Raw genomic sequence first — 222,159 nt, forward strand, 5'->3', positions numbered from 1 at the left:
ACGTCGTCCTCCGACAGCAGGCGGGGCGAGCGCCACGTGCCGTTCTGCACGGCGGCGGCCACGGCGGCCATGCACAGCGGGGTGGCGACCACCGTGCCCTGGCCGATGACGTCCAGGGAGAACATGTCCGTGCCGCCGGTCTGCTGCATCGTGCCGCACCGGCCGCCCACGCCGGTCGCCATCGGCCGGTCGAACCCCCAGCGGGCGGCCGTCCGGCGCAGGTCCTCCATGGACAGCCGGCTGGTGGCCTGCTCGACGAACGTGGTGTTGCAGGAGTAGGCGTAGGCGTCGGCGAAGGTCACCGTCCCCCGGTCCACGTCGCCGTCGTTGCTGATCGCCGCCGAGAAGTCCGGCGCGTACGAGGCCGGGCAGCCCATCTGCTCGCCGGTGGTGACCCCCTTCTCCAGCAGCGCGGCGGCGACGATCGTCTTGAACGTGGACCCCGGCGGGAAGGCGTCGCGCACCGCGCTGAAGTTGTCCTCCAGCCGGTCGGCCAGGGCCAGGATCTCGCCCGTGCTCGGCCTGAGCACCACGATCGAGGAGTTCGCCACGCCGTCCAGGGCCCGCGCGGCGGCGGCCTGGACCGGCTGCGACAGGGTGGTGCGCTCGACGTTCGCCTTCGGCAGGCGGGTCAGCAGCGCCTTGTCGGGCCGTCCCGGTGCCCGCGACACCAGCTCCAGCCCGTGGTTGGCCTTGGCGAACTCGGGCTTGAGCGGGTCGAGGTAGGCGTCGGCGTAGCTGTCGTTGGGGATCTTGGCGCCCTCCCTGGTCACCAGCTCGGCCGCCGGCGCCTCGACCTCCTCCACCTCCAGCGTGCCGCCGTCCTTGAGCAGCGGGTGCAGCGTCTCGGGCGTCCACAGCACCCGCCAGGCCCGGTCGCGCACGCCCAGCCGCAGCGTGCTGTCGAACGGCCACGGCCCGAGGTCCGTCAGCTCCCGCACGCCCGTGAAGCGGACCTCGGCCGACTCCTCCCCCGTGCCGCGCACCGGCCCCGGCGTGAGCCGGATCGACTCGACGTGCAGGTTCTGCGACAGCTCGCGGTGCCGGTCGAAGAAGTCGGCCGGCGGCCGGTCCACCAGCAGGGCCATGCCCGCGACGTCCCCCTTCCGCCAGGCGTTGAAGTACGCGGCGGCGGTCCGGGCGGCGCTGCCCTTGACGTGCCCGGCGGCCAGAACGGCGAAGGCGGCCGCCCCCAATATCGCGACAACCGCGATGACGAGCACAATCAGCCTCTTGCGTCGCATACGGTTCTCCCAGGGAGGGATCAGCGTGGCACGTGGACAGCGGGAACCGATGCCTGGCCTTTATCCGGTGACGTTCGGCGAGGTCGAGCTTCTCCGGGACCTGGACAGGCAGGACGGCTGGGTGCTGTCCAAGGATGGCGTACCTCAGTCGTACGTTGATCTACAAGACCCGACATTTCTGGATTTCGAGTACGTCCGGCTCATGGCCGACGTCATCGACCTCCTGCCGGAGGGGCCGCTGAGCTGCGTCCACGTCGGGGGCGGCGCGTGCACGATCCCGCGGTACGTCGCGGCCACCCGCCCCGGCTCCCGGCACATCGTGATCGAGCCCGACGGCCTGCTGGTCAACCTGGTCCGCGAGCAGCTCGACCTGCGCTCGGTCCCCCGGCTGAAGGTCATCGTGGCCGGCGGCCGCGAGGGCACGGCCAAGGTGTGGGACGACTCGGCCGACCTGGTCGTGCTCGACGCGTTCACCGGCGCCACGATGCCGGTCGAGCTGGCCACCGCGGAGTACATGGGCGACCTGGCCCGCGTGCTGCGCCCCGACGGCACGCTGCTGATCAACATGGCCGACGGCAAGGGCCTGGCGTTCGCCAAGCGGCTGCTGGCCACGGTGTGCGAGGCGTTCCGGCACGTGGCGTTGCTGGCCGAGCCGGGGATCATGCGGGGCCGCCGGTTCGGCAACCTGATCGTCGCGGCCTCGCGCACGGAGCTGCCGCTCGACCTGCTGTCCCGGCGCGCGGCCGGCGGCCTCACCCAGGCGCGCTGCGTGCACGGGGAGACGCTGAAGAACTTCATCGGCGGCGCCTACCCCATCAAGGACGGCGACGCCGTGCTCGCCCCGGTCCCGCCCCCGGCCGTCTTCGGCTGAGCCCGGGGCAGCGCGCTCAGCCGCCGGACGGGCCCAGGTAGGCCAGGACGGCGGCCACCCTCCGGTGCACGTCGCCGCTGTTCTCCAGCCCCAGCTTGGTGAAGATGGCGTTCACGTTCTTCTCCACCGACGAGATCGACAGGTGCAGGGCGCGGGCGATGCCGGCGTTGGAGCGGCCGTGGGCCATCTCGCGCAGCACGTCCCGCTCCCTGGGGGTCAGCGACTCCCCCTGCCCGCGGACCTCGCGCCTGGCCAGCAGGCCCTCGACCACCTTGGGGTCGATGACCGAGCCGCCCCCGGCGACCGCCCGGATCGCGCCGAGCAGCTCGTCCAGGTCGCCCACGCGGTCCTTCAGCAGGTAGGCGAACCCGGCCGTCCCGTGCTTGAACAGCTCGAAGGCGAACAGGGCGTCGGAGAACTGCGACAGCACCACCACGCCGGTGCCGGGGTGGCCGGCCCTGATGCGGTGGGCGGCGTCGATGCCCTCGAAGCCCGGCCGCCACTCGCCGCCGGGCATGCGGATGTCGGTGACGACGACCTGCGGCTCCAGCCTGCGCACGGCGTCCAGCAGTTCGTCGGCGTCGCCGACCGCGCCGACGACGGTCACCTCCCCGGACAGTTCGAGGAGCTGCCGGGTGCCCTCGCGCACCAGGTAGTGGTCGTCGGCGACGACCGTGCGTACGGGCTCAGGCATCGGCCGGCACCCAGGCGTGCATGCGTGTCCCCTCTCCGGGCGCGCTGTCGAGTTCCATGCCGCCGCCCAGCGCGTCCAGGCGGTCGGCGAGCGTGGCCAGGCCGCGGCGGGCGGCGGTGGCCGGGTCGAAGCCCCTGCCGTCGTCGGCGACGGTGGCCCGTACGCGGCCCGGCGCCAGGGTCAGGCGCACCTCGATCCGGGCGGCGGCCGCGTGCTTGAGCGCGTTGGCGACGGCCTCGCTGACGGTGAAGTACATCGCGCCCTCGACCTCGTCGGCGAACCGGCGGGCCCGCAGCCCGGGGTCGGCGATGACGGTCGTGGGCACCGGCAGCCCGGAGCAGCGTTCCTCGACGGCCTCCACCAGGCCGCCCTGGCTGAGGGCCGACGGGTGGATGCCGGCGGCCAGCTCGCGCAGGTCGGTGAGCGTCTGGCGGGCCTGCTCGCGCAGGCGGGCCAGCGCGTCGGGGCCGGCGCCGGTGACGCGGGCCAGCTCCAGCCCGGCGATGAGGGCGACGAGCTGCTGCTGCACGCCGTCGTGGATGTTGCGCTCGATCCGCCGCCGCTCGGCCTCCTGGGCGTTGACCAGGCGGGCGACCAGCCCGGCGCTCTGGACGGCCAGCCCGGCGGGCACGGCCAGGGCCTCCAGGAAGCGCCGGTCCTCCCGGTCGTACCGTCCGGCGCGGCGCGGGCCGAGCTCGATGCGGCCGAGGCCGCCGCGCACCGGCACGGTCAGGGCCGTCCCGCCCTCCTCCTCGCCCGCGGCCACCCGGGTGCCGTCGGCCAGCGTCACGGCCGCCCACCTGGCCTCCAGCCCGTCGCGGACGGCGGCGGCGAGCCTGCCGAGCTGCTCGACCGGCTCGGGCGTGGCCGCCAGGGCGGTGCCGAGGCCGGACAGCACCTCGTCCACGGTGGGCCGCACGTCGAAGATCAGGTGCAGGCGGGAGCCGCGCAGGCCGAGCCGGATGTCGAGCAGCCGGTGCCGCACGATCCCCACCAGGACGGCGGCCGGCAGCGCCGACATGGCCGCGAGCAGGCCGACGGTCGCGGCGCCCCACCACCGCGCGTCCAGCAGGACCAGCAGCAGCACGCCCGCGCAGAGCTGGACGCTTGTGCCGGCGACCATCCAGGCGTACTGGCCGCGCTCGGGCGGCTCGGCGCGGCGCCAGCGCAGCACGAGCCCCGCCAGGACGACGACGGCCGTCAGGAAGACGAGCACCTGGCCCAGACCGCCGGCCAGGGCCGCCAACAGCGTTCCGGGCGTCAGCCCGCCCCGCGGCTCGCCGGGCCGGGCCGGATCGGCGCCGAACAGCCCGAGGCCCACCGTGTGCATGACGATCGCGACGCCGCCGACCCAGGCCACGGCCCGCCAGCGCCGGGACGGCAGGCGGCCGTCGGGGAAGAGCAGCGGGACGAAGATCCAGGTCAGGCCGTAGAACACGGCGTAGAGCGCGGACAGCCAGACGACGACAGGCCCACTGTGGTGGAACCTGAGGGCCACGCCCGTGCCCAGCGCGCCGAGCCCGAGGCAGGCGCCCGCCGCCAGGAACAGCCAGCCGTACCGCAGGTCGGGACGGCGGACGGTCAGCAGCCAGCCCAGCGCGGGCAGCACCAGGCCGAGGACGCCGAAGGCCCATTCCTGCGGCGGCGCGGACAGCCCGGACTCCAGCAGCGCACCCGCCAGGGCGCCCCCGGCCCCGATGGTCGCCAGCGACCCGGCGAGCAGCCTGGAACTCATGAACCACCATCGTCAGGGGGAACCTTATGGGCGTCTATGAGGTTAGCCGCACATTCGGTACGGACAGCCTCACCTGCGAGGACGGCGGCCCATCAGGTGGGCGCGGGCCCGGCCGCGGCTGTTGGCTGGGCACATGTCTCACAACAGGTTCCCCGTACTGGCCACCGCCGTCGTGGCCGCGGCGGTCACGGCGGTCACGGCCTGCGCGACGCAGCCCGTGCCCGCCCTGGCCACCATCACCGGGTCCGCCACCGCCGCGCCGACGGCGAGCGCCGTGGTCGAGATCCCCGACACCCCCGTCGGCCGGCAGCTGCGCTGGCTGATGGAGGCGGTCACCCGGCTGCCCGTCGGCGACGCCGAGCTGGCCGGGCACTTCGCGCCGACCTTCCTCGAACACATCCCCCCTGCGCAGCTCAACCAGGCGCTGGCCGGGTTCCAGGACATGCGCCTGGACCGGCTGGACCAGGCCCAGGAGCGGACGTTGTCGGCGACCGTCACGGCGGCCGGCACGGCGTTCACCCTCGCGCTCGGGGTGGACGGCACCGGGAAGGTGGACTACATCCAGTTCACCGGCGTCGCGCCGGCGAGCTGGTCGGAGCTGGACCAGCGGCTGCGCCGGGCCGCGCCGCGGGCCGGCTTCCTGGCCGCCGAGCTGACCGGCGACGGCCGCTGCCGCCCGGTCCACGCGGTGGCCGGCGACAAGAGCTTCCCGCTCGGCTCGATGTTCAAGCTGTACGTGCTGGGCGCGGTGGCCGAGCGCATCAGGAGCGGCGCGTTCGGCTGGGACACCGAGCTGACGATCAGGCCCGAGCTGAAGAGCCTGCCGAGCGGCGAGCTCCAGGACCGCCCGGACAACAGCAAGGTCACGGTGCTGGAGGCGGCCCGGCTGATGATCTCCATCAGCGACAACACCGCCACCGACCTGCTGATCCACCGGGCCGGTCGCAAGGCGGTCGAGCGGGTCATGCGCTCGTGGGGCGGCGACCGGCGCAACGTGCCGTTCCTGACGACCCGGGAGCTGTTCGTGCTCAAGGGCGCCGACTACCCCCGGCACGCCGAGCGGTACCTGTCGCTCGGCACGCCCGCGCGCCGCGCCTACCTGGCCGGGGTCGTGGACAAGGTGCCGCTGTCGAAGGTGCGGCCGTGGGCCGAGCCGCGTGACCTGGACCGGCTGGAGTGGTTCGCCACGCCCGCCCAGGTCTGCCGCGCCTACGCAGGGCTGGCCCGGCTGAAGGACGCCCGCGTCGGCGAGGTGTTGTCGATCACCGACGCGGGGCTGCGGCTGGACAAGGCGAAATGGCCCGTCGTGTGGCACAAGGGCGGCTCGGAGCCGGGCCTGCTGACCATGAGCTTCCTCGCCCGTACGGCCGCCGGCCGGACGTACGTGGTGTCCACGACGGCCGTGAACCCGGACGCCCCCCTCCAGCAGGGCCCGGTGGGCCAGGAGCTGCTGGTGCTGGCTCGGGGGGCGTTCGGGCTCGTCACGTCCTCATAGGGCGGCGTGGGCGAGGTCCACGAACAGGGCCGACGACCAGCCGAAACCGGTCGTGGCGCGGCCCGCCCGCCGTCCCGTGAGGGGGTTCCAGTACTCGTACAGGCCGCCGCCGTCGCGCACCATGGCCAGGGTGCGGGCGGCGAGCTCGGCGGCGACGTCCGGGTGGCCCGAGCGGCGCAGGCCGTCGATCAGCAGGTAGTTGACGTTCAGCCAGACCGGGCCGCGCCACATGGCGTCGGGGTCGAAGCGCGGGTCGTCGAAGGCCACCGTGGGGACCGGCCGCTCGCCCCAGAAGGCGGGCGAGGTCAGGTCCTGGACCAGCCGGTCGGCGATCTCGTCCGGCAGGCGGCCGGTGAGCAGCGGCATGAGGTCGAGCGGCGTCCGCACGTCGGCGTCGGCCGCGCCGGCGACCTTGGTGACGAAGCGGCGGCCGTTCCAGCGGCGTTCGACCATGCGGTCCACGAGCGCCTGCGCCCTGGCCCGCCACTCGCCGGCGTCCTTGCCGAGCGCGGCGGCGATGTCGCCCAGGCGGTCGTACTGGAGGGCCAGGTAGGAGTTGAGGTCCGGGGGCTCGGCGCGCGGGCCCCCGTCCCAGATGGGGCTGTCGTCCAGGCCCGACGAGTACGGGTGCAGGTACTCGGCCAGGCCGTCGCCGTCCGGGTCGGAGTGGGCGAACCACCACTGCTGCGACCTGACCAGCGGCTCGTAGACCTCGGCCAGGAAGCCCGGGTCGGGGTCCACCTCGTGGATCTTCCACACCGCCCAGGCGGTCAGCGGCGGCTTGGTGACGGGCACGACGTGCCGGATCGGCTCACCGCCGACGTGCTGGGCGAGCCGGGCCAGGTCGGAGCGGGGCAGGTCGGTAGTCTCGGCGAGCACGCCGTGGTCGTGCACCACGTCGGGGATCAGGCCGTCGGGACGCTGGTTGTCGAGCAGGATGCGGATCTGCTCCCTGGCCAGGGCCGGGTCGGCGTGCCGCAGGGCGATGGCGTGGAAGTAGGAGTCCCAGTTCCACAGGCCGACGTAGCCGTACTTGGAGGGGATGAGCGATTCCCTGCCCTGGATGCGCACCAGGTTGACGGCCAGCGTCCACCAGGCCTGCTCGGCGCGTTCGCGCAGCTCGCCGGGGACGGCGGGCATCCGGGCGAACCAGGCCGCCCAGCGTTCGGCGGCCTCGGCCAGCACCTTCGCGCCGTCGGTGACGGTCCGCTCGCCGGCCAGGGTGACGCAGCCGTCCACGGCGGTCTCGCCGCCGTCCCAGACGGCCCTGGCGCCCTCGCCGACCGCGACGAGGGTGTCGGGGTCAGCGAAGGCCAGGGTCACGTCACCGTCGAACTCCACCCGGTGGGGCAGGGCCCGGCGGACGCGCAGTTCCCGGGAACCGGCGTAGAACCGCAGCCCGGCGCGGACGGTCGTCTCGTCCAGCCGGGTCTCGTAGAGCGCCTGGGCGACGCGCAGCGAGCCGTCGTCGGCCGCCATGACGAGCAACCGCGAGCCGCGCTCGGTGAAGGGACGTTCGCGCAGGTCCAGCACTTACTTTCCTCCCAGGCCGGAGGCGGCCATCGAGTTGATGATCTTCCGCTGGCCGATCAGGAACGCGATCAGCGTCGGCACCACGGCGATGGCCGAGGCCGCCAGGATCTGCCCGTAGTCGGTCGCGCCGTGCTGCTGGGCGAACTGGCTGAGCAGCAGCGGGACGGTGAACAGCTCCGGCGTGTTCAGGAAGATCAACGGGAACAGGAACGAGTTCCAGGACGCCAGGAACACGATGATGCCGAGCGCGCCGAGCCCCGGCCGGATGTTGGGCAGGACGATGCTCCAGAAGCACCGCCACCGGCCCGCGCCGTCGATCCTGGCCGCCTCCTCCAGCTCGATCGGCACCGCCCTGATGAACTGGCGCAGCAGGAACACCGCGAACGGGTTCGCGATCGTCGGGACGATCAGCGACAGGTGCGAGTCGATCCAGCCGAACTTGGCCAGCATCAGGTAGAGCGGCACGATCGTCACCTGTGACGGCACCATCTGCGTGGCCAGGAACAGCACGAACAGCACGCCCGAGCCCCTGAACCTGATCCGGGCGAAGGCGTAGGCGGCCATGGCCGAGGTGAGCAGGGTGAGCACCACGTTGAGCGCGGCGATGTAGAAGCTGTTCCAGTACGCCAGCCCGAACGGCATGGTCGAGAGCGCGTCCGGATAGTTCTGCCAGGTCCAGGGGTCGGGCAGCCAGGCCGTCGGATCGTTGATCATCTGCCGCACGCCCTTGGCGGAGGTGAGCAACATCCACACGAACGGGAACAGCATCAGCAGCCCGCCGACCGTGAGCGCGGCGTGCAGTCCGATCTGCCGTGATCTCATGCGTACCGCCTCACGAGTCGTAGTGGACGAAGCGCTTCTGCGCGGCGAACTGGACCAGCGTCACGAGCAACGTCAGCACCAGCAGGATCAGGGCGGCCGCGCTGCTCGGGCCGAACTCGAACTTCTTGAAGCCGAGATCGAAGATGTGGTACACGATCGTGCGCGCGCCCTCGTTGTCCTTCGGGTCCACCAGCACGTAGATCTGGTCGAACGCCTGGAACGAGCTGATCACCGCGACCACGGTGGAGAAGAAGATCGTGGGCGACAGCAGCGGCAGCGTGACCGACCGGAAGATCCGCCAGGGGCTCGCGCCGTCGATCCGGGCGGCCTCGACGACCTGCGGCGGGATGGTCTGCAGCCCGGCCATGAAGATCACCACGTTGAGGCCGAGCGAGGACCAGATCGTCACCACGGCGATCGCCACGATGACCCAGCCGGGGTCGAGCAGCCAGTCGGGGCCGCTGACGCCGAACCACCGCCGGAGCGAGGTGTTCAGCACGCCGTTCTCGTCGCCGGCCAGGATGACCTGCCACATCAGGGCGACGGCCACCGAACTGGTGACGACCGGCATGAAGTACACGACCCGATAGACGTTGCTGCCCTTGATGCTGTTCAGGGCCACCGCGATCAGCACCGCCAGGGCGAGCCCGAACGGCACGGTCAGCAGCGCCAGCTTGACCGTGTTCCACACCGCGCGGCCGAACAGCGGGTCGGTGAGCTGGGCGGCGAAGTTGGACAGCCCGGCCCACGACTTCTCGCCGAGCCCGTCCCAGTTCATGAAGGCCAGCACCACGGCGAACCCGAGCGGGATCACCAGGAACACCACCAGCGCGCCGACCTGCGGCGCGAGGAAGATCGCGGCCCACCAGCCGTCGCGGTCGCGCAGCTTCTTGGCGGGCCGCGCGGCGGTCTTGCCGCGCGGCCCGGCGAGCACGGCCATCCGCTAGCCCAGCTTGCCGTCGACGAGGGTCTGCAGCTCGGTCATGCCCTGCTCGAAGCCGAGCTTGCCCTGCCAGACCTTCATCAGGTGCTCGTTGATCGAGGCGGTCAGGCCGGGCACCGAGACCTCTTCGGGGTAGTTCGCGAAGCCGGTGTCCCGCACGTCGAGGAAGGTCTGGGCGTGCGCGGGGTAGTTGCCGGCTAGCACGACCTGCTCGGCGCCCTTGATCGAGGGCACCGCGCCGCCGTCCTTGAGGCGCAGGAGCTGGCCCTCCTTGCTGACGAACTCCGTCAGGAAGGTGAAGGCCTCCTTGGGCTGCTTGGTGCCCTTGTTGAGCGACAGGTAGGAGGCCGCCACGGCGCCGGGCATCGGCTCGCCGGTCTCGGACGGGAACGGGACGATGTCGTAGTTGTCCAGCTCGCCGCCCTTCTTGATGGTGTCGATCACCCAGCGGCCGCCGGCGTAGAAGCCGACCTTGTGCTTCATGAACTGGGTGCCCGCGGTGTTGCTGGCCGGCAGCACGTCCGCGCTCAGGAACGTCTTGTCCTGGTAGCCCTTGGCCAGGGTCTCCAGCGCCTTGCGGGCCTTGGGGTCGGTGGTGGCGACGAACTTGCCGCCGTCCCACACCTTGCCGCCGAAACCGCTGACCACCGAGTACGTCGAGCCGTACCAGTTCCAGAAGATGGACCCGCCCAGGCCCGCGGCCTTGAGCTTGGCGTTCATGTCCAGGTACTTGGCCATGGTCCACTGCTTGGCCTCGTTGAGGGCGGCCGGGTCCTCGGTGATGCCGGCGGCCTTCAGCGCCTTCTTGTCGTACCAGAGGACCTCGGGGTTGGTGTCGTTCGGGACGCCGTAGATCTGGCCGTCCTTCTTGGCGCCGCCGTAGACGCCCTCGAAGAAGTCCTCGGGCTTGCTCTTGGAGTCCGGGCCCGCGAGCTGGTCGTTGAGCGGCGAGACGACCCCGGCGGAGACGAACTTGCCGATGTTGTCGTCGCCCACGAAGAACACGTCGGGGGCGGTGCCGCTGGTGAGCTGGGCGAGCAGTTTGGGGTGGTAGTCCTCGTACTTGGCGACGGACTCCAGCTTGAGCTTGATGTTGGGGTGACGCTGCTCGAAGTCCTTGGTGAAGGACTCGTAGAGCTTGACGTCCTCCGCCGATCCCCACGTGGACCAGCGGACGGTGACCTGCCCTGCGGCGGCGTTCCCGCTCACGCCTGGAACGTTCCCTCCACCGCCGCTGCAGGCGGTGGCGGCGGTGGCGAGCAGACCCAGTACGGCCAGCGCACGCTTCATGATGGGCTCCTTCGGGGGGGTGGTGCTGTTGGGGCTACGCGAGCCCGCCGCCGTCGACGACGAGAGCGGAACCGGTGACATAACTGGCGGCGTCGCTCGCCAGGAAGAGGACGGCCTGGGCGATCTCCTCGGGGCTCCCCGAGCGGCCCATCGGCCGGTCGGCGGCGTCGGCCTCGAAGGCGGCCCAGTCCTCGTTGAGCTGACGGGCCTCGTCCCGCAGCATCGGGGTGTTCGTGTCGCCGGGGTTGACGGAGTTCACCCGGATCCCGGCCTTGGCGTGGTCGATCGCCAGCGCCCTGGTCATGTTGACGACGGCCGCCTTGGAGGCGCAGTAGGAGATCGCGTTCCCGCCGCCCTTGAGGCCCCAGCCGGAGCCCGTGTTGACGATCGAGCCGCCCTCGGTCATGAGCGGGATGGCGTGCTTGCACATCAGGAACACCGAGCGCACGTTGACCGCCATCACGCGGTCCCACTCGTCGGCGTCGAGGTCGAGCGCGGTGGTGCGGCGGATGATGCCCGCGTTGTTGAACAGGACGTGCAGGCCGCCGTAGGTGTCCACGGCCGTGCGGGTGATGCGCCGGCAGTCCTCCTCCGCGGACACGTCCCCCTGGACGGCCACCGCGGCCGCCCCCGTGCGCGTGATCTCCTTGGCCGTCGCCTCGGCCCCGGCGCCGTCGATGTCGGCGACGACGACCTGGGCGCCCGCCTCGGCGAAGAGCAGCGCCGTCGCCCGGCCGATGCCGGAGGCACCGCCGGTGACGATCGCGACCTTGCCATCGAGCCTGTTCATCCGTAGAACTCCTCACTTGCCGCACAAATGCGATAAATCGTGCTTTCGCGGTATCCGGTGATCACCCGTACGTGCCCGGCCAGCTTCCGGTCCAGTTCCTGGTCTCCGCTGTCGGCCAGCAGCGGCCGTCCCCCGAGCCCGGCCAGCTTCTGCTGGGTGGCCAGCACGACCAGCCGGTCGCCGGACCCGTCACCGAGCACCTCGTCGAGCACCCGGGGCGAGACCTGCTGGTTGCCGCGGCCGAGCACGAAGCCCTGGCCGCCGATCACCGACAGCACGATGACCGTCTCCCGGCCGCGTACCAGCTCGAACAGCTCCCCCTCGGTCACGTCGGCGGCCACCAGGTCGGCGCCACCGCCCGCGCGGGCCTCGATCACGTCCACGCCGAGCAGCGTGGTGGCGAGCCCGAGCTCCCTGCCCACGGCCGCCGTGGTGGCGCCGGGACCGAGCACGTAGCGCGCCCCCGGCCGCAGCCGGGCCGCGACCTCCCGGGCGATGCCCTCGACCGTGGCCGGAGCCGCGTCCGAGGAGCCCGCCTTGCGCCCCGACAGGGCCGCGCGACCTGCCGGGACGCGCAGGCTACCGTAAAGCCGGGGGCTGACGAGCCCGCGGCGGTAGCGCTCCTCGTCCAGGTCCACCACCTCGGCCTCGACGCTCTCCGGCCGGGCCACGAAATCGGCGGCCACGAACCCGGCGGTGGCCGGGCTGAGCGCGAAGCACCCCGAGTACACCTTGACCCCGGCCGGGATCCCGAGCACCGGCGGCGCCTGGCCGCCCAGCTCCCGCACGGCGTCGAGCACGTCGCGCGCCGTGCCGTCGCCGCCGGCGAACAGCAGCAGGTCCACGCCGGCGAGCGCGGCGACGGCCGCCCGGGTGTCGGCCGCGGTGGTGCTCACGTCGTCCTCGACGCCGGAGGGCGCCAGCTCGTACGGGACCCCGGCGGCGCGGGCGCTGTCCTCGCCCATCGCCCCCGCCACGGTCACCAGCCGGGCCCCGGGACGGCGGGCGAGCAGCGTGGCGACGGCCTGCGCGGCCCGCCGCCCGGCCTTGGGCTCGGCGCCCTTGGCCAGGGCCGCGCGCTGCACGTCGGCGCCGTCGCTGCCCTTGAGCCCCACGGACCCGCCCAGCCCGGCGACCGGGTTGACGACCAGCCCGATCACGCCGTTCCCTCCGGACGTCATGGCTCAGCCGCCCGCGGCCAGGTGCTTGCGCACGTACGCCCGCCAGGTCGGCGCCCACTGCTTGGGGTCGTCGAGCGGCGTCGGGTCGATCTTGTGGATCGTCTGGTTGTACGGCGCGCCCTTGACGAACTCCGGATCCCGCCGCGCCTCCGAGGCGACGTGCTCCAGGATGGCCGCGTACTCGTCCAGGTCCTCCCGCGAGTACGACTCCGTCGGCTCCAGCGTGAACGGCTCCGGCACCAGGTACGGGTGGTGGCTGGTCCAGTAGTGGACGCCGAAGTCGGCGGCGCGCACCCCGATCTCCTCCGAGTGCACCCCCGTCTCCTCCGACAGCTCCTGCCAGGAGTAGCGCACCTGCTCGATCCGGCGCTGGTTCCACGGCGCCGAGGCCCCGGGGATCTGCAGCACCTTGTGCATCAGGTAGTTGTTGTTCAGCGCCGCGGTCTCGGCCACCTCGCGCAGCCCCTCCGCGCCCAGGGCCATGATCCAGGCGTAGGCGCGCACGATGTTCGGGGTGACGCCGAGGAACGGCCGGATCTTGCCGACGCTCTGCGCGGGCGTCTCCAGCCCGTAGGAGTCGCCGTCGAAGGAGACCACCGGGCCGGGCAGGAACGGCTCCAGCTCCGGCGAGACGCCGCAGGCGCCGGCCGCCGGGCCGCCGCAGGCGTGCGGCGTGGAGAACGTCTTGTGCAGGTTGAAGTGGCACAGGTCGAACCCGGCGTCGCGGGCCCTGGTGATGCCGAGGATGCCGTTGGCGTTGGCCTGGTCGTAGCAGGCCAGGCCGCCGACGCCGTGCACCAGGTCCACGAACTCCTTGATCCGGGAGTTGTAGATGCCGGTGTCCTCGGGATTGGTGATCATCAGGGCGGCGGTGCGCGGGCCGACGGCGGCGCGCAGGGCCTCGATGTCGGGCAGGCCGTTGGCGTCCGGCATGAGGGTGATGACCTCGTACCCGGCGACCTTGGCGCAGGCCGCGTTCGAGGGGTGCGAGAACATCGTGGTGATGACCTGGTCCCGGTGGCTCTCGCCGCGGGCGGCGTGGTAGGCCCTGATCATGGCGATGTTGGCGTAGATGGCCGCCGAGCCCGAGCCGGGCTGGAGGGACACCCGCGACATGCCGGAGATCTCGGCCAGCATGCGCTCCATCCGCCAGTAGATCTCCAGCACGCCCTGCACGGTGTCCTCGTGCTGGAGCGGGTGCAGCTCGGCGATCGCGTTGGCGAACCTGTCGTTGACCTTCGGGCTGTACTTCATCGTGCAGGTGCCCTGGCCGACGTCGATGTTGAGGTCGACGCCCAGGTTCTCCTGCGACAGCCGCAGGTAGTGGCGCACCACGTGCGGCTGCGACATCTCGGGCAGCTTCGGCGGGGTGGCCCGTCCGACGCCCTCGGGCAGCTCGACCTTGGGCGCGCCCGGCTCGGGCACGGCCACGCCGCGGCGGCCGGGGCGCGACAGCTCGAAGATGATCGGCTCGTCCCAGCGCGCCTGGTGGAAGCGGCGCAGCGGCGGCTTGGGCGCCACCGGCAGCTCGGCGAAGGATTCGGCTCCGTGCCCGCTCATGCCTGCACAACCTCCTGTACGGCTGCCGCGAGCCGGTCGATGTCCTCGATGGTGTGGCGTTCGGTCACGCAGACCAGCACCGTGCGCTCGTCCAGCGGGACGCCGCCGTAGATGCCGCGCTCGCGCAGCGCGGCGAGCAGCGCCGCGGAGTCGGCCACCTCGATGGCGAACTCGCGGAAGTGCACCGAGCCCGCGTGCCGGACGGTGACCGACCGGCCCAGGGCGTCCATCGCGTACCGGGTGCGGGCCAGGACGGTCTCGCCGAGCTCCTTCATGCCCTGCGGGCCCATGAGCGCGAGGTAGACCCCGGCCGTGATGCCCCACAGTGCGGCGGCCGTGCCCACCCATTCCTTGCCCTCTTCGCGCAGGGCGAAGGAGGTGCGGTCGTAGAAGACGTCGCCGAAGCCGTACTCGCCGGGGACCTTCGTCGGCGCGATGCCGAACAGGCGCGAGGGGAACTCGGCGACCAGCGGCTCGTGGTCCTGGGTGGCGATGTAGCCGGCGTGGCCGCCGCCGTAGTTCTGGTGGATGCCGAGCGACTGGATGTCGCCGCAGACGATGTCCGCGCCGTAGGCGGCCGGCGGGGCCAGCACGCCCAGGGAGATGGGGTCGGCGCTGACGACCAGCAGCGCGCCGGCGGCGTGCGCGAGGTCGGCCAGCTCCCGGCCGCGGGTCTCGACGACGCCGTAGACGTTCGGCGTCTCCAGGTACAGGGCGGCGTAGGCGTCGTCGAGCGCGACCTCGCCGATCTGCCCGTCCTCGGCCACCGGGGCCAGCTCGATGGTGACGTCGGGGGCCAGGTAGTCACGCAGCTTGCTCAGCTTGTCGGCGCCGATCGCCCCGGTGACCAGCACCTTCGACCGCTTGGTGTAGCGGCAGGCCATGCGCAGCGCGGTGCCCGAGGCCTGGAAGCCGTCGTAGGTGGGGACGTTGACGACGTCCATCTCCAGCAGCTCGCCCATCATGCTGACGTACTCGAACAGGGCCTGGAAGCGGCCGTGGTCCTCGTACGGCTCGCCCGCGTACGCGGTCAGGAACTCGCTCCTGGAGTTGACCTCGTCGCAGACGGCGGGCACGTGGTGCGGGTAGCAGCCGTGGCCGAGGAAGCTGAGCGCCTCCTCGGTGTCGGTGTTCCGGGCGAACAGCCCCTTCATGTGGCGCACCAGGTCGCGCTCGGCGGTGAAGGGCGCCGGCAGGTCGAGGGGCCGGTCGAGCCGCAGCTCCGCGGGGATGTCGGCGTAGAACTCCTCGACGCTCGACGCGCCGACCGCCGCGAGCATCTCGGCTCGTACGCCCGGCTCGGCGTTGGGTATGTACGGGTGCGTCACTTGTCTCCTTCGATCCTGAGCACGACGGCGTCGCGCGGGGCCAGCTCGATGCCGCCCCGCAGGTCGGCCCCAGTGAGCAGGTCCGTCCCCGGGTGCGGGAGCGTGACCGGCTGCGGGGCGGTGGTGTGGTTGAGGAGGAACAGGTGGCCGCCCCTCCTGACGGCCTCCACGCCCTCCGGCACGTCGATGCGGTCGATGCCGTCCAGCAGCGGCTCCAGCACCGGCGTGACGTCGTCGAGCAGGCAGCCGACGTAGGTGACCGTGCCCTTGCGGGTGACGGCGGGCAGGCCGTCCAGGTCGCCGCCCTCGAACAGCGCGACGGGCTCGGCGCCCTCCAGCCTGATCCACTCGGCCCAGGTGCGGGCCTCGCCCAGGCCGGTCCGCTGGACGTCCCCGTCGGCGAGCGGCCAGAACTCCTCCACGGCGATGCCGAGCAGGCCGGCCAGCGGGCCGGGCGCGCCGCCCTCGTGCACCTGGTCGCTGTCGTCCACGACGCCGCTGAACGGGCCCACGACGAGCCTGCCCTCGTACGCCTCCAGCGCCTTGGCCTGCTCGGCGGTGCACATGTACAGGTTCGGGGCGATGACCAGCTCGTACGGCGACAGGTCCCGGCCGGGCGGCACGAGGTCGACCGCGATGCCCCTGGCGTGCAGCGGGGCGTACCAGGCGAGCAGCAGCTCCTTGAGCCTGAGCCGGTTGGACGGCATGGACTCGGGCGCCTCCAGGGCCCACCAGCTCGGCCAGTCGAGCACCAGCGCCACCTGGGCGCGGGTGTCACTGCCCGCGACCTCCGACAACCGCCGCAGGTCGGCGCCGAGCGCCAGGGTGTCCCGCCAGCCGCGGGTACGCGTCCCGCCGTGCGGCAGCATCGCCGAGTGGAACTTCTCGGGGCCGTACTTGGCCTGCCGCCACTGGAAGAACATCACGCCGTCGGAGCCGTGGGCGAGCGCCTGGAGACTGTGCAGGCGCATCATGCCGGGCGGCTTGGGGACGTTCACCTCGCGCCAGGACACCGCGGACGGCGCGGACTCCAGCAGCAGCCAGGGCCCCTGCCGCAGCGAGCGCATGAGGTCGTAGCTGAGCGCCACCTGCACGTGCGAGGTGGGGTCGGCCGGGTCGGGGTAGGCGTCGTCGCTCACCAGGTCCTCGGCGGCGGCCCACTTCCAGTAGTCGAGGCCGTGCAGGATGCTCATGAAGTTCGTGGTGACCGGGACGTCCGGCGTGATCGCGCGCAGCGCCGCCTTCTCGGCCAGGAACAGCTCCAGGAGGGCGTCGCTGCAGAAGCGCCGCCAGTCGAGGAGCTGGGCGGGGTTGACCGGGCCCGGGGCCGTCCTGGGCGGCTCGATTTGGCCGAAGGACGTGTAGTGCTGGCCCCAGCAGGAGGTGCCCCAGGCGGCGTTGAGGCCGCCGACGGTCGCGTACCGCTCTTCCAGCCAGCGGCGGAAGTGGGCGGCGGACTCGGGGCAGAAGCACTCCAGCGTGTGGTCGGCGTACTCGTTGCCGATGTGCCACATGGCCAGCGCCGGGTGGTCGCCGTAGCGCTCGGCCATCGCGGTGGCCATCCGTACGGCGTGCTCGCGGTAGACCGGCGAGCTCGGGCAGTAGCCCTGCCGGGAGCCGAACTCCAGCCGCACGCCGTCGGCGTTGACCGGCAGCATCTCGGGGTGCTCGCGCACCAGCCACGGCGGCGGCGTCGCGGTCGCGGTGGCCAGGTCGGCGGCGATGCCGTGCTCGTGCAGCAGGTCGATGACCCGGTCGAGCCATCCGAAGTCGTAGACCCCGCGCTCGGGCTCCAGGCGCGACCAGGAGAACACCGCGACGGTCGCCATGTTGACCCCGGCCTCGGCCATGAGCCGCGCGTCCTCGGCCCACACCTCCTCCGGCCACTGCTCGGGGTTGTAGTCCCCGCCGAACAGCAGCCCCGGTATCCGGGTCAGCCCCACTCGAACTCCTCGATCATGCAATGTAATATTTTGTATGCCGAATTCATAGTGCAGTATTTTGCATCACGTCAAGGGTTAAGATTCGGTTGTCCTGAACGAGAGGGAGTCCCCCATGCCGATCGAGCGGCGACCGTTGCGCGAGCAGATCAGGGAAGAGCTGCTGAGCCGGCTCGACCGGGGCGACTTCGCCGCCGGCACCGACATCAACGAGGCCTCCCTCGCCGCCGACCTGGGCGTCAGCCGCACTCCCCTGCGCGAGGCGCTGATCACGCTGGCGGGCGAGGGCGTCCTGGAGAGCAACCAGGGGCGCGGCTTCCGGTTCGCCCCGGTGAGCCGGCGCGAGTTCCGCGAGCTGTGCGAGATCGTGGCCGCCCTGGAGTCGCTGGCCCTCGACTGCTCCGACCCGGCCCACCTGCGCTCGATCGCCCCCGACCTGCTCAAGCTGGCCCAGGACTTCCCCGACAACGTGGCCGAGCAGCAGGTCATCGAGCGCCACGACGACGAGTGGCACGACCTGCTGCTGAGCGGGTGCCGCAACGAGCGCCTGCTCGACCTCATCACCAGCGTCAAGGCCGGCATGCGCCGCTACGCGCACCTGATCGCCGGCGACGACGCGCCCCTGGAGCGCGAGGCCGCCGAGCACCGCCGCATCGCCGAGTTCCTGCTGGCCGACGAGCCGGCCAAGGCCGTCCAGGCGCTGCGCGACAACTGGATCAACGGCATGGAACGGATGATGTCCCGCATCCCGTGACGCGGTGGAATAGTTGAAATCTCAACTTGGTTGCATGGGGCAGATCCCGCTGGAAGGAGCGCGACATGCCCGCCGTCACCGTTGAGAACCCGCTCACCCTCCCCCGCGTGCCCGCGCCCGTGTCGGGCGTCCCCGAGCGGAAGGTGCTCGCCGTCGAGACCGCGCCCAGCGGGTTCGAGGGCGAGGGCTTCCCCGTGCGCCGCGCCCTGGCGGCGATCAAGCTCGAATACCTCGACCCGTTCGTGATGATGGACCAGATGGGCGAGATCGACTACGCCGCCGGCGAGCCCAAGGGCACGCCCTGGCACCCGCACCGCGGCTTCGAGACCGTCACGTACATGATCGACGGCGTCATGGAGCACCTCGACTCCAACGGCGGCGGCGGCACGATCAGCAACGGCGACACCCAGTGGATGACGGCCGCCTCCGGCATCCTGCACAAGGAGGCGCCGCCGGAGTGGCTCGTGCAGAAGGGCGGGCTGTTCCACGGCATCCAGCTCTGGGTCAACCTGCCGGGCGCCAAGAAGATGATCGCGCCGAAGTACCAGGACATCGGGCGCTCCAGCGTCGCGCTGCTGAGCAGCCACGACGGCGGCGCGCTGGTCCGGCTGATCGCCGGCGAGCTGGCCGGGAACACCGGTCCGGGCAGCACGCAGACGCCGATCACGCTGCTGCACGCCACCATCACCCCGGGCGCGCGGCTGACCCTGCCCTGGCGCAAGGACTACAACGCCCTGGTGTACGCCCTGTCCGGCCGCGGCACGGTCGGCGCCGAGCGGCGTCCGCTGCACGGCGGCCAGCTCGCGGTCTTCGACGGCTTCGGCAACCGGCCGGGCCTGACCACCCTGGGCGAGACCGTCACGATCGAGGCCAAGGACACGCTCGACGTGATCGTGCTGGGCGGCGAGCCGATCGGCGAGCCGGTGGCCCACCACGGCCCGTTCGTCATGAACACCCGCGCCGAGCTGGTCCAGGCGTTCGAGGACTTCCAGGCGGGCCGCCTCGGCACGATCCCGGCCGAGCACGCCCACTCCTGACCGTCCTGCCATGAAGGCCCGCGCTCACCGCGCGGGCCTTCGCAGGCCGGGGAGCACGGCGGCCGCGCCGCGGCGGGGAAGCCACGGCATCCCGTCCTCGTCCTCGACCATCCAGCCGCCGGACGCCACCACGCGGCCCGTTTCCGCCGTACTCCGGCCGGCCGGGGGGGAGTAGGCGCCGAGTTCGACGGCCAGCTCGTCGTGCAGCAGCTCCCACACGCGCATCGAGCACGGCTGTTCGGCGATGGCGCCGGCCTCGGCGAGGGGGATGGCGAGCCGCATCCATCCGGCGAGCCGGTCGCGCTCGACCTTGCGGGGGGCCACCGCACACCTCCTGGCACTGGTCGTACTCGGAGCATCGCGCGGTGGCCGTTTCCGTCGAGGCTCCCTGCTCGGCCGCGTAAGCGAAGCTAGGAGCGGGTGCCGTTGGAGGGCGTCGGTCACCAGAAGGTGCGCCATCGGAGAGCAGACGCCGTCAGAGGGCGTCGGCGCGGCTCTCCAAACGGCCGCCACATGACGCAGTGATGGTCATGATGGTGCTGGGGATGTCGAGCTGGATCCGGTGCCACCGCCCGCGCGGGACGATGGCGGCGGTGCCGGCCGTCAGCCTGATCTCCTCCTCTACTTCCCCCTGCCGTCCCGGTCGTTCTGGACGCAGGTAGAGGCGGATCTTGCCGATGACGCAGGACACGATCTCGTCGGACTCGGTGTTCACGTGCCAGTGGTCGGCGTGGACGTCGGAGCCGGTCCTGGCGTGGAACGCCTTCAGGTGCCAGCCATCGCGCCCGGCGTCCGCCGGCCGGGCACCGGCGTGGATCCTGCCGCCCCGGGACAGGTGGATGCCGGACGCGGAGAGCTCGATCGGGGTCACGGTCATGGGGTTTCGGCGGTGGCGGTCAGGACCGCGCGGCCGAGGAGGTGGCCGGCGATGCTGAAGCCGAGGTAGGCGGGCGTGGCACCGGCCGGGACGCCGATGGCCTCGGTGTCGAGGGCGTGCACCACGACGAAGTAGCGGTGCGGGCCGTGCCCCGCCGGCGGGGCCGCGCCGAGGTAACGCGCCACTCGGGCGTCGTTGGGCAGCTGGTAGGCGCCGTCGGGGAGGCCGGAGCCGGTGTCGTCGCCCGCGCCTTCGGGCAGCTCATTGACGGTGGCGGGGATGTCGGCCACGGCCCAGTGCCAGAACCCGGAGCCGGTCGGCGCGTCCGGGTCGTACACCGTGACGGCGTAGCTCTTCGTCCCTTCGGGGGCGCCGTTCCACGACAGCTGTGGCGAGATGTCCTTGCCTCCGGGGAGGCTTGCGGACATCTGTTCGGCGGGCCAGGGGGCACCGTCGGCCAGCGTGGTGCTGGTGAGGGTGAAGGAGGCCACCTGGGGCAGGCGGGCAAAGGGGTTGTTCATGTCTGGTCCTTCGAACAGGTGGTGAGGGTGTCGGCCGATGGGTCGGCAGACGTGGGCAGCGCCATCGGGGGCGCCGTTCACACATCATCGACTGTAACACGAATAATCGATTATTTGGCAGATGGTCTATCCTGAGGGCATGATGCGGACGGTCGACCCCTCGACGAAACAGATGCTCTCCGAGCGTGTTCACACCCGGCTTCAGGAATCGATCATGAGGGGCGAGTACGCCCCGGGTGAGGCGCTCAAGCCGCAGCAACTGGCCCAGCAGCACCAGGTCAGTCTGGCCGTCGTCCGCGAGGCCCTGGTGCGGCTAGTGGGCGAGGGCATCGCGGTGCGGCTGCCCAACCGCGGCTTCGCCGTCCCCGACTTCTCCGACCGGCGGTGGCAGCAGATCGCCGAGGCCCGCCGTACGATCGAGCCGGTCATGCTGCGCCTGGCGATCGAGCGCGGCGACCTCGACTGGGAGGCACGGGTGCGCGCGGCCCACCACCGCCTGACCCGCACACCGCCGTACGAGCCGGAGGAAGGCGAGTACTACACCAGCGCGTGGTCGGAGGCACACCGCGTCTTCCACCGGACCCTGCTGGACGGGTGCGGCAACCCCGTGCTGCTGGACACCTTCGACAGGCTGTGGACGGCCGGCGAGCTGGCCCGCCTCTGGTCGGCGCGGCGCACACCCGCCCGCGACGGCGCCGCGGAGCACCGCCGCCTGGAGGAAGCGGCGCTGGCCCGTGACGCCGACACCGCCACCGAGGTACTGACCCAGCACCTGACGCTTACCGTCGCCGCCCTCACATCCGCACCTGATCAGGTCAAGCTGCAGTCGTGACCTTCGACAGGCAGCGAGATCAACGCTGATCGATCGCTCTCCACACGTTCGAATGCCTTCACGCCGGAGCTCACCATGCTGGGCATGCTGAGCTCCACTTGCCTGACGTGCCTGACAGACCTTCACGCGGCTGACCAGCCAGGTCGCTTGACAACCCCAGATAACGGCTGCTCCTGCTCGGCCGCTCCACCGACTCGGTGGAGATCCTGCCCGGCGTCGACGCCGACCCCGGCGAGGCCGTCTTCTGGCTCGACGGCACAGCACCGCTCCCCGACACCCCGCCCGACGCCGGGGCCAGCACCCGGGCCGAACTCCAGACCCTGCGCGCGCTCAGGTCCGCCTTGCCAAGGAGTGCGTCGCTCAGGTACGCGCGGGCCAGCTCCGCGCCACGCAGGTTCGCGTCATCCAGTACCGCGGCGGACAGGTCCGCGCCGCTCAGGTTTGCTGCTGGCAAAAACGCCGATGTCAGGTCTGCGGCGGGCAGGTCGCCTCGCTTTTCCAGCGTGGTGGTGCAGTGTAAGTGCGGGGGAAGTCGTGCGCGTCGGGGTTTTCTGGTAGACATTCATTGTGAAGGACGTACATAAATTTGACCAGGAGCCGGACGGCTCACTCTTCGACCCGCGGGCCAGGGCGGCCATGAGCGAGTTCGTCGGCGGCGGCGACACCGCGGCCTTCGAGGCGGCGGCCGCCGTGCGGACGGCGTACCAGGCGGTCGAGCGCATGCGGGCGCACGGCAGCGAGGGCCGCGGGCTCAGCTCGGGCGCGATGGACGTCCTGCTGCGCCTCGGCGCGGCGGGCGCCGGCGACGGCATCAGCATCGGCGACCTGGCCCAGGCCGCCGGGGTCAGCTCGCGCAACGTGACCGGCCTGGTGGACACCCTGGAGCGCGACGGCCTGGCCCGGCGGGTCCAGGACAGCCGCGACCGGCGCTCGGTGCTGGCCGTGATCACCGACGAGGGCCGGGCGTGGATCGAGGCGTTCCGCACGCCGTCCCGGATGGCGATGGCCGCGATGTTCCAGGGCTTCTCGGCCGCCGAGCTGACCGCGCTGCGGCACCTGTGCCTGCGCCTGGCCGGCAACCAGCAGCGGCTCTCGGCGCACCTGGAGGGACGATGAGCAGCACCCGTGAGGTGGTCAGGGCCTACCACGAGGCCAGGCTCCGGGGCGACGTGCCGGCGGCGGCGGCGCTGATCGGCGAGGGCTTCTCCTTCAGGAGCCCGTTCGTCTCCTCCTCCGACGCCGCCGGTCACCTGGCCGGCATCGAGGCCCTGGTGAGCGTGGTGACCGGCGTCGACCTGATCAGCGAGCTGTACGGCGAGTCGGAGGCGACCCTCGTCTACGACCTGCACACCGCCACGCCGGCCGGCACCCAGCGCACGGCCGAGCACTTCCGGCTGGGCCCGGACGGCAGGATCCGGACCATCATGTTGATCTTCGACGCCGCGCCCTGGCAGCCGATGGCGGCGGCGATCAGGTGAGCGGCAGGGCGGCGGCGGTCTGGCGCCAGATCCTGCCGTCCCTGACGACCAGCGTCCCGAACGTCGTGACCCGGTTCCCGCCCACGGTCATGACCGCGTTGTAGAAGATCACGTCGTCCTCGACGCGCAGCGATGTGATCTCCTCCACCCGCGGCCCGGCCGCCAGGTAGGCGGTGAACAGCTCGCGGATCTCGGCGGCGCCCCTGGCCGCCCGGTCGAACCGGACGACCATCGCCTCGTCGTGGTACTGGGCGAGCAGCGCCTCAAGGTCGCCGTCGGCGATGGCGGCGAGCTGGCGGTCGAACACGTCCTGGGTCATTTTCTGGGTCACGATGTGCCTTCCGGGGAGGGGCGCAGCAGGTCGTAACCCACCTGCGCGGCGCCGTACGACAGCAGGAGCGGGAGCGCCGCCGCGACGGGCAGCGCGGAGGAGGCGAGGGCGAGCACGGCGGCGGCCAGCCGGACGGCCCCCGCCCGGCGGTCGGCCGAGCACAGGTGCTGAAGGCCGAGCACGGCGAAGACCACGGCGGCCGGCACCCCGACGGCCCAGCTCGCCCCCGACGGGTGCATGATCGCGTGCTCGATCCCGATGCCGAACGCCACCAGGCCCATCGACAGCGGCAGGTGCGAGTACACCCACACCTGCCCGGCCAGCTTGGTGCGCAGCACGACGGACTCGTCGACGTGGTCGAAGTACAGCCACCAGAAGGCCATCGCGATGGCCACCCCGGCCAGCGCGACCAGCAGCACGGACGGGGTGACCTCGTGCCCCTTGAGCCCGGTGACCACGGCGGCGACCACCTCGCCGAGCACGATCACGACGAACAGCCCGAACCGCTCCGGCAGGTGCTCGCTCTGCGGCGGGAGCCGGCTCTGGTGGCCCCGGCTGAGCAGCGGGGTGGCCAGGTCGATCACCAGCGCCACGGCCCACAAGGCGTACCGCTGCGGCGGATCGACGGCGAGGGAGGCCAGCCAGATGACCGCGGCGAGGCTGAACCCGGCCGCGTACCGTACGGTGAGCGGCCTGGCCTCGGGGACGTGCCGGCCGGCTCTGAGGTAGGCGACGACCAGCAGGATCCGGGCCGCGGCGTAGGAGATCGCGAACAGGGCCGAGCGCTGCTCGATGTCGCTGACGCTGGCCGCCATCGTGGCCACCGCGAGGATCTGCGGCAGCGCGAGCAGGCGGTGGCTGACGTCGTCGGTGTCGAACCGGTTGGCATAGAAGACGTAACCCGCCCAGGACCACCAGACCGGCACGAACAGGCCGACGAAGGTGAGGACGCGGCCGGCGTCGGCCCCGCCGGCGAGCACGTCGGCCAGCTCGGCGACCGCGACGACGAAGACGAGGTCGTAGAGTAGCTCCAGCCAGGTGGCCCGGCGGTGCACCTGCTCGAACAACCGTAAACGGGGCGGCTGCCACTGGCGGCTAGTCAACGCGGGACCTCCACAATATGTAATTGTGTAATTATGCACGCCTTTCGGCTAGTGCAGCGTCAGGCAGGCCACCCGGGGACCCGCCTCGCCCGCGTGGGCGCCGCTCTTCTTCGTGGCCTTGGCGTGGATGACCAGCGACTTCGGCAGGGCGGCGGGGTCGAGGCTCCAGGGATGGCGGGCCGTCGAACGGCCCGCGCCCGACCCGTCGGTGGTGACGTCGAGCCAGATCTCGCTGGCCGGGTCGGCGTGGCCGGGATTGTGCTGGTAGTGACCGCCCGCGTCGTCGGGGTCGGCGCCGCAGGGCGCGGTGTGCAGGTGGGCGCCGTAGTGGTGGCGGGGCAGGAAGCCCTCCACCACCAGCGAGGTGCGGGTCGTGCCGCCGGTGGACTCGGCCGTGAGGCTGGCCTGCGCGCCCTCGGGGGCCAGGCGGCGGTCGTAGGCGATCGCCGCGGTGTCGTCGGAGGTGAACTCGCCGCCGCCGCTCAGCTCCGGCACGCCCGGCGGGCTCGGCTTGGTGACCTCCTGGAGCGGCGCCGGCGGCCCGGCGCAGGCGGCGGCCGTGAACAGGACGAGCAGGAGTGCGGGCACGCGCATGAGGGACCCCCCGGGTATGCTGGCGGAAGGCCCCTCACTCTAACGAGTAGCCGTACGGCTACACGCCGTGTTCGGCGAAACTCACTTCAGCGCCCCCGAGCTGAGCCCCGACTGGATCTGCCGCTGGAAGATGATGTAGACCACCATCACCGGCAGGATCGTCATGCTCAGCGCGGCGAACAGGCCCGGCCAGTCCGCCTCGTAGCCGGCCCTGGTGGAGATCCTGGCGATGCCGAGCGTGAGCGGCCACTTGTCCGGCGCGCCGCCCATGAGCGCCAGGGGCAGCAGGTACTGGTTCCACTGCCCCAGCACGTTGAAGATCGTGATGCTGACCAGGCCGGGCTTGGCCATCGGCACCATGATCTGGAAGAACGTCCTGGTGTGCGAGGCGCCGTCGATCAGCGCCGCCTCGGCGACCGCCTCGGGCAGGGTGCGGAAGAACGCGGCCAGGAAGAAGATCGTGAAGGGCAGCGAGTACGCGATGTAGACGATGATCAGGCCGATGTGCGAGTCGAGCAGCCCGAACTGCTTGACGACGAAGAACAGCGGCCCGAGCGCCAGGAAGATGGGGAAGGCGAGCCCGGCGACGAAGTAGTAGTAGATCAGCTTGCCGCCGAGGAACTTGTAGCGGGCCAGCACGTACGCCGCCATCGAGCCGAACAGCATCGTGCCCGCCGTGCCGAAGAACACGACGATGACCGTGTTGAGCATGTACTGCCCGACGTGCGCCTTGTCCCAGGCCCGGCCCCAGGCGTCCAGCCGCAGCGCCCCCGGGAGCTGGAGCGGGTCGCCGAAGATCTCGGTGTTGCTCTTGAACGAGGCCAGGAACGTCCAGAGCAGCGGCAGGATGATCAGCAGCGCCCAGACGGCCAGGGCGACATGGGAGAGCCCGCTCAGCACGCCGGGCCGCGGCCTGCCCGCTCCACGCGAAGCCATCAGAGCTCAACCCTTTCACGCCTGGTCGTGCGGAGCGTCAGCACGGCGAACGTCACGGTCAGGAAGAACAGCACGACGCCCATCGCCGAGGCGTAGCCGACCTTGTGGTAGTCGAAGGCGGTCTTGTAGATGGTGATGGGCAGGATGGTGGTGGCTCCGTCGGGCTCGCCCCGGTCGCCCGCCAGCACCTGGATCAGCGCGAAGCCGTCGAAGGCGGCGATCCCCAGGTAGATCCAGCCGACCTGGAGGGTGTCGCGCAGCAGCGGCAGCGTGATGGAGAAGAACAGCCGCACGCGGCCGGCCCCGTCGATCGAGGCGGCCTCGAAGTAGTCCTTGGGGATGGCGGCCATGCCCGCGGAGAACAGCACCACGTAGAAGCCGACCGCCTGCCAGACCATCACCGCGATGATCGACCAGAGCGCGAGGCCCGGCTCGGTGAGCCAGCCGATCGGCTCGGACAGCCCGAGCCTGGCCAGCGTGCCGTTGATCACACCGTCCTCGTCGGGACGGTAGATGGCCTGGAACAGCACGCCGACCACGGCCACGGCGAGAACCTGGGGGAAGAAGAACACCACCCGGTAGAAATTCGACCCCCACACCCCGCGCATTCCCGCGCCGCGGGTGCCGCCGCCGAGATTCAGCAGGAACGACAGGAACAAGGCGATGACGATCGTCAGGAGCGGCAGCACCAGCAGGAGAATTCCGTGATTGCGCAGGGCCTGCCAGAAATTGTCGTCCTCGAACAACCGGCCGAAATTGTCCAGCCCCACGTATCGGACGACCGAGCTGACGCCGTTCCAGCTCGTCAGCGAGAGCTGGAAAGCCTGCACATATGGGCTGATCACGAAGACCGTGTAAAGCGTGACCGGGACGGCCAGGAACCCGATGACGAATCCGTACTTGCGCAACCGCTCCATGTGCTCAGGCGCTCCGCGTCTGCTTGGTGACGGAGTCGTCCTTCTTGACGTCGTCGGCCTTCTTCTGCATGCGCTCGCAGAACTCGTCGGGGGTGATGCGGCCGGACATCAGGACGTTGGTCTGCTCCCAGCCGTAGTCGAACAGCTCCTTGTACCAGCCCTCGAACCGGGCGTCGGTGATGATGTTCTCGCCGGCCGCCTCCTGCGCCTTGGCGGCGCTGACCAGGCCGGGCGGGAACTCGGAGCTGTCGGCGGCGCCGGTCACCACCGTGAGGTTGTTGGTCTTCTTGGTGAAGCCCGCCGCGCCCTCCTTCGACAGCATGATCCGCAGGTACTCCAGGCCGCCCTGCGGGTTCTTGCCCTTCGCCGCGACGACGAAGTTCTCGCCCACGCCGACCTGGATCGCGCCGTACGGCATCTTGTCGGAGGCGGTGACGTCGGGGATGGGGGCCAGGGCGTACTCGAAGTCGAGCGGGATGTCCTTGGTCATCTCGTTCTCGAGCCAGGAGCCGCACGGGTAGAACAGCACCTTGTTCTGCAGCTGCTTGACCTGGGTCTGGGTGTGGTCGAGGCCCAAGTACGCCTTGTCGCCGTACTTCTGCTGGACGTCCAGCCAGGCGGTGACCGCCTGCTTGACCGCCTCGCTCTTCCAGGCGTTGTCGACGAGGTTGTCGATGTCGATGATGACCTGGTTGCCGCCGATCTTGGCGGCCGTGTAGAGGACGTTCCAGAGCTGGTAGTACGGGCCCTTCTTGCCGGGGTAGGCGAAGAGCGCGATGCCTTCCTTCTTGGCCGTCTCGCCGAGCGCGGTGAACTCGGCCCAGGTCTTCGGCACGCTCCAGCCCTTGGCGGCGAACAGCTTGGCGTTGTACCACAGCGCCCGGTGGGAGACGGTGTAGTTGAGCACCAGGTCCTTGCCGTCGAGCTTGCCGTTCTGCAGCACGAGGGGCGTGATCGTGTCGCGGACCTTCTTGGACGGGTCGTCGAAGGAGGGCGCGTCGTAGAGCGGGGTCAGGTCGGCCAGGTGGCCCTCGGCGGCCAGCGCGGCCAGGTCGAGCGCCTCGGGGCCGGAGTTGTTGATCACGTCGGGCATGTCGTTGCCGACGATGCGCGGGCGAAGCTGGGTGCCGATCTGCTGGGTGGCGGTGTGCTTGACCGTGACGCCGGCGTGGGCCTTCTTGTACAGCTCTTCGTGCAGGTCCTTGGCGTAGGAGTCGCCGTAGCCGCCGCTGAAGATGACCACTTCGAGCGGCTTCTTGACGTCGACGCCGAAGGGGTTCTTGGGGTCCGCCGACGCCGCGATCGACGTGGCGGGCGCCGCCGAGGGCTGATCGCCGCCGCCGCTGGTCGCGCAGGCGCTCAGCAGGCTCGCGCCGGGCCCGGCCACGAGCGCGGTCAGGCCGATGCGGCGGAGCAGCTGACGCCGAGTGATCTCGCCCGGGTGGGTCATGGGGGCTCCCGAAGAGGATTCAGTTAGGAAAGTTTCCTAAACGTTTGCCCGAACGTACGAACGCCCGCCGACACGCGTCAAGGGGGCGCAATCGAGACGTGACCTTGCCGTGATCCCTTGCCTAGAACCTCGTTCTAGAAGCAGGGTGGGTCACATGATTATCGAGTACGCGGACCGGGTGTGGCGCGGCGAGTCTGACGACAGCATCGTGGACACCGGCATGGAGGGCAAGGGCGTCCAGACCGTGACGGAAGGCGTGGGCTGGTGGCCGGGGTTCGGCAACGCCGTCGCCTTCGAGACCGAGGGCGAGCTGCTGCTCTTCGACACCGGCGGCCCGTGGGGCGCCGCCCGCCTGCACGAGGACGTCCGCCGCTGGTCCCGGGCGCCGCTGACCACCGCGTTCTACTCCCACGGGCACATCGACCACGTCTTCGGCACCGGACCGTTCGAGGAGTCGGGCCCTCGGGCCACCGTCTACGCCCATCAGGCGGTGGTCGATCGGTTCGACCGCTACGTGCTGACAAATGGTTACAACACGGTGATCAACCAGCGGCAGTTCCAGAACACCCGCCTCCGCTGGCCCGCCGACTACCGGCGGCCCGACGTCACCTACAGCGACGCGCTGACCGTACGGCGCGGCGGGCTGACCTTCGACCTGCTGCACGCCAAGGGCGAGACCGACGACGCCACCGTCGGCTACGTGCGCGAGCACCGGCTGCTGCTGCCCGGCGACCTGTTCATCTGGGTCACGCCCAACTGCGGCAACCCCCAGAAGGTGCAGCGTTACCCGCGCGAGTGGGTGCACGCGCTGCGCCGGATGGCGGCCCTCGACGCCGAGATCATGCTGCCCAGCCACGGCGCGCCCGTCTTCGGCGCCGACCGCGTCCGGCAGGCGCTGCTGGAGACGGCCGAATGGCTGGAGTCGATCATCACCCAGACGCTCGACCTGCTCAACGCAGGCGCCCGGCTCGACGAGATCGTGCATTCGGTGAAACCTTCCGAGCGCCATTCCGACCGGCCCTATCTGCGAGCCCGCTATGACGAGCCGGAATTCGTCGTACGCAATCTCTGGCGCCTTTACGGCGGCTGGTACGACGGCAATCCGGCCAATCTCAAACCGGCCTCCGAGGCGGTGCTGGCCAAATCCGTGGCGGAACTCGCGGGTGGGCCGCACGCGCTCGCCGACGCGGCGCTCGAAGCCCTTTCCGAGGGCGACGAGCGGCTCGCCGGACATCTCGCGGAAATGGCCGCGCTGGCCGCTCCTGACGACCCGGGAGTACACCGGGTCAGGGCCCAGGTTTTCGCCGCCCGAGCGGCTGGCGAACAGTCACTCATGGCAAAGGGCATTTTCACCTGGGCCGCCGCGGAATCATCGGCCCGCGCGGACGGGGAAACCCCGGCACCCGCCGAAGGCGCTTAGGCGCCCGCGGGGCCGGTGCCGGGGTTCGCGACTCAGGGGCGGGTCCAGCTGTCCTGCGGCCGGTCGGCCCGCGGAAGGGAGTCCTTGGGGACGTCGGCGGGCGCCACGACGCTCACCTCAACCGTGTCGGACGCGACCTTGATCGCGCTTTCCACGATCCAGTCGTCCTCGACGTGCTCCGCGGCCACTTCGTAACCGCTGCCGCTGCCGTCGGGCTTCGTCCACATCACCACGTACTCGATCTTGAGGCCGCGCCGCGACAGCTCGGCCCTGGCGTCCGAGACGGACTTGCCCACGAGCTTGACGCCCGCCACGCCGTCGGCGGACACGCCGACCGTGCTCGGCGCGCCGGCGGCGTACCGTTCGCCGGGCTGGGCCGGGCGGCCGATCCCGATGATGAGCTTGCCCCGGTACCCGGTCGGCATGGAGATCGTGCCGCACCAGGCCGACGGGCAACTGTCGACGCTGCGAACGGTCACGCCGGTTCCCGGCGGGAAGCTGCCGGGGGTGGCGGGGCCGAACAGCATGCCCGCGTACTCGGGCGCGACCGGGATCTTCTTCACCGTGGCGTCCAGGCCGACGGCCCGGAACGCCTCGGTGTAGGCGGCCGCCTCCGCCTCGGGGTCGGTGATGACGACGTCGACGAAGTCGTCGCCGGTCTTGACGGTGACGGCGGCGTTGGCGTACTCGGTGACCGGGCCGAAGAACGGCAGCGTGACGGCGAGCACGGCGGCCAGCCCGGCCGCCACCGCCCCCAGCAGGAAAAGCTTGCGCGGCCCCCTGCGGCGCAGGCGCACGACGGACGCCCGCTCCTCGGCGCCGATCTGTTCGGACGTGACCGGCTCGGACGTGACCGACTGCATGAGCGCCCGCGCCCCCGCGCCGGACGCCTGCCCGGCGGGCACGCCCGCCAGCTCCTCGTCGCGCACCCGGGCGAGATCGGCGATGTTCACAACGAGCTCCTCGCCGCGCCTGCGCGCGGGACCGGCGGCGTTCACAACGGACTCCTTGCCGCGCCCACCAGCGCGCTCCGGACTGTTCACAGCGGGCTCCCTTCGAGGGCGACGGACTGTGTGCGCTCGATCCCGGCCTCGGCCAGGCGGCGTGCGAAGCGCCGGCGGGCCCGGTACAGGCGGACCCGTACGGCGTTGCGGGTGATGCCGAGGGCGGTGGCGATCTGGCCGGTGTCCAGCTTCTCCCAGGCGACCAGGGCGAGCAGCTCCCGGTCGTCGTCGGAGAGCGTCGTGAACGCCCGGGCCAGCGGCGAGAGGTCCTCGACGGACGGCCCGGCGACCACGGGCGCGGCGGCCAGTTCCGCGCGTAACGCCTCGGTGCGCCGCTCGTGGCGGCGCTCGCCGCGCCGGTGGTTGGCCAGCACCTTCCTGGCCACGCCGTACAGCCAGAGCCGGGCCTCCTCCCCGCTCGGCACCTCCTCGATGCGCCGCCAGGCGATCATGAACGTCTCGGCCACGACGTCGGCCGCGTCGTCCGGGTCGGGGCAGCGGCGCAGCGCGTAGCCGAGCAGGGGTCTGTAGGAGAATGCATAGATCTCCTCGAACCGGCTCTCGGGATCGGCTCCCATCCGGTCTCCTTACGTGAGCATCAACAACACTCACCCCATGTCCGGATTTTTGGCAGCATTACAGCTCTTGGCGGGAGGAGTCGGTTTTGACGGTGAATCGCATCGTAGGCGTCGGCGTGCTGCTCACGGATCCGGACGGGCGCGTCCTGCTCGGCGAGCGGGTGAAGGCGGGCGAGCCCCTGTCGTGGTGCCTGCCCGGCGGGGCGGTGGAGCCCGGCGAGACCTTCGAGTCGGCGGCCGTCCGCGAGCTGGCCGAGGAGACCGGCATCCGCGACGCCGGGCCGCCGGTCGTCACCGGCGTGGCCCTGGACCACCCGGAGGGAGCCGTACGGGTGACGGCGGCGGTCACCATGCTCCGGGGCGCCGCCGCTCCGACGGTCACCGAGCCGCACGTCTTCCGCTCGTGGCAGTGGTTCCCGTACGACGGGCTGCCGTCCCCGCTGTTCCCGGCGACCGCCCTCGTACTGGCCGTCCCGGCCTCGGGCTCGCGCGACGGGCTCTACGCGGTCACGCCGCCGCCCGTCCAGGCCACGAGGTGATCGACCTGCCGAGCCTGCTCGAACACACTCGGAGATGCTGAGCGCCCGCCGCCATGAGCGTCGGACGTCCGAATCGTGCTCGTGACCGGCCGACAGGCAGGGCCTGCCTCAAGCGCCGACAGGCCCGCCCGGTGACCAAGGCAACGGGCGGGCCGACGGCAGGCGGGGACCGGGGATGGGTCAGGCGAAGTGGGTGCGGGTTTCGGTGAAGGCTTGGTCGGTGGCTTCCAGGGCGCGGGCCACGTCCTCCTCCGTCAGGGCCGCCGACATGAACCAGTTGTGCCACGGGTGCAGGTACACCCCGTGCCGCAGGCAGGCGTCGCTCCAGTACAGGGCCGTGGACAGGTCGGCGTCGCCGTCGAAGCTGAGCCACGGGATGGTCACCGGGCCGGTCTGGTTCACGACGAACCCGTGGGACTTGGCCTGGGCGTACAGGCCCTCCCTGAGCTGGGCGCCGGCGCGTTCCATGGCGGCGATGCCGTCCGTGTCGCGCAGGGTCTCGATGGTGGCCTTGGCGGCGGCCATCGCCACGGCCGAGAACCAGAAGGAGCCGGTCGTGTAGAGGGTCTGGGCGGCGCCGCGCAGGGCGTCGGTGCCGGTGACGGCGGCGATCGGGTAGCCGTTGGCCATGGCCTTGGACCAGGCGGTCAGGTCGGGGCGCACCCCGTACGGCTCCCACGACCCGCGCAGGTCGATCCGGAACCCGGCCCGCACGTCGTCGATCACCAGGGCCGCCCCGATGCGGTCGGCCAGGGCGCGGGCGCCGCGCGCGAAGGCGGGTTCGACCAGCTCCTGGTCCTCGAAGGAGTCGTGCTTGAAGGGGGTGCAGATGATCGCCGCGACGTCGCCCTCGACGGTGGCGGCGGCGGCCTCCAGGGACTCCAGCGAGTTGTAGGTGAACTCGACCAGGTCGGCGCGCTCGTTCGGGGTGGTGCCGGCGGTCGAGGGCGTGCACCAGGGGTCGGCGCCGTGGTACGCGCCGTGCGCCATCAGCACCTTCGTGCGCCCGGTGGCGGCGCGGGCGACCATGAGCGCCTGGGTGGTGGCGTCGGTGCCGTTCTTGGAGAACATCGCCCAGTCGGCGCTCGGCACGGTGTCGACCAGCAGCTCGGCCAGCTCCACCATGATCGGTCCCGGGCCGTTGAGGCAGTCGCCGAGCGCGAGCTGGCGGGCGGCGGCCTCCTCGACGCGCGGGTGCCGGTGCCCGAGCACGACCGGTCCCCAGCTGCACATGAGGTCGATGTACTCGCGCCCGTCCACGTCCCACTGGCGGCAGCCCTCGCCGCGCTGGAAGAACTGGGGGTAGCCGGGGGCGAAGATGGCCGCGTTGAGGTGCCCGTACATGCCGCCGGGGACGACCTTCAGCGCGCGTTCGCGGAGTTCGGCGTCAGTCATGCGAGAGTCCTTAGGGTGGATTCGAGGTCGGTGAGGCCGGCGTCGGAGCCGAGCCCGGTGGCCACGCGGGCCGCGGCGGCGGTGCCCCAGCGGGCGGCCTCCGGCACGTCGCGGCCGTGCAGCAGGCCGGTCAGGAAGCCGGCGCAGTACGCGTCGCCGCACCCGGTCGTGTCGGCGACCTCCGTCTCCAGCGCCGGCACCCGCTCGGGCTCGCCGCCGGAGGTCAGCACGAGGCTGCCGGCCGCGCCGAGGGTGACGAGGACGCCCTTGGGGCCGTCGGCGAGCAGGGTGGCGGCGGCGGTGGCCACGTCGGGGTCGCCGGTCATGAGCAGCGCCTGCGACTCGTTGGGCAGCACGTAGTCCACGTGGGGCAGGAACGCGCGGGCCATCGCCAGCAGGTCGGGCAGCTCCGACAGCAGGTCCATGGTGACGATCGTGCCGGCCGCGCGCACCTCGTCCAGGAGGGCGAAGAAGGCGGGGTCGCCCAGGCCGAAGGTGACGTCCATGCCGCCCAGGTGGATCGCCCGGGCGCGGCGCAGCACGTCGGGGTCCAGGTCGGCGAGGGTGACGCCGAGGTTGGCGCCGGGCACGTGGAAGCTGGGCCGGCCGCCGTCGGGGCGGATGGGCAGGATCGAGGCGGCGGTCTGCTCGCCGGCCCTGCGGACCAGGCGGGAGGCGTCCACGCCGCGCTTGGCGAGGACGGCCACCAGGAAGTCGCCGAGCTCGTCGTCCCCGATCGCGCCCATGGTGATCACCTCGTTGCCGAGTTTGACCAGGTCCACGGCCGTTCCGGCGGCGGCGCCGGCGGCGGTGAGGCGGATCTGCTCGACGAGTACGGTGTCCTGGCCCTCGGGGATGCGCTCGACGGGCCTGGCGAGGATGTCGACGATGTGCACGCCGACAGTGGCGACGGTCATGGACTAAATAGACAGACGTCCGAATAAAAAGTCAATATGGTGGGAGTCGCCGCGAGAAGAGGGGGATCCCGATGCCGAAGATCGTCGATCACGATGAGCGCAGGGCCGAGGTCCTGTCGGCGGCCCGCAGGGTGATCGTCAGGGACGGCATCGACGCCGCCACCACCAGGGCCATCGCCAAGGAGGCCGGCTACTCCAACGGCGTGCTCGCGCACTACTTCGCCGACAAGGACGAGATCCTGCTGTCGGCGCTGAGCCAGTCGCACCAGCGCATCAGGGAGCGGCTGACGCGCAAGGTCGAGGGCGTCACGGGCCTGGCCGCCCTGCGCGAGGTGCTGCTGGACAACCTGCCGCTGGACGCCGAGCGCACCCAGGAGAGCCGGCTGGAGGTCAGCTTCTGGAGCCGCAGCCTGGCCTCGGAACGGCTGGCGGAGGTCCAGCGCGCCGAGGCCGACGAGCTGCGCGCCGCCGTACGGGAGCTGCTGGGCCAGGCCCGCGCGGCCGGCGAGCTGAGCACCGACGGCAGCCTCGACGACCTCGCCGAGCACCTGCTCGCCCTGGTCGACGGCCTCAGCCTGCACCTGCTCCTCTACCCGGGCCGGCTCACCCGCGTCGACCTCGAACGGCTCATGCTCCAGGCGCTCGACCGCCTCTGACAAGGGAGGCACTGGAAGTATTTCGGACGACCGACTACTGTGCCCACCCATGAGCCTCCGCGAGCAGTTGTGCGAGTACGGCAGGCGCGCCGTCGAGCTCGGCCTGGTCATCGGCACCTCGGGCAACCTGAGCGTGCGTCAGGGCGACCAGGTGGCGGTCACCCCGTCCGGGGTGGCGCTCGACCGGCTGACCCCGGAGGCGTGCCCGATCGTCGACCTGGCCGGCCACCTGGTCGAGGGCGAGCTCCAGCCGTCGTCGGAGACCCCCATGCACCTGGCCGTCTACCAGGCCACGGGCACTCAGGCGATCGTGCACACGCACTCGGTGTTCGGGACGGTCGTGGCCACGACGATGACCGAGCTGCCGCCGGTCCACTACAACGCGCTGCTGCTGGGCGGCGTGGTCAAGGTGGCCGAGTACGCCACCTACGGCACGCCGGAGCTGGCCGCCAACGTGCGGGCGGCGCTGGAGGGCAAGCAGGCCGCCCTGATGGCCAACCACGGCGGGGTGACCATCGGGGCGACGATGGAGCAGGCGTTCGAGGCCACCCGCCTGCTGGAGTGGCTGTGCGAGGTCTACGTGCGCGGGCTGGCCGTGGGCAGGCCGGCGGTGCTGACCGACGAGCAGCTCGCCGCCGTCGTGGACCGCGCGGCCAACCCGCCGGCCTTCCCGCGCCGGCCGGCCTAGGCCGGCGCGGAACGGTCAGAGCGGCGCGGAGCGCTCGGGTCAGGGGGGCGCCAAAGGGGCCGGTCAGGCCAGGGCGGCCTCTTCGGCCAGGCCCAGCGGCAGGCCGCCGGAGCCGGCGATCCGGTCGTGGAACTCGCGCAGCGACCCGGTGAACGACTCGCGGATGCGGTCGATCTCGATGGCCCCCGTCAGGTACGACGGCGCCTGCGTCGGCCAGGCGCAGTAGCGGTTCACCTCGCCCTTGGCGGTGCCGGGCGACAGCGACGCCTTGGTGGCCATGAACGTCTCGGCCTCCTCGATCGACATGTCCTCGCAGTGCAGCGCGGTGTCGACGATGATCCGGGCGGCGCGGAAGAGGCGGAAGTCCAGGTGGGCCAGCTCGGTGGCGGGGGTGTCGAAGTAGCCCTGCTCGTGCAGCACCTTCTCGACGTACAGGGCCCAGCCCTCGGTGAAGTACGGCGTCCTGAAGACCTTGCGGACGGTACGCGGGTTGTCCGCCATGTACGACAGGTGCCAGTGGTGCCCGGGATAGGCCTCGTGCACGGCGATCGAGGGCATCTGGGCGCGCGCGTTGGTGCGCAGGCGCTGGCGTACCTGCTCCTCGGTGAAGTCGTCGGGGGTGTAGGGGACGAAGAAGATGCCCGTGCGCGAGCTGCTGAGCGGCGGCGGCGCCAGGTAGTGGGCGACGTACAGCACCGGGCGGGCGTACTCGGCCGAGGGCAGGACCTCGCACTCCTCCCCCTCGGGGAAGGTGACCAGCCCGCGCTCGCGGACGAACTCGCGGGCCCGCCGGGTCTCGGCCTCGTACTCGGCCCGCATGTCGGCCAGGGTGGGCGGGTGGTCGTCCATGAGGGACTCCATCGCGGCCCGCCAGTCCTCGGCGCCGGTCATGCCGAGGGCGACCCGGCGCATCCGGGCGTCCAGGTCGGCCCAGGCGGCCCTGCCCTTCTGGTGCAGCTCGGCGGCGCCGTAGGTGAGCATCTCGCGCTCGCGCAGCAGGGTGGAGTAGAGCTTCTCCCCCATCCGCCAGGTGCCGCCGCACCGGAAGCCTTCGAGGAAGGACACCAGCGCGTCGAACGCGTCGGCGGCGGGTCCGGCGGCCTCGGCCAGCCGGGCGCGCAGCGTCTCGTCGCCGACCATCGCGGGGAGCGTGCGGGTGAGGAAGTTGCGGCCGGTACGGGCCTGGTTGAGCCCGCGCGTGACCAGCAGCGGCGCGGCGAGGTCGGGGTCCAGGTTGGCCTGGCAGGCGGCCAGCACGCCGGGCACCTCGGCCAGGCGGGAGATCGCGGCGGCGACCAGTTCGGGCTCCGGCTTGAGCCGCTGCTGGAAGGCGTTGAACAGCGACCCGAAGACGGCCGAGAGGTACAGGCCCGGGTTGCGCCGCCACTCGGGCCAGGATTCGAGCGCGACCGAGCCCCTCAGCTGGGACAGGACCAGGTCTCTGTCGATGGCGTCGTCGAGCGAGCCGGCCGGGGCGTCGGAGAGGCGGTCGATCCAGCGGCTCTCTTCCCGGGCTCTGTTCTCCCAGGCGGAGGCGGTGAAATCGCCGAGGGTGTGGTCGTAGCCGTCGGCTCCCAATTGGCTGGCGACGACGGGACGGTCGGAAAAGTACCAGTTGAGAAACTCGTCCACCTACGCACCATATCCTGACGTTCATGCCCCTGCAGATCACTGGCGCGCTAGGCGACCCCGACCTCATCCGGCTCCCCTGGGACGTCCCGCTGGCCGACTGGCCCAAGCATCATCTGGTCGATCTGCCGCGCGGCATCTCCCGCCACGTCGTGCGGTTCGCCCGGCTCTCCGGCAAGGTCTACGCGATCAAGGAGATCAGCGAGCGGTACGCCAGGCGCGAGTACCAGCTCCTGTGGGACCTGGCCAGGCTGGACGCCCCGGCCGTCGAGCCCGTGGCGTACGTGACCGGCCGCGACGAGGGCCTGGACGCCGCGCTGATCACCCGGCACCTGCAGTTCTCGCTCCCCTACCGCGCCGTGATGTCCGGCACCCTGCGCCCCGACACGCTCACCCGCCTGCTCGACGCGCTCGCCGTGCTGCTGGTGCGCCTGCACCTGAACGGCTTCTACTGGGGCGACTGCTCGCTGTCCAACACGCTCTTCCGCCGGGACGCCGGCGCCTTCGCGGCCTACCTCGTGGACGCCGAGACCGGCGAGATGCACCCGATGATCAGCGAGGGCCAGCGGCTGACCGACATCGACGTGGCCCACACCAACATCTTCGGCGAGATGCTCGACCTGGAGGCCGGCGGGCTGCTGCACCCGTCGATCGACCCCATGGAGACCGCCGAGGACATCGTCACCCGCTACCACCGCCTGTGGGCCGAGATCACCGACAGCGAGATCATCGACGAGGTCGACTGGCACCGCGTGGAGCAGCGCATCCGCCGCCTGAACCTGCTCGGCTTCGACGTCGCCGAGATGATGGTGCGGCGCAAGGTCGGCACCGGCCGCCTGATCGTCCGGCCGAAGGTGGTGGACGCGGGCCACCACCAGCGCCGGCTGATCAGGCTGACCGGGCTCGACGTGGAGGAGAACCAGGCCCGGCGGCTGCTCAACGACCTGGACGGCTACCGGGTCGCCAAGGGCCTGCGCCACGAGGACGAGGCCATCGTCGCCCACCGCTGGCTCGCCGAGGTGTTCCACCCGACGGTCGACGACATCCCCGCCGCGCTGCGCGGCAAGCTGGAGCCCGCGCAGCTCTTCCACGAGATTCTCGACCACCGCTGGTACCTGTCGGAGGCGGCGGGCGGCGACGTCGGGCTGGCCACGGCGGTGAAGTCGTACGTGGACAACGTGCTGGTGCACAAGCCCGACGAGAAGGCGCTGCTGCCCGACGACCCGGACGAGGACGATCAGTAGGCGACCGTGATGCGGGTGCGCGGGTGGGCGTGCTCCTCCAGCTCGTCGGCGATCGCCACCGCGTAGTCCTCGGCGGTGATGAAGCTGCGGCCGTCGGCGTCGCTGAGCAGGTCGTCGCGGCCGATCCGGTAGACGCCGGTGCGCTCGCCGGGCGCGATCTCGGCGGCCGGCGAGACGTAGGTCCAGTCCAGGTCGGTCACCTCCCGGTAGAGCCCGAGCGCGGCCCGCGCGGCCCTGGCCTCCTTCTTGTAGATCTCCGGGAAGCCGGGCGTGTCGACCAGGTCGACGTCCGGGCCGGCCTTGAGGCTGCCCGCGCCGCCCACGACCAGCACCCGGCTCACCCCGGCGGCGCGCAGGCCGTCGATGAGGGCGCGGTTGGCGGCCAGGAACGGCGGCTCGGGCTCGGTGCCGTCGCGTGGCGGGGCGATGGCGCAGACGACGGCGTCGTAGCCCTCGGCGAGCGTGGCGGCGTCGTGGACGTCGCCCTTGACGGGACCGCGGCGGCTGACACCGGTGACGTCGTGGCCGCGGCCGGTGAGTTCGGTGACGATGCGCTGACCGATCATTCCGGTCGCGCCGAACACGAGGATCTTCATGAGAAGCACAGTATCCAATGGATACTGGTTACTTCATCGTGCTATAAGTACCTTATGGATACCGGTGATGCCTTCGACCCGAACTGCCCGACTCGGCTGGTCCTCGACCGGATCGGCGACAAGTGGTCGGTGCTGGTGCTGCTCAGCCTCAGCGACGGGCCGATGCGCTTCACCGTGCTCCGCGGGCGGATCGGCGGGGTCACGCCGAAGGTGCTCACGCAGACGCTGCGGGCCATGGAACTGGACGGGCTGATCACCCGCGAGGTCTTCGCCGAGGTGCCGCCGCGGGTGGAGTACGCGCTGACCGACCTCGGCCGCTCGCTGCACGCGCCGATCTCGGTGGTCGCGCGGTGGGCCGAGGACAACGTGCACGAAATTCTCCGCCATCGTGAAAAAACCTCGTGAATTGATCATATTTCCGCACGAGTGATGCTTTTCTTCGTCCTGGCCGTATAAAAACGTATCCCTCGGTAAATCGCGCGCCTTCTGATCTCTTGTGGCCCCCTACGCTTTCCCCGTCCCACGACGGAGGGAGGCTTGCGGTGCTGGGAGTGGACACCTGCCTGGCGGAGGTCATGTCGATACCGGGCGCGCTCGACGCCATGCTGGTCGACGGCACGAGCGGCATGGCGGTCGCCTTCAGCAGCGCGTCCGGCGTGGACGCCGACAGGTCCGCCGCGGCGCTGACCGAGGCGCTGCGCGCCACCACCGACGGGCTGACCCGGACGTGCCCCGGCGAGATCGTGCGCATCGACGACATGCTCGTCACCACCGACCGGGGGCACCACCTGCTCCGGCTGCTGGAGACGGTCTTCGAGGGGCCGCTGGTCATCTACGTCCGGCTCGACCCGGAACGGTCGAACCTGGCCCTGGCCCGTTACCGCCTGCGGGCCATCTCCGACCTGCTGACCACCTGAGCCATGGCCGCGCTCGACTCACTCCTCGCCGGACTCGCCCGCGAACGCGCGACGGGGGCGCTCCGCCTGGGCAGGAACGGCACGATCTACCTGTCGGACGGGCGCGTGACGTACATGGAGTGCGCCCAGACGCCGGGCGTCGAGCGGCTGTTCGCGGCCAGGGGACGGGTGCCGGAGTCGGCCCTGCGCGCCCTGCAGGCCGACGGCGGCCGCGCCCGGCTGCTCCAGGAGGGCCCGGTCACCCTGGCCGAGCTCCAGTACGCCGTGCTCGGCGTGGTCCAGGACGCCGCCTTCTTCCTGCTGCCGGTGACCGGCGTGCGGCCGAAGTTCCGGCCCGGGGAGGAGCACTGGCTGGGCGGCCAGTGGTTCTTCGACGTCGAGGAGCTGGTGCGGGAGTCGGCCCGCCGCCGGGAGCAGCTGGCCGACATCTGGCCCTCGCCGGAGGTGGACACCCAGCCCGTGCGGCCGGTGCCGCGCCTTCCCGGGCACGGGGTTGCGCTCAGCCAGGTGCAGTGGGAGGTCGTCGTACGGGCCGACCACAAGGCGACCCCGCTGGAGCTGGCCCGGCACCTGGGCCGGTCGGGATACGCGGTGCTGCTGGCCGTCAGGAGGCTGGCCGCCGCCGGCCTCCTCGTCCCGCCGGACCCGGGGCGGCCCGCGCAACGCCGTCCGGACGACGGGGACGCGCTGCCCAGGCGGGTGCCGGGCCCGGTGCCCGTTCCCGCCGGGAACGGGCGGGCGGGGGCGGCCGCCGGGCCGGTGCCGACGGGCGACCCGACCGATCTGACGCTGCTGCTGCGGCTGAAGAAGGCGCTGGAGGAGATGCCGTGAGGTTCCCCTCACGACGCGGGAGGAGGCCACCCGTGGAGCTACGGCAAGAGGTCCTGGCAGAGATGGAGCTCCTGCGCGGCCGCACGCCGGACGTCACCGGCAGCGTCGCGTGCACCGTCGACGGCCTGCGGATCGCCTGCGACCTGCAAGGAGACACCGGCGAGCAGGTGGCGGCGCTGTCGGCGGCGCTGCTCGCGATGAGCGGCCGGATGCTGACCATGGCGGGCCGCGGGACGTTCGAGGAGACCCTCGTGTCCGGCACCGCCGGGTTCGTGGCCTTCTACGCCGCGGGCCCCACGATCGTCCTCACGGTTCTGGCGGGACCCGGCGCCAACGTCGGGCTCCTCCGGCTGGAGGGCAGGAAGACGGCGGCCGCCGTGGCCGCCGTGGCACGCAAACACTGACCATCCCCACCGAAGCGGAGGAAAGCATGGCAGGCATGGACGTCTCCCTCAAAGAGATGATGAGCATCGACGGCACGATCGGCGCGGCGATCGTCGACCACGGCAGCGGCATGGCGCTCGGCACGCTCGGCGGCTCGAAGGAGCTGGACCTGCAGGTCGCGGCGGCGGGCAACACCGAGGTCATCAAGGCCAAACTGCGCACGATGGACTCGCTGGGCCTCAAGGACGGCATCGAGGACATCCTGATCACGCTGACCGCCCAGTACCACATCATCCGGCCGCTGACCGGCCGCAGCGGCAAGGGCCTGTTCCTGTACCTGGCCCTCGACCGCAACCGGGCCAACCTGGCCCTGGCCCGGCACATGCTCAAGGTCATCGAGGAGAAACTGGAGCTCTGAGCGCCGTCCCACGGTTCACGGCGGGTCGGGACGGCGGGGTCCGGCGGCGGGTCACGCGGCGGGGTCAGGTGGCGGGCTGCGGCCGCGCAGGCGCCGCCGAGCCGGTGTGGGCGGTGATCTCGGCGACGATCGCGGGCCAGAGGGCGCGGGGCAGGTCGTGGCCCATGCCCGGGTAGGTGACCAGGCGGGCGCCCGGGATGGCGGCGGCCGTGGCCCGCCCGCCGGCGAGCGGCACGAGCTGGTCGTCCTCGCCGTGGATGACCAGCGCGGGCACCGTCAGCCCGCCCAGCGCGGACGTGCGGTCGCCCGAGGCCATGATGGCGGCGAGCTGGCGGGCCGTGCCGGCCGGGTCGTGGCAGCGGTCGAAGGCGAGCCCGGCCAGCCTGGTGACGCGTTCGCGGTCCAGCTCCCAGCCGGGGGACCCGAGCACGGCCCAGGTCGTCAGCGCGCCGGCGACGACCCCCTCGCGGTCGGTCGCGGGCTTGGCGAAGAGCACCGCGGCGGCCGCCTCGGTCGGCGGGGCCGCCTGCGGGCTGGGCGTGGACATGATCGAGGTCAGGCTCAGCACCCGGGCGGGGTGCCGGATGGCCAGCGCCTGGGCGATCATCCCGCCCATCGAGGCGCCGACGACGTGCGCGGCGGGCAGGCCCAGGACGTCCATGAGCCCGGCGCTGTCGTCGGCCAGGTCGTCCAGCACGTACGGCGAGGGCGCGCCCCATGCGGGCACGCCCTCGTCGTGGAGATGGGTGGACAGGCCCGCGTCGCGGTTGTCGAACCTGACGACGTGGTGCCCCTGCTCGGCCAGGAGTTCGCAGAACTCGTCGTCCCAGTGGATGAGCTGGGCGCCGAGTCCCATGATGAGCAGGAGGGGCCTGCCCGCGGGTGAGCCGAAGCTCTCGTAGGCGATCTCGATGCCGTTGGCGGCTGCGCGCTGGATCACAGCGACCAGAATGTCATTCTGGTCGCGAGGCGTAAAGAGCGGTCTGTCCGCAGATCAGTCGTTGAGGAGCTTGCGCAGGCGCTCGCCGCCGAGCACCACGCCGCCGCCGGCCAGCACCAGCACGCCGGCCATCACGGTGCCGCCCATCGCGACGGTCTTCCCGACCTGGCCGCCGGCCGAACCGGCCGCGTCCTCGGCGTTGTCGGCGGGCTCGTCGGCCAGCACCTTGGGGGGCTCGGCGGGGTTGGCGTCGAACCTGCTCCACGCGCCGCTGGAGAAGGCCACGGGGTAGTTCTTCTTGCCCTTGCCGTCGCCCCACTTGGTGATGACGTAGTCGATCTTGATGTGGCCCCGGCCGCCGTTGCCGTCCACGCCGAGCGTGTCGGGGTTGAAGGTGCCGCCGGTCAGCTCGGCGAAGGTCTTGGCGTCGAGGTCGAGCATGACGCCACGGCTGGAGGGCTCGCCGGGGCCGCGGTCGCCCACGAAGAACGGCATCTTCTTGCCGTTGTAGGTCACGTAGCCCTCGGTCATGAGGGGCCAGCTCGGGCTGGCGGCCAGGCCCTTCTGCATGGGCTTGCCGCTGGCGGGGAGGCCGGTGTCGCCGGCCCGGCCGGAGGAGTCGTCCCAGAAGTAGGAGGCCTTCGTGGAACCCTTGAGCAGGATCTTCTGGTCGTCGCCGGTGTCGGCGTGGGCGCCGGTGGCGGAGATCGTCAGCGCGCCCATGGCGGACACGGACAACAGGGCGAGAGAGCGCAGGCCAAATCGAGACATGAAGCAGTGAAGTCCTTCGCGAGGGGACAGGGGGAACGCGCGTGACTACGGTGCGTAACCGGGCAGAGCGCCGAAGAGGTGGTTACGCGGCGCGTGGGGGAAGTCAGGGAAGAGACCGCTCAGCAGGCGGTCGTCACTACACTGTCCGGGGGTACGACGAGGTGGTACATGCGTGAAGTCCTCTCCATCTCGCCTACCGGGTTAGCTGACGGGTTCGGGCGTGGAGATGCCCTACCGGCACGTGGCCGGATTCACCCCAATGAGATGGGTCCCCGGTTCCCGACGAGTCGGGATTCGGCGCCAGCTGTCGCCCCTCTCCTGGTAGGGACTACGCCACCAGCTGGTAATTGGTTAAGACCGTACCCAGAGATTCGGACAAATACAAACGAATCGTCATGAACCGGGTAAAGATCTACCTATCGCGGTAAAGAGAAAGGGGGCACGGCATGCCGTACCCCCTGCTAAAACGGGCCTTTCAGCCGCCGCTCTTGCGCCTGAAGGATCTTTTACTCGCTGCCGGACCGTGCGCCCCGTGGATCTTCGACGGGTCGACGCCCCTGCCACCCGCGGCCGAGTCGGCCTGCTGCCCGCGCTTGCGTTCCAACGCCTCGCGGAACTTGCGCTTCATCTCGTCCTCGGGAGTCTCGCTGACTTCCGGCTCCGGTGTTTCCGCCATGAGGACCTCCTGGTTCTGGGGACATCCACAGCTTCGCACGACGTCGCTTACGACGCGAAACCGGCCTCCACTCTGCTTTCCGCCGCGGGCGCCTGCTCCAGCCGCCTGCCGGGCATCATGACCAGCGCGACCAGGGCGATCACCGCGCCCGCCACGCCCAGCGACGGGATGACCACGGCCGCCGCCGAGGCGTGCGCGGCCGCGAGCCCGTGGACCGGCGCGTCCGTGGTGATGACCGACGTGTACGCGGTGCCGGCCAGCGCCAGCGCCACCGAGCCGCCGATCTGCCGGAAGAAGGTGAGGTTGGCCGAGGCCGTGCCGATGTACCGCGGCGCGACGGCCTGCTGCACGGCCACGGTCAGCCCCGACAGCATCGGCCCCATGCCGAGCCCGAGCAGCGCCATCCACCCGGCCAGCAGCAGGCCGTCGGTGCGCACGGTGAGGTTCAGGCACAGCAGGCTGCCGGCCGCCAGCAGGAACGGCGCCCCGACCAGCCACGGCTTGTACGTGCGCGTCCTGGACATCAGCGTGCCCATGAGCGCGCTGCCCGCCACCATGGCCAGCGTCATCGGGTAGATCCTCAGCCCGGACTCGGTGGCGCTGACGCCCAGCGCCTGCTGGAAGTAGCGCGGCAGGAACACCACGCCGGCGTACATGCAGAAGGCGGTGACGAAGGAGGTCGCGTTGACCAGCGTGTACGTGCGGTCCCGGAACAGGTGCATCGGCATGACCGGGTTCGCCGCCCGCAGTTCGACCAGCACGAACGCGGCCAGCAGGACCAGCGCCAGCAGGATCGGCCCGGCCACGGGCGGGGACGTCCAGGCGTTGCCGTCCAGGCCCTTCTCGGTCAGGCCGAGCAGCAGGGCGCTGATGGCCACGCTGAACACGGCGATGCCCGCGTAGTCCGGCCGGCCTTCGCCGCCGGTGCCCGGACGGAACGGCAGCCGCAGCACCACGATCGCGATCAGCACGATCCCGAGCGGCACGTTCACGTAGAACGCCCACCGCCAGCTCGCGTGGTCGGTGAACAACCCGCCCAGGAAGGGCCCGGCCAGGTACGTCAAAGCCATCACGCCGCCGAGTGCGCCCTGCACGCGGGCGCCGTTGCGTCCGGGCGGGAACATCTCCATCACCAGGGCCAGCGACAGCGGCAGCAGCGCGCCCGCGCCCAGCCCCTGCACGGCGCGGAAGGCGATGAGCTGGGTCATGTCCTGGGCGAGCCCGCACAACGCCGATCCGACGACGAACACCGACATCCCGACGAGCAGCAGCGGCTTCCTGCCGTGCTGGTCGGAGAGCCGGCCGTACAGCGGCACGGTCACAGTGGAGGTGAGCAGATACGCCGTGACCACCCAGGTGTAGAGCCGGGTGCCGCCCAGTTCGCCGGTGATGCGGGGCAGCGCGGTGCCGACGATCGTCTGGTCGAGCATCGCCAGGAACATGCCGCCGAGCACCGCCAGCAGCACCAGGCCGTTCCCCTTGGCCTTCATGTCATTAGTCACAGGTGAAGATTGATATGTAAGCGCTGACATGTCAAGCCTTCGCTATGCTGGCGGACATGTCCCTGCGGATCGCGCTCCTCGGCCTGCTCGCCACCAAAGGCCCGGCCAGCGGCTACGACCTGGCCAAGAAGTTCGAGCACTCGCTCAACCACGTCTGGCAGGCGGGGCACACGCAGATCTATCCGGAGCTGGTCAAGATGGCCGCCGACGGCCTGGTGACCGTCGAGCACGAGGGCGCCAGGGGCCGCAAGATCTACGCCGTCACCGCCGAGGGCCGCGCGCTGGTCACCGAGTGGCTGGTCGGCCACGACCCGTCGGCGACCGTGCGCAGCGAGACCGCCCTCCAGGCGTTCCTGCTGGCCCTGCTCGACACCGAGCAGGCCGTCGCCGTCGTCGAGCGCATCAAGGGCCACTTCCAGGCCCGTCTCGCGGTGCTCGACTGCCAACCCGGTGGGCTGTTCGGCAGGTACGCGCTCTCCCTCGGCCTGCACCAGGCGCGCTCCGGCATCGAGTGGGCCGACGAGACCCTGGCCGCACTGCGGCGCGAAGGGTAAAACGGAACTCTGCGGTTCCTGGTGTTGCGTTGGAGAAGCGCCGGATATACACCCAGGCATGATGCTCAACCTCCCAGTACGGCGATGAGCCTCCTGGGTCGTGACCTGGCGATCGACCTCGGCGCGGCCGGCACGAGGATCTACGCCAAGGGCAGGGGCATCGTGCTGGACGAGCCGTCGGTCGTCCTGCGCGACAGGCAGACGGGCAAGGTCCTCGCCTTCGGCGCCGAGGCCGTGAACGGCGCGGACGGCCCCGCCGGCGCGGACGGCGAGGCGTACTGGCCGATCAGCGACGGCCTGCCCCAGGACGGCGAGCTCGCCCGGCGCATGATCAGGCACTTCCTGCGCAAGGTGCACCGGCACCCCTTCCCCCGGCCGCGCCTGGTGATGGCCGTGCCCGACGAGTTCACCCCGATCGAGCGGGTGGCGCTGCGCGACGCCGGCTTCGAGGCGGAGGCCCGCGGGATCCTGCTGGTCAAGCACGCCATCGCGGCCGCGCTCGGCGCGGGCCTGCCGGTGCGCGACGGCTCCGGGCACATGGTCGTCGACATCGGCCGGGACGCCGCCAGGGTCGCCGTGCTCTCCTGCGGGGCTGTGGTCGCCGCCGGAACCGTGCGCGGCGGCGGGAGCGCCGTGACCCGGGCCGTCGCCCGCCTGGTCGAGGACGAGCACGGCCTGCTGGCCGACGAGCGCGAGGCCGAGTCGGCCAAGCTGCGCGCGACGCGGGAGCCGACGGGGAACGTGCTGATCCGCGGCCGGGACGCCGGCACCGGCGAGGAGCGCGCGGTGGCGCTGCCCGCGGCGCGCGTCCGCGAGGCGGCCGTCCAGTCGGTCGAGCACATCGTGCGGGCCGCCGAGCACACCATGGAACGCTGCCCGCCCGAGCTGACCGCCGACCTGGGCGAGCGCGGCATGGTGCTGGTCGGCGGCGGCGCGCTGCTGCCCGGCCTGCGCCGGCGGCTGGAGGAGGGGCTGTCCATGCCGGTGCGGCGCGCGGAGCGGCCCGGCGACTCGGTGGCCCTGGGGCTCGGACGCTGCGTGGAGGACCTGGGGCTGATCGCCAAGCTGAGGCGCCGGTGAGCGACCTGTTCGACCTGGGGGTCTCCGTCGCCGACAAGACCGTCAGGACGATCGCCGTCTACGTGACGATCGCCGTGCTGCTCCGCATCGCCGGCAAGCGCGGCATCGCGCAGCTCAACAACTTCGACTTCGTGGTCATGCTGCTGATGAGCAACGTCGTGCAGAACGCGATCATCGGCCCGGACAACTCGCTGGTCGGCGGCCTGGTGGGCGTGGTGATCCTGGTGGCGGTCAACTCGGTCGTGGTGCGGCTGGCGGCGACCGTGCCCTCGGTCGGCAGGGTGTTCGAGGGCACGCCGGTCGTCCTGGCCCGCGACGGGCACTTCATCCCCTCGGCGCTGCGCCGGATGGGCGTCCGGCAGGCCGACCTCAACGTGATGCTCCAGCTCCGGGGGGCCGAGAGCGTCAGCGACACCGACCTGGTGCGCCTGGAGCCCGGCGGCTCGCTCCTGGTCCGCCTGCGCCCCGAGGAGGAGGAAGCCGAACGCGGCGACCTGGAGGACCTGTGCCGGCGCCTCGACCGCATAGAACGCAAGCTGGACGAGCTGAGAACCGGCCCCTCCTGAGAATGCGCGGCCGGACGGCATTTTGAAATCGGCCATTAATATTGCGTTAATCCCGCTGCGCGCGGAATTGATCTCCGATATCGTCCCAACGTGCGCCTGGCTGGTCGCTCGGTCGTGATGTCCGCGGTGCTGTTATGTGTCGCGGTCGCGGCAGCCTGTACCTCCGGCCGCCAGTCCTCCTTCGAGGAGGCGGCCAGGCAGCTCACCGCCGACACCGACACCCTGCTCACCAGCGCCGCGCTGCACGTGTCGCCGGCCGGCCGCTCCGACGAGACCGAAGACCGCTCGTGCGTGCCCGGCCAGGTGCGCCGGCTCGTCCGGGCCGAGGGCGAGGCCGCCGACGCCCCCGACGGCCTGCTGCACACCCTCCAGGACATGGGCTACGACCAGATCGTCGAGGATCTCGACCTGCGTGACGAGACCCCGGTCGTCTCCGTCGTGCGCAACCCCCGGACGAACCTGACGTTCGAGCTCACCGTGCTCGAGGGGCCGAACGTCAGGATCGTCGGCAGGACGACCTGCTACTCCCCCGCCCCCGAGGCCGCCCCACCCTCCTCCGAGCGCCTGTCTCAGGGCGCCGACAGCGCCTCCGTCGGCGACAGCCGGGAGGCGCGCACGGCCGGGTAGAGCCCCGCCACCGCGCCGATGAGCAGCGTGGCCGCCAGGCCCCCGACGGTCGCCCACGCGGGCACCACGGCCGGCCACCCGCGGGACAAGGCGTAGCCGGCGGTGACGCCGGCCCCCAGCAGGATCCCGCCCGCGCCGCCCAGCGCGGACAGCAGCAGCGACTCGGCGAGGAACTGGGTGCGGATCTGGCCGCGCGTCGCGCCGAGCGACCGGCGCAGGCCGATCTCCGCGCGGCGCTCCAGCACCGAGATGACCATCGTGTTGGCCACGCCGACGCCGCCCACGAGCAGCGCCACCGCCCCGACGCCGAGCAGCAGCCCGGCGAAGGCCTGGCTGGTCGCCTGCTTGGCGGCCAGCGCGTCGGACGGGCGGGAGACGTCCACCTCGTTGGGCGCCTCGGGGTTGGCCGTGCCGGCCAGGACCGACCGCACGTCCTCCAGCCGCGCCTCCTGCGAGCGGGTGTAGAGCGTGGTCGGATGCCCGTCGAAGTCCAGCCTGGACTCCGCGACCGGCCAGCCGACCAGGGCCGCGCTGTTCAGCTCCTCGGCCAGGGGCACCGGGTCGAGCAGCCCGACCACCGTGAACCGGATGCCGCCGATCACCACCTGCGTGTCGGGGGTGACCGTGCCGATGCCGAGCCGCTGGGCGGCGGCCGAGCCGAGCACGACGGCCGGGTAGCGTTCGGTGGCCGCGTTGAGCCAGGCGCCGCGGCGGACCGTCGCGCCCACGGTCGGCAGCAGGTCGAGGCGGGCGGCGATGGTGACCAGGCCGTTGGTCTGGGGCGCCGGGATCTCCTCGCTCCGGTAGACCTTGGCCGCGGCCACCTTGCCCGTGGACGACACCGACTCCACCGGGCCGATGCGCTCGATCATCGCCTCGGCGTCCATCGGCATCTGGGCCGCCTCGCCCATGAGCGTGGTGCCGGAGGAGACGGTGAGCAGGTTCGTGCCCAGCGCGGACAGCGTACGGTCCAGCTCGGCGCTGGAGGAGGACGAGATCCCGACCACGCCGATCATCGCGGCGATGCCGATCGCGATGCCGAGCGCCGACAGGAACGCCCGCAGCGGGCGCGTACGCAGGCCGACCGCGCCCACGCGCAGCACGTCGCGCGGGCGCATCCTGGCCGGTGAGAGCCTGGGACGCTCCAGGGTCGCCATCACGCCACCTCGGATTCGACGGGCTCGCGCACGCACCGGCCACCGTCCTCCTCGCCGTTCCCGGCCCGCTGCCGGTCGCGCGCTGAGCTCTGGCCGGAGTCGGAGACGATCCGGCCGTCCCGCATGCTGACCTGGCGGGGCAGGCCGGCGGCGATCTCCCGGTCGTGGGTGATGATCACGATGGTGGTGCCGCTCCCGTTCAGCTCGTGCAGCAGGTCCATCACGCCGGCGCCCGACACCGAGTCCAGCGCGCCGGTGGGCTCGTCGGCCAGCAGCAGCGGCGGGTCGCCGGCCACCGCCCTGGCGATGGCCACGCGCTGCCGCTCGCCGCCGGACAGCTCGTGCGGCTCGTGGTCGACGCGGTGCCCGAGACCGACGCGGCGCAGCGCCGTCCCGGCCCGGCGGCGGCGTTCGGCCAGGGGCAGGCCGGTGTAGATCAGGCCGTCGGCCACGTTGTCCAGGGCGGTGACCTTGGCGGCCAGGTGGAAGTGCTGGAAGACGAAGCCGATCGTGGTCGCGCGCAGGGCCGAGAGCTGGTTGTCCGACAGCTTGGAGACGTCGTGGCCGTCGATCTCGACGCGGCCCGCCGACGGGCGGTCGAGCGTGCCGACGATGTTGAGCATCGTGGACTTGCCCGAGCCCGACGGGCCGACGATGGCGACCAGTTCGCCGTGCCGGACCTCCAGCGACACCGAGTCCAGCGCGGCCACCCCACCGGGATAGCTCCTGGACACGCCGGTCAGCACGATCATGGCCCGCCCGGCGTCCGCGACCCGGCCCGTGGGGCGTTCTGAGGGGTTCGCAGCGTACGTCATTGCGGGATTCCCACTGTCATGCCGTCGGTGAGCCCGTCGCCGGAGATCTCGACGCGGCCACCGGCGAACAACCCGGTCCGCACGGCGACGTACCGCGACCGGCCGCCCTCCACCACCTCCACCCCGAACCCGCCCTCCCGCAACGCGACCAGCGCCGACACCGGCACGGTCAGCACGCCCCTCCGCCGGTCGGCGGTGAACGTCACCTTCACCGCCGCCCGGTCCAGCCCCTTGGCCGCCTTGGCGTTCCCCAGCGAGACCTGCACCTCCAGGCGGGTCTCCGGGTCGGCGTTCTGCCCGTCGCCGGGCTTGATGATCGTGGCCATCTCGGTGATCCGGCCGGTCACGTCCTTGCCGTCCGGCATCGTGACCGAGACCTTGGCGCCCTTCCTGGCCATCCGCTGGTCCTCTGCGGCCAGTTCGGCGGTGACGACCTTCTTCGTGCCCGTGTAGGTGAGGATCTTCTGGCCGGGGGCGGTGGGCTGGCCCTGCTCCGCCTCCAGGCTCTCCACCCGGACCTTGCCGGGGGCGAAGACGACCCGTCCCAGCTCGACCACGCCGGTCTCGTCGAGGCCGCGGTCCTCCTGCCACTCCCGCACCGCCTGGGCGGTGTCGTAGGTGTACTCGTCGTCCACGGTGAAGCCGTCGTAGCCCAGTTCGCGCAGGTTGCGCTCCAGGTTCCGCACGTCCTTGCCCTCGCTGCCGATCCGCAGGTCGCGGTAGGCGGGGGTGGTGCCGTACAGGAGCATGACCGGCTTGTTGTCCAGGCGGTACAGGGACCGGCCGCGGGTGATCCGGTCGCCGCTGTCGGGGAGCCAGGTGAGGGTGCCGGGCTTCCTGGCCATGGCCGTGGTGACCGGGCCGTAGCCGAGCTCGCCGTCGGCGTCCCTGGTGTCGTTGAGCGTCTGGCGGGTGACCGGGGTGGTGGCCGGGGGCAGCGCGCCGGCCGACGCGGACGGGGCGGCGCCGCCGTCCAGCACCCCGCCGGGGTTGACCGCCAGGACCGCCGCCCCCGCGACGGCGGCCACCCCCACCAGGGCGAGGACCGTCCGCCCGCCGCCGCGGCGGCGGGCGCGGGGGGAAGGGGCGTCCGGGTCGGCCTTCTCGTCGATGGCGGCCGTGCCCATCAAGAACCCCCCTGTCCTCCGCCGATGTTCATCCGGCACTTCTCCTGCGCGGCCTTGAAGTCGGGGTCCTCGCCGACCTCGGGCGTGATGCGCACCATGCCGCCCTCGGGGTCGGGGAACGCCTCCACGCCGTTGTCCCGCATGCACTGCGCCTGCTTGCGCATGTCCTCGGCCTGCTTGGGGTCGCCGCCCTTGCCCAGGTTCATGCCCGGGGGCTGGAGCGCCTTGCATGCCTCCATGGCCTTGTGGACCTTCTCCGGTCCGCCGGAGCCCTTGTCGAACTTCATCTGGAGCCGGCCGTCCGGGCCGGGGTCGGCGATGTCCAGGCCCTGTTCGCGCAGGCAGGTGGTGTACTTCACGGCCTGCGCGTTGCGGTCGGCGGTGGCCGTGGCGCCGGCCGTCGGCTTGGCGCCGGTGCCGGTCACCGACGCCACGTCCGATCCGCCTTCCTGGGCGCCGCACGCCGTCAGGAACAGCGCGGCCGCGGCCAGCGCCATGAGGGATCGTCCTCGCATGATTTCTCCTCCGTCGAAAAGCCGGTGGCCTTACGAGGGGAGATGCAATACGCGGAGGTGTTTCCCCAGCGTTTCCGTCTCCGGCTTATCCGGATCAAATGCCGGCCGCGCAAGAATCAAGCCGGAGGTGCGCGATGCGGGTGCTGGTGGTGGAGGACGGGCGCGTGCTCGCCGGCGCGATCGCCGAATGGCTGCGCGACGAGACCCACGCGGTCGATCTCGCGCACGACGGCGCGGCGGCGCTGGAGCGGATCGCGGTCAACGACTACGACGTGGTCGTCCTGGACCGCGACCTGCCGCGCGTGCACGGCGACGACGTGTGCAGGGAGCTGGTCGCCTCCGAGTCCGACGCGCGGGTGCTGATGCTCACGGCCGCCGCCCAGCTCGACGACCGGGTCAGCGGGCTGTCCATCGGCGCCGACGACTACCTGTCCAAGCCGTTCGCCTTCCCCGAGCTGGCCGCGCGCGTCCTGGCGCTGGGACGGCGCTCGCGCCCGGCCACTCCCCCGGTGCTGCGCCGGGCCGGGATCACGCTCGACCCCGGGCGCCGGGAGGTGTTCAGGAACGGGCGGTTCGTGCCGCTGTCGAAGAAGGAGTTCGCCGTCCTGGCCGAGCTGATGCGGGCGCAGGGCACGGTCGTCTCGGCCGAGCACCTGCTGGAGAAGGCGTGGGACGAGCACGCCGACCCGTTCACCGGCGCGGTGCGGCTGACGATACTCAAGCTGCGCCGCAAGCTGGCCGACCCGCCGGTGGTGGAGACGGTGCCGGGAGTGGGGTACCGGATCGCATGAAGCTGCCCCATCCCACTCTCAGGCTGCGCCTCACCCTCGTGTACGGCGCCCTGTTCCTGGTGGCGGGGCTGGCCCTGCTGGGCGTCACGTACCTGCTGTTCAACCAGCAGCTCGCGCAGTCCTTCGAGAACCGGTTCGTGACCAGTGACGGCATCCGCAAGAACGTGATCTTCCTCAAGCAGGACGGCGTCGAGCTGGTCGGCCCCGCCGCCGTCAACTGGATGCGGCAGCAGGAGGAAGGGGTGCGGGAGGCCGCCGTGACCTCGCTGCTCACCCAGGGCGCGATCGCGCTCGTCGTGGTGTGCGGGACCGCCATCGGGCTCGGCTGGGTGGTGGCCGGACGCGTGCTGGCCCCGCTGCACCTGGTGACCGAGGCCGCGCGCAGGATCGCCGCCGCCCCCATGGCCGAACGCGGCCTGCACGAGCGCATCGCGCTGGGCGGCCCCCCTGACGAGGTCAAGACGCTGGCCGACACGTTCGACACGATGGTGGAGCGGCTCGACCACTCCTTCGACGGCCAGCGCAGGTTCGTCGCGAACGCCTCCCACGAGCTGCGCACGCCCCTGACGCTCAACCGGGCCCTGGTGGAGCTGGCGATGCACCGGCGTACGGCCTCCGACGACGTCAAGGAGCTGGGCGAGAGCCTGCTGCAGATCAACGCCCGCCACGAGCGGCTGATCTCGGGCCTGCTGCTGCTGGCCCGCTCCGAGCAGGAGATCGCCGACCGCTCGCCGGTGGACCTGGCCGACATCGTCTCGCACGTGGTCGCCCAGACCGCCCGCGCCGCCGAGGAGGCGAACGTCGTCGTGAAGGAGGAGGCAGGGCCCGCCCCGACCGCGGGCGACGCGCTGCTGCTCGAACGGTTGGTGCACAACCTGGTCGAGAACGGCATCCGGCACAACATCGGCAGCGGCGGATGGGTCCGGGTGGTGAGCCGGACGGCGCCCGGCGGGCTCGCCGAGGTGGAGGTGGCCAACAGCGGGCCGACCGTGCCCCCGTACGACGTGCCGCTGCTGTTCAAGCCGTTCCACCGGCACGGCGCCGAACGGGTGGTCACCGGGATGAGCGCGGGGCTCGGGCTGTCGATCGTGCGCTCGGTCGCCGTCGCGCACGGAGGCGACGTGACGGCCCGCCCGCGCGAGGGCGGCGGCCTGGTGGTCACCGCCACCCTCCCGGCCGGCTGACCCGGCTACTGGTGGGCGGCCGTGCGCAGCGAGCGGTAGAGCAGGCGCGGGTCGCCCAGGTGGTGGCGGAGCAGCTTCTCCAGGCCGCCGATCGGGACCAGGTTCTGGGGGGCGCGCGGGTCCTTGTAGTCGACCCCGGCCAGCGCCGGCAGGGCCAGCGTGACGGCGTCGGCCAGCTCGACGACCTGCGCGGGATCGAGCTCGGCGCTGGCCTCGCAGCGGGCGATCCCCGCCCACGGCGCCGTGGACTGGACCGGCAGCCGCAGGTACCAGGCGTGCCGGCGCCAGCTCGTGCCCATGAGGAACACCGGCGTGCGCTGCCCCGGCGTGAGCGCGGCCACCACGGCCGACTGCGGCTGCGGCAGGTACGCCGCGTGGTGCGTCTTGATGTAGCCGACCGTGCGCGGCAGGTGGGTGCGCCCCCGCAGCGGGCCGTCCACCAGCAGCAGGTCGTCGCCCAGCGACCGGTGGCGGACCGCGAGGTCCACCTCCAGCTGGGTGACCTGGCGTTGCAGGGCGAGCGACAGCTCCTCGAAGCTGGAGTCGGCGGCCTTGTTCGGCAGGTAGGAGGCGTGTGCGGTCTTGACCTCCGGCGCGTACGGCGAGGCGGAGATCAGCGTCCTGTTGACCTCGATCGCGGCCAGCTCGGCCCCCTCGCGCCCGCAGCGGACGATCCCGGCGGCGTAGGAGGCGGCGATCCCCGGGACGGGCATCGGCAGGTCGGGATCGTGCACCCACACGCGGGCGTCGATCCGGCGCACCCCGTCGGCGACCAGCAGCGTCTCGGGGGCGGCGGCGCCGGGCCCCGGCGCGACCGGCTTCCAGTCGGCGGCCGGCCACTCGATGTCGAGGACCAGCTCGGCGCTGGTGGCGCCCAGCTCGGACAGGGCCTCCACGGCGATGGCGGCGGCGTAACCCGGGTCCCAGGGGTCGACGGTGAAGCCCTGGTTCACGGCCCCACCTTGCGCACGTGCGAGCCCTTCGCGTCGCGCAGCACCTCGAAGCGCGCGGGCACCCGGTCGGCCAGCGCCGGGACGTGGGTGACGACGCCGATCATGCGCTCCTGACCGGCGGCCAGGCGTTCGAGGGTGGTGGCGACGGTGTCGAGGGTGGCCGGGTCGAGGGTGCCGAAGCCCTCGTCCAGGAAGATCGAGTCGAGCCCTCTGGCGACGGCCCCCGACAGGGCCAGGGCCAGGGACAGCGCGGCCTGGAAGGTCTCGCCGCCGGACAGCGTGCGGGCGCTGCGCCGCAGGCCGGCCTCGCCGTGGTCGATGACCTCGATGTCGCCGGTGCGCTCGCCCAGCGCCAGCTCGTACTGGCCGTCGGACAGCTCCATCAGCGTCTCGGACGCCGCGGCGACCAGCACGGCCAGCGCCTCGGCGCACAGCCACCGCTCGAAGGCGTTGGCCCGCAGGCGCAGCGCCAGCTCGTGGGCGACCTTGGCCTCGTGATCCTTCTCCGCGACGGCGGTCTCCAGCTCGGCGGCGCGCCTGCGTTCCTCGCGGACCCGTTCGAGGGCGCCGTCGGCCCGCGCGACCGCGCCGGCGACGGCCGCGCCGAGCTGGTCGGGGGTGGCGTTGCGCGGGACGGTGACGCCGTGCTCGGCCAGGCGTTCGGTCAGCCGGTGGCGTTCGGCGGCGAGCCGGGCGGTGGCCTGGGCGAGCTCCTGCTCGCGCTCGGCCAGGGCGGCGCGGGCGGCCTCGGCGGCCCGGTCGCGCCAGCCGAGCAGCTCGGTCCAGGCGCGGTGGAGGTCGTCGCGGGTGAGCGGCGGCGGGGCGTCGCCGGTGGGCGCGAGCACGAGCAGCCGGTCGCGGGTGGCCGCGAGGGTCTGCCAGGCGCTCTCGGCCTGCCGTTCGACCTGTTCGGCGGCGGTACGGGCGCGTTCGAGCTTCTTGCGCGCGTTGCGCACGGCCGTACGGGCCTCGGTGGCCAGGGCCTCGGCCTTGGCGATGGCGGCCAGGCGGCCTTCGATCTCGTTGCGGTCGCCGGGGGCGGGCAGCCCGGCCAGCTCGGCGTCGAGCCTGCCCGCCTGCGTGGCCAGCATCGACGCCGACGTCTCGGCCTTGGCGAGGGCCGCCCGGCCACGGGCCGCGTGGTCGCGGGCGGCGGCCAGGGCGCGGTCGGCGGCGCCGAGATCGGCAGGCGTCTCGTGGTGGGGCAGCTCGGCGAGCGGGCGCAGGCAGAGCGGGCACGGCTCCCCCACGGCCAGCCGGTGGCTCAGACCGGCCGCGGTGTGGGCGTCGCGCAGCCGTTCGCGCTCGTGCTCGGCGTCGGCCAGCGCGCGTTCGGCGTCGGCGACCGCGGGCGTGAGGCGTTCCAGCGCCGTGGCGGCCTCGGCCGCCGCCTTCCGGGCGTCGGCGGCCTGGGCGGTGAGGCGCTCGCGGGCGTCGAGCGCGGCCAGCGCGGCCACCGGCTCGGCGCGGTCGCCGAGCGCGGCCAGCGCCTCGAACGCCTCGTGCTCGTCGGCCTCCACGGACGCCGCCTCGGCCTCCAGCGCGGCGACCGCGTCGGCGGCCTCGCGGCGGGCCGAGGCCAGCGTCGGCACCGCGGGCGGCATGCGCAGCGCGGCCAGCGCCGACTGCCGCTCGGCCACGGACGCGCGTTCCTGCTCGGCCCGCCCGATGTCGGCCTCGCGGGAGCGCAGCAGGTCGAGGTCGGTGTCGATGGTGCCGGCCAGCCGGCGCAGCGCGGCCAGCCGGTCGGCCAGCTCCCGTTCGGCCTCGTCGGACGCGCCGGCCAGCTTGGCGAGCTGGTCGCGGGCGAAGGCGGCGGCGTTGCGCGCGGCCTCCTCGTCGCGGGCGGCCCGCTGCCTGATCAGCTCGTAGACGTCGGCGTCGAGGAGCTGCACCAGCAGGTCCTGGCGCTCGCGCGGCGCGGCGTGCAGGAACTCGGCGAACCGCCCCTGCGGCAGCACCACGCACTGGGTGAAGAACTTGTACTCCAGGCCCGTCACCCGCTGCACCTCGGGCGTGACGTTCTCGCCCTCGGCGAGCGGCTTCAGCACCATCTCGTACGCCGCGTCGAGCGGCGCCGCCGGGTCGAGCTCGTCGATCCTGGCCTCTTTGGTGCGGACGGTCCCCTTGGCGTCGCGGACCAGCGAGCGGACCACGCCGTAGCGCCGCCGGTCGCTCTCGAACACCAGCGCCACCTTGCCCGAACTCGCCGACGGCGCCAGGGCGTGGGCGATGACGTTCTCCTTGCCCCAGCGCGGGACGGTGCCGTACAGGGCGAAGCAGATGGCGTCGATGATCGTGCTCTTGCCGGCGCCGGTCGGGCCGACCAGGGCGAAGTACTCGGTGTCGGAGAAGTCGACGGTGGCCGGCTCGCGGAAACTGCCGAAGTGGTCGAGGTGCAGCAGCAGGGGACGCATCAGCCGGTCACCTCGTCGTAGAGCCGGTCGAACAGGGCGGCGACCTGGTCGTCGTGGCGGCCGGTCGCGGTCAGGTACTCGCGGAACAGCTCGCGCGGGCTGCGCGCGGCCGACCCCGCCCGGCGCACCGCGGGCACCGGCCGGAACCGCTCGTCGAGGACGACGTCGACCGAGCCGGGCAGCAGGTCGCGCACCTGGTCGGACAGGCCGACGCGGGGCTTCTCCTCCACGATCACCTTGAGCCAGTCGTCGCCCGCCTCCAGGCCCTCCAGCTGCTCCAGCGTGCCGCGCACGGTGCGCAGCCGGCGCGCCGAGGCGAACGTCAGCTCCCGCACCACCGCGGGCCGCCCCGGCGTGACCTCCACCAGCAGCGCGCCCGGCGTGTTGCCCTCCTCGCCGAAGTCGACGGCCAGCGGCGAGCCGCTGTACCAGATCGGGCACGGGCCGGGGATCTGCTGCCTGCGGTGCAGGTGGCCGAGCGCGGCGTACTGGGTGGAGACCGGGAAGGCGTTGGACTCGAAGTAGTAGGAGAAGATCGACTGGGCCTCGCGCTCGCCGCCGCCGAACGCGCCGCCCGGCAGGGTGCCGTGCGTGGTGATCAGGTTGACGGTGTCGCTCTGGAAGCCCGCGGTCAGCGCGCCGACCAGCTCGGAGATGCGGGTGGCGTAGTCGCGGTTGTGGTCGGCGGTGGTGCCGGTGAGCACCTCCGCGGCGCGTACGACGTAGCGGTGGGACAGGAACGGCAGCACGCCCAGCCGCACCGGCTCCCCCGAGCGCGCGGTGAAGGCCAGCGTGCCGCCCGCGTCGGGACGGCGGAAGACGCCCACCACGTGCATGCCGAGCTTGCCCAGCACCGGCCGGTAGACCTCGAAGAGCTGCGGGTTGTCGTGGTTGCCGGCCAGCACGACCACGTCACGGCCGTCGCCGCGCAGCGCCATGAGCGCGTTGAGCACCAGCGACTGCGCCTCGGGCGTCGGGGCCGAGGTGTCGAACAGGTCGCCGGCCACCACGACCGCGTCGACGTCGTGGGTGCGGGCCGCCGCGACCAGCTCGCGCAGCACGGCCCGGTGCTCGTCCATGCGGGAGCGGCCCTTGAGCACCTTGCCCACGTGCCAGTCCGCGGTGTGCAGGAATTTCACCGAGCTCCCTTCAGAACGGCGGAATGTCGTCTTCGACGCCCGGCAACCCCTGGAACGGGTCGGCCGACGGGCTGACCCGCGACGCCGCCTCGGCCGGCCGGGTCGCCCAGGCGGGGAACGGGAAGGCGACGGCCAGCGGCACCGGGATCTCCGGCTGGGCGACGAGCATGGTGCCCGGTTTGGCGATCGTGGCGCGTTCCCGGACGGCCGGGGGCAGCCAGCCGTACTCGGAGCGGGCGGCCTCGGCCGGGTCGAGGCGGCCGGCGACGCGCACGGCGCTGTTGGAGACGATGCGGCGCTCGACCTCGGAGGCGGTCTGCTGGGCGCCGATGAGGATCACGCCGAGCGACCGGCCGCGCTCGGCCACGTCGAGCAGGATCTCCTTGATCGGCGAGTCGCCCTCGCGCGGCGCGTACTTGTTCAGCTCGTCGAGCACCACGAACAGCAGCGGCTTGGCCGTGCCCGAGGTCTCCTTGCGGTGGAACTCGCCGCGCAGCACGACGCCCACCACGAACCGCTGGGCGCGTTCGGGCAGGTTGTGCAGGTCGACGATGGTGACCTGGGCGTCGGACGTGCGCACCGAGTGGGCCCGGAAGAACGGCAGGTCGCCGCGGACGATCGGGGACAGCGGCTTGACCGCGCTGCGCAGCCTGCGCAGGAAGGCGTTGACCGTGCCGAGCGGGGTCTGGGCGCCGGTCCACTCGATGCGGGTGGCCTCGTCCTGCAACTGGTCGGACAGCAGCTCGACCAGGTCGCCGAAGGTGCGGCAGGCGGTGCCCCTGATCATGACCGCGCCGCCGTCGCCGACCGGCTCGGCCCACGACTTCAGCCGGGCCGCCACCTGGCCCACCAGCAGGGAGTAGCCGGCGCGCTCGTCGTCGGCGTCGGCGAAGACGAACCGCAGCAGCTCCTCCTCGCACAGCTCGACCAGCGTCCAGTAGAACGAGCTGACGCCCTGGGTGCGGGCGGAGACGTGCGGCACGCCGTTGGGGTCGCCGGGCCGCGGCGGCGCGAACACGTGCACGCTGCCGAACGGCTGGGCGGGCAGCCCGAGCCGGGCGTACGCGGCCCGCGCCTGCTCGTCGAGTCGCACGTTGTCGTGGTCGAGGAAGAGCAGGTCCTCGCCCTTGACGGAGAAGATCAGGGCCTTGGTGTTGGCCGACTCGGCGTCGAGCACGCCCGAGTTGAAGATCGAGTAGAGCAGGAACGTGGCGAAGGACGTCTTGGTGGCCACGCCGGAGACGCCGGAGATCGACACGTGCGCGCCGCGGGTGCCGTCGAGGAAGTCGAAGTTGACGTAGAGCGGCAGGCCGTCGCGGCCCATGCCCATGGGCACCCGGCGGTCCATCACGTCGAAGTAGAGCGCCTGGTCGCGGTCGCCGGCCCCGGCCAGGAACACCTTGGCGCCCGGCAGCGGCGGCACGAACACCTCGGGCTCGACCCTGGTCACCCGCACCTCGGCCACCTCGACCACGGCGGCGGGCAGCGCGCCCTCGGCGATGAGGAACACGTCGGAGTCGTAGGCGGCGCCCTCGTGCCTGGCCTCGACCGTGGTCACCACGCCGGCGACCAGCACCGGGCCGTGGCCGGGCACGTCGCGCCTGGTGACCACGACGTCGTCGAGCTGCAGCACCTTGCCGGGCTCCAGGCCGACCCAGAACGACAGCGGCGAGGCGGCCTGGGTGCCCAGGACCCGCCCGACCGCCTCACCGGCCGCCAACGCCGCAGGAGACGTCTCGCGGCTCGCAGCCCCGTTGACCGTCACGAATCCCTCCACCACCAGACATGCCCTTCCAAAGGAGAGTAGTCGGGGGCCGGGGATGCGTCCGGCTCATTGCCGCCTTCGCCGCGCCGCGTCAGAGCGCGAAGGCCGCCTTGGTCCAGGCGAACTGGGCGTCGAGAACCTCGCCCAGCAGGCCGGCCAGCGCGGGGTCGGCCTGCTGCGCCGACTGCCTCGGCCCGAGGCGGCCGCCCTCGGCGCTCCGCCCCGCCACCAGCAGCACCCGCGCGCCCTCCCGGTCGACCGCCAGGGCCGCGGCCGGCTCCCACGCGCCGTCCCGGTGCGCCGCGGCGGGCCTGCGCGGCCCCTCCCGGTGCGCTGGAGGTCGCCACGCGGCCTGGCCCTCCGCCGGCGCTAGGGCAGGCGCGGGCGCGACGACCACCATCGCGTCGACCCGCATCGCCGTCGCCACCCGCCGCCGGGACTCGTCGAAGGCCGTCTCGGGCGGCACGGGCTGGGCCCGCATCGACTCGGCCATCGTGCGCAGCAACGCGGGCAGGTCGAGCTCGCCCGCCGGCGGAGCCAGCTCGTACTGCAGGTAGCCGACCAGCGGGAACGGCGGGTCGGGGAGGGTGTTGTAGCCGAGGAACAGCCTCGGCCAGCCGGCCGACTCCGAGGGGCCGGTCAGCGCGCCGTGAGCCACCCGCCCGAGCTCGCCGCACCCGTGGTGGGGCAGGCCATTGACTGACCGCAACATCGCCATGCACGAATTGTTGCAGACCGATTACCTTCAGTTGCGCGTTCTCCACGAGAGCCCGGGGCCTCCGCCGTCCAGCGTGATCATCTTGATGGGAGCCATGGATACCACCCGGGTCCGACAGAACCGGCTCCCCACAGCGCGCGTTGTCCGGATGTGGACGGTCCGGTCAACCTGCCGCAGGCGTCCGCCGTCCCTTCTGTGTCACATCCGTCACAAAGGGAAGAACGTCGTGCGCCTGCCACTGATCCTGCCCTTGGCCGTCCTGCTGTTCGCCACGCCCGCGCCCGAGAGCGGCACGGTGGCGGCGTACACCTGCAAGACCACCGGTACGAACGAGACGCAGATCGTCAAGATGGACATCACGCTCACCGTGCCCGCCACCGCCTCCGTGGACCGGCAGATGACCATCGGCTGGCGCGGCTCGTACGTCGAGGGCGCCGAGCTCCGCGCCCCCGCCACCGGCCTGGACGGCGAGGTCAAGCTCTACGCCTACGCCGCCGTCAGCGGGATCGACCGGCTGACCTCGGCGATGGGCGTCGGCAGCCCCGGCCTGATCGTCCCCGGGGCGGTCATCCCCCTGCCCCGGGAAACGGTCGAGCTGCGGACCACGCCCCGGCATCCGGGGACGGGCACGGTCCGGCCCGCGTCGGTCAACTTCGGGCCGACCCCGCAGAAACGCCTGATCGAGTGCGAGCTCCAGGACAAGGACGCGCCGACGTCGTACCCCCTGACCGTCACCGCCGCCGGCGCCGTCCCGAACACCCCGAGCACCCCGAGCACCATGGACACCACGGACACCAGGGACACCACGGACACCACGGACACGGACGCCACGCCTCCGGACGAGACCTCCGAGGACACGCCTGCCGCCATGCCGACGGGCGGCGCGAACACGGGCGGCGGGGGCGAGGCGGGCCCCGACGGGCGGGCGCTGGTGCTGGCCGGGTCGCTGGTCCTGGCCGCCGCCCTCACCGGCTTACGCCTGCGCCGCCCGTCCCGGCCGTAGCCGATCCGCGCCCGGCACCCGGCCGCAAGGGCCACGTGTCATGCGTGGAGGTACGTGCTCCTATGATCCGATGCGTGGCCAAGTACTTCGACGTGCACCCTGACAACCCCCAGCCTCGCCTGATCGGCCAGGTGGTCGAGACCCTGCATGCCGACGGGCTGATCGCGTACCCGACGGACTCGTGCTACGCGCTGGGGTGCCGGCTGGGCAACAAGGACGGCCTCGACCGGATCAGAGAGATCCGGCACCTCGGCAGCGATCACCACTTCACCCTGGTCTGCAAGGACTTCGCGCAGTTCGGCCAGTTCGTTCATGTGAGCAACGCGGTGTTCCGGCTGGTCAAGGCGGCGACTCCGGGCGGGTACACGTTCATCCTGCCGGCGACCAAGGAGGTGCCGCGGCGGTTGCTGCATCCCCGGAAGAAGACCGTCGGCGTCCGGATCCCCGATCACGTCGTCACCCAGGCGCTGCTGGCCGAGCTCGGCGAACCGCTGGTGTCGAGCACGCTGATCCTGCCCGGCGAGAGCGAGCCCTCGACGCAGGGCTGGGAGATCAAGGAGAGCCTCGACCACATGGTGGACGCCGTCATCGACTCGGGGGAATGCGGCGCCACGCCGACGACCGTCGTGGACCTCTCGCAGGACGAGCCCGAGATCCTCCGTCGCGGCACCGGAGACCCGTCCCTCTTCGAATAGGCCCGCCCGGCCGGCCACCCCTTCGGGAGGCCGGCCGAGCCCGCTCTCACCCTGGACGGCCGGGAGCGGTGACCAGGGCGCTCTGTCCCGGCGCGACCCGCGTGACCACGGCGGGGGCGTCCGGGAAGCGGGCCTCCCAGCGGTAGGTGGTGTCACCGGAGGTGTTGGTGAGCCTGGTGGCGGTCCTGCCCTCATGCCGGACGGTGATCGTGCCGCCGCCCAGGGGGATGCCCGAGACCTCGGCCCAGGCGATGTCGCCGGGCAGGCGGGACAGCGTGGTCACGGCGTTCACCTCGGGGGTGACGCCGAGCAGGCCCTCGACGACCTGGCTGACGAGCGTGAAGGACACCTCCGGGTAGTCGCCGTTGAGGCCGCCCGCGACGTGCGGTTCAGCACGCCGGTCGAAGACGTGCCGCATCCACCGCCAGGCGGCCGCGTTCCTGTCGTGCCGGAAGAACGTGTCGGGCAGGTACGTGTAGGCCTCGATGTTGCGGGGACGCCCGGGGCCGGCGGCTTGGCCGTCGATGAAGTCGAGGTAGCCCTCGTTGCGCGGACCCGGCTCGATGAGGCCCTTGAGCGGCATGAACCAGCTGTTCTCACAGCCCCATCCGGTGACGGGGTCGCCGTCCAGGGTGTAGCCGCGCACCAGGTCCGCGGGGTTCTCGCCGACGCTCCAGACCTCGTTGAAGTGCCGCCTCAGCTCGGCGGCCCGGCGTGCGAAGTCCTCGCCGTCCAGGCCGCGGGCCCGGCTCAGGGCGCTCATCGCCAGGTATGCCTGGTACCGGGAGCCGACGGAGTCTCCGGCCTCCGCCAGGTGCTCGCCGGCCAGCTCGTTGTAGCTGGCCACGCCCTGGAAGATGCCCCTTCCGGCAGCCCGCGGCACGACCTTCGTCACCGCGTTGCGGTAGTAGGACCACAGCACGGGATCCTCGACGTAGGCGCGGTCCCAGGTCCATCGGTAGGCGGCCGCGGCCTTCTCCACCAGCTCGTACACCGCGGGCAGCTCGCGGACGAAGGAGCCGGGGCCGCGGTAGTCGATGGACAGGTAGGAGCCGTCGAAGTTGAACGCCCACACCGGGTGGAAGCCGTGCTCGGGGGTGGCCGAGGCGGCGAAGCAGCGCAGCATGGTGAGGTTGGCCTCGGCCATGCCGAGCAGGTGGGCGCCGACGAGCTGGTGGGCGAAGTCGCGGGCGTAGAAGCCGCTGCGGTGTGCGTAGCCCGCCCAGTAGGAGGGCAGGTAGCGGCTCTGTCCCGTCCCCGCGGGCCGGTGCTCGTCGACGTCGACGGGGCCCCAGGAGCCGCCCTCGTGCCGCAGGCGCAGCGCCCGGGAGCAGGCCCACTCGAACATCGCGACCAGCTCGGAGCTGGCCGAGCCGATGCGCATCATGGGCCGATGCTGGGACGGATCACCAGCTCCCCGGGCAGCAGCAGCCCCGCCTGAGGGGTCGCGCCGTCCTCCACCGTCTGGATCAGCCGGCCGATCAGCGCCCGCGCGATGCGCTGGAGCGGCAGCCGTACCGTGGTCAGGGCGGGATGGAGGAACGCGGTGAGGGGAAGGTCGTCGAAGGCGGCCAGGGCGAGATCGGCGCCGATCTCGATGCCCTCCTCCCTGGCCGCGGCGTAGACGCCGAGCGCGAGCCAGTCACCGGCGGCCACGACGGCCGTCGGGCGGTTGCGGCCGCGCAGCAGCTCGCGGGTGACCGTGACGAGCTCCGCCGGGCCGTCGCCCGGCGCGGAGAACTCCTGCCCCACCAGGCCGTGCCTGCGGACGCCGGCGCGGAAGCCCTCTCTGCGGTCCTCCATCCACGGTTGCGCGCCGACGGAGGCCAGGAAGGCCACGCGCCGATGGCCCCGGGCGGCCAGCAGCCCGACCAGCTCGATGACCGCCTGAACGCTGTCGACGTCCACCCACGACTGCGGCTGGTCCGGCATCGTCCTGCCGAACGCGGCGAACGGGAACCCCGCCGCGGTCAGGTGCGCGACTCTGGGGTCGTCGCGCATCACGTCCGACAGCAGGAAGGCGTCCACGGTGCGGGCGGCGATCACCTCGTCCAGCGCCTGCTCCTGGCTCTGCCCCGGGCGCGGGCGCAGCAGCAGGATCCGGTAGCCGACCTCACCGGCCGAGGCCACCACGGCCTCCAGGAACCCGCCCATCAGCGGGTTGGGGTTGGCGGGGTCGTCCACCGGCGTCGGGTAGGCGATTATGCGCCGGGTGCCCGACTTGAGGCTGCGCGCCGACTGGTCGGGCCGGTAGCCGAGCTCCTCGATCAGCCGGGTCACCCGTTCCAGCGTCTCCGGTTTGAGCCGCTGGGGGGCGTTGAGCGCGTTGGAGATCGTCTGGCGGGACACGCCCGCCGCGCGGGCGACGTCCTCGATGGTGATCCCACGGCGTGCCGCCACTCAGTCTCTCCTCACCGTCAGCAGGCCCCCGACGGGCACCTCGACCACGCTCGCGCCGGAGGTGAAGCGCAGCTCGCTCTGGCTCACGAGCCGCCCGCCGCAGTCGCGGACCTCGGCCGTCGCGACACCCCGCCCGTACAGGACGACGCGGGTGTCGGGGGCGGCGTTGGCCACGAGCAGCTCCGCGATCTCCGGCACGTCCACAGGCAGGGCAGCGTACCGGGCCACGACCTCGCTCTCCTCACTGTAGGCCCGCACCAGCGGGTATCCGTGCTCGACCCCGTGCGGTTCCAGCACGCCGAGCTGCAGCGTGGCCAGGTGGCGGCGGAAGACGCCCAGCCAGAACCGGATGGCGGCGAGCTGGTCGGGCCGCTGGGCGGCCAGGTCCACGGAGATCTGCGGCACCGAGAAGAGCACGTTGATCAGGTGTACCGCGACCTGCTCGGCGGACTCGTCCGGATGCCAGAGGATCATGTCGGAGTGCACGGCCTGGGGTCCGGCGGTCAGCCGCAGGTCGATCGTCCGCTGCCGGTTCTCCTGCGGGCTGAGCGGGCAGTCCACCGCCCTGATCATGTTCGCGTACGGCCACAGCCCCGGGCTCGTGTACGGCTGGCGGTGCTCGATCAGCACGTCCGGCTTCGCCGCCCGGAGCCTGACGTCGAGCTCGCGCAGCAGCTCGGCCACCCCTTCGTCGGTGCCGAACCGGTCGACGAAGTCGATCTTCAGGCCGTCCGCGCCCCACTCCTCCACCGCTCGCGCCAGCTTGTCGACGAGGAACGCGCGCACCTCGGGGTGACGCGGGTCGAGGACGGCCGCGTCCATGTGGTCGAGGTAGCGCAGGAACTTCCCCTCGAAACGCTCGAACGCGGCGTTGTGCTTGCCCACGAACGGCAGCGCGTACCACAGCAGGTAGGCCATGCCATCGCTCTGGACCCGCTCGATGTGCTGCCGGAGGTCGGGGATGTTGGGCTCCCAGTCGCCGCAGAAGGCGTACCCCCGCGACCGGTCGGCCGTCTGCCAGCCGTCGTCCACGATCATGGTGGCGCAGCCCAGCTCCTTCGCCAGCCGGGCCTGGAGCTCCACCGACTCCCGCGAGACCTCCTGGTGCATGCTGTACCAGGTCGAGTACACGGGCAGCCTGGCCTGACGCGGCGTGGGCGGCAGGTCGCGGCCCTCCTGCCACCATGCGGCGACCTCGGTCAGCGCCGCGGAGAACTGCCGGTCCGACAGGTCCAGCCGGATCCGCAGCCCCTCGCCCTGCACGGTGAAGACGAACTCGCCGGTCTCCTCGATCACGCCGCCGGTGAAGCTGCCGGTCACCGAGGCCAGGGCCACCGTGCACAGGTTGGCCCCCGCCGTGCCGACGAGGCTGACGACGGGCGCGCCGGAGACCAGCCCGGCCTTCGCCGGAGCGCTCCAGATCGGCGGGATCCAGCGGGTGCCCGAGCCCGGCGTCCAGAAGGCCGCGGCGTCGACGCACGGCAGCCTCCACTGCGCCGCGTTCCCTTCGGGGGCGTCGATCAGCCAGACGTCCGGCGCGAGCGGGGTGACCGTGATCGCCTCCGTACCGGCTATCGCCACCTCGACCTCGCCCGCGCGGACGACGGTCGTCTCCCCGAGGGCGTGCGGCTCCCAGATCTGCATGGTCAACCTTTCGTGGCCCCGGCCAGCAGGCCGGAGATGAACTGTTTCTGAAGGACGAGGAAGAGGATCATCATGGGCAGCGCGGAGATCGCGGTGCCCACCATGACCTGGCCGAAGTCGGTCCTGGCCAGCCCTTGGAGAGTGGCCAGCGCGACGGGCAGGGTGAACATCTCGGGCGTGCGCAGCGCGATCAGCGGCCACAGGAAGTCGTTCCACGCGCCGAGGAACAGGAAGACCGCCAGCGCCGCGAGCGCGGGCCGCATGACCGGCACCACCACCCGCCACAGCACCCGGAGCTCCCCCGCCCCGTCCACGCGCGCCGCGTCGAGCAGCTCGTCGGGCACGGCCTGCAGCGACTGCCGGATGAGGAAGATCCCGAACGGAACCGTCAGGTTCGGCAGGATGAGCGCCGGGAAGGTGTCGATCAGCCCGAGGTCGTTCATCATCTCGAAGATCGGGATGATGGTGACGCCGCCCGGGATCACCAGCGTCGACAGCAGCAGCACGAAGAAGGCGTTCCTGCCGCGGAACTCGAACTTGGCGAACGCGTATCCCGCCAGCAACGCCACGACCAGCGCGATCGACGTCTGGACGGTCGCCACGAGCAGCGTGTTCCCCAGCACGTGGAGCAGCCCGATGGACTCCTCCAGCTTCGCGGTGTTCACTCCGAGCTGGTCGCCCGGCGAGAACGTGGGCGTGGCGCCGAAGATGTCGGCGTTGGCGTGCGTGGCCGCCATGGTCAGCCAGTAGAACGGGCCGACGCACAGGGCGAAGCACGCGGCGAGCGCGAAGGTCAGCAGCCAGCCCTTCATTTCCTGCCTCCGGTGAGCTTGAGCTGCACCAGCCCGAAGCCGGCCACGATCAGCGTGAGCGCGTAGGCGATCGCCGAGGCGTAGCCGAAGTCGAAGTAGCGGAAGCCGTTCTGGTACAGGTAGAGGGAGATCGTCAGGGTGGAGTTGTCCGGGCCGCCGCCGGTGAGCACGAACGGCTCGTCGAACAGTTGCAGCGTGCCGATCGCCGACAGCACGATCGTCAGCAGCAGGATCGGCCGCAGTTGCGGGACGGTGATCGACCAGAAGCGGCGGACCGCTCCGGCGCCGTCCACCATCGCCGCCTCGTAGAGCTCCTTCGCGATGCTCTGCAGCCCGGCCAGGTAGATCACCGCGTTGTAGCCGCAGTAATGCCAGGTCAGCGCGATGACGATGGCGATTCGCGCCCAGAAGGGGCTGCCCAGCCAGTCGATCGGGCTGACGCCGAAGAGGCCGAGCAGCCAGTTGAGCAGGCCGGAGTCCTTGCTGAGGATCACCGAGAACATCACGCCGTAGGCGACCAGGCCGGTCAGCGAGGGCATGAAGACGCCGAGCCGCCACAGGGCGCGCAGCCGTACGAGCCTGGAGTTGAGGCCCAGCGCCAGCAGCAGCGCGAGGATCAGCATGATCGGCACCTGGACGACGAGGATCAGCGCGGTGTTCCACAACGACGTCCAGAACAGCGGGTCGTTAACGAGCCTGACGTAGTTGTCCAGCCCGGCGAACGAGCGCGCCGCCCCGGCGCCGGTCGTCAGGCTGATGTAGGCCGCCGCCAGGATCGGATAGGCCTTGAAGCAGACGAAGCCGAGCAGCGCGGGCAGCACCAGGAAGTACGGAACGGTTCTTCTGGTGAGCAGGCGGCCGGTCATCCCGCGAGCTTCCTGCCGGATTGCTGGGACAGCTGCTGGGCCGCCTGGCCCAGCGCGGCGGCCGGGTCGGCGCCCTTCAGCAGGACCTGGGTCTGCGCGTCACTGGCGATCTTCAGCGCGCGGGCGTAGTCGCCGGAGTAGTAGGTGGCGTCCGCGCCCTCGCCCAGGGCGTCCACGAAGGTCTTGAGCGCGGGCTGCCCGCCGTAGTAGTCCGTCTTTGCGGTGAAGCGCGGGTCGGCGTAGGCGGCGTTCAGGGCGGGGAAGACTCCGCCGTCCTTGAACACCTTGTTGATGACCTCGGGCCTGGTCAGCGCGTACTCAAGGAACTTGAACGCCTCCGCCTTGTGCGGGCTGGTTCCGGAGACCGACAGGTACGTGGAGTTGACGATCGCGGTGCGCTTGCCGCCCGGCGCGACGGCCGGCGGCTGCATGACGCGCCAGAGCCCCTTCTGCTCCGGCCACATCTCGGGGATGTAGCCGACCGCCCAGGCCGCCCACGGCAGCACCGCCACCTTGTTCTCGCTGATCAGCTTCTTCCGCGTCCCCTCGCCGGAGGTGTCGGCGACGATCCCGGCGTCGTTCATCTTCTTGATCAGGGTCATCGCCTGCACGGCGGGCGCCGAGGAGAGCGTGACCGCGCCCTGACGGTCGAAGTAGAAGGCGCCCTGCTGCTGCAGCAGCGACTGGAAGAAGTCCATGTCGGCGCTGCCGGCCGCGGGCTTGTTCAGGCCGATCAGATAGGCGCCCGTCTTCTCCTTGAGCTTCTTGCCGGCCTCGATGGCGTCGTCCCAGGTCCTGATCGCCGCGGAGTCGATGCCCGCCTTGTCGAACAGGTCCGAGCGGTAGAAGAACCCGACCGGGTTGACCTCCCACGGCATCGCGTACGCCTTGCCGTCCTTGCCGGTGACCGTCGGCCACAGGCCCTTGGCGAAGGCGTCCTTGTACTTGTCGGCGCCCAGCGCGCTCAGGTCCGCCAGCCCGCCGGGGAACTTCTCCATGTATCCGGGCAGGTAGTCGATGCCGATGTGCAGGACGTCCCCCAGGCCCTTGCCGCCCGCGGCCATCCCCACCGTGATCTTCTCCCAGATCGCGGGGTTCCCGACCACCTGGACGTCGACCTTGATGCCGGGGTTGGCCTGCTCGAAGTCCTTGGCCACCGAGGCCAGCCCGTCGGAGGCGGGCTTCCAGCTCCAGACCGTGATCTTCACGGGCCCGGTGGACTTCTGGTCGCTCCCGCCCCCGCTGCCGCAGGCCGTGACGGCCAGAGCGAGAGTCGCGGAGACGACCATGACGAGAGGTCGGTTCATGACGATTCCTTTCTCGGGGGGTGCAGGGCGGCGGCCAGACGCTGTACGGCCTCGCCCGAGGTGGTGGCGTGGGGCGACAGACGGATCCACTCGCCCCGCAGAGTCGTGGTGAGCCCGGCGGCGGCCAGCGCGGCATGGACGGCCGCCGGATCCCGGCCGGGCATCGTGAAGGAGCCGATGCCGCTCCACTGCGCGGCGCCACGTCCGGCGCCGGGCGGCGCCGGGCCGCCGGCGCCGGCGGGCGCGTCCAGCAGCACCCGCGCCCCGGCGGCGCGGGCCGTGTCGAGCAGCTCGCCCAGCCGATCGGCCGTCCTGCGGCCGATCTCCGCGACGCCGGCCTCCAGGACCAGCTCGATCGCGACGCCCAGGGCGGCGACGCCGGAATAGTCGGGATTGGTCATCGTGTGCGCGGCCGCTCCCGCGAGCGGCGGCCGGGGCGCGGGCCCCGCGAGCGGGCCCTCGACCCCCGACCACCCGCCGAGCCCCGGCGCCATCAGCCCGGCGACGCGGTCGCGGGCCAGGAACAGGGCCGCCCCCCATCCGGCGCGCAGCCACTTCTGCCCGCCGCAGACCAGCACGTCGGCGGCCTCCACCTCCAGCGGGACGGCGCCCAGCCCCTGGATCGCGTCCACGACCAGCACGCGTCCCGGCCCGAGCACCTCCTTCAGCGCGCCCAGCGGCGCCGGGTAGCCGGTGAGCGCGTCGACCGCGCTGACCGCGAGGGCCCGCACCGATCCGTCCAGGTGCTCGGCCAGCACCTCCGGGGTGAGGCGCACGTCGTCGATCCACCGCACCCGCAGGCCGCCGCGCCCCTCGAACCGCAGCCAGGGGTAGACGTTCGCGGGGAACTCGCCCCGGGGCACCAGCACCACGCCCTCTCCCGGCAGCGCGGCGGCGGCGGCGAACAGCCCGTGGCTGGTGGAGGAGACGAACGCCACTTCGTGCTCGGCCGCCCGCAGCAGCCGCGCCGCCGCCGAGCGCGTCCGCGCCGCCTGCTCCTCGAACCAGGCCAGCGGCATGTCGCCGACGCGGCGGCGGGCCGACTCGGCCAGCACCGCCGCGACCGCGTGGGAGAGCGGCCCCAGCCGGGCGAAGTCGAGGTAGCCGGAGGGCTCGGCGAAAATTTGAACGTTCATATCCTCTGACGGCTCATCTAGGCATGACGAAAGGAGGGGTGTGCGGCTGACCGGGGAGAACAGGGCTCAGCGATATGAACGTTCATATTACGCAGCTTCCTCATGGCCGCAAGCAAAGATTGCATAACGGCCCAGCGCGGCGGGTGGCTCACCCCTTCGGCGGTCCGGCCTTGGCCACGGGGAAACGCGAAAACCCCAGCTCAGCGTACTGAACTGGGGTTTTCGTGCGGTGCGCCGCCAGGGACTCGAACCCCGGACCCGCTGATTAAGAGTCAGCTGCTCTAACCAACTGAGCTAGCGGCGCTTGCAGAGAGGAATATACCGGTGATCCGCATGTTGGTCGAATCGACCTGGGTCGAGCTCCTACCGCTAGAATAAAGTTCGGCCTGCAGACAGGGAGCACCGATGTTCGACTCGCCCGCCGACGTGACGGCGCGGCTCGCCGCCGTGGACTACCTCTCCGACGACGCCATCTCCACCTCGGTGTTCCTCGCCGCCGCGCTGGGCAAGCCGCTGCTGGTCGAGGGGCCCGCCGGCGTCGGCAAGACGCAGCTCGCCAAGGCCGTGGCCCAGGCGACGGGCGCCGAGCTGGTCCGCCTCCAGTGTTACGAAGGTCTCGACGAGGCCCGCGCCCTGTACGAGTGGAACTACAAGAAGCAACTGCTCCGCATCCAGGCCACCAGCGCCGACGACGACATCTTCACCGAGGAGTTCCTGCTCGAACGCCCGCTGCTGAAGGCGATCAGGTCGGCCGCGCCCACCGTGCTGCTCATCGACGAGACCGACAAGGCCGACGTCGAGGTCGAGGGCCTGCTGCTGGAGCTGCTGTCGGACTTCCAGGTGACCATCCCCGAGCTGGGCACGATCGCCGCCACCCGCCGGCCGTTCGTGCTGCTGACCTCCAACGCCACCCGCGAGCTGTCCGAGGCGCTCAAGCGGCGCTGCCTCTACCTGCACATCGAGTACCCGACGCCGGAGCGGGAGCGCGACATCGTGCTCGCGCAGGTGCCGACCATCCGCGCCGACCTGGCCGAGCAGCTCGCCAGGACGGTCGCCACCATGCGGGCGCTGGAGCTGAAGAAGGCGCCCTCGGTCGCCGAGACCGTCGACTGGGCCAACACGCTGCTGGCCCTCGGCCGCGAGGAGCTGGACGAGGCGACGGTGGCCGGGACGCTGGGCGTGGTGCTCAAGCACGCCTCCGACCAGAGCCGGGCGATCAAGGAGCTGGGGCTGCCGGATGCCTGAGCGGGGATCGCTGGTTGACCGGCATGTCGGCTTCGTGCACGCCCTGCGCGAGGCGGGCCTGCCCGTGTCGCTCGCCGAGGGGCTCGACGCGGCCCGCGCGCTGCGGGTGATCGACCTGAGCGAGCGGGAGTCGCTGCGCGCCGCCTACGCGGCCACGCTGGTCAAGAAGCCGGCCTACCGTCCCGGCTTCGACGTGCTGTTCGACCTGTGGTTCCCGTCGTCCACGACCGGCATGTACGCCCCCCGTCCGGCCGCGGACCGCCTGGACCCGCGGACGGCCCCGGTGGACGAGCTGCGCGAGCGCCTGGCGGAGCTGCTCACCGGCAGCACGGACGCCGAGCTGCGGGAGTTCGCCCAGGCCATGGTCGAGCGGTTCGGCCGCCAGCAGACCACCGGGCCGGGCCGCCAGAACTGGTTCTCCTACAGCGTCCTGCGGGCCCTGTCCCCCGAGACGCTGATGGCCCGCATCCTGCAGAACGTGCTGGCCGGGCGGGAACGCGGCGGGCTGGCCGAGAAGACCGTGCGGCAGCGCGTCAACGGCAACGTCCGGCGGTTCGAGGAGGCGGTGGCCACCGACGTGCGCCGGCGCATCGCCGAGGACTCGGGGATCGAGCGCATCGCCCGCTCGGCCGTGCGCCCGCCGCTGGACCAGATCGACTTCCTCCGCATCACCAGGGCCGACCTGGCCAGGCTGCGCAAGGAGGTCCATCCGCTGGCCAGGCGGCTGGCCGCGCGGCTGACGATCAAGCACAGGAAGGGGCGCAGGGGGCGGCTGGACTTCCGGCGCACCGTACGGGCCTCGCTGCAGAGCGGCGGCGTGCCGCTGATCACGCACTTCAAACCGCCCCGGCCGCACAAGCCGGAGCTGGTCATCCTCTGCGACACCAGCGACTCGGTCTCGTCGTTCGCCCACTTCACGCTGCTGCTGACGTACGCGCTGCGGGAGCAGTTCACGAAGGTGCGGGCGTTCGGGTTCGTGGACCGGGTGGACGAGATCACCCGCTTCTTCGTGCCCGGCGCCGACGTCGTGGAGGCCATGACGCGGCTCGCGGACGAGGCCGACATGTCGCGCTTCGGACGTACGAACTACGGCCACGCCCTGGAGGGCTTCGCCGAGCGCCACTCCGACGCCATCGGCCCGAGAACCTCGCTGCTGATCCTCGGCGACGCCCGCTCCAACTACCAGCCGCCGGCCCTCGACGTGCTCAGGCGCCTGACGTCGGGGGCCCGCCACGCCTACTGGCTCAACCCCGAGCCCAGGCAGCAGTGGGACACCGGCGACTCGGTCGCGAGCGAGTACGGCACCGTGGTCGAGATGCACGAGTGCCGCAACGTCGCCCAGCTCACCGCGTTCATCGAGACGCTGGCCTGACGGCGGTCAGACCTTCTGCAGCTCCCTGGCCGCGGTGCGGGCCAGCAGCTCGACCTGCTCGTCGGTGAACACCACGCCGTCGACCGCCTTGATGCGCCTGGCCACCAGGCGCGGCTTGAGCAGCGCGAGCCCCTCGCCGACCACGACGCCGCCGCGCGGCAGCAGCCCGCAGTGGACGGCCAGCATGGGCGAGATGGTGACCTCGATCCCGGTCTCGCGGGTCAGCAGCTCGGCGAAGGCCTCGGCGGTGTCCACCAGCGGTTTGGCCCACTTGGTGCCGTACTTCTCGCTGAAGAACAGCCGGCCGTTGTAGCAGCCGATCTCGGTGTCGGGGCTCCAGGACTCGTTGTCGATGACCCAGATGCCGGTCGGGCCGATCACGAGGTGGTCGATGGAGGCCTGGTCGCGGATCGCGCGGCCGTCGAGCACCTGGTAGCCGCGCCTGGCGAGCTGCCTGCGCAGCAGCCGGCCGGTGATCAGCTCGCCGCGCCGGGCGCCGCGCCAGACGGCCGTCGCGCGGAAGGAGCGCCAGTCGATGTACCAGTCGACGGCGGCCACGAGACCGGCCGTGACGGCCCCCCACAGCAGCATGTACTCCGAGCCGAACCGCAGCGCGAGCAGGATGCCTGCCACCGCGCCCACGCCCGCCTTGACGTACCGGGACCTGCGCCGGTTGGGCGCGTCCTCACGCCAGAACTTCTCGTACCACCACTGCGGGGATGAGCCTGTGTACTTTTCGTCCTGCTGCACGTAGATAGAGCCACCGGGCACGGCAAACTCCCCGAATGAGTAGAAACCCTCAGGATCTGCCACTCCGAAGATCCCTCGCCGGTCTAAGGCATACCCAAGCACGAACCAAGGCGAGCCTAAGGTGACGCAAATAAAACCTGCAAGACCGTCAACCGACCAGTCGGTATGCTATGGCGGGTGACAAGGGGGACGATGTGAAGGAAGAACCCGTTCGGCAGCGGTTGCTCGCCGAGGCGACGCGGCTGTTCGCGGCCCGTGGATTCGAGGGGACCTCGGTCCAGGAGATCGTCCAGGCGGCCGGCGTCACCAAGGGCGCCATGTACCACTATTTTGACTCAAAAGACGATCTGCTGCACGAGATCTACGCCCGCCTGCTCCGCATGCAGATGGACCGGCTGACGCGCATCGCCGACGGCCCCGGCACGGTCCGCGAGCGGCTGCACCGGGCCGCGGCCGACGTCGTGGAGACGACGACCGCCAACCTCGACGACTCCAAGATCTTCTTCAGGTCGATGCACCTGCTCGCGACCGAGAAGCAGAAGACCGTGCGCGCCGAGCGCCGCCGCTACCACGAGCGGTTCCGCGACCTGGTGGCCGAGGGGCAGCGCACGGGCGTCCTGAGCGACCGGGTGCCCGCCGAGCTGGTCGTGGACTACTTCTTCGGCTCGGTGCACCACCTGGGCACCTGGTTCCACGCGGACGGGCCGCTGACCGGCGCCCAGGTGGGCAAGCACTTCGCCGACCTACTGCTGAACTCCCTCGGGGCCGGGGACGCCGGCGAGTGAGGCCAGCGCCTCCCGATGGTCGCCGGGCGTGCCGAGCGCGATCTCGGTGGCCTTGGCGCGCTTGAGATACAGATGCACGGGATGCTCCCAGGTCATCCCGATCCCGCCGTGGAGCTGCACCGCCTCCTCGGCGGCGTGCACCGCCACCCCCGCGTTCCACGACTGCGCCACCGCGACCGGGATGTCCCCGGGATCGGCGGCCGCGCCGCGGGCGGCGGCCCTGGCCCTGACCACGTCCAGCCAGAGGTCGGCCAGCCGGTGCTTGATCGCCTGGAACGAGCCGACCGGCCGGGCGAACTGGTGGCGCTCCTTGACGTAGGCGAGCGTCGTGTCCAGGCACCATTCGGCCACGCCGAACTGCTCGGAGGCCAGCAGCCCGGCCCCGAACCGCAGCACGCCGGCCAGGTCGCACTCCCCCACATCGCGGGCCGCCGCGCCCGACAGGGTGACGGTGGCGACCGGCCTGGTCAGGTCGAGCGAGGGCACGACCTCGACGGTGGCGCCCTCGACCTCGTACAGCCTGCCCTCGAAGGGGACGAGGAGCACGTCGGCCACGTCCGCGCCGGCCACCCCGGTGACGGTGCCGGACAGCCGCCCGCCCTCCAGCCGCAGCGACGCCCCGCGCCCCGGCCGGTACGGCGAGGCCGCGAACGACACGACCAGCGCCGCCGTCCTGCGTCCTTCGGCCAGCTCGCCGAGCAGGGCGTCACCGGTGGGCAGCAGCGCCTTCGTGGCCAGCACCGCGCTGGTCAGGAACGGCACCGGCGCCACGGCCCGGCCCAGCTCCTCCAGCACGACGGCCACCTCGCTGGCCGACGCGCCCGCGCCGCCGAGCTCCTCGGGCACGAGGAGCCCGGCGACCCCGATCTCGCCCGCCAGCGTCTTCCACAGGTCCAGGTCGTAGGGCTGCGACTCGACGCGCCCGAGCACCGCGGCGGGCGGGCAGCGGTCGGCGAGCAGGCCGCGCACGGCCGCCCGCAGCTCCTCCTCGACCTCGGAGTAGAGCAGAGTCATCGCGGCAGGTCCTTCCAGGGCACGTCCTTGTCGACGCGGGGCTCGGAGGGCAGGCCGAGCACCCGTTCGGAGATGATGTTGCGCAGGATCTCGGACGTGCCGCCCTCGATCGAGTTGCCCTTGGCCCGCAGGTAGCGGTAGCCGGGGCCGCGGCCGTAGAAGTCGACGTCCTCCGAGCGGCGGAACGTCCAGTCGTCGTAGCCCAGGTCGCGGCGGAGCTCGACGTCGAAGCCGGACAGCGCCTGGTTGAGCTTGGCGAACGACAGCTTCATGCCCGAGCCCTCGGGGCCGGGCTGGCCGGCGGCGAGCTGCTCGCGCAGCCGGGCCCCGGACAGGCGGGTGACCTCGGCCTCCACCCACAGCGCCAGCAGCCGCTGGTGCAGGTCGTGGGTGCGCAGCTCGGGGTGCGCGCGCCAGGCTTCCAGCACCGCGCCGACCATGCCGCCGCCGCGCCGCACGGGCGCGCCGCCGATCGCGACGCGTTCGTTCATCAGCGTGGTCTGCGCGACCCGCCAGCCGTCGCCGACCTCGCCCAGCCGCAGGTCGTCGGAGAGCCGCACGCCGGTCAGGAACACCTCGTTGAACTCGGCCTCGCCGGTGATCTGCCGCAGCGGCCGCACCTCGACGCCTGGGGCCTGCATGTCGCAGACGAAGTACGTCATGCCGCGGTGCTTGGGCACGTCCGGGTCGGTGCGGGTGACCAGGATGGCCCAGCGGGAGTGGTGGGCGCCCGACGTCCAGACCTTCTGGCCGTCGACCACCCACTCCTCGCCGTCCCGGACCGCGCGGGTGGCGAGGGTGGCCAGGTCGGAGCCGGCGCCGGGCTCGCTGAAGAGCTGGCACCAGATCTCCTCGCCGGTCCACAGCGGGCGCAGGAAGCGCCGTTTCTGCTCCGGCGTGCCGAACGCCAGGATCGTCGGCGCGGCCATGCCGAGGCCGATGCCCTGGACGCCGCCGTTGATCTGCGGCGTGCCGGCCAGCTCGTGCTCGACCACCTGCTGCAGCTCCCTGGGCGCGCCGAGGCCGCCGAGCCCTTCGGGGAACCAGACCCAGGCCAGCCCGGCGTCGAACCTGGCCCGCAGGAACTCCAGCCGGTCCCCCTCTGGGTCGTGCTCGCCCAGGAACGCGCGTACGCGCTCCTTGATCTGCGCTTCGTTCACATGAACCTCTTCAGCTCGCGATAGGCCAGGGACCGCTTGTGCACCTCATCGGGACCGTCGGCCAGGCGCAGGGAGCGGGCCCCCGCCCAGAGCGCGGCCAGCGGGAAGTCCTGGGAGACGCCGCCCGCGCCGTGCACCTGGATGGCCTTGTCCAGGATCCATTCGACGGTGATCGGGGTGGAGATCTTGATGGCCTGGATCTCGGTGTGGGCGCCCTGGTTGCCCACGGTGTCCATGAGCCAGGCGGTCTTGAGCACGAGCAGGCGCAACTGCTCGATCCTGATGCGGGACTCGGCGATCCAGTCCTGGACCACGCCCTGCTGGGCGACCGGCTTGCCGAACGCCGTCCTGGACAGGGCCCGCTCGCACATCAGCTCGACCGCGCGCTCGGCCATGCCGATCAGGCGCATGCAGTGGTGGATGCGGCCGGGGCCGAGCCTGGCCTGCGCGATGGCGAAGCCGCCGCCCTCCTCGCCGATCAGGTTCTCGGCCGGGACGCGCACGTCCTCGAAGATCACCTCGGCGTGGCCGCCGTGGTCGGCGTCGGTGTAGCCGAAGACGTGCATGCCGCGCTTGACGTGCAGCCCCGGGGTGTCGCGCGGCACCAGGACCATGCTCTGCCGGCGGTGCTTGGGCGCGTCGGGGTTCGTCTTGCCCATGACGACGAAGATCTTGCAGTTGGGGTTCATCGCGCCGGAGATGAACCACTTGCGGCCGTTGATGACGTACTCGCCGCCGTCGCGGACGATCGAGGTGGCGATGTTGGTGGCGTCGGAGGAGGCGACGTCGGGCTCGGTCATCGCGAAGGCCGACCGGATCTCGCCGTCGAGCAGCGGGCGCAGCCACTCCTCGCGCTGCCACGGGCTGCCGAACATCGACAGCACTTCCATGTTGCCGGTGTCGGGGGCGGCGCAGTTGGTGGCCGTGGGGGCGATGGCGGGGCTGCGGCCCATGATCTCGGCCAGCGGGGCGTACTGGAGGTTCGTCAGGCCGGCGCCGTGCGCGCCGGGCAGGAACAGGTTCCACAGGCCGCGCTTCCTCGCCTCGTCCTTGAGGTCGTCGAGCAGCGGCGGCGGGCTCCAGCCGGCGGCCGCGGCCTGCTCCTCGAAGGCGGGCTCGGCCGGATAGACGCATTCGTCCATGAAGCGGAGCAGGCGCTCGCGCAGGTCCTCGGTGACGGTGTCGAAGGCGAAGTCCATGCCGGTGAGCCTACCGACCGGCCGGTATGGATGTCGACAGGTGGTTCCCCGCAAAAAGGGCCAGGTGGCCGTCAACCTGCGACGGGAGCGCCGCCTATGGTGGCGGCATGACCGCCAAGCTGCCCGCGCCCGTGGTGCTGGAGAACGACGTCGTGCGCCTCGAACCGCTCACCCTGGACCACGTCCCCGACCTGTTCGCCGCCGGCGGCGGGGACGACGAGCTGTGGCGCTGGCTGCCGATCGCCACCCCGCGCACCGAGGACGACCTGGCCAGGACGGCCCACGCGCTCATCGGCGACGACCAGCACGTGCCGTTCGCGGTGATCCCCAAGGAGACCGGGCGGCCGGGCGGCTGGACGACCTACATCGACGTGCCCGGCTTCGACGACAGCGTCGAGATCGGCTGGACCTGGTACGGCCGCGCCCACTGGCGCACCGCGGTGAACACCAACTGCAAGCTGCTGCTGCTCGACCACGCCTTCGGCCTCGGATACAACCGGGTCCTGCTCAAGACCGACGTGCTGAACCTGCGCTCCCAGGCCGCCATCCGGCGCATCGGCGGCGTGCACGAGGGAACCTTGCGCCGCCACCGCAGAAGGCCCGACGGCACCTGGCGCGACACGGTCTATTTCGGCATCCTCGAAGAGGAATGGCCGGAGCACCGGGCTCGACTGAACCGCTGAACGGAAGGCGGCATCTAATCCCGCATGACTGATCGGCTGGGAGGCTACTGGCTCGGCGCCCGGCTCGACGGCGGCGGGCGGACCACCGTCCGCGAGGCCTACGACGAGTCGGGCGGTCGCCATGCCCTCCACCTGCCCGGACCGGGCGCGTACGCGACGGTCCCGGAGGTGCGCTCGGTGCACGCGGCGCGACTGGTCGAGGCGTGCCCGCAGGGCGATCCGCCGTACCTGGTCAGCGAGTACATCGAGGGGCCGACGCTGCGCCAGGTCGTCGAGCGGCACGGCCCGTTCGCCGGTGACGACCTCTACCGCCTGGCCGCCGCCACGGCCACCGCGCTGGCCGCGGTGCACGAGGCGGGGGCGGTGCACGGGTCGCTCACGCCCGACAAGATCATCTTAGGCGCCGAGGGGCCGCGCCTGGTGGGGCTGGGGCTGGCCGACGCCGAGGCCGGCCCGGCGGACGACGTCCGGGCGTGGGGGCGCGTCCTGCTGTTCGCCGCGTACGGGCTCACCGAGCGATTAGGCAACGGGGAGCGCCTCGACCGGCTGTTACGCGGCCTGGTCGCCGCCGCGCTCCACGACGACCCGCAGCGGCGCCCGGACGCCCGCCACCTGCTCATGTCCCTGCTCGACGCCCCGCAGTCCCAGCTCGGCCGCCTGCTGCCGCCCGAGCCGGTCGACGACCCGCCGCTCGGCGAACGCGCCGAGGCCATCTACCTCCAGCTCTGCCGGGCCGACCAGGATCTGGTGCCCGAGGTCTTCCTGCGCCTGGTCGGGCTCGACGAGTCCGGCGGCGACACCGTGGCCCCCGCCCTCCGCGACGACCTGGTCGCCGGACGCGCCCCCGACGAGGTGGCCGCGATCGACCGGGTGCTGGAGGCGTACGGGAAGGCCGGGATCCTGACGGCCGGCGACGGGGGCTCCCTCGCGATCACGTACACGGCGCTGCTGCGGGCCTGGCCGCGCCTGCACGAGTGGCTGGACGGCGAGCGGGAGGGCCTGGCCGTGCACCGGGAGCTGGCCAGGGCGGCGCGGGCCTGGGAGGCGGGCGGGCGCCGCGAGTCCGACCTCTACCAGGGCGAGCCCCTCGACCGGGCGATGGCGTGGGCGGCCGGCGGGCGGCGGCGGGTCACCCTGAGCCCCGGCGAGCAGACCTTCCTGGACGAGGCGCTCGCGCGGGCCCGCGGCGGCGCGCGCAGGCGCCGGAGGCTCATGGTGGGGCTGCTGTCGGGCCTGGTGTCGGTCGCGCTGCTGGCGGCCCTGCTCGCGGTGTGGCAGCGCGGGGCCGCCGAAGGGCGGCTGGAGCAGGCGATGGCCAAGGTCGCCGCGTCGCGGGCCGAGGCGCTGCGGGTGGCCGATCCAGTGACCGCGCGCCGGCTGAGCCTGGCGGCCTGGCGGCTGGCCCAGGTGCCGCAGGCGCGGCGGGCGCTGACGGCGGCCGCCGCCGACCCGGCCGTGGACGTCTTCACCGACCCGCACGCCGGGCCGCGCTCGCTGTACGCGATCAGCGACGACGGCTCCCGGCTGGCCGCGCTGACCGACGACACGGTACGCGTCTACGACGTCCCCGGGCATCGGCGGGTCGCCGAGACGCCCGGTCCCGAGCAGAGCGTGCGGGCGATGGCCTGGTCCCCCGACGGGCGCACGCTGGCCTTCGTCGGCGTGGACCGGTCGTACCTGTGGGACACCGCGTCGGGGCAGGGCGTGGGGCCGCCGTTCGGGAGGGGGCTGGGGGCGCCGGGCGAGCAGTCGGCGTGGTTCAGCCCGGGGGGCGGGCTGCTGTTCGCGGCGGCCCGGCAGTCGGGCGAGCGGTGGGCCTGGGACCTGCGGGCCCGCCGGGCGGCCTTCGTCGGCGAGTACGCGGTGGCCGGTCCCGGCGACCGGGTGGCGCTGACGTTCGACGGCCGGCGTTCGGCGATCCGGCGCGGCGGCCGCGTCACGCCGGCGCCGTGGCTGGACCGGATGCCGTGGGAGTACACGACGTTCGCGCCGGACGGCGAGCGGGTGGCCATCGCCGAGGAGACCGGCATCCAGATCTACGACCTGGACGGCGTGCCCGTGCTCGGCACCCGGCTGCGCCCCTCCCCCGGCCACCTGCGCTTCAGCCCGGACGGGCGGCTGCTGGCCGGGACGGACAACGACCGGGTACGGGTGTGGCGCGTCCCCGACCGCGCGCTGCTGGCCGAACGCCAGGTGCCGGTGGGCGGCGCGGACCGGCCGGCGCAGGCGGTGCCGGCGGGCGACGGGCGGACGGCCCGCGTGCTGGCCGCCGGCGGGACGGTGCTCACGCTGGATCTGGCCCGGTCGCCCGCGGCCGGCGACCCGGCGGCGGCGGTGTGCGCCCGCTACGGGGGCCTGTCGGCCGCGGACTGGGCCCGGCACCTGCCCGAGGTGCCCTACCGGCCGACCTGCCCCGGCTGATTCCGCCTGATCACCGCCAATATGCGAATTTTTCTCGAATTCGTAGCGTGGATCTTGAACCAACCCCCTTGCCGGGCACGTAACCGTAGTCATACGGTCACCGTGAGCTGTTGGTCGAAGAGAAGGAGAGTTCCCCCCGTATGGGCAGGCATGAGGCACCCCCCAAGGACGAGTCGCCGGAGGCCGAGTCCGGCACGGCCGACGGCCACCGGGAGCCTCGCGGCAAACACGCGAGGGACGGCGAGGACGCGGGCGGCGAGGAGTAGGCCACCCGAGGCCACGCAGGGCCGACACGGGCGCCGGCGGTGCTATCCGCCGGCGCCCTCGTCACGCAGCATGCCGGTCAGCAGGTCGCGCAGCGCGAGGGTGAGCTCCTCCATACTGGGCACCGAGCCCGCGCCGGCGATCGCGTCGAACATCAGCCCCTCCCCGAAGGCCACGAGCTGGCGGGCGTGGCGCACCGGGTCCTTCGACCCCAGGGCGGCCATCATGGCGGGCGCCGGGTCGCGGAAGCGGCGGCCCGCCCGGTTGTAGATCTCGCGCAGCTCCGGACGCCTGGTGGCCTCCAGGGCCAGCTCGTAGCGGGCCAGGGTGCGCCTGCGGTCGTCGAGCTGCACGCGTACCGCCTCGGCCAGCCGGGCGGGCAGGTCGTCGAAGCTGAGCGGCACCGGCTCGTAGGCGATCGCCATGGCCTTCATCTCCAGCTCGGTGAGCCGGGACAGGGTCAGCTCCAGCAGGGCGGCCCGGGTACGGGCCAGGTTGGACGTGGACCCGGGCGGCAGCCCGGCGGCCTCGTCGACGGCGCGGTGGGTGAGGCCGCGCATGCCCCGCTCGGCCAGCAGGGTGATGGCCGTGTCGGCCACGGCGTCCGCTCGTTTCACGGACCGAATACTACAGGGGTAGTGCGAGCGCACTACAGGCGTAGTACGCTGACACTACAGACGTAGTAACCAAAGGAGGGCGTCATGCCCAAGGCTGTGGTGATCGGTGGCGGCATCGGAGGGCTGGCCTGCGGCGTGGCCCTGCGCCGTAAGGGGTGGGAGGTGAGCGTCCTGGAGCGGGCGGCCGCCGTCGAGCCCGTCGGGTCGGGGCTGGCGGTCGCCGCCAACGCCCTCAAGGCGCTCGACACGCTGGGACTGGGCGACCGGGTGCGCGAGCTGTCCACGGTGGAGGGGCCGCTCGGCGTGCGGCGGGCGGACGGCCGCTGGCTGACGCGCACCACCACCGGCCACGCCGACGCCCGGTACGGGGACTCGGTGGTCGTCATGCTGCGGGCGACCCTCATGGACGTGCTCGCCGGCGCCCTGGAACCGGGCGTCCTGCGGCTGGGCGTCACCGTGACGGGCGTGGACGCCGAGCGCGGGATCGTGCGCACGGACGCGGGCGAGATCGAGGCCGGCCTCGTCGTGGGCGCCGACGGCATCCGCTCGGCGACCCGGCGGGCGCTCTTCCCCGGCCATCCGGGGCCGGTGTACTCCGGGGTGACGGCGTGGCGGGCGCTCGTCTCGCGCAACGGGCTGGAGATCCCCCGGTCGGAGAGCTGGGGCAGGGGGCTGGTGTTCGGCGTCCACCAGCTCACCGACGACCTGGTCTACCTGTACGCCACCGACCTGTCACCCGCCGGCGCCGCCCACGGGGACGAGCGGGAGGAACTGCTGCGCAGGTTCGGCGGCTGGCACGAGCCGATCCCGGCGCTGCTGCGGGCCGCCGACCCGGCCCGGATCATCCGCAACGACGTCCACTACCTGAAGACGCCGCTGCCCGCCCTGCACCGGGGCAAGGTGGCGCTGGTGGGCGACGCGGCCCATCCGATGACCCCGAACCTGGGGCAGGGCGCCTGCCAGGCGCTGGAGGACGCCGTGGTGCTCGCGCACGCGGCGGACGGCGACCTGGCCGCCTACACCGCCGCCCGGCTGGCGCGCACGTCGGGCGTCGTGCGGCAGTCGATGACGATCTGCCGGGTCACCAAGCTGCGCAACCCGCTCGCGGTACGGCTGCGCGACCTCGCGGTGAGCGCGGCGGGCCGGCTCAGCCCGGAGCTGATGCTGCGTTCGATGGACGACGTGCTGTCCTGGCGTCCGCCGGTGGAGGCGGTCACTGACCGGACGCGGGCCGCCGGCCGGTGACCGCGCCCTCGGACGCCGTCTCGGACGCCGTCTCGGACGCCGTCTCGGCGGCCCTCTCGGCTGCCACCGTCGCGGAGGTGAGCACCGGGGGCACGGGGGCGGGGGCCGGGGCCGGCTTGGAGTGGTCGGGGGTGAGGCGGCCGAGGGTGATCGTGCCGCCGATGGTCAGCGCCCCGGCCAGCAGGGCGGGGATCGCCGTGGACGGGCTGGCAGGCAGCGGTTCGCCGAGCAGGATCGCCCCCGCCAGCACCGAGGTGATCGGGTCGATGACCTGGACGCCGGCGTAGGCGATGCCGAAGTAGCCGACCGCGTACGAGCGCTGGAGCAGCACCACCGCGCAGACCAGCAGCACCGGCACGGCCAGCGTGAACCAGTGGATCAGCCGCCCCCAGTCGCCCTCCAGCCCGCCGCCGACCACCCGGACGAACGTCGAGACGCTCGCGGTCACCACGCCGGCGCCCACCGACAGCAGCAGGGCCCGCGCGGGCCCGTGGAAGCGCCGCGCGAGCACCTGCGAGACCAGCGCGATCGCCGCGATGACGCCCAGGAAGGCGAGCGCGGCGCCGCTGCTCAGGTGGGGCGTGACGTTGTGCTGCGGCACCAGCAGCATGAGCCAGAGCAGGCCCACGGCCACGGCGATCGAGCCGAGGATCTCCGCCCGGTACGGTTTGCGCCCGTACATGAAGGCGGCCAGCGGCACCGCGAACACCAGGGTGGCCACGCTGATCGGCTGCACGGCCACCAGCGGCGCGAAGCTGAGCGCCACGGCGTGCAGGCACGCCCCGGTGAAGCCGATGACGCCGCCGATCCACCAGCGGGGGCGCCGGACCAGCTTGAGCGAGGCGCCCGCGGCCACGGCCTCGTACTGTTGGAGGGCGGCGCCGAGCGCGTATCCCAGCGCTCCGGCCAGCGCGATGAGCAGCCCGATCCAGGTCATCGGCGCCCACGCAGGGGCAGGGGTCCGTGCAGGAGCATTGCTCCAGCTTAAGAGCCGAGCGGAGCACTACCATCATTCTTTAGGCTGATAAATCGACCAATTGGGGCCGCCACCTGCACGAACTTGTGGCTGATCCTTGAGCCTCCGCGGGGGCGTCGCGGGGCCTACGATTGCTCGGGAACCACGCAGAACAGGTGGCCCTCCGGGTCCTGCAGCACGATCCAGCGCGTGCCCTCCTCGGTGACGCCCGGCTGGAACTCCGGCTTGACCGCCCCGAGCGCGGTGTACTCCTCGACCGCCTTGTCCAGGTCGGGCACGCGGAAGTCGAGATGGAACTTCTTGTCGGCGCTGGGCCACTCGCCCGGCTTGTAACCGGGGACGCGGCCGAAGTAGATGCTCGTGGTGCCGTCGCCGATCGCCGCGTACTCCTCCTCGGAGTACTGGATCTCGAAGCCGGTCACCTCGTGGTAGAAGGCGGCCAGCTTCCGGGGGTCGTCGCAGTCGATGGTGAAGGCGATGAGCTTGGCTTTCGTCGTCATGCGTCCATGCTCGCAGGCGTACCTGTCATCTTCTGTCAGGTACGCCCGGCGGGTTCAGCCGCGGCGCGTGGCGGCGGTCACCCGCTTGAGGATCCGGTCCCATTCCGTGCCGAACGGGTTGTCCTGCACCAGGTACGTCCAGGTGGCCGACGGGCGCTTGAGGTCGGGCTCGGGGGCCTCGAACGACTCCAGCGAGCGGCGTTCGACCTCGGCCTGCAGCGCCTTGTACTCGGCCACGGCCTCCCGCTGGAACTCGTCGACCGGGCTCATCCGGCCCAGCGCGCGCAGGTGGATGCCCTCGCGCAGGTCGTTGAGGAAGGCCAGGTGCTCGGTCCAGCAGGTGTCGATGGCGTGCAGGACGATCTGGCGGGCCGTCTCGTCCCTGGTGTCCTCGGGCAGCTCGGCCCAGCGCTCGGGGTCGGCCTCGGCCAGCGCCCTGGCGGCGGCGTCGCCGTGGAGGACCTTGTCGCGCCATTCGAGGATCAGCTCACGCTGGTGTTCGAGCAGGCGGGTGTAGCGCCAGGTGTTGCGGTGGATCTCCAGGTTGACGCCCTCGGCCACCCGCTGGGCGTGGCCCACGATGTAGGCGCCGCGCCGGTGGCGCACCAGGCCGTCGGGGTCGGCGGCGGGGGGCCGCTCGTCGGGGACGAACTGGGTGATCAGGTCGTCGGTCATGCTGACGAAGAAGACCGAGCCGCCGGGGTCGCCCTGCCGGCCGGCCCGGCCGCGGAGCTGGTCGTCGAGGCGGCTGCTGGCGTGGCGGCCGGAGCCGATGACGTAGAGGCCGCCGAGCTCGGCCACGCCCTCGCCGAGCCGGATGTCGGTGCCGCGACCGGCCATCTGGGTGGAGACGGTGATCGCGCCGCGCTCGCCCGCCCTGGCGATGATCGTGGCCTCTTCCGCGTCGTTCTTGGCGTTGAGGACGACCGGTTCCATGCCGCGTCGCTGCAGCAGCTTGGCCAGGTTCTCCGACTCGGCCACGTCGAGGGTGCCGATGAGGATCGGCCGGCCCGTCTCGTGCACCTCCTGGATCTCCTCGACCAGCGCGGCGTCCTTGTCGGGGACGGTCGGGTAGATGCGGTCGGGCTCGTCCTGCCGCACGCACGGCCGGTTGGACGGGATGACCGCGACCTTGAGGCCGTAGAACTCGCCGAGCTGCTCGTTGACCGCGACGGCGGTGCCCGTCATGCCGCAGATCTGCGGGTAGCGGCGGATGAGCCCCTGGACGGTGATCGAGTCGAGGATCTCGCCCTTCTCGCTCGGCGGCAGCGCCTCCTTGGCCTCCACGGCCGCCTGGAGCCCGTCGGGCCAGCGCTGCAGCAGCGCGACCCGGCCGCGCGAGGGGTTGATCAGCTGCACCCTGCCGTCGCGCACGATGTAGTCGACGTCGCGGGCGAGCAGCGCGTGGGCGTGCAGGGCGAGGTTGAGCTCGATGAGCGTGCCGGGCTCGTGCTCGTCGTAGAGCTCGACGCCGAGGATGTTCTCGACGCTGTCGGCGCCCTTGGGGGTGAGGTAGACGTTGCGCGCCTGCTCGTCGATCTCGTAGTGGTAGCCGCGGACCAGCGTGCGCACCAGCGCCGCCATCTCCGGCACCGCGCTGCCTGGGTCGGCCGCGCCGGCCATCACCAGCGGCACCCGGGCCTCGTCGACCAGCACGGAGTCGGCCTCGTCGATCAGCGCCACCTCGGGCGCGGGCACGACGATCTCGGCCGGGTCGGTGCGCAGCCGGTCGCGCAGCACGTCGAAGCCGATCTCGCTGACCGGCCCGTACGTGACGTCCTTGGCGTAGGCGGCGCGGCGCTCCTCCGGGGTGGAGTTCTGGTCGATCCAGCCCACGCTGACGCCGAGCGCCTCGTAGAGCGGGCCCATCCACTCGGCGTCACGCCTGGCCAGGTAGTCGTTGACGGACATCACGTGGACGCGCTTGCCCTGCAACGCGTAACCGGCGGCGGCCATGGCGCCCGACAGGGTCTTGCCCTCGCCGGTCGCCATCTCGGCCACCTTGCCGTCGAGCAGGGCGAGCGTGCCCAGCAACTGCACGTCGTACGGCCTGAGCCCGAGGGTGCGGTCGGCGGCCTCGCGTACGACGGCGCAGAACTCGGCCAGATCGTCCATGGCCGGCGTCGGCAGCTCGTCGAGCTTCCCGACGCGGCCGGCGCGCTCTTCGGCCGCCTTGACGATCTTCAGATAGGGGCTCAGGTTCACGCCGCCTGGACGATCCAGGAGGTTTCTGAATATTCCCTTTATCGAGGCCACAGTTCCTCCAACGCACGTTTCGCCGGCGCCGTTCCGTTATGCCGAAATGAGAGAACGGAGCGACGATACGGCAAGCGTCGCCGTACCGGACCTTAACTCATCACGGGCCCTGGACCTCACATCTCCGTTTCCGCTTTCAGCGCGAGAACGGCGACCGCGGCGAGCAGGAGCGCGCACCCGCCCCAGGCGAGCGGGGTCAGCCGCTCGCCGAACAGCAGGACGCCGATCAGCGCCGCCCCGGCCGCCTCGCCCAGCGAGATGATCGAGACCGTGGTGGCCGGCAACGCGGTGAGCGCCCGGAAGAACAGGCCGTAGGCCAGGGCGGTGGGCACCGCGCCCAGGTAGACCAGCAGCGCCACCGACGACACGCTCAGCTCGGGCAGCACGCCCGCCGGCAGGGCGAAGGGCGCCAGGCAGGCCGCCCCGACCGCGAACCCGCCGACCGCGGTGCCCTGCGGGTCGGCCGCCCGGTGGTAGCGGGAGAAGAGCGTCACGCCGGCGTACCCGGCGGCCGAGAGCAGGGCGTACCCGATCCCGGCCCCGCTGCCGGACGGAGAGTCGGCCCGGACGACCGACTCCCAGGTGAGCAGGACCAGCCCGGCCGGCGCGGCGGCCAGCGCGGCGCGGGCGACCGGGCTGAGCGGCTCGCGCAGCAGCAGCCGCCCGCCGAGGGCGGTGATGATCGGCGTGGCGCCCATGGTCACGACCGTCGCGACCGCGACGCCGGACCCGGCGATGGCCGCGAAGTACGCGGTCTGGTAGACGGCCATGCCGGCGCCGACCGGCAGGACGTGCCAGGTGAGCCGGCGCGGACGCGCCGCGCGGCGGGTGAGCGCGAGCAGGAAGGCGGCGCCGAGCAGGTAGCGCCAGAGCGAGACGCCGACGGGGCCGAGGTGGCTCGACTCGAACAGCAGCGCGCCGGCGGCGCCGCCGGTGCCCCAGGCCGTGGCGGCCACGGAGACGTAGACGGCGCCACGGCGGGCGGAGACAGGGGTCATGACAGGAGTTCTCCGGATGGAGTGGTCGGAATGGGCCCGTACGCGGGCAGCAACCACCCCCGGATCGGTCAGACCCGGAGAATCCTGAAACGCCGCCGCCCGCTAGAGGGCCGGCGGCGGGGAGCAGACGAGGAATCGACGCGGCATGGGCGCCACCCTAGCCGCCGTCCGCCACGAAAAGCAGCAGGGTTTTCACGGCTTGCGGGCCACGCCGCCCAGCAGCAGCTCTTCCCAGGGGGCCAGCGGGCCGGGCAGCCGCTCGTCGGGGTGCCATTCGGGGAAGTGCACCACCCCGGGCTCGACCAGCACGAGCCCGTCGAAGTACGCCTCGATCGCCGCGCGCTCGCGGAAGTGGCCGGTGCCCATGGTGGCCTGGAGCAGCGCCTCCAGGGCCTTGGCCTTGGGGTTGCCCGAGGCGAGCATGTTGGAGACGGCCAGGTGGCTGCCGGGGGCGAGTTCGGCGACGTACCGGCGGACCAGGCCGTGGGGGTCGTCGGCGTCGGGGAACAGGTGCAGCAGCCCGATGGCCAGCAGGGCCGTGGGCTGGTCGAGGTCGATCAGGCGGCCCAGCTCGGGGTGGCCGAGCACGGCCTCGACGTCGCGGGCGTCGGCGGTGATCGCGGTGGCGCCGGGGTTGCCGCTCAGGATGGCGCGGGCGTGCGGCTCGACCATGGGGTCGATGTCCACGTAGACGACCCTGGTACGAGGGTCGGCGAACTGGGCGACCTCGTGCGTGTTCTCGATGGTCGGCAGCCCGGCGCCGAGGTCGATGATCTGCCTGATGCCCGCCTCGCGGACGAGGAAGTCGACGATCCGGCCGATGAAGGCCCGGTTGCACCAGACGAGGTCGACCACCTCGGGCACGGCGTCCCTGAGCCGGCGCGCCACCGAGCGGTCGACGGAGAAGTTCTCCACGCCGCCGAGCAGGCAGTCGTGCACGCGGGCCACGCTGGGACGCGTGACGTCGACGCCCGGAGGGGCCCACTCCTGCGCCTCGCCGACGATCATCCGGCCCCCCTTTCAGTCCGTGACGCGGATCGTATCCGTCGCCACCGACGCTTTGTTGGGGGTTTACCGGAGCCTGTCCGGGTAGCGGGAGTCTTGCCCGAGAAAAGACGGAAGAAGAGAGGAAGAGAGCCCAATGGAGCTCTGGAACTATCGTCCTGACGTCTATGACCGGGGTCAGAGTCTGGATCTCGTGGGGTACCACGTCCAGGCGACCGACGGGAAGATCGGGTCCGTCGACGAGGCGACGTACGAGGTCGGCGAGAGCTACATCATCGTCGACACCGGTCCCTGGATCTTCGGCAAGAAGGTGATGCTGCCGGCGCAGGTCGTCACGCGCATCGACCCTCAGGAGCGCAACGTGCACGTCGCGCGCACCAAGGCCGAGATCAAGGACGCGCCCGAGTTCGACGAGGGCAGGTACAAGGAGCCCGAGTACCGCACGCGGCTGGGTGACTACTACGGCCGCTACGGCGGGTGACCCTCGCAGTCTGTCCTAGAGAGAGGGCCGCGTCCGAACAGGGCGCGGCCCTCCGCCCGTTCCGGGCCGCCCCCGCAGGGGCGGCGGGTCAGGGGCGGCAGGTCAGGGCCACCGGCTCTCGCGGCCGGCCACCACCGGCTCGCTCAGCACGCCCAGCCGCTCCAGCAGCGTCACGAACGTCGTCGCGTACGGCGAGTCGGCCACCACCGCCACCACCCGCGGCCAGTCCACCTGCTCGCGCAGCGCCCGCACCTGGGCCAGCAGGGAGCCGTAGTCGCAGGCGTGCTCCGACAGCGGCAGCAGCCACGAGATGACCAGGTCGGTGGCCTCCAGGACGGGCACGATCACCGCGGACGCCTTCAGCGGCTCGGCCCGGTCCAGCAGCTCCTCGGTGATCTCGTGGTCGGAGACCCGGAAGATCAGATCGACCAGCCGGCCCTCGTCGTACGCCTTGACCAGCCAGTCCTCCGGCGGTTTGGCGGTCTCGAAGCCCAGCCCGCGCAGGGCTTCCAGGGCGGCGGGCACGTCGTGCTCGGTGAGCACGAAGTCCACGTCGTGCAGGGAGGGGGCGGCGCCTCTGGCGTAGGCCGCGCAGCCGCCGGCCAGCGCGAACTTCACCCCGGCGTCCTTCAGCCCGGAGCTCGCGCGCTTCAACGTGTCAAGGATGGCGTCAGTGACCGCATGACCATGGCTGCTCATGGTTCCGGGCTACCCTCACGATCGTCATGTAGACGTTGCCGGCAGCCCAAGAGACCGCCCGGAAGAGGGCGCGTAGAGGCAGGGGTTGAGGGTAGCGCCACACCCTATGACCGACATGCTGGAGAAGACGGAACGGGCCTACGGCAACGGGCATGACCGTCCGCTGCGCGGCTACCTGGGCATCCTCGCCACGTACGGCGTGGGGGTGGCCGGTGCGGCGGCGGCCGCGGTGCTCACCAAGAGGAAGCTGCCCGAGCGGGTCGGCGTCCTCGACCTCGCGCTCATGGCGGCCTGCACGCACAAGGTCTCCCGGCGCCTGGCCAAGGACCCCGTCATGAGCCCCCTGCGGGCGCCCTTCACCAAGTACGAGGGTCAGGGCGGCCCGTCGGAGGTCCAGGAGGAGCCGCGCGGGCCGATGGGCGAGCTGCTGGCCTGCCCGTTCTGCCTGGCCCAGTGGGCGGCCACCGCGTACGCCGTGGGCCTGGTCTTCGCCCCCAGGGTGACCAGGCTGGTCGGCGCCACGATGACCGCGGTGGCCGTCTCCGACTGGCTGCAGCTCGGGTACGCCAAGCTGATGAAGTCCGCGGACTAGCGCACCCTGGGGAGCACTTCGCGTTCGTAGAAGTCGAAGAACGCGTCCTGCTCCGTGCCTATCTGGTTGACGTAGACCTCGTCGAACCCCGCGTCCACGTACTCCTTGAGCGCCCGCGCGTGGACCTCGGGGTCGGGGCCGACCGGGCTGCCGCCCACGGCCTCGTCCTCGGTGACCGACTCGGCGAGCTGCTCGAAGTGGCGCGGCAGCGGCAGGATCTGCGACGCCTCCCCCTTGATCCCCTGCGTGGGCCACAGGCGGTGGACGGTCTTGCGCGCGGTGGCCTCGTCGGCGGCGTAGCACGCCTTGAGGCCGCCGAGCGCCGGTTTGCCCGCGCCGCCCGCCTCGCGGAACCGCGTGACCGACTCGGCGTCCGGCGCGGTGGAGATGTAGCCGTCGGCCAGCCGGCCGGCCAGCGTCGTGGACTTCTCGCCGAACCCCGACATCAGGATGGGCACCGGCTCGTCGGGGAGCGTGTAGAGCCGGGCCGTGTCCACGCGGTAGTGGGCGCCCCGGTGGGTCACCAGCTTGCCGGTGAACAACTCGCGCATCAGCCCGACGGCCTCTTCGAGCATCTCCAGGCGTTCGCTGAGCGGGGGCCAGCGCGACTCGACGACGTGCTCGTTCAGCGCCTCGCCGGTGCCCACGCCGAGCCGGAACCGTCCGCCGGTGAGCGCCCCGGTGGTGGCGGCGGCCTGCGCGACGACGACCGGGTGCGTACGGATGAGGGGGCAGGTGACGGCGGTGGTGATGGGCAGCGAGGTCGCCTCGGCCAGCGCGCCCAGCACGGACCAGACGAAGGGCGCCTGGCCCTGCTCGTCCAGCCAGGGGTGGAAGTGGTCGGAGATCCACAGAGCCTCGAAACCGGCGCGTTCTGCGGCCTTGGCCTGACGCACCAGTTCTTTGGGCCCGTGTTCCTCACACGACAAGAAATAGCCGAATGTCGTCATGAATCACCACCTGCCCGTTACGGCGGAGGAAAACATGTTACGGAGTCGCGCGTGGGGGCAGTTGCAGTCACATGGCTACTTTGCTTTGGATCATCGCCGTAATCCTCGTCATCTCCGGGATCTACGTGATTCTGGCCCGTCGCGACCTCCTTTGGGGGATCGTGCTCATCGTCCTCGGCTTCCTCGTGGGGCCGGGTGGGGTCAGCATCTTCAATGTGTAGGGCGGACGCCGCTCCGCACTCCGTCCGTGACGACCCGCTGGGCCGAACCTCGAGAACGGCCCAGCGGATCACCTAGTTTTGCCGAAATATCAGCACCACCTGCCCTCAATCCCGAATGATCGGGCATGGGGAGCGAGTGAGCAGATTTCCGCCGTTCAGCCGCTACGAGATGAACGCGGCTTCGGCACGGGTCCGTGAGCAACTTGTTCACGTTCGCCGCCACCTGCGTACCCAGGCCATCCTCGACGAGGCCACGGCCCGCCTGGCCACCCGGCTCAACATCCGCCCAGGCGAGGCCGCCGAGCAACTCGCCAGGATGGCCCAGCACAGCGGTCTGGAGCTGACCGAGGTCGCCAAGGGCATCGAACGGCCGTCCGAGCTGGTGCTCGAACGACCCGAGGTGCCCGAGTGGGTACGCGGCATGCTGGCGGGCGTGCATGCCTCGGCCCTCTTCCTCACCCCCGTCCAGGACGACGCGGGCCGCGTCGTGGACTTCCTCGTCGTGGCCGCGAACGAGCACGCCAGGACCCCCGCCGGACGCACGGCCGACGACCTGGCCGGACGCCGCCTGCTTGAGGTCAGCCCCGGCGTGGCCGGTTCCGGCCTGCTGGACGACTACATCGCCGTGTACGAGTCGGGCGAGTCCCTGCACCACATGCCGCTGGAGTTCGTCGAGGCCATGGACTACCGGCTGTGGCCGGCGACCCTCGCCGTGCGCGCCGCGCGCGTGGACGAGGGCCTGCTGGTGAGCTGGCGCATCCTCGACGACGAGGAACTGCTGGTCTCCGGCTGGGAACGCGCCCAGCGCCTGGCCGAGCTGGGCTGGGGCGAGTGGAACCTGGCGACCGAGCGCACCCTGTGGACGCCGCAGATGTACGAGATGTTCGGCCGCGACCGCGCCGACGGCCCGATGCCCCTGGAGGAGCTGCCCGGCGTGGTGGTCGCCGAGGACCTCCCCGTCATGGACGAGCAGATCCGCACGCTGCTGGAGTTCCGCGAGGCCGTCGAGAACGAGTTCCGCATCCAGCACCGGCACGGCGTACGCCACCTGTGCGTCTACAGCGAGCCGCTGCTCGACGCGGACGGCGTGCCGGTCAAGGTCCGCTGCCTGGTCCAGGACGTCACGAAGAACCGCCGCAGGGAACGCGCGCTGGCCGTGGCGCACGAGCAGGCGACCAGGGAGAAGGAACGGGCCGAGCAGGAGCACCGGATCACCGTCCAGCTCCAGAACACGATCCTGCCGATCCGCCGGGGCCTCATCCGGCTTCCGGGGCTCGCCGTCGGCGTGCGCTACCTGCCGAGCGAGGACCTGGCCAGGCTCGGCGGCGACTGGTTCAAGGCCCGGCTGATCACCGACGGCCGCGTGCTGCTGGCCATCGGCGACGCCATGGGCCACGGCCTGACCGCCGCGAGCATCATGCTGCAGATGCGCTCGGGGCTGGCCGGCCTGGCCTACACCGGCGCTCCCGCCGGTCAGCTCACCACCTGGCTGAACGACCTCATCGTGCACTCCAACGAGGACGTCACCGTCACGGGAACCGCGATCATCGGCCACTTCGACCCCGAGCGCCGCACGTTCGCCTGGACCAACGCCGGCCACCTCGCGCCCGTCCTCATCAGGGACGGGCGCGGGCAGGCCGTCGACGGGGTCACCGGCACGCTGCTGGGGGCCTTCGACGCGGCCGAGTACGACATGACGGTCACCCAGCTCGAACCGGGCGACACCCTCGTCATGTACACCGACGGCGTCGTCGAGCGGCGCGGGCGGGACCTGGACGTCGGCATCGCCGCGCTGCTGCGGGCCTCGCACTCGTGCGTGGGGGACGACCCCGAGCAGCTGATCGACTGCCTGCTGCACCGGCTCGGCGCCGACGACTCCACCGACGACGTGTGCGTGATCGCCGCACGCGTGCTGTGATCTTCCGGGGTCAGTCGTCGTAGTGGTTGCCCGGCTCCTCCAGGCAGTAGACGCCGTACGCCCTGCCGAGGACGGGCAGGGCGACGTTGCGCACCCGGATGCCGCCCGAGGTCATGCCCTTCTCCGTGCCCTTGTGGGCGTGCCCGTGCAGGATGAGGTCGGCGCCCGCCGTGTCCACCGCCTCGGCCAGCAGGTAGCTTCCGAGGAAGGGGTAGATCTCCAGCGGCTCGCCCTCCAGCGTCTCCTTGATCGGGGAGTAGTGGGACAGCACCACGCGCTGGTCGGCCACGAGCTCCTTGAGCGCGACCTTCCACGCCTCGGCGATGTAGCGCGTGTGGGAGATGAAGTTCTTGATCTCGCGCTCGCCGAACTCGCTGGCGCTCTTGCCGGCGAACCCGCCGCCGAACCCCTTGCCGCCGACCACGCCCAGCTTCCGGTCACCGCACTGGATCACCGCGCCGTCGTCGTCGAGCACGATGACGCCGGCGTCGCGCAGCTCGGCGGCGATCTCGTACTGCAGGTCGGAGTGGTAGTCGTGGTTGCCCAGGACCGCCACGGTGGGGATGGGCAGGCCGCGCAGCTCGTCGGCCACGACCCGGCCCTCCTCCAGCGTGCCGTGCCGGGTGAGGTCTCCCGCGACCATGAACACGTCGGCACGTTCCTCGATGCCCTCAAGCCTGCGCCGGTACTGGCCTCTGACGTCCTCGCCCAGGTGGATGTCGCCCACCGCCGCGATTCGCAGGTCAGTCAAGATGCTCATCCTCCCCCGGCGCCGAGACGTCGACCACGCGTATCTCGTTGTGCAGGTGCAGCTGGGGCGCGATCTCCCGCGCCACCTCGCCGAGCCTGTCGCGCTGCTCGGCTCCGCTCACCTGACCACGCAGGAACAACTGGTCGCCGCGGACGTCGACCCGGATGCCCAGCTCGTGCGTGCGTCCGTCCTCGGCCAGCGCCTGTTGGACGCGGGCCGCGACGTACTGCGGAGCTTCCATCGCTTGCCTCCTTCTATTGTCGCCGCATGCCCGGGGATTAAGGGCTCAAACGGCGCGAATAAGGTCTATAACGGCCCGTTCCACCGTCCCGTGGGTGGCGAGCTGCCCGTAGTCGGCGTCCGCTCCGAGCTCGGTGAGGGCCGCGGAGATCGTCCTGTCCTGGTCGTACGCCTCCACCACCCGCGGGTCCACGTACGACGCCCGCGCCACGGTCGGCGTGTTGCCCAGATACTCGGCCACCTCCCGCATCACCCGGGTGACCGCCCGCTTCCTGGCGGCGCCGCTCCCCCGGGCGTGCTTGGAGACCGCCAGGCCCACGGCGGCCAGGACGGTCGCGTGCCAGGTCCGGAAGTCCTTGGCGCTTACCTCGCAGCCGAGCAGTTCGCGCAGGTAGTCGTTGATGTCCTCGCTCTTGACGTCACCCCAGCCGCCCTCCGGACGGCGGTAGCGGAGCAGTTCGCCCTCCGCGCCGAGCGCCTTGAGCGAACGCAGCACCGTGCAGGCTCCGGGGTCGGCCACCACGACCTCGCGGGAGATGTCCCCCTTGGCCTGGTAGGCGCAGGTCACCACGCCGTTGCTGCAGGTCACGTGGTCCATCCGCAGGGTGGCCAGGCCGTAGGTGTCGTAGCTCTCGCCGCCGATCCTGAAGAAGCCGACGTCCAGCAGGCGGGCGGCGGCGGCCAGCACCCGGTCCCTGGTCAGGCCGCGGCCCTTGAGGCGGTCGTCCACGGCCTTGCGGAACGCGGGCAGGCGCTCGGCCACCTCCAGCACGTGGTCGAACTTCGCCTTGTCCTGCTGCTCGCGCCACAGGTCGTGGTAGCGGTACTGCCTGCGTCCTGCCGCGTCCACGCCGACGGCCTGGAGGTGGCCGTACGGGGAGGGGCAGATCCACACGTCCTTCCACGCCGGGGGGATGACGAGCGACCTGATGCGCTCCAGCGTCGCCTTGTCGCGCACCGGCCGCCCGTCCGGTCCTTCGTAGCTGAACCCGCGCCCGCGACGGCGCCTGACGATCCCCGGCTCACTCTGGTCACTGGGATGTAGCTCGGGCACGCAGGGCGGCTACCCAGCACGTTAGGCAACAAACAGGACGGGCAGGTGAGCGGCATGCCTGAGAACACGGATGACGGTAGATGGCACGAAGAGGGTGACCGGAAGGGCCACCCCATGGTGCCCGCCACACCGCGCGACGTGGTGCACATCAGGGTGGGATCGTTCATTCTGGTGTTCCTCTTCGCGTTCACGGTGCTGGGGCTCATAGCAGGAGCGCCGGTGATGGCAGGGATCGCGATCGTGTTGTTCATCATCACGATCGTCGACATCGCCCTGGCGATCCGGCGGCAGAAGGACCGAAACACTGGAGAGGCAGGCTGACAACCGACATGGCATCCCTTCGAGGACGCGTGGTAGTGGTGACGGGCGCGAGCGGCGGGGTCGGACGGGCGGTGGTGCGCGAGCTGGGCGCTCGCGGCGCGCGGGTGGCCCTGATCGCCCGCGGCACGGCGGGCCTTGGCGCGGCCGCCGTGGACGTGGGAACCGCGGGCGGGGACGCGAAGGTCTACGAGGCGGACGTGGCCGACTACGAGCAGGTGAAGGCGGCGGCGGAGCGCATCGAGGCGGAGATGGGACCGATCTCCGCCTGGATCAACACCGCCTTCTCCTCAGTCTTCGCCAAGTTCACCGATATTTCGCCAGATGAGTACGCTCGTACGACTTCGGTGACGTACCTCGGCTACGTGTGGGGCACCAAGGTCGCCCTCGACCTCATGGGCCCCCGCAACGCCGGGACCGTCGTCCAGGTCGGCTCGGCGCTGAGCCATCGCGGCATCCCCCTCCAGTCGGCGTACTGCGGGGCCAAGCACGCCATCAAGGGCTTCACCGAGTCGCTGCGCACCGAGCTGCTGGCCGACCGGAGCGGCATCGACGTCACGCTCGTCCAGCTCCCTGCGGTCAACACCCCTCAGTTCGAGTGGGTGCTGTCCAAGCTGCGGCGGCACCCCCAGCCCGTCCCCCCGATCTACCAGCCGGAGGTCGCGGCGCGCGCCATCGTGTACGCCGCCGAGCACCCCGGACGCAAGGAATACTGGGTGGGCGCCAGCACCGCGGCCACCCTCATGGCCCAGCGCGTCGCCCCCGCCCTGGTGGACCGGTACCTCGCCAGGACCGGCATCCAGTCCCAGCAGACGGACGAGAAGCAGCCGAGCGGGGTGTCGAACCTCTGGGAGCCGGCCGACGAGGACAAGGACTACGGGGCGCACGGCACGTTCGACCGGCGCTCACACGGTCACAGCCCGCAGGTGTGGCTGTCGCAGCATCGGCGGGCTGTGATGGTGGCGGCGGGGGGTTTGGCTGCGGCGGTGACGGTGGCTCGGCGGCTCGCCCGCTGACCCGGCTTCTTCTTCGGGCTCCCGCCCGGCACCTGGTCACCGGGTGGGCCGCGGGAGCCCACCCGGGGTGCTCGCTTCGCTCGCCATGGCCACCCGCCTCGGGGCCGATTACCAGGTGGGCCATGGGAGCACCAGGTGCACAGCGGTGCCCCCCGAGGTACCAGCCAGGCCCTACCGCCCATCTGGCAGCGGACCTACTCACCCTCCACCAGCCGTCCCGCAGATCACTGGCCAGGCAACGGGAAGGTCCCCGGCCACTGCGATGTCCGTGGTCGCAGGGCCGCCCGAGCTGATCAAGGCGGTGCGGCTCAGCGCCCCGGCAAGGCTCGCTCCAGCTCGATCAGAGCCAGCGCGGGCCCCTCCTCGAACTCGTGGTCGTGAGTCCTGCCGGTCTCGGTGAAGCCGTTCTTGGCGTAGAAGCGGCGAGCCTGGGCCGAGTCCCGGAGCGTCCACAGGTGCACGTCGTCGTACCCGGCGTCGCGTGCCGCGTCCAGGACTGCCATCAGCAGAACAGCGGCGATGCCGCTGCCCCAGACGTCCGGATGGGCGAAGAAGGTATAGATCTCCGCGGAGCCGGGACGGGAGGTGGAGGCCCCGAACCGGGCGAAGGCCCCGGGCCGGTCGTTCAGGCGTGCCAGCAGGATCGGGTCCGCGCCCTCGGCCAGGATGCCGTGCCACTTGCCGCGCCGCTCCTCGATCCCGGCCTCGGCGACCTTCGGCGCGCACAGCGGGCCGTGCGAGACGCCCCAGGACAGGGCGTGAATCTCGCCGAGGACGTCCCCGTCCCCAGGTTGCGCGGGGTTGACCGTGATCACGTCAGGCATGACTCAGACACTACTGTCGGCTCCCGTTGCCGACTCGTCCGGGGCTGGGACTCGACAGCACTGCCGCATTCGTGACGCTGCCGTTGGGGGCGATCAGGCGGAGCGACTCCAGGAGGGCCTTGTCCGCCAGCTCGGCCAGGTGATCGCGCCCGCCGGCGATCAGCAACCGCCGGAGCCTTTCGAACTCCACCGCGCTCAGTTGGCCGATGCTGAGGCTGGAGGCGTCGGCCGACCAGTCGACCTGGCCGCGAGCGATCATGACCTCGCGCTGCTGGTGCGGGGGGAACGGCAGGCACTGCTTGCCGAGGCGACGGGTGGCGAGGCCCGCGGCGTCGCTGTGCGGCATCACCCCCGCGGGACCGTGATCAGGATCAGCTGTACGCCTTCGACGAACCCGCTCTTCCACGAAAGCGGTGATCGGCGGGTTCGTCCGGCCGAAGATCCCCTTCCGGATGCCCTTTCTCAGTTGGTCTCAGTGCGTCTCCTGTCCCTTACGGGAGGATCGCGGTGGCTTCGACCTCGACCAGGTGGTCCGGGACGGACAGGGCCGCGACGCCCAGCAGGGTTGCCGGTGGGGTCGCCGTCGTGCCCAGTTTCGCCTTCGCCCGGGAGATCCCGTCCAGGAGCGCGGACATCTTGTCGGGGGTCCAGTCCACGACGTGGACGGTCAGCTTCGCCACGTCGTCGAACGTCCCGCCGGCCCCGGCGAGGGCGGTGGCGACGTTGAGGTAGCACTGTTCGACCTGCGCGGCGAGGTCGCCCGCGCCGACCGTGGCGCCCTCGGCGTCCCAGGAGACCTGTCCGGCGACGAAGACCAGCCTCGTTCCGGACGCGACCGCCGTCTGGTGGTAGACGTCGATCGCGGGCAGGCCGTCGGGGTTCAGCAGGGTGACGGGCATGGTGTGCGCCTCCTGACAGGGGTGGCCGGAACGCGCGTACGGCCACCCAAGACTCTCTTGTGGTTACTGAGGAACTGTAGGAGAGTGTTCGCTGACGTGGAAGAACGCACTTTTCAGTGACTGGGGAACCTCATGGTGACCAAGCAGTTCAAGGGCTCGGAGGGCGAGGCGGACCTGAGGCGGGCCGACTCCCTGGCGCGGGAGATCTTCACGGACGTCGCCAACAAGTGGGCGTTCCTGATCATCGAGGCCATCGGCGAGGGCACCCTGCGGTTCGGCGAACTGCGTGACCAGGTCGAGGGCATCAGCCACAAGATGCTCACCCAGAACCTGCGCATGCTGGAGCGCAACGGGCTGGTCGAGCGGACGGTGTATCCGACCGTGCCGCCGCGGGTGGAGTACACCCTCACCGAGCCGGGACGGGCCCTGCGCGCGACGGTCGACGCGATGTGCGCGTGGACGCAGCGCCACCTCGGCGACATCGAGGCCGCCCGCCACCGCTTCGACGCCTGACGCCTGACGCCCGACCCCGCCCGACCCCGCCCGCCGCCGCTTCGACGCCTGACGCCGCACGCTCCGGGACCGCCCGGGCGAGGGAGGTTTCAACTGCCGACAAATGGGGTCAGGTGACGTCAGGCCCGAGTTAAGCGCCGCGCAGGGGGTAGGCGGCGTGAAACTCACGAGGAGGGTCTTGATGCCTGAACGCGATCTCCCGTACTTGACCGAACTGGCCGCGCAACTGCGCGTCGACTCCGTACGCGCCGCCGCGGCGGCCGGTTCCGGGCACCCCACCTCGTCGATGTCGGCCGCGGACCTGATGGCCGTGCTGTTCGCCTGCCACCTCAGGTACGACTTCGACCGCCCCGACAACCCCGGCAACGACCACCTGATCTTCTCCAAGGGCCACGCCTCCCCCCTTCTGTACTCGCTCTACAAGGCGGCGAAGGTCATCGACGACGAGGAGCTGCTGTCGTTCCGGCGCCGGGGAAGCCGGCTGGAGGGACACCCCACCCCCCGGCTGCCCTGGGTGGACGTCGCGACCGGCTCGCTCGGTCAGGGGCTGCCGGTGGGCGTGGGCGTGGCCATGGCGGGACGGCTGGAACGGCTGCCGTACCGGGTGTGGGTGCTGTGCGGCGACAGTGAGCTGGCCGAGGGGTCCATCTGGGAGGCGGCCGAGCACGCCGGGGCCGAGGGGCTGGCCAACCTGGTCGTGATCGTGGACGTGAACCGGCTGGGACAACGCGGCCCGACCCGGCACGGATGGGACACGGGGGCGTACGCGCGCCGGTTCGGCGCCTTCGGCTGGCACACGATCGAGATCGACGGCCACGACCCCGGCCAGATCGACTTCGCGCTGGGGGACGCCTGCAACACCCGCCGGCGTCCCACCGTGATCCTGGCCAAGACCCGCAAGGGCGAGGGGGTCGTCGAGGTCGAGAACCGGGAGGGCGCGCACGGCAAGGCGCTCAAGGATCCCGACAAGGCCATCGACGAGCTGGGCGGCCCGCGCAGCGTCCATGTGGAGGTGCACAGGCCGGAGGGCGAGGCCGAGCCGTACCACTTCGACCCGCGACCGGCGACGCTGCCCGAGTACGAGGTCGGCGCGAAGGCGGCGACCAGGGCGGCGTTCGGCGCGGCGCTGACGGCGCTCGGCGCGGCCCGCGGCGACGTGGTGGCGCTGGACGGCGAGGTGGCCGACTCGACGAAGACCGAGGAGTTCGGCCAGGCGTTCCCCGAGCGCTTCTTCGAGATGTACATCGCCGAGCAGCAGCTCGTGGCGGCGGCCGTCGGCCTGTCGGTGCGCGGCTGGAGGCCGTACGCGGCCACCTTCGCGGCGTTCCTGACCAGGGCGCACGACTTCGTCAGGATGGCCGGCGTGAGCCAGGCGTCGATCCGGCTGGTCGGCTCGCACGCCGGCGTCTCGATCGGCGAGGACGGCCCCTCGCAGATGGGCCTGGAGGACCTGGCCATGATGCGGGCGGTGTACGGCAGCACGGTGCTGTACCCGTGCGACGCCAACCAGGCGGCGGCGCTGACCGTCGAGATGGCGGACGTGTCAGGGGTGTCCTACCTGCGCACCACCCGCGGCGAGACGCCGGTCATCTACCCGCCCGGCGAACGCTTCCCGGTGGGCGGCTCGCGCGTGCTGCGGCGCTCGCCCGACGACCGGGTCACGATCGTGGCGGCCGGGATCACGGTGCACGAGGCGCTGGCGGCGGCCGACGAGCTGAAGGCGGCCGGCGTCCCGGTCGGCGTGATCGACCTGTACTCGGTCAAGCCGGTGGACGCGGCGGTGCTGGTGGAGGCCGCCACGACGACGGGCAACCTGATCACGGTCGAGGATCACCGGCTGGAGGGCGGTCTCGGCGACGCCGTGCTGGACGCCGTCAGCGAGCTCGGCCCGCGGGTGGTGAAGCTCGCCGTGACCGGGTTGCCCGGGTCGGCGACGCCTGAGGAACAGCTCGCGGACGCCCGCATAGACCGCCACGCGATTGCCGAGGCGGTCAAGCGGTTGCTGTGAAGGAACTAGCGGGCTTTCGCCGTGGCCTTCCTGTTGGCCTTCTTGATGGCGTCCACCAGCTCCTTCTTGGTCATCCTGGATCGGCCGCGCACCCCGAGCCTGGACGCCACGCCCTGCAAGTGCTCCTTGCTGGCGTTGGCGTCCACGCCCTCCTGGGTCCTGCCGGAGCGGTCGGTCGCGCCCTTGTCGGACGGTCCCTTCTCCCCCTTGGGCTCCCAGTGGTCCCCCACCTTCTCGAAGGAGTGCTTGAGTGCGGCGAACGCGGTCATGTGCGCGCGCCTGCCCTCTCCGTACTCCTTCACGGCGGAGTCGTGCGCCTTGATCCACGTGTTCTGTGCCTTCTTCGGCGAACGCTTGATGGTCGACGGCAGCTCGTCAACGGCTGGCATGTCGATTCACCTCCTACAGCGGCGGCTCGTCGTAGTGGCGGCGCTCCTCGTACACCGTGGTCCTGCGGGTCTCCGGCTCCTCGTAGATCTCGTGCCGGTGCACCGGCTCGTCGATCGGGCCGACCGCCCTGCGGGTGACGCTGATCCGGTAGATGCCGAACAGCAGCCCCGCCAGGCCGCCGAGCATGAGGATGACGCCCACGACGTTGATGTCGAGACCGGCGAGGTCGAACTCGACGGCCCAGGTGAGGATCGCACCGAGCATGATGAGGATGATGCTTCCGGCGATGGTCATCAGATTTACCTCCTTGACACGAAGGAACCTCTATCCACATGTCGAAAAACAAACCAGTCGTGGTGATCGGGCTGATGGGATCGGGTAAGACGACCGCGGGCCGCCTCCTCGCCACCGCGCTGGGGATGCCGTTCACCGACAGCGACCCGTTCCTGGAGAGAGAGCACGGCGGCACGGCGGCGCAGATCGCCGTCCGCGAAGGGGCCGAGGCGCTGCACCGGTACGAGGCCGAGCACGTGCTGGCGGCGCTGGCGGGCGAGCCGAAGGTGATCGCGGCGGCGGCCAGCACCGTGGAGGACCCCCGGGTGCGCGAGGCGCTGCGCGAGGCGTTCGTGGTCTGGGTGGACGCCGCCGACGCCGTCCTGGCCCGGCGCATGAGCTCGGGGGCGCACCGTCCCGAGTTCCAGCCGGCGCAGATGCGGGCCCGGCGCGAGGGCTACTTCCAGCAGGTGGCGGACCTGACGTGCGACGTCGGCGTGCTGACCCCCGAGGAGGTGCGCGACGCGGCCCTGCGGAAAATGGGTTTGCCCGCCGATGAGCAGGACTGATACCCAGAGGGGATGTTCGCCGAGAAACCCACTTTGACGGGTGAGCGCGTCAGGCTGCTCCCGGTCGGCCCCGAGCACGTCGAGGGCCTGATCACGTTGATCAGCGATCCGGAGGTGCAGCGGCTCACGGGCTCGCACGGCGAGGTCGACCACGACGTGGCCCGCCAGTGGTACAGCACGAGGGGCGAGCACGCCGACCGCCTCGACCTGGCCATCATGGCCGGCGACGAGTACGTCGGCGAGGTCGTGCTCAACGAGCTCGACCGGCACAACCTGTCGTGCAACCTGCGGATCGCGCTGATCGGCGCGCGGGTCTTCGGCAAGGGCTACGGCACCGAGGCGATCGAGCTGGTCCTCGGCCACGCCTTCGCCGCCACGCCCCTGCACCGCATCGGCCTCGGCGTCTTCACCTTCAACGACCGGGCGCGGCACGTCTACAAGAAGATCGGGTTCGTGGAGGAGGGCGTGCAGCGCGACACCCTGCTGTGGGAGGGCGAGTGGCACGACTCCGTGACGATGTCGGTGCTGCGGCCGGAGTGGCAGTCAAGATCCGGAAGCCTGGCATAATGATCATGACGCATGGGTCCCCCGAGGCGCGCGGGGGACCTGTGGTCGTTCACCGACAACCAACGGCCGGTCCGGCGCATCTAAGCATCAGTGACGATGCGCTTGGTGCCTGGTGATCCCGAGAGGCTGGGCGGCTTCTGGCTGGCCGCCCGGCTCGGCGCGGGCGCGCGCGGGGTGGTCTACGACGCCTACGACGACGAGGGCCGCCGCTACGCGGTGAAGGTGCCCCGGGTCGAGGTCGAGCCGGTCGCGCGGGTGAGCTGCCCGCATCTGGCGGAGGTGGTCGCCTCCGGGGTCGATCACGGCATCCCCTACGTGGTGAGCGAGTTCGTCGACGGGCCCGACCTGCGGCAGGCGGTCGAGCGGCACGGGCCGTACCGGGGCGAGGAGCTGGCGGCGCTGGCCGGCGCGCTGGCCGGGGCGTTGCGCACGCTGCACGCGGCCGGGCTGACGCACCGCGATCTGCGGCCGGAGAGCGTGCTGCTGGCGGCGGGCGGCCCCAAGGTGATCGACATGGGGGCGGCGGTCGGCGGGTCGCTGGGGGCGACGTGCACGTACCTGGCCCCCGAGATCCTGACCGGCAGCGGCCACGAGCCGGCGACGGACGTCTTCTCCTGGGGGGCCGTGGTGCTCTACGCGGCCACGGGCGGCGACCCGTTCTCCGGGCGCAGTCTCGGCGCGGTGCTGCACCGGCTGCTGACCGTCGACCCCGACCTGAGCGCCCTGCCCGACGGGCTGCGCGAGCTGGTCGGGCGGGCGCTGGCCAAAGACCCCGCCGCCCGTCCCGCGGCCGACGAGCTGCTGGTCGAGGCCGACCCGGCCGCGTTGCGCCCGCCGGCGGGCGTGGCCGGGCACAGGTCGCTCGGCGAGCTGGCCGAGCGCGTCTACGCCGGGCTCACGCCGCGCCAGCAGGAGGCGGTGCCGGGCCTGCTGCTGCGCCTGATGGACGGCGACGACCCCCACGACGAGGGCGGCGTGCTGGCCCCGCTGATGGACGCCGGGCTGCTCGTGCGCCGCAGCGTGCGGGTGCCGCCGACCGAGACCGCGGTCGGCAAGCTCGTGGCCGTGCGCGACGACCGGGTCGCGCCGGCCAGCGCCGCGCTCTACCGGGCCTGGCCACGCCTGCGCGGCTGGGTGGCCGACGAGCGCGACGGCCTGGCCGTCCACCGCGAGCTGCGCCTGGCGGCCGACCGGTGGTCGCGCCACCGGCGCGGGCACACCTACCTCTACCGGGGCGACCGGCTCGACACGGCGCTCGGCTGGGCCGCGGCCAAGCGCCGCCACCTGCGGCTCAGCCAGCTCGAACGCGACTTCATCGGCGCGAGCGTGGCCATGTCCAAGCAGCGCAGGCGGCTGCTGCGCCCCTCGATGGCGACCCTGGCCGCCGCGCTGGCCGTCGCGGTGTCGATGTCCGCCGTCTCGCTCAACGGCGAGCGGGAGCTGCGCGGGCACCTTCTGGAGGCCAACGCGCGGGCCGTGGCCGCCCGTGCCGAGGCGCTGCGCTCCTCCGACCCGCGCACGGCGATGCGGCTGAGCGTGGCGGCCTGGCGGATGTCGCCGGTGTTCGAGGCGCGGGTGGCGTTGCATGCCTCGCTGGCGCAGCCGGAGCTGGGCGTGTTCACCGACCCCGCGGCCGACGAGCGGGCCGGCTACCTGCTGCGCGGCGACGACCTGGTCAGGTGGCGCGACCGCACGCTGACCGTCTGGGACGTGCGCAGCGGCCGGCAGCTCGCCGCGCACGCGCTCCCCGAGGGCAGCGCCGCGCTGAGCGACGACGGCCGGTACGCCGAGGGCCCCGGCGGGCAGCCCGTCGAGGTGGCCACCGGCCGGGCCCCCGCGACCGGGACGTACACGATCACCAGCGGCAACCGCACCAGGGTCTACCGGGGCGCCGAGGTGCTGCTCGACGTGCTCGACCGGCGGGTGGCGGTGTCGCGCGACGGGAGCCGGGCCGCGGTCTCCGACCTGGACGGGCGGGTCGAGCTCTGGTCGCTGCCCGGCCGGGCCAAGGAGCGGGAGTTCGCCGTCCGGCCGCAGACCGGGCCGGACCGGTCGGCGCCGCCCCTGTCGTTCAGCCCCGACGGCCGCACCCTGGCGGTCGCGGGCCGCGACGGCGTGACCCTCCTGACGCCGGGCGCCGAACCGCCGCAGGGGGCCCCGACCGGCGCCGCCGCCACCGCGTTCGCGGCGGAGGCCGCTGGCGGGGAGCTGCCGGCGGACGGCTCCGCCGGCACGCCCGTGTTCAGCCCCGACGGCAGCCTGCTCGCCCTCCCCGGCCGGGACGAGGTGCGCCTGTGGAGCGTGGCCGACCGGCGGCTGGCCGGCGCCTACCGCTTCCGCGGCGACCAGCACGGCGACCTGGCCTTCTCCGCCGACGGCCGCACCCTGCGCTACCTGAGCGGCCTGGGCTCGGTCGTCTCGCTCGACGTCTCCGGGCTGCCCGCGCCCTTCTCCGGCGTCCGCACCGCCGCGCTGTCGAGCGACGGCCGGGTGGCGGCCAAGGACGTCGGGAACGCCATCCGGCTCACCGACGTGGTGGCGCGCAAGCCGCTGGCCGAGATCGCCGCCACCGGCGACGTGGCCTTCGACGCCGCGGGCAGGCTGCTGGCCGTGGCGGGCGACCCGGTCACCGTCTGGGAGGCGTCGGGCGGCAGGAGGGTCGCCGTCATCGACGCGGGCGGCGACGTGCCCGCCGTGGCCCTGTCCCCCGGCGGCGACACGCTGGCCACCGCGCGCGGCCGGCTGCTGGAGACCTGGGACGTGCGCGCCGGCCGCCGGATCAGGGCCTACGAGGGTGCGGGCGACCTGGCGATGGCCTTCAGCCCCGACGGCTCGACGCTCGCCTCCGGCACGAACCTGCTCGACCTGCGTACCGGCGAGGTCACCCCGCTCGCCCCGGCCGCCGCCCGGCCCACCGCGCTCGCCTTCTCCCCCGACGGCCGCACGCTGGCCCTCGGGCTCGGCGGCGGACGCGTCGAGCTGTGGGACGTGCGCGGGCGCCGGCGCGCCGGCTCGGTCGAGACCGGCCCGGCCCCCGTACGCGACCTGCGCTTCTCCCCTGGCGGCGACCTGCTCGCGATCGACGCGGAACGCACCTCCCTGTGGGACGCCGGCACGCTGCGCGAGGTCGGCCAGGTCGGGTCGTGGTCCGAGGGCCTGGCCTTCAGCCAGGACGGCCGCAGGCTGCGCGGCGTGGCGGCCGACGGCAGCGTCCGCGAGAGCCCGGTCGACCCGGCGCTGACGGCGCAGGAGGTGTGCGCCCGCGCGGGCGGGCCGCTCAGCCAGGACGAGTGGACCCGGCTGATCCCGGAGAGCGGCTACCAGGGCGGCTGCTGAGCCGGGCGGCAGGTCAGGAGGCGGGGACGGTCTTGAGCACCCTGCCCTGAGGGTCGGCCGCCAGGTAGCCCGTGCGGTAGGCGTCGGTGAGGTAGATGAGCATGACCTGCTTGGGGTTGGTGAAGACGTAGTCGGGATCGATGATGACGTAGCGGGCGGTGGGCTTGCGCACGCCGAGGACGCTCTGCGCCTTCTTGAACAGGCCGGGCAAGGCGTCCCAGTTGTACTTGGCCAGGTCGACGGTCGGGGTGCGGATGGTGGAGCCGGGGCCCTCGTGGGTGGCCTTGCCGTCGCGGTAGGCGTAGCGGTCGTAGACGCCCGGGTCGTCCTTGACCGGGGCCTCGGCGGAGATGTACGTCGGGTAGACGACCATCCGGACGACCTTGGTGCCGCCCATGACCGGCTTGAGCGCCTTGATCGCGGCGCGGACGCCGTCGGCGGTGAGCAGGTTCTCCGGCTGCGGCTGCGGCTCCTCGCTCGCCTTCGGCTCCTCGACGTCGGTGGTCTCCACCGGGGTGATCTGCGGCGTGTTCGGCTGGGTCGGCTCCTCAGCGCCGCGCACGCCGGGCAGCAGCGTGTAGACCAGCACGCCGGTCACCGCCAGCGCGCCCACGGAGGCCGTCACGGCGGCGACCGGCGAACGGCGGGCGCGACGCGACGCCATGGTGCCGGCCTGCGAGAACGACGGCTCCGTCCCCCAGGGCCGCGGCCCCCCGGGCGGCACGGTGGCCCCCTGCCGCGCCCCGGGCGGCACGGTGGCCCCGTACGGCGGGCCTTGCCGGAGCGGGCCGGGCGACGGCGGGAAGTGACCCTGGTGGAGCGGTCCCGAGGGGGCGGACGGGGGGCCGGGCTGGAGCGGGGCCGGGGCGGGCTGCGGGGCGGGGGGCGGGGCGGGGGGCGGGTAGGCGGGCGGGGCCGCGCCGGGGTCGGCGGCGGCGGCGAGCATGCGGTCGAGGGTCTCGGCGTCGGGACGCCCGGCCGGGTCGCGGCGCAGCAGCGCGCCCAGCACCGGACCGAGCGGGCCGGCCCGCTCCGGCGGCGGCACGTCCTGGTTGAGCACGGCGGCCAGCGTCGCCAGCGTGGTGCTCCTGCGCAGCGGGTGGCGACCCTCGACGGCCACGTACAGCAGCATGCCGAGCGACCACAGGTCGGAGGCGGGGTCGCCCTCGTGCCCGTTGATGCGCTCGGGCGCCATGTACTCGGGCGAGCCGATGAACGACCCGGTCGCCGTCAGGCTGGTCGACTCGCGCACGGCGGCGATGCCGAAGTCGGTGAGCACCGACCGGCCGTCCTCGCGCAGCAGCACGTTGGCGGGCTTGACGTCGCGGTGCTGGATGCCGACGGCGTGCGCGGCGCGCAGCGCGGACAGCACCTCGCGGCCCAGCCGGGCGGTCTCCCAGGGCGTCATCGGCCCGCGGGCCAGGCGGTCCTGGAGCGAGCCGCCGGTGACCAGCTCCATGACGATCCACGGGTAGCCGTCACCGCCCGGATCGACGATGTGGTGGATGGTGGCGACGTGCGGATGGTTCAGCCGGGCCAGCGCGCGGGCCTCGCGCAGCACCCTGGCCCGCAGCTCGCGGGCGGCCTCCGGGTCGTGCTCCTCGAACGCGGGATCGGGCGGCCGGACCTCCTTCAGCGCGACCTCGCGGTGGAGGGCGGTGTCCCAGGCGCGCCACACCAGGCCCATGCCACCGCCGCCGAGCCTCTCGGTCAGCTCGAAGCGGTTGTCGATCACGCGTTTGTGCATGGGAAGCAGCGTAGGGCCGCGTCGTGGTCGCCGTCATCAGGGTGGTCGCGGCGGGGACGGGCGGGCTGGTTGGATGGGCGCCATGAACGCAGGCGACCACCAGCTCGGCATCTACCTGACGGGCATGTTCGAAGGCCGCACGCCGGAGCTGACCACCGATCTGTCGGCCCTGGAGGGCGCGGCCGGGCGGGTGCTGCCGCCCGAGGCGCTGGGGTACATCGTGCCGAGCGCGGGCAGCGGCTCGACCGCGCGGGCCAACCTGGAGGCGTTCGAGCGGCGCCGGATCGTGCCGAGGATGCTGCGCGGCGTCGCGCGGGAGCGTGACCTGTCGTGCGAGGTGCTGGGCACCCGGATGGCGGCGCCGGTGCTGGTGGCGCCCATGGGGGTGCAGACGCTGGCCCACGAGGAGGGCGAGCTCGCCACCGTGCGGGCCGCGGCCGCGGTCGGCGTCACGTACGTGCACTCGACGGCCGCCGCCCACGACTTCGAGCAGGTGGCGGCGGCCGGCGGGGACGCGCCGCGCTGGTACCAGCTCTACTGCCCGACCGACCGGGACGTGTGCCTGAGCTTCCTGCGCCGGGCCAGGGCGACCGGCCACTCGGTGCTGGTGGTCACGCTGGACACGACGCTGCTCGGCTGGCGTCCGGCCGACCTCGACCGCGGCTTCCTGCCGTTCCTGGCCGGCACGGGCCTCGCCAACTACCTGAGCGACCCCCACTTCGCCGGGATCGAGAACCCGGTCGCCCACTGGGCGGGCATGTTCCCCAACCCCGGCCTAAGCTGGGACGACCTGTCGTTCCTGCGCGACCACTGGGACGGCCCGATCGTGCTCAAGGGCATCATGAGCACCGAGGACGCGCGCCTGGCCGCCGAGCACGGCGTCGACGGGATCGTGGTGTCCAACCACGGCGGCCGCCAGGTCGACGGCGCCCTGGCCGCGCTCGACGCGCTGCCCGGCATCGCCGAGGCGGTGGGCGACCGGCTGACGGTGCTGTTCGACTCGGGCGTGCGCACCGGGGCCGACGTGGTCAAGGCGCTCGCGCTGGGCGCGCGGGCCGTGCTGGTCGGCCGTCCCGTGCTGTACGGGCTGGCGCTGGGCGGGCAGGCGGGCGTCGAGCACGTGCTGCGCTGCCTGCTGGGCGAGCTGGACATCACGCTCGCCCTGTCCGGCTACTCCGCGTCGCACGAGCTGGGCCCCGACGCGCTCGCCTGAGGGCGCATCGAGGTCCGGAAATGACCGCGATCACCCCTACCGTTGTCCCCATGGATCCCCTCATCTCCCAGCGTGCGCTCAACCGGGCCACGCTCGACCGACAGCTGCTGCTGCGCCGCGGCGACGGCAGCGTGCAGGAGGTCGTCGAACGGCTCGGCGGCCTCCAGGCGCAGACCCCCCACACCTGGTACGTCGGCCTGTGGAACCGCATCGAGGGGCTCAAGCCCGAGGAGGTCTCCGGCCTGCTGGCCGGACGTGAGCTGGTGCGGATCGCGTTGCAGCGCTCCACCATCCACCTGGTCACCGCCCGCGACTGCCTGGCCATGCGGCCGCTGCTGCAGGCCGTCACCGAGCGCATGACCCGTACGACGTTCGGCAAGCGGCTGGCGGGCGTCGACCTGGACGAGCTGGCCGCGGTCGGCCGGGCGCTGCTGGAGGAGCGTGCGATGACCTTCGCCGACCTCGGGCGGGCGCTGGCCGAGCGGTGGCCCGAGCACGACCAGCACGCGCTCGGCCAGGGCGTGCGCTGGCTGCTGCCGCTGGTCCAGGTGCCGCCGCGCGGGTTGTGGGGCAGGAGCGGGCCGGTCGCGCACACCACCGCCGAGTCGTGGCTGGGCCCGGCGGAGGTGCCGCCGATGACGCCCGCCGAGCTGGTCCGGCGCTACCTGGCCGCGTTCGGCCCGGCCTCGGTGCAGGACGCGCAGACCTGGTCGGGCCTGACCAGGCTGGGCGAGGTCGTCGAGTCCATGGACCTGGTCCGCTTCAGGGACGCCGCCGGCCGCACGCTGTACGACCTGCCGGAGGCCGTCCGCCCGGCCGAGGACGTCCCGGCCCCGGTGCGGCTGATGTACGACTTCGACAACCTGTTCCTGTCGCACGCCGACCGCTCGCGGGTGATCAGCGAGCGGGGCGCGGCCGTCATACAGGGGTCGTTCATGGGCACGAACGTGATCCCCCGGATCATCCTGGTGGACGGCGTCACCGCCGGCGACTGGACGGTGACCAGGGCCAAGGGCGTCTCCACGCTGAACGTCCACCAGTGGACGCCGATCGCCGAGCTGGACGAGGTCGAGCGGGAGGCGCGGCTGCTGCTGGAGTTCCTCGCCCCCGGCGACGAGCACGCCGTCTCAGTCCTTGACCGCCCCTCCAAGCCCTGACACGAGCCGCCGCTGCACCGCCACGAAGAAGATCAGCACCGGGATCGTCATCAGCGTCGAGGCCGCCATGATCCCGCCCCAGTCGTTCTCGTCGGGCTTGAAGAAGACGAGCAGCGCCGCGGGCAGGGTCTGGTTGTCCTTGGACGAGATGATGAAGGTGCGCGCGAAGACGAAGTCGTTCCAGGCGGTGATGAAGGAGAACACGCTGGTCGCCACCAGGCCGGGCGCGACCAGCGGGAACAGGACGCGCCACAGCACGGTCGCGCGTCCGGCCCCGTCGATCATCGCCGCCTCCTCCAGCGCCTCCGGCACCCCGGCGACGAACCCGCGCAGCATCCAGATCGCGAACGGCAGCGTGAAGGCGAGCTGCACCACCACCAGCGAGGCCAGCGTGTTGAGCAGGCCCAGGTCCCGGACCACGAAGAACAGCGGGATCGTCAGCGCCTCGACCGGCACCATCTGCGCGACCAGGAACATGATCAGCACGGTCGTCCTGAACCGGAAGGCGAACCTGGTCACGGCCACCGCGGCCAGGAAGGCGACCCCGGCCGACAGCACGACCACGAGGAGCGCCACGATCGCGCTGTTGAGCAGGTAGCGGGCGAAGTTCTCCCCGGTCAGCACCCGGACGAAGTTGTCCAGCGTCGGGTGCGACGTCCAGGGCCTGACCTCCAGCGACTGGATCTCCCCGGCCGGCTTGAGCGCCGACAGGACCATCCAGTAGAGCGGGAACGCGGTGAGCAGGGCGACCACCAGCGCGACCGCGTTGGGCAGAAGACGTCGTCGGTTCACAGGCGTTCCCCACTGCGCCGCAGCGCCCGGATGTAGAACAGGGTGATCACCAGCAGGATCAGCGTCATGACGACCGCGACGGCCGAGCCGAGCCCGTACTCGGAGGAGCCGAAGGCGATCTGGTAGGCGTAGACGTTGAGCACGGTGTTCTGCCCGGCCACGCCGCCGCCGTTGGTCATCACGTAGATCTGGGTGAAGAGCTTGAAGTCCCAGATGACCGACTGGATGACCACGATCGTGACCAGCGGCCGCAGCATCGGCACGATGATCCGCCAGAACCCCTGCCAGGCCGAGGCGCCGTCGAGCGCGGCCGCCTCCAGCACCGAGGCGGGGATGGCCCGGATGCCCGCGTACAGGGTGATCATCACCAGCGGGAACGAGTGCCACACGACCGTCGCGCCGACCACGCCGAAGGTGACCCACCGGTCGTAGAACCAGTTGAACCCGTCGATCCCGAGCACCTGGTTGACCAGGCCGAGGTCGGCGTCGAACAGGAACATCCACACGGTGGAGCCGGTCATCGCGGGGGCCGCCCACGCGCCGAGCGCGGCCAGCGACAGGGCCGTCCTCGGCAGCGGCCCGGTCCTGGTCAGCAGCACGGCCAGGGCCGCGCCGACCGCCAGCGTCGCGACGACCAGCGCCGCCGCGAACCCCACGGTCTGCGCCAGCACCTCCCAGAACCGCCGGTCGCCGAGCAGCGCGGCGTAGTTGCCGAACCCGACGAACGTGCTCGGCTGCCCGCCGCTGACCTGCGCCTGCCGGTAGTCGAAGACCGACAGCAGGCCCAGCATGTAGACCGGGTAGCCGAACACGGGGACCAGCACGGCCGCCGCGGGCAGCAGGTAGAGCCAGGGGCGCCCGCGGCGGGCGGTCGAACCTCGGCTCACGAGCGGCCGAAGGCGGTCTTGACGGCCGCGGCCGCCTCGGTGGTGGCCTGCTCGACGGTGGACCGGCCGGTCGCGACCTTCTGCAGCATCGTGGGGATGACCTTGCCGTTGTCGATCTTCACCCAGGCGGGGTCGAGCGGCACGAACCGGGTGCCCTTGGCCACCGTGTCCAGGAACGGCTTGACGAACGGGTCCTTGGCCGCCAGCTCGTCGCGGGCCGAGGTGAGCGTCGGCAGGTTGCCCATCGCGTCGTACATCTTGCCCTGGTACGCCTTGCCGCCCAGCAGCTTGACGAAGTCCGCGGCCAGGGTGCGGTGACCGGCGTTCTTCAGCACGCCCAGGTTGTTGCCGCCGGCGAAGGCGGGCGCGATCGAGCCCTCGGCCGCGCCGGGCAGCGGCACGACGGCGTACTTGCCGGCCGCCGCGCCGGCGTCCACGGCCGAGCGGTTGAAGTTGCCGAGTATGCCCATCGCGGCCTTGCCGCCGGCGAACAGCTCGACCGTCTTGCCGCCGGTCAGCGAGACGCACGCCTGCGGCGGGCACACCTCGTCGGTCAGCAGGTCCGTGTACGCCTTGACGCCCTTGCGCGACTGCGGCGAGTCGAGCGAGGTGATGTCGCCGCCGGCGTCCCAGACGAAGGGCAGGGCGCCGAAGGTGTACTCGCCGCCGACGGCTATGCCGTACAGGTCGGGCTTCTTCCTGCGGATCGTACGGGCGGCCTCGGTCAGGGCGCCGATGGACGCGGGCGGTTTCAGGCCGAGCTCGTCGAAGACGTCGGTGCGGTAGTAGAGGGCGCGGATGCCGATGAACCACGGCAGGCCGTACTGCTTGCCCTGGACGGAGGCCGACCTGACCAGGTCGGGGGTCAGGTCCAGGCCCTTCAGGTCGGCGGTGAGGTCGGCGAACCCGCCGGCGGCGGCGTACTCGGCCAGGTCGGTGTTGCCGTACTCGGCGACGTCCGGGGAGCTGGCCGGGTCGTTGAAGGCGCCCTTGAACTTCTCGTGCCGGGCGGGCGTGGTGGGGATGTAGGTGACCTCGACCTTGACGTCCGCGTGGGCGGCGGTGAACTCCTTGATCGCCTCGTTGACGACCTTGTCCTTGGGGGCCCGGTTGGGCTCGTCGAAGAGCCAGACGCGCAGCGTCCCCGTCCGCTCGTCGCCGCCGCCGGAGGCGGGAGCGGTCGAGGGCGCGCAGGCGGCCAGCGTGAGCAGGGCCGTTCCAGCCGCGGCAAAGTAAAGAAACTTCACTATTACCTCCTGCGCCGACACTAGGAATTCGCTCTGGAGTCGAGAAGACCTGTCAGGAGATGTTGTGCAGTGCACAACAGGGTGCTGCATTTCGCGAAATTTCATCGAATATGGTGACTTGCGTGCCTGACCGCAACCAGTCCGCCTCGCTCCGGCGCGCCCTGGCCGTCCTGGACCACGTACGCGGCCACACCGGCCTGTCGCTCACCCAGCTCGCCGAGGCCGTGGGCCTGTCCAAGAGCACGGTGCTGCGGCTGACCGTCCCGCTCGTGGAGGCCAGGCTGCTCGAACGCGACCGCAGGACCGGGGCCTACCGGCTGGGGCACGGCACCCTCCGGCTCGGGCAGGCGTACCTGGCCACGCTGGACCTGCGCGCGGTCGCCGCCGAGGAGTCGCACCGGCTGATGAGCGAGGTGCGCGAGACCGTCCACCTGGTCGTCTACGACCACCCGCACGTCGTCTACATCGACAAGATGGAGAACGAGACGAACGTGCGCATGGCCTCGCGCATCGGCAGCCGCGGCCCGGTGCACGCCACGGCGGTCGGCAAGGCGATCCTGGCCTGGCAGCCGGAGGAGGCGCTGACCGGGCTGGCGCTCGACCCGATCACCAAGCACACCATCACCGACCCCGACCGGCTGCGCGCCGAACTGACCCACATCCGGCGGCGCGGCTACGCGGTGGACGACCGCGAGAACGAGCCCGAGGTGCGCTGCGTCGCCGCACCGATCTTCAACCACAACGACGCCGTCGTCGCCGCCGTCTCGGTCTCCGGGCTCACCTCGCGGATCACCGCCGCGCGGGTGCGGGAGCTCGGGCCGCTGGTGGCCGGGGCGGCGTCGCGGATCTCCAGAAAGCTGGGCAGGCCGACCACATGACCGATCTGGTGACCTTCGGCGAGACCATGGCGCTGTTCGCCGCCCGGCGTACCGGGCCGCTGCGCTTCGCCCGCGACTTCGACCTGGGCCTCGGCGGCGCCGAGTCGAACCTGGCGATCGGCGTGGCCCGGCTGGGCCACCGGGCGACGTGGGCCGGACGGGTGGGCGACGACGAGTTCGGCGACCTGATCCGGGCCACGCTCGCCGGCGAGGGCGTGGACGTGCGCGCGGTCACCGACCCGGACGCCCCCACCGGTCTGATGATCAAGGGCCGCCGCACGGCCGACCTCGTGGACGTGCGGTACTACCGCAAGGACAGCGCCGGCTCCCGGCTGCGGCCGGGCGACCTCGATCCGGCGCTGATCGCCTCGGCCCGCGTGCTGCACGTCTCCGCGATCACCCCGGCGCTGTCGGCGTCGGCCCGCGAGACGGTGGCGCACGCCATCGCCGTGGCGCGGGCGGCCGGCGTGCTGGTCTCGCTGGACGTCAACTACCGGCGGGCCCTGTGGACGGAGAAGGAGGCGGGCGCCTGGCTGCGGGAGACGGCCGGCGACGTGGACGTGCTGTTCGCGACCGTCCCGGAGGGCCGCCTGGTCGCCGACGTCGAGGACCCGGCGGAGCTGGCCAAGGCGCTGGCCTCGCTCGGGCCCTCGTACGTGCTGGTCAAGTCGGGGTCGGCGGGCGCGCTTGAGCTGTCCGGCGGGGTGCTGCGGCGGGCGCGGCCGTACCGGGTGACCGAGGTGGACCCCGTGGGGGCCGGGGACGCGTTCGCGGCCGGCTGGCTGTCGGACTGGCTGGCCGGGGCGGCGCCGGAACGGCGGCTGGACACCGCCTGCGCGGCGGGCGCGTTCGCGGTGACCTCGCAGGGCGACTGGGAGAGCCTGCCCCGCCGGTCCGACCTGGGCCTGCTCGGCCGGGGAGCCGACGGTGTGAGCAGGTAGCTCCCCGAGGACGAGGTTTTGCCCGTTTTCGACCCGGTCTTGAGGGCAGCCGGGGAAGATCTCGTCCGGGGAGAGGAACAGTGCGATGACAGACGTCTCCAGCAAGGGTCCGCAGTCGAACGACGAGCGCGAGGTGCTCACCAACCGACAAGGGCATCCCGTCTACGACAACCAGAACCAGCGGACGGTCGGCCCGCGCGGACCGGCGACGCTGGAGAACTACCAGTTCCTGGAGAAGATCAGTCACTTCGACCGCGAACGCATCCCCGAACGGGTGGTGCACGCCAGGGGCGCGCTGAGCTACGGCTACTTCGAGGCGTACGGCAAGATCGGCGACGAGCCGGTCAGCCGCTACACCAGGGCCAAGCTGTTCCAGGAGGCCGGCAAGCGCACCGACGTGGCGCTGCGCTTCTCCACCGTCATCGGCGGCCGGGACTCGGCCGAGACCGCCCGCGACCCGCGCGGTTTCGCGATCAAGTTCTACACCGAGGACGGCAACTGGGACCTGGTGGGCAACAACCTGGCCGTCTTCTTCATCAGGGACGCCATCAAGTTCCCCGACGTCATCCACGCGCTCAAGCCCGACCCGGTGACCTTCCGGCAGGACCCCAACCGCATCTTCGACTTCATGTCCCAGACGCCCGAGTCGATGCACATGCTGGTCAACCTGTTCAGCCCGCGCGGCATCCCCGCCGACTACCGGCACATGCAGGGATTCGGCGTGAACACCTACAAGTGGGTCAACCAGCAGGGCGAGACGTTCCTCGTCAAGTACCACTGGATGCCCAAGCAGGGCGTGCGCAGCATGACCGAGGCGGACGCGGCGGTCGTCCAGGCGGGCGACCTCGGGCACGCGACGAAGGACCTGCACGACGCCATCGAGCGCGGCGACTACCCCGAGTGGGAGCTGCTGGTCCAGCTCATGACCGACGAGGAGCACCCGGAGCTGGACTTCGACCCGCTCGACGACACCAAGGTGTGGCCGGAGAACGAGTTCCCGGCCAGGCCGGTCGGCCGCCTGGTGCTGAACCGCAACGTCGAGAACCAGTTCGCCGAGAACGAGCAGGCCGCCTTCGGCACCGGCGTCCTGGTGGACGGCCTGGACTTCTCCGACGACAAGATGCTGGTCGGCCGGACGTTCTCCTACAGTGACACCCAGCGCTACCGGGTCGGCCCGAACTACCTGCAACTGCCGGTCAACCAGGCCAGGAACGCGCCCATCAGGACCAACCAGCGCGACGGCCAGATGGCGTACTTCGTCGACACCGGCGGCGAGGACCCGCACATCAACTACGAGCCCTCGCTGCGCGGCGGCCTGCGCGAGGCCGAGTACCCGACCGTGGACGAGGAGGGCCCGGTCATCAGCGGCCGGGTCATGCGCAGGCGCATCCCGCGGACCAACGACTACAAGCAGGCCGGCCAGCGCTACCTGCTCATGGAGCAGTGGGAGCGCGACGACCTGGTGCGCAACTTCGTCGACGCGCTCAGCCAGTGCGACCGGCGCATCCAGGAGCGCATGGTCTGGCACTTCCTGCTCGTGGAGGACGACCTCGGCCTGCGCGTCGGCGAGGGCCTCGGCATCACCCCGGACGACGTCGCCCACCTGGAGCCGCTGGCGAGCCAGGACCTCACCGACGAGGACCGGGAGCGCCTGGTCAAGCTGGGGCGCAACGGCCCGCGCGACGTGGAGGGCCTGAAGATGACCCACTGCGTGCCGAACGAGCGGGCCGCCCACGCCGACGGCCTGTGACAGGCGGCCCCTGACCCGCGACGTCCGAGCGGCGGCTACAGCAGCCCGGCGGCGGCCAGCAGCTTGCCGATCCGGCCGGTCTCGTCGTCGTTCAGCGGGATCTGCGGCAGCGCGGTGAGCGGGCAGTCGATGACGCCCCGCAGGTGCAGGGCGGCCTTGAACGCGCCCAGCCCCGCCGAGCTGCCGCCCATGCGGCCCGCGCCGACCCGGACGATCTCGAACAGCCTGACCAGGCGTTCCTGCTCGGCCCTGGCCGCCGCCCAGTCGCCGCGGGTGGCGGCCCGGTACAGCTCGGCGTACCCGTGGGGGTCGACGTTGCCGAGGCCGGGGACGACGCCGTCGGCGCCCATCCACAGCGCGGAGTCCACGGTCACCTCCGACCCGGTGAGCACGCTGAACGGCGCCCGGCGGCCCAGGATGACCTGGCGCAGCCCGCCGTCGTCGCCGCTGGAGTCCTTGACCCCGGCGAGCGCGCCCTCGGCGGCCAGGTCGAGCAGCAGGTCGGCGCTCAGCTTGGTGTGGACGCTGACCGGCAGGTCGTAGGCGTAGACCGGCAGGCCGGTGCGGGCGGCGATCGTCCGGAAGTGGGTGCGGATCTCCTCGGGATGGGTGCGCGTGTAGAACGGCGCGGTCGCCACCAGCCCGGACGCCCCCGCCGCCGCCGCGACGCGGGCGTGTTCGAGCACCCGCGGCGTGGTCATGTCGATCACCCCGGCCAGCACCGGCACCTGGCCGCCGACGTGCCCGACGACCGTGTCCAGCACCACCCGCCGCTGGGCGTCGGTCAGGTAGGCCACCTCCGAGGAGGAGCCGAGCACGAACAGCGCGTCCACCCCGCCGGCCAGCAGGTGGTCCACCAGCCGGGTCAGGGAGGCGGCGTCCACCTCGTGGCCGGGGGTGAACGGCGTGCAGACCGGGGGGATCACGCCGGTCACCGTCGCGGCCCCGGCGACATCGGGATCTGTCATGAGTGCTCCTGGATCAGCTCTAGGTCGGTGGCTCCGGCCGCCACCGGGTGGTGGCAGTGGAAGAGGTGGTCGTCCCCGGCCCGCGTGGCGGCGGGCATCTCGGCCGCGCACAGGTCGTCCGCCCGCCAGCACCGGGTGCGGAACGGGCAGCCGCTGGGCGGCCTGGTGGCCGACGGCACCGCGCCGACCAGCGGGATCGGCGTGATGGGCGAGATCAGCCCGGGGGTGGCCGAGAACAGCGCCCGCGTGTACGGATGCCTGGCCCGCCCCGGCACCGACCGCGCGGGCGTCTGCTCGACGATCCTGCCCAGGTACATGGTGACCACGCGGTCGCTCATCCGGCGCACGGTCTGGATGTCGTGCGAGATGAACACCATCGCCAGCCCGAGCCGGTCCTTGAGGTCGAGCAACAGGTTGAGGATCTGGGCGCGGACCGACACGTCCAGGGCGCTGGTGGGCTCGTCGGCGACGACCAGCCGCGGTTCGAGCGCGAGCGCCCTGGCCACGGCCACCCGCTGCCGCTGCCCGCCGGAGAGCTGGCCGGGCAGCGCGCCGGCCACGCCGGCGGGCAGGCCGACCAGGTCCAGCAGCTCGCGGACGCGGGCCTCGCGCTCGCCGGTGGTGCCCCGGCGGTGCACGTCGAGCGGGTCGCGCAGGATCCGCCCGACCGGCAGCCGCCGGTTGAGCGCCGTGGACGGGTCCTGGAAGATCAGCCCGACGCCGCCGCCGACCAGCGCGCGCCGCTCGTCCTGCTTCAGCGTCCACAGGTCGCGGCCGTTCAGGCGCACGTTTCCCGAGGTCGGACGCTGGAGCCCGACCAGCACCTTGGCCAGCGTGGACTTCCCGCAGCCCGACTCGCCCACGATCCCGACGGTCTCGCCGGGCGCGACGGTCAGCGAGGCGGCGGTCAGGGCGTGCACGCGGTCCCGCGAGAACAGCCCTCCCGACCGGGCCCTGTGCACGACGTGCACGTCGTTCAGCTCAAGCACGTGTCTCACTCCCTGCGAGTCCGGCCGCCGGGTGGTGGCAGGCCACCGCGTGCCGCCTGGCCTCTCCGGCCAATACCGGGGTCTGCGTACGGCACACGCCGGTGGCCATCGGGCACCGGTCGGCGAACCTGCACCCGGCCGGGAAGTCGGCGGGCGCGGGCACCACGCCGGGGATCTGGGTCAGCCGCTCGGCCCCCGACTCCAGCGACAACACCGAGCCGAGCAGCCCCCGGGCGTAGTGGTGGGCGGGCTCGCCGACCAGGGCGGCGGTGGCGCCGGTCTCGACGATCTGGCCTCCGTACATGACGACGACGCGGTCGGTGACGTCGGCGACCAGGGCCAGGTCGTGCGAGACCAGGATCAGCGCGAACCCCAGCTCCTCGCGCAGCCGCAGCAGCAGCTCGATGACCTGCGCCTGGACGGTCACGTCGAGCGCGGTCGTCGGCTCGTCGGCGACGATCAGCTTGGGGTCGCGGGAGAGCGCCATCGCGATCAGCACCCGCTGCCGCTGGCCGCCCGACAGCTCGTGCGGATAGGCCGACAGGATGCGGCGGGCGTCGAGGCCGACGAGTTCCAGCAGCTCGGCCGGGGTGCGCCGGCCGCCCCTGCGGGCGAGCTGCCTGAGCTGGGCCCTGATGGTCATGGCCGGGTTGAGCGAGGACAGCGCGTCCTGGTAGATCATCGCCATCTCGTGGCCGAGCAGGCGGCGGCGGGCCCGGCGCGGCAGCGCGAGCAGTTCCTGCTGGTCGAAGCGCACGTGGCCGCCAACCCGGGCCTGGCGCGGTTGCAGGCCCATGACGGTCAGGGCGGTCAGCGACTTGCCGCAGCCGGACTCGCCGACCAGGCCGACGACCTCGCCGGGCCAGACCTCGAAGCCGATGCCGTCCACGATGTCCACGCCGGTGTCGAAGCCGATTCTCAGGCGTTCGACGCTGAGGATCGGCTGTCCCTCGGGCAGCGGGCGGGCGCGTCCGGCCAGCCGGCGGGCGGCCTCGGCCAGGCCGGGCAGCTCGACGACCTGGCCGGCGCCGGGGGCGGCCTGCTCGTAGGCGTCGTCCTTCCTGGGTGCGGCCCTGCGCGCCGGGGCGGCCCAGGCGTCGGCGATGCCCTCGGACAGGACGTTCAGGGCCAGCACGGTGATCAGGATCAGCAGGCCGGGGAAGACCGTGGCCCACCAGCCGCCGAGCAGCACCAGGTTCTTGCCGTCGGCGATGACGCTGCCCCACGACGGGTCCGGCGGCCGTACGCCGGCGCCGATGAACGACAGCGACGCCTCGAACACGATCGCGTCGGCCACCATCACCGTGCAGAACACCAGCACGGGCGCCGCGCAGTTGACCGCGACGTGCCGCAGCACGATGTACGGCGTACGCGCGCCGATGACGCGCTCGGCCGCCACGTAGTCCTCGCCGTACTGGGCGATCACGTTGGCCCGCACGACCCTGGCCACGGACGGCATGTAGAGGAAGGCCATGGCCATGACCAGCACCGGGATGCTGCCGCCGAACACCGCGACCAGCACGGCGGCCAGCGCGATGCCGGGGAAGGCCATGATCACGTCGAGCACGCGCATGACGGTCTCGTCCACCGCCCGGCGCGAGGTGGCCGCGACCGCGCCGACGACCGCCCCGGCGACCAGGGCCAGGCCGGTGGCGCCGAGGCCGATGATCAGCGACCAGCGGGCGCCGTACAGGAGCCGGGACAGGATGTCGCGGTTGGCGCTGTCGAGGCCCATCCAGTGGGCGGCCGACGGGCCGCCGCCGGCGGCCTCCTGGAAGTACGGCGAGTGCGGCGCGATCAGCGGCGCGAACAGGGCGGCCAGCACGACCAGGACGACGACGGCGACCGCCGGCCACGACGCCGCGGGCAGCCGCCGGAAGGCGGCGCCGGGCCTGCCGGCCGACGCGGTCAGGCGTTCGGTGAGTCCGCTTCTCATCAGGCGGCACTCCTCAGGCGGGGGTTGACCAGCAGGTAGAGGATGTCGACGACCAGGTTGACCACCATGAAGCCGATCGCAATGGTGAGCACGACGCCCTGCACCACGGCCGGGTCGCCGTCGCGGACCGCGTTGATCATGAGCTGCCCCATGCCGGGCAGGCCGTAGATCGTCTCGATGACCACCGTGCCGCCGATCAGGTAGCCGATGCGCAGGCCGAGCACGGTCAGCGGGTTGATCAGCGCGTTGCGCAGCACGTTGCGGCCGACCACGACGATCATCGGCAGGCCGCTGCCGATCGCGGTGCGCACGTAGTCCCGGTCCAGCTCCTCGACCATCGACGTGCGGATGATGCGGGTGAGCTGGGCGGCGATCGGCAGCGACAACGACAGCGCGGGCAGCGTCATCGACTGCAGCCAGCCGGTGAGGGAGTCGGCGGGGTTGATGTAGCCGCCGGTCGGGAACAGCCCCTCGCCGACCGCCAGCCACTGGATCATCAGCAGCGCCAGCCAGAACGCCGGGGCCGCCACGCCGACCAGCGACACGACCCGGATCGCCTGGTCGGGCCAGCGGTCGCGGAACAGCGCCGCGGTCACGCCGAACACCAGCGAGAGCACGACCGCCACGGCCAGGCCGAGGAACGTGAGCTGCAGGGTCAGCGGCAGCGCGGTGGTCACCGACTCGACGACCGGCTTCTTGGTGAGCACGCTGGTGCCCATGTCGCCCTGGGCGAGGTCGGCGACGAAGCGCGCGTACCGCAGCGGCAGCGGGTCCAGCAGGCCGTTCTCCTGCTGGAAACGGTGGATCTGCTCGGCCGTGGGGTTCGCGCCCTGGAAGTAGGCGTACTCGGGCTTGACGCCCGAGAAGCGCATCACCACGAACACGAACGCGACCACGCCCAGGACCAGCGGGATCAGGATGAGGAGCCGCCGCAGCAGCATCCTGAGTACGAGCGTCATGTCCTCTTGGCCTGCAGCAGATTGATGCCGGGGTACGGCTGGGCGCGGACGCCGGACAGCTTCTTCGGGTCCCAGGCGGTCATCAGCTCGTTGTGGACGACGGGATAGAGCACGGCCTGCTCGGCGACCAGGTCCAGATATCTGTGGATCTGCTCGCTCTTCTTGGCCTTGTCCGTCTCCTTGGCGGCCGCGTCCATCATGGCGAACAGCTTCTCGGCGTCCTTGCTGCCGTCCCAGTGGCTGTACTTCATCCACAGGCCGCCGGGCACGTAGTTGTAGTGCAGGATCAGGTCGGCGTCCATGCCGAACTGGTTGGGGTTCGAGGCCGCCGCGACCACCTGATAGTCCTGGAACTGGTCCATCTTGGTGAACAGCGCGGCCGTGTCCTGCGGCTCCAGCGTCGTCTTGACCCCGACCGCCTCCCAGGAGGCGGCGATGGTGGGCAGGCAGTCGGCGATCCAGCTCACGTTGACGGCCATGAGGTTGACCGTCAGGTTCGTCACGCCCGCCTCCTTCAGCAGCGCCTTGGCCTTGTCGGGGTCGTGGTCGTAGACGACCGAGGCGCGCCGGTGGTCGGGGTGGCCCTCGTTGAGGAAGGAGCTGGCGGCCGTGCCGTGGCCCTTGAGCGCCACGTCGATCATCTTCTGCTTGTCGATGGCGTAGTGCAGGGCCTGGCGGACGCGTACGTCGTCGAAGGGCTTGGCGGCGGTGTTGAACATCAGGAACATGTGGTTCATGCCCTTGCCGCCCTCGACCGTGAGGCCCTGCTGCTTGAGCTGGTCGACGTTGGCGTACGGGATGTTGTCGGCGATCTGCGCCTCGGCCGAGCCGCCGGAGATCTTGGCCACCCGGGCGGAGGCGTCCACGATGGTCAGCCAGTTCATCTTCCTGACGGTGGCCGGGCGGGGGCCGTTGTAGCCGTCGAACGCCTCGAAGGAGGTGTTGGATTTGGGGTTGTGCGCCGTCTGCCTGTACGGCCCGGAGCCGACCGCCATGCCGCTCTTGGCCTTGTCCCACGCGCCCGCCTGGCTGAACACGTGCTTCGGCATGATCTTGGCGATGGTCAGCCGGGGGGCCGCGTCGGGGAAGGGGAACTTCAGGACCAGCTCCACGGTCCGGTCGTCCACCTTCTTCACCTCCTGGAGCCAGGGCTTGAAGAAGTTTCCGGTCAGCACGTTGTCGGGGCCGAGGATGCGCTCGAAGGTGAAGATCACGTCGTCGGCGGTGACCGGCTGCCCGTCGTGCCACTTGGCGCCCTCGCGCAGGGCGAACGTCCACGACGTGGCGTCGGCGTCGGCGGGCAGCGCCGTCGCCAGGGCCGGGTACGGCTCCCGGGTGACCGGGTCGGTGTCGAGCAGCCCTTCGTAGACGTGGCTGATCCCGGCCATCGCGAACGCCGACGCGGTCTGCGTCGGGTCCCAGCTCTGGTCGTTGCCGTAGCCGATGACGGCGGTGATCAGGTCTTTGTTCGATCCGGCGCCGACCGAGCCGGTCGAGGCCGGGCCTCCGGAACAGGCGGAGAGGGTGGCCGCGATGAACGCCGCCGCACCCGTGGCCCCGCTGTAGCGCAGGAAGTCACGGCGGCTGAACTCAGAGCTCACGGATGCCTCCTGGGGGGAACAGGTAGAACGTAGGACATCCCATGTCCTATCTTGTGCGTAACGTGGACGCTAAACGCCAGAGCGTCTTGAGGTCAACAGAGGATTTCCGGAATGTTACCTACGATGAAAGGAAGCTTCATGGCCGCAGTCCCGCGTCCGGCACGTCCCAGTCGGGCCGTCGAGGCCCAGGAGGGCGTCAAGGACCTGATCGTCAGGCGCGGGCTGGTCGCGGGCGACCCCCTGCCCACGGAGTCGGAGCTCATGGAGGAGCTCCAGGTCAGCCGCAACTCCGTCCGGGAGGCGCTGAAGGCTCTGCAGGCGGTCGGCATCGTGGACATCCGCCACGGCTTCGGCATGTTCGTGGGCCGGATGTCGCTGGCCGGGCTGGTGGACGAGCTGGCCTTCCACAGCCGCATCACCCTGCAGAACGGCCGCAACCACCTGGCGCACCTCATCGAGATCCGCGAGATCCTGGAGAGCGGGCTCGTCCAGCGGCTCATCGACCTGGGCCCGGAGGCCGACCTCGCCCCGGTGGCCGACGTCATGGCCCGCATGGACCACGAGTCGCAGGTCGGCGAGGTCTCCCCCGAGACCGACCGGCTCTTCCACGACCTGCTCTACCGGCCGCTCGGCAACCCGCTGGTCAGCCAGCTCCTCGGCGCCTTCTGGGACGTCTACCACCAGCTCCGCGACCACCTCGGCGCCCCCGACGAGCCGCCCGGCGACGTGGCCAGGCGGCACCGCGACATCTACGCCGCGGTGCTGGCCGGCGACCGGGCCGCCGCGGTGTCGGCCGTGTACGCGCACTTCGACGGCGTGCGCAACCGGCTGGCCCGGCTGGGAGGCTAGTCCGGGTAGCGCGCCACGCGCCTGGCCCACGGCCGCCGCCACTCCTCGTACCACGCGGCGAACCAGGGGTGTGGCGCGGCCAGCGGCACGATGTGGGCGACGGTCTCGTGGTAGTAGCGCTTCTGGAACCGCCAGTGGAGGCGCTGCAACTCCTGCACGTTGCTCACCCGGTCGGCCAGCTTCACCAGCACCGCCTGCGCCGGGGCCTTGGCCAGCGCGGCCAGGTGGTCGGCCTTCGCGCGCCCGGCGGGCCTGGTCACCCAGCGGACGAGCCCGGTCACCTCCGCGCCGAACCGCCGGGCCAGCTCCCGCTCGGTGCACGCGGTGTCCTCCAGCACGTCGTGCAGCACGATCGCGGTCAGCACGTCGGGGTCGCGCACCTGCGCCCCGGCCACCGCCACCTCCAGCGCCTCCAGCAGATGCTCCACGTACGGCCGCCCGGTGGGACGCTGCTGCACGCCGTGCTGCGTCCGGGCGAAGCGCACCGCCTCGCGCAACCCCGTGACGGTCTGCGACGGGAGCGCCTCGCCCAGGGGGCCGGCGGCCTGGCCCCATGACATCCAGCTCGTGAAGATCTTCATCGGGCTCCTCTCGACGTCCTAGGCTGAGAATATGACCGAGATCGCCGTTCCCGACGGCTCGTGGACGTTCAACGGAGAGATGCTGCGCGTCGTCCCTGGCGGCGACAAGAACGTCCACGAGCTCCGCAAGGTGCTCGGCGAGGTCGCCGTGCCGCTGGAGGCCATCGCGACGTGCGCCTTCGAGCCCGGCCGCAAGGGCGGCCAGCTCCGCCTGCGCCTGCGCTACGGCGCCGACCCCCTGTCCGACCTCGTCGCCGGGTCGCTGGCCGCCCCCGCCGACCCGTACCGGCTGGCGGTGCCCAAGGAGCGCGCCGGCGCGGCCCAGTACTTCGCCGACGAAGTGCGCGACACCCTGGAGATCAACCAGACGCCCGGCGGCCCCTGCGAGCACTACCTGCTCCCCGGCCCCGCCATCCCCGTCTCGGCCACGGCCGGCGACGGCACGGCGATCTTCGACGGCGAGCGCGTCCGCCTGGAGTGGACGGGTTTCGCCAGCACGGAGAAGGAACGGGCGGGGTCGCAGGAGTTCCCGCTGGCCGAGCTGGTGGGCGTGGAGTGGAAGCCGCAGTCCGGCCTCGGCTACGGCACCCTCCGCTTCCGGCTCAAGGGCGACGGGCCCGGCGCGTCCCCGCAGAAGGACCCCCACTGCGTCTCCTGGGGCATCCAGCGCTTCGGCGGCGCGACCGCGCTGGTCGGGGCCGCGGTGCTGGCCCGGCTGCCGCGCGAGCAGCCCGAGGAGCTGGAGCCGGCGGCCTCCACCGGCGACGCCCACGACGCGGTGCTGCGCCGCCTGGCCGAACTGGGCGAGCTGCACCGCTCCGGGGTGCTGACCGACGAGGAGTTCGCGGCGGCCAAGCAGGCCATGATCCGCCGGCTCTGACCGGCGACCCGCCGTGACGGCGACCGGCCCGGAGGACGAGCCCCCGGGCCGTGGCCGGTCAGGCGGTCATCGGGTCAGCACCATCAGCGTGAAGAAGCCGGTGTACTGGCAGAAGTACGACAGGTAGGTGCCCTTCGCCTTGAGCTCCTTGCCCTTGGCGATGCACTTGGCCTCACTGCTGTAGTCGCCGTACTTGATCCAGGTGGAGGCGGCGGCCGAGGTGGTGGCGGAGGCGGCGGGCGCGGTCATCGCGGTGCACGTCGCGGCCAGGGCGACGGCCGCCACGGAGGTGGCGGCGGCGCGGGTGAGCTTGGACATGAACATCCCTTCGGGTCAGGGGTCATAGCGGAGAAAACTAGATCATTTCCCGCAATCATGATCATAATCATCCGCACGACGGCCCGCTGACGCCGCGCCATGACCTCCGGTCGTGATCATCGTGAGCCGGGAGGCATCGTCAGGTCAGCGCCTTGGCGATCTTCGCCAGGTCCAGCAGCCGGAACTCGGCGGGCTCGACCGCCGGTCTTAATCGGCTTGGCCGGCGTCCGTCCCTTGTGGGACGGTTGAGCGGTGTCCGACCAGCTTCCCCGTACCGTTGACGAGGCCGTCGAGGCGGAGCGGAACGGCCACCGGCCGCGCTACCTCTACTTCTGGGGCCACCGCCCGCCCCGCGACGGCGGCCCCGGCCGCGGCTGCCTGTCGCAGTGGTGGCCGGTCGCCTTCACCGAGGGCGGCCACACCTTCGCCTCGGCCGAGCACTACATGATGGCCCACAAGGCGTGGCTGTTCGGCGACGACGACAGCGCCCGCCGCATCCTCCTGGCCGCGACCCCGGGCGAGGCCAAGAAGCTCGGCCGCACCGTGCGCGGCTTCGACGAGGCCGTGTGGGCGGCACACCGGCTCGACATCGTCACCCGGGCCTCCCTCGCCAAGTTCGGCGCGCACCGGGACCTGCGGGAGTTCCTGATCGGCACCCGGGCGCACGTGCTGGTCGAGGCCAGCCCGCTGGACCGGGTCTGGGGCATCGGCCTGGCCGCCGACGACGAGCGCGCCGCGTCCGCGGCGACCTGGCGGGGGCTGAACCTGCTCGGCTTCGCCCTGATGGCGGCCCGCGACGAGCTGGACTCCTGATCAGGTCAGCACTTTTGTGATCTTCGCCAGGTCCAGCAGCCGGAACTCGGCGGGCTCGTGGCACCACACGTCAAGGTCCGTGCCGCGCACCTCCGGGCCGCTGACGGTGAGCTCCTCGCCGTCGTGGACGATCCGGGCCGTGCCGTGGTACTCCAGCTCCATCGCCACCCGTCCGCGGGCCTTGGGCGGCAGGGCGGTGGCGTACCGGGCGAAGACGTCGCGCAGGCCGTGGTGGGCCGGCAGCGGCTCGCCGGCGGTGGTGACCAGCCAGGCGGCGGCGCGTTCCGGGCGGAGCACCGCCTGCTCGCGGCCGGCCGGACGGGCCGGGGCGCGCCGGGGCCTGCGGCCGGTGACGGTGAGCGTGCCGTCGGCCTCGCGGGCGACCGGCGCGTACCCGGCCTCCCTGAGCAGGGCCAGGGTCTGCGCCGGGTCGAGCGCGCTGGCCAGGACGGTGGGCGCCAGCAGGCGCGGACGCAGCTTGGCCAGCCTGCGATGCGCGGCCAGCTCGGCCAGCAGGGCATGGTCGTCGCCCACCACGCAGCAGCCCACCGGGACCACCTCGATCTCCCCGTGCCGCCGGGCGACGTCGTGGATCAGGTACGTCAGGGGCTGCGGCAGCGGGCCGGCGGCCACCTCGGCCAGGGCGGAGACGAGATCGGCCGCGGTGTGCCCGGCGTCCAGGGCGCGGCGCACCGAGGCCGCGCCGAACCGCCACGAACCGCCGGGCTCGCGGTCGGCGGCCCGGTCGAGGACCTCCGTCAGGGCGGCGGCGGGCGGCCCGGTGACCACGGCGGTCAGGTCCGTCCCGAACAGCGCCTGCCGCCGGGCGCCGGCCAGCAGCCCGGCGGCGGCCTCGCCCACCCTCGGCCCGGACGGCGTCCGGAGTGCCAGGCCGGGCGGGCTGAGGGCGTCCGCGCCGAGCAGGCCCAGCAGCCGGGACTCGGCCAGCACCGCGAGCACGACCTCGCGGCAGCTCGCCCGCTGCAACAGCGGAAGATGCCAGCTCGCGGCCGCCGCCACCGCCTCCGCGTCCGGCACGGCCGCCACCTCCCCCGCCGCCACCTCCCCCGCCGCCGCCTCTTCCGTCGCCGCGCCGCCCGGGAGCAGCCCGAACACCACCTCCCGGATGACGCTGGACGGCGTCCCGGTCCCGGCGGGGGCCAGCGGGTTGCGGGGTTTGCCGTCGTACCGGCGGGTCGGGCTGATCGGCAGCCGCCACCACGCCTCGACCAGCGCCGCGTAGCGGTCGGCCGGCGACAGGCGCAACCACGCGTCGTAACCCCTGGTCGGCGAGACCCCGGCACGCCGGGTCTCGGTCGCGCGCCGGGCGGGCACCTGCGTGAGCGGGTTGGCGGCCAGCAGACCGGCGGCGTGCACGAGGTCGAGCAGCAGGCGGACCTCGTCCTCGGCGCAGCCCAGCCGGCCGGCCAGACGGCGCACCTCCTTGACACCCACGCCGCCGCCCTTCAGCTCGGGCAACGGCTGCGCCGCCGCGTCCTGGAGCAGGGCCGCGGCCCGGTCCAGGAGGCGGAGGGCGGCCACGGACGCCTCGTGCGCGACCAGCTCGGCGTCGACCGGCCGGGTGCGGATCGCCGGCTGCTCGACCGGCAGGTCGATCCGGTGGTCGGGCCCGCGCAGCGCGAGCGCGACCTCCATGGGCATGACGTAGGTGCGCTCCCAGTCGACGCTCCAGACGAGACCGTGGTCGCGGGCCCACCGCGCCGGGGTCGCCGAGCCCCGCGGCTGGTGCCGGCCGCGGGGCGGGAACTCGTCGAGCACCCGCGCGGGCCCGCGATCGAGGAAGTCGTCGAGCAGCTCGCGGGTGCCCGCCGGGGCGCGGGCGACCAGCCGGGCCAGCCTGCCGGGATCGCCGAGGGCCGCGGTGATCGACTCGATCAGCGCCGCCTTGCGCGGCGCGCCCGTGCCGCCCAGCCGCCGGTGCACGTCGATCAGCTCGGCCACGGTGACGTGCGCGAGCAGCCCGGACAGGTCGGGGCCCAGCCCCAGGGGCGTCGGCAGCGCCGCGGGCAGCCCGGCGGCCAGGTGCAGCGCCCCGCCCGCGCCCCGCCGTACGAGCGCGACGCGTTCCAGCCGGTCGATCAGCCCGGACAGGTCGGGGCCGGCGGTCACCAGCTCGGACAGCGGCCGGCCGCTGCGGGCCGAGACCAGGATCGCCTCCGCCAGCAGCAGGCAGGGCAGCGGCGTCCGGGACAGCGCCAGGTGCACCGACTCCGGCGCGTCGAGGCGCTCGGCCAGCTCGGCCAGCCGCCGCGGCGGCACGGGCCGCAACACGTCGGGCCGCGCCGCCAGCAGCTCGGTCAGCCGCTCGCGCCCCAGCCCCGCCAGCCACCCCGCAAACGTCTCGTCCACCGACCGATTGTCGCAAGCCGCGGGGAGCGAAAGGGCCCGAAAAGCAGCGAAACCGCCTGGTGAACCAGGCGGTTTCGGTGTGGTGCGCCGCCAGGGACTCGAACCCCGGACCCGCTGATTAAGAGTCAGCTGCTCTAACCAACTGAGCTAGCGGCGCAACAGGGTTAACTGTATCAGCCGCCGGACGGTGCCCGCACATCAGCCGAGCCGCTCCCCCAGCCGCCCGTACGCCCCCAGCACCAGGTCCCAGAACCCCTTGACGTCCACGGACGTCGCCACCAGCGCGTTCGCCGGCCGTCCGCGCAGGTCGAAGTCGGTGACGGTCATACCCCGCGTGTACGTCCCGGCGGTCTCCACGTTCACCACGGCCGGCACGCAGGTGAACAGCGACGGGTCCAGCACGTACGCCACCGCGCAGGCGTCGTGGATGGCCGGGCCGCCCTCGGCCGTCACCACGCCGTAGAACTGCGCGGCCGGGACCAGCAGCTCCGACAGCCGTCCGAGCGGCCGCATGCGGTCGAGGACGTCCGCGGTGACCAGGGCGGACAGGGTCACGTCGAGGCCGAGCTGGCGGACCTGCCAGCCCGCCTCGAAGACGATGGCCGCGGCCTCGGGGTCGGCCAGCATGTTGAACTCGGCCGCCGGGTTGTGGTTCCCCCGGGTGTACGAGCCGCCCATGATCACCAGCTCGCGGGCCCACTCCACGACGCGGGGCTCGCGGCGTACGGCGAGCGCGATGTTGGTCAGCGGGCCCACCGCGACCAGCGTGATCTCGCCCGGGGCGGCACGCAGGGCGTCCACGATGAAGTCCACCGCGTGCCCCTCCGACAGGGCGCGTACGGGGGCGGGCAGGACGACGTCGCCGAGACCGGTGTCGCCGTGGACGTGCCCGGCGCGGACCGTGCGGTGCAGCAGGGCGCCCGCGCTGCCGGGCGTGACCGGCACGTCGCCGAGGTCGAGGAACTCCCTGAGCGCCAGCGCGTTCGCGGTGGTCAGCTCCAGGTCGACGTTGCCGCCCACGGTGGTGACGCCGACGACGTCGAGGTCCGGGGAGCCGGCGGCGAGGGCCAGGGCGAGCGCGTCGTCGATGCCGGGGTCGCAGTCGATGAGAACTTTCTTCACACCCCAGGACAATACGCATCCCCGATGACAGACGGGACAGCGCCGTGGCCGGCTGCGGGCATGGATCGGGGCCGGGCAGTTCCCCCAAATCTGCCCGGCCCCGATCGGTGGCGGTCCAGGCCGACGTCTTCCCCCAAAAACGTCGGCGGTCCCGCACTCGCGGACCGCGGTCCCCCTCCGCGTCCGCATCGGTGAAGGTCTGTTGTGGCCTCTCGACCTGCTACAACGCTACCGAGACGAATGCAACGGTCGCGTCATAACGGGGTCGAATAAGCGTTTAATCCGACTAGGGAAGCTCCAATCGAACCTCTGTACCGTCCTGCAACGATCTGCTCACCGTGCAGTACTTGTCGTGCACCCGCCCGGCCACCGCCCTGAAGACCTCGTCGGCCTCCTCCGAGGGCAGCTCCACGTCGTAGGTGACCGTCACCGGCCCGAGCTTGTTCGGCTCGACCTTCTCCGACTCCACCGTCATGGCCAGGCGCACCAGCCGGTGCCCGCGCTTGGCCGTGAGCGGCTCGACGGTCACGATGTTGCAGCCGCCCACCGCCGCGAGCAGCAGCTCGACCGGGGTGAACACGCCCTCGTCGTCGCCGCCGCCGATCTTCACCTCGGCGCCGCGGGCGTTCGTGGCCCGGAATCCGCCGTCTTCTGTCCGCTCAACACGCACGTTAGCCATGTTTCAGACCTTACTCAGAAAGCTCTCATGTTCCTTCAGCATCGTCGTAGACATGGCTAGTGAGGTGAATGCGAGTCACGGTCCCATCCTCTTCTGGTGCGGGGTCGCGGTCGCCGAGTTCGGCGCGATCCAGCCGGGGTTCGGCTACCCCTGGCGGCCCACCGCCTACGCCGCCGCGGCGTTGCTCGTCGCGCTCGGCTTCGCCACCGTCAAGGCCGCCGACCTGCTCCGCACCGAGCAGGCCCGGCAGCGGCTGCGGCTCGGCGGCTACCTGGCCGGCGCGCTGCTGGTGGCCCACGAGCTCAGCTCCACCGCGTACGTGACGGAACTCAGCCGCGTCGGCTCGCTCCTGCTGTACGCGATGGCGGCGGTCATGGCGGTCCGCAGCCACACGGTCGTCCCGCGGGCCAAGGGCAGGGTGCTGATCGCGTCCGGCATGGCCCCGGAGACCCTGCGCGCCCGGCTGGCCGGGACGGACACCGTGGCCGTCTACCGGGCCGAGCGCGCCACCAGCGAGCTGCGCGACCTGGAGGCCAGGTACGGTCTCATCCTCGTCACCGGCGCCGAGCACGACCCGAGGGCCAAGGAGCGCATCAGCGCCTCCGGGCTCAGCCGCGAGATCCCCGACATCGCCGAGCGCGAGGTGGTCGTCGAGGGCCCGCGCCCGTTCACCCGGTACGTCGGCGGCGCGTTGTCACGCCTCGCGATCCCGAGGTCACAGGTCCATTTCAAACCAGGGCAAAAGGCTTAGCCCCACGTTACGGCCGGCGTGAGAGCGTGGGCAGCGGACAAGGAGGCCAGGTGACGATTTTCCCCGGAAGCGCCCGTGTCGACACGGTCATGGGCATGCCCGTCAGTGTGGACATCCGCACGGCTCTGCCGGCCCGAGAGCTCACCCCCCTGCTCGACGACGCCTTCTCCTGGTTGCGCTGGGTGGCCGACACCTTCAGCCCGGCCAAGGAGGACAGCCAGATCTGGCGCCTCAACCACGGCCTGACCCTCAGGCAGATCCCCGAGCTCGTCGAGGTCCTGCACCGCTGCGAGGAGCTGGGCGAGGCGACCGGCGGCTGGTTCGAGCACCGGATCAACGGCGTGATCGACCCGTCCGGCTACATCAAGGGCTGGGCCCTGGAACGCCTGTCGCGGGCGCTGTGCAACGCGGGCGCCGGCGACCACCGCATCAACGCGGGCGGCGACATCAGGGTGCGCGGCTCGGCCGCGCCGGGCAAGCCGTGGCGCGTCGGCATCCGCGACCCGCACACCGACGTCGTCAGGAAGGCGCTGTTCGCCCACGACCTCGGCATCGCCACCTCGGGCGGCGCGGCCGTGGTGGACCCGCGCACCGGGGAGCGCCAGCAGACGCTGGGCTCGGTCACCGTGATCGGCCCCGACCTCGGCGTGGCCGACGCCTACGCCACCGCCATGTACGCCATGGGCCCCACCCTGGCCAGGCGTTTCGCGACCGACCTGGCCGAGGCCGGCGCGTACGACACCATGATCGTGCTCCGGGACGGCCAGGAGGTCAGCACGCCGGGCATCTCGGGCATCGCCGCGGGGGCCCGCCTGGCCGGCTGAGCACCGCCCAGGGTCCAGGCGCCGAGCGTCAGGCGTCAGGCGTCAGGCGTCAGGCGTCAGGCGTCGGGATGATCGCGCAGGTATTCCAGGTAGATCGGGCGCAACGCCTCGCCCAGCTCGCCCTCGCCCGCCGCGAGCGCGTCGCTGAGCAGCGCGGAGACCCGGCTGAGGTCGTTGGCGGTCTCACTCTCGTGACCGCTCGCGGCCTCGGCGGCCGGGATCACCTTCAGCAGGTTCCACAGGAAGCCCAGATCCCCATGGCGTACGGCGTACCGCACCGCTCGGTCGTGCAACTCCGCCGCGGGCAACGAATCAAGACCATTAGCGTCCATCCCGCTCCCTTTCCCGACATGAGTCACAGGTAACCGCCGCCACCGTCCGTGGTCGACCGGCTTCGCGGGGTCGATCTATCGCGCCGGCCATCGCGAAGTGGGAGGATCAACCAGCGTGAGATTCATCATCAGAACCGTGGCCGCGGCCGCCGCCCTCTGGGTCGCCATCCAGCTCCTCGACGGCATCAAGATCACCGCCCCGGAGAACTCGGCCAAGTACTGGGGCGTCCTGCTCCTCGTGGCGCTGATCTTCGGTGTCGTCAACGCCATCGTGAAGCCGATCGTCAAGGCGCTGGGCTGCGCGGTCATCGTGCTGACCCTCGGGTTGTTCCTCCTCGTCATCAACGCGGCCATGCTGCTGCTGACGAGCTGGATCGCCGGCCAGTTCGACATCCCCTTCCACGTCGACAACTTCTATCCGGCCGCCTTCTGGGGCGCGATCATCATCAGCGTGGTCAGCTGGCTGCTCGGCCTGTTCATCCCCGACAACGACTGATCCCCCTCCCCATGCAGCTCAACGGCGCCGGCCTGACCTGCGCCCAGGTGCACGAAGCCGCCCACGGCCGGGCCCGGGTCACGATCGGTCCTCTCGATCGGGCCCGGGCCTCGTGGGCCACCGCCCAGGGGCTGACCGGCCCCGTCTACGGCCGCAGCACGGGCGTGGGCGCCAACCGGGACGTCCGGCTCGACTCCCCCGGCCTCGACCTGCTGCGCAGCCATGCCTGCGGAGCGGGCCCCCTGGTCGCGGACGAACGCGCGCGGGCCATGCTCGTCGTGCGGCTCAACCAGCTCATGGCGGGCGGCTCGGGCATCGACCCGGCCGTGCTGCCCGTCCTGGCCGAGGCGGTCGCGGGCGGGTTCACGCCGCCAATCCGCACGTACGGCGCGATCGGCACCGGCGACCTGACCGCGCTCGCCACCACGGCCCTGTGCCTGCTGGGCGAGGTGCCCTGGCGGCGGGCGGGCGAGGAGGCGGCCGGGCCGCGCTTCGCGCTCGCCTCCGGCGACGCGCTGCCCTTCATCAGCTCGGGCGCGGCCACGCTGGCCGACGCCGCGCTGGCCTGCCACCGGCTGGGCGCGCTGCTGGAGGCGGCCGTCGACGTGGCCGCCCTGTCCTTCACCGCGGTCGACGCCTCCGCCGAGCCGCTGGCCGCCGCCGTCCAGGAGGCCAGGCCGCATCCGGGCCAGTCGCGGGTGGCCGGACGCCTGCGCGGCCTGCTCACCCACGAGCTGGCCACCCGCGTCCAGGACCCGTACGGCTACCGCGCCTTCGCGCAGGTGCACGGCGCGGCCGTGGACGCGTTGGATCGTGCCACCGCCACCGTCGAGACCGATCTGAACGCCGCCACCGAGAACCCGCTCATCACCGGCACCCTGGCCTGGCACAACGGCAACTTCCACTCGGCCCCGGTGGCCCTGGCCCTCGACGCGCTGCGCGCCGCGCTGGCCCAGACGGCCCAGCTCAGCACCGCCCGCCTGGCCACCCTCATGAACCCCGCCTACACCGGGCAACTGCCCTTCCTGGCCGACCGGCCGGGCGCCTCCGGCCTGATGATCCTGGAGTACGTGGCCCAGGACGCCCTGGCCGAGCTGCGCCACCTCGCCACCCCCGTGACGACCGGGACCGCGGTGATCTCGCTGGGCACCGAGGACCACGCCGGTTTCGCCACCCAGGCCGCCCGCCACGCGCTGCGCTGCCTCGAACCGCTGGAGGTCGTGCTGGCCTGCGAGCGCGCCGCCGCCTTGCGGGCCCGCAAGGGGGCGCGGCCCGACGGGCAGCTCACCGACGAGCTGGACGAGGCGCGGGCGGCGCTTGCGCGACCGAGCCGCGCTCCCTGAGCGTCGGCTCCTGGACCACCCGGCGGCGGCGGGTGCCGCCGTCGGCCGCGGCCGCGATGAGCCGCACCGCGGCCCTGACGATGCCGTCGATGTCCCAGTCGACGGTGGTCAGGCCGGGGGTGAGCAGCCCCGACATGGGATGGTCGTCGTAGCCCATGACCGACACGTCGCCGGGGATGGACAAGCCAAGCTCCTTGGCCGCGGCGTAGACGCCGTAGGCGATGGAGTCGGCGAAGCAGAAGACCGCGCCCGGCCTGGACGTGGAGAGGATCTCGTGGGCCGCCGAGGTGGCCGCCGCCAGGTCGTGGGGGGCCGTGACGACCTCGATGTCGAGCCCCAGCCGGTCGGCCTCGGCCAGGACGTGCACGTCGGCCGGACGGTCGGGGGTGCTGGCCTGGGTGGGCGTGAGCACGGCCACCCGGCGGTGACCGAGGCCGGCCAGGTGTTCCAGGGCCAGCGTGACGCCCCGGCGGTTGTCGAAGACGACCTCGCCCGCCGTGCCCGCCAGTGAGTCGCCGATCGCGACGACGGGCAGCGACTCGCACAGCTCGGCCCAGAACGGCGCGGCCGGGTCGACCGGCTGCACGATCATGCCGTCGACGCGCTGGTCGCGGAGCTGCTGGGCGAGCACGCGCTCGCGGTCGGGGTCGCCGACCGCGTCGAGGATCAGGGCATAGCGGTCTTTCTCCCGCAGGCCCCTGCTGATGCCGACCGCCAGCGACTGCTGCCACAGGTCTTCGAGCGAGCCGCAGAGCAGGCCGATCATGCCCGTGCGGCCGCTGGCCAGGGCCCTGGCGATGGGGTCGGCCTCGTAGCCGAGCTCGGCGGCGGCGGCGCGCACGCGCTCCATCGTCTCCTCCGAGACCTGCATGCCGCGCAGCGCATAGGAGACGGCCGCCGGAGACAGACCGGTCGCGCGGGCCACTTCCCGAATCGTCGCTCTCTTCCGCGGCATCCCGCCAGCCTATTGCCTGCCACCGACAGAAGCCGGATTACCGCACGGGCTCGCGGGCTTCTTCTCGACCTGCCCTCGACGTGCGATCCGTTGACAAATAGGGTAGTGAAGCGGTTCACTGAACCGTATCACTGAAACGGTTCACCTGCTTGATTTCGCAGTACACTTCGTTTACCTGTAATCTCAGTAGGAAATAGAGGGAGGTGTGATCGTGAGCATCGACGTGCACCAGCACCTGTGGACGGGTTCGTTCGTCGCCGCGCTGCGCGCTCGCACCGTCCCGCCCCGGCTCGACGGGTGGACGCTGCTGCTCGACGGCGAGCCGCCGTACGAGGTGGATCCGGCCGACCACGAGCACCGGGACACGACCGGGCTCGACCTGGCGCTGGTGTCGATGTCGAGCCCGCTGGGCGTGGAGTTCCTGCCGCCGGAGGAGGCGTGGCCGCTGATCGACGCCTACCACGAGGGCGCGCTCGGGCTGGGCGAGCCGTTCGGGGTGTGGGCGGCGACCTGTCACAGCGAGCCCGATCCGGAGCGGCTGGCCAAGGACCTCGACCGGGGGCTGGCCGGGCTGCAGATCCCGGCCACCGCCGTACCGGACGACCGGCTGCTCGACGTGCTCACCGAGCGGGACCTGCCGCTGTTCGTGCATCCGGGGCCGGCCGCCGTGCCGCCGCCGCCGGGGACGCCGCCGTGGTGGCCGGCGCTGGTGCCGTACGTGCAGCAGATGCACGCTGCCTGGCACCACTTCCACGCCGTGGTCCGGCCCAGGCATCCTCGGCTGCGGGTGTGCTTCGCGCTGCTGGCGGGGCTGGCGCCGCTGCACTCCGAACGGCTCATCGCCCGTGGTGGCACTGGGCGCGGCCTGGTCGATCCCGGTTTCTACGTGGAGACGTCCTCGTACGGGCCGCGTGCCATCGACGCGATCGTCCGCGAGCTGGGCGTGGACGTCGTCGTCAACGGCTCCGACGCCCCGTACGCCACCGCCCCCGACCCCGGCCTCGGCACCGCCGCCCGCCACGCCATCCAGTCCACCAACCCCCGCCGCCTCCTGGGCCTCCCCCCACCATGAAGCCGCGAGGAAGCACCGACACCCGCCATGACCCGCGAGGGAGCGCCGGCGTCTGGAGGAGCGTCGGGAGCGCAGCGACCAGAGCGGGGGAAGACGCCGGCATGAGGCGACCGAGCCCGCCGAACGAAGTGAGGCCATCAAACGCGCGAGGGAGCGCCGGCGTCTGGAGGAGCGTCGGGAGCGCAGCGACCAGAGCGGGGGAAGACGCCGGCATACCGGCGACCGAGCCGCCTCACGGAGTGAGGCCATTAGATACAGAAAGGAGACTCGTACGTGAGTGACATCCAGATCCAGGGCGGGGGCGTGTGTGCCGGGCTGCCCGAGCGCACGCTCGACCGGCGCGAGCTGCGCGACCTGGTCGACGAGCTGGCCGCCAACCCGCAGGAGTGGCGTGACATGGTCGACTTCCCGTCCGACGGCGGACGGCACTACGCCTCCCTGTACCGGGACGCCTATGTGGACGTCTGGGTGCTGTGCTGGCGTCCCGAGGACGACACGGGCTGGCACGACCACGACATCTCCTCGGGCGCGGTGCACGTCGTGCAGGGGGCGTTGCAGGAGTGCAATCCGCGCATCGGCGGCGAGCACCTGGAGACCGTGGTGCCGGCCGGGCAGTCGTTCTCGTTCGGGCCCGACCACATCCACCGGCTCGGCGGCGCGGAGGGCGAGAGCGTCTCGATCCACGCGTACTCGCCGCCGTTGTGGCGGCTCGGCCAGTACTCCATCGACGACAGCGGCGTCATGCGCCGGGTGTCGGTGAGCTACGCCGACGAGCTGCGTCCTATGGACGAGCCGGTGCCTGTGGCCTGAGCACGCAGCAGCTCCCGCACGGCTCGACGTCGGGCAGGGTGATCCACAGGCAGCACGTCCTGCGGAAGTAGCCGTCGTCGGCGGGCTCGACCAGCCCGTCGACCGGGCTGCCGAGCTCGGCGAGCAGGGCCATGTAGTCGCCCTTGACGATGCAGGTCAGCGGATGGGCGAACGCCTCGGCGGTGGAGCCCCACAACGTGCGCTCGCCGACCTTGGCCAGCGCGCTGATGGCCTTGACCAGCGGCTGCTGCGCCTCGGCCAGCGACTCGCGGATGGGTTCGACGCCCGTGCCCCAGCTCACGCGGCCGGCGGCGATCGTCACGCCGGCGTCGGAGACCTTGAAGTAGGTGTCGGCCAGCCGCATGACGGGGATGCGGCCGTCGAGGGCCCAGCCGAGCGCCATGGGCAGGGTCTGCCAGTAGCAGAAGGTCTTCCAGAACAGCGCCGCGCCGACGTGCCGGGGCGCGTTCCAGCGCGCGGCCGTCTGCGCGACCAGGCCCTCCAACAGCGTGTACGGCTCCCGCACCAGGTCGGCGGCGGCCGTCCAGCTCTCGTCGGGGTCGATGACGAGCCCTGGCTCGACCCCGATGACGCCGCCGCGGCTGTCGGCCAGACGCTGGAGAGCCTCGGTCAGCACGCTGCGGATCCCTTCTATAGGTTAGCCTTACCTAAAGTAGCAGGGCGTCCGGCGAACCAGCCAGCCACGAGCTGGGCCCCGAGAACCCCGAGGCCGACCGTCAGCGGCACGGTCCAGCCGCCCGAGACCTCCCTCAGGTAGCCGAACAGCAGCGGGCCCAGCGCGGCCACGACGTAGCCCACCGACTGGGCCACGGCCGACAGCGCGGTCACGCCGGCCGGATCGGCCGGGCGCAGGGCGATGATCAGCAGCGCCAGCGCGAACGAGGCCCCCTGGCCGATGCCGAGCACGATCATCCACAACCACGGCACGGTGGCCGGGGCCAGCAGCACGCCGAGGTAGCCCAGCACGGTCAGCACGCCGGCGCCCACCACGTACGGCACCTGCGAGTCCCGGCGGCCGGCCAGCACCGGCACCGCGAGCGAGGTCGCGACCTGGACCAGGTTCGTCAGGCTGAGCAGGTAGCCGGCCTGGTCGGCGGGCAGGCCGGCGTCGAGGAAGATGGTCGGCAGCCAGGCCAGCATGACGTAGAAGGTGAGCGACTGCAGGCCCATGAGCGCGGTCACGTACCAGGTGACGCGGCTGCGCAGGACGGCGCCGAACGGTCTCGGGCCGCCCTGCTCGGCGGGGCCGCCCCGGACCGCCTGCGGCAGCCAGAGCAGGGCCGCGAGCACGGCGGGCACGGCGAGCAGCGCCGAGACGCCGCGCCAGTCGAAGCCGGTGGCCCGCTCCAGCGGGATCACCAGGGCCGAGGCCCCGGCCGCGCCGGCCACCACGGCCGCGACGTAGACGCCGGTGAGCAGGTTGACGCGGGTGGGGAAGTGCTGCTTGACGATGCCGGGCATGGAGACGTTCATGACGGCGATGGCGGTCGCGGCCAGCGCCGAGCCGAGGTAGAGCATGGGAACGCCGTCGAGCCCGCGCAGGCACTCGCCCGCCGCGACCACGAGCAGGCCGGCCAGCAGCGTCCTGTCCAGGCCGATGCGCCGGGCGAGCAGCGGGGCCACCGGGCCGAACACGCCCAGGCAGACCACCATGACGGTGGTGATCGCGCCGCCGCCCGACGGCGACAGCCCCAGGTCCTTCATGATCTCGTCGAGGAGCGGTGACAGACCCGCGATGGCGGGCCGCAGGTTGAGCGCGGCCAGCACGAACCCGGCCACCAGCAAGGCGTGTCGCAACGGCATAGGGCACCTACTCTGGCACAGGCGTCTGACAACGTTGTCCGCCCGGGTGGAGTAGGACATGATCCATGCGTGAGACCGACGATGAAGGACGTCGCGTCGGCGGCGGGCGTGGCGCTCAAGACCGTCTCGCGCGTGGTCAACGGCGAGCCCGGCGTACATCCGGCCACCGCCGAGCGGGTGCGGGCGGCCATCGACCGGCTGGGCTACAGCCGCAACGAGAGCGCCCGGGTCCTGCGCACGGGCATGACCGCCACCATCGGCCTGGTCATCGAGGACGTCGCCGACCCCTTCTACGCCGGTCTCAGCCGGGCGGTCGAGGACGTCGTCATCGACCACGGCTGCCTGCTGCTCAGCGGGTCCTCGGGCGAGGAGCCGGGCCGGGAACGCGAGCTGGTCGAGACGTTCTGCGCGCGCCGGGTGGACGGGCTGATCGTCGTCCCGGCCGGCGACGACCACGCCTACCTGCGGGGCGAGCTGGAGACCGGCACGCCCGTGGTCTTCGCCGACCGGCCGCCCGAGCCGGGGATCGACGTGGACACCGTGCTCGCCGACAACGCGGGCGGGGCCGAGCAGGCCGTCCGGCACCTGCTCACGCACGGGCACCACAGGATCGCGTTCCTGGGCGACGACCCGGCGATCTACACCGCGGCGCGGCGGCTGGCGGGTTACCGGCGGGCGCTCGGCGGGCTGTTCGACCCCCGGCTGGTGGCGATGCGCCCGCCGTCGCTCGACGACGTACGGGCCGACCTGCGGCGCATGCTCGCCCTGGACGCGCCGCCGACCGCGCTGTTCACCGGGAACGGGCGGCTCACGGTGACCGCGTTGCGGGCCCTGGAGGGGCGGCGGCTGGCGCTGGTGGGGTTCGACGACTTCGAGCTGGCCGACCTGCTGCGGCCGGGGGTGAGCGTGGTGGCGCAGGATCCGGCGTGGATGGGCCGGGTGGCCGCCGAGCTGCTGTTCCGCCGTCTGCGCGGTGACGGCGGCCCGCCGGAGCACGTCGAGCTGCCCGTGCGTCTCATCCCGCGGGGCTCCGGGGAGCTTCCGGCGACGTGACCCCCGCCCCGGACGCCGCGACCGGCCCCATGGAACCGGCGGCGCCGGCAGCCGAAGAAGCCACGGAAGCCGGAGAAGCCGGGGATGCCGGGAAAGCCGGGGAAGGGCGCGGCGGGCGCAGCGGCCCGAGCAGAGCCAGGGCGACCACGACACCCGCCGCGCCCGCCGCGACGATCGCCGCCCCCGGCCCGATCGTCTCGCCCAGCGCGCCGACCAGCGCCGCCCCGGCCGCCTGCCCCGTCATCAGCCCCGCCGACTGGAGCCCGAACGCCTGCCCGCGCCCCTCCTCGGGCACCGCGTCCACGAACCGCCGCTGCAGCCCGAGCTGGTACGACAGCCCCGCGGCCGCGCACGCCGCCAGCACCGCGGCCCACCCCGGGCCAGGACCGAACGCGAACCCCAGCCACGGCACCCCGAGCAGCACGGCGAGCGGCGCCGACAGCCGCTCCCGCAGCGGCGGCGCGGCGAACCTGCCCACGGTGAACTCCCCCACCGCCATCCCGGCCGCCGCCGCGGCGAGCACCACGCCCGCCTGCCCCTCACCGCCCAGGTACGGCACGATCATCGCCTCCGCCCCGGCCAGGCACATCGTCGGCAGCCAGCCGGCCAGCAGCAGATCGCGCACCCGCCGATCGGCCAGCAGCGACCGGTTCACCCGCAACGTCTGCCGCACGGCCCCCGTCCCGCCGCTGCGCGCGCCGGCGCGGGCCGGACGGTCGGGCAGGCCGAACCGCAGGACCGCCGCGCCGGCCGCCGACAGCGCGGCGGTGGCGGCCAGCGCGCCGGGCGCCCCGGCGAAGGCCAGGAACGCGCCTCCGGCCGCGAGCCCGCCGACCTGGGAGGCCGCCGAGGCGAGCCCGAGCACCGACCGGCCGAGCACGAACGCGTCCCCGGGCAGGACGTCCGGCAGCGCCGCCGACCTGGCCGCGCCGAACACCGGCGAGAACAGCCCGCTGACCAGCACCAGCGCCAGCATCGCCCACACCGGCAGCCCGGGGCAGGCCAGCAGCAGGCACACCGCCGCCCTGACCAGCTCGCCGGTCACCATCAGCGCCCGGGGCCGCAGCCGGTCGGCCAGCGACAGCAGGAACATCCCGCCCACGATGTAGGGCAGCCACCCCGCCATGTACGCCGCCGCCGACAGCCCCGGGGAGCCCGTCCGCGCGTACACCAGCACGGACAGGGCCAGCATCTTGATCGAGTCCCCGGTGACCAGCAGCACGAAGCTGCCGAACAGCACCCGGAACTCCTTGACCGCGAACACGTCGCCGTACCTCGCCGCTCTCACACCCCGATGCTGCTGAACCGGCGCCCGGCCCGGCCAAGGTTTCGGATATAACCGAAAGATGGCGCTGCAGATCCAGGTGACCCCGCAGGACCTGGTGGCCGGCAGGTTCGCGATCTCACCCCTGATCGAGACCATGCACGCCCACTGGACGCTCGACGGCAGGAACGAGCCCGGCGTGCACCGCCGGTGGGTGGAGCGCTGGCGCGGCCCGTACCTCGACCTGGTGCGACGGCATCCGGCGCTGCGCGCGATGGCGGCGATCAGCGGCAACAAGGGCTACGCGAACGTCGACTTCCTCGCCCCGCCGCCGGCCGGGATGAGCGTGCCGTTCGAGACCGAGCTGGCCTCGATGCGCAGGACCCCGGTTCGGCAGGCGCACGAGGAGATCGCCGGGGTGCTGGCGGAGCTGCCGCCGGTGCCGGAGCCGGTCCGCGACCTGCTCTTCTCGCCGCGGGTGGTGCAGGTGCTGGCCGACGCGTACGAGGCGCTGTGGCGGGAGATCATCTCGGTGGACTGGCAGCGGCTCCACGCGATCCTCGAACGCGACGTGATCCAGCGGGCCGGACGCCTGGCCGCCTACGGCTGGGCCGCGGCCCTAGACGACCTGAGCGACCAGGTGCGCTGGCGTCCGGACGGGCACATTGAGGTGCGCCTGCACACCCGCCACGGCCTGCACGTGCTGGGCGGCGGGGGCCTGCTGTTCGTGCCGACCGCCTTCTCCGGCTCGGTCGGCGTGTACCTGGAGGCGGCCTGGCCCAACGCGCTGGTCTACCCGGCCCGCGGCACCGGCGCCGCGGTCGGCGTCCCGGACGGCGACCTGGCGCTGCTGATCGGCCGCACCAGGGCGCGCCTGCTGACCGAGCTGGCCGTGCCCGCGACGACCACCCACCTGGCCGCCCTGCTCGGCCAGAGCCTCGGCGCGACCGGCGGGCACCTGGCCGTCCTGCGCAGGACGGGCCTGGTCGTGGGCACCCGCACCGGCCGTTCCGTCCTGTACGCCCGTACGCCGCTGGGCGACGCGCTGGCCGGCCGGTCACCGGACTGGCGCGCCGTCCCGCCTCAGCCCTTCAGCGCGCCCGCCATCAGGCCGCGCATGAAGAACCGGCCGAGCAGCACGTAGATCAGCATCGTCGGGATCGAGGCCAGGACGGCCGCGGCCATCTGCTGGCTGTAGGGGGTGGCCTGGGCCCCGGCGATGTTGTTGAGCATGACGGTGGTCGGCCAGCTCTGCGGCCCGGTGATGAAGACGGCGAACAGGAAGTCGTTCCACAGGGAGGTGAACTGCCAGATGATCACCACCGCGATGGCGGGCCACGACACCGGCAGCACGACCGACCAGTACGCGCGCAGCATTCCAGCGCCGTCCACCCGCGCGGCCTCGATCAGCTCGTCGGGGATCGTGACGTAGTAGTTGCGGAAGATCAGCGTGCAGATGGGGATGCCGTACACGACGTGCGCGAGCACCAGGCCCGGGATGCCGCCGTAGAAGACGCCCGGCAGCCCGGTCTGCTCGTTCAGCCAGACCATGAGCTTGACCAGCGGGATCATCACGCCCTGGTAGGGGATGAACATGCCGAACAGGAACAGCGTGAACAGCACGTCCGCGCCGGGGAAGCGCCATTTGGACAGCACGTAGCCGTTCATCGACCCGAACGCGCACGACAGCAGCGAGCCGGGGACGGCCAGCAGCACGCTGTTCCACAGGCCGGGGGCCAGTTTCTCCCAGGCCACCCGCCACGCCTCGGTGGTCCACGTCCTGGGCAGGTTCCACGCCTGGCCGGGGTCGGCCTCGGTGAGCGGCTTGAAGCTGGTGGCCAGCAGCACGTAGATCGGGACGAGGACGACGACCACCAGGGCGAGCAGCAGGCAGAACCGCACGATCCCGAACCCGGTCCTGCGCCGGGCCGCGACGGCCGTCATGACCTGCGCTCCCTTCGCACCGACCAGATCAGGTACGGGATCACGAAGACCGCCACGCTGAGCACGATGTACGAGGCGATCGTGGCCCCCTTCGCCGGGTCGTGCGAGTCGTAGACCGCCACCCACATGAACACCGCGGGCACGTCGGTGATGATCTGCTTGCCGGACACCGCCACGATGAGGTCGAAGACCTTGAGCGAGATGTGTCCCAGGATGATCAGCGCCGACAGGGTGACCGGCCTGAGCATGGGCAGCACCACGTGCCGGTAGACGCCCCACTCGCCGGCGCCGTCCACCCGCGCGGCCTCGCGCAGTTCCTCGGGGACGCCGCGGAAGCCCGCCAGGAACAACGCCATGACATATCCGGACATCTGCCAGATCGCTGGGAGCGCCATCGCGGCCATCCCCCAGTCCGGATCCCTGAACCACTGCCACTGCGGCAGCCCGATCGCGTCGAACAGCCGGTTCAGGCCGACCGCCCGCTCACCCGTCCCCGAGTTCATCAGCCACCGCCACACGATGCCGGTCGCGACGAACGACACAGCCATCGGGAACAGGTAGATCGCCCGGAACGTGCCCTCCCCCCAGATCCCCTTCTCCATGAGGAACGCCAGGAACCAGCCCAGCACCAGCGCCCCCGCCACGAACGTGATCGTGAACACGATCGCGTGGTCGACCGACAGCCGCCAGCGCGCCTGCTCCCAGATGTCGACGAAGTTCTTCAGCCCCACGAACGTGCCTTCGGACACCTCATCGTGCTGGTCCGTCATGGCCAGGCGGAAGTTCCAGCCCAGCATGCCGTACACGAACACGCCGATCGCCACGATCGACGGCGCGACGAGGAGGAGTCCGGGCAGCCAGGTGCGTGCCCGCCTCACAACCGTTTCCCTTCGCGCGGGTACGGCGGGAGCCTCCCGCCGTACCCGCATGCGTCACTGAGCGTTGGCCTTGGCCGCGTCGGCCAGGCCCTGCTGCAGGCCCTTGACGTCCTTGCTGCCGATGAACAGCCCGACCGCCTCGTTGATCGAGGCCAGCCACGGCTGGCTCACCGAGACGCCGTGCTGGATGGAACCGGCCAGCTTGTTCCCCGACCAGTCCTTCAGCGCGTCGGCCAGGTAGTCGGTGTAGAGCGACTGGTCGGCGTCCTTGCGGGCGGGGATGGAGCCCTTCTTGGGGTTGAAGGCGTCCTGGCCCTCCTTGCTCGCCGCGACCTTCAGCCAGGCGATGGCCCCGTCCCGGTTCTTGGCGCCCTTGGGCAGCGTGAAGCTGTCCGACAGCCACATGTAGGTGCCCTCGGTGCCGGGCGCGGGTGCCCAGTCGAAGTCCGTCTTGGACGTCTTGCCGAGGCCGCCCTCCGGCGGGTTGTGGAAGAAGCCGTAGGCCCAGTCGCCCATGATGTTGAACGCCGCCTCGCCGTCGGCCACCTGCTTGGCGGCGGGCTGCCAGTCGTCCTGCGGGTCGCCCGCGTACGACATGATCTTGGCGTAGTTCTCCAGCGCCTTCGTCATCTGCGGGCCGCTCCAGTCGGCGCCCGGCTTGAACAGCGCGTTGTAGGCGTCGGTGCCGAGCGAGCCGAGCAGCACGTTCTCCAGCAGGTGGGTGGCGGTCCACTCCGAGCCGATGGAGATCGGGATCTTGCCCTTGGCCTTGACCTTCTCCAGGTCGGCGATGAACTCCTCGATCGTCTTGGGCGCGGCCGCGATGCCGGCGTCCTTGAGCACCTTGGGGTTGAACCACAGGACGTTGGACCGGTGGATGTTGACCGGCACCGAGTAGATCTTGCCCTCGACGCTGATCTGGTCGACGAGCTGGGCGGGGAAGACGTCCTTGAGCTTCAGCTCGTCGTACAGGAACGTCAGGTCCTCCAGGTTGCCCGCCTTGATGTAGCCCTGCAACTCGGCGCCGGCGTGCCCCTGGAAGGTGTCGGGCGGCGTGCCGGCCTGCAACTTCGACTGCAACAACGCCTTGGCCTTGTCACCAGAGCCGCCCGCCACGGCGGCGTCGAAGAACGTGTAGTTCGGGTTCTTGTCTTCGAATATCTTCTTCATCGCCTTGAGACCGTCGGCCTCGCCGGGGCCCGTCCACCAGGAGAAGACCTCCACCTGCTGCTTGCCGCCGCTGGAGGAGCCCGGCTCGGCTGTCTGGCCGCCGCTGCCTCCGCCGCAGCCCGCCAGGCCCAGAACGCCCGCCATCGTGATCGAGACGGCCGCTAACCACCGTCGCATCGCACACCATTCCCTTCGCGATCCCCCGAAGTTGGTGACCTTTGACAACGTTGTCAACAACGGCTATCAACCCACTTCGCGCGCGCCGACGTCAAGGGCGGAGCAGGTAACAGGTCCGCATACTCAGCCCACGCGCTCCAGCGTGCCGGCGGGCCCGGTGAGCACGGTGACGCCCGCGTCGTAGCCGGATCCGGGCAGGTCACCGCGGCCCGCGGCGACGACGAGCGCGCCCCTGGAGACGGCCAGGCCGACCAAGGCGGGCAGGTCGGCGCCGGCGCCGGGCGGCCACGTGCACAGCACGACGTCGGACTCCGTCAGGCCGATCGGCACGTCGAGCTCGGCCATCCTGGCCAGCAGGTCGGCATGGGTGAGCCGGGCGCCGCCGGGCAGCGCCAGCGCGTCCTGGCGCTTGGCGTCGAGGGCGGGCAGCGCGGTGGGCTCCAGCACGAGCAGGCCGCGGAAGTCGATCGTGTCGAGCGCCGGGCCGAGCGAGACCACCTGGCGCACGCGGGAGCCGTCGGCCGCCGCGATCGCCGTCTCCGCCAGGTCGGGGGTGGTGATCAGCATGCGGGCGTCGCACTCGCGCAGCAGCGCCGCCACCTCCTCGACGCCGAGCCCTGGACCGATCGGCGCGGCCACCCCGCCCGCCGCCAGCACGGTGTGCAGGGCCACGGTCTGGGGGCCGGTCGTGGAGACGTGCACGCCCACCACCTGGTCGCGGCGCGCTCCCCTGCGCACCAGCCCGGACGCCGCCCTGGTCACCTCGGTCACCAGGCTGCGGTAGCCGTAGACGTGGCCGCCGCGCAGATCGATGAGCGCCGGCCGCTCGCCCCGCTCGTACGCCCGGCAGAACACCTCGTGGATCACGGTGCCGGAGGACGAGGCGGACGGCGTCATGACCGTCAACGTACGGTCGCCCGCGCGCCGGCCGCATCCACCGATCTATGTAGAGCGGTGTGCATTTCCCCAGCCCAGGGCCGAGGTGGGCGGGCCCGAGCCCTGCGCGACTCGAGCCCGCTGTCACGCGCCCCGGAACCGGGCCCCCACCCCTCCGAGAAGGCCCGGCTCCGTCGGGACGCGTGACGTCCCTCGGTCGATCGGCCGCCGCGGCCCCCGGCGCGAGGACGGGGAGCGCGGGGCGCGGTCGATCACACGAGAACGGTAGGCGTTCCGGCCGGGGCGGCACATGCGCTGACATGGCCATTCGACGATGTAAGCGCCGGGCGGCGACGATGTGTAGAGAACCCGCCGGGATCAGCGTCCGCCGATCACCCATGCGGCAATCTGTGTACGTGTGGAGAAGCCCAGCTTGCCGAGGATGTTGGCGACGTGCCGCGCGGCGGTGGCCGGGCTGATCACCAGTTCGTCGGCGATGGCCCGGTTGCTCAGCCCGCGGGCCACCAGCTCGGCGATCTCGCGTTCCCTGGCCGTCAGCCTGCTGTCCTGGGCGGCCGGGGCGACCGGCGCGGCGGGCAGCTCGGGCAACGGGCCGCCGAGCGCGCACGAGACCGCCTGGTCGGCCGTCATCGCCAGGCCCTCGGCCCACAGCAGCGCCACCAGGGCCTCGCCGAGCCGTTCGCGGGCGGGGGCCAGCAGCTCCTCGGTGCGGGCGTCGGGACGGCGGTCGCGCAGCCCCAGCGAGGCGGCGGCCAGCAGGACCGCGCGCCGGTCGTCGCCCTCGGCCGCCACCAGGCGCGCCCAGGCCGCCAGCCGCCGGGCGATGCTGTCGCGCAGGCCCGCGTCGCGGCTGAGCACCAGCGCCTCGGTGAGCCGCGCGCGGGCCTGCGCCAGGTCGCCCTCGTCCAGCGCGACGCGGCCGAGCCCGGCCAGGCAGCTCACGATCTGCTGCCGGGCGTCGATGTGCCGCAGCAGGCGCAGGCCGGCCTCGTAGTGCCGCCGGGCGGCCGGACGGTCGCCGGTGCGCCGGGCGATCTGGGCCAGGCCGACGTGCCCGTAGGACTGGCCGAGGTGGTTGTCCAGCCGCTCGCTCAGCGACAGGACCTCCTCGAACGCGCGCCGGGCCTCGTGCAGGCGGCCGGCCCGCAGGCCGAAGTCGGCCCGGGTGCCCTGGGCCAGCGACTCCAGGATCGGGTCGCCGCGCCGCCGCGCCGCCTCCAGGGCCGGGGCCAGCGACTCCTGGTCGCCGGTCGCCTGGGCCAGCATGATCAGGCCCACGGCCTCGCCGTAGGCGTCGTGGGCGTCGACGCACAGCGCCAGCCCGATCTGTACGCACCGCGCCGCGAGCCCCGTCTCACCGGCCGCGAGCGCCAGCTCACCGCGCAGGATCATCGCCTGCCCACGTAAGCCCTCGGGCACGTCGGGGGCGTCGAGCGCGAGCAGCCGGTCGAGCCGCTCGGCGATGTCCAGCCGCCGCCCGCTGGCCATGAGCAGGTAGCGCACGTCGGTCAGCAGTTGCAGGGCGGTCTGCGGCGTCCCGCTCGCCACGGCCCAGTCGCAGGCCGCGCCCACCTCGGCCTTGAGCCCGTCGAACAGGTTGACGAAGCGCTCGACCACGGGCCACGACGTGCGCGTGCCGGGCGCGAGGACGTCCTTGAACCGCCCGGCCAGCCCGGCGAGCGCGGCCAGGTGGGCGCGGCGCAGCGCCGCCTCCTCGCCGGACTCCGCCAGCCGCTCCAGCGCGTATTCGCGGACGGTCTCCAGCAGCCGGTAGCGGGCCTGGCCGGCGACCTCGCCGTCGAGCACGACCAGCGACTTGTCCACCAGGTCGCACAGGCGCGGCAGCACGTCCTCCTCGGGCAGGCCGGAGCCGGCGCACACCGTCTCGGCCAGGTCGAGCGTCCAGCAGGAGCGGAAGGCCGCCACGCGGCGCAGCAGCAGGCGTTCCTGGGGGCTGAGCAGCCGGTAGCTCCAGTCGACGGCGGCACGCAGCGTGCGATGCCTGGCGTGGGCCGTACGGGCGCCGCCCGCCAGCACCCTGAACCGGTCGTCGAGCCGCTCGACGAGCTGCCTGACCGACAGCACCCGCACCATGGCGGCGGCCAGCTCGATCGCCAGCGGCAGCCCGTCGAGCGCCTGGCACAGCTCGATCGCCAGCGGCAGCGTCTCCTCGGTCAGCTCGAAGCCGGGACGCGCGGCGCTGGCCCTGGTCACGAACAGGCGCACGGCCTCGCTCTCCTCGCCGACGAGCGAGAGCGGCGGCACCCGCCAGACCGTCTCGCCCGGCACCCGCAGCGGCTCGCGGCTGGTGGCCAGCACGGTGAGCCGCGGGCAGGCGCCGAGCAGGTCGCGGCAGAGCTCGGCGCACTCGCCGACCACCGGCTCGCAGTTGTCCAGGACGAGCAGCACGCGGCGGCCGCCGATGGTCTCCGCCAGGTCCTCGGCGACGCCGAGCGCGGCGCGGACCCGCTCCCGCAGCTCGCCCTTCTCCACGTCGGCCAGCTCGACCAGCCACACGCCGTCGGGGTGCTCGGCGGCGACCCTGGCGGCCAGGCGCAGGGCCAGGCGCGTCTTGCCGATGCCCCCCGCGCCGCACAGCGTCACCACACGCGAGACGCGGCCGAGATGGGCCAGCTCATCGAGGTCGGACTCCCGGCCCACGAACAGGTTGGGCTCGGCCGGCAGGTTGCGGAAATCGGCGGTTCGCAGCATCACTGTGAGTGTGGCATCAACTACCGTTCGCGCCCAGACTCAATCGGTGGAGAACTCGGCGGCCCGCGGTCAGGCCAGCGCGGCCTCCAGCACCGCGCGGGCCACCTGCGCCACCGCGCCGGCCCGGGGGCCGGGGTGCTCCAGCACCACGCCGACCGCCACCTCCGGGGCGGTCGCCGGGGCGAACGCCGTGGCCAGCGCGTGCTCGCCGCCGTTCGCGGCGATCTTGGCGGCCACCTCGACGCCGGGGACGGCGACGGCCGCGCCCGGCCCGCCCGCGTGCGTCCCCGCGGTCATCATCGCGGCCAGGTAGCGGGCCTGGACGGTGGTCATGGTGGTGCGGTACGGCTGCGGCCCCGCCTGGCCGAGCAGCGAGCCGTCCGGCAGGCTGACCTCCTCCACCAGGTACGGCCGCATCAGCACGCCGTTGTTGGCCACGGCCGCCGACAACATCGCCACCATCAGCGGCGTCGCCCGGTCCTGGTCCCGGCCGACGGCCGACAGGGCGGTCCGCGCCCGGTCCATGCCCTGCGGGTACGTGCTGCGCGCCGGGGCCATCGGCACGCGCAGGTCGCCGTCGCCGAACCCGAACGCCTCGGCCTGGTCCCTGAGGATGTCCTGGCCGAGCTGCACCCCGATGCCCGCGAACGCGGTGTCGCACGAGGTCTGGAAGGCGCGCAGCAGCGTGGGCCGGGGCCTGCCGCACGAACCGGCGAGCGCGGCGGGCAGCCGCGGGCGGACGGCGGCGTCCACGGGGGCCGTGGGCGTGTACTCGCCCGAGGCCAGCGCCGCGGCCGTGGTCACCACCTTGAACGTGGCCCCCGGCGGATAGACCTGGTCCAGCGCCCGGTTCAGCAGGGGCCGGCCGGGGGCCTCGCGCAGCCGGTCGAGGGCGCCGTCGAGCCGGGCGGGGTCGAAGGTGGCCAGCGTGTTGGGGTCGTAGGACGGGTAGCTGGCCAGGGCGAGGATCGCGCCGGTGGCCGGATCGATGGCCACGACCGCGCCGGGCACGCCGGCGGCCTCCAGGGCGTGGTAGGCGGTCCACTGGGTGCGCTGGCCGATGGTCAGCCGCACGTCGGCGCCGGCCACGTCGCCGTCGCTGACCATCGAGCGCACCTTGACCTTGGCGTCGTCGCCGGACAGGACGCCGTCCTCGGCCTCCTCCACGCCCGTGGACCGGTAGAGGGACATGTAGCCGGTCACGGGGGCGTAGAGCTCGCCGTCGGTGTAGACCCGCTGGAACCGGTACGGGCCGCCGCCGGGCGTCGGGCGGCTCCTGGCCACGGTCGCGCCGTCGTAGGTCAGGATGTCGCCGCGCGGACGGGCGAAGCGGGCGATGAGCGAGCGCTCGTTGCGGCGGTCGGCGTTGAGTGCCCGCGTCCCGAACCCCTGGACGACCGTGAGGTGGGCCAGCAGGACGAACAGCAGGACCGAGCAGAGCACGGCCATGCGGCCCAGCGGGACGTCGATCTGCTTCGCCCTGGTTCCCGCCATGGTCCTTGGTCTAACAACCGGACCACCAAGGCAGGGCTACAGGACGCTGCGGTAGTAGGAAATCTTGCGGTGGATGTAGTTCTGGCGCTCGGCCAGGTTGGCGATCTGGGCCTGGACCTGCCGGTCGTGCTCCTCCAGCAGCCTGATGCGGTCGGGGATCGTGTCGTCGCCGCCGCGGACGAGCTCGGCGAAGCGCAGCAGCATGGCGATGGGCATGCCGGTGTCGCGCAGGCAGCGGATCATGCCGAGCCAGCCGACGTCCTCCTCGCTGAACCTGCGCTGACCGGCCGCGTTGCGCTCCACGCGCTCCAGCAGGCCGATCTTCTCGTAGTAGCGGAGGGTGTCGAGGCTGAAGCCGGTCTCCTCGACGACCTCGGCGGGGGTGTACACGCTCACGCTCCCAGTCTTCCACCTGGAGCGCGCTCCAGGTCAACGGCTTGACATGGAGTGCGCTCCAGGTCCGAGGGTTCTGCCCCATGAACATCGCACTCGGCACCATCCCGTTCGGCACCGGCGTCGGCCTGCGGGAGACCTTCGCCATCCTCGACCGCTTCCAGGACGCCGGCGGCACCATGCTGGACACGGCCAACAACTACCCCTTCTGGAACGAGGGCCGCACCGGCGACGAGAGCGAGGAGGCCATCGGCGCCTGGCTGGCCGCGCGCGGCAACCGGGACCGGATGTTCATCGGCACCAAGGGCGGGGCGCGGCCGAGCGTGCCCGGCGACCGCACGCTCGACTCGGCCGAGGGCCTGTCGGCGGCGGCCGTCGCGCGGGCCGCCGAGGGCAGCCTGCGCCGGCTGCGGACCGACTACGTCGACCTGTACTGGTCGCACATCGAGGACCGTTCGGTGCCGCTGCACGAGACGCTCGGCGCTTTGAACACGCTGGCCGAGCAGGGCAAGGTCCGCGCGCTGGGAGCGAGCAACATCGCCGCCTGGCGGCTGGAGCGGGCCAGGAACCTGGCGGGCGCGCGCGGCTGGCTGCCGTACGGCCACCTCCAGCTCCGCCACACCTACCTGCGCCCGCGGCCCTTCACCCGGCTGCCGGAGGGCGGCCACACGCTGGCCTCGGACGATGCCCTCGACTACGTCGCCGCCGAGCCGGACGTGACGCTGTGGGCCTACAACACGCTGATGGCGGGGGCCTACACGCGGTCCGACCGGCCCATGCCTGAGGTCTACGACCACCCGGGCACCGCCCGCCGCCTGGCCGTGCTGGGCGAGGTCGCCGGCGAGCTGTGCGCGACGCCCAACCAGGTGGTGCTGGCGTGGCTGATGGCCGACGGTCACGTGCCCGTGGTCGGCGTGTCCACGACGGCCCAGCTCGACGAGGTCGTCGGCGCGGCGGACGTCAAGCTGGACGCCGAGCTGCGCGCCCGCCTGAACGCCGCCGCCTAGGGGATCAGGGCAGGTGGTCGGCGAGGTAGCGGCGGACGAGCTGCTTGCACTCGGCGATCAGGTCGGCGTCGCCGTCGGGATCGGCCCGGAAGGCGAGCTTGAGCACGGCGTCGGTGGCCTCGACGGCGACCACGAGCGCCCGGTCGAGCCCGGGGCCCGCGGGCGCGTCGAGCAGGGCGAGGGTGAGGGCGCGCAACCGGTCGGCCACGATGACGTTGTTGTCGAGGGCGCTGTCGAGCGTGCGCTTGGTGCCCTCCAGCGGCGGCCCGCCCGGGGTGGGCAGGACCTCGCCGAAGTCGACCACCGCGAACCCGGGGGTGGTGCGTTTCATGTCGACGAACTCGTCGATGGCCAGGTCGACCAGGTCGGTCCAGTGGCCGAGGTCGGCCTCGGCGATGCACTGGGTGACCCGCTGGAGGAACGCCTCCAGGTTGCGCAGCGCGAGGGCGCGCACCAGGCCCTGCTTGTCGTGGAAGAACTGGTAGAAGGTGCCGATGGGGACCTCGGCGCGGCGCGCGACCTCCTTCGTGGTCAACGCCTCGTAGCCCACCTCGTCGAGCAGGAGCGCGCACTCGTCGAGCATCCGCTCCACCCGCTCCACGCTCCGGCGCTGGGCGGGACGGCGGCGCAAGGTACTCGTCATGCTCCCCATCCTGGCTTATTACCAGCAGGTACAGACCGGCCACTTTGCCGTCCGTTAACATGAGCCATACTCGCATAAAGGAGCCGAGATGTTCTTATGGGGTACGGCGACCGCCGCCTACCAGATCGAGGGCGCGGTGGCCGAGGACGGCCGGGGCGCGTCCATCTGGGACACCTTCGCCCACGAGCCCGGCCGGACCAGGGACGGCCACACCGGGGACGTGGCCTGCGACCACTACCACCGCTGGCGCGAGGACATCGCCCTCATGTCCGGCCTCGGCGTGAACGCCTACCGCTTCTCCATCGCCTGGCCGCGGGTGCAGCCGCTCGGCTCCGGCGAGGTCAACCCCGCGGGCCTCGACTTCTACGAACGCCTCACTGACGGCCTGCTGGCGGCCGGCATCCAGCCCGTGCCGACGCTCTTCCACTGGGACCTGCCCCAAGCCCTCCAGGACCGCGGCGGCTGGACCGAGCGCGACACGGCCGGCCGCTTCGCCGACTACGCCGCGATCGTCGCCGAGCGCCTGGCCGACCGCATCCCGCTGTGGATCACCCTGAACGAGCCGTTCGTGCACATGGCCTTCGGCCACGCCATGGGCATCCACGCCCCCGGCCAGGCCCTGCTGTTCGACGCCCTCCCCGTCGCCCACCACCAGCTCCTCGGCCACGGCCTGGCGGCCGGGGCGCTGCGGGCGGCGGGCGCGCGGCAGGTGGCCATCACCAACAACTGCACGCCGGTCTGGCCCGCCTCGGAACAGGAGGCGGACGTGAAGGCCGCCGAAGCCTACGACGTCCTGCACAACCGGCTGTTCAACGACCCGGTGCTGCTCGGGAAGTACCCCGATCTCTCGGCCTACACAGCCGCCCTGGACTTCGTCCGCGACGGCGACCTGGAGACCATCTCGGCCCCCCTGGACGCCCTCGGCATCAACTACTACAACCCCACCCGCATCGCCGCCCCGCCGCCCGGCGAGGCGCTCCCGTTCACCGACACCGGCGTCACCGGGTATCCCACCACCGCGTTCGGCTGGCCGGTCGTCCCCGACGGCCTGCGCGAGCTGCTGACCGGCCTCAAGGCCCGGTACGGCGGCGCGCTCCCGCCGATCCACGTCACCGAGAACGGCTGCTCCCAGCCCGACGAGCTCACCCCGCAGGGGACGGTCGAGGACCAGGCCCGCATCGACTACCTGCGCGGCCACATCGACGCCGTCATGGCCGCCCGCGCCGAGGGCGTGGACGTGGACGGCTACTTCGTCTGGTCGCTGCTGGACAACTTCGAGTGGGCCGAGGGCTACCACCAGCGCTTCGGCCTGGTGCACGTGGACTTCGCCACGGGCCGCCGCACCCCCAAGGCGTCCTACGCGTGGTACCGGGAGCGGATCGCTCAGAACACCGACACGTGAACGTGGTCGTAGTGGTTGGCGGTCACGCCGCCCCGGTCGGACATGGGGTCCCAGCCGCCGCCTGACCGGATGTCGTAGTAGCGCTGCTTCCAGATGATGTACATGACGCCGATCCGCGAGCCGTTCTTGATGAGCCATTCGGCCAGGGCGTCCCCGCGGTCGGCGTCGGCCCCCGAGGCCATGGTGCCGCCGCGGGACATCATGAAGTCGCAGGCCCGGCCCTTGCCGTGCTCACCGGGGTCGCCGGGGCGCAGGCAGCCCACGCCGTACTTCATCGGGAAGTTCTGCATGATCTCGGCGCGTACCGTGATCATGCGCTGGGTCAGGCCCTCGGCACCGCCGGGCTGCTGGAAGCCGTATTTGGCGAGCAGGCGCTCGATCTCGCGCCGCTTGCCCTGAAGGGTCCTGATCTCCTTCTTCAGCTTGTCGATCTTGTCGTTGGCGTTGAGCTTGGCCTCTTTGGACTTCGCGATGAGCTTCTGGATGCTCCGGACGCGCTCGGTCCGCTCGGTGGCCATGTACGACATGTTCGCGGCCTGCCCGAGCGCGATGGCCGGGTCGGCGGTGAGGCCGAACAGCTGCATGCCGTCGAGGGGGCCGGTGACGTACGTCTGGCGCGCGATCTCAGCCACGCCGGCCTGGGCCGCGGCCAGGCGCGCCGCCAGGTCGCCGGAGGTGTCGGTGGCGTTCTTGGCCTGGATCCTGATCTCCTCCAGGCTCTGGATCTGGCCGCGGTAGAGGTCGTTCAGCCGGGACGCCTGCTTGGTGAGTCTGCGCAGCTCGTCGATGTTGGGATCGGCCGACGCCGGCTGCGGGGAGGCGAGCCCGAGCAGCCCGGAGAGGACGACGAAGACCGCGGCGAGCCGCCAGATCCTCACACCCGTCCCCTCCTCGCATAGACGGACCGAAACTATAGAAGATGATCTTGATGGCTGTCATCCGAACCAGCCAAGTGACGCACCTTTGGCGAGGTACATGGTCCTTTGTCGGAAATAAGGAAGATCTAAAAGTTTGGGCCTTGTGGAGGGCTTGATCCCGGTCTGAGATGGCGATCGAACTCGTCTCTGCGAAGGGGCAGATCGTGTCTCGAATCATGACCATCGCCGCGGCCGCGCTTCTCGGCCTGGGCGCCTCCCTCGTCCCCCTCACCGCCGAGGCGTCGGTCGATCCGCTGCCGCCCGGCGACCGCATCGACCTCTACCAGGTGGACGGCAAGCCGGGCACCGCCCAGTTCCTGCGGGAGAAGGGCTTCGACGTCGTCCAGCACGAGAACGGCGGCGACAAGGAGCACGTCGAGCTGACCGCGGCCCAGGCCGACCTGGCCGGGCTGGCCAAGCTCGGCCTGCGCCCCGAGCCCGTGCGCAACGCGCAGGGGCAGAGCAACCTCCAGGCCGCCAAGGCCCAGGCGGCCGGCGGCTACACCGTGTGGCGGTCGTACTCCGAGCGGGGCGGCATCGCCGACCAGCTCAGGGCGATCGCCGACGCCAACAGGGACATCGTCAAGCTGCAGTCCATCGGCAGGACGCTCAAGGGCCGGGACATCCTCGCCGTCAAGGTCTCCACGGGCGCCCGGCTGCTGCCCGACGGGCTCAAGCCCGCCACGCTGTACTCGGCCACCCAGCACGCCCGCGAGTGGATCGCCGCCGAGGTGGACCTGCGGCTGCTGAAGTACGTGATCGCCAACAGGTCGGCGCTGCGGGACCTGCTCAACCGGACCGAGCTGTGGTTCGTGCCGGTGGCCAACCCCGACGGCTACGACTTCACCTTCACCGAGGGCAACCGCCTGTGGCGCAAGAACCTGCGCGACAACGACGGCGACGGGAAGATCACCAACGGCGACGGCGTGGACCCGAACCGCAACTTCCCCACCAACTTCCGCTACGACGAGGAGGGCTCGTCGAGCATCCCGAGCAGCGAGACCTTCCGCGGGACCGGCCCGGCCAGCGAGCCGGAGACCAGGGCCATGGACGGCCTGCTCAACCGGGTCAGGTTCGAGATGAACCTGAACTACCACTCCTTCGGCCCGCTGCTGCTCTACCCGAGCGGGTTCCAGATCGCCACGAAGACCGCGGACAACCCGATCTACGAGGCCCTGACCGGCGACGACGACGCCCCGGCCGTCCCCGGGTTCGACCCCGACCTCGGCGCCGAGCTCTACACCACGAACGGCGACACCAACGACCACGCCCACGCCAGGTACGGCACCCTGTCCTGGACGCCGGAGCTCGACGAGGGCTGCGACGGCTGCGGGTTCGTCTTCCCCGACGACGAGGCGGCCGTGCAGGCGGAGTTCGAGAAGAATTTGCCCTTCGCGCTCGACGTCGCCAGGTCCGCGACGGACCCGGCCGATCCGGTCAGCCACCTGGGCAACAGGACGCCCGACTTCGTGCTCGACCCGTTCGAGTTCAGCTACGGCACCGACCAGGCCGTCCAGGTCACCGCCAAGAGGAAGATCGGGCCCGTCCTGCTCAACTACCAGGTCAACGGCGGCCGGACGAGGATCGCGCCGACCGGCGAGTGGAAGGGCGGCGAGCGGTACGGCAAGGGCTACGACCGCTACTACCACCGGCTGCGCGGCAGGATCACCGGCACCCGGCCGGGCGACAAGGTCAAGGTCTGGTTCAGCGCGATCGGCAGGAAGAGCGGCGAGTTCACCTACACCGTGCAGGACGACATCGGCGGCAAGGTGCTCGTGCTGGCCACCGAGGACGTCACGGGCCTGAGCCCGGCCCAGGGCGGCACCGAGGCCAAGTACGCCGCCGACTACGTCAAGGCGCTCCAGGACGCCGGCTACACGACCGACGTCTACGACATGGACAAGATGGGCCGCAGGGCCCCGCACCCGCTCGGCGTGCTCAGCCACTACAAGGCGGTGGTCTGGGAGACCGGCGACGACGTCATCCCCCGCTCCCCCGGGCAGGTCGCCGGCACCACGTCGAAGGGCGGCGTGGACACCGAGCTGGCGGTGCGCGACTACCTGAACGAGGGCGGCAAGCTGCTGCACGCCGGCAAGTACCCCTCGTACGCGGCCAACAACAACGGCGCCTACTACTACGAGCCCGACCAGCCCGGCCACCCCGAGTGCACGGTCCCCGACGACCCGCCGTGCATCCAGGTGTTCAACGACTTCCAGCAGTACTGGCTGGGCGCCTACGTCTTCTTCGACGACGGCGGCGCCGACCGGGCGAGCGGGCAGCCGTTCGCGCTGAAGGGCAACGGCGGCGCGTTCGAGGGCTTCGCCGGCACGCTGGAGCCGAGCCACACCAACTCGTTCGTGGCCACCTCGGCCATCCTGCCCCCGGCGCAGTTCCCGCTGTTCGCCAGCTCGGCCCAGGTCAAGTGGGTACGCCCGGGCGGCCCGTTCGACCCCCACACCGGCTCCTGGGACGTCTACAGCGGCATCGCCGACGTCTCCTGGAAGCGGCTGACCACGACCGTGGACCTGACCGGCAGGAGCTCCGGCGACCTGTCGTTCTGGACCTCCTACGACACCGAGGCCGACTGGGACTTCCTGACGGTCGAGGCGCACACCGCGGGCGCCGACGACTGGACCACCCTCCCCGACGTCAACGGCCACACCTCGCAGAGCACCGGCGAGAGCTGCAAGGCCGAGAACAGCGGCGGCTGGCGGGTGATCCATCCGTTCACCCGGCACTACCAGGGCGCGGCCTGCGAGCCGACCGGGTCCTCCGGCGCCTGGCACGCCGCCTCGGGCAACTCCGGCGGCTGGCAGCAGTGGAAGGTGGACCTGACCCCGTACGCGGGCAAGCGGGTCGAGCTGTCGATCTCCTACGTCAGCGACTGGTCCACCCAGGGCGCGGGCGTCTTCCTCGACGACGCCAAGGTCACCCTGGACGGCGCGGCGGCCGGTGACACCTCCTTCGAGTCCGACCTCGGCGGCTGGGCCGTCGCCGCGCCGCCGGCCGGCTCGGCCCCGTCGATCAACAACTGGTTCCGCACCGACCAGGTCTTCGAGGAGGGCGGCGGCATCGTCACCGCGGACACCGTCTATCTGGGCTTCGGCGTGGAGAGCCTGACCGGCCAGGCCACGCGTACGGACCTGGTCAAGCGGTCGATGCGGCACCTGCTGGGCGACCCCCGCTAGCGACGCCCGGAGGGGCGCGGCACACCGCTGCCGCGCCCCTCTTGCGTGCACGGACAGAACATGGTTCGGTCGCCTTGAGGCGTACGCGCAGCAAGCAAGCATTCGGTCAAGCAGGAGGCTCACGACATGCGCCAGCACGACAAGCTGTTCATCGGGGGCGAATGGGTGACCCCCGCGGGCACCGGGACGATCGACGTCATCTCCCCCCACACCGAGGAGGTCGTGGGCCGCGTCCCCGACGGCGCCGCCGAGGACGTGGAACGCGCGGTGGCCGCCGCCCGCCAGGCGTTCGACCACGGGCCGTGGCCGCGCATGACGTTCGCCGAGCGGGCCGCCGTGATCGAGCGGCTGGCCGCGATCTACAACGAGCGCCAGGGCGAGATGGCCGCCCTGATCACCGAGGAGATGGGCTCGCCGATCACCTTCTCCAACCTCGCGCAGGCCCCGCAGCCGCTCGGCATGCTGCAGTTCTACGCCGGGCTGGGCAAGGAGTTCGCCCAGGAGGAGGAGCGTCCCGGGCTGTTCGGGCCGATCACCGTGCGGCGCGAGCCGGTCGGCGTCGTCGCGGCCGTCGTCCCGTGGAACGTGCCCCAGTTCGTGACCATGACCAAGGTCGCGCCCGCGCTGCTGGCCGGGTGCACGATCGTGCTCAAGCCCGCGCCCGAGACGCCGCTGGACGCGTACCTGCTGGCCGAGTGGGCGGCCGAGGCCGGGATCCCGGCGGGCGTGCTCAACATCGTGCCCGCCGGGCGCGAGGTGAGCGAGCACCTGATCTCCCACCCCGGCGTCGACAAGGTGGCCTTCACCGGCTCCACCGCCGCCGGCCGCCGCATCGCCTCCATCTGCGGCGAGCAGCTCAAGCGGGTCAGCCTGGAGCTCGGCGGCAAGTCCGCCGCGATCATCCTGGACGACGCCGACCTGCAGGCGAGCATGGGCTTCCTGGCCATGGCCACGCTGATGAACAACGGCCAGGCGTGCGTCGCCCAGACCCGCATCCTGGCCTCCCGCAGCCGGTACGACGAGGTCGTGGACGCCGTGGCGAACATGGTCAACTCCCAGCCCGTCGGCGACCCGGCCGACCCGGCGACCGGCATCGGCCCGCTGGTGGCCAAGCGCCAGCAGGAGCGCGTCGAGGGCTACATCAAGATCGGCATGGACGAGGGCGCCAAGGTCGTCGTCGGCGGCCTCGACCGTCCCCGCGACCGCGGCTGGTACGTCGCGCCCACGGTCTTCGCCAACGTCAGCAACGACATGCGCATCGCCCGCGAGGAGATCTTCGGCCCGGTCCTGGCGGTGATCCCGTACGAGGACGAGGCCGACGCCCTGCGCATCGCCAACGACAGCGACTACGGCCTGGCCGGCACGGTCTGGACGGCCGACGCCGAGCGCGGCATGAACGTCGCCCGCCAGGTGCGCACCGGCACCTACGGCGTCAACTGCTTCATGCTGGAGTCGAACGCGCCCTTCGGCGGCTTCAAGGCCAGCGGCATCGGCCGCGAGCTCGGCCCCGAGGGCCTGAACGGCTACCTGGAGTACAAGACGATCGCCCGGCTGGGCTAGCGGCGGGCGAAGAGGGGCCCCGCGCGCCGCGGGGCCCCTCTCGCGGGCCGGGGAAGGCGCCCAGCGTGCCCCCGCGACGCTAGGCGCCGGATCCGCCGCCTACAGTCGGCGACTGCCCGGCTACTGAAGTATGTCCCAAGGCCACCGCGAAGGCGGTTTCCTTCCCCGAGGACTTTTCTCCTGGCGGATCCTTTCCATCCGTCTTAGGTAGACGGGTATTACTCACGAAAGGTTCGAGGAGATCCATTTACCGATACGCCGGATGAGTTCGGGGCTGGCGGCCGACTCCGCGTGCCCGTAGCCCGGCTCGATCCACAGCTCCTTGGGCTCGCGGGCGCCGTCGTAGAGCTGGTGGGCGTGCTCCAGCGGGAAGAAGGCGTCGGCGTCGCCGTGCACGACCAGCAGCGGGGCGGGCGAGACCAGGGCGGCGGCCTCGTACGGCGGCATCGGGATCGGGTCCCACTGGCCGCCGGCGATCCTGGTGCGCTTGGCCACCCGGGCGGCGAACCTGCCGAACGGCTGCTCGATGGCCCAGTGAACCTGGCGCATGGGCTTGGTGCCCCGGTAGTACCAGCGCGCCGGGCCGCTGACCGCCGCCACCGCGTCCACGCCCCGGCGCAGCGCCGCGTGCCGGACGGCCACCGCCGCGCCCATGGAGAAGCCCACGACCGCGATCCGCCGGTAGCCGACCACGCGGGCATGCCGGACGGCGGCCTCCACGTCGAGGATCTCCAGGTCGCCGACCGTCGTCTCGCCGCCCGAGCGCCCGTGGCCGCGGAAGTCGAAGGCGAGCACGCCGCCGTAGCCGCTGAGCACGTGCGCGATGCGGCGGACGGTGCGCTCGCGCCAGGATCCGGTGAAGCCGTGCGCCATGACGATCCCGACGTCCCCGGCCGCCGAGGGGGTGTGGGCGGCGTCGATGCGGACACCGTCCTCGGTCCTGAGCATCACCGGGAAATGGGGCGCGAAAGGCATGAACACCAGCTTATTCGTGGTCCGTTTCCAGGCCGTGCTCGGTGGCCCACACCGCGATCTGGGCCCGGGAGGCGAAGCCGAGCTTCTCCATGATGTTGGCGACGTGCCGGGCCACCGTGGCCGGGCTGATCACCAGCTTCAGCGCGACGGCCCGGTTGCTCAGCCCGCCCGTGAGCAGCGCGGCGATCTCCAGCTCCCGGCCGGTCAGCCCGCCCTGCCAGCCCCCCGGCGGCGGCCCTGACGGCCCCGCCGCGACGGCCCGGCCGGGATCGAGCACCCGCCTGGCGACCTCGTCCGGCGACCGCCCGGCCCCCTTGGCCCACAGCAGCGACACCCGGCCCTCGCCGAGCCCGGCCCTGGCCCGCGTGAGCAGCTCCTGGACCGGGCCGGGGACGCCGTACTGGCCGATGGCCTCGCGCAGCGCGGTCGCGGCGGCGGCGGCCAGCACCGCGCCCTCCAGGTCGCCCTGCTCGGCCGCCAGCGCCGACATGGACGTCAGCGCCCGCACCACGCCCCTGCGCTGGCCGGTGCGGGTGCTCAGGGCCAGGCTGGCGGCCAGGTGCAGGCGGGCGGCCGGGTAGTCGTGCATCCGGGCCGCCACCCGGCCCAGCTTGGCCTGGCAGCGGGCCAGCTCGACCCGGTTGCCCATGTCCTCCAGCAGCGGCAGGGCCGAGGTGTGGCAGGTCATGGCGGCCTCCAGGTCGCCCGCCGCCTCGGCCACCGCGCCCAGGTGGGTCAGCGCCCTGGCCAGCGTCCAGTGGTGGCCGGCCTCCCTGGCCAGGGCCAGCGCCTGCTCGCCGCGCCGGCGGGCCTGGCGGAGCTGGCCGCGGAACAGCGCCAGGTTGAGCTGGGCGATGCGGACCGTGGCCAGGTTGAACAGGTCGTCGTGGGCGGTGGCCGCCGCCTCCAGCTCCTCCAGGTAACGCAGTGCCTTCTCGCTCTGGCCGGTGCGGAAGAACACGGCCAGCGCCACGCTGTAGGTGACGCCCAGCCAGTGGGTGTACGGGTGCCTCTTCTGCTCCTCCACCCCCTGCACGACCAGCTCCTCGGCGCGGGCCAGCTCGTCGCAGATCTCCAGCCCGTACGCCAGGCCGCCCTTGGCCACGGCGACCACGTCGGAGGGCACCCGGGACAGGTCGAGGGCGAGCAGCCGCTGGTGCCAGCCGACGGTCTCGCCCAGCTCACCGCGCACGGCCAGGATGGCCAGGGCGGCGCGGGCCAGGCGCAGCCCGAGCACCGGGTCGGCCGACTCCACCGCCCGCTCCACCGCCGCCCGGCAGTCGTCCATCAGCGCGCGGCCCCTGGCGAAGTGCGGGACGCGGGCGGACCAGGGCATGCGCGGGTCGAGCGTGCCGGCCTGGTAGCAGTGCTCCATCTCCTCGCAGATCACCCGCAGGTGCCGGTCGCGCAGCCGGGTCAGCTCGCCGGCCTCGGCCAGCCGCTCGGCGGCGTACTGCCTGATGGTCTCCAGCAGGCGGTAGCGCCCGTCGTGGTGGAGCACCAGCGACTTGTCGACCAGGCCGTTGAGCAGGTCGAGCAGCTCGGCCCTGGGCACGATGCCGCCGTCGGCGCACACCCGTTCGGCCACCGTCAGGTCGAACAGCCCGGCGAAGACCGACAGCCGGCGCAGCAGCACGCGCTCCTTGGGCCGCAGCAGGTCGTGGCTCCACTCGACGGTGGCCAGCAGGGTGCGCTGACGGGCGGGCGCGGTACGGTCGCCCCTGGTCAGCAGCGTGAACCGGTCGCCGATGCGGTCGGCGATGCGGCCCGGGCTCATCAGGCTCGTACGGGCCGCGGCCAGCTCCAGCGCCAGCGGCAGGCCGTCGAGCGCCCGGCACAGGCGCACGACGTCGTCCATGCTGCCGGTCACCGACCGGGCCCCCGCCGCCAGCGCCCGCTCGACGAACAGCAGCACGGACTCGGCGTCGGGATGGTGGTCGTCGGGCAGCTCCAGCGGCGGCACCCGCCAGACCAGCTCGCCGGGGATGCGCAGCGGCTCGCGGCTGGTGAGCAGGAAACGTAGCTCGGGGCAGTCGGCGATCAGGCCGGCGACCAGCTCGGCGCAGCGGTCGACCAGATGCTCGCAGTTGTCCAGCACGATCAGCGCCCTGGCCTCGCGCAGCCGTACGCGCAGGCCGTCGAGCAGCCGCCCCGGCGCCTCGTCGCGGACGCCGAGCACCCCGGCCATCTCGTTGACGATCAGGGCGGGGTCGGCGAGCCGGGCCAGCTCGACCAGCCAGACGCCGTCGGCGAACCCCGGCGCGGCCCTGGCCGCCACCCGCAGCGACAGGCGGGTCTTGCCGATGCCGCCGACGCCGCTCAACGTGACCACGCGTTCGTCGTGGACCAGCGTGCTCAGCTCGGTCAGGTCGCGCCCGCGGCCGACGAAACGGTTGGGCTCTGCGGGCAGGTTGTGCGGAACTGGCGGAGTCATGTCGGTGCCCAGGGTCAGCGGAGGATCACAGGTCCGCTCAGTCTCCACCCCCGGCCGACCTCGTGCGATCACTTTCCGTGGACTGTCCGCGACCGAGCGGATACGGATGCCGTCCGCCCAGCTCGGCCACGCTCATCACGATCCGCACCCGCGACTCCTCGGCCGCCTCCAGCGCCTCCGGCACGTCCGAGATCATCACCCGCGCGCCGCTGGCCCGGATGCGCTCGCCCAGCCCGGCGCGGCCGAGGTCGGCGGGCACCGGCCAGACGACGCCGCCCGCCGCGATCACCGCGTCCGCCGCCACCAGCAGGTCGGGCCCCACGGGCAGGCAGACGAGCACCGTGTCGCCCGCGCGCACCCCTCTGCGCCGCAACTGGGCGGTCGCGATCGCCGACCGCTCGTCCAGTTGCTTCTCGGTGAACTCCACACCCGTGCCGGAGTCCACCATGACGATGTGCTCATCCATGGCGTCCACGGTAGGGAGGGGGGTCACGTGCCTACATGGGGCGGAATATGCAGATCCCTATGCAGAAGCGCTGGGGTGCTCGGCGGCCCACACCGCGATCTGCGCGCGCGAGGTGTACCCCAGCTTCTCCATGATGTTGGCGATGTGCCGGGCGACCGTGGCCGGGCTGATCACCAGCTCCTCGGCGATGGCCCGGTTGGACAGGCCGCGGGTGAGCAGGCCGGCGATCTCCAGCTCGCGCACGGTCAGCAGCGAGTGCCTGACCGGCTCGGCCGGCACGGGCGGCGGCGCCGCGGGCCGCTCCCCCGCCAGCACCTGGCGGGCGGCGGCGTCGGGGCTCATCGCCCGGCCGCGCGACCACAGGGAGGCCGTACGGCCCTCGCCGAGCTTGGCGCGGGCGCGCGAGAGCAGCTCCTCGATCCGGATCGTGGCCGAGTGCTGGCCGATCGACTCGCGCAGCGTGGCCGCGGCGGCGGCGGCCAGCACCGCGCCGTCGAGGTCGCCCTCGTGCTCGGCCAGCACCGACAGGCCGGCCAGGCACCGGGCCACCCCCTGCCGCTGGCCGGTCTGCCGGCTCAGCGCGAGGCTGCCGGCCAGCCGCTCCCTGGCCGCGGCGAACTCGCCCAGCATGGCCGCCACCCGGCCCACCCTGGCCAGGCAGCGCGCCAGGTCGGAGTCGCTGCCCAGCTCGCACAGCCACGGGACGGCCAGCTCGTAGCGGGACTTGGCGGTCTCCAGGTCGCCGCGGGCCTCGGCCACGGCGCCGAGCTGGGCGGCCATCCTGGCCATGAGCCAGCGGTGGCCGTGCTCGCGCGCCCGCGCCAGGGCCTCGTCGCCCAGCCGCTGGGCCTCGCGCAGCCGGCCCCTGGTCAGCGCCACCGCCGACAGCCCGGCCAGCCCCGCCGCCTGGTTCCAGGCGTCACCCGACTCGGTGGCCTCGGCCAGGCCCCGCTCGGCGTGGTGCAGCGCCTCGTCGATGCGGCCCATGCGGAGCAGGACGACGACCACCAGGCTGTGCATGACGCAGCGGGTGAACCTGTTCTCCTCGCCCAGGCCCGCCAGGCTCTGCGTGGCCACCTCCAGCGACCGGCTGAGCTCGTCGCGGGCCTCCAGCCCGTAGGCGAGGTACGCCTTGCCCTGCGCGACCTGCTCTTCGGGCACGGGTTCGAGGTCGAGCGAGAGCAGCCGCTCGATCCAGCCGACGATCTCGGTCAGGTTGCCGGAGATGGGCAGCAGGGCGGTGCTGGCCGCGCACAGGCGCAGGCCCAGCCGCGCGTTGCCGGACTCGGCGGCCCAGTCGAGGGCGGCCCGCTGGTCGTCGAGGAGCTGTTTGCTGGCCGTCAGGCACTCCAGCCGCTCCGGCCAGGGCACGCCCGGCCGGACCATCTCGGTGGTGAAGTGGCGTTCCTGGAGGTCGCACAGGACGGTGAGGTGCCGCTCGCGGACGTCCTCGCGCTCGCCGGCCCGCTCCAGCCGCTTCATCGCGTACCGCTTGATCGTCTCCAGCATGCGGTAGCGCCTGCGCTCCTCGTCGCACAGCACGAGGGACTTGTCGACCAGGCCGCCGAGGAGGTCGACGATCTCGTCCCGGGCGATGGGCCGCTCGGCGCAGACCTGCTCGGCCAGGTCGAGGTCGAAGTCGCGGGCGAAGACCGACAGCCGGCGCAGCAGCACCTGCTCCTTGGCCGACAGCAGGTCGTAGCTCCAGTCGACGGTGGCCAGCAGCGTGCGCTGCCGCGCGGGGGCCGTACGGCCGCCCGTGGTCAGCAGCGAGAACCGGTCGTCGAGCCGGTCGGCGATCTGCCCGGGGCTGAGCAGGCTCGTACGGGCCGCCGCCAGCTCCAGGGCCAGGGGCAGCCCGTCGAGCGCCTGGCACAGGCGGACCACGTCGGGCAGGCTGTCGGGGCCGAGCCGGGTGCCGGCGGCGGCGGCCCGGTCCATGAACAGCTGCACCGACTCGGCGTCGGCGTACCCCATCTCGGGCAGGTCGAGCGGCGGCACCCGCCAGATCAGCTCGCTGGCGATGCGCAGCGGCTCCCGGCTGGTGGCCAGGATGCTCAGCCGGGGGCAGCAGGCGACCAGCTCGGCGGCCAGCTCGGCGCACCCGTCGACCAGGTGCTCGCAGTTGTCGAGCAGCAGCAGGCAGCGCAGCTCGCGCAGCCGGGCGGTGACGGTGTCGAGCAGCGGACGCCCGCTCTCCTCGCGCACCCGCAGCACCCGGGCGATCTCCTGGACGATCTGCTCAGGACGGCTGACCCGGGCCAGCTCGACCAGCCACACCCCGCCCGGATAGCCGCCCACGAGCCCGGCGGCCACTCGCAGGGCCAGCCGGGTCTTGCCGATGCCGCCGACGCCGCACAACGTGACCACGCGCGTCTCGCCGAACAGCCCGCGCAGGTCGTCGAGGTCGCGTTCGCGGCCCACGAACCGATTGGGCTCTGCTGGAAGATTGTGCCGGGGGGCCTCTGGCATGTGTTCACCCTGCGTCGCCGAAGGATCACACTCTTCCACAGTGTCGCACTTTTCACAGGCCAAGCGAGCTGACGATCGCCCTTTCGTCCACAACGCGCAGAATGGGGTTTCCCAGCAGCCGCCTGGCGACGTCGTAGGGCGCCACGACCATGGTGGCCCTGCGCTCGGCGGCCAGCACCCGGCAGCCGATGACGGTCGGCTCGTTGGCGGCGATCACCACGTGGGCGCCGGACATCAGGGCCAGATCGAGCACCCGCAGCCCCTTGAGCAGGTCGCCGGCCGCGTTGACGACGACGTCGTCCTTGCCGACCACCAGGCGGGCGGCCAGGTTGCGCAGGTCGGCGGCGAGCTCCCCGTGGTCGAGCACGCGGCCGCCGCCCGGCTCCAGCGCCGCGCCCGCCAGCGGGCCGAACTCCACCGGGCTCGCGTTGAGCAGCCCGGCGAACGGCAGCGCGCCGGGCGAGGGGCGGAAGGCGTAGACCCGGTCCGCGACCCGGTCCGCGGCGGCGCCGCCGGGCTCGCGGGCGCCGCGGGTGATCACCATGCGGACCGGACCAGGGCCGCCCAGCACGGCGACGCCGCCCGCCCAGGCCACCGCGTGGACCGCCACCGCCAGCGACGCGCCGAGCGGCAGGTCGATGAGGACGCGGTCGCCGAAGGCCAGCCCGTCGCGGCGCAGCCCGCCCGCCGCGCGGGTGACCCGCCTGGCGAACTGCGCGTACGACAGCACCTCGCCGGTCCTGACGTCGCTCACCGCCGGCTGGTCGCCCTTGCTCGGTGCCGAGCCCATAACCAGCTCTGTCCACGTCATGACGACAATGTAGGGACCGCGAGGGCTCCTGCCATGCACACAAATGTGCAACCTGCTATGTACGTCCCGGCTCGCGCTCGTACAGCTCGGTGAGGGGGGCGAGCCGGTCGGCGGGCACGTTCAGGCGCAGGCCGGCGCCGGGCTCCTCCGACCAGGAGCCGCCCTCCCAGGCGAGCTGCTCCCAGGCCACCAGCCTGCTGCCCTTGAGCCGGTGCCTGATCACAGCCTGGACCAGCCAGGGGGCCCGGCCGCCAGGGCCGCGCTCGTACCCGAAGAGCTTGCCGGTGCGGCGCGGCACGACGATGAGGTCGCTGACCCGGAACGCGTTCTGCACGCCCATGAGCAGCGGGCCGTCCTGGCGCAGCCGCACGTCGGCGACCCTGCCGACCACCTCGCCGGCCGCGTCGGTCACGGTGCGGCCCTTGAACCAGCTGATCCGCGGGGCGAGGCCGGCGGCGTGCACGACCTCTCCCCCGGGCCGGCGCTCGCCGCCGCTGCCGGGGATCCGGGCGATCACGTTCTCGCGCGCCCAGCGTTCGAGTGCGGGCTCGGCGAGCTCGCCGCTCACCTTGATCGCGCTGCCGATCTCGGTGACCAGGTGCATGGGGACGCGCCGGGGCTGCGGGTGCTCCTCGGGCCGGAACAGCGTGGTCACCGAGCTGATCAGCCAGCCGGGCAGTCCGCCGACGCGGGGGGCGAGCGCGAGCGGCCCGGCGAGGACGGCCGCCACGTACGGCGGGTCGCCGGCCAGCTCCAGGTCGTCCACCTTGCACACGGGCTCGCCGTCGTCCGCGCCGACCACCTGCCGGTCGAGCAGGTGCAGGTCGGCGTGGAGCTCCCGGGCCCTCATTGGCCCGCCTTCGTGGCGATCAGCAGCGGGATCGCCGCCACCGCGACCACCGACAGCAGGATCATGTACGCGGTCCCGACGGCGTTGGTGAACCGGCTGTTGACCCGGTCGTCCATGTAGTCGGGATCGTTGGCGATCATCAGCACGGGCAGGTACGTCAATGGCAGCGCGGCGGCCGAGAACACCAGCGAGTACTCCGTCACCATGACCGGGTCGACGGTCGTCAGGATGAGCGCCGCGGCCAGCACGACCGCGACCAGCACCACGACGTGGAACCTGGCGGCGTCCCTCGGCCGCACCCGCTTGCCCCACCGCCAGCCGAAGTACTGGCTGAGCGTGTACCCCGACGACAGCGCGGTCTCCAGCGTCGCGCCGAACGTGGCCGCGAACACCCCGATGATCGCCATCGCCAGCCCGACCTTGCCCAGCCCGACGCCCACGGGCAGCACCATCTGCGCCAGCGACTCCACCTGGGCCTGCGCCGGCAGGAACACCGCGGCGGCGCAGACCATGATGGTCAGCGACAGCATGCCGCCGAGCGGGAAGCCGATGAACACGTTGGCGCGGGCGGTCACCAGGTCCTTGCGCGTCCACCGCTCCTCGACGCCGCCGGAGGAGAAGAAGAACACCTCGTACGGGGTCATCGCGCCGCCGAGCAGCGCGACCGCGTAGTACCAGTAGGTCGCCGCCCCCTCGGCCTGCGGCGGCGAGGCGAGCTGGCCGCCCAGCTGCCCCCAGTCGGGGCCGAGCTGCCACGCCGCCACCCCGAACACCACCAGCGCGAGCCCGGCCAGCCCGAACACCCGTTCCATGGTCTCGAATCTGACCCGCCACATCACCAGCCAGGCGACCAGCGCCACCCCCGGCACCCACAGCAGGTAGTTGACGCCGGTGGCCAGCTCCAGGGCGAGCGACGCGCCGCCGATCTCCGCGGCCAGCGTGAGCAGGTTGATGAAGAACGACGCCCCCAGGTTGAGCAGCCCCGCCCGCGGTCCGAGCCGCTCGCGGACGAGGTCGAAGACCGGCCGGCCGGAGACCGCGGCGATCCTGCCGGACATCTCGGCGAACAGGCAGATGCCCACCACGCCGGCCACCACGACCCACGCCAGCGACATCCCGAACCGGGCTCCGACCAGCGAGTTGGCCACGAGGTCGCCGATGTCCACGAAGCCGCCGACGGCGCTGAGGATGCCGAGCGTGACGGCGAAGAGCTTCTTCACCCCAGCGCCTCCAGCTCCCGCACCGCCTGGGCGGGGTCCTTGATCCGGTCCCGGCGTACCTGGATGAGCAGGTCGTCCACCACTTCCTCGGCCCGCTGGATCCGGTCGAGCAGCCGGTCGCGCAGCTCGTCGGAGCGCTCGGAGGGCGGCTGGACCCCGCCGAACTGGTCGCCGACCGCGTCGAGCTCGCCGGCCGCGTCGGTCAGCACGACCTTGAGGTACGGCCTGGTCAGCCGGTGGGAGTTCTGGACGGCCAGGCGGACGATCCGGATGGTGGAGGAGACGCTCTCGTCCGACTGCTCGGCCTTGAGCGCGTAGTCGTGGTCGTCCCACGCGGGGCTCACGCAGCCGGCCGCGGCCACGAGCAGCACGAGCAGGGCCGCCACCCGCCTCACGTACGGCCCCGCAGCAGGAAGTAGGCCAGCAGCCCGAGCAGCACCGCGAACTGCCCCCACGCGAGGAGCAGCACCAGTCCTTCGTCCCTCACGGTCGCTCCCTGCCCTGCCGCCCGTGATCCATGCCGGACGCCGGGAATCAGACGCGCCGGCCGGCGCGTTCACCCCTACAGCGCCGCAGACGCCTTGTCCCGCTCTTGTCACGAGAGGGGATCAACTAGACTTGGTGGGTCGCGACTTCGCGCGGCCGCCCCCACGACACAGAGCGAGAAGTCATCATGCCTTTGAACAGCCGCGACGACCTGCGGAACATCGCGATCATCGCGCACGTCGACCATGGCAAGACCACACTGGTCGACGCCATGCTCTGGCAGTCCGGGGCCTTCCGCGCGAACCAGGACGTCGACGACCGGGTCATGGACTCCAACGACCTGGAGCGCGAGAAGGGCATCACCATTCTCGCCAAGAACACCGCCGTCCAGCACGGCGGCATGACCCTGAACATCATCGACACCCCCGGCCACGCCGACTTCGGCGGCGAGGTCGAGCGCGGCCTGTCCATGGTCGACGGCGTGGTGCTGCTGGTCGACGCCTCCGAGGGCCCGCTGCCGCAGACCCGGTTCGTGCTGCGCAAGGCGTTCGCCGCCAAGATGCCGGTCATCCTGTGCATCAACAAGGTCGACCGTCCCGACGCCCGCATCAAGGAGGTCGTCGACGAGGTCTACGAGCTCTTCATGGACCTCGACGCCACCGAGGAGCAGATCGACTTCCCGATCGTCTACGCCTCGGCCAAGGCCGGCCGCGCCTCCCTGAACCGTCCCGACGACGGCGGCATGCCCGACTCGGAGGACCTGGAGCCGCTGTTCGACATCATCAAGTCGACGATCCCGGCGCCCACGTACGACCCCAGCGCCCCGCTGCAAGCGCACGTCACCAACCTCGACGCCTCCTCCTACCTCGGCCGTATCGCGCTGTGCCGGATCCACCAGGGCGTCATGCGCAAGGGCCAGCAGGTCGCCTGGTGCCGTACCGACGGCACGATCCAGAAGGTGAAGATCACCGAGCTGCTGATGACCGAGGCGCTGGAGCGCAAGCCGGCCGAGGAGGCCGGCCCCGGCGACATCATCGCCATCGCCGGCATCCCCGAGATCATGATCGGCGAGACGCTGGCCGACCCGGAGGACCCGCGCCCGCTGCCGCTGATCACGGTCGACGAGCCGGCGATCTCGATGACGATCGGCACCAACACCTCGCCGCTGGTCGGCAAGGTCAAGGGCTCGAAGGTCACCGCCCGCATGGTCAAGGACCGGCTCGACAAGGAGCTGGTCGGCAACGTGTCGCTGCGCGTGCTGCCCACCGACCGTCCCGACGCCTGGGAGGTGCAGGGCCGCGGTGAGCTGGCGCTGGCCATCCTCGTCGAGCAGATGCGCCGCGAGGGTTACGAGCTGACCGTCGGCAAGCCGCAGGTGGTCACCAAGGAGATCGACGGCAAGGTGCACGAGCCGGTCGAGCGCCTGACGGTCGACTGCCCGGAGGAGTACCTCGGCGCGGTCACCCAGCTCCTGGCCGTCCGCAAGGGCCGCATGGAGCACATGACCAACCACGGCACCGGCTGGATCCGCATGGAGTTCGTGGTCCCGGCCCGCGGCCTGATCGGCTTCCGCACCGAGTTCCTGACCGAGACCCGCGGCACCGGCCTGGTCCACCACGTCTTCGACTCCTACGAGCCGTGGTTCGGCGAGCTGCGCACCCGCAACAACGGCTCGCTGGTGGCCGACCGGTCGGGCCCGGTGACCGCGTTCGCCATGCTCAACCTCCAGGAGCGCGGCACGCTGTTCGTCTCGCCGACCACCGAGGTCTACGAGGGCATGATCATCGGTGAGAACTCGCGTTCCGACGACATGGACGTGAACATCACCAAGGAGAAGAAGCTCACGAACATGCGCTCGTCCACCAGCGAGGAGACCGAGAAGGTCATCCCGCCGCGGACGCTGTCGCTGGAGCAGGCGCTGGAGTTCATCCGCGAGGACGAGTGCGTGGAGATCACGCCCGACGCGGTCCGCATCCGCAAGGTCGTGCTCGACGCCGCCGCCCGCGGCCGCGCCGCCGCCCGCGCCAAGCGCGCCTGATTCGTTTCTCTCCGCACCGCGGCCGCGTGTCACCTTTTCCGGTGGCACGCGGTTTCCGTGTCAGAAGGGCCTGTCAACCGGCGGCCCGAGCACGCGCGATGGAACGCCTCTCCCGGGTCACGGTGTAAAGAAACATGGTCATGAGACCATCTGTGATAACACCGTGACCCTATGCCATAGAACATTTCGGCATGCCGGAGAATCATCCCAATTGTGGGAAAGCTCCGGATGGCAATGTCATTCGGGCTGGCTCTGGTGTCGTTCGGGGCGATTGTTTGGTGCACCATCGCAGCCAGGCCCGTGACCGGGTCCGACAGGCCCAAGAGCACCGTCGTGACCAATCCGTGGGCGGCCGCCGCCGCCCGCGCCGACCCGGCGACCGGATGGGCCCGTACGGCCGCCACCGAGGTCTCGGTCGCCCCGGCCCGCGCCGCCGACCTCGACGCCGTCCCCGAGGGGCGGATCGATCCCCGGCAGCGCCAGGTCAGGATCACCGTCAGGCACCGGCTGGACATGCGTCCCGACGACCCGCTGGCCGAGGCGCTGCGACAGGGCGGCGGCTTCCCGGGCACGCTGCCGCAGGTGACCGACTCCGGGTTCGGCGCACTCAAGGTGGACGGCCAGAGCCTGGCGCCCACCACCCGGCTCGCGCCGCTCATCGTCTCCTCGCCGGGGCACGTCACGGCCGAGTTCACGGTGACGCTGCTGCGCCAGGTCAAGGTCGAGGGGCTGCTCCGGCTCGACTTCACCTCGCCGACGGCGCTCCCGCTGATCGTCGTGGTGCGCGCGGTCACCGTGCTGCCCGGCGAGTGGACCGTGCTGCGCGTCGAGGGCATCCAGCCGGAACGGCAGGAGCGCGGCCTGCTGCGGTTCTCCGTCGGCGCCTACCCGGTGAGCCTGACGCTGGCCCCCGGCTCCTACGGCTTCCCCGACGTCGCCGAGGAGGACGACTTCTCCTGGGCCACCGCGCTCGGCGTGCTCACGGCGTGCGCGCTGGCGGTGTTCCTGGTGCGCTCGCTCGGCCGGCGGTGGTGGCAGCGGGTGCCCAACAGGGAGCTGGTCGTCGGCCTGGCCATCGCCGCGCCGGCCCTGCTGATCCCGCTGGTCGCCGCGGAGTGGTCGCCCGTCGGGTACGTGATCCTGTTCGTCGCCGTGCCGGTGATGGCCCTGCGGCACGCCGGACGGGTGCTGCCCACCAGCCCGCCCTGGACCGGCCGCGACCTGCTCACGGTGACCGGGCTCGGCCTGCTGGTCGGGCTCGGCATGCTGAGCTGGTCGTGGCTGCACGGCCAGCTCCCCGGACGCGTCCTGCTGACCGGCGGAGCCGTCGCGGCCCTGGCGGCGGCGGGCGCGGCGGTCGGCTTCAGCGTGGACCTCGGGGTCCGGCCGGTGGTCGTCCGCCTGGCCGCGCTGTGGGCCGAGGCCGCGGTCGGGCTGCTGGCGCTGGCCCTGTGGCTGCGGGCGCTGCTGGACGGCGTGTACCCGCCCGACAGCGTCCGGCTGCTGCTGGCGCTGAGCTGGGCGATGATCCCCGTGGCGGCGGTGACCGTGGCGACCAGGCGGTGGAGCCGGGGGGCGGTGGTGGGCGCGGTCGTGGTGAGCCTGCTCGTGCAGGGCTGGCCCACGGAATGGCTGGACGCGGGGTCGTGGAGCCTGGCCGTGCCCCGGGCCGCCGTCCCGACGATCGGCAGCCTGCCGCTGGACCCGCTGGTCCGCGGGGTGCTCGGGCTGCTGCTGCTCGGGTTCGCGATGCTGGTGCTGCGGCTGTGGCGGCTGGGCTCCCAGGTGGCGGCCGTGCGCGACCCGGCCGCCGAGTCGACGATGGTCGTCGTGCTGATGGTGCTCTACATCACGCCCGGCGGCAGCACGACGCTGGCCGACATCGACGTGCCCCTGCCGCTGCTGGCCATCACCTCGATCGTGGCCTGGCTGACCGCGCGCTGGCTGCTCGCCGGGCCGCCGGCGTCCGTCGTGGAGCCGGACACGCAGGAGGAGCACCGGCAGTTCGTCCGCGCGGCCCTGCACCGGCGCCTGCTGCTGCTCGCCGAGCAGGAGCTGTACCGCGCGGGACGGACCCGGCTGGCCGCCGACATGTCGATGGCCGAGTTCGACCAGCGGCGGCAGGCCCTGGAGTCGGCGCTGCGCGAGCACGGCCGCCATCCCGAGACCGCCTTCGCCACGGCGGCCGGCTGCACGCCCTGGCACAACGGCGTGTCGGCGTTCACCGTCAGCCTGCTGCTGAGCCTGCCGTTCGCGCTGGTCTACGGCCGGCCCGAGGGCGCGGACCTGACCAGCTTCCTCTTCGACGGCCGCTACCTGCTCACCCTGCCCGCGTTCGGCTTCCTGTTCGGCTACTTCTACCCGTGCGTCAGAGGCACCCAGCCGATGACCAAGGCGCTGCACCTGGCCGTCGCGGCCCTGCTGACCAGCCTGGCCGGCTACCTGTCGACGCTGGTCGAGCCGGACATCGGCCCCCTCGACAAGGCGCAGGTCGTGGCCATCGTGGTGGGCCAGGTGATGATGGTCTGCGTCGGGCTCGGGCTGTTCTGGGAGTGGCGGATCATGCACCTGGCCGGCGAGCCGTGGGCCAGGGTGCGCAACCTGCGCAGCGTGCGCAGCCTGGCCGCGCCGACCCTGGCCCTGGCGCTGGCCGTGGGCACGACGGCGGCCAGCTCGGCGGCCGGGCAGACGGTCGACCGCATCCTGAAGGGCGACCAGGTCACGACGAGCCAGCGGTGAGGCTCAGCGGCGCGGCAGCTCGCTGCCCCTGACGTGCGCGCACTGCCAGTCGATCAGCGCGGCGAAGTCGCGCCAGGCCCGCTCGACCCGCCCGCGCACCTCGGCCGTGTGCACCCACGGCTCCGGCTCGTGGCGGACGCCCGCGAACAGGGACCTGTGGCGCAGCAGCTCGATGCGCGGGTGGTCCTCGTCGAAGCCGCGCGGCCTGGTCTTCAGCCGGTCGCCGCCGATCGTGTAGCCGGCCTCGGCGAGCCGGGCCGTGATCGACTCCAGCGGCTTGCCGGTGACGTCCTCGTCCACGGCCGCGCGGTAGCGGGCGATCTGGTCGGGGGCCTGGGTGTAGCGGCCGCCGGCGACGTACAGGCCGGCGGCGCTGATCTCGACGTAGTAGCCGATGCCGGGCATCAGATCGACGAAGGCGCCCTGATGGGTCTTGTACGGCGTCTTGTCCTTGGAGAAGCGCACGTCGCGGTAGGGCCGGAAGAGCTGGGCCGGGCCGAACTCGGCGGCCAGCTCGTCGGTGAGCTCCGCCATGGGCGCCCGGACCGCGTCCTCGTAGAGGTGCTTGTGGCGGGTGAAGTAGGTCTTGGAGTTGTCCGCCTCAAGGCCCTCGTAGAAGATGAACGCCTCGTCGGGAAAGCCGGTGAAAGCCATGGCCCAAGCGTGCCATGCCGCTCACCGTGCGGTGTACGTGCGGCCCGGCGTGGGCGGGCGGCCGTACAGTTCGGAGATCGTGACGAACGTGTAGCCCTTCCTGGCGAGGGTGTCGATCACCTTCGGCACGGCCTCGACCGTGGTGGGGTGGATGTCGTGCATGAGCACGATTGACCCGGCCTTGGCGGTGTCGGCCCGCCTGACCACGGCGCCGGGCTCGCGGTGCAGCCAGTCGAGGGTGTCGACGTCCCACAGGATCTGGGCCAGGCCCTCGCGGCGGGTCTCGGCGGCGACGGCGTCGTCGGTGCTGCCGTACGGCGGCCGCATCACCCGCATCTTGACCCCGGTCAGCCGGTGGACGAGCTCGTCGGTGTGCCCCAGCTCGTTGCGCACCCCCTCGCGGGACAGGCCGGTCAGCGACGGGTGGGACCAGGAGTGGTTGCCGATCTCGTGGCCCTCGTCCACGATGCGGCGGGTGATCCGGCCGCCGCTGTCGGCGGCCACCATCTCCCCCAGCACGAAGAACGTGGCCCTGACGTGGCGCTGGCGCAACAGGTCGAGCAACTTGCCGGTGTAGGGCCCTGGACCGTCGTCGAAGGTCAGGGCCACACACTTGATCTTGCCGCAGTCGAACTTGCGGCTGCGCGGCCAGTCGGCCTGCTGCGCGATCAGCCGCTTGGCCAGGACCTCAGGACTGACCTGCGGCCGGATCAAGGCGGAATGCCGGCGCGGCACCGGCTGGGCCGCGCAGCCCACGAGAACGATCAGGACGAATGGCAAAGCCCAAATGCGCATGTTTTCCCCCGAAACACCGCACGCGGGGGCCTTACGGATAGTCCTGGACCGGTCTCCCCCGTAGTTCCCTGGCCAGGTCGTCCCACCAGAGTGGGATGTCCGCGTGCAGCTCCTTGTAGCGGCGCGCCACGCGCATGGCACATCCAACCGGATCCGTACCCAGATGACGACGTTTAACCGGACCTTCCTGCCAACGGTAAAAACCGTCCCTGTAGTGCACGACGAGACCTATCCAGACCGAGATGGTCGCTCCGTCCCCCACCTCGTACGCGCTGGTGACTCCCAGCCCGTGCAGCTCCGCCTGGAGTTTCTCCGCCGCCGCGCGGGCTTCGGTCACACGCCACCCCCTGCCGACGTTTCCGTACACAACAGATGTACCCAGCAACGGGCATCAGGTGTCCAAGACATGGAGTAATCATGAAACTCCGGGGAGTCACGCGCAGGCCGTTCGACGTTATCGGTGGACTTCCGCCGTTGCGCGGCCGGGCCGCCCTTGTTACGTTTCGGCCGTGCGCCGTGAGCGGGCACAGTCGCTGAAGCACGTCGCGGTACCGTACGACTCCGATCGGGCCTTCCTCGACCTCGTCGTGCCGCGCGTGCGAACCGCGCTGGACGAAGATCGGCGCGTGCTGGTCGTCAACCGCCCCGACCGGCTGGCGCTGCTGGCGGAGGCCCTCGACGGCGACGCGCGGCGCATCGACAGCCGCCCGGCCGGCGCCTGGTACGGCCACCCCCACCGGATGCTGGCCGCGTACCACGAGTACACGCGCGGCCGGCCCACCCTGGTGGTCGGCGAGCCCGTCTGGAGCGAGCTGAGCGAGCCGCGCATCCAGGACCTCATCCGCTACGACTCGGTGGTCAACGCCGCCCTGGCCGCGGCCCCGTCGGTCATGCTGTGCCTGTACGACCTGCGCCACGTCCCCGAACCGGTCCGCGAGCTCACCCCGGTCGTCCATCCCCTGGTGCTGGGGTCGGGGGGCGAGGCGGCCAGCGGGCGCTTCGTGCAGCCCCACGAGCTGGTGCTCGACGGCGACGACGCGCCCTTCCCCGAGCCGGGCCCCGGGGCCTGCCTGGTGCGGTTCACGGCCCGCGAGCTCAAGCGCCTGCGCCAGACCGTCGGCGACTACGCCAGGACGGCCGGCATGGACCGCAACCTCATCTCCTCGCTGGTGCTCAGCGTCTCGGAGATCGCCGCGAACTGCGTCGAGCACGGCGCCGGGTTCGGCACGATCACGATGTGGGTGGAGGAGCGCGACCTCGTCTGCGAGATCGCCGATCCCGGCGGGACGCTGGACGACCCCCTGCCGGGCTACATACCGCCGGAGCCCGAGTCCCCGCGGGGGTACGGGCTCTGGATCAGCCGGCAGCTCTGCGACCGGGTGCAACTGCGCGACGAAGGCGGCGTGTTACGCGTCCGCCTTCGTCTGTCCCTGGACTCTCCCTAGCGGCTCTTTCCTAGGCGGCGGCGCGGGGGGCGGGAAGGCGCACGGCGCCCTCCTCCCGCGCGTAGTCCTCCAGCATGCCGCGGAGCTGGCGGCGGCCACGGTGCAGGCGGGACATCACGGTGCCGATGGGCGTCCCCATGCGCTCGGCGATCTCCTTGTACGCGAACCCCTCGACGTCGGCCAGGTAGACGGCCACGCGGAAGTCCTCGGGCAGGGAGCGCAGGGCGTTCATCACGACGCTGTCGGGCAGCCGGTCGAGCGCCTCGGTCTCGGCCGAGCGTAGGCCCGTCGAGGTGTGGGACTCGGCGGCGTGCAGCTGCCAGTCCTCGATCTCCTCGGCGGCCGACAGCTTCGGCGAGCGCTGCTTCTTGCGGTAGTCGTTGATGAAGTTGTTGGTGAGGATGCGGTGCAGCCACGCCTTGAGGTTCGTGCCCTCACGGAACTGGTGATAGGACGTGTACGCCTTGGCGACCGTCTCCTGCACCAGGTCCTCGGCGTCGGCTGCGTTACGGGTCAGGCGCATGGCGGAAGCGAACAGCTGCGACGTCACGGGCACGACATCGCGCTCGAACCAGTCCTGACGCTGCTCATCGGTCATAGTGATCAATTCATTCCCCCTTGCGCTATCCCCCGTTCGGCACAAGCCGCCTGACAGCGTTCCTCATCCTCGCAACTCCCAGGTAAGGGACGCGTTAGGAGAGTCCGCATAGGTCAGAAGGGGTTTGTAGTCCATCTGCTCGCGGCGTGCGTGGTCACGTCCACGGCCGGACAAGTCTCATTATCATAACACTACCCACCCAATTTCGTAGGAATAGTGGTCAGAGTCACAGGGGATAGCGTATGGACATGGAATCTGTGGACCGTCACGACACGGGGACACGTCGGTGGGTGGCGGAGGCCATCCGCAAGGTGGAGGCCGACGCCAACCGAAGTTGTGACACTCACCTGCACGTCTTTCCGCTTCCCTCGGACTGGGGCGTAAACCTCTATCTGAAAGACGAATCGGTGCACCCGACCGGTTCACTCAAGCACCGGCTCGCGCGGTCCCTGTTCCTGTACGGCCTCGCCAACGGCTGGATCGGCCCGGCCACCACGATCGTGGAGGCGTCCAGCGGCTCGACCGCGGTCAGCGAGGCGTATTTCGCCCGGCTGCTCGGCCTGCCGTTCATCGCCGTCATGCCCGCGTCCACGTCGCCCGAGAAGTGTCACCTCATCGAGTTCTACGGCGGGAAATGTCACCTCGTCGCCGACCCCGGGGCGATCTATGACGAATCTCACCGCCTGGCCGCCGAGACCGGGGGCCACTTCATGGACCAGTTCACCTACGCCGAACGCGCGACCGACTGGCGGGGCAACAACAACATCGCCGAGTCGATCTACTCCCAGATGTCCATGGAGCCACATCCCGAGCCCGCCTGGATCGTCGTGGGCGCCGGCACCGGCGGCACGTCGTCCACGATCGGCCGCTACATCCGCTACCGCCGCCACCCCACCCGCCTGGCCGTGGTGGACCCGGAGGGCTCGGCGTTCTACCCGGGCTGGGTCTCCGGCGATCCCGCGGTGACGGCCTCGGGGTCGCGGATCGAGGGCATCGGGCGTCCCCGGGTGGAGCCGTCGTTCCTGCCCAGCGTGATCGACCGCATGATCGCCGTCCCGGACGCCCGCTCGATCGCCGCCATGCACTGGACCCGCGAGGTCACCGGCCTGGACGTCGGCGGCTCCACGGGGACGAACATGGCGGCGTGCGTCGAACTCGTCAGGGAGATGCGCGAATCGGGCGTCCAGGGCAGCGTCGTCACCCTGATCTGCGACCGCGGCGACCGCTACAAGGGCACCTACGACAACCCGGAGTGGCTGGCCGGCCAGGGGCTCGACCTCGAACCCCACCTGGCCGGCCTGCGGGCGTTCCTGCCGCGCTGAGCGCCGCTAGGCGGCCTTGGCCGGGTCCACGGAGAAGGTCTTGGCCAGGTCGTCCAGGATGGCGTGGGCGCCCTGGATGCCCACGGCGCTCATCCAGGTCAGGTCGCTGACCTCGTGCTTGTCCCCCTTGAGCCGGCCCCACAGCGGGTTGCCGACGAACTTCTCCTTGGGCCCGTCGCTGGCCGGGTCGGGGTAGGTGGCGACGAAGATGTGGTCGGCGTCCAGGTCGGCGATGCGCTCCTGGCTGACGTCCACGGCGATGGCGTCGTCCTTGGCAGGCTGGCCCTCGGGACGGGGGAAGCCGACGTCCTTCAGCACCACCCCGGAGTACGACTTCTCGACGTAGAGCCGGACGGTGGGCTCACCGGCGAAGCGCACGATCGAGACGGTCGGCAGCTTCCCGCCCGCCTTCTCCTTGATCGCTGCCCCGATCGTGCCGGCGCGCTCCTCGAACGCCTTGATCCGGGCGTCGGCCAGGTCCTCCTTGCCCAGGGCGCGGCCCATGAGCCGCAGGTTCTCCTTCCAGATGGCGCCGGTCGTCTCGCTGAAGACGGTCGGCGCGATCTTCGAGAGCTTGTCGTACAGGGCCTCGTGCCGGACCTTGGCCGAGACGATCAGGTCGGGCTTGAGCGCGGCGATCTTCTCCAGGCTGGGCTGCTCCAGGGTGCCGACCGGGGTCGCCTCCTTGCCGTACCGGTCGACGAGCGGGCCGAGGTAGTCGGGCAGCTTGCTGTCGATCGACCGGTAGGTGGTGTAGCCGATCACGGGGGTCTCCAGCGTGAGCACCGCGTCCACGAAGCTCTGGTCGAGCGCGACGACCCGCTTGGGCTGCCCGGAGATCTTGGTCGAGCCCATCGCGTGCTCGATCGTCCTGGCCGCCGGGTCGGCCGCAGGGTCGGCCGACGGCGTGGCCGCCGGCTCCGTCGAGCCGCACGCGGCCACCCCCGCCACCAGCAGTACACCGGCCAGCACCCGCCACGCTCTCATCGGAACCCTTTCTGGAAGTAAGGCGAACCTAAATTAGGTTAGCCCTGCCTAACCTGGCATACTTCACCACGTTCGGGCAAACAAGGGGAGGAAACTGGTGACCGCGCTCGCGCCCCGCCTCCACGGCATCCGGCGCCGGCGGCTCGTCCTCCTGCTCCTCCTCCTCGCCGCCGTCGCGGCAGGGGTGGTGCTGAGCATCACGGTCGGCTCGAAGTCCGTACCGCCGGGCGACGCCTGGCAGGCTCTCACCGCGCCCACGGGCAGCGAGAACGACATCATCATCCGCTCGCTGCGCGTGCCGCGTACCGTGCTCGGGGTGCTGGCCGGGATCGCGCTCGGCGTCGCGGGCGCCCTCATGCAGGGCCACACGCGCAACCCGCTGGCCGACCCCGGCCTGCTGGGCGTCACGCAGGGCGCGGCGTTCGCCATGGTGGCCTCGATCATCCTGCTCGGCGCCTCCAGCCTGCTCGCCTACATCTGGTTCGGCCTGGCGGGCGCGCTGGTGGCCAGCGTGGCGGTGTTCGCGCTCGGCATGACGGGCGGCAGGGGCGGCCCCACCCCGGTCACGCTGGCGCTGGCCGGCACCGCGGTCAGCGCCCTGCTGTACGCCATGACCTCGGCCATCGTGCTCCTCGACGAGCAGGCCATGGACGTCTTCCGCTTCTGGCAGTCCGGCTCCATCGCCGCCCGGGGCCCGGACGTGGTCTGGCAGGTGCTCCCGTTCATCCTCGCCGGCCTGCTGCTCGCCGCGGTCAACGCCCTGGGCCTGAACGCCCTGTCGCTCGGCGAGGACGTCGCCCGCTCGCTCGGCCAGAACATCGCCCTGACCAGGACGGTCGGCGTCGCCGCCGTCACCCTGCTGTCGGGCGCGGCGGTGGCGGCCTGCGGCTCGCTGGCGTTCGTGGGCCTCATCGTGCCGCACCTGGCCCGGGCGCTGTCGGGCACCGACCACCGGTGGCTGCTGCCGTACTCGGGGCTGGTCGGGGCGGCGTTGCTGCTGGTCGCCGACGTGATCGGCCGCGTGGTCGCCCCTCCGGGCGAGCTGGAGGTCGGCGTGGTCCTCGCGCTGATCGGCGCGCCCTTCTTCGTCGCCCTGGTCCGCCGCAGAAAGCCGGTACGGCTATGACCGCCCTCCCCCTGCGCCTCGGCTCCCTGTCCTGGCGGCTGCGCCTGCGCGCCGTCGCCGTCGGCCTGACCGGCCTGGCGCTCCTGGTCGTGCTCATGGCGCTGAACATGCGCATCGGCGACCTGCCGATGAGCCTGCCGGAGGTGTTCCAGGGCACCTTCGACGTCGACAGCCCGGCCCACTTCGTCATCATGGAGCTGCGCCTGCCGCGCGCCCTGACCGGCGCCCTGGTCGGCGCCGCGCTCGCGCTGTCCGGCGCGATCATCCAGTCCATCGCCCGCAACCCGCTGGCCAGCCCCGAGATCCTCGGCGTCACGACCGGCGCCTCGGTCACCGTCGTGGCCGGCGTGGTGGCCAGCGGCAGCGTCTACGGCGGCGCCAGCGGCCTGCTGGCCGACCTGGGCATTCCAGCGCTCGCCCTGCTCGGCGGCCTGCTCGGCGCGTCCGTCGTCTACGGCCTGGCCTGGCGGCGCGGCCTGGACGGCTACCGCCTGGTCCTGGTCGGGATCGGCGTGGCCGCCGTGTTCACCAACGTGAAGTTCTGGCTGCTGACCGTCGGCGACGTCAACGACACCGGCCGGGCCATGGTCTGGATCAGCGGCTCGCTCAACGGCCGCGGCTGGGAGCACGTCGTGCCGGTGGCGCTCGCGCTGGCGGTGCTCGTCCCGGCCACCCTGCTCGGCACCCGCTCGCTCGACGCGCTGCGCTTCGGCGACGACGTGGTCACCGCACTCGGCGTGCGCGTGAACGCGGCCCGCGCCCTGCTGATCCTGGCCGCCGTGCTGCTGGCCGCGGTGGCCACCGCCTCGGCCGGGCCGATCGCGTTCGTGGCCCTGGCCTCGCCGCAGATCGCGCTGCGGCTGGCCCGCTCGACCCGGCCGCCGCTGCTGTGCTCGGCGGTCACCGGGGCCGTGCTCACCGCGGGCGCCGACCTGATCGCCCGGACCGTCTTCTCCCCGATCGAGCTGCCCGTCGGCATCGTCACGGCCGTGCTGGGCGCACCGTACCTGATCCACCTGATCTGGAGGGCACGCAAATGAGGCTGCAGGCCGCGGGCGTCAAGCTCGGCTACGGCGACCGGACCATCGTGGACGGCCTCGACCTGGGCGTCGAGGCGGGCACGGTGACCACCATCATCGGCCCGAACGGCTGCGGCAAGTCCACCCTCCTGCGCGCGCTCGGCCGCCTGCTCAAGCCCCAGGGCGGCCAGGTGCTGCTGGACGGCAAGCGCATCGACGCCATCCCCACCCGCGAGGTGGCCAAGATCCTCGGCGTGCTGCCGCAGGCGCCCTCCGCCCCCGAAGGGCTCACCGTGGCCGACCTGGTCGCCAGGGGCCGCCATCCGCACCAGACGTGGTACCGGCAGTGGTCCTCCGACGACGAGTCGGCCGTCGCCGCGGCGCTGACCATGACCGGCCTCGCCGACCTCGCCGAACGTCCGCTCGACGAGCTGTCGGGCGGCCAGCGGCAGCGGGCGTGGATCTCCATGGCCCTGGCCCAGGGCACCGACCTGCTGCTGCTCGACGAGCCCACCACGTTCCTCGACCTGGCCCACCAGGTGGAGGTGCTGGAACTCGTCCGGCACCTGCACGAGCAGGCCGGCCGCACGGTCGTCATGGTCCTGCACGACCTCAACCTGGCCGCGCGCTACGCCGACCGGCTGGTGGCCATGCGCGCCGGCAAGGTCGTGGCCGCCGGCGCGCCGCACGAGGTGCTGACCGAGGAGCTGCTGCGCGAGGTGTTCGAGCTGGACGCGAAGGTCATCGAGGATCCGGTCGCGGGGACCCCGCTCGTGGTGCCGATCGGGCCGCTCGCCGCCGCGCGAGGCTGACCCGGCGGCACCGCCACGCCCGCCGGCCCCTGCTGTCACCCCTCGGCCAGCGCCCGCCCGACGTCCGGATCGCCGGGGGCCAGCTCGGCGGCTCTGAGCAGGTCCTGCCTGGCCTCCTTCGCCCGTCCCAGCTCCCGGTGGACCATCGCCCGGTTGAACAGCAACTCGGCCGTCTCGGTCAGCTTCAGCGCGCGGGTCAGGTCGGCCAGCGCGCCGTCGGGGTCGCCGCGTTCGAAGGCGAGCACGGCCCGGTTCCCCCACGCGGCGGCCAGGTCGGGATCGATCTCCAGCGCGGCGTCGAAGGCCGCGTACGCCTCCGGGTGGCGGCCCTGGGCCGTCTCCACCTGGCCGAGCACGCAGAGCAGGTGGGCGTCGCGCGGCCGGAGCGCGAGGCCGCGCGCCACGTCCCGCCTGGCCTGCTCGTACTCGCCGTGGAGGGCGAGCAGGCCGCACCTGTTCACGTACGCGGGGGCGAAGTCGGGGTCGAGCTCCAGCGTGCGGTCGAGGTCGGCGCGGGCGCCGTCCAGGTCGCCGGCCGCGAACCGCAGCTCCGAGCGGTTGTAGTACGCCTCGGGGAAGGGCGGGCTGAGCCGCATGACGGCCTCGTAGTCGGCCAGGGCCTCGTCCGGTCTGCCCAGTTTTGCCAGCAGGTTGCCCCGGTCGAGGTAGTAGTCCGGGTAGCCGGGGTCGGCGTCGATCGCCGCCGTGTAGTCGGCCAGCGCCTCCTCGTGCCGGCCGGCCCCGGCCAGCAGCTGGGCCCTGTTGGCGCGCAGCACGAGCCGGTGGATCGGGTGCTCGCCCGCCAGGTGCTCGTCGGCCAGGGCGATGGCCTGCTCGACCAGCCGCAGCGCGGCGTCCGGACGGCCGGCGCGCAGCTCGACCAGGGCCTTGCCGTTGAGGTCGAAGCCCAGGTGGAAGGCGCGTTCACGGGGGTCGGGCAGCAACGACGTGATCGTGACGGCCTCGTTGATCCACGCCATCGCCTCGCCGGGGTCGCGGCGGGCGGGGTCGTGGTGGCGTACCAGGAGCATCGCGGTGGCGTAGGCGATGGTGGCCCGGTGCCTGGGATCGGTGCTGAGGCGCCTGGCCCGGTCGTAGAGCTCGCGGGCCTCCTCCTCGCGCTCCACCGCCTCCAGGGCCCCGGCGACGCGCTGCACCAGGGTCTGCCACCCCTCGGGGTCGTCCTCGTACGCCATGCCGCGCAGCGCCTCCGTGCCCGACTCGGCCATCGCGTGATGGAAGCCCTCGTCGCGGTAGCGGTCGAAGTCGGCGCACAGCGGGCCCTCGCCGGGCGACGACGGGCCCTCCTCGACGCGCAGCAGCCCGGGGTCGAGGCGGCGGCGCAGCACCTCGACCAGCTCGCGGTCGGTGTGGTCGGCCTCGCCCAGGTTCGCCACGACGAGCGTGAGCGGCCCCGTGACGGCCAGCAGCTCGCCGGCGAACTCGGCCAGCCCGTTGGCGATCCTGAGGCTGCGCCGCGCCCCCGGGACGAGGATGCGCTGCCCCCTCGGCAGGTCGTCGGCCAGCGAGCGTCTGCGCACCGGCACGAGCGGCCGCAGGCGGGGGGCGGCGACCCGGAGCTCCACGTCGTGGGCGGCCACCAGGTCGGGCCGCCGGTCGAGCGCCTCGGGGACCAGAAGGTCGAGCAGCGCGGCGGCCAGCGTGTACGGCCCGGCTGCCCGGCGGTCGGCGTCCAGGGCGATCGTCCTCACGACCGCCCTCTTCCCAGCGGTCGGCGTTCCCGCGCGGAAACGCCGACCCAGAGACAGGTCAAAGACTGTGTCGCGGCGAGGCGAGCGTGGAAGGCCTGACAGTCCCGGGACGATGGACGACGATCTTCTTCATGGGCATCCCTTACGTGATCGCGGATAACCCGAACATGTCAGCACAAAGCTAACTAACGACTCAAGACTTTTCTGGTAAGGGCCATTTCGGCATGAATTAGGACATGGCCGATAAACGGGTCAGTCGCCCAGGATCGCGTCCACGAAGACATCCGGGTCGAAAGGCGCCAGATCGTCGGGCCCCTCGCCGAGCCCCACCAGCTTCACCGGCACGCCCAGCTCGCGCTGCACGGAGATCACGATGCCGCCCTTGGCGGTGCCGTCGAGCTTGGTGAGCGCGATGCCCGTGATGTTGACCACCTCGGCGAACACCTGGGCCTGGCGCATGCCGTTCTGGCCGGTGGTGGCGTCGAGGACGAGCAGCACCTCGTCGACCGTGGCCTTCTTCTCGATGACCCGCTTGACCTTGCCAAGCTCGTCCATCAGGCCGGTCTTGGTGTGCAGGCGGCCCGCGGTGTCGACGATCACGACGTCGACCTTCTCCTCGATGCCCTTGGCCGTGGCCTCGAAGGCCACCGAGGCGGGGTCGCCGCCCTCCGGCCCGCGCACGGTCTCGGCGCCGACCCGCTCGCCCCACGTCTGGAGCTGGTCGGCCGCCGCCGCGCGGAAGGTGTCGGCCGCGCCGAGCACGACCTTCTTGCCGTCGCCGATGAGCGAGCGGGCGAGCTTGCCGGTGGTGGTGGTCTTGCCCGTGCCGTTGACGCCCACGACCAGGACCACGGCCGGCCGCTCGCCGTGCTTCTGCACGTGCAGGCTGCGGTCGAGGTCGGGGTTGACCTGGGCGAGAAGCTGCTCGCGCAGCAGGCCCCTGACCTCCGCGGGAGTGCGGCTGCCCAGCACCTTGACCTTGGTGCGCAGCTCCTCGACCATCGCGCGGGTCGGGGCGACGCCCACGTCGGCGGTGATCAGGCTCTCCTCGATCTCGTCCCAGACCTCGTCGTCGAGCCGGTCGCGGGACAGCAGCTCCAGCAGGCCGCGGCCGAGCGCGCTCTGCGAACGCGCCAGACGCGAGCGCAGCCGCACCATCCGCCCGGCGGACGGCGGCGGCACCTCGACCTCGGGGGCGATGACCATCGGCTCGGCCGGCGCGACCGGCGGCGGCACCGTGGTGACCGCGCCGTCGGCCTCCTCGACCGGGCCGGCGGGCCGCTTCTCCTCCTCGGGAAGCGGCGGCGCCTCCGGCGGCGGCACGGGCGGCGCCGCCTTGCCACCCGGCCTGAACAGCAGGAAGAGGCCGCCGGCCGCCAGCAGGGCGACGACGGCCACGATCACTATGACGCCGAGGTAACCATCCACAAGATGTCAGTTTTCCAGATCGACCGGCATGGTCATGCCCAAGGCACACGGATGATGACAGGCCGGATCAGGCGGATTCGCGCTCCCGCAGGCGCTGGCTGACCACCTGAGTCACGCCGTCGCCGCGCATCGACACGCCGTAGAGGGCGTCGGCGATCTCCATCGTGCGCTTGTTGTGGGTGATGACGATGAGCTGCGAACTCTGCCGCAACTCCTCGAACAGGGTCAGCAGCCGTTGGGTGTTGGTGTCGTCGAGGGCTGCCTCGACCTCGTCCATCACGTAGAAGGGCGAGGGCCGCGCCTTGAAGATGGAGATCAGGAACGCCACCGCGGTCAGCGAGCGCTCGCCGCCCGACAGCAGGGACAGCCGCTTGACCTTCTTGCCCGGCGGCCTGGCCTCGACCTCGATGCCCGTGGTGAGCATGTCGGTGGGGTCGGTGAGCACGAGCCGCCCGTCGCCGCCGGGGAAGACCCGGGTGAAGATCTGCTCGAACTCGCGGGCGACGTCCTCGTAGGCCGAGGCGAACATCTGCTCGACGCGGTCGTCGACCTCCTTGACCACGGTCAGCAGGTCGCGCCGGGTTTTCTTGAGGTCTTCGAGCTGCGAGGTCAGGAAGGCGTGGCGCTCCTCCAGCGCGGCGAACTCCTCCAGCGCCAGCGGGTTGACCTTGCCGAGCTGGGTCATCTGCCGCTCGGCGGCCCTGGCCCGCTTCTCCTGCTCCTCCCGGACGTACGGGACCGGCGGGTCGCCGGGGACGAGCGCGTCGGGGCCGTACTCGGAGACCAGCGCCTCGACCTCGACGCCGAACTCCTCCATCGCCCGCTCCTGGAGCTGCTCCAGCCGCAGACGCTGCTCGGTGCGGGCCACCTCGCTCCCGTGGACCCGGTTGACCAGCTTGTCGAGCTCCTGGCCCAGCTCACGCACGCGCACGCGGACCTGCTTCAGCTCGGCGTCGACGGCGACGCGGGCGAGGTCGGCGTCGTCGCGCTCGCGGGAGGCGAGCCGGATCGAGGAGGCGAGCGCCCCGAGCACCTGCCTGGCGCCCTTGCTCACCGCCTCGGCCAGCAGAGCCTGCCTCTTGCGCCTGGCCCGCTGAGCGGCGGCCTGGGCGCGTTCCTGGCGCTCGCGCTGGGCGGCCCGCAGCAGGCCGTCGGCGCGCCCCTCGATGCCCTTGACGCGCTCCTCGGCGGTGCGCACCTGCAGCCGGGTGTCCATCTCGCGCTGCCGGGCCGTCTCGCACGTGGCGGCCAGGTCGTCGCGCAGGTCGGTGGTGGGCTCGGTCTCCAGCTCCTGGGCGTATTCGGCCTCGGCCAGCCGGATCTCCAGCTCGGCCAGCTCCTCCAGCCCCTCGGTACGGGAGTCCTGGGCCGCGGTGACGCTGCCGGCCAGGCGTTCGGCCTCGGCGTGCGCGGCGTGCGCGGCGGCCTCCAACTGGGCCAGCCGCCTGGCCGCCGCCGCGTTGCGCTGGTCGGCCTCCCGCTGGCGGCCCCTGACCTGGTCGAGGACGCCCTGAGCGGCGCTCACCCCGGCCTGGGCCGCCGTCACCGCGCTCTGGGCCTCGTTGACGTGCGCCTGGGCCGCCTCGACGGCCGTCTGGGCCGCCTGCTCGGCCTCGATCGCCTGGTCGAGCGCCTCGGCCGTGGCCTCCGCCGTGGCCTCGGCCACCCGCAGGTCGTGGACGGCCTCGTCGAGCGCCGCCCGCACCTGCAGGACGGAGGTGCCGCCGGCCGACCCGCCGGCGGCCAGATGGGCCCCGAGCACGTCGCCGCCCTCGGTCACCACCCGCAGCTCGGGACGCCGCCCCACCAGCTCGCGGGCCGCGTCGAGGTCGGCGACCACGACGACCTTCGCCAGGACGTGGTCGAGCGCCGGCCTCAGCTCGTCGGGCACGGTGACCAGATCGGCGGCCCACCGCCCGCCCTCCGGCGCGGCGGGCCGGGATCGCGCAACCTGGGAGTGGTGCGCGGTGTCCGAAACTCCGGTCTCGGCCACCAGCAGCGTGACCTGCCCCGCGTCGGCGCCGCGCAGCAGTCCGAGCGCCTCGACGGCGGTGTCGAGCGTCTTGACCGCGACGGACTCGGCGACCGCCCCGAGCACGGCCGCGACGGCCAGCTCCGCGCCCGGCGTGACCTGCATCGAGGCGGCCAGCGGGCCCAGCACCCCGGCCAGGTCGGCGTCGAGCAGCGCGGCGCCGCCGTCGCCCTTGGCCAGGCCCAGCTCCAGGGCGTCGCGGCGGGCCCGCAGCGCGGCCACCGAGCGCTGGGCCTCCTGGTCGGCGGCGCGGGCCGTGGCGACCCCCGCCTTGGCGGCCTGGACGGCGGCCCGCGGCGCGCCGAGACCGGCCTTGGCCTCGTCGGCGGCCACGCGGGCCTCGTCAGCGGCCGCCCTGGCCTCCTCGACCGCGGCCTGCGCGGTGGCCAGCTCCGCGGCGAGCGCCGGATCGGCCGCCGGCTCCTCGGCCCGCTGGTTCTCCAGGTCGGTCAGGGCCTGCCGTTCGCGCTCGGCGGCGTCGGCCACGGCCTTCTCCAGCCGCCCGATCTCCTCCTCGGCCGCGCGCGCCCTGCTGCGCACGGAGTCGACCTGGCCGCGCAGCCTGGCCAGGCCCTCGCGGCGGTCGGCGGCGGCGCGGGCGGCCATCGCCAGGCGCCGCTCCTCCGCGCCCAGCTCGGCCTCGGCCGCGGCCCGCCGCTCGACGGCCTCGGCCAGCAGCTCCTGGGCGTGTTCGAGCTCGGCCCGCAGGATGTGTTCCTGCTCGCGCGCCTCGCCCGCCTCGCGTTCGAGGTCTTCGGGGTCGCGGCCGCGGCGTTCGATGGCGGCGGCGTCGAGGGCGTGGCGGTGGCGTTCGGCGGCGAGCTGTTCCAGGCCGGTGATGCGCTCGCGCAGGGAGGAGAGCCTGAAGAAGGTCTCCTGGGCGGCGCTCAGCCGGGGCTGGGTCTCGGCCTCGGCGGCCTCCAGGGCGGCCTCGCGCTGCTGGCCCTCGGCCAGCTCGGCCTCGACCTGGTTGCGCCGGGCGGTGACGGCGGCCTCGTCGGCGGCCTCGCGTTCGAGCGTGGCGCGCAGGATGCACAGGTCGTCGGCGAGCAGCCGCAGCCGGGCGTCGCGCAGGTCGGCCTGGATGACGGCGGCCTTGCGGGCGATCTCCGCCTGGCGGCCGAGCGGCTTGAGCTGACGGCGCAGCTCGGTGGCGAGGTCCTGCACCCGGGTGAGGTTGGCCTGCATGGAGTCGAGCTTGCGCAGCGCCTTTTCCTTGCGCTTGCGGTGTTTGAGCACGCCCGCGGCCTCTTCGATGAAGGCGCGGCGGTCTTCGGGCCCGGCGTGCAGCACGGCGTCGAGCTGGCCCTGGCCGACGATGACGTGCATCTCGCGGCCGATGCCCGAGTCGGACAGCAGCTCCTGGATGTCGAGCAGGCGGCAGGTGTCGCCGTTGATGGCGTATTCGCTCTGCCCCGACCGGAACATCAGCCGGCTGATCGTGACCTCGGTGTAGTCGATCGGCAGCGCGCCGTCGGAGTTGTCGATGGTCAGCGTCACCTCGGCCCGGCCGAGGGGCGGCCTGGAGGAGGTGCCGGCGAAGATGACGTCCTCCATCTTGCCGCCGCGCAGCGACTTGGCGCTGTGCTCGCCCATGACCCAGGCCAGGGCGTCGACGACGTTGGACTTGCCCGAGCCGTTGGGGCCGACGACGCACGTGATGCCGGGTTCGAGGCGCAGGGCGGTCGCGGAGGCGAAGGACTTGAAGCCGCGCAGGGTGAGGGTCTTCAGGTACAAACGCCGACCCTCCTCCCCGGCCTCGGCTGAACGGGCTTCGGAAAAGCCTACTGGTCTCGGCCGCCCGTCGTGGGCATGTCGATGACCAGCGCTTTCTCACCAGGGAAAATAACAAGGGACGCCTCTTCGAGACGTCCCTGGGTCTTGCGCTCCGATCACTCTCAGGTGAGTGCCGGCTCGCGCTCCTGCAAGCGACTGAGCGCTTCGTCGCGGGTTTGCGCCGCAAGAGCGTCATTCGTGGCCTGAAGTCGGATGAGTTCTGCCTCCAGATCCCGGATACGCTGCTGCAAGCGGCGCATCTCCGAGACCATCCGAGGGTCAGGACCGCCGACGTGGCCGAGTAGAGCCTTCGCCATGGTAAAGGGTCCTCCACGCTGAGTGACCAGACTGGTTCGCGCACTTCTGTTCCGCGGGAGGGGTGCGCGTGGTACTTAACAAGAGTCGCACCGGCAGTGTGGGCGGTCAAGTCGATCCAACCGCAACGCCCTACTGATAGGCACTCCCGACATACAACTATACCCTATTTGGGCCGGTTAGCAAAAGCGACTACCGCTCTACAAAACCGCCCAAACTACCTCGGGGTTCACTCCATCGTTCCACTACTCCATCGACCCTTCCCGGCGTGTCGCAACCTTTGAGCAGCTCCAACAGCTTGACGCACGCCTCCCGCGGCCCCTCGGCGACGACCTCGACCCGGCCGTCGTCGGTGTTCCGCGCCCAGCCGGTCAGGCCGAGCTCCAACGCCCTCGCGCGCGTCCACCACCGGAAGCCCACCCCCTGGACCCTCCCCCGCACCCAGGCGGTTACTCGGACGTTTTCCGAACCTTTGTCGCCATTACTCTTCGTATCCGTCATGCCGCCACCGTCTCATGCCGCCGTACGACTTCCATGGCCAACTCGTTGAAGGCCAGGATCGAGGCCGTACGTCCGGCGCGCAGCCAGGACAGGCCCAGGATCGACGGAGGCAGGCCGTCCACCGGCACGAACGCGATGTCGGGACGGCGATGGTGGTCGGCGCTCGGCTTGCAGAAGAGCATGCCGCCGCGGTTCAGCGCGACCTGCGTCAGGCCCTCCTGGGTGGTGGCCACCGAGCCGGCCCGCGCGATCGGCCGTCCGGAAGGGGTGAGGGTGGGGGCGATGTGCTCCTGCCAGCGGCGCGGCGCGGGGTCGTCGAGGCCGAACAGGGCGACCGAGGCCAGCTCCTCGGCGTCGAGGCGGGCGCGGGCGGCCAGCGGATGGCGTACCGACAGGCCGAGCTCGACCGGGCAGTGGTTCAGCTCGGCGCCGCCCTCCAGGTCGGGCTCCTCCAGCGGCAGCAGCGTGAACGTCAGGTCCACCCGCCCCTCGCGCAGCTTGCTGAACGGGTCGGAGAGCGGCACCTCGACCAGCTCGACCATGCAGCCGGGATACCGCCGCTCGAACGCCGCCACGCTGCCGGTGACGATCTCGGTCGGCGTGGCCAGGAACCCCACCCGCAGCAGGCCCGTCACCTCCCGCGCCGAGGCCGTCGCCCGCGACACGGCCGCCGCCATGCCGTCGTAGGCGGGCCGCAGGTCGGCCAGGAAGCGCCGGCCGAGCGGCGTCAGGCGCACCCGCCTGCTGGTGCGGTCGAACAGGCGGCCGCCGATCCGGGTCTCCAGCGACCCGATGAGCTGGCTCACCCGGCCGGGCGACAGATACAGGCGCTCGGCCGTACGCGCGAAGTGCAGCTCCTCGCTCAGCACGACGAAGCACTCCAGTTCCCTGAACTCCATGCCACTCCCCGGACGCGATCGCTTAGCCTGCCTAAAGCAAGGCTTCGAGCTTCGTCATTGTTCCGCCCCCGGCCGATGACGAGGCTGAACGGCATGACGACTCTTGAGACCTCCACTGTCGCGCGGGCCCGCTGGCTCGCCGTCCTCGCGGTCGCGGTGGGCACCTTCACCATCGTGACCAGCGAGATGTTGCCCGTCGGCCTGTTGACCTCGATCGCCGCGAGCTTGGGGGTGTCCGACGGCACCGCCGGGCTGATGGTGTCGCTGCCGGGGCTGGTCGCGGCCGTCTCGGCCCCCGTGCTGGCCGTGGCCACCCGGCGGCTGGACCGGCGCGTCCCCTTGCTCGGCCTGATGGCGTTGCTGGCGGTGGCCAACCTGGCGGCGGCGTTCGCGACGAGCCTCCCCGTGATGCTCGGCGCGCGGGTGCTGACCGGGATCAGCATCGGCGGGTTCTGGGCCTTCGCCGCCGGGCTGGGCCTGCGGCTGGTGCCCGAGCGCTCGGTGGGCAGGGCCACGTCGGTGATCCTCGGCGGCGTGTCGGTGGCCTCGGTGCTCGGCGTGCCGGCGGGCACGCTCATCGCCTCGGCGGCGGGGTGGCGCACGTCGTTCGCGGTCATGGGCGGGCTGGCGCTGGTGCTGCTCGGGCTGCTGGCCGCCGTGCTGCCGCCGATGCCGGGCGAGGCCGCCTCGGGCGGCTCCCGGGCGCCGCTGCCGGGGGCGCTGCGGGTCGTGCTGGCGGCGACCGTGCTGATCATCACCGGGCACTTCGCGGCCTACACCTACGTCCGGCCGTTCCTGGAGCAGGTCGCCGACGCAGGCCCCGGCCTGGTCAGCGTCGCCCTGCTGGTGTACGGCGCGGCCGGCGTCGTCGGCAACTTCGTGGCGGGCGCCAGGGCGGCCCGCAACCCCAAGCCGGTGCTGATCGTCCTGGCCCTGCTCATCGCCGCCTCCACCGCGGCGCTGGCGCTGGTCGGGCTGCCCCTGGTGATGCTCGTCGTGTGGGGCCTCGGCTACGGCGGCGTCGGCGTGGCGCTGCAACTGTGGATCATGCGCTCGGGCGGGGGTGAGCTGGGCACCGCGCTGTTCGTGGGGGCGTTCAACGTCTCGATCGCGCTCGGCTCGTTCGTCGGCGGCCGGGTGGTGGACGGCGTGTCGATCTCGTCGGTGATGTGGCTGGGCGCCGCGCTCGCCCTGCTCACCGCGGCTTTCGCTGGCATTTGGGGCAGGAGTACGACGACCGGTTCATGAACGCCTCCCGCCTGATGGGCGTGCCGCAGCGCGAGCACGGCAGGTCGCGGCGGCCGTAGACCTCCAGCGAACGGTCGAAGTAGCCGCTCTCGCCGTTGACGTTGACGTAGAGGCTGTCGAAGGAGGTGCCGCCCTGCTGGAGGGCGGCGCCCATCACCGTGCGCACGCCTGCCAGCAGCTCGGCGATCTTCGGACGGGTGAGCGTCTCGGTGGGACGGGCCCAGTGGAGCCGGGCGATCCACAACGCCTCGTCGGCGTAGATGTTGCCGACGCCGCTGATCAGCGACTGGTCCAGCAGCGCCCGCTTGATCTCGGTGCGCCTGGCCCTGAGCCGGCGGGTGAACGCCGCCTCGTCGAACGACGCCTCGAACGGGTCGGGCGCGATGTGCGCGATCGGCGCGGGCACGCCGCCGACGAGCGGGGTCAGCATGACGTGGCCGAACGTGCGCTGGTCGACGAAGCGCAGGTCGGGGCCGCCGTCCTCGAAGCGGAGGCGGACGCGCAGGTGCTTCTCGGGCGGCGTCTGCGGATCGACGACGAGCAGCTGGCCGCTCATGCCCAGATGGGCCAGGAGGGCCTCCTCGCCGCCCGACAGGGGCAGCCACAGGTATTTGCCGCGGCGCTCGGCCGACAACACCGTACGGCCCTTCAGGCGGGCGGTGAACTCGTCGGCCCCGGGGACGTGCCGCCGGATCGCGCGCGGGTGGAGCACCTCCGCGGCGGCGATCTCGCGGCCGACGACCCATTGCGCCAGGCCGCGCCTGACGACCTCGACCTCGGGCAGCTCAGGCACCGTGCACCAACCGTCCTCTCGACTTCCCCGGCCGCGGGGCGTGCCGCGGCGGATCCGCAGTCACAACGCCGGACGCGGGCCGGGGCTTCCCGTGCGCCGGGGTCAGCTCGCGGGCCGGCTCTCGCGCTGCTCGCCGCGGGGTCAGCTCGCGGGCCGGCTCTCGCGCTGCTCGCCGCGGGGTCAGCTCGCGGGCTGGCTCTCGCGCTGCTCGCGGCGGGCCCGGATGCGCGTCCAGGCCGCCTCGGCCGCCTGCTGCTCGGCCTCCTTCTTGCTGCGCCCGGTGCCCGAGCCGTAGGACTCGCCGCCCACGCGCACCATGGCCGTGAACGACTTGGCGTGGTCGGGGCCGCTCTCCTCGACGTGGTACTCGGGCACGCCGAGCGCCTCGGAGGCGGTGAGCTCCTGCAGGGACGTCTTCCAGTCGAGCCCCGCGCCCAGCGAGGCCGAGCGCACGATCAGCGGGTCGAACAGCAGGTGGACGACCCGGAACGCCTCGTCGAGGCCCTTGTCCACGTAGATCGCGCCGATCAGCGCCTCCAGCGTGTCGGCCAGGATCGAGGACTTGTCGCGCCCGCCGGTGCCCTCCTCGCCCCTGCCGAGCCGCAGGAACCGGCCGAGGCCCAGGTTGCGGGCGACGTCGGCCAGCGCGCGCATGTTGACCACGGCGGCGCGCAGTTTGGCGAGCTGCCCCTCGGGCAGGTCGGGGTGGTTGCGGTAGAGGGTGTCGGTGACCACGAGACCCAGCACCGAGTCGCCGAGGAACTCCAGGCGCTCGTTGGTGGGCAGGCCGCCGTTCTCGTACGCGTAGGAGCGGTGCGTCAGCGCCCGCTCGAGGATGTCGGGGTCGAGGCCGACGACCAGGACCCGCTGCAGCTCTTCCCTGGCGACCTCCACGGCCACCGGCTTAGGACCTGCGCCCACGTGTTTCCTCCTCGGACATCTTCACAAGGCGGCCGCGGAAGATGCCCGAAAACGTGGTGGGCGTCGGGGTAACGTGTAGCCCCGGCGTCCACCACGGCCGCGGGCGAACCGCCGCCGTACGCATCTACAGACGTTAACGCCGACCGAGGCACAATGGCACCCGGTCGGCATCACGTCAACTGCTGACGGTGAAACCCGCCCAGAACAACGGCGGGCGGGCCTGCTGTCAGTGTGATCAGGCGGACGGCTCGATGACCTGACGACGGTTGTAGGTGCCGCAGGTGGGGCACGCGATGTGCGGCTGCTTGGGCGAACGGCACTGCGGGCAGCTCACCAGGGCGACAGCAGTCGTCTTCCACTGGGAGCGACGGGCGCGGGTGTTGCTCCGCGACATCTTTCGCTTCGGGACGGCCACGTCACTTCTCCTGATCGTTATCGTTCTCGGAAACCAGACCTTGCAACGACGCCCAGCGGGCATCGATCTTCTCGTGCCGGTGATCGGCGCCGGCCTCGGCCAGCTTGATCCCGCACTCCGTGCAGAGCCCCTCGCAGTCCTCGCGGCACACGGGGCTCAGCGGCAGTGCGAGCACCACCGCGTCACGGAACGTCGGCTCGAGGTCGAGCAGCTCTCCGTCGAGCAGTGAGTCGTCCTCCGAGGCGTCCTCGTCGGAGTAGAAGAACAGCTCCTGCAGATCGACCTCGATGTCCGAGGTGATCGGGTCAAGGCACCGCGCGCACTCCCCGGCGAGCGGGGCGTGCGCCGTGCCCGAGACGAGCACGCCTTCCATCACTGCTTCGAGCCGGAGGTCCAGCTCGACTTCGGCGTCTTTGGGGACGCCGATCATGTCGACGCCGAGGTTAGCCGGTGCCGGAAGGGACAGGGTCATCTGCCGCATCGTGCCCGGTCGCTTCCCCAGATCATGAGTGGAGAGCACCCAAGGGGAGCGGGGGTCGAGGTGCTGAGTCATCCTGCTCTCGCTAGGCATGGCGAAGACGCTCGCCGTCGTACAAGGCCGAAATGAAAGGATACCAGGTCGCGGTCAGCCCCTGAGACGCTCTATGAGCAGCTTGTGCACCAGGTCAGGGACCAGGCCGGACACGTCGCCACCATACCGCGCGATCTCCTTGACCCGGCTGGAGGACAGGAAGGAGTACTCGGGATTGGTGGGCATGAAGAGCGTCTCGACGCCCGACAGACGGTAGTTGAGCTGGGCCATCTGCAGCTCGTAGTCGAAGTCGCTGACGACCCTGATGCCCTTGACGATGGCGGGGATGTCATTGTGCTTGCAGAAGTCCACCAGCAGGCCGTGGAACTTCTGCACCTTGACGTTGGGGTACTCCTTCGTCACGGTCTGAAGGATCTCGATCCGTTCGTCGACCGTGAACAGGCTGCTCTTCTCGATGTTGATGAGGACCGCCACGACCACCTCGTCGTACAGGCGGGCCGACCGGCCGATGATGTCGAGGTGGCCATTGGTGATGGGGTCGAACGACCCCGGGCAGACAACGCGGCGCAAGACGCCTCCCAGGTCTACGGGTTCCCGGCGGCGCGACCGTACCAAACGGATGCTTCGCCGTATCTACGGACCCTCTCCTCAACATAACCTTCCGGCCACATCAAGGACTTTCCCCTCGTTTCCCGCTCGAATGCCACCAGTCCCTCGTCCATCAGCCAGCCGTTGTCGCGCAGCAGCTCCAGGACCCGCGTGACCTCGCCGTCACCCAGCGCGTACGGCGGATCGGCGAAGACGATGTCGTACGGCTCCTCCGGCGGCCTGGCCAGGACCCGCTCGACCTTGTCGGCCACCAGCTCGGCGCCGTCCAGGCCGAGCGACTGGATGTTGGCCCTGATCGTCCGGACCGCCTTGGCGTCGGACTCGACGAGCAGCGCGTGGGCCGCGCCCCTGGACAGCGACTCCAGGCCGACGGCGCCGGAACCGGCGTACAGGTCGAGCACGCGGGCCTCGCGCAGGCCGTACAGGGAGTCGAGGGTCAAGAAGATGCCTTCCCTGGCCCTGTCGCTGGTCGGCCTCGTGCCCCGCCCCGGCGGCACGGCCAACCGCCGCCCACCCGCGCTCCCCGCGATGATCCGAGTCATAAGGCCCATTGTTCCGCATGTTCGCCCAGGTCAAGAGTGGACAAGTGTCGGCCTCGACTGCGCAAGGGTGATTCACATCGGGCGGATCGGCCCGCATGATGAGTCTGCGGCCTTCAAGGTGACCCACATGAAGGCCGACCGGCGTGATCGTGAGCCCTTCCGCACGCCGGTTCCCTCGGCACCTGACCCGAGGGTGGGCCCAGCCGGGGACGGCATTCGGGGGGAGGCCGTCCCCGCGGCTGGGCCTTAACATCTTCTTCTTTTACGGCTTCGCGTGGTTCTCCCACTCGCCTTACTTCGGCTGATGGCCCTCCACGTGACGGCCTCTGACCCGTCACCGGCTCACCGCCGTCACGCGAGCCTTCGTTGACCTGTTCCGTGGTTCTCTGGGCCTCTCACGTCTTCTCCAGGTACTCGGCCTTCTCGTCCTCCAGGAGGCGGGCAATCTCGGCGCGCAGGCCCTCGTGGTGGGCCAGTTCGGGGTCGTCCGAGAGGAGCTTTGCGGCTTCGTCCCTCGCTGTCGTGATGACGTCTTCGTCTCTCAGGAGTTGGAGGAGCTTCAGGGAGCTGCGCTTGCCTGACTGGGCCGCCCCCAGGACGTCGCCCTCGCGGCGCTGCTCCAGGTCGACGCGGGACAGCTCGAAGCCGTCGAGCGTGGCGGCCACCGCGTCGAGGCGGGCGCGGGCCGGGGTGCCCTCGGGGAAGTCGGAGACCAGCAGGCACAGGCCGGGCAGGCCGCCCCGGCCCACCCGGCCGCGTAGCTGGTGGAGCTGGGAGACGCCGAAGCGGTCGGCGTCCATGATGATCATGACCGAGGAGTTGGGCACGTCGACGCCCACCTCGATGACGGTGGTGGCGATCAGCACGTCGAGCTCGCCCCTGGTGAAGGCGCGCATGATCGCGTCCTTCTCCTCCGGCGGGAGCTTGCCGTGCAGGGTGCCGACCCGCAGGTCCTGGAACGGGCCCTGGGTGAGCAGCTCGGCGACCTCCAGCACGGCCAGCGGCGGACGGCGGTCGTCGTCGCCCCCCGCCGCCAGGTCGCCCTCGTCGCCCTCCAGGTCGCCGATGCGCGGGCACACGATGTACGCCTGCCTGCCCAGCTCGACCTCCTCGCGCACCCGCTGCCAGGTGCGTTCGAGATAGTGGGGCTTCTCGGCGGCCGGCACGACGTGCGTGGTGATCGGCGCGCGCCCCGACGGGAGCTGCGACAGCGTCGAGACCTCCAGGTCGCCGAAGACCGTCATGGCGACCGTGCGCGGGATCGGGGTCGCGGTCATCACCAGCACGTGCGGACGGCCCCCGCCCGCCTTCTCGCGCAACGCGTCACGCTGCTCCACGCCGAAGCGGTGCTGCTCGTCGACCACCACCAGGCCCAGGTCGGCGAACTGCACGTGCTCCTGGAGCAGGGCGTGCGTGCCGACCACGATGCCCGCCGTGCCCGAGGCCGCGTCGAGCAGCGCCGCGCGCCGCGCCGCCGCGCCCATCGAGCCCGTCAGCAGCGTGACCGCCGTGCCGCCGAACATGCCGCCCTGGGCCAGCTCGCCCAGCATGTTCGTGATCGAGCGGTGGTGCTGCTGGGCCAGCACCTCCGTCGGGGCCAGCAGCGCGGCCTGGCCGCCCGCGTCGACCACCTGGAGCATCGCGCGCAGCGCCACGACCGTCTTGCCCGCGCCCACCTCGCCCTGCAGCAGCCGGTGCATCGGGTGCTCCAGCGCCAGGTCGGCCGCGATCTCCTCCCCCACCTGCGCCTGCCCCTCGGTGAGCGAGAACGGCAGCCGCCCGTCGAAGTCGGCCAGCATGCCGTCGGCACGCCTCGGACGCGGCCTGGCCGGCCACGCAGTGGCCGCCTGGCGGCGCTGGAGCAGCACCGCCTGCAGCACGAACGCCTCGTCGAACTTCAGCCGCTTGCGCGCCCGGCCCACGTCGGCGAGGTCCTTCGGCCGGTGGATGGCCACCAGCGCGTCGGCGAGCGGCTGGAGGCCGTGCCTGGCCCGCAGGTCGGCGGGCAGCGGGTCGTCGAGCGGGCCCAGCGTGTCGAGCACCACGCCGACCGCCCGGCGGATCGCCCACGGCGTGACGTCCTTGCCCGCCGGGTAGATCGGCACCGGCGCGGACGCGAACTCCTCGGCGCTCGCCTCGGCCTCCTCCTCGAACAGCTCGAACTCGGGGTGCGAGAGCTGCCAGCGCGGCTTGGACCGCGCACCGAACAGCCCCACCTTGCCGGCGAACATGCCGCGCCGCCCCGGCTTGAGCCGGGACTCGGCCACGTGGGAGCCCTTGCCGAAGAACGCCAGGTAGATGCGGTTGCCGTTGCCGTCGACGACCTCGGCCTCCAGCCACGTGCCGCCGCGGTTGCGCATGGGCTTGCGCATCAGCCTGGTCACCTCGCCGACCACGGTGACGTGCTCGTCGACCTCCAGCGCGTCGAGCGAGGTCAGCTCGCCGCGCTCGGCGTAGCGGCGCGGGTAGTGGCGCAGCAGGTCGCCGACCGTCTCCAGGCCGAGCACGCTGTGCAGCAGCTTGGCGGTCTTCGGGTCGAGCGCTTTGGTCAGGGGCTCGTCGAAACGGCTCACGGGATCCAGTTCTACCGCCTGCGGCCGACAGGAATCCCGCACCGGGCCCCGGAGTCGCCCGCGGAAGGGGTCCGCGCCGGGCCTGGAGGTCGCGCCCGGAGGGCTTCGCGCCCGGCCTGGGGGTCGCCCGCGGGAGGGGGCCGCGTCGCTACTCGACGCCGATCAGCAGCGGGTAGCCGCCCTGCTCGCCGTCGTAGACGACCAGGTCGACGTCCGGGCGGGTGCGCCGCAGGTGGTCCTCCAGCCGGACGGCCAGCCGTTCGGGCAGGTCGGAGCCGGTGACCAGGGTCACCAGCTCGCCGCCGCCGGCCACCATCCTGTCGATGATCAGCTTCGCCACGCGCTCCAGGTCGCCGCCGATCACCGCCACGTCCCCGTCGATCAGGCCCAGCACGTCGCCCGGCCGGCACACGCCCGCGCTGGTGAACGCCTCCCTGTCCGCCACCGCCAGATGTCCGTACCTGGTGTGGCCGGCGGCGTCCGTCATGGCCACCACGTCGTCGTCGAACCGGCGCAGCGGGTCGTGCACGGCCAGCGCCGACAACCCCTGCACGGTCGCCCTGGTCGGCAGGACGCTGACGGCCACGCCGTCCTCGCGGGCGATCTCCGCCGCCGCGACGGCGACCGCGAGGACGCCCTCGTCGTTCGGCAGCACGGCCACCTCGGCCCCCGCCTGCCTGATCGCGGCCAGCAGCTCGGGCAGCGCGGGCCGGGTGCCGGGCGCGCGGCGCACCACGACCGCGCCGCTCTCCTCGAACAGCGCCGCGATCCCGTCGCCGGCCGCCACCGCCACCACACCCCTGCCCGGCCCGCCCCGGTGCGTGCGCTCGGCCAGGTACGTGATCCTCACCCGGTGCGGACGCCCCGCCCGCAGCCCCGCCTCCACGGCCGCCCCCGCGTCGGCCACGTGCACGTGCACGTTCCACAGGCCCTCGCCGCCCACCACGACCAGCGACTCGCCCATGGCGTCGAGCTCGTCGCGCAGCGCGGCCACCGCGCGCTCGTCGGCGTCCAGCAGGTACATCACCTCGTAGCCGGCGCCCACCTCGGTCATCGGCGTGACCCGCCCGGTCGGCGCCGGCACGTCGTAGTGGTCGCTGTAGGAGTCGGTGAGCACGGCGGCCAGGGTCTCCAGCACGATCGCCGCCCCCGCGCCGCCCGCGTCCACGACCCCGCTGCGGGCCAGCACGTCGAGCTGCCCCGGCGTACGGCGCACCGCGGCCCGCGCCTCCCGCGCCGCCTGCCGCGCCACCTCGCACGCGTCGCCGTCGGCGTCCTGGGCGGCCCGGGCGGCCGACTCCAGGACGGTCAGCACCGTGCCCTCGACCGGCCTGGCCACGGCCTCCCTGGCCAGCGTGGCCGCCCTGAGCAGGCCGGCCCGCAGGTCGGAGCCGTCCTTGAGCACCTCGGCCAGCCCGCGCAGCGCCTGGCTGACGATGACCCCCGAGTTGCCGTGCGCCCCGACCAGCGCCCCGTAGGCGAGCGTCTGCCACACCACGGCCGCGTCGACGTCGTCGGGCAGGGACTCGACGGCCTCGGCCGCCGACAGCATGGTGAGGTGCAGGTTGGTGCCGGTGTCGCCGTCGGCCACGGGGAACACGTTGAGTGCGTCGATCTCCGGTCTCGCCCGGCCGAGGGCGTCGGCGGCCAGGCGGGCCCAGCGGCGCACCGCGGGCGGGTCGAGGGCCTTCATCTGCGCTCCTTCGACCTCCCCGCATGCGCTACCTTGTTGGAGGAGAATATCCCCGCACCGGCCACCGTCCAGTGCTCTGGTTCGCGCCCAATGGTGTGGATCAGATATTCTCGTCTGGCTGGCCGGTTGTCCCGGCATGCCCTCCGCCCGGAAAGCATCAGCGGACAGGGCTACATCGACTGTTATAAGGAGCGATACCGTGGCTTCCGTCTGCGATGTCTGCCGCAAGGGGCCGACCTTCGGCAACAACGTGTCCCACTCGCACCGCCGTACCCGTCGCCGTTGGAACCCCAACATCCAGACGGTCCGCGCGGTCGTCGGCGGCACGCCGAAGAAGCTGAACGTGTGCACCTCGTGCATCAAGGCGGGCAAGGTCACCCGCTAGTTCTCGTCTTTCGCGAAGCCCGTCGCTCCTGATCATTGGAGCGGCGGGCTTTCGTCGTGCCCGCCGTCCCGGCCCGCCCCGCCAGGGGCAGGCTCGGGGGGACGGGGTCAGCGCCAGCGCCAGGCGTGGTCCACCGGGCCGATGCCGGAGCCCAGGGGGAAGCCGCGGGCGATCGCGCCCGTCACGTACTCCTTGGCCCTCTCCACCGCCGCCGGGACGTCGTCGCCGAGCGCGAGCCGGGAGGCCAGGGCCGAGGCGAGGGTGCAGCCCGTGCCGTGGGTGTGCCGGTTGTCCAGGCGTTCGGCGGCGAAGCGGTACTCGGTCGTGCCGTCGGTCAGCAGGTCGACGGGGGCGCCGGGCAGATGGCCGCCCTTGATCAGGGCCCAGGACGGGCCCAGCGCGAGCACGGCGTCGGCGGCCCGGCGCAGGTCTCCCTCGTCCTCGACCTTGACGGAGGTGAGCTGCTCCACCTCCCACAGGTTCGGCGTCACGACCGTGGCCACGGGCAGCAGGCGCGTCCTGAGCGTGTCGACGGCCTCGGGGGCGAGCAGCGAGTCGCCGTGCTTGGACACCCCGACGGGATCGACCACCACCGGCGCGTCATAGGCCCCCAGCACCTCGGCCACCGTCTCCACCAGCACCGGCGAGGCCAGCATGCCGGTCTTGATCGCCTGCGCCCCGATGTCGCCCAGCACGGAGTCGAGCTGCGCGCGCACGGCCTCGGGCGGCAGCTCCCAGTAGCCCTGGACGCCCAGCGAGTTCTGGGCCGTGACGGCGGCGATCACGCTCATGCCGTGCACGCCCATCGCCATCATGGTCTTCAGGTCGGCCTGGATGCCCGCGCCGCCTCCCGAGTCGGAGCCCGCGACGGTCAGCACACGTGGAGGGGTCGTCATGAACCCCATCCAACCACTCGACTGGTACTTACCAGGCACTCAGCCGATCGCGCACTCCCCGCCGACCAGCCCGCACGAGCCGGGCTCCTGCGCCTTCCCCGTCGCCGAGTACGTGACGCTCGCCGAGTCCCCGGCGGCCAGCGAGCCCGACAGGTCGATGATCAGCAGGTCGCCGTCCTGGGTCCAGGAGCCGCCGTTCACGTCCATGACGCGGCCCTCGACCGGGACGGAGAAGGTGGCGTTCGCCAGCGGGGCCGCCGACTGGTTGGTGACGCGCAGCGTGGCCGAGTACGAGGTGAGCCGCTGCTTGACCGTCTGCCGCACGTTGACCGAGCCGCCGCTGCCGCCGTACCCGGACGTGGCGGTGGCCGCGGGCGCGGGGCTGCTGCCCACCGTGGGGACGACGCCGGTGTCGGAGTTGCCGAGGGGCGTGCCGTCGTCAGTCGGGGCCTCGGAGATCGTCTCCTCGGCCGGCGGCTCCGGCTGCCGCGTCGGCTTGGCCGAGGCCTTCGTCCGCGTCCTGGTGGGTGTGGGGGTGGGGGCCGTGCTGCGGCGCGGGACGCGGTTGCCGACCGTGGGGGCGGCGGTCGTCGGGGCGTCTGAGGGCGTGCTCGACTCCTCGTCCTCCGTCGGCTCCTCGGAGGGCTCCTCCTCCTCGGTGCTGGGGTCGGAGACCACGGCGGTCGAGGGGCTGGTGCTGGTGTGGACGGCGGCGCAGCTCGCGCCCGCGCACTTGCCCGGGTCGTCGGAGGAGCTCATGAGCTTCACCCCGGCGACCGTGCCGCCGAGCACGACGGCCACGGCGGCGACCGACAGCAGCGCCATGCGGCCCCTGCCCTTGCCGCCGCCGCCGCCGGCGGCCGGGTTCAGGCCGTCGTCGTCGCCACCGCCGCCGCCCCTGGACGACTTGCGCCGGCCGCCGCGGCGACGGCCACGGGACTCGTCGGGCTCGTCCAGATCGTCGAGGTCCTGGTCGGAGGACCAGCCCGAGCGCAGGAAGCCGGTCTCGGCCTCCGCCCAGGCCGGGGTGTGCGCGGCGGTCGGCTCCCCGGCCACCTTCACGTCACCGGGCTCCGGCGGCCTGCCCGGGAAAGCGGTGTCGGCCCCGCCGGGCACGTCGAACCTGGCGGTGCTTCCCGACTCCGGCACGTCGAACCTGGCGGTGCCGCCGGGTCCCGGCACGTCGAACCTGGCCGTGCCGCCCGGCTCGGGGGCGTCGAAGGGGCCGGTGTTCCTGCCCTGCCGGTCGAACGGGCCGCTGTCAGGGCCCTGCGCGTCGAACGGGCCGGTGTTCCGCCGAGGGGCGTCGAAGGGGCCCGTGGTGCGGCCGGAGGCGTCGAAGCTCGGCGGCGGCCCGAAGGCGGACGTGGCGTCGGGCTGCGCGGAGGGGCCGACGGCGTCCCAGTCGGCCGGGCGGGCGAACGCGCCCGTCACCTCGAACGGCCCGGCCCCGTTCGGCTCGGGGTAGGGGGACCCGGAGAACTGGGGGCCGTTCGGCGGCGGGAAGGGGCCGGAGGGGGCGTCGGACGGCGGGAACCCCGGGGCGGCGTCGACGGGCACGGCGAAGGCCCCCGTGGTCTCGAACGGCTCGGGCTGCCTGCCGCGCTGCGGCGGGCCGTCCTCGCGGCGCGGCATCGGGGCCCACTGCCCCGTCACCTCGACCTGGTCCGGCAACGCCGGCCAGCCCGGCGCCTCGGCCGGGTCGTCGGGACCCCAGAAAGCGCTGCCGTTCCCCCGTTCATCCCCGTCGTCGGATCCACCGGTGCCGTGGCGGCCCATGGCTGCCCTTTCTCGCGGTTACAGTGGCCGCCAATCTTCATAACACCTTTACTACGTCCTTGTCACAACAATCCCGCTAGTGCCACCCCAAACCCGGAAAATTTCACTTAAACCGGGACAAGTCATCACCGAAAGTGATCCCAGCCGCCCTGTCCCACCTGGCGGCCGTGCACCAGGACGCCCTCGCCCTCGACCACCCGGCCCACGACCTGCCACGACGGCGGCAGCCGCACGTCGGCGGGGAAGACCGCGGCGAGCGCGTGATCCTCACCACCCGTGAGCACCCATTCGAGCGGATCCTGCCCCAGCTCCTCGGCCGCCGCCGCCACCGGCTCCCCCACGGCGAACGACCCGGGATCGAGCTCGACGCGTACGCCGCTGGCCGCGGCCACGTGCCCGAGGTCCTGCACCAGGCCGTCGCTGACGTCGAGCATGGCGCTCGCGCCCAGCGCGGCCGCCCGCGGCCCCTCCTCGTACGGCGGGCAGGGCCGCCGGTGCGCGGTCACCGCCTCGGCCAGCACGCCGGAACCCGCGGCGACCCCGGCGCCCAGCAGCGCCAGCCCGGCGGCGGCGTAGCCCAGCCGCCCGGCCACGGCCACCACGTGCCCCGGCCGCGCCCCGGACCGCGTCACCGGCGCCCGCCCGCGCAGGTCGCCCAGCGCGGTCACCCCGATGACCACCAGGTCGGACCGGGTGATGTCGCCGCCGACCACGCTCGCGCCGACCACCGCGCACTCCTCGCGGAACCCGTCGGTCAGGGCGTCGAGCCAGGCCACCGGCAGCTCGGCGGGGATGCCGAGCCCCACCACGATGGACGTCGGCACGGCCCCCATGGCGGCGATGTCGGCCAGGTTCTGGGCGGCGGCCTTGCGGCCCACGTCGCGCCCGCCGGACCAGTCGAGCCGGAAGTGCCTGCGCTCGACCAGCAGATCGGTCGAGACGACCACCCGCCCGTCGGGCGCGGCGACCATGGCGGCGTCGTCACCCGGGCCGAGCATGACCCCCTCTCCCTGGGGCAGGCGTCCGGCAATACGATTGACGACACCGAATTCGCCGAGATCTCCGACTGTGATGACGCACCTCCTGACGCTCACAGGGTACGGTGGCCCTTCGGCGTGATCCAATCGCCCGGGAGGACGTGATGGTGCAGGCCTACATCCTTATTCAGACCGAGGTCGGCAAGGCCGCCGCCGTTGCCGAGGAGATCTCCGGTATTCCGGGGGTCACCCAGGCGGAAGACGTGACGGGGCCCTACGACGTGATCGTCCGCGCCGAGGCGCGCAACGTCGACGAGCTCGGCAAGCTGGTCGTGGCGCAGATTCAGGCGGTGGAGGGGATCACGCGTACTCTTACGTGTCCGATCGTTCATATCTGACACGTAAGAGGTCCGGGTTCCATGCGCGCCGCCGCCGTCCTGCTCCTTGTTCTGGCACTCGCCGGCTGCGGCGGCGTGGTACAGGTCGATCCGCCCAAGCCTTCGGGGGAGGCGGCGGCGGCCTGTGACAGGCTCGCGCCCCTGCTGCCCAAGACGCTCGACGGCGCCGAGCGCGGCACGTCGGAGCCGGCCTCGCCGTACGTGGCGGTCTGGGGGGAGGCGTCCATCGCGTTGCGCTGCGGCGTGCCGCGGCCTGCCCGGATGGCGCCGACCGACCAGCTCCGGGAGATCGACGGGGTGGGCTGGTTCGCCGATCCGGACAAGCCCATCCTGTTCACCGCGGTGGCCGCGCCCACGTACGTGGAGGTCACGGTCGGCGGCGACCACGCGGCGCCCGACGTGCTGGCCGAGCTGTCGGGGCCGATCGGGCGGGCCGTGTCAACGCAGTCCGGGTGAGCGCGACAGCGCGAGCTGGATCAGCCGGTCGACCAGTTGCGGGTAGGACAGCCCCGAGGCCGCCCAGAGCTGCGGCGCGACCGACAACGAGGTGAACCCGGGCATCGTGTTGATCTCGTTGAAGATCAGCCGGCCGTCGGGCGTGTAGAAGAAGTCGACCCTGGACAGGCCCTCGCAGTCGAGCGCCTCGAACGCCCGTACGGCCATCGCGCGCAGCTCCTCCGCGGTCTCGGCCGGGATGTCGGCGGGCACCGTGAGCGACATCTGGTCGGGGTAGTACTTGGCCTCGAAGTCGAAGAACTCCTGGCCGCCCTCGACCCTGACCTCGCCCGGGATCGACGCGGCGGCGGGCTCGTCGCCGAGCGACTCCAGCACCGCGCACTCGATCTCGCGGCCCTCGATCGCGGCCTCGATCAGCACCTTGGGGTCGTGCCGCCGGGCGGACTCGACGGCCGCCTCCAGCTCGGCGCGGTCGTGGGCCTTGGAGATGCCCTGCGAGGAGCCGGCCCTGGCGGGCTTGACGAACACCGGGAAGCCGAGCTCCTCGGCCTCCTTCAGCACGCACTCGCGGTTGAGCCGCCAGTCGCGGTCGCGGACGACGACGTAACGGCCGATCGGCAGCCCGGCGGCGGCCATCACGGTCTTCATGTGCGCCTTGTCCATGCCGACGGCGCTGGCCAGCACACCGGAGCCGACGTAGCGGACGCCGGCCATCTCCAGCAGGCCCTGGATGGTGCCGTCCTCGGCGAACGGACCGTGCATGACGGGGAAGACGACGTCGACCGCGCCGAGCTCGACGGGGATGCTCCCGGGGTCGTAGGCCACCAGCCCGGCGCCCCCGCTGGGCAGCGCGAGCGCGGCTCCCGAGGTGTCGACCGCGGGCAGTTCCCCGCCCTCGATGGCGAACCGCTGGTCGGACGCGGCGAGCACCCACCTGCCGTCCTGGGCGATCCCGACCGGGATCACCTCGTACTTACTCCTGTCGATCACATCCAGCACGCTGCCCGCGCCCATGAGGGACACGGCATGCTCAGAATTGCGACCTCCGAAAACGACGGCGACGCGTGGCTTGCTCATGACGTCCGAATCTACCGGGGTGTCCCCCTGACAGCGAGTCGAGCACGCGGTGGCGTCCGGATTCACACGCCGTACCGTTCGGGTTTGGGCGAGCGGGACATGAGCAGCATGCCCGCCTCCGACGGCGACATGCCGTCGTGCACGACCCCGACGACCACCTCGGTGATCGGCATCTCGACGTCGTGCTTCCTGGCCAGCTCAAGGACGGACTCGCAGGACTTCACGCCCTCGGCGGTCTGCTTGGTGGCGGCGACGACCTCGGCGAGGGTCATGCCGCGGCCCAGGTTCTCGCCGAAGGTGCGGTTGCGCGACAGCGGCGAGGTGCAGGTGGCCACCAGGTCGCCCATGCCGGCCAGCCCGGCGAAGGTGTGGGGGTCGGCGCCGAGCGCGGCGCCCAGGCGGGAGATCTCGGCCAGGCCCCTGGTGATGAGCATGGCGCTGACGTTGTCGCCCATGCCCATGCCCGCCGAGACGCCCACGGCCAGCGCGATCACGTTCTTCACCGCGCCGCCCAGCTCGACCCCGACCACGTCGGTGTTGGTGTACGGCCGGAACCACGGCGGCAGGTGGCAGGCGGCCTGGAGGCGTTCGGCGACCGACTCGTCGGTGCAGGCGACGACCGTGGCGGCGGGCTGGCGGTGGGCGATCTCCTTGGCCAGGTTGGGCCCGGACACCACCGCGACCCGCTCCTCGGGCACCTCGGCGACCTCGCGGATCACCTCGCTCATGCGCTTGGTCGTGCCCAGCTCGACGCCCTTCATGAGGCTGACCAGGACCGCGTTCGGCGGGATATGCTCGCGCCAGGCGGTCAGGTTGGGCCGCAGCATCTGCGAGGGCACGGCCAGCACCACGAAGTCGGCGCCGTCGAGCGCGCGCACGGGGTCGGTGGTGGCGCGCAGCGACTCGGGCAGCGTCACGCCGGGCAGGTAGTCGGGGTTGGCGTGGTCCTTGTCGATCGCCTCGACCAGTTCCGGCCGGCGCCCCCACAGCGTGACCTCGTTGCCCGCCTCGGCGAGGACCATGGCGAACGTGGTGCCCCACGAGCCCGTGCCGAGAACGGCTGCCTTTGTCATGCCATCACCGCCTGGCGGGATCGTAGGGAGTTTCCGGGGCCTTCTCGCCGCGCAGCTCGGTCAGCTGCTCGGTGATGGCCGCCATGATGTCGGCGGTCGCCTCGCGCAGCACGCTCGCGCGCAGGGGCTGCCCCTCGTACTTGGACAGGTCGACCGGCGGGCCGACGGTGACGTGGAAGGTCTTGCGCGGGAACAGCCTGGGCTTCTTGGCGCCGTACGGGAGCAGCTCGTGGGCGCCCCAGTGGGCGATGGGGATGACCTGCGCGCCGCTCTCCAGCGCCAGCCGGGCGGCGCCGGTCTTGCCCACCATGGGCCACAGCTCGGGATCGCGGGTGCAGGTGCCCTCGGGGTAGAACAGGATGGCCGCGCCGTCGCGCAGCCGCTGGGCCGAGAAGCTGAGCGACCTGGCCGCCTCGCTGCTGCCCCGCTCGACCGGGATGACCAGCAGGCCGTTGAGCGCCCGGCCCAGGAAGGGCACCTTGAACAGCGCCGCCTTGGCCAGGATGACCGGCCAGCGGCCGTTGTTGAACAGGAAGTGCGACAGCAGGACGGGATCGCTCCAGGACAGGTGGTTGGCCGCGATGATGATGCCGCCGGTGCGCGGAAGGCGCTCGCCGTTGCGCCAGTCCTTCTTGACCAGGAGCCACGACAGCGGCTTCACCACCGCTACGGCGAATGACTCCCAGAAACGCGAAGGTCGCGTGGGGCGGCTCATGGTCTCCTCCAACCCGTACGGTTTGCGCCCCAAGTCTCCCGGTTGGCCGCGTGGGATGTCGAGGCGAGATGCTTAAGCCTATGAGCAACCGCTGGTCTCTGGTCATTCCGGTGAAGACGCTGGTCGCGGCGAAGACGCGGCTGGCGGCCGCGACGGGTCCCCACCGTACGCGGCTGGCCGTGGCCGTGGCCTGCGACACCGTGGCCGCGGCGCTGGCCTGCCCGGCGGTGGCGCGGGTGATCGTGGTGACCGCCGATCCGGCCGCGGCGGGGCCGCTGGGGGCGCTGGGCGCGGAGGTGGTGCACGACCCCGACCGCGGGCTCAACACCGCGTTGCGCACGGGCGCGGCCCATGCCGTACGCGTCGCGCCCGGTGAGGCGGTGGGCGCCCTCCAGGCCGACCTGCCGGCCCTGCGACCGGCCGAGCTGGCGACGGCGCTGGCGGCGGCGGCCGAGTTCGACCAGTCGTTCGTGCCGGACGCCCAGGAGGTCGGCACGACGTTCTACGGCGTGCTCGCCGGGCGGCCGTTCACGCCGCGGTTCGGCGGCGAGTCGCGGGCCAAGCACCTGGCCGGCGGCGCGAAGGAGCTGTGCGTGCCGGGGATCGACTCGCTCCGGCGGGACGTGGACACCCCCGACGACCTGCGCGCGGCCCTGGCTCTGGGCCTGGGGCGGCACACGGCGGCGGTGGTCGCCGACCTGTGGCCGGGGGCGTGACCCTCCGGGCCGCCTCTCGCCCGCCGGACGGCCGTCGGCTTAGGCTGGACGGCGTGCAGGCGACGGTACGCAGCTTCGACGAGGTCACCCGTTCCGGCTCGGTCTTCCTCGACGACGGGACGGTGCTGGAGTTCGGCACGCGCGCCTTCGACGCGGGGCCGCTGCGGCTGCTGCGCACGGGGCAGCGGGTGAACCTGGCGACCGACGGCGGGCAGATCACCTACATCACGCTGTCGACGTTCCCCGTTCCCGCGCCCGAATGACGCCGCGGCCCCGGAAAACAGCGAACGCCCGGGCGTGGGCCGCCCGGGCGTGATGTCCGCTGAGACTATTTCTTCTTGCCGACCTGCTTGCCGCCCTCGTTCACCAGGTCCTTGAATTCAGAGCCGGGACGGAACTTGGGCGCCCAGCTCTCGGCGACCTTGATCTCGGCGCCGGTCGACGGGTTCCTGGCAGTGCGGGCGGGCTTGTTCACCATCTCGAACGCGCCGAAGCCCGTGATGGAGACCTTGTCCCCGCTCGCCACGGCCTTCTGGATGGCCTCGATGACCGCGTTGACGGCCTCGGTGGCCGTCCTTTTGTCGCCCACCCGATCGGTGATGGCGTCGACGAGCTCTCGCTTGTTCATGAAAGTCCTGCTCCCCCAGTGACGGCTCGGGGTTCCAGCTCTCGAGTTCGACGTAGAAACCCCTTACGCGCTCGAAAGTAGGCGGGATCGCGGGGGAACTCAATCACCCTGCGTGTTTTCCCCCTCGCGTGGCGTGTCGAGAGCGCCCAGAAAGGCGTCGAGACGGACGGCCGCCCTTTCCGGATCGCGCTTGGCGAGATCGCAGATGGACAGGTAACGGCGGGCCGCCCGTTCCTTGTCGGCGGCGGGGAGCATGCGGACGCGGCGGTGCGCCTCGCGCAACCGCCGCGCCAGTTCGTCGTCTTCTAGACGGTCGTCGGCAGCCATGGCTGCCGACCATTCTCGTACGCGGCCACGTCGTCGGCGTGACGCAGGGTCAGGCCGATGTCGTCCAGGCCCTCGGTGAGACGCCAGCGGGTGTAGTCGTCGATCTCGAACGGCACCACCTCGCCGGCCCAGCGGACCTGGCGCTCCAGCAGGTCGACGGTCACCTGGAGCTTCGGGTCGGCCTCGACGGCGGCCTGCAGGGCCTCGACCTTCTCGGCCGGCAGGACGACCGGCAGCAGCCCCATCTTGGTGGAGTTGTTGCGGAAGATGTCGCCGAACCGGGCGGCGATCACGGCGCGGAACCCGTACTGCTGCAGGGCCCACACGGCGTGCTCGCGGGAGGAGCCGGTGCCGAAGTCGGGGCCGGAGACCAGGATCGAGCCGCCCTCGTAGGAGGGGTCGTTCAGGACGAACGTCGGGTCCTCGCGCCAGGCGGCGAACAGGCCCTTCTCGAAGCCGGTGCGGCTGACCTGCTTGAGCCAGACGGCCGGGATGATCTGGTCGGTGTCGACGTTGCTGCGGCGCAGCGGCACCGCCGTACCGGTGTGGGTGGTGAAGGCGTCCATCGGTCTGGTTCTCCTTACAGGTCGGCGGGGGCGGTCAGGCGGCCGGTGACCGCGGTCGCGGCGGCGACCTGCGGCGACACCAGGTGGGTGCGGCCGCCCTTGCCCTGGCGGCCCTCGAAGTTGCGGTTGGAGGTGGAGGCGCTGCGCTCGCCGGGCTTGAGCGTGTCGGGGTTCATGCCCAGGCACATCGAGCAGCCGGCCTCGCGCCACTCGGCGCCGGCGGCCTTGAACACCTCGTGCAGGCCCTCCTGCTCGGCCTGGAGCTTGACCAGCATCGACCCGGGCACGATCAGCGTGCGGGTGCGGACCTGGCGGCCGCGCAGGATCTCGGCGGCCGAGCGCAGGTCCTCGATGCGGCCGTTGGTGCACGAGCCGACGAACACGGTATCGACCTCGATCTCGCGCAGCGGCGTGCCCGCGGTCAGGCCCATGTACTCCAGCGCGCGCTCGGCGGCCGAGCGCGCGACCGGGTCGGCGAAGCTGTCGGGGCTCGGCACGGACTCGCCCAGCGGCAGGCCCTGGCCGGGGTTGGTGCCCCACGTGACGTACGGGGTCAGCGTCGAGGCGTCGATCTCCACGACCTTGTCGAACACGGCGTCGTCGTCGGTGCGCAGCGACTTCCAGTACTCGACGGCCTGGTCCCACAGCTCGCCCTCGGGGGCGTGCGGGCGGCCCTTGAGGTAGGCGAAGGTGGTCTCGTCCGGGGCGATCACGCCGGCGCGGGCGCCCGCCTCGATGGACATGTTGCAGACGGTCATGCGGCCCTCCATGGAGAGCTTGCGCACGGCCTCGCCGCGGTACTCGACGATGTAGCCCTGGCCGCCGCCGGTGCCGATCTTGGCGATGATCGCCAGGATCAGGTCTTTGGCGGTGACGCCGGCGGGCAGCTCGCCCGAGACCTCGATGGCCATCGTCTTCGGCCGGTAGGCGGGCAGCGTCTGGGTGGCCAGCACGTGCTCGACCTCGGAGGTGCCGATGCCGAACGCGATGCCGCCGAAGGCGCCGTGGGTGGAGGTGTGGGAGTCGCCGCACACGATCGTCATGCCCGGCTGGGTCAGGCCGAACTGCGGGCCGATGATGTGCACCACGCCCTGGCCGGCGTCGCCCATCGGGTGCAGCCTGATGCCGAACTCGGCGGCGTTCTTGCGCAGCGTCTCGACCTGGGCCTTGGAGACGGGGTCGGAGATCGGGCCGAGCACGGTCGGGACGTTGTGGTCCTCGGTGGCGATGGTGAGATCGGGCCGACGCACCTTCCGCCCGGCGAGACGGAGCCCGTCGAACGCCTGCGGACTGGTCACCTCGTGAATGAGGTGCAGGTCGATGTAGAGCAGGTCGGGTTCGCCCTCCGCACGGCGGACGACGTGCTGCTCCCAGACCTTCTCGGCCAGTGTGCGGCCCATGATCTCCTCCTTGAGATTGCCTCCGACTTGCTTTCTCATATGTCGAGACGGCAGTATCGGTGTATGGACAACTCTAGCGGAGTCGGAGTACTCGACAAGGCCGTTCTTGTACTCAATGCCCTCGAAGCGGGTCCCGCTTCCCTGGCTCAGCTCGTCCAGGCCACCGGCCTGGCCCGCCCGACGGCCCACCGGCTGGCCGTCGCACTTGAGCACCACCGCATCGTGAGCCGCGACACCCAGGGCAGATTCGTGCTCGGGCCGCGGCTCTCGGAGTTGTCCACGGCGGCCGGCGAGGACCGGCTGCTCGCGGTGGCCTCGCCCGTGCTGATGCAGCTGCGCGACCTGACCGGCGAGAGCGCGCAACTCTACCGGCGCCAGGGCGACGAGCGGGTCTGCGTGGCGGCGGCCGAGCGGGCCAGCGGCCTGCGCGACACCGTCCCGGTGGGGTCGGCGCTGCCGATGACGGCGGGCTCGGCGGCCCAGATCCTGCTGGCCTGGGAGGAGCCCGACCGGCTGCACAGGGGCCTGCGCGGCGCCAAGTTCACCGCGGCCACCCTCGCCTCCGTGCGCCGCCGCGGGTGGGCCCACAGCGTCGGTGAGCGCGAGCAGGGGGTGGCCAGCGTGTCGGCTCCCATAAGGGGCAGCGGGGGCAAGGTGATCGCGTCCGTCTCGGTCTCCGGGCCCATCGAGCGGCTCACCCGGGCGCCCGGCCGGTTGCACGCCGTGCCCGTCATGGCGGCCGCCGAACGGATCACCGAGGCCATGCGCCGCACGTCATGATCGGCGAAAGCTCGTATTTCGGGGGCCGACTGCCTCGCGGGCGCACTAGCCTGAGTGCGTGACAGATCGCATCGAGGTAGCCGCCACTGAGCTGCGACCCCTGCTCGAAGAGTTCATCATGTGGGCGCGTTCCAACGCGCCCGGAAGCGACCCCGAGCTCGTGGGGCCTGCCGCACTCTGGCACCGTCTCGCCTTCTCGCAGGACCTCGGCACGTGGAAGCGTGCCGACCTGCGCAACCTGCTGCTCGACCGCATGCCGAAGGTCGTGGAGGATCCCGACGCCGCCGCCGACGGCATGCTGCCCGCCGTCGACGCGTACCTGACGTTCCTCTCCCAGACCGGCAGGCTCGCCAAGGGCTCGGACTCCCTCGCCGACCTGCAGGCCGAGCTCGACGACGTCGAGGACGAGTTCGTGGAGCTCATGGAAGACCTGCTCGACGACGACGGCGCGGGTGACGACGACGAGGAGGAGACGGGCGACCTGGGCGACTTCGAGGCGTTCGCCGACGAGCTGGCCGAGCTCGACACGATCAGGCTGCGCCCCGACTCCGAGCTGGCCGCGGCCGCCCGCCAGGCCCCGCTGGTCGCCAAGGCCCGCGATCTGGCGCTGTGGGTCGGCTCCGGCCGCCGCGTCGGCGAGGACACCCTGCTCACCGACGCCGAGGTGGAGGAGGCGCTGGCCGCCGTCGGCCTGCCCAGGCCGGAGACCGACGGCCCGGTGGCCGAGGCGGTCCCGCAGCTCTGGAACATCTGGAACCTCGCCGTCGACCTGGAGTTCCTCGAACCGGGCGAGGGCAACACCGTGGCCGTCCAGGACGACACCTCCGAGTGGCCGTTCGACGACGACGAGGACGTCCTCGACGCCTGGATGCTCGGCCTGCACTCGGTCGACTACGGCGACCCTGAGCTCGACGACGACGACCTGACGATGGCGCTGGCCGGCCTGACCCGGGGCCTGCTGGTCAGGCTGCTGCTGGCCGGCGGCTCGCGCGAGCGCGACGACCTGGCCCGCGAGCTGGCCGAGGCCGCCGCCGACCTCGACGAGCTGGGCGGCGACGCCTGGGAGGCGGCCGGCGACCCGCTGGCCCCCGCCATCGACTGGCTGACCGGCTATGGCATGGTCGAGGTCGAGGGCACGACCGTGCGCCTCACCCCGCTGGGCACCGAGGGCGTCGTCCACCTGGTGGACGACGCCGACATCGAGGTCGACGCCCGGCCCGCGATCGAGTCGATGAGCGCCCACGAGCTGCTCGCGCTGAGCGCCGAGCTGCCCGAGGACGAGGCCGACGCCGAGTTCGCCGCCTGGATGCGGCTCAGGGAGCCGGCCAAGGCCGCCGAGGAGCTGCTCGACGCGGCGGCCGAGGACGAGAGCGACGCCCTGATCCGGGTGCAGGCGGCCAGCGTGGTCGGCACGCTGGGCGAGGCCGCCGTCCCGGCCTGGCAGGCGGCGCTCAAGCAGCCGTCCCTGCGGCCGTACGCGGCGACGCACCTGAGCCAGCTCGGGGTCGAGGGGGCGCCCGAGCCCACCCAGGACGACACCCACTGGCTGATCCTCGACATGTGGACGATCTCGGCCGGGCTGGGGCGTTCGGAGTTCGTCAGCAGCCTGCGGGACATCGGCCCGGACATGGTCAACGGTCTCCTTGAGGTGATCTGGAAGATCCCGCACGCGCACGTGGAGGAGCTGCTGGACCTGATCTCGCAGGTCCACCCCGACAAGCAGATCGCCAAGGCGGCCCGCCGCGCCCTGTTCAAGGCCCGCTCCTCGGCCTGATCCCACCACGGCCAGGGCCCCGCGCGATCCGCGCGGGGCCCTGTTCCGTTCCTGATCGATCCGCGCGGGACGCTGTTCGCGTTTCCAATCAATCCGCGCGGGACGCCGTTCCTGTTCCCGAGCGCCCCGGAGAACGCGAAAAACGCCCCGGTGCTTGACGCACCGGAGCGTTTTGGGTGAACGTAGTCCCGACCGGATTCGAACCGGCGCTACCGCCTTGAGAGGGCGGCGTCCTGGGCCACTAGACGACGGGACCTTCGCACAGCTTGTGATCGTGGTAGTCCCGACCGGATTCGAACCGGCGCTACCGCCTTGAGAGGGCGGCGTCCTGGGCCACTAGACGACGGGACCTTGTCCACAAGCTGGTGTGCCGGGCCTCCCCGGCGACGCAGGTAACTCTACCGCACCCCGCAGACCACAACCAAACCGCTTATCAGCGCATGAGATCGGGCCTGTGGCGGCGGACCCAGTCGCCCATCGGCCCCCGTTCCCACAGCGGGTCGATCTCGCCGAGCGGGATCGCGACCTCGGGCAGTCCGGTGACGGGGTCGGCGGGCACCCGGGCCAGGCGCTCGCGCATCCACCGCGGCGTCCGCGGCGGGAGCGTGCGCTCACCCCACCCGACCAGCCCCGCCGAGCGCAGCGCCGGGACGCGCACGCGGAGGCCGCCGGGCCGGCCCAGGGGCCTGGGGTCGGCCGGCCGGGTGTCCACCACGCCGATCGCGGTGATGTCGGGCCAGCGCAGGCGCACCCGGAAGCCGCGGGCGTCGGCCAGCTCCACGCCCTCCGGCGAGAAGCGCACCACCGTGCCCGCGACCAGACGACGGTGCCTGATGACGAGCACGCCGGTCAGCGCCGCCGTGGCGAGCGCGCCGATCACGACCCCCAGCGCCGAGCTGCCGGTGAGGACGGCCCCGAGCAGCAGGCAGACGGCGAAGAAGAGCGCCAGCGGCGCGGCGAACGGGGCGACGAAGCGGGCGAGGCCGCCCTCCCGCATGCGGAATTCGTCCTGGAGGCGAGGTTCGTCCATAAGGCGAGGGAGGCTACCCGGCGGGCGGCCCGCGGCGGAAGCCCTCGGCCACGGCCCCGGGGCCCGGCTTCCTGATCGCGGCCAGGCCGTCCATGCGGGTTCGGCGCCCATGGCGGGGCAGGCCCGTCGGCGCAGGACTTCAGCCTCGAAGCCCTCAACAGCCTCCTGCGGGACGAAACCGCGCCCGGCGTCACGCGGGTGTCGAGAATGGCGTCTTCGTCCGCGTACGACAGGGTCAGGGCCGCCCTGGTGGCATCAGTGTGCTCAGCGCGCCTTGAGGGAGCGAACGTGGCGACGCCGTGGGAAACGAAAAAACGGATGTCTCTCAGGGAGACATCCGTTTCGGAAACTTGCTGGGGTACCAGGACTCGAACCTAGACTAACTGAACCAGAATCAGTCGTGCTGCCAATTACACCATACCCCACCGCTGCGAACTCCTTCTCGGAGCGCGCTTGGCGACGTCCGAAAGAATAGCCCAGCTCGGGGGGTAAGACCAAAACGATTGCCGAAGCGGCGTCCGGCCGCCTACGGCACAGGCTCCGACGTGCCAAGCTGAAGAGGACAAAACACCACGTGGAGGAGCCCAAGCGTTGGCCGAGAACCCGTTCTTCGCCCCTAGTAGCCTGCCGTACCAGCTGCCGCCGTTCGCGGACGTCCGCGAGGAGCACTACCTGCCCGCGTTCGAGCGCGGCATGGCCGAGCACCTGGCCGAGGTCGACGCGATCGCGAACAGCACCGAGCCGCCCACCTTCGACAACACGATCGCGGCCCTGGAGCGTTCGGGGCGCATCCTCGACCGCACGGCCACGGTCTTCTTCAGCATGGCCGCGTCCAACTCCAGCGACGGGATCATGGAGATCGAGAAGGAGATCTCCCCGAAGCTGACCGCGCACAACGACGCCATCCGCCTCAACCGGGCGCTGTGGGCGCGGATCAAGCAGGTCGGCACGTCCGACGCCGAGGAGGCGTGGCTGCTGGAGAAGTACCGGGAGGACTTCGTCCGGGCCGGGGCCGACCTGTCGGAGCCGGAGCAGGACCGGCTGCGCGAGCTCAACGGCGAGCTGTCGAAGCTGTCGACCGAGTTCGCGCAGACCCTGCTCAAGGCGTCCACCGAGGAGGCCCTGGTCCTCACGGACCCCAAGGAGCTCGACGGCTTCGACGAGGCCAGGATCGAGTCCCTGCGCAAGGACGACGGCACGTACGTCCTGCCGCTGCTGAACTTCACCAACCAGCCCGGCCTGGCCCAGCTCACCGACCGCGACGTGCGCCGCCGCCTGTACGAGCGCAGCGTCGGCCGCGCCCCGGCCAACTTCGACCGGGCCGCCAGGATGGCCGCGCTGCGGGCCGAGCGGGCCGCGCTGCTCGGCTTCCCCGACCACGCCGCCTACTCGGTGGCCGACCAGACGGCCAAGACCGTCGAGGCGGTCGAGGAGATGCTCGGCCAGCTCGTCGGCCCGGCGGTGCGCAACGCCGGCAAGGAGGCCGAGGCGCTGACCGAGCAGGCCGGGTTCGAGATCGAGCCGTGGGACTGGTCGTACTACTCGGAGAAGGTGCGGCTGGCCCGCTACGACTTCGACGCCGACGCCATGCGCCCCTACTTCGAGCTGAACCGGGTCATCAGGGACGGCGTGTTCTTCGCCGCCACCAAGCTCTACGGCATCACCTTCACCGAACGGCCCGACCTGCGCGGCTACCACCCCGACGTGACCGTCTTCGAGGTGTTCGACGAGGACGGCGGCGCGCTCGGCCTGTTCCTGCTCGACCCCTACGCCAGGGCGAACAAGCGCGGCGGGGCGTGGATGAACAACCTGGTCGACCAGTCGCACCTGTTCGGCGAGCTGCCGGTGGTCATGAACAACCTCAACATCACCAAGCCGGCCTCGGGGCCCACGCTGCTGACGTACGACGAGGTCAACACCGCCTTCCACGAGTTCGGCCACGCGCTGCACGGGCTGTTCTCCCAGGTGCGCTACCCGCGCGTGTCGGGCACCAGCGTGCCGCGCGACTTCGTCGAGTACCCCTCGCAGGTCAACGAGATGTGGGTGACCTGGCCGGAGATCCTGGCCAACTACGCCAAGCACCACGAGACGGGCGAGCCGATGCCCGCCGAGCTGGTGGAGAAGCTCAACGCGGCCGAGAAGTTCAACCAGGGCTTCGCGACGGTGGAGTACCTGGCGGCCACGCTGCTCGACTGGGCCTGGCACCGGCTGGCGCCCGGCGAGCAGGTGACCGACGCGCAGGCGTTCGAGCAGCGGGCGCTGGAGGCGGCCGGGATCGACGTGCGGCTGGTGCGCCCGCGTTACCGGACCAACTACTTCGCCCACATCTTCTCGGGCGGCTACAGCGCCGGCTACTACTCCTACATCTGGAGCGAGGTGCTCGACGCCGAGAGCGTGGAGTGGTTCAAGGAGAACGGCGGCCTGACCAGGGCGAACGGCGACCACTTCCGCCGCGAGCTGCTCTCCAGGGGCGGCAGCATCGACCCGCTGACCGCCTTCCGCAACTTCCGCGGGCGCGAGGCGGGCATCGGGCCGCTGCTGGCCCGCCGCGGCCTCGACTGACCGCCGCTCCCCCGCTTCTCCCGGCTCCCCGCCTCCCCCGCCTCCCCCGGCGAGGCTTTCCCTACGGCTCCGGCAGCTCCTCGATGCGCTGCCGGAGCCATTCCTTCTCCGCCCGGCTCGACGCGCGGGCGATCTCCAGCATCCCCCGCCGGTACGGGTCGGGCTCGTCCTTGATCCGGACCGGCCGGCCGTCCTCGTAGAAGAAGCTCGCCGGGGCCTCCAGGAAGGCCAGCCGGCGGCGCAGCACCCGTGACCGGTCGGCGGGGTCGGGCAGCGCCGACAGGAAGGTCAGCAGGGCGAAGAAGCGCGTCTGGTCGCTGACGTCGAGCTCGCTCGGCTCGCGCAGCCGCCGCAGCAGCTCCTCGCGGCCCTTGCCGGTGAGCGTGAGCACCTGCCTGCGGGCCGCCGCCGCGCCCGCCTCCTCGTGCCGCTCGACCAGGCCCTTGCTCTCCAGTCTCGATATGGCGGGATAGAGGGCGCCGTCGCTGACCGGGCGGAGATGGCCGGTGAGCGCGGCCAGGCGCGCCTTGAGCTCGTAGCCGTGCATCGGACGCTCGTTCAGGAATCCCAGGATGGTGAGGGACAGATCCCCGCCGCTTGCCATGTCGTGCATCGTAACGCTATACCTCTAAACGAGATACAACGAAACGAGGTATGCATGTTCAGGCTGGCCCTCCCCATTTACGTGGAGTTGCTCACGGCCGTGGTGGCGGTGGGGGTGATCGACCTGCTGTGGGTCTCGGGGCTCGGGGAGGGCGCCATCGCGGCGGTCACCGTGGGCACCACGGCCGAGTACCTGGCCTACGGGCTGTTCCTGGCCGTCCCGACGGGGATGACCGTGCTCATCGGGCGGCGTGACGGGCGCGCGCCGATCGGGCCCGTGATCAGGACGGGCTGGCTGTTGTGGGCCGCGTTCTCGGTCGCCGTCGCCGTCCCCGGCGTGTTGCTGCGCGAGCCGCTGGCGGCCCTGTTCACCGACGACCCGGGGCTGACGGCCGGCTTCTTCCTGGTCTCGCTGGCCGGGCTGCCGGTGTTCTTCGCCCAGACCGTCGTGGACGGCATCCTCAAGGGCCTGGGCAACACGAAGACTCCCATGCGGAACGCGCTGATCTGCAACGCCCTGGTGATCGTCCTGGACCCGTTGCTCATCTACGGCCTCGACCTGGGCGTCCAGGGGGCCGCGCTGGCCACCGTGGCGGCCCGGCTGGTCACGCTCGGGGTGGCGCTGACCTCCCTCGTACGGCTCCGCGCCGCCGGCGGCGACGGCCTGCTGGCCGGCGAGGTGCTGCGCACCGGCCTGCCCATGTCGGGCGACTTCCTGGCCCGCTCCCTGGTGGGCATGGCGCTGGTGGAGATCGTGGCCGGGTTCGGCACGGCCGAGGTCGCCGGGTACGGCATCGGCCAGAAGATCATGCTGGCCGGGGTCATGGTCTTCTACGCGCTGCGCCAGGCGGCGATGATCCGCACCGCGCGGTCGGAGCCGGTCGGGTCACCGCTGCGGCTCGGGCTGGTGACGGGGGCGGTGGTCGCGGTCGTGGTCAACCTGGTGGCCGCGCCCGCGGCCGGGCTGTTCACCGACGACCCGGCGGTGGCCGTGGGCTTCCTGCGCTGGATGGCGCTCTACCTGGTGCCGTTCGGCGGGCTGATCGCCGTCGGCGGGGTGCTCCAGGCGAGCGGAAGGGGCAGCCGCCTGCTCGCCGCCACGCTGGCGGGCTTCGCGGTGCAGCTGCCCCTCGCCTATCTGCTGAGCTCGTGGCTCGGCGTCACGGGGGTGTGGCTGTCGATGGCCGTCGGGTCGTCGCTCAGCCTCGCAGGCGCGCTAGCGCCGCTCGGATCCGCTCCATGGAGCGCTCGCGCCCGAGCACCTCGATCGACTCGAACAGCGGCAGGCCCACCGTCCGGCCGGTGATCGCCACGCGTACGGGGGCCTGGGTCTTGCCCAGCTTGAGCCCGAGCGGCGCGCCGACCTCCTCCAGGGCCTCCTTGAGCGAGTCAGGGTCCCAGGCGACCGTCTGGAGGCGGTCGAGGTAGCCGCCGAGGATCTCCACCGGGGAGTTCTTCATCGCCTTGTCCCAGGACGGCTGGTCGAAGACGGGCTCGTCGAGGAAGAGGAAGTCGACGTTCTGCCGGATCTCCGACAGCACGCCGATGCGGGTCTGGGCCAGCGCCGCGACCTTGCTGAACAGCTCGCGGTCCCAGGCGGGGTCGAGGTAGGGCGAGCAGCGCTCCTCGAAGGTCTCCAGCGGCAGGGCCCTGATGTACTCGCCGTTGAAGGCCCGCAGCTTCTTCTCGTCGAAGAAGGCGCTGGCGGAGTTGACGTCCTCCAGCCTGAACAGCGGGACCATCTCCGCCCACGGCATGATCTCGCGGTCTTCGCCGGGGCCCCAGCCGAGCAGCATGAGGTAGTTGACCATGGCCTCGGCGAGGTAGCCCTCGTCGCGGTAGTCCTCCAGGGCCACCTTGTCGCGGCGCTTGGACAGCTTCTTGCGCTGCTCGTTGACGATCACCGGCAGGTGGGCCCAGACCGGCGGGGTGGAGCCGAGCGCCGGCCACAGCAGCATCTGCTTGGCGGCGTTGCCGAGGTGCTCCTCGCCGCGCACGACGTGCGTGATGCCCTGGGTGATGTCGTCGACGGCGTTGGCCAGCACGTAGAGCGGCGAGCCGTCGGTGCGGGCGATCACGAAGTCTTCCTGGGCCTCGTTGGGGAACTCGACGTTGCCCCTGATCAGGTCTTCGACGAGGGTGACGCCCTCGTCGGGGGTGCGGAAGCGCACCGCGCCCTCGGTCAGGCCGCGCTCGCGGCAGAACCCGTCGTAGCCCTTGTGCTCGGAGCCGGTGCGGGCCACCAGCGTCTCGCG

Annotated in this window: 215 protein-coding genes, 5 tRNA genes and 1 riboswitch (2 of these 221 only partly in view); of the genes, 80 read left to right on the forward strand and 140 right to left on the reverse strand. The window is 72.1% G+C overall.

Annotation, left to right across the window (positions count from 1 at the left end; all coding sequences use genetic code 11):
* Positions 1–1,244 carry the 5' portion of a penicillin-binding transpeptidase domain-containing protein gene (locus ACIBST_RS15545; RefSeq protein ID WP_397172167.1) on the reverse strand. It extends 289 nt beyond the left edge of the window, so only the first 1,244 of its 1,533 coding nucleotides appear in the window; the start codon lies at positions 1,242–1,244; its stop codon lies off the left edge, out of view.
* 67 nt (positions 1,245–1,311) lie between these two features.
* Here ACIBST_RS15545 and ACIBST_RS15550 point away from each other — a divergent pair, with 67 nt between their 5' ends.
* A complete protein-coding gene (locus ACIBST_RS15550; RefSeq protein WP_397172169.1) occupies positions 1,312–2,115 on the forward strand; it encodes a spermidine synthase in 804 nt (267 codons plus the stop codon).
* 16 nt (positions 2,116–2,131) lie between these two features.
* Here ACIBST_RS15550 and ACIBST_RS15555 read toward each other — a convergent pair whose 3' ends face one another.
* Both ACIBST_RS15555 and ACIBST_RS15560 read right to left on the reverse strand, forming a co-directional pair.
* Entirely contained in the window at positions 2,132–2,809 is a 678-nt protein-coding gene (locus ACIBST_RS15555; protein WP_397172171.1) for a response regulator, read from the reverse strand.
* On the reverse strand, positions 2,802–4,544 hold the full coding sequence (locus ACIBST_RS15560; RefSeq protein WP_397172173.1) for a histidine kinase: 1,743 nt from the start codon (positions 4,542–4,544) through the stop codon (positions 2,802–2,804). The genes ACIBST_RS15555 and ACIBST_RS15560 overlap by 8 nt, the downstream gene beginning before the upstream one ends.
* A 133-nt stretch (positions 4,545–4,677) precedes the next feature.
* Here ACIBST_RS15560 and ACIBST_RS15565 point away from each other — a divergent pair, with 133 nt between their 5' ends.
* A complete protein-coding gene (locus tag ACIBST_RS15565; RefSeq protein WP_397172174.1) occupies positions 4,678–6,039 on the forward strand; it encodes a serine hydrolase in 1,362 nt (453 codons plus the stop codon).
* Here ACIBST_RS15565 and ACIBST_RS15570 read toward each other — a convergent pair.
* Genes ACIBST_RS15570 through ACIBST_RS15610 form a run of 9 tightly spaced genes read right to left on the reverse strand, consistent with a single transcriptional unit; the run spans position 6,034 to position 17,429 of the window.
* On the reverse strand, positions 6,034–7,572 hold the full coding sequence (locus tag ACIBST_RS15570; RefSeq protein ID WP_397172176.1) for an amylo-alpha-1,6-glucosidase: 1,539 nt from the start codon (positions 7,570–7,572) through the stop codon (positions 6,034–6,036). The genes ACIBST_RS15565 and ACIBST_RS15570 overlap by 6 nt on opposite strands.
* Positions 7,573–8,394, reverse strand: a complete 822-nt coding sequence (locus tag ACIBST_RS15575) for a carbohydrate ABC transporter permease (protein WP_397172178.1) — start codon at positions 8,392–8,394, stop codon at positions 7,573–7,575.
* Positions 8,395–8,404: 10 nt separating this feature from the next.
* Positions 8,405–9,334: a carbohydrate ABC transporter permease gene (locus ACIBST_RS15580; protein WP_397172180.1), complete on the reverse strand. Its 930-nt coding sequence runs from the start codon at positions 9,332–9,334 to the stop codon at positions 8,405–8,407.
* A 3-nt stretch (positions 9,335–9,337) separates the two neighbouring features.
* The gene (locus tag ACIBST_RS15585) at positions 9,338–10,627 is read right to left on the reverse strand and encodes an ABC transporter substrate-binding protein (RefSeq protein ID WP_397172182.1); all 1,290 of its coding nucleotides are present in this window, start codon (positions 10,625–10,627) and stop codon (positions 9,338–9,340) included.
* Between the two features lie 34 nt (positions 10,628–10,661).
* Positions 10,662–11,417: an SDR family NAD(P)-dependent oxidoreductase gene (locus ACIBST_RS15590; protein WP_352326115.1), complete on the reverse strand. Its 756-nt coding sequence runs from the start codon at positions 11,415–11,417 to the stop codon at positions 10,662–10,664.
* A complete protein-coding gene (locus ACIBST_RS15595) occupies positions 11,414–12,598 on the reverse strand; it encodes an ATP-NAD kinase family protein (RefSeq protein ID WP_397172184.1) in 1,185 nt (394 codons plus the stop codon). The genes ACIBST_RS15590 and ACIBST_RS15595 overlap by 4 nt, the downstream gene beginning before the upstream one ends.
* A 3-nt stretch (positions 12,599–12,601) precedes the next feature.
* Entirely contained in the window at positions 12,602–14,158 is a 1,557-nt protein-coding gene (gene gcvPB, locus ACIBST_RS15600; RefSeq protein WP_397172186.1) for an aminomethyl-transferring glycine dehydrogenase subunit GcvPB, read from the reverse strand.
* On the reverse strand, positions 14,155–15,486 hold the full coding sequence (gcvPA, locus tag ACIBST_RS15605) for an aminomethyl-transferring glycine dehydrogenase subunit GcvPA (protein ID WP_397172187.1): 1,332 nt from the start codon (positions 15,484–15,486) through the stop codon (positions 14,155–14,157). The genes gcvPB and gcvPA overlap by 4 nt, the downstream gene beginning before the upstream one ends.
* The gene (locus ACIBST_RS15610) at positions 15,483–17,429 is read right to left on the reverse strand and encodes a beta-galactosidase (protein ID WP_397172189.1); all 1,947 of its coding nucleotides are present in this window, start codon (positions 17,427–17,429) and stop codon (positions 15,483–15,485) included. Before ACIBST_RS15610 ends, gcvPA begins: the two co-directional genes overlap by 4 nt.
* A gap of 112 nt (positions 17,430–17,541) precedes the next feature.
* Here ACIBST_RS15610 and ACIBST_RS15615 point away from each other — a divergent pair, with 112 nt between their 5' ends.
* Both ACIBST_RS15615 and ACIBST_RS15620 read left to right on the forward strand, forming a co-directional pair.
* Positions 17,542–18,180: a GntR family transcriptional regulator gene (locus ACIBST_RS15615; protein WP_352326109.1), complete on the forward strand. Its 639-nt coding sequence runs from the start codon at positions 17,542–17,544 to the stop codon at positions 18,178–18,180.
* A 65-nt stretch (positions 18,181–18,245) separates the two neighbouring features.
* Positions 18,246–19,217: a pirin family protein gene (locus tag ACIBST_RS15620; protein ID WP_397172191.1), complete on the forward strand. Its 972-nt coding sequence runs from the start codon at positions 18,246–18,248 to the stop codon at positions 19,215–19,217.
* Positions 19,218–19,241: 24 nt separating this feature from the next.
* On the opposite strand, the gene ACIBST_RS15625 is transcribed toward ACIBST_RS15620, so the two are convergent.
* The 3 genes from ACIBST_RS15625 to ACIBST_RS15635 all read right to left on the reverse strand — a co-directional run bounded on the left by ACIBST_RS15625 (position 19,242) and on the right by ACIBST_RS15635 (position 20,615).
* A complete protein-coding gene (locus tag ACIBST_RS15625) occupies positions 19,242–19,541 on the reverse strand; it encodes a hypothetical protein (RefSeq protein ID WP_397172192.1) in 300 nt (99 codons plus the stop codon).
* A gap of 151 nt (positions 19,542–19,692) precedes the next feature.
* Positions 19,693–20,094, reverse strand: a complete 402-nt coding sequence (locus ACIBST_RS15630) for a cupin (RefSeq protein WP_397172193.1) — start codon at positions 20,092–20,094, stop codon at positions 19,693–19,695.
* A complete protein-coding gene (locus ACIBST_RS15635; protein WP_397172194.1) occupies positions 20,091–20,615 on the reverse strand; it encodes a YbhB/YbcL family Raf kinase inhibitor-like protein in 525 nt (174 codons plus the stop codon). Before ACIBST_RS15635 ends, ACIBST_RS15630 begins: the two co-directional genes overlap by 4 nt.
* A gap of 172 nt (positions 20,616–20,787) precedes the next feature.
* Between ACIBST_RS15635 and ACIBST_RS15640 the strand changes: the two genes are divergently transcribed.
* Positions 20,788–21,447 (forward strand): GntR family transcriptional regulator, encoded by a 660-nt coding sequence (locus ACIBST_RS15640; RefSeq protein WP_397172585.1) that lies wholly within the window; start codon positions 20,788–20,790, stop codon positions 21,445–21,447.
* Between the two features lie 70 nt (positions 21,448–21,517).
* Here ACIBST_RS15640 and ACIBST_RS15645 read toward each other — a convergent pair whose 3' ends face one another.
* Entirely contained in the window at positions 21,518–22,009 is a 492-nt protein-coding gene (locus tag ACIBST_RS15645) for a pentapeptide repeat-containing protein (RefSeq protein ID WP_397172195.1), read from the reverse strand.
* Between the two features lie 5 nt (positions 22,010–22,014).
* Here ACIBST_RS15645 and ACIBST_RS15650 point away from each other — a divergent pair, with 5 nt between their 5' ends.
* Together ACIBST_RS15650 and ACIBST_RS15655 are read left to right on the forward strand one after the other, a co-directional pair.
* Entirely contained in the window at positions 22,015–22,563 is a 549-nt protein-coding gene (locus ACIBST_RS15650; RefSeq protein WP_397172196.1) for a MarR family winged helix-turn-helix transcriptional regulator, read from the forward strand.
* Complete coding sequence (locus ACIBST_RS15655; RefSeq protein WP_397172197.1) at positions 22,560–22,925, forward strand: hypothetical protein; 366 nt, start codon at positions 22,560–22,562, stop codon at positions 22,923–22,925. Before ACIBST_RS15650 ends, ACIBST_RS15655 begins: the two co-directional genes overlap by 4 nt.
* On the opposite strand, the gene ACIBST_RS15660 is transcribed toward ACIBST_RS15655, so the two are convergent.
* The 6 genes from ACIBST_RS15660 to ngcE all read right to left on the reverse strand — a co-directional run bounded on the left by ACIBST_RS15660 (position 22,918) and on the right by ngcE (position 28,256).
* Positions 22,918–23,244 carry a nuclear transport factor 2 family protein gene (locus ACIBST_RS15660; RefSeq protein WP_397172198.1) on the reverse strand — a complete coding sequence of 109 codons (327 nt, stop codon included), beginning with the start codon at positions 23,242–23,244 and terminating at the stop codon, positions 22,918–22,920. The genes ACIBST_RS15655 and ACIBST_RS15660 overlap by 8 nt on opposite strands.
* Before the next feature lie 8 nt (positions 23,245–23,252).
* A complete protein-coding gene (locus ACIBST_RS15665; RefSeq protein WP_397172199.1) occupies positions 23,253–24,323 on the reverse strand; it encodes a low temperature requirement protein A in 1,071 nt (356 codons plus the stop codon).
* Between the two features lie 84 nt (positions 24,324–24,407).
* The gene (locus ACIBST_RS15670; RefSeq protein ID WP_397172201.1) at positions 24,408–24,953 is read right to left on the reverse strand and encodes a superoxide dismutase family protein; all 546 of its coding nucleotides are present in this window, start codon (positions 24,951–24,953) and stop codon (positions 24,408–24,410) included.
* 81 nt (positions 24,954–25,034) lie between these two features.
* Entirely contained in the window at positions 25,035–25,889 is an 855-nt protein-coding gene (locus tag ACIBST_RS15675; protein ID WP_352326101.1) for a carbohydrate ABC transporter permease, read from the reverse strand.
* A complete protein-coding gene (locus ACIBST_RS15680; RefSeq protein ID WP_352352001.1) occupies positions 25,889–26,806 on the reverse strand; it encodes a sugar ABC transporter permease in 918 nt (305 codons plus the stop codon). Before ACIBST_RS15680 ends, ACIBST_RS15675 begins: the two co-directional genes overlap by 1 nt.
* A gap of 4 nt (positions 26,807–26,810) precedes the next feature.
* On the reverse strand, positions 26,811–28,256 hold the full coding sequence (ngcE, locus tag ACIBST_RS15685; protein ID WP_397172203.1) for an N-acetylglucosamine/diacetylchitobiose ABC transporter substrate-binding protein: 1,446 nt from the start codon (positions 28,254–28,256) through the stop codon (positions 26,811–26,813).
* A gap of 154 nt (positions 28,257–28,410) precedes the next feature.
* On the opposite strand from ngcE, the gene ACIBST_RS15690 reads away from it, so the two are divergent.
* Positions 28,411–29,676, forward strand: a complete 1,266-nt coding sequence (locus ACIBST_RS15690) for an alkyl sulfatase dimerization domain-containing protein (protein ID WP_397172205.1) — start codon at positions 28,411–28,413, stop codon at positions 29,674–29,676.
* A 32-nt stretch (positions 29,677–29,708) separates the two neighbouring features.
* Here ACIBST_RS15690 and ACIBST_RS15695 read toward each other — a convergent pair whose 3' ends face one another.
* Positions 29,709–30,674 carry a hypothetical protein gene (locus ACIBST_RS15695; RefSeq protein WP_397172207.1) on the reverse strand — a complete coding sequence of 322 codons (966 nt, stop codon included), beginning with the start codon at positions 30,672–30,674 and terminating at the stop codon, positions 29,709–29,711.
* A gap of 41 nt (positions 30,675–30,715) precedes the next feature.
* On the reverse strand, positions 30,716–31,258 hold the full coding sequence (locus tag ACIBST_RS15700; protein ID WP_397172208.1) for an RNA polymerase sigma factor: 543 nt from the start codon (positions 31,256–31,258) through the stop codon (positions 30,716–30,718).
* A gap of 92 nt (positions 31,259–31,350) precedes the next feature.
* On the opposite strand from ACIBST_RS15700, the gene ACIBST_RS15705 reads away from it, so the two are divergent.
* Positions 31,351–31,797 carry an NUDIX hydrolase gene (locus ACIBST_RS15705; protein ID WP_397172210.1) on the forward strand — a complete coding sequence of 149 codons (447 nt, stop codon included), beginning with the start codon at positions 31,351–31,353 and terminating at the stop codon, positions 31,795–31,797.
* Positions 31,798–31,977: 180 nt separating this feature from the next.
* On the opposite strand, the gene ACIBST_RS15710 is transcribed toward ACIBST_RS15705, so the two are convergent.
* Positions 31,978–33,192: an aminotransferase class III-fold pyridoxal phosphate-dependent enzyme gene (locus ACIBST_RS15710; protein ID WP_397172212.1), complete on the reverse strand. Its 1,215-nt coding sequence runs from the start codon at positions 33,190–33,192 to the stop codon at positions 31,978–31,980.
* On the reverse strand, positions 33,189–34,109 hold the full coding sequence (locus ACIBST_RS15715) for a carbohydrate kinase family protein (RefSeq protein ID WP_397172214.1): 921 nt from the start codon (positions 34,107–34,109) through the stop codon (positions 33,189–33,191). The genes ACIBST_RS15710 and ACIBST_RS15715 overlap by 4 nt, the downstream gene beginning before the upstream one ends.
* Positions 34,110–34,180: 71 nt before the next feature.
* Between ACIBST_RS15715 and ACIBST_RS15720 the strand changes: the two genes are divergently transcribed.
* Both ACIBST_RS15720 and ACIBST_RS15725 read left to right on the forward strand, forming a co-directional pair.
* Entirely contained in the window at positions 34,181–34,765 is a 585-nt protein-coding gene (locus ACIBST_RS15720; protein WP_397172215.1) for a TetR/AcrR family transcriptional regulator, read from the forward strand.
* A 49-nt stretch (positions 34,766–34,814) separates the two neighbouring features.
* Complete coding sequence (locus ACIBST_RS15725; protein WP_397172217.1) at positions 34,815–35,453, forward strand: class II aldolase/adducin family protein; 639 nt, start codon at positions 34,815–34,817, stop codon at positions 35,451–35,453.
* 63 nt (positions 35,454–35,516) lie between these two features.
* Here the strand turns inward: ACIBST_RS15725 and ACIBST_RS15730 are convergent, their stop codons facing one another.
* Positions 35,517–37,085, reverse strand: a complete 1,569-nt coding sequence (locus tag ACIBST_RS15730) for a DUF885 domain-containing protein (protein ID WP_397172219.1) — start codon at positions 37,083–37,085, stop codon at positions 35,517–35,519.
* 23 nt (positions 37,086–37,108) lie between these two features.
* Between ACIBST_RS15730 and ACIBST_RS15735 the strand changes: the two genes are divergently transcribed.
* Positions 37,109–38,326: a DUF4032 domain-containing protein gene (locus ACIBST_RS15735; RefSeq protein ID WP_397172221.1), complete on the forward strand. Its 1,218-nt coding sequence runs from the start codon at positions 37,109–37,111 to the stop codon at positions 38,324–38,326.
* On the opposite strand, the gene ACIBST_RS15740 is transcribed toward ACIBST_RS15735, so the two are convergent.
* The gene (locus ACIBST_RS15740; protein ID WP_364330010.1) at positions 38,320–38,922 is read right to left on the reverse strand and encodes an NAD(P)H-binding protein; all 603 of its coding nucleotides are present in this window, start codon (positions 38,920–38,922) and stop codon (positions 38,320–38,322) included. The two genes, ACIBST_RS15735 and ACIBST_RS15740, sit on opposite strands and share 7 nt — an antisense overlap.
* Before the next feature lie 54 nt (positions 38,923–38,976).
* Here ACIBST_RS15740 and ACIBST_RS15745 point away from each other — a divergent pair, with 54 nt between their 5' ends.
* From ACIBST_RS15745 to ACIBST_RS15765, 5 genes are all read left to right on the forward strand, one after another.
* Positions 38,977–39,327 carry a helix-turn-helix domain-containing protein gene (locus tag ACIBST_RS15745; RefSeq protein ID WP_357998684.1) on the forward strand — a complete coding sequence of 117 codons (351 nt, stop codon included), beginning with the start codon at positions 38,977–38,979 and terminating at the stop codon, positions 39,325–39,327.
* 137 nt (positions 39,328–39,464) lie between these two features.
* On the forward strand, positions 39,465–39,839 hold the full coding sequence (locus ACIBST_RS15750; protein WP_352352017.1) for a roadblock/LC7 domain-containing protein: 375 nt from the start codon (positions 39,465–39,467) through the stop codon (positions 39,837–39,839).
* Between the two features lie 3 nt (positions 39,840–39,842).
* Complete coding sequence (locus tag ACIBST_RS15755; protein WP_397172224.1) at positions 39,843–40,670, forward strand: DUF4388 domain-containing protein; 828 nt, start codon at positions 39,843–39,845, stop codon at positions 40,668–40,670.
* Between the two features lie 32 nt (positions 40,671–40,702).
* Positions 40,703–41,074 carry a roadblock/LC7 domain-containing protein gene (locus ACIBST_RS15760; protein WP_397172226.1) on the forward strand — a complete coding sequence of 124 codons (372 nt, stop codon included), beginning with the start codon at positions 40,703–40,705 and terminating at the stop codon, positions 41,072–41,074.
* A gap of 26 nt (positions 41,075–41,100) precedes the next feature.
* Complete coding sequence (locus ACIBST_RS15765; RefSeq protein ID WP_352352019.1) at positions 41,101–41,472, forward strand: hypothetical protein; 372 nt, start codon at positions 41,101–41,103, stop codon at positions 41,470–41,472.
* Positions 41,473–41,536: 64 nt separating this feature from the next.
* Here the strand turns inward: ACIBST_RS15765 and ACIBST_RS15770 are convergent, their stop codons facing one another.
* From ACIBST_RS15770 to ACIBST_RS15785, 4 genes are all read right to left on the reverse strand, one after another.
* A complete protein-coding gene (locus ACIBST_RS15770; protein WP_397172228.1) occupies positions 41,537–42,412 on the reverse strand; it encodes an alpha/beta fold hydrolase in 876 nt (291 codons plus the stop codon).
* Positions 42,413–42,466: 54 nt separating this feature from the next.
* A complete protein-coding gene (locus tag ACIBST_RS15775; RefSeq protein ID WP_397172229.1) occupies positions 42,467–43,183 on the reverse strand; it encodes a hypothetical protein in 717 nt (238 codons plus the stop codon).
* Positions 43,184–43,358: 175 nt separating this feature from the next.
* Positions 43,359–43,493, reverse strand: a riboswitch (cyclic di-AMP (ydaO/yuaA leader).
* 165 nt (positions 43,494–43,658) lie between these two features.
* A complete protein-coding gene (locus ACIBST_RS15780; RefSeq protein ID WP_352323331.1) occupies positions 43,659–43,859 on the reverse strand; it encodes a DUF5302 domain-containing protein in 201 nt (66 codons plus the stop codon).
* A gap of 47 nt (positions 43,860–43,906) precedes the next feature.
* A complete protein-coding gene (locus ACIBST_RS15785; protein ID WP_397172231.1) occupies positions 43,907–45,361 on the reverse strand; it encodes an MDR family MFS transporter in 1,455 nt (484 codons plus the stop codon).
* 56 nt (positions 45,362–45,417) lie between these two features.
* Here ACIBST_RS15785 and ACIBST_RS15790 point away from each other — a divergent pair, with 56 nt between their 5' ends.
* From ACIBST_RS15790 to ACIBST_RS15805, 4 genes are all read left to right on the forward strand, one after another.
* Entirely contained in the window at positions 45,418–45,915 is a 498-nt protein-coding gene (locus ACIBST_RS15790) for a PadR family transcriptional regulator (protein WP_397172233.1), read from the forward strand.
* Between the two features lie 84 nt (positions 45,916–45,999).
* Positions 46,000–46,995 carry a rod shape-determining protein gene (locus ACIBST_RS15795; protein WP_397172235.1) on the forward strand — a complete coding sequence of 332 codons (996 nt, stop codon included), beginning with the start codon at positions 46,000–46,002 and terminating at the stop codon, positions 46,993–46,995.
* A complete protein-coding gene (locus ACIBST_RS15800; RefSeq protein ID WP_397172236.1) occupies positions 46,992–47,561 on the forward strand; it encodes a DUF421 domain-containing protein in 570 nt (189 codons plus the stop codon). The genes ACIBST_RS15795 and ACIBST_RS15800 overlap by 4 nt, the downstream gene beginning before the upstream one ends.
* A gap of 90 nt (positions 47,562–47,651) precedes the next feature.
* Complete coding sequence (locus ACIBST_RS15805; RefSeq protein ID WP_397172237.1) at positions 47,652–48,188, forward strand: hypothetical protein; 537 nt, start codon at positions 47,652–47,654, stop codon at positions 48,186–48,188.
* Here the strand turns inward: ACIBST_RS15805 and ACIBST_RS15810 are convergent.
* Genes ACIBST_RS15810 through ACIBST_RS15825 form a run of 4 tightly spaced genes read right to left on the reverse strand, consistent with a single transcriptional unit; the run spans position 48,131 to position 51,802 of the window.
* Positions 48,131–49,345: an ABC transporter permease gene (locus ACIBST_RS15810; RefSeq protein WP_397172239.1), complete on the reverse strand. Its 1,215-nt coding sequence runs from the start codon at positions 49,343–49,345 to the stop codon at positions 48,131–48,133. The genes ACIBST_RS15805 and ACIBST_RS15810 overlap by 58 nt on opposite strands.
* Entirely contained in the window at positions 49,345–50,097 is a 753-nt protein-coding gene (locus ACIBST_RS15815) for an ABC transporter ATP-binding protein (protein ID WP_397172586.1), read from the reverse strand. The genes ACIBST_RS15810 and ACIBST_RS15815 overlap by 1 nt, the downstream gene beginning before the upstream one ends.
* A gap of 59 nt (positions 50,098–50,156) precedes the next feature.
* Positions 50,157–51,287 carry an efflux RND transporter periplasmic adaptor subunit gene (locus ACIBST_RS15820; RefSeq protein ID WP_397172241.1) on the reverse strand — a complete coding sequence of 377 codons (1,131 nt, stop codon included), beginning with the start codon at positions 51,285–51,287 and terminating at the stop codon, positions 50,157–50,159.
* Positions 51,287–51,802 (reverse strand): hypothetical protein, encoded by a 516-nt coding sequence (locus ACIBST_RS15825; protein ID WP_397172243.1) that lies wholly within the window; start codon positions 51,800–51,802, stop codon positions 51,287–51,289. The genes ACIBST_RS15820 and ACIBST_RS15825 overlap by 1 nt, the downstream gene beginning before the upstream one ends.
* A gap of 134 nt (positions 51,803–51,936) precedes the next feature.
* Here ACIBST_RS15825 and ACIBST_RS15830 point away from each other — a divergent pair, with 134 nt between their 5' ends.
* Positions 51,937–52,593: a response regulator transcription factor gene (locus tag ACIBST_RS15830; RefSeq protein WP_397172245.1), complete on the forward strand. Its 657-nt coding sequence runs from the start codon at positions 51,937–51,939 to the stop codon at positions 52,591–52,593.
* The gene (locus tag ACIBST_RS15835) at positions 52,590–53,777 is read left to right on the forward strand and encodes a sensor histidine kinase (protein ID WP_397172246.1); all 1,188 of its coding nucleotides are present in this window, start codon (positions 52,590–52,592) and stop codon (positions 53,775–53,777) included. The genes ACIBST_RS15830 and ACIBST_RS15835 overlap by 4 nt, the downstream gene beginning before the upstream one ends.
* A gap of 5 nt (positions 53,778–53,782) precedes the next feature.
* Here the strand turns inward: ACIBST_RS15835 and ACIBST_RS15840 are convergent, their stop codons facing one another.
* The 5 genes from ACIBST_RS15840 to ACIBST_RS15860 form a co-directional block, all read right to left on the reverse strand.
* The gene (locus ACIBST_RS15840; protein WP_397172248.1) at positions 53,783–54,730 is read right to left on the reverse strand and encodes a hypothetical protein; all 948 of its coding nucleotides are present in this window, start codon (positions 54,728–54,730) and stop codon (positions 53,783–53,785) included.
* A complete protein-coding gene (locus ACIBST_RS15845) occupies positions 54,727–57,147 on the reverse strand; it encodes an AAA family ATPase (protein WP_397172249.1) in 2,421 nt (806 codons plus the stop codon). The genes ACIBST_RS15840 and ACIBST_RS15845 overlap by 4 nt, the downstream gene beginning before the upstream one ends.
* On the reverse strand, positions 57,147–58,286 hold the full coding sequence (locus ACIBST_RS15850) for an exonuclease SbcCD subunit D (RefSeq protein ID WP_352352034.1): 1,140 nt from the start codon (positions 58,284–58,286) through the stop codon (positions 57,147–57,149). Before ACIBST_RS15850 ends, ACIBST_RS15845 begins: the two co-directional genes overlap by 1 nt.
* 10 nt (positions 58,287–58,296) lie before the next feature.
* Positions 58,297–60,051, reverse strand: coding sequence for an ATP-binding protein (locus ACIBST_RS15855; RefSeq protein WP_397172251.1), 1,755 nt, complete (start codon positions 60,049–60,051; stop codon positions 58,297–58,299).
* 91 nt (positions 60,052–60,142) lie between these two features.
* Positions 60,143–60,769, reverse strand: a complete 627-nt coding sequence (locus ACIBST_RS15860) for a hypothetical protein (RefSeq protein WP_397172252.1) — start codon at positions 60,767–60,769, stop codon at positions 60,143–60,145.
* 226 nt (positions 60,770–60,995) lie between these two features.
* On the opposite strand from ACIBST_RS15860, the gene ACIBST_RS15865 reads away from it, so the two are divergent.
* Together ACIBST_RS15865 and ACIBST_RS15870 are read left to right on the forward strand one after the other, a co-directional pair.
* Positions 60,996–61,772, forward strand: coding sequence for a hypothetical protein (locus ACIBST_RS15865; RefSeq protein WP_397172253.1), 777 nt, complete (start codon positions 60,996–60,998; stop codon positions 61,770–61,772).
* A 74-nt stretch (positions 61,773–61,846) separates the two neighbouring features.
* A complete protein-coding gene (locus ACIBST_RS15870) occupies positions 61,847–62,467 on the forward strand; it encodes an L-threonylcarbamoyladenylate synthase (protein ID WP_397172254.1) in 621 nt (206 codons plus the stop codon).
* Positions 62,468–62,513: 46 nt separating this feature from the next.
* Here ACIBST_RS15870 and ACIBST_RS15875 read toward each other — a convergent pair whose 3' ends face one another.
* From ACIBST_RS15875 to ACIBST_RS15910, 8 genes are all read right to left on the reverse strand, one after another.
* Entirely contained in the window at positions 62,514–63,854 is a 1,341-nt protein-coding gene (locus ACIBST_RS15875; RefSeq protein WP_397172255.1) for a hypothetical protein, read from the reverse strand.
* Positions 63,851–64,867, reverse strand: coding sequence for a LacI family DNA-binding transcriptional regulator (locus tag ACIBST_RS15880; protein WP_358288231.1), 1,017 nt, complete (start codon positions 64,865–64,867; stop codon positions 63,851–63,853). Before ACIBST_RS15880 ends, ACIBST_RS15875 begins: the two co-directional genes overlap by 4 nt.
* Positions 64,868–66,511 carry a glycoside hydrolase family 36 protein gene (locus ACIBST_RS15885; protein ID WP_397172256.1) on the reverse strand — a complete coding sequence of 548 codons (1,644 nt, stop codon included), beginning with the start codon at positions 66,509–66,511 and terminating at the stop codon, positions 64,868–64,870.
* 2 nt (positions 66,512–66,513) lie between these two features.
* Entirely contained in the window at positions 66,514–67,323 is an 810-nt protein-coding gene (locus ACIBST_RS15890) for a carbohydrate ABC transporter permease (RefSeq protein ID WP_397172258.1), read from the reverse strand.
* The gene (locus tag ACIBST_RS15895; RefSeq protein ID WP_397172260.1) at positions 67,320–68,189 is read right to left on the reverse strand and encodes a carbohydrate ABC transporter permease; all 870 of its coding nucleotides are present in this window, start codon (positions 68,187–68,189) and stop codon (positions 67,320–67,322) included. Before ACIBST_RS15895 ends, ACIBST_RS15890 begins: the two co-directional genes overlap by 4 nt.
* Positions 68,186–69,496, reverse strand: a complete 1,311-nt coding sequence (locus ACIBST_RS15900; protein ID WP_397172262.1) for an ABC transporter substrate-binding protein — start codon at positions 69,494–69,496, stop codon at positions 68,186–68,188. The genes ACIBST_RS15895 and ACIBST_RS15900 overlap by 4 nt, the downstream gene beginning before the upstream one ends.
* Positions 69,493–70,632, reverse strand: a complete 1,140-nt coding sequence (locus ACIBST_RS15905) for an aminotransferase class V-fold PLP-dependent enzyme (protein ID WP_397172263.1) — start codon at positions 70,630–70,632, stop codon at positions 69,493–69,495. Before ACIBST_RS15905 ends, ACIBST_RS15900 begins: the two co-directional genes overlap by 4 nt.
* Positions 70,633–70,862: 230 nt before the next feature.
* Positions 70,863–70,936 (reverse strand) — tRNA-Lys (locus ACIBST_RS15910).
* Between the two features lie 101 nt (positions 70,937–71,037).
* On the opposite strand from ACIBST_RS15910, the gene ACIBST_RS15915 reads away from it, so the two are divergent.
* Positions 71,038–71,877, forward strand: a complete 840-nt coding sequence (locus ACIBST_RS15915; protein ID WP_397172265.1) for an AAA family ATPase — start codon at positions 71,038–71,040, stop codon at positions 71,875–71,877.
* Positions 71,870–73,249, forward strand: coding sequence for a VWA domain-containing protein (locus ACIBST_RS15920; RefSeq protein ID WP_397172267.1), 1,380 nt, complete (start codon positions 71,870–71,872; stop codon positions 73,247–73,249). The genes ACIBST_RS15915 and ACIBST_RS15920 overlap by 8 nt, the downstream gene beginning before the upstream one ends.
* A 6-nt stretch (positions 73,250–73,255) precedes the next feature.
* Here the strand turns inward: ACIBST_RS15920 and ACIBST_RS15925 are convergent, their stop codons facing one another.
* The gene (locus ACIBST_RS15925) at positions 73,256–74,020 is read right to left on the reverse strand and encodes a nuclease-related domain-containing protein (RefSeq protein WP_397172268.1); all 765 of its coding nucleotides are present in this window, start codon (positions 74,018–74,020) and stop codon (positions 73,256–73,258) included.
* Positions 74,021–74,169: 149 nt separating this feature from the next.
* On the opposite strand from ACIBST_RS15925, the gene ACIBST_RS15930 reads away from it, so the two are divergent.
* Entirely contained in the window at positions 74,170–74,784 is a 615-nt protein-coding gene (locus tag ACIBST_RS15930; RefSeq protein WP_397172270.1) for a TetR/AcrR family transcriptional regulator, read from the forward strand.
* Here ACIBST_RS15930 and ACIBST_RS15935 read toward each other — a convergent pair.
* Genes ACIBST_RS15935 through ACIBST_RS15945 form a run of 3 tightly spaced genes read right to left on the reverse strand, consistent with a single transcriptional unit; the run spans position 74,743 to position 78,157 of the window.
* On the reverse strand, positions 74,743–75,798 hold the full coding sequence (locus ACIBST_RS15935) for an acyl-CoA dehydrogenase family protein (protein WP_397172271.1): 1,056 nt from the start codon (positions 75,796–75,798) through the stop codon (positions 74,743–74,745). The two genes, ACIBST_RS15930 and ACIBST_RS15935, sit on opposite strands and share 42 nt — an antisense overlap.
* Positions 75,795–76,958: an acyl-CoA dehydrogenase family protein gene (locus tag ACIBST_RS15940; RefSeq protein ID WP_397172273.1), complete on the reverse strand. Its 1,164-nt coding sequence runs from the start codon at positions 76,956–76,958 to the stop codon at positions 75,795–75,797. Before ACIBST_RS15940 ends, ACIBST_RS15935 begins: the two co-directional genes overlap by 4 nt.
* Positions 76,955–78,157 carry an acyl-CoA dehydrogenase family protein gene (locus tag ACIBST_RS15945; protein ID WP_397172274.1) on the reverse strand — a complete coding sequence of 401 codons (1,203 nt, stop codon included), beginning with the start codon at positions 78,155–78,157 and terminating at the stop codon, positions 76,955–76,957. The genes ACIBST_RS15940 and ACIBST_RS15945 overlap by 4 nt, the downstream gene beginning before the upstream one ends.
* Before the next feature lie 107 nt (positions 78,158–78,264).
* On the opposite strand from ACIBST_RS15945, the gene ACIBST_RS15950 reads away from it, so the two are divergent.
* The 3 genes from ACIBST_RS15950 (at position 78,265) to ACIBST_RS15960 (ending at position 81,527) form a co-directional block, all read left to right on the forward strand.
* Positions 78,265–78,840, forward strand: a complete 576-nt coding sequence (locus tag ACIBST_RS15950) for a GNAT family N-acetyltransferase (protein ID WP_397172276.1) — start codon at positions 78,265–78,267, stop codon at positions 78,838–78,840.
* Positions 78,841–78,864: 24 nt separating this feature from the next.
* Complete coding sequence (locus tag ACIBST_RS15955; RefSeq protein WP_397172278.1) at positions 78,865–81,261, forward strand: hypothetical protein; 2,397 nt, start codon at positions 78,865–78,867, stop codon at positions 81,259–81,261.
* 140 nt (positions 81,262–81,401) lie between these two features.
* On the forward strand, positions 81,402–81,527 hold the full coding sequence (locus ACIBST_RS15960; protein WP_397172279.1) for a hypothetical protein: 126 nt from the start codon (positions 81,402–81,404) through the stop codon (positions 81,525–81,527).
* Between the two features lie 42 nt (positions 81,528–81,569).
* On the opposite strand, the gene ACIBST_RS15965 is transcribed toward ACIBST_RS15960, so the two are convergent.
* Complete coding sequence (locus tag ACIBST_RS15965; RefSeq protein ID WP_397172281.1) at positions 81,570–82,142, reverse strand: TetR/AcrR family transcriptional regulator; 573 nt, start codon at positions 82,140–82,142, stop codon at positions 81,570–81,572.
* A gap of 84 nt (positions 82,143–82,226) precedes the next feature.
* Between ACIBST_RS15965 and ACIBST_RS15970 the strand changes: the two genes are divergently transcribed.
* Positions 82,227–83,387: an FAD-dependent monooxygenase gene (locus ACIBST_RS15970; RefSeq protein WP_397172283.1), complete on the forward strand. Its 1,161-nt coding sequence runs from the start codon at positions 82,227–82,229 to the stop codon at positions 83,385–83,387.
* Here ACIBST_RS15970 and ACIBST_RS15975 read toward each other — a convergent pair.
* The 5 genes from ACIBST_RS15975 to ACIBST_RS15995 form a co-directional block, all read right to left on the reverse strand.
* On the reverse strand, positions 83,356–84,324 hold the full coding sequence (locus ACIBST_RS15975) for a DMT family transporter (protein WP_397172284.1): 969 nt from the start codon (positions 84,322–84,324) through the stop codon (positions 83,356–83,358). The two genes, ACIBST_RS15970 and ACIBST_RS15975, sit on opposite strands and share 32 nt — an antisense overlap.
* A 164-nt stretch (positions 84,325–84,488) precedes the next feature.
* Entirely contained in the window at positions 84,489–84,863 is a 375-nt protein-coding gene (locus tag ACIBST_RS15980) for a VOC family protein (protein ID WP_397172286.1), read from the reverse strand.
* 54 nt (positions 84,864–84,917) lie between these two features.
* A complete protein-coding gene (gene secA2 / locus ACIBST_RS15985; RefSeq protein ID WP_397172287.1) occupies positions 84,918–87,068 on the reverse strand; it encodes an accessory Sec system translocase SecA2 in 2,151 nt (716 codons plus the stop codon).
* Between the two features lie 167 nt (positions 87,069–87,235).
* Positions 87,236–88,117, reverse strand: coding sequence for a DMT family transporter (locus tag ACIBST_RS15990; protein ID WP_397172288.1), 882 nt, complete (start codon positions 88,115–88,117; stop codon positions 87,236–87,238).
* Between the two features lie 192 nt (positions 88,118–88,309).
* The gene (locus ACIBST_RS15995; RefSeq protein ID WP_397172290.1) at positions 88,310–89,125 is read right to left on the reverse strand and encodes an SAM-dependent methyltransferase; all 816 of its coding nucleotides are present in this window, start codon (positions 89,123–89,125) and stop codon (positions 88,310–88,312) included.
* Between the two features lie 190 nt (positions 89,126–89,315).
* Here ACIBST_RS15995 and ACIBST_RS16000 point away from each other — a divergent pair, with 190 nt between their 5' ends.
* A complete protein-coding gene (locus tag ACIBST_RS16000; RefSeq protein WP_352352063.1) occupies positions 89,316–89,603 on the forward strand; it encodes a PRC-barrel domain containing protein in 288 nt (95 codons plus the stop codon).
* Between the two features lie 102 nt (positions 89,604–89,705).
* On the opposite strand, the gene ACIBST_RS16005 is transcribed toward ACIBST_RS16000, so the two are convergent.
* Positions 89,706–90,257 carry a nucleotidyltransferase gene (locus ACIBST_RS16005; protein ID WP_397172292.1) on the reverse strand — a complete coding sequence of 184 codons (552 nt, stop codon included), beginning with the start codon at positions 90,255–90,257 and terminating at the stop codon, positions 89,706–89,708.
* 151 nt (positions 90,258–90,408) lie between these two features.
* On the opposite strand from ACIBST_RS16005, the gene ACIBST_RS16010 reads away from it, so the two are divergent.
* Positions 90,409–90,894, forward strand: a complete 486-nt coding sequence (locus ACIBST_RS16010; RefSeq protein ID WP_397172293.1) for a DUF1360 domain-containing protein — start codon at positions 90,409–90,411, stop codon at positions 90,892–90,894.
* On the opposite strand, the gene ACIBST_RS16015 is transcribed toward ACIBST_RS16010, so the two are convergent.
* A complete protein-coding gene (locus tag ACIBST_RS16015) occupies positions 90,891–91,844 on the reverse strand; it encodes a TIGR03557 family F420-dependent LLM class oxidoreductase (RefSeq protein WP_397172294.1) in 954 nt (317 codons plus the stop codon). The genes ACIBST_RS16010 and ACIBST_RS16015 overlap by 4 nt on opposite strands.
* 71 nt (positions 91,845–91,915) lie before the next feature.
* On the opposite strand from ACIBST_RS16015, the gene ACIBST_RS16020 reads away from it, so the two are divergent.
* Both ACIBST_RS16020 and ACIBST_RS16025 read left to right on the forward strand, forming a co-directional pair.
* Positions 91,916–92,065, forward strand: coding sequence for a GPGG-motif small membrane protein (locus ACIBST_RS16020; RefSeq protein ID WP_165959640.1), 150 nt, complete (start codon positions 91,916–91,918; stop codon positions 92,063–92,065).
* A 136-nt stretch (positions 92,066–92,201) separates the two neighbouring features.
* A complete protein-coding gene (locus ACIBST_RS16025) occupies positions 92,202–93,983 on the forward strand; it encodes a PP2C family protein-serine/threonine phosphatase (protein ID WP_397172296.1) in 1,782 nt (593 codons plus the stop codon).
* Between the two features lie 10 nt (positions 93,984–93,993).
* Here ACIBST_RS16025 and ACIBST_RS16030 read toward each other — a convergent pair whose 3' ends face one another.
* Genes ACIBST_RS16030 through ACIBST_RS16040 form a run of 3 tightly spaced genes read right to left on the reverse strand, consistent with a single transcriptional unit; the run spans position 93,994 to position 96,028 of the window.
* Positions 93,994–94,734 (reverse strand): metallophosphoesterase, encoded by a 741-nt coding sequence (locus ACIBST_RS16030; protein WP_397172298.1) that lies wholly within the window; start codon positions 94,732–94,734, stop codon positions 93,994–93,996.
* A complete protein-coding gene (locus tag ACIBST_RS16035) occupies positions 94,727–94,975 on the reverse strand; it encodes a BON domain-containing protein (protein ID WP_397172299.1) in 249 nt (82 codons plus the stop codon). The genes ACIBST_RS16030 and ACIBST_RS16035 overlap by 8 nt, the downstream gene beginning before the upstream one ends.
* A gap of 45 nt (positions 94,976–95,020) precedes the next feature.
* The gene (locus ACIBST_RS16040; protein WP_397172301.1) at positions 95,021–96,028 is read right to left on the reverse strand and encodes a DNA topoisomerase IB; all 1,008 of its coding nucleotides are present in this window, start codon (positions 96,026–96,028) and stop codon (positions 95,021–95,023) included.
* Positions 96,029–96,082: 54 nt separating this feature from the next.
* Here ACIBST_RS16040 and ACIBST_RS16045 point away from each other — a divergent pair, with 54 nt between their 5' ends.
* Entirely contained in the window at positions 96,083–96,349 is a 267-nt protein-coding gene (locus ACIBST_RS16045) for a hypothetical protein (RefSeq protein ID WP_352319527.1), read from the forward strand.
* 8 nt (positions 96,350–96,357) lie between these two features.
* Complete coding sequence (locus ACIBST_RS16050) at positions 96,358–97,362, forward strand: SDR family oxidoreductase (protein WP_397172303.1); 1,005 nt, start codon at positions 96,358–96,360, stop codon at positions 97,360–97,362.
* 308 nt (positions 97,363–97,670) lie between these two features.
* Here the strand turns inward: ACIBST_RS16050 and ACIBST_RS16055 are convergent, their stop codons facing one another.
* The 3 genes from ACIBST_RS16055 to ACIBST_RS16065 all read right to left on the reverse strand — a co-directional run bounded on the left by ACIBST_RS16055 (position 97,671) and on the right by ACIBST_RS16065 (position 99,085).
* Positions 97,671–98,186, reverse strand: a complete 516-nt coding sequence (locus tag ACIBST_RS16055) for a GNAT family N-acetyltransferase (protein WP_397172304.1) — start codon at positions 98,184–98,186, stop codon at positions 97,671–97,673.
* A gap of 10 nt (positions 98,187–98,196) precedes the next feature.
* The gene (locus tag ACIBST_RS16060) at positions 98,197–98,532 is read right to left on the reverse strand and encodes a hypothetical protein (protein WP_397172306.1); all 336 of its coding nucleotides are present in this window, start codon (positions 98,530–98,532) and stop codon (positions 98,197–98,199) included.
* Between the two features lie 145 nt (positions 98,533–98,677).
* A complete protein-coding gene (locus ACIBST_RS16065; RefSeq protein WP_397172308.1) occupies positions 98,678–99,085 on the reverse strand; it encodes a RidA family protein in 408 nt (135 codons plus the stop codon).
* A gap of 132 nt (positions 99,086–99,217) precedes the next feature.
* Here ACIBST_RS16065 and ACIBST_RS16070 point away from each other — a divergent pair, with 132 nt between their 5' ends.
* The gene (locus ACIBST_RS16070) at positions 99,218–99,598 is read left to right on the forward strand and encodes a winged helix-turn-helix transcriptional regulator (RefSeq protein WP_397172310.1); all 381 of its coding nucleotides are present in this window, start codon (positions 99,218–99,220) and stop codon (positions 99,596–99,598) included.
* Between the two features lie 181 nt (positions 99,599–99,779).
* Positions 99,780–101,606, forward strand: a complete 1,827-nt coding sequence (locus ACIBST_RS16075; protein ID WP_397172311.1) for a transketolase — start codon at positions 99,780–99,782, stop codon at positions 101,604–101,606.
* 5 nt (positions 101,607–101,611) lie between these two features.
* On the opposite strand, the gene ACIBST_RS16080 is transcribed toward ACIBST_RS16075, so the two are convergent.
* Together ACIBST_RS16080 and ACIBST_RS16085 are read right to left on the reverse strand one after the other, a co-directional pair.
* Positions 101,612–101,995, reverse strand: a complete 384-nt coding sequence (locus ACIBST_RS16080; protein ID WP_397172313.1) for a ChaB family protein — start codon at positions 101,993–101,995, stop codon at positions 101,612–101,614.
* A gap of 13 nt (positions 101,996–102,008) precedes the next feature.
* Positions 102,009–102,290 (reverse strand): hypothetical protein, encoded by a 282-nt coding sequence (locus ACIBST_RS16085; protein WP_352319513.1) that lies wholly within the window; start codon positions 102,288–102,290, stop codon positions 102,009–102,011.
* 38 nt (positions 102,291–102,328) lie between these two features.
* On the opposite strand from ACIBST_RS16085, the gene ACIBST_RS16090 reads away from it, so the two are divergent.
* From ACIBST_RS16090 to ACIBST_RS16100, 3 genes are all read left to right on the forward strand, one after another.
* A complete protein-coding gene (locus ACIBST_RS16090; protein ID WP_397172315.1) occupies positions 102,329–102,838 on the forward strand; it encodes a shikimate kinase in 510 nt (169 codons plus the stop codon).
* 12 nt (positions 102,839–102,850) lie between these two features.
* The gene (locus tag ACIBST_RS16095; protein WP_397172316.1) at positions 102,851–103,405 is read left to right on the forward strand and encodes a GNAT family N-acetyltransferase; all 555 of its coding nucleotides are present in this window, start codon (positions 102,851–102,853) and stop codon (positions 103,403–103,405) included.
* 105 nt (positions 103,406–103,510) lie between these two features.
* Positions 103,511–106,741, forward strand: a complete 3,231-nt coding sequence (locus ACIBST_RS16100) for a protein kinase (RefSeq protein ID WP_397172318.1) — start codon at positions 103,511–103,513, stop codon at positions 106,739–106,741.
* 13 nt (positions 106,742–106,754) lie between these two features.
* Here ACIBST_RS16100 and ACIBST_RS16105 read toward each other — a convergent pair whose 3' ends face one another.
* Entirely contained in the window at positions 106,755–108,488 is a 1,734-nt protein-coding gene (locus ACIBST_RS16105; RefSeq protein WP_397172320.1) for a protein kinase, read from the reverse strand.
* A gap of 82 nt (positions 108,489–108,570) precedes the next feature.
* On the opposite strand from ACIBST_RS16105, the gene ACIBST_RS16110 reads away from it, so the two are divergent.
* Entirely contained in the window at positions 108,571–109,701 is a 1,131-nt protein-coding gene (locus tag ACIBST_RS16110) for an alpha-hydroxy-acid oxidizing protein (protein WP_397172321.1), read from the forward strand.
* A gap of 50 nt (positions 109,702–109,751) precedes the next feature.
* The gene (locus tag ACIBST_RS16115; RefSeq protein ID WP_397172323.1) at positions 109,752–110,858 is read left to right on the forward strand and encodes a winged helix DNA-binding domain-containing protein; all 1,107 of its coding nucleotides are present in this window, start codon (positions 109,752–109,754) and stop codon (positions 110,856–110,858) included.
* On the opposite strand, the gene ACIBST_RS16120 is transcribed toward ACIBST_RS16115, so the two are convergent.
* Genes ACIBST_RS16120 through ACIBST_RS16130 form a run of 3 tightly spaced genes read right to left on the reverse strand, consistent with a single transcriptional unit; the run spans position 110,829 to position 113,784 of the window.
* Complete coding sequence (locus ACIBST_RS16120; protein ID WP_397172325.1) at positions 110,829–111,650, reverse strand: carbohydrate ABC transporter permease; 822 nt, start codon at positions 111,648–111,650, stop codon at positions 110,829–110,831. The genes ACIBST_RS16115 and ACIBST_RS16120 overlap by 30 nt on opposite strands.
* The gene (locus ACIBST_RS16125) at positions 111,647–112,537 is read right to left on the reverse strand and encodes a carbohydrate ABC transporter permease (protein ID WP_397172327.1); all 891 of its coding nucleotides are present in this window, start codon (positions 112,535–112,537) and stop codon (positions 111,647–111,649) included. The genes ACIBST_RS16120 and ACIBST_RS16125 overlap by 4 nt, the downstream gene beginning before the upstream one ends.
* Positions 112,534–113,784, reverse strand: coding sequence for an extracellular solute-binding protein (locus tag ACIBST_RS16130; protein WP_397172328.1), 1,251 nt, complete (start codon positions 113,782–113,784; stop codon positions 112,534–112,536). The genes ACIBST_RS16125 and ACIBST_RS16130 overlap by 4 nt, the downstream gene beginning before the upstream one ends.
* A 122-nt stretch (positions 113,785–113,906) precedes the next feature.
* On the opposite strand from ACIBST_RS16130, the gene ACIBST_RS16135 reads away from it, so the two are divergent.
* The 3 genes from ACIBST_RS16135 to ACIBST_RS16145 all read left to right on the forward strand — a co-directional run bounded on the left by ACIBST_RS16135 (position 113,907) and on the right by ACIBST_RS16145 (position 117,353).
* Entirely contained in the window at positions 113,907–114,662 is a 756-nt protein-coding gene (locus ACIBST_RS16135) for an IclR family transcriptional regulator (RefSeq protein WP_397172329.1), read from the forward strand.
* On the forward strand, positions 114,659–115,603 hold the full coding sequence (locus ACIBST_RS16140) for a sugar kinase (protein ID WP_397172331.1): 945 nt from the start codon (positions 114,659–114,661) through the stop codon (positions 115,601–115,603). Before ACIBST_RS16135 ends, ACIBST_RS16140 begins: the two co-directional genes overlap by 4 nt.
* Before the next feature lie 85 nt (positions 115,604–115,688).
* Positions 115,689–117,353: a catalase gene (locus ACIBST_RS16145; protein WP_397172333.1), complete on the forward strand. Its 1,665-nt coding sequence runs from the start codon at positions 115,689–115,691 to the stop codon at positions 117,351–117,353.
* Between the two features lie 35 nt (positions 117,354–117,388).
* Here ACIBST_RS16145 and ACIBST_RS16150 read toward each other — a convergent pair whose 3' ends face one another.
* From ACIBST_RS16150 to ACIBST_RS16170, 5 genes are read right to left on the reverse strand one after another with little or no spacing between them, the layout of a single operon-like run.
* The gene (locus tag ACIBST_RS16150) at positions 117,389–118,321 is read right to left on the reverse strand and encodes a dihydrodipicolinate synthase family protein (protein ID WP_397172335.1); all 933 of its coding nucleotides are present in this window, start codon (positions 118,319–118,321) and stop codon (positions 117,389–117,391) included.
* On the reverse strand, positions 118,318–119,310 hold the full coding sequence (locus ACIBST_RS16155) for an oligopeptide/dipeptide ABC transporter ATP-binding protein (protein ID WP_397172337.1): 993 nt from the start codon (positions 119,308–119,310) through the stop codon (positions 118,318–118,320). The genes ACIBST_RS16150 and ACIBST_RS16155 overlap by 4 nt, the downstream gene beginning before the upstream one ends.
* A complete protein-coding gene (locus tag ACIBST_RS16160; protein ID WP_397172338.1) occupies positions 119,303–121,246 on the reverse strand; it encodes a dipeptide/oligopeptide/nickel ABC transporter permease/ATP-binding protein in 1,944 nt (647 codons plus the stop codon). The genes ACIBST_RS16155 and ACIBST_RS16160 overlap by 8 nt, the downstream gene beginning before the upstream one ends.
* Positions 121,246–122,205, reverse strand: coding sequence for an ABC transporter permease (locus ACIBST_RS16165; protein ID WP_397172340.1), 960 nt, complete (start codon positions 122,203–122,205; stop codon positions 121,246–121,248). The genes ACIBST_RS16160 and ACIBST_RS16165 overlap by 1 nt, the downstream gene beginning before the upstream one ends.
* Positions 122,202–123,806, reverse strand: coding sequence for an ABC transporter substrate-binding protein (locus ACIBST_RS16170; RefSeq protein ID WP_397172342.1), 1,605 nt, complete (start codon positions 123,804–123,806; stop codon positions 122,202–122,204). The genes ACIBST_RS16165 and ACIBST_RS16170 overlap by 4 nt, the downstream gene beginning before the upstream one ends.
* Positions 123,807–123,944: 138 nt before the next feature.
* Here ACIBST_RS16170 and ACIBST_RS16175 point away from each other — a divergent pair, with 138 nt between their 5' ends.
* Positions 123,945–124,655 carry a FadR/GntR family transcriptional regulator gene (locus ACIBST_RS16175; RefSeq protein WP_358288371.1) on the forward strand — a complete coding sequence of 237 codons (711 nt, stop codon included), beginning with the start codon at positions 123,945–123,947 and terminating at the stop codon, positions 124,653–124,655.
* Here ACIBST_RS16175 and ACIBST_RS16180 read toward each other — a convergent pair.
* Positions 124,652–125,236 (reverse strand): HD domain-containing protein, encoded by a 585-nt coding sequence (locus ACIBST_RS16180; RefSeq protein ID WP_397172344.1) that lies wholly within the window; start codon positions 125,234–125,236, stop codon positions 124,652–124,654. The two genes, ACIBST_RS16175 and ACIBST_RS16180, sit on opposite strands and share 4 nt — an antisense overlap.
* Positions 125,237–125,267: 31 nt before the next feature.
* Here ACIBST_RS16180 and ACIBST_RS16185 point away from each other — a divergent pair, with 31 nt between their 5' ends.
* Positions 125,268–126,116, forward strand: coding sequence for a DUF4429 domain-containing protein (locus tag ACIBST_RS16185; protein WP_397172346.1), 849 nt, complete (start codon positions 125,268–125,270; stop codon positions 126,114–126,116).
* Between the two features lie 66 nt (positions 126,117–126,182).
* On the opposite strand, the gene ACIBST_RS16190 is transcribed toward ACIBST_RS16185, so the two are convergent.
* A complete protein-coding gene (locus ACIBST_RS16190; protein ID WP_397172347.1) occupies positions 126,183–126,434 on the reverse strand; it encodes a hypothetical protein in 252 nt (83 codons plus the stop codon).
* A gap of 252 nt (positions 126,435–126,686) precedes the next feature.
* Here ACIBST_RS16190 and ACIBST_RS16195 point away from each other — a divergent pair, with 252 nt between their 5' ends.
* Positions 126,687–127,247 carry an NADAR family protein gene (locus tag ACIBST_RS16195; RefSeq protein ID WP_397172349.1) on the forward strand — a complete coding sequence of 187 codons (561 nt, stop codon included), beginning with the start codon at positions 126,687–126,689 and terminating at the stop codon, positions 127,245–127,247.
* On the opposite strand, the gene ACIBST_RS16200 is transcribed toward ACIBST_RS16195, so the two are convergent.
* The 4 genes from ACIBST_RS16200 to ACIBST_RS16215 form a co-directional block, all read right to left on the reverse strand.
* On the reverse strand, positions 127,248–129,617 hold the full coding sequence (locus ACIBST_RS16200; RefSeq protein WP_397172351.1) for a helicase-associated domain-containing protein: 2,370 nt from the start codon (positions 129,615–129,617) through the stop codon (positions 127,248–127,250). It abuts the gene before it with no gap.
* An 80-nt stretch (positions 129,618–129,697) separates the two neighbouring features.
* Positions 129,698–129,774 (reverse strand) — tRNA-Lys (locus ACIBST_RS16205).
* Between the two features lie 41 nt (positions 129,775–129,815).
* Positions 129,816–130,739 (reverse strand): nucleoside hydrolase, encoded by a 924-nt coding sequence (locus ACIBST_RS16210; protein WP_397172353.1) that lies wholly within the window; start codon positions 130,737–130,739, stop codon positions 129,816–129,818.
* A gap of 286 nt (positions 130,740–131,025) precedes the next feature.
* The gene (locus tag ACIBST_RS16215) at positions 131,026–131,418 is read right to left on the reverse strand and encodes an OsmC family protein (protein ID WP_352319472.1); all 393 of its coding nucleotides are present in this window, start codon (positions 131,416–131,418) and stop codon (positions 131,026–131,028) included.
* A gap of 52 nt (positions 131,419–131,470) precedes the next feature.
* Between ACIBST_RS16215 and ACIBST_RS16220 the strand changes: the two genes are divergently transcribed.
* Entirely contained in the window at positions 131,471–132,169 is a 699-nt protein-coding gene (locus tag ACIBST_RS16220; protein WP_397172354.1) for a hypothetical protein, read from the forward strand.
* A gap of 50 nt (positions 132,170–132,219) precedes the next feature.
* Complete coding sequence (locus ACIBST_RS16225; RefSeq protein WP_397172356.1) at positions 132,220–132,993, forward strand: FAD:protein FMN transferase; 774 nt, start codon at positions 132,220–132,222, stop codon at positions 132,991–132,993.
* Between the two features lie 56 nt (positions 132,994–133,049).
* Here ACIBST_RS16225 and ACIBST_RS16230 read toward each other — a convergent pair whose 3' ends face one another.
* Positions 133,050–133,325 (reverse strand): hypothetical protein, encoded by a 276-nt coding sequence (locus ACIBST_RS16230; RefSeq protein ID WP_352319467.1) that lies wholly within the window; start codon positions 133,323–133,325, stop codon positions 133,050–133,052.
* 115 nt (positions 133,326–133,440) lie between these two features.
* Here ACIBST_RS16230 and ACIBST_RS16235 point away from each other — a divergent pair, with 115 nt between their 5' ends.
* Both ACIBST_RS16235 and ACIBST_RS16240 read left to right on the forward strand, forming a co-directional pair.
* Positions 133,441–133,821, forward strand: coding sequence for a phage holin family protein (locus ACIBST_RS16235; RefSeq protein ID WP_352319465.1), 381 nt, complete (start codon positions 133,441–133,443; stop codon positions 133,819–133,821).
* Positions 133,822–133,832: 11 nt separating this feature from the next.
* Positions 133,833–135,164: an aromatic amino acid ammonia-lyase gene (locus ACIBST_RS16240; protein ID WP_397172358.1), complete on the forward strand. Its 1,332-nt coding sequence runs from the start codon at positions 133,833–133,835 to the stop codon at positions 135,162–135,164.
* Here ACIBST_RS16240 and ACIBST_RS16245 read toward each other — a convergent pair.
* Positions 135,106–136,089, reverse strand: a complete 984-nt coding sequence (locus tag ACIBST_RS16245; RefSeq protein WP_352352106.1) for a LacI family DNA-binding transcriptional regulator — start codon at positions 136,087–136,089, stop codon at positions 135,106–135,108. The genes ACIBST_RS16240 and ACIBST_RS16245 overlap by 59 nt on opposite strands.
* 241 nt (positions 136,090–136,330) lie before the next feature.
* Here ACIBST_RS16245 and ACIBST_RS16250 point away from each other — a divergent pair, with 241 nt between their 5' ends.
* Complete coding sequence (locus ACIBST_RS16250; protein WP_397172360.1) at positions 136,331–137,191, forward strand: amidohydrolase family protein; 861 nt, start codon at positions 136,331–136,333, stop codon at positions 137,189–137,191.
* Between the two features lie 273 nt (positions 137,192–137,464).
* Positions 137,465–138,001, forward strand: a complete 537-nt coding sequence (locus ACIBST_RS16255) for a cysteine dioxygenase (protein WP_397172362.1) — start codon at positions 137,465–137,467, stop codon at positions 137,999–138,001.
* On the opposite strand, the gene ACIBST_RS16260 is transcribed toward ACIBST_RS16255, so the two are convergent.
* A complete protein-coding gene (locus ACIBST_RS16260; protein ID WP_397172364.1) occupies positions 137,973–138,638 on the reverse strand; it encodes a hypothetical protein in 666 nt (221 codons plus the stop codon). The genes ACIBST_RS16255 and ACIBST_RS16260 overlap by 29 nt on opposite strands.
* A gap of 14 nt (positions 138,639–138,652) precedes the next feature.
* On the reverse strand, positions 138,653–139,819 hold the full coding sequence (locus tag ACIBST_RS16265) for a CynX/NimT family MFS transporter (protein WP_397172366.1): 1,167 nt from the start codon (positions 139,817–139,819) through the stop codon (positions 138,653–138,655).
* 75 nt (positions 139,820–139,894) lie between these two features.
* Here ACIBST_RS16265 and ACIBST_RS16270 point away from each other — a divergent pair, with 75 nt between their 5' ends.
* Positions 139,895–140,878: a LacI family DNA-binding transcriptional regulator gene (locus tag ACIBST_RS16270; protein WP_397172368.1), complete on the forward strand. Its 984-nt coding sequence runs from the start codon at positions 139,895–139,897 to the stop codon at positions 140,876–140,878.
* Here the strand turns inward: ACIBST_RS16270 and ACIBST_RS16275 are convergent.
* Complete coding sequence (locus tag ACIBST_RS16275) at positions 140,841–142,166, reverse strand: MFS transporter (protein ID WP_397172370.1); 1,326 nt, start codon at positions 142,164–142,166, stop codon at positions 140,841–140,843. The genes ACIBST_RS16270 and ACIBST_RS16275 overlap by 38 nt on opposite strands.
* Positions 142,167–142,224: 58 nt before the next feature.
* Here ACIBST_RS16275 and ACIBST_RS16280 point away from each other — a divergent pair, with 58 nt between their 5' ends.
* On the forward strand, positions 142,225–143,286 hold the full coding sequence (locus ACIBST_RS16280; RefSeq protein WP_397172371.1) for an ArsR/SmtB family transcription factor: 1,062 nt from the start codon (positions 142,225–142,227) through the stop codon (positions 143,284–143,286).
* Here ACIBST_RS16280 and ACIBST_RS16285 read toward each other — a convergent pair.
* The 7 genes from ACIBST_RS16285 to ACIBST_RS16315 all read right to left on the reverse strand — a co-directional run bounded on the left by ACIBST_RS16285 (position 143,226) and on the right by ACIBST_RS16315 (position 151,810).
* Positions 143,226–144,086, reverse strand: a complete 861-nt coding sequence (locus ACIBST_RS16285; protein ID WP_397172373.1) for a carbohydrate ABC transporter permease — start codon at positions 144,084–144,086, stop codon at positions 143,226–143,228. The two genes, ACIBST_RS16280 and ACIBST_RS16285, sit on opposite strands and share 61 nt — an antisense overlap.
* Positions 144,083–144,964: a carbohydrate ABC transporter permease gene (locus tag ACIBST_RS16290; protein WP_397172375.1), complete on the reverse strand. Its 882-nt coding sequence runs from the start codon at positions 144,962–144,964 to the stop codon at positions 144,083–144,085. The genes ACIBST_RS16285 and ACIBST_RS16290 overlap by 4 nt, the downstream gene beginning before the upstream one ends.
* A gap of 54 nt (positions 144,965–145,018) precedes the next feature.
* Entirely contained in the window at positions 145,019–146,311 is a 1,293-nt protein-coding gene (locus ACIBST_RS16295) for an ABC transporter substrate-binding protein (protein ID WP_397172377.1), read from the reverse strand.
* A 123-nt stretch (positions 146,312–146,434) separates the two neighbouring features.
* Positions 146,435–147,208, reverse strand: a complete 774-nt coding sequence (locus ACIBST_RS16300) for an AMP-binding protein (RefSeq protein ID WP_397172379.1) — start codon at positions 147,206–147,208, stop codon at positions 146,435–146,437.
* Between the two features lie 357 nt (positions 147,209–147,565).
* Positions 147,566–149,920 (reverse strand): ATP-binding protein, encoded by a 2,355-nt coding sequence (locus ACIBST_RS16305; RefSeq protein WP_397172381.1) that lies wholly within the window; start codon positions 149,918–149,920, stop codon positions 147,566–147,568.
* Between the two features lie 69 nt (positions 149,921–149,989).
* Complete coding sequence (locus tag ACIBST_RS16310) at positions 149,990–151,414, reverse strand: penicillin-binding transpeptidase domain-containing protein (RefSeq protein WP_397172382.1); 1,425 nt, start codon at positions 151,412–151,414, stop codon at positions 149,990–149,992.
* Between the two features lie 36 nt (positions 151,415–151,450).
* Positions 151,451–151,810 (reverse strand): MerR family transcriptional regulator, encoded by a 360-nt coding sequence (locus ACIBST_RS16315; protein ID WP_352352118.1) that lies wholly within the window; start codon positions 151,808–151,810, stop codon positions 151,451–151,453.
* 80 nt (positions 151,811–151,890) lie between these two features.
* On the opposite strand from ACIBST_RS16315, the gene ACIBST_RS16320 reads away from it, so the two are divergent.
* Positions 151,891–152,814: an aldo/keto reductase gene (locus ACIBST_RS16320; protein WP_397172383.1), complete on the forward strand. Its 924-nt coding sequence runs from the start codon at positions 151,891–151,893 to the stop codon at positions 152,812–152,814.
* A gap of 4 nt (positions 152,815–152,818) precedes the next feature.
* Here the strand turns inward: ACIBST_RS16320 and ACIBST_RS16325 are convergent, their stop codons facing one another.
* Positions 152,819–153,457 (reverse strand): TetR family transcriptional regulator, encoded by a 639-nt coding sequence (locus ACIBST_RS16325; protein WP_397172385.1) that lies wholly within the window; start codon positions 153,455–153,457, stop codon positions 152,819–152,821.
* An 88-nt stretch (positions 153,458–153,545) separates the two neighbouring features.
* On the opposite strand from ACIBST_RS16325, the gene ACIBST_RS16330 reads away from it, so the two are divergent.
* Positions 153,546–154,859 carry a GH1 family beta-glucosidase gene (locus ACIBST_RS16330; RefSeq protein ID WP_397172387.1) on the forward strand — a complete coding sequence of 438 codons (1,314 nt, stop codon included), beginning with the start codon at positions 153,546–153,548 and terminating at the stop codon, positions 154,857–154,859.
* On the opposite strand, the gene ACIBST_RS16335 is transcribed toward ACIBST_RS16330, so the two are convergent.
* Positions 154,841–155,737 carry a coiled-coil domain-containing protein gene (locus ACIBST_RS16335; RefSeq protein WP_397172389.1) on the reverse strand — a complete coding sequence of 299 codons (897 nt, stop codon included), beginning with the start codon at positions 155,735–155,737 and terminating at the stop codon, positions 154,841–154,843. The genes ACIBST_RS16330 and ACIBST_RS16335 overlap by 19 nt on opposite strands.
* Before the next feature lie 203 nt (positions 155,738–155,940).
* Between ACIBST_RS16335 and ACIBST_RS16340 the strand changes: the two genes are divergently transcribed.
* Positions 155,941–158,964: a M14 family zinc carboxypeptidase gene (locus ACIBST_RS16340; RefSeq protein ID WP_397172390.1), complete on the forward strand. Its 3,024-nt coding sequence runs from the start codon at positions 155,941–155,943 to the stop codon at positions 158,962–158,964.
* Positions 158,965–159,090: 126 nt separating this feature from the next.
* Complete coding sequence (locus ACIBST_RS16345; RefSeq protein WP_358288440.1) at positions 159,091–160,524, forward strand: aldehyde dehydrogenase; 1,434 nt, start codon at positions 159,091–159,093, stop codon at positions 160,522–160,524.
* Positions 160,525–160,746: 222 nt separating this feature from the next.
* On the opposite strand, the gene ACIBST_RS16350 is transcribed toward ACIBST_RS16345, so the two are convergent.
* The 8 genes from ACIBST_RS16350 to ACIBST_RS16385 are packed head-to-tail and all read right to left on the reverse strand — an operon-like array spanning position 160,747 to position 170,138.
* The gene (locus tag ACIBST_RS16350) at positions 160,747–161,499 is read right to left on the reverse strand and encodes an alpha/beta hydrolase (RefSeq protein WP_397172392.1); all 753 of its coding nucleotides are present in this window, start codon (positions 161,497–161,499) and stop codon (positions 160,747–160,749) included.
* A gap of 10 nt (positions 161,500–161,509) precedes the next feature.
* A complete protein-coding gene (locus ACIBST_RS16355) occupies positions 161,510–163,933 on the reverse strand; it encodes a LuxR C-terminal-related transcriptional regulator (RefSeq protein ID WP_397172393.1) in 2,424 nt (807 codons plus the stop codon).
* Positions 163,934–163,970: 37 nt separating this feature from the next.
* A complete protein-coding gene (locus ACIBST_RS16360; protein WP_397172395.1) occupies positions 163,971–164,399 on the reverse strand; it encodes an AMP-binding protein in 429 nt (142 codons plus the stop codon).
* 57 nt (positions 164,400–164,456) lie between these two features.
* Entirely contained in the window at positions 164,457–166,871 is a 2,415-nt protein-coding gene (locus tag ACIBST_RS16365; protein WP_397172397.1) for a LuxR C-terminal-related transcriptional regulator, read from the reverse strand.
* A gap of 52 nt (positions 166,872–166,923) precedes the next feature.
* Entirely contained in the window at positions 166,924–167,682 is a 759-nt protein-coding gene (locus ACIBST_RS16370; RefSeq protein ID WP_397172399.1) for an AMP-binding protein, read from the reverse strand.
* A 55-nt stretch (positions 167,683–167,737) separates the two neighbouring features.
* Positions 167,738–168,532 (reverse strand): hypothetical protein, encoded by a 795-nt coding sequence (locus tag ACIBST_RS16375; protein WP_397172401.1) that lies wholly within the window; start codon positions 168,530–168,532, stop codon positions 167,738–167,740.
* Positions 168,529–169,752 (reverse strand): NRAMP family divalent metal transporter, encoded by a 1,224-nt coding sequence (locus tag ACIBST_RS16380; RefSeq protein WP_397172402.1) that lies wholly within the window; start codon positions 169,750–169,752, stop codon positions 168,529–168,531. Before ACIBST_RS16380 ends, ACIBST_RS16375 begins: the two co-directional genes overlap by 4 nt.
* Positions 169,749–170,138 carry a hypothetical protein gene (locus tag ACIBST_RS16385; RefSeq protein ID WP_397172404.1) on the reverse strand — a complete coding sequence of 130 codons (390 nt, stop codon included), beginning with the start codon at positions 170,136–170,138 and terminating at the stop codon, positions 169,749–169,751. Before ACIBST_RS16385 ends, ACIBST_RS16380 begins: the two co-directional genes overlap by 4 nt.
* A gap of 287 nt (positions 170,139–170,425) precedes the next feature.
* Here ACIBST_RS16385 and typA point away from each other — a divergent pair, with 287 nt between their 5' ends.
* Together typA and ACIBST_RS16395 are read left to right on the forward strand one after the other, a co-directional pair.
* Positions 170,426–172,276 carry a translational GTPase TypA gene (gene typA / locus ACIBST_RS16390; RefSeq protein WP_397172405.1) on the forward strand — a complete coding sequence of 617 codons (1,851 nt, stop codon included), beginning with the start codon at positions 170,426–170,428 and terminating at the stop codon, positions 172,274–172,276.
* A gap of 300 nt (positions 172,277–172,576) precedes the next feature.
* On the forward strand, positions 172,577–175,015 hold the full coding sequence (locus ACIBST_RS16395) for a hypothetical protein (RefSeq protein ID WP_397172406.1): 2,439 nt from the start codon (positions 172,577–172,579) through the stop codon (positions 175,013–175,015).
* Between the two features lie 3 nt (positions 175,016–175,018).
* On the opposite strand, the gene ACIBST_RS16400 is transcribed toward ACIBST_RS16395, so the two are convergent.
* Positions 175,019–175,669: a DUF2461 domain-containing protein gene (locus tag ACIBST_RS16400; RefSeq protein ID WP_397172408.1), complete on the reverse strand. Its 651-nt coding sequence runs from the start codon at positions 175,667–175,669 to the stop codon at positions 175,019–175,021.
* Positions 175,670–175,690: 21 nt separating this feature from the next.
* Positions 175,691–176,449: a polysaccharide deacetylase family protein gene (locus tag ACIBST_RS16405; RefSeq protein ID WP_397172410.1), complete on the reverse strand. Its 759-nt coding sequence runs from the start codon at positions 176,447–176,449 to the stop codon at positions 175,691–175,693.
* Positions 176,450–176,973: 524 nt separating this feature from the next.
* Here ACIBST_RS16405 and ACIBST_RS16410 point away from each other — a divergent pair.
* Positions 176,974–177,909 carry an anti-sigma factor RsbA family regulatory protein gene (locus tag ACIBST_RS16410; RefSeq protein WP_397172412.1) on the forward strand — a complete coding sequence of 312 codons (936 nt, stop codon included), beginning with the start codon at positions 176,974–176,976 and terminating at the stop codon, positions 177,907–177,909.
* Positions 177,910–177,919: 10 nt separating this feature from the next.
* On the opposite strand, the gene ACIBST_RS16415 is transcribed toward ACIBST_RS16410, so the two are convergent.
* Positions 177,920–178,507: a sigma-70 family RNA polymerase sigma factor gene (locus tag ACIBST_RS16415; protein ID WP_397172414.1), complete on the reverse strand. Its 588-nt coding sequence runs from the start codon at positions 178,505–178,507 to the stop codon at positions 177,920–177,922.
* Positions 178,508–178,755: 248 nt separating this feature from the next.
* On the opposite strand from ACIBST_RS16415, the gene ACIBST_RS16420 reads away from it, so the two are divergent.
* Positions 178,756–179,829, forward strand: a complete 1,074-nt coding sequence (locus ACIBST_RS16420; protein WP_397172416.1) for a PLP-dependent cysteine synthase family protein — start codon at positions 178,756–178,758, stop codon at positions 179,827–179,829.
* A gap of 6 nt (positions 179,830–179,835) precedes the next feature.
* Here ACIBST_RS16420 and ACIBST_RS16425 read toward each other — a convergent pair whose 3' ends face one another.
* Positions 179,836–180,816 carry an ABC transporter substrate-binding protein gene (locus tag ACIBST_RS16425; RefSeq protein ID WP_397172418.1) on the reverse strand — a complete coding sequence of 327 codons (981 nt, stop codon included), beginning with the start codon at positions 180,814–180,816 and terminating at the stop codon, positions 179,836–179,838.
* 97 nt (positions 180,817–180,913) lie between these two features.
* Between ACIBST_RS16425 and ACIBST_RS16430 the strand changes: the two genes are divergently transcribed.
* The 3 genes from ACIBST_RS16430 to ACIBST_RS16440 are packed head-to-tail and all read left to right on the forward strand — an operon-like array spanning position 180,914 to position 183,773.
* A complete protein-coding gene (locus ACIBST_RS16430) occupies positions 180,914–181,942 on the forward strand; it encodes a FecCD family ABC transporter permease (protein ID WP_397172419.1) in 1,029 nt (342 codons plus the stop codon).
* Positions 181,939–182,982, forward strand: a complete 1,044-nt coding sequence (locus ACIBST_RS16435; RefSeq protein WP_397172421.1) for a FecCD family ABC transporter permease — start codon at positions 181,939–181,941, stop codon at positions 182,980–182,982. The genes ACIBST_RS16430 and ACIBST_RS16435 overlap by 4 nt, the downstream gene beginning before the upstream one ends.
* On the forward strand, positions 182,979–183,773 hold the full coding sequence (locus tag ACIBST_RS16440) for an ABC transporter ATP-binding protein (protein ID WP_358288482.1): 795 nt from the start codon (positions 182,979–182,981) through the stop codon (positions 183,771–183,773). The genes ACIBST_RS16435 and ACIBST_RS16440 overlap by 4 nt, the downstream gene beginning before the upstream one ends.
* 35 nt (positions 183,774–183,808) lie before the next feature.
* Here ACIBST_RS16440 and ACIBST_RS16445 read toward each other — a convergent pair whose 3' ends face one another.
* The 6 genes from ACIBST_RS16445 to ACIBST_RS16470 all read right to left on the reverse strand — a co-directional run bounded on the left by ACIBST_RS16445 (position 183,809) and on the right by ACIBST_RS16470 (position 192,436).
* On the reverse strand, positions 183,809–185,485 hold the full coding sequence (locus ACIBST_RS16445; RefSeq protein WP_397172423.1) for a tetratricopeptide repeat protein: 1,677 nt from the start codon (positions 185,483–185,485) through the stop codon (positions 183,809–183,811).
* Between the two features lie 252 nt (positions 185,486–185,737).
* The gene (ftsY, locus tag ACIBST_RS16450) at positions 185,738–186,913 is read right to left on the reverse strand and encodes a signal recognition particle-docking protein FtsY (protein ID WP_397172424.1); all 1,176 of its coding nucleotides are present in this window, start codon (positions 186,911–186,913) and stop codon (positions 185,738–185,740) included.
* Between the two features lie 67 nt (positions 186,914–186,980).
* Entirely contained in the window at positions 186,981–190,682 is a 3,702-nt protein-coding gene (gene smc / locus ACIBST_RS16455) for a chromosome segregation protein SMC (RefSeq protein ID WP_397172426.1), read from the reverse strand.
* Positions 190,683–190,843: 161 nt separating this feature from the next.
* On the reverse strand, positions 190,844–191,038 hold the full coding sequence (locus ACIBST_RS16460) for a hypothetical protein (RefSeq protein WP_026214481.1): 195 nt from the start codon (positions 191,036–191,038) through the stop codon (positions 190,844–190,846).
* Between the two features lie 190 nt (positions 191,039–191,228).
* Positions 191,229–191,537 (reverse strand): acylphosphatase, encoded by a 309-nt coding sequence (locus tag ACIBST_RS16465; RefSeq protein WP_352324815.1) that lies wholly within the window; start codon positions 191,535–191,537, stop codon positions 191,229–191,231.
* Entirely contained in the window at positions 191,534–192,436 is a 903-nt protein-coding gene (locus ACIBST_RS16470; RefSeq protein ID WP_397172428.1) for a LysR family transcriptional regulator, read from the reverse strand. The genes ACIBST_RS16465 and ACIBST_RS16470 overlap by 4 nt, the downstream gene beginning before the upstream one ends.
* Positions 192,437–192,529: 93 nt before the next feature.
* Between ACIBST_RS16470 and ACIBST_RS16475 the strand changes: the two genes are divergently transcribed.
* Positions 192,530–193,684 carry an MFS transporter gene (locus tag ACIBST_RS16475; RefSeq protein WP_397172430.1) on the forward strand — a complete coding sequence of 385 codons (1,155 nt, stop codon included), beginning with the start codon at positions 192,530–192,532 and terminating at the stop codon, positions 193,682–193,684.
* Here the strand turns inward: ACIBST_RS16475 and mutM are convergent.
* The 8 genes from mutM to ACIBST_RS16515 form a co-directional block, all read right to left on the reverse strand.
* Complete coding sequence (gene mutM / locus ACIBST_RS16480) at positions 193,632–194,477, reverse strand: bifunctional DNA-formamidopyrimidine glycosylase/DNA-(apurinic or apyrimidinic site) lyase (RefSeq protein ID WP_397172432.1); 846 nt, start codon at positions 194,475–194,477, stop codon at positions 193,632–193,634. The genes ACIBST_RS16475 and mutM overlap by 53 nt on opposite strands.
* A 180-nt stretch (positions 194,478–194,657) precedes the next feature.
* Positions 194,658–195,377, reverse strand: coding sequence for a ribonuclease III (gene rnc, locus ACIBST_RS16485; protein ID WP_357697776.1), 720 nt, complete (start codon positions 195,375–195,377; stop codon positions 194,658–194,660).
* A gap of 256 nt (positions 195,378–195,633) precedes the next feature.
* On the reverse strand, positions 195,634–195,813 hold the full coding sequence (gene rpmF, locus ACIBST_RS16490) for a 50S ribosomal protein L32 (protein ID WP_033409409.1): 180 nt from the start codon (positions 195,811–195,813) through the stop codon (positions 195,634–195,636).
* A gap of 1 nt (position 195,814) precedes the next feature.
* On the reverse strand, positions 195,815–196,384 hold the full coding sequence (locus tag ACIBST_RS16495; RefSeq protein WP_397172433.1) for a YceD family protein: 570 nt from the start codon (positions 196,382–196,384) through the stop codon (positions 195,815–195,817).
* Between the two features lie 54 nt (positions 196,385–196,438).
* On the reverse strand, positions 196,439–196,915 hold the full coding sequence (coaD, locus tag ACIBST_RS16500; protein ID WP_352324821.1) for a pantetheine-phosphate adenylyltransferase: 477 nt from the start codon (positions 196,913–196,915) through the stop codon (positions 196,439–196,441).
* 14 nt (positions 196,916–196,929) lie between these two features.
* A complete protein-coding gene (gene rsmD / locus ACIBST_RS16505; protein ID WP_397172435.1) occupies positions 196,930–197,496 on the reverse strand; it encodes a 16S rRNA (guanine(966)-N(2))-methyltransferase RsmD in 567 nt (188 codons plus the stop codon).
* Positions 197,497–197,891: 395 nt separating this feature from the next.
* Entirely contained in the window at positions 197,892–200,069 is a 2,178-nt protein-coding gene (recG, locus tag ACIBST_RS16510; protein ID WP_397172437.1) for an ATP-dependent DNA helicase RecG, read from the reverse strand.
* Between the two features lie 148 nt (positions 200,070–200,217).
* Positions 200,218–201,762, reverse strand: coding sequence for a DAK2 domain-containing protein (locus ACIBST_RS16515; protein ID WP_397172438.1), 1,545 nt, complete (start codon positions 201,760–201,762; stop codon positions 200,218–200,220).
* 199 nt (positions 201,763–201,961) lie between these two features.
* On the opposite strand from ACIBST_RS16515, the gene rpmB reads away from it, so the two are divergent.
* Positions 201,962–202,147 (forward strand): 50S ribosomal protein L28, encoded by a 186-nt coding sequence (gene rpmB / locus ACIBST_RS16520; protein ID WP_043618345.1) that lies wholly within the window; start codon positions 201,962–201,964, stop codon positions 202,145–202,147.
* Positions 202,148–202,254: 107 nt separating this feature from the next.
* Here the strand turns inward: rpmB and thiD are convergent, their stop codons facing one another.
* From thiD to ACIBST_RS16535, 3 genes are all read right to left on the reverse strand, one after another.
* Complete coding sequence (thiD, locus tag ACIBST_RS16525) at positions 202,255–203,052, reverse strand: bifunctional hydroxymethylpyrimidine kinase/phosphomethylpyrimidine kinase (RefSeq protein ID WP_397172440.1); 798 nt, start codon at positions 203,050–203,052, stop codon at positions 202,255–202,257.
* Positions 203,053–203,082: 30 nt separating this feature from the next.
* The gene (locus tag ACIBST_RS16530) at positions 203,083–204,822 is read right to left on the reverse strand and encodes a hypothetical protein (protein ID WP_397172442.1); all 1,740 of its coding nucleotides are present in this window, start codon (positions 204,820–204,822) and stop codon (positions 203,083–203,085) included.
* Positions 204,823–204,947: 125 nt separating this feature from the next.
* Positions 204,948–205,916 (reverse strand): thiamine-phosphate kinase, encoded by a 969-nt coding sequence (locus tag ACIBST_RS16535; protein ID WP_397172443.1) that lies wholly within the window; start codon positions 205,914–205,916, stop codon positions 204,948–204,950.
* Positions 205,917–205,963: 47 nt separating this feature from the next.
* On the opposite strand from ACIBST_RS16535, the gene ACIBST_RS16540 reads away from it, so the two are divergent.
* Positions 205,964–206,197 (forward strand): Lrp/AsnC family transcriptional regulator, encoded by a 234-nt coding sequence (locus ACIBST_RS16540; protein WP_125637145.1) that lies wholly within the window; start codon positions 205,964–205,966, stop codon positions 206,195–206,197.
* A 21-nt stretch (positions 206,198–206,218) separates the two neighbouring features.
* Positions 206,219–206,653: a DUF3515 domain-containing protein gene (locus ACIBST_RS16545; RefSeq protein ID WP_397172444.1), complete on the forward strand. Its 435-nt coding sequence runs from the start codon at positions 206,219–206,221 to the stop codon at positions 206,651–206,653.
* On the opposite strand, the gene ACIBST_RS16550 is transcribed toward ACIBST_RS16545, so the two are convergent.
* The 3 genes from ACIBST_RS16550 to ACIBST_RS16560 all read right to left on the reverse strand — a co-directional run bounded on the left by ACIBST_RS16550 (position 206,636) and on the right by ACIBST_RS16560 (position 209,464).
* Positions 206,636–207,730, reverse strand: a complete 1,095-nt coding sequence (locus tag ACIBST_RS16550) for a D-alanine--D-alanine ligase family protein (RefSeq protein WP_397172446.1) — start codon at positions 207,728–207,730, stop codon at positions 206,636–206,638. The genes ACIBST_RS16545 and ACIBST_RS16550 overlap by 18 nt on opposite strands.
* Before the next feature lie 62 nt (positions 207,731–207,792).
* Complete coding sequence (locus ACIBST_RS16555; protein WP_397172447.1) at positions 207,793–208,803, reverse strand: NAD(P)H-dependent glycerol-3-phosphate dehydrogenase; 1,011 nt, start codon at positions 208,801–208,803, stop codon at positions 207,793–207,795.
* 4 nt (positions 208,804–208,807) lie between these two features.
* The gene (locus ACIBST_RS16560; protein WP_397172449.1) at positions 208,808–209,464 is read right to left on the reverse strand and encodes a lysophospholipid acyltransferase family protein; all 657 of its coding nucleotides are present in this window, start codon (positions 209,462–209,464) and stop codon (positions 208,808–208,810) included.
* 134 nt (positions 209,465–209,598) lie between these two features.
* Here ACIBST_RS16560 and cofC point away from each other — a divergent pair, with 134 nt between their 5' ends.
* Positions 209,599–210,234, forward strand: a complete 636-nt coding sequence (cofC, locus tag ACIBST_RS16565) for a 2-phospho-L-lactate guanylyltransferase (RefSeq protein ID WP_358288533.1) — start codon at positions 209,599–209,601, stop codon at positions 210,232–210,234.
* Between the two features lie 53 nt (positions 210,235–210,287).
* A complete protein-coding gene (locus tag ACIBST_RS16570; protein ID WP_397172451.1) occupies positions 210,288–210,497 on the forward strand; it encodes a hypothetical protein in 210 nt (69 codons plus the stop codon).
* A 65-nt stretch (positions 210,498–210,562) separates the two neighbouring features.
* Here ACIBST_RS16570 and ACIBST_RS16575 read toward each other — a convergent pair whose 3' ends face one another.
* The 4 genes from ACIBST_RS16575 to leuC all read right to left on the reverse strand — a co-directional run bounded on the left by ACIBST_RS16575 (position 210,563) and on the right by leuC (position 213,155).
* Complete coding sequence (locus tag ACIBST_RS16575) at positions 210,563–210,862, reverse strand: HU family DNA-binding protein (RefSeq protein WP_125637152.1); 300 nt, start codon at positions 210,860–210,862, stop codon at positions 210,563–210,565.
* Positions 210,863–210,961: 99 nt separating this feature from the next.
* Positions 210,962–211,189 carry a hypothetical protein gene (locus ACIBST_RS16580; protein ID WP_397172453.1) on the reverse strand — a complete coding sequence of 76 codons (228 nt, stop codon included), beginning with the start codon at positions 211,187–211,189 and terminating at the stop codon, positions 210,962–210,964.
* Positions 211,168–211,755, reverse strand: coding sequence for a 3-isopropylmalate dehydratase small subunit (gene leuD, locus ACIBST_RS16585; RefSeq protein WP_364330391.1), 588 nt, complete (start codon positions 211,753–211,755; stop codon positions 211,168–211,170). The genes ACIBST_RS16580 and leuD overlap by 22 nt, the downstream gene beginning before the upstream one ends.
* A 14-nt stretch (positions 211,756–211,769) precedes the next feature.
* Positions 211,770–213,155, reverse strand: a complete 1,386-nt coding sequence (gene leuC, locus ACIBST_RS16590; protein WP_397172455.1) for a 3-isopropylmalate dehydratase large subunit — start codon at positions 213,153–213,155, stop codon at positions 211,770–211,772.
* 63 nt (positions 213,156–213,218) lie between these two features.
* On the opposite strand from leuC, the gene ACIBST_RS16595 reads away from it, so the two are divergent.
* Positions 213,219–213,935 carry an IclR family transcriptional regulator gene (locus tag ACIBST_RS16595; protein WP_397172457.1) on the forward strand — a complete coding sequence of 239 codons (717 nt, stop codon included), beginning with the start codon at positions 213,219–213,221 and terminating at the stop codon, positions 213,933–213,935.
* A 58-nt stretch (positions 213,936–213,993) separates the two neighbouring features.
* Entirely contained in the window at positions 213,994–215,709 is a 1,716-nt protein-coding gene (locus ACIBST_RS16600) for a hypothetical protein (RefSeq protein ID WP_397172459.1), read from the forward strand.
* 183 nt (positions 215,710–215,892) lie between these two features.
* On the opposite strand, the gene ACIBST_RS16605 is transcribed toward ACIBST_RS16600, so the two are convergent.
* From ACIBST_RS16605 to ACIBST_RS16620, 4 genes are all read right to left on the reverse strand, one after another.
* Positions 215,893–215,965: transfer RNA gene (locus ACIBST_RS16605), tRNA-Glu, on the reverse strand.
* 19 nt (positions 215,966–215,984) lie between these two features.
* A tRNA-Glu gene (locus ACIBST_RS16610) sits at positions 215,985–216,060 on the reverse strand.
* 82 nt (positions 216,061–216,142) lie between these two features.
* Positions 216,143–216,739 carry a hypothetical protein gene (locus tag ACIBST_RS16615; RefSeq protein ID WP_397172461.1) on the reverse strand — a complete coding sequence of 199 codons (597 nt, stop codon included), beginning with the start codon at positions 216,737–216,739 and terminating at the stop codon, positions 216,143–216,145.
* Between the two features lie 353 nt (positions 216,740–217,092).
* Positions 217,093–217,164 (reverse strand) — tRNA-Gln (locus ACIBST_RS16620).
* Between the two features lie 166 nt (positions 217,165–217,330).
* On the opposite strand from ACIBST_RS16620, the gene ACIBST_RS16625 reads away from it, so the two are divergent.
* The gene (locus ACIBST_RS16625) at positions 217,331–219,301 is read left to right on the forward strand and encodes a M3 family metallopeptidase (RefSeq protein ID WP_397172463.1); all 1,971 of its coding nucleotides are present in this window, start codon (positions 217,331–217,333) and stop codon (positions 219,299–219,301) included.
* A 61-nt stretch (positions 219,302–219,362) separates the two neighbouring features.
* On the opposite strand, the gene ACIBST_RS16630 is transcribed toward ACIBST_RS16625, so the two are convergent.
* Positions 219,363–219,905, reverse strand: a complete 543-nt coding sequence (locus ACIBST_RS16630; protein ID WP_397172465.1) for a PadR family transcriptional regulator — start codon at positions 219,903–219,905, stop codon at positions 219,363–219,365.
* Positions 219,906–219,959: 54 nt separating this feature from the next.
* Here ACIBST_RS16630 and ACIBST_RS16635 point away from each other — a divergent pair, with 54 nt between their 5' ends.
* Complete coding sequence (locus ACIBST_RS16635) at positions 219,960–221,210, forward strand: MATE family efflux transporter (protein WP_397172466.1); 1,251 nt, start codon at positions 219,960–219,962, stop codon at positions 221,208–221,210.
* Here ACIBST_RS16635 and gltX read toward each other — a convergent pair.
* Positions 221,104–222,159, reverse strand: the 3' portion of a protein-coding gene (gene gltX, locus ACIBST_RS16640) for a glutamate--tRNA ligase (protein WP_397172588.1). It continues 276 nt past the right edge of the window; the window shows 1,056 of its 1,332 coding nt (coding positions 277–1,332); the start codon falls outside the window, past its right edge — the gene reads right to left on this strand; it ends in the stop codon at positions 221,104–221,106. The genes ACIBST_RS16635 and gltX overlap by 107 nt on opposite strands.

It is taken from the genome of Nonomuraea sp. NPDC049684 (assembly GCF_044465345.1).
GTDB lineage: Bacteria > Actinomycetota > Actinomycetes > Streptosporangiales > Streptosporangiaceae > Nonomuraea.

Coding starts and splice junctions, on each gene's coding strand:
- ACIBST_RS16110 (WP_397172321.1), top strand. CDS start 108,571: ATGAACGCAGGCGACCACCAGCTCGGCATCTACCTGACGGGCATGTTC.
- ACIBST_RS16060 (WP_397172306.1), bottom strand. CDS start 98,532: ATGCCGCACAGCGACGCCGCGGGCCTCGCCACCCGTCGCCTCGGCAAG.
- ACIBST_RS15575 (WP_397172178.1), bottom strand. CDS start 8,394: ATGAGATCACGGCAGATCGGACTGCACGCCGCGCTCACGGTCGGCGGG.
- ACIBST_RS15710 (WP_397172212.1), bottom strand. CDS start 33,192: ATGACTGACGCCGAACTCCGCGAACGCGCGCTGAAGGTCGTCCCCGGC.
- ACIBST_RS15780 (WP_352323331.1), bottom strand. CDS start 43,859: ATGGCGGAAACACCGGAGCCGGAAGTCAGCGAGACTCCCGAGGACGAG.
- ACIBST_RS16540 (WP_125637145.1), top strand. CDS start 205,964: ATGGTGCAGGCCTACATCCTTATTCAGACCGAGGTCGGCAAGGCCGCC.
- leuD (WP_364330391.1), bottom strand. CDS start 211,755: ATGGACGCCTTCACCACCCACACCGGTACGGCGGTGCCGCTGCGCCGC.
- ACIBST_RS15725 (WP_397172217.1), top strand. CDS start 34,815: ATGAGCCTCCGCGAGCAGTTGTGCGAGTACGGCAGGCGCGCCGTCGAG.
- ACIBST_RS16515 (WP_397172438.1), bottom strand. CDS start 201,762: ATGAAGGCCCTCGACCCGCCCGCGGTGCGCCGCTGGGCCCGCCTGGCC.
- ACIBST_RS15715 (WP_397172214.1), bottom strand. CDS start 34,109: ATGACCGTCGCCACTGTCGGCGTGCACATCGTCGACATCCTCGCCAGG.
- ACIBST_RS15835 (WP_397172246.1), top strand. CDS start 52,590: ATGAAGCTGCCCCATCCCACTCTCAGGCTGCGCCTCACCCTCGTGTAC.
- ACIBST_RS16070 (WP_397172310.1), top strand. CDS start 99,218: ATGGTGACCAAGCAGTTCAAGGGCTCGGAGGGCGAGGCGGACCTGAGG.
- ACIBST_RS15735 (WP_397172221.1), top strand. CDS start 37,109: ATGCCCCTGCAGATCACTGGCGCGCTAGGCGACCCCGACCTCATCCGG.
- ACIBST_RS16230 (WP_352319467.1), bottom strand. CDS start 133,325: ATGGACGCTAATGGTCTTGATTCGTTGCCCGCGGCGGAGTTGCACGAC.
- ACIBST_RS15955 (WP_397172278.1), top strand. CDS start 78,865: ATGACTGATCGGCTGGGAGGCTACTGGCTCGGCGCCCGGCTCGACGGC.
- ACIBST_RS15745 (WP_357998684.1), top strand. CDS start 38,977: ATGGATACCGGTGATGCCTTCGACCCGAACTGCCCGACTCGGCTGGTC.
- ACIBST_RS15830 (WP_397172245.1), top strand. CDS start 51,937: ATGCGGGTGCTGGTGGTGGAGGACGGGCGCGTGCTCGCCGGCGCGATC.
- ACIBST_RS15810 (WP_397172239.1), bottom strand. CDS start 49,345: ATGGCGACCCTGGAGCGTCCCAGGCTCTCACCGGCCAGGATGCGCCCG.
- ACIBST_RS15945 (WP_397172274.1), bottom strand. CDS start 78,157: ATGGACTTCGCCTTCGACACCGTCACCGAGGACCTGCGCGAGCGCCTG.
- ACIBST_RS16160 (WP_397172338.1), bottom strand. CDS start 121,246: ATGAGAAGCGGACTCACCGAACGCCTGACCGCGTCGGCCGGCAGGCCC.
- ACIBST_RS15655 (WP_397172197.1), top strand. CDS start 22,560: ATGAGCAGCACCCGTGAGGTGGTCAGGGCCTACCACGAGGCCAGGCTC.
- ACIBST_RS16465 (WP_352324815.1), bottom strand. CDS start 191,537: ATGACGGATACGAAGAGTAATGGCGACAAAGGTTCGGAAAACGTCCGA.
- ACIBST_RS16145 (WP_397172333.1), top strand. CDS start 115,689: ATGACAGACGTCTCCAGCAAGGGTCCGCAGTCGAACGACGAGCGCGAG.
- ACIBST_RS15875 (WP_397172255.1), bottom strand. CDS start 63,854: ATGATGCGCATCGGCTCGGCCAGCTCCGAGCTGGTCGCGATGTTCGAG.
- ACIBST_RS16470 (WP_397172428.1), bottom strand. CDS start 192,436: ATGGAGTTCAGGGAACTGGAGTGCTTCGTCGTGCTGAGCGAGGAGCTG.
- ACIBST_RS16360 (WP_397172395.1), bottom strand. CDS start 164,399: ATGGATGAGCACATCGTCATGGTGGACTCCGGCACGGGTGTGGAGTTC.
- ACIBST_RS16085 (WP_352319513.1), bottom strand. CDS start 102,290: ATGACCATCGCCGGAAGCATCATCCTCATCATGCTCGGTGCGATCCTC.
- ACIBST_RS15790 (WP_397172233.1), top strand. CDS start 45,418: ATGTCCCTGCGGATCGCGCTCCTCGGCCTGCTCGCCACCAAAGGCCCG.
- ACIBST_RS16095 (WP_397172316.1), top strand. CDS start 102,851: ATGTTCGCCGAGAAACCCACTTTGACGGGTGAGCGCGTCAGGCTGCTC.
- ACIBST_RS16010 (WP_397172293.1), top strand. CDS start 90,409: ATGACCGACATGCTGGAGAAGACGGAACGGGCCTACGGCAACGGGCAT.
- ACIBST_RS15675 (WP_352326101.1), bottom strand. CDS start 25,889: ATGGCTTCGCGTGGAGCGGGCAGGCCGCGGCCCGGCGTGCTGAGCGGG.
- ACIBST_RS15995 (WP_397172290.1), bottom strand. CDS start 89,125: ATGATCGTCGGCGAGGCGCAGGAGTGGGCCCCTCCGGGCGTCGACGTC.
- ACIBST_RS15740 (WP_364330010.1), bottom strand. CDS start 38,922: ATGAAGATCCTCGTGTTCGGCGCGACCGGAATGATCGGTCAGCGCATC.
- ACIBST_RS16460 (WP_026214481.1), bottom strand. CDS start 191,038: ATGGCGAAGGCTCTACTCGGCCACGTCGGCGGTCCTGACCCTCGGATG.
- cofC (WP_358288533.1), top strand. CDS start 209,599: ATGAGCAACCGCTGGTCTCTGGTCATTCCGGTGAAGACGCTGGTCGCG.
- ACIBST_RS15990 (WP_397172288.1), bottom strand. CDS start 88,117: ATGACCCCTGTCTCCGCCCGCCGTGGCGCCGTCTACGTCTCCGTGGCC.
- ACIBST_RS15795 (WP_397172235.1), top strand. CDS start 46,000: ATGAGCCTCCTGGGTCGTGACCTGGCGATCGACCTCGGCGCGGCCGGC.
- ACIBST_RS15615 (WP_352326109.1), top strand. CDS start 17,542: ATGCCGATCGAGCGGCGACCGTTGCGCGAGCAGATCAGGGAAGAGCTG.
- ACIBST_RS16305 (WP_397172381.1), bottom strand. CDS start 149,920: ATGCTGCGAACCGCCGATTTCCGCAACCTGCCGGCCGAGCCCAACCTG.
- ACIBST_RS16435 (WP_397172421.1), top strand. CDS start 181,939: ATGACCGCCCTCCCCCTGCGCCTCGGCTCCCTGTCCTGGCGGCTGCGC.
- rsmD (WP_397172435.1), bottom strand. CDS start 197,496: ATGACTCGGATCATCGCGGGGAGCGCGGGTGGGCGGCGGTTGGCCGTG.
- ACIBST_RS15640 (WP_397172585.1), top strand. CDS start 20,788: ATGCTCTCCGAGCGTGTTCACACCCGGCTTCAGGAATCGATCATGAGG.
- ACIBST_RS16325 (WP_397172385.1), bottom strand. CDS start 153,457: ATGACGAGTACCTTGCGCCGCCGTCCCGCCCAGCGCCGGAGCGTGGAG.
- ACIBST_RS16635 (WP_397172466.1), top strand. CDS start 219,960: ATGTTCAGGCTGGCCCTCCCCATTTACGTGGAGTTGCTCACGGCCGTG.
- ACIBST_RS15590 (WP_352326115.1), bottom strand. CDS start 11,417: ATGAACAGGCTCGATGGCAAGGTCGCGATCGTCACCGGCGGTGCCTCC.
- ACIBST_RS16375 (WP_397172401.1), bottom strand. CDS start 168,532: ATGAGGGCCCGGGAGCTCCACGCCGACCTGCACCTGCTCGACCGGCAG.
- ACIBST_RS16055 (WP_397172304.1), bottom strand. CDS start 98,186: ATGCCTGACGTGATCACGGTCAACCCCGCGCAACCTGGGGACGGGGAC.
- ACIBST_RS15585 (WP_397172182.1), bottom strand. CDS start 10,627: ATGAAGCGTGCGCTGGCCGTACTGGGTCTGCTCGCCACCGCCGCCACC.
- ACIBST_RS16580 (WP_397172453.1), bottom strand. CDS start 211,189: ATGGCTGCCGACGACCGTCTAGAAGACGACGAACTGGCGCGGCGGTTG.
- ACIBST_RS15915 (WP_397172265.1), top strand. CDS start 71,038: ATGTTCGACTCGCCCGCCGACGTGACGGCGCGGCTCGCCGCCGTGGAC.
- ACIBST_RS15765 (WP_352352019.1), top strand. CDS start 41,101: ATGGCAGGCATGGACGTCTCCCTCAAAGAGATGATGAGCATCGACGGC.
- ACIBST_RS16180 (WP_397172344.1), bottom strand. CDS start 125,236: ATGAAGATCTTCACGAGCTGGATGTCATGGGGCCAGGCCGCCGGCCCC.
- ACIBST_RS16105 (WP_397172320.1), bottom strand. CDS start 108,488: ATGCACAAACGCGTGATCGACAACCGCTTCGAGCTGACCGAGAGGCTC.
- ACIBST_RS16615 (WP_397172461.1), bottom strand. CDS start 216,739: ATGGACGAACCTCGCCTCCAGGACGAATTCCGCATGCGGGAGGGCGGC.
- ACIBST_RS16080 (WP_397172313.1), bottom strand. CDS start 101,995: ATGCCAGCCGTTGACGAGCTGCCGTCGACCATCAAGCGTTCGCCGAAG.
- ACIBST_RS15950 (WP_397172276.1), top strand. CDS start 78,265: ATGACCGCCAAGCTGCCCGCGCCCGTGGTGCTGGAGAACGACGTCGTG.
- ACIBST_RS16090 (WP_397172315.1), top strand. CDS start 102,329: ATGTCGAAAAACAAACCAGTCGTGGTGATCGGGCTGATGGGATCGGGT.
- ACIBST_RS16495 (WP_397172433.1), bottom strand. CDS start 196,384: ATGCCTAGCGAGAGCAGGATGACTCAGCACCTCGACCCCCGCTCCCCT.
- ACIBST_RS15890 (WP_397172258.1), bottom strand. CDS start 67,323: ATGAAGGGCTGGCTGCTGACCTTCGCGCTCGCCGCGTGCTTCGCCCTG.
- ACIBST_RS15670 (WP_397172201.1), bottom strand. CDS start 24,953: ATGCGCGTGCCCGCACTCCTGCTCGTCCTGTTCACGGCCGCCGCCTGC.
- ACIBST_RS15700 (WP_397172208.1), bottom strand. CDS start 31,258: ATGGGAGCCGATCCCGAGAGCCGGTTCGAGGAGATCTATGCATTCTCC.
- ACIBST_RS15930 (WP_397172270.1), top strand. CDS start 74,170: ATGGCGGGTGACAAGGGGGACGATGTGAAGGAAGAACCCGTTCGGCAG.
- ACIBST_RS15980 (WP_397172286.1), bottom strand. CDS start 84,863: ATGACGACGAAAGCCAAGCTCATCGCCTTCACCATCGACTGCGACGAC.
- ACIBST_RS16595 (WP_397172457.1), top strand. CDS start 213,219: ATGGACAACTCTAGCGGAGTCGGAGTACTCGACAAGGCCGTTCTTGTA.
- ACIBST_RS16035 (WP_397172299.1), bottom strand. CDS start 94,975: ATGGAAGCTCCGCAGTACGTCGCGGCCCGCGTCCAACAGGCGCTGGCC.
- ACIBST_RS16530 (WP_397172442.1), bottom strand. CDS start 204,822: ATGGGCCGCCACGGCACCGGTGGATCCGACGACGGGGATGAACGGGGG.
- ACIBST_RS15775 (WP_397172229.1), bottom strand. CDS start 43,183: ATGTCTCGATTTGGCCTGCGCTCTCTCGCCCTGTTGTCCGTGTCCGCC.
- ACIBST_RS16630 (WP_397172465.1), bottom strand. CDS start 219,905: ATGGCAAGCGGCGGGGATCTGTCCCTCACCATCCTGGGATTCCTGAAC.
- ACIBST_RS15690 (WP_397172205.1), top strand. CDS start 28,411: ATGATTATCGAGTACGCGGACCGGGTGTGGCGCGGCGAGTCTGACGAC.
- ACIBST_RS15680 (WP_352352001.1), bottom strand. CDS start 26,806: ATGGAGCGGTTGCGCAAGTACGGATTCGTCATCGGGTTCCTGGCCGTC.
- ACIBST_RS15815 (WP_397172586.1), bottom strand. CDS start 50,097: ATGATCGTGCTGACCGGCGTGTCCAGGAGCTATCCCGGTGGGGTGGCC.
- ACIBST_RS16295 (WP_397172377.1), bottom strand. CDS start 146,311: ATGCGACGGTGGTTAGCGGCCGTCTCGATCACGATGGCGGGCGTTCTG.
- ACIBST_RS16285 (WP_397172373.1), bottom strand. CDS start 144,086: ATGACGGCCGTCGCGGCCCGGCGCAGGACCGGGTTCGGGATCGTGCGG.
- typA (WP_397172405.1), top strand. CDS start 170,426: ATGCCTTTGAACAGCCGCGACGACCTGCGGAACATCGCGATCATCGCG.
- ACIBST_RS15755 (WP_397172224.1), top strand. CDS start 39,843: ATGGCCGCGCTCGACTCACTCCTCGCCGGACTCGCCCGCGAACGCGCG.
- ACIBST_RS16475 (WP_397172430.1), top strand. CDS start 192,530: ATGACGACTCTTGAGACCTCCACTGTCGCGCGGGCCCGCTGGCTCGCC.
- ACIBST_RS15825 (WP_397172243.1), bottom strand. CDS start 51,802: ATGCGAGGACGATCCCTCATGGCGCTGGCCGCGGCCGCGCTGTTCCTG.
- ACIBST_RS16400 (WP_397172408.1), bottom strand. CDS start 175,669: ATGGCTTTCACCGGCTTTCCCGACGAGGCGTTCATCTTCTACGAGGGC.
- ACIBST_RS15620 (WP_397172191.1), top strand. CDS start 18,246: ATGCCCGCCGTCACCGTTGAGAACCCGCTCACCCTCCCCCGCGTGCCC.
- ACIBST_RS16045 (WP_352319527.1), top strand. CDS start 96,083: ATGCCTGAGAACACGGATGACGGTAGATGGCACGAAGAGGGTGACCGG.
- ACIBST_RS15970 (WP_397172283.1), top strand. CDS start 82,227: ATGCCCAAGGCTGTGGTGATCGGTGGCGGCATCGGAGGGCTGGCCTGC.
- ACIBST_RS16555 (WP_397172447.1), bottom strand. CDS start 208,803: ATGACAAAGGCAGCCGTTCTCGGCACGGGCTCGTGGGGCACCACGTTC.
- ACIBST_RS15895 (WP_397172260.1), bottom strand. CDS start 68,189: ATGACCGGCCGCCTGCTCACCAGAAGAACCGTTCCGTACTTCCTGGTG.
- ACIBST_RS16330 (WP_397172387.1), top strand. CDS start 153,546: ATGTTCTTATGGGGTACGGCGACCGCCGCCTACCAGATCGAGGGCGCG.
- ACIBST_RS15645 (WP_397172195.1), bottom strand. CDS start 22,009: ATGTCTACCAGAAAACCCCGACGCGCACGACTTCCCCCGCACTTACAC.
- ACIBST_RS15935 (WP_397172271.1), bottom strand. CDS start 75,798: ATGACTCTGCTCTACTCCGAGGTCGAGGAGGAGCTGCGGGCGGCCGTG.
- ACIBST_RS16345 (WP_358288440.1), top strand. CDS start 159,091: ATGCGCCAGCACGACAAGCTGTTCATCGGGGGCGAATGGGTGACCCCC.
- thiD (WP_397172440.1), bottom strand. CDS start 203,052: ATGGGGTTCATGACGACCCCTCCACGTGTGCTGACCGTCGCGGGCTCC.
- ACIBST_RS15900 (WP_397172262.1), bottom strand. CDS start 69,496: ATGAACCGACCTCTCGTCATGGTCGTCTCCGCGACTCTCGCTCTGGCC.
- ACIBST_RS15975 (WP_397172284.1), bottom strand. CDS start 84,324: ATGACCTGGATCGGGCTGCTCATCGCGCTGGCCGGAGCGCTGGGATAC.
- ACIBST_RS16575 (WP_125637152.1), bottom strand. CDS start 210,862: ATGAACAAGCGAGAGCTCGTCGACGCCATCACCGATCGGGTGGGCGAC.
- ACIBST_RS16015 (WP_397172294.1), bottom strand. CDS start 91,844: ATGACGACATTCGGCTATTTCTTGTCGTGTGAGGAACACGGGCCCAAA.
- ACIBST_RS15820 (WP_397172241.1), bottom strand. CDS start 51,287: ATGGGCACGGCCGCCATCGACGAGAAGGCCGACCCGGACGCCCCTTCC.
- ACIBST_RS16545 (WP_397172444.1), top strand. CDS start 206,219: ATGCGCGCCGCCGCCGTCCTGCTCCTTGTTCTGGCACTCGCCGGCTGC.
- ACIBST_RS15845 (WP_397172249.1), bottom strand. CDS start 57,147: ATGCGTCCCCTGCTGCTGCACCTCGACCACTTCGGCAGTTTCCGCGAG.
- ACIBST_RS15635 (WP_397172194.1), bottom strand. CDS start 20,615: ATGAACAACCCCTTTGCCCGCCTGCCCCAGGTGGCCTCCTTCACCCTC.
- ACIBST_RS16550 (WP_397172446.1), bottom strand. CDS start 207,730: ATGAGCAAGCCACGCGTCGCCGTCGTTTTCGGAGGTCGCAATTCTGAG.
- ACIBST_RS16425 (WP_397172418.1), bottom strand. CDS start 180,816: ATGAGAGCGTGGCGGGTGCTGGCCGGTGTACTGCTGGTGGCGGGGGTG.
- ACIBST_RS16440 (WP_358288482.1), top strand. CDS start 182,979: ATGAGGCTGCAGGCCGCGGGCGTCAAGCTCGGCTACGGCGACCGGACC.
- ACIBST_RS16150 (WP_397172335.1), bottom strand. CDS start 118,321: ATGACAGATCCCGATGTCGCCGGGGCCGCGACGGTGACCGGCGTGATC.
- ACIBST_RS15920 (WP_397172267.1), top strand. CDS start 71,870: ATGCCTGAGCGGGGATCGCTGGTTGACCGGCATGTCGGCTTCGTGCAC.
- ACIBST_RS15660 (WP_397172198.1), bottom strand. CDS start 23,244: ATGACCCAGGACGTGTTCGACCGCCAGCTCGCCGCCATCGCCGACGGC.
- ACIBST_RS16320 (WP_397172383.1), top strand. CDS start 151,891: ATGAACATCGCACTCGGCACCATCCCGTTCGGCACCGGCGTCGGCCTG.
- ACIBST_RS15905 (WP_397172263.1), bottom strand. CDS start 70,632: ATGAACGTTCAAATTTTCGCCGAGCCCTCCGGCTACCTCGACTTCGCC.
- ACIBST_RS16370 (WP_397172399.1), bottom strand. CDS start 167,682: ATGACGTGGACAGAGCTGGTTATGGGCTCGGCACCGAGCAAGGGCGAC.
- ACIBST_RS15720 (WP_397172215.1), top strand. CDS start 34,181: ATGCCGAAGATCGTCGATCACGATGAGCGCAGGGCCGAGGTCCTGTCG.
- ACIBST_RS16240 (WP_397172358.1), top strand. CDS start 133,833: ATGCAGCTCAACGGCGCCGGCCTGACCTGCGCCCAGGTGCACGAAGCC.
- ACIBST_RS15630 (WP_397172193.1), bottom strand. CDS start 20,094: ATGACCGTGACCCCGATCGAGCTCTCCGCGTCCGGCATCCACCTGTCC.
- ACIBST_RS16215 (WP_352319472.1), bottom strand. CDS start 131,418: ATGGCTAACGTGCGTGTTGAGCGGACAGAAGACGGCGGATTCCGGGCC.
- ngcE (WP_397172203.1), bottom strand. CDS start 28,256: ATGACCCACCCGGGCGAGATCACTCGGCGTCAGCTGCTCCGCCGCATC.
- ACIBST_RS16365 (WP_397172397.1), bottom strand. CDS start 166,871: ATGCCAGAGGCCCCCCGGCACAATCTTCCAGCAGAGCCCAATCGGTTC.
- ACIBST_RS16115 (WP_397172323.1), top strand. CDS start 109,752: ATGGATCCCCTCATCTCCCAGCGTGCGCTCAACCGGGCCACGCTCGAC.
- ACIBST_RS16310 (WP_397172382.1), bottom strand. CDS start 151,414: ATGGCGGGAACCAGGGCGAAGCAGATCGACGTCCCGCTGGGCCGCATG.
- ACIBST_RS16220 (WP_397172354.1), top strand. CDS start 131,471: ATGGCTAGTGAGGTGAATGCGAGTCACGGTCCCATCCTCTTCTGGTGC.
- ACIBST_RS16350 (WP_397172392.1), bottom strand. CDS start 161,499: ATGCCTTTCGCGCCCCATTTCCCGGTGATGCTCAGGACCGAGGACGGT.
- ACIBST_RS15860 (WP_397172252.1), bottom strand. CDS start 60,769: ATGGCGATGTTGCGGTCAGTCAATGGCCTGCCCCACCACGGGTGCGGC.
- ACIBST_RS16140 (WP_397172331.1), top strand. CDS start 114,659: ATGACCGATCTGGTGACCTTCGGCGAGACCATGGCGCTGTTCGCCGCC.
- ACIBST_RS15580 (WP_397172180.1), bottom strand. CDS start 9,334: ATGGCCGTGCTCGCCGGGCCGCGCGGCAAGACCGCCGCGCGGCCCGCC.
- leuC (WP_397172455.1), bottom strand. CDS start 213,155: ATGGGCCGCACACTGGCCGAGAAGGTCTGGGAGCAGCACGTCGTCCGC.
- ACIBST_RS16190 (WP_397172347.1), bottom strand. CDS start 126,434: ATGTCCAAGCTCACCCGCGCCGCCGCCACCTCCGTGGCGGCCGTCGCC.
- ACIBST_RS16175 (WP_358288371.1), top strand. CDS start 123,945: ATGGCCGCAGTCCCGCGTCCGGCACGTCCCAGTCGGGCCGTCGAGGCC.
- ACIBST_RS16075 (WP_397172311.1), top strand. CDS start 99,780: ATGCCTGAACGCGATCTCCCGTACTTGACCGAACTGGCCGCGCAACTG.
- ACIBST_RS16020 (WP_165959640.1), top strand. CDS start 91,916: ATGGCTACTTTGCTTTGGATCATCGCCGTAATCCTCGTCATCTCCGGG.
- ACIBST_RS15565 (WP_397172174.1), top strand. CDS start 4,678: ATGTCTCACAACAGGTTCCCCGTACTGGCCACCGCCGTCGTGGCCGCG.
- ACIBST_RS16355 (WP_397172393.1), bottom strand. CDS start 163,933: ATGACTCCGCCAGTTCCGCACAACCTGCCCGCAGAGCCCAACCGTTTC.
- gcvPB (WP_397172186.1), bottom strand. CDS start 14,158: ATGAGCGGGCACGGAGCCGAATCCTTCGCCGAGCTGCCGGTGGCGCCC.
- ACIBST_RS16420 (WP_397172416.1), top strand. CDS start 178,756: ATGGAATCTGTGGACCGTCACGACACGGGGACACGTCGGTGGGTGGCG.
- ACIBST_RS15960 (WP_397172279.1), top strand. CDS start 81,402: ATGGGCAGGCATGAGGCACCCCCCAAGGACGAGTCGCCGGAGGCCGAG.
- ACIBST_RS15595 (WP_397172184.1), bottom strand. CDS start 12,598: ATGACGTCCGGAGGGAACGGCGTGATCGGGCTGGTCGTCAACCCGGTC.
- ACIBST_RS16300 (WP_397172379.1), bottom strand. CDS start 147,208: ATGACGCCGTCCGCCTCGTCCTCCGGCACCGTGATCCACGAGGTGTTC.
- ACIBST_RS16050 (WP_397172303.1), top strand. CDS start 96,358: ATGGCATCCCTTCGAGGACGCGTGGTAGTGGTGACGGGCGCGAGCGGC.
- ACIBST_RS16185 (WP_397172346.1), top strand. CDS start 125,268: ATGACCGAGATCGCCGTTCCCGACGGCTCGTGGACGTTCAACGGAGAG.
- ACIBST_RS15885 (WP_397172256.1), bottom strand. CDS start 66,511: ATGCAGATCTGGGAGCCGCACGCCCTCGGGGAGACGACCGTCGTCCGC.
- ACIBST_RS16065 (WP_397172308.1), bottom strand. CDS start 99,085: ATGCCCGTCACCCTGCTGAACCCCGACGGCCTGCCCGCGATCGACGTC.
- ACIBST_RS16415 (WP_397172414.1), bottom strand. CDS start 178,507: ATGACCGATGAGCAGCGTCAGGACTGGTTCGAGCGCGATGTCGTGCCC.
- ACIBST_RS16165 (WP_397172340.1), bottom strand. CDS start 122,205: ATGACGCTCGTACTCAGGATGCTGCTGCGGCGGCTCCTCATCCTGATC.
- ACIBST_RS15555 (WP_397172171.1), bottom strand. CDS start 2,809: ATGCCTGAGCCCGTACGCACGGTCGTCGCCGACGACCACTACCTGGTG.
- ACIBST_RS15560 (WP_397172173.1), bottom strand. CDS start 4,544: ATGAGTTCCAGGCTGCTCGCCGGGTCGCTGGCGACCATCGGGGCCGGG.
- ACIBST_RS16280 (WP_397172371.1), top strand. CDS start 142,225: ATGGCGCTGCAGATCCAGGTGACCCCGCAGGACCTGGTGGCCGGCAGG.